This is a genomic window from Streptomyces sp. NPDC032822 (assembly GCF_055578825.1).
In genome coordinates this window covers 337690-566001 of the sequence record NZ_JBVIOL010000003.1, presented here as the reverse complement: position 1 = coordinate 566001, position 228312 = coordinate 337690, and the positions used below count along the sequence as shown (strand labels likewise).

Sequence of the window (228312 nt, the reverse complement as noted above, 5' to 3'; positions counted from 1 at the left end):
GTCCTGCATGAGCGACGACGACATGGACGAGGTGCTCGCCGAGGTCGGGCCACGGCTGCGGCGGATCCGGAAGGAACGCGGGGCCACCCTGGCCGGGCTCTCCGAGGCGACCGGCATCTCGGTGAGCACGCTCTCCCGGCTGGAGTCGGGTCTGCGCAGGCCCAGCCTGGAGCTGCTGCTGCCGATCGCACGCGCCCACGAGGTGGCGCTGGACGAGCTGGTGGGCACGCCGGCGGTCCGGGATCCGCGGGTGCGGGCGGCGGCGATCTCCCGGCACGGGCGCACGTACTGGCCGCTGACCCGCCGGCCCGGCGGCCTCCAGGCGTTCAAGGTGCTGGTGCCGCAGCAGAGCGACGAGCCGGAGACGCGGACCCATGAGGGCTACGAGTGGCTGTACGTGCTGTCGGGGCGGCTGCGGATGGTCCTGGGCGACCGCGACTTCGTGCTCGCCGCCGGGGAGGCCGCCGAGTTCGACACCCGGGTGCCGCACTGGTTCGGGTCGACGGGGGAGGGGCCGGTGGAGTTCCTCAGCCTGTTCGGGCCGCAGGGGGAGCGGATGCACGTCCGGGCGCGGCCCAAGCGGTCGTGACGTACCCGACTGTTCCCCGATCGACAAGCGACCGCTTAGTATGCGAGGGACCCCGGTAAGACGACGCAGTCCCGTGGAGGCACCGCATGCAGGCTTGGCAAGTGCACGAGAACGGCGAACCGGGCGAGGTGATGCGCCTGGCGGACGTGGCGCGGCCCACGCCCGGCGACGGCCAGGTCCTGCTGAAGGTACGTGCCGCGAACATCAACTTCCCGGACGTGCTCATGGCCCGGGGCCACTACCAGGTCAGGCCGCCGCTGCCGTTCACGCCGGGCGTGGAGATCTGCGGCGAGACCGAGGACGGTCGACGGGTCATCGCCAACCCCGCCCTGCCGTACGGCGGTTTCGCCGAGTACGCCGTCGCGGACGCCGCCGCCCTGCTGCCCGCACCCGACTCGCTGGACGACGCCGAGGCCGCCGCCCTGCACATCGGCTACCAGACGGGCTGGTTCGGTCTGCACCGGCGGGCCCGGCTGGAAGCCGGCGAGACCCTGCTCGTCCACGCTGCCGCCGGAGGGGTCGGCAGCGCGGCCGTGCAGCTCGGGAAGGCGGCCGGCGCGACCGTGATCGGGGTCGTCGGCGGCGCCGACAAGGTCGCCGTCGCCCGGGAGCTGGGCTGTGACGCGGTGATCGACCGGCGCACCGAGGACGTCGTCGCCGCCGTGAAGGAGGCGACCGGCGGCCGTGGCGCCGACGTGATCTACGACCCGGTCGGCGGCGAGGCCTACACGCAGTCCACCAAGGTCGTCGCCTTCGAGGGCCGGATCGTCGTCGTCGGCTTCGCGAGCGGCACCATCCCCGCGCCGTCGCTCAACCACGCCCTGGTGAAGAACTACGCGATCCTCGGCCTGCACTGGGGTCTGTACAACACCAAGAACCCGAAGCTGGTCCAGCACTGCCACGAACAGCTCACCGAGCTGGCCGCCCGGGGTGCGATCAAGCCCCTGGTGAGCGAGCGGGTGCCGCTCGGCGGGGCCGCCGCGGCCGTGCAGCGGGTGGCCGACGGTGTCACCACCGGCCGGGTCGCCGTACTGCCGGGCCTCACCGAAGGAGGGCCGGCATGACCGACGCCGCCGAACTGCGCGACCGGACCCGGGAGTTGCTGGCCGCCTTCCCGCCGGCCGGTACCGACCGGCTCGACTTCCTCAGGGCCCGCTTCGACGCCGGACTCGCCTGGGTGCACTACCCCGAAGGGCTCGGCGGGCTCGGTGCCCCACGTTCCCTCCAGGCCGTCGTGGACGCCGAGTTGGAGGCCGCCGGCGCCCCCGACAACGACCCGCGGCGCATCGGCATCGGCCTCGGCATGGCCGCGCCGACGATCCTCAAGTACGGCACCGAGGAGCAGAAGCAGCGGTTCCTGAGGCCTCTGTGGGTGGGGGAGGAGGTCTGGTGCCAGCTGTTCAGCGAGCCAGGCGCCGGATCCGACCTCGCGGCACTGGGCACCCGGGCCGTCCGCGAGGACGGGGATCCCGCCGGATCGAGCGACACCGCGAGCGGGAGCACGTGGGTGGTCAACGGGCAGAAGGTGTGGACCTCCAGCGCCCATGTCGCCCGCTGGGCCATCCTCATCGCCCGCACCGACCCCGACGTGCCCAAGCATGCGGGCATCACCTACTTCCTCTGTGACATGACCGACCCGGGTGTCGAGGTACGGCCGCTGCGCCAGATCACCGGCGAGGCCGAGTTCAACGAGGTCTTCCTCACCGACGTCCGCATCCCCGACTCCCGTCGCCTCGGCGAGATCGGCGACGGCTGGCGGGTCGCGCAGACCACCCTCAACAACGAACGCGTCGCCATCGGCGGCATGCGACTGCCCCGCGAGGGCGGCATGATCGGCCCGATCGCCAGGACCTGGCGCGAGCGTCCGGAACTGCGCACCCACGACCTGCACCAGCGGCTGCTGACCCTCTGGGTCGAGGCCGAGGTCGCTCGGCTGACCGGCGAGCGGCTGCGCCAGCAGATGGCCGTCGGCCAGCCCGGCCCCGAGGGCGCCGGCATGAAGCTGGCGTTCGCCGGCCTCAACCAGGAGATCAGCGGACTGGAGGTCGAACTCCTCGGTGAGGAAGGCCTGTTGTACGACGACTGGACCATGCGCCGACCGGAACTGGTCGACTTCACCGGCCGGGACGCCGGATACCGCTACCTCCGCTCCAAGGGCAACAGCATCGAGGGCGGGACCAGCGAGGTCCTGCTGAACATCGTCGCGGAACGCGTCCTGGGCCTGCCCACCGAACCGCGCACCGACAAGGACGTCGCCTGGAAGGACCTGGCCCGATGACGGCACAGAGCGCACAGCCCGACCTGCTGTACTCGGAGGAGGAAGAGGCCCTGCGGGCCGCCGTACGGGACCTGCTCGCCGACCACTGTGACGCGCCTGGCGTCATCGCGCGCACCGAGTCCGGCGCTCCGCACGACCTCGCGGCCTGGAAGGCGCTCGCCGACGGTATGGGCCTGGCGGGCCTGCTGGTGCCCGAGGCGCAGGGCGGCCAGGGTGCCACGCACCGTGAAGCCGCCGTCGTCCTGGAGGAGTTGGGGCGCGCGGTCGCTCCCCTGCCCTACCTCACCAGTGCGGTCGTCGCCACCGAGGCGCTGCTGGCCTGCGACGCCGCAGAGCTGCTCGCCGAACTGGCGTCGGGGCGGAAGATCGGCGCCCTCGCCGTCGCGCTGAACGTCGCCGCGGGCGGCGCCTACAAGGTCGTACGCCATGAAGGCGGCGCCCTGCACGGAGAGTTGACCGGCATCGCGGACGCGGCGGTCGCCCACGTGCTGCTGGTTCCCGCGGACGACGGCGGGCTGTACGCGGTGGACGCGGAGGCGGCGACCGTCACTCCGCAGGTCTCCCTGGACCTGACCCGGCCCCTGGCGACCGTCACCCTGAGCGGGGCGCCCGGGCGGCTCCTGGGCGACGCCGAACCCGCCGTACGACGGGCCCTGCGCTCCGGATCCGGGCTGCTCGCCTCCGAGCAACTCGGGCTCGCGGACTGGTCGTTGACCGAGACGGTCCGCTACCTCAAGGAGCGCAAGCAGTTCAACCGGCCGGTCGGCGGGTTCCAGGCGCTCAAGCACCGGCTCGCCCAGCTGTGGCTGGAGGTCGTCAGCCTGCGGGCCGCCGCCCGGAACGCGGCGGACGCCCTCGCGACCGGCGAGGACGCCGACGTGGCGGTCGCCGTCGCCCAGGCGTACGCGGCGCCCGTCGCCGTGCGCGCCGCCGAGGAGGCGGTCCAACTGCACGGCGGCATCGGGATGACCTGGGAGCACCCCGCCCACCTGTACCTGAAGCGGTCGAAGGCCGACTCGATCGCGTACGGCACGGCGGGCGCCCACCGGGAGGCGGTGGCCGAACTCGCCGCCCTCCACGCCCCCTGACGGACACCTGGGCAACGCCCACGAGAAGCCCGCCCCACCTGGGGCGGGCTTTTGCGTGCGCCCCGCGCGAGCCGGATGAACGCATGGCGGCAGTCCGGCCAACTCCCCGCACGGCTCTGCTCCCTGGGCCCTCCCGGACCCATACTCGCTCACGTCCCCACCGGCCCTACCAGGGAGGCAGAGCATGGCCCTCACCACCCGTCGCAGAGCCCTCACCACCCTCGGCGCCGCCCTCGCGGGCACCGTCGTCCTGCCCGCCACCCGTGCGCTCGCCGGCGAACAGCGGCACGGCCCGCGTCCGTTGTGGCGCGCCCACGCCCACAACGACTACGAGCACCCGCGGCCCCTCCTCGACGCCCTCGACCACCGCTTCGGCAGCGTCGAGGCCGACATCTACCTCGTCGGCGACCAGCTCCTCGTCGCCCACGACCCGGTCGACCTCGACCCGGCCCGCACCCTCGAAGCCCTCTACCTCGACCCGCTCGCCGCCCGCGTCCGCGCCCACCACGGTTCCGTGTACCGGGGCCACCGCAGGCCCCTGCAACTGCTCATCGACATCAAGACCGAGGGCGCCTCGACGTACCTCGAACTCGACCGGCATCTGCGCCGCTACAAGGGCCTGTTCACGACGTACGCGCACGGCCGGGTGCATTCCGGGCCGGTCACCGCCGTCGTCTCCGGCGACCGCGCCGCCCGCACCCCCATGGAGGCGCAGACCGTCCGACGGGCCTTCTACGACGGCCGGCTCACCGACCTCGGCACCCCGGCGCCCGCCTCCTTCGTCCCGTTGATCAGCGACAACTGGACCCTCAACTTCACCTGGCTCGGGGTGGGCGCCTTCCCGGACGCCGAACGGCGCAAGCTGCGGACCCTCGTGCGCAGGGCCCACTCGCGCGGACAGAAGGTCCGGTTCTGGGCCACCCCGGACGTGGCCGGCCCCGCCCGGGACGCGCTCTGGGCCGAACTGCTCGCCGCCGACGTCGACCACCTCAACACGGACGACCTCGCCGGCCTGGAAGCCTTCCTGGACGCCCACCGCTAGAGCCTTCCCCTCGGACTTCACCTTTTCGGGGGACGGGTCAGCCGTCCGGCCAGAGCCTCCGCTACGCCACACTTGCGGCCGAACGCCGCGAAACGGGCGTGGCGGAGGAGGCCGACGATGGTGATCTCACTCTCTGTGGTGATGCTGCTGCTGATCCTGGCGGTGATCTTCCTGCGCGGTGGCGGACTGAAGGTCTCGCACGCACTGGTGTGCCTGCTGCTCGGCTTCTGCCTCGCCGGCACGGACATCGCCCCCACCATCAGCAGCGGTCTCGCGGCGACGGCCGACATCGTCGGCGGTTTCAGGCCCTGAGTTCCTCACGGCGTCGTGGAGAAGACGCCGATGCCGTTCGGGACGGGTCGTTCCGCGCCCCCGGTGGGGTGGTTGCGTACCGAGACGGCACTCGCGCCCGGCCCGCGCGTGACCAGGGTCGTCGAACCGCCGCCGTCCAGGCTGAAGGCGTCGGCCGCCCCCAACTCCCTCATGTTCTCCGCCACTTCGGCGACCGTCAGGCCGGATCGGTACTCGGGTGCCCCGTCCACCGCGAGCAGGAGGACCTGTCGGCCGCCGTCCGCGATACCCACGGCGGTGCGAACCGCCGAGGTCGTGGCGTCGAGCCCGGGCAGCGACCGGCCGCCCCGCAACACCGGGTAACCGCCGAGCGCGAAGAGGTACGGGATCCGCGAGGCGGACGCCACGAGGCCGTGCCGGACGGCCACCCGCTCGCCCGCGGAGAACTTCCGGAGCTGCTGTGCGCCCCCTTCGCGGCCGACGAGCACCGTGGTGTCCGGGCCGATCGCGCCGCTGCCGGGGCGGTCGGCCGTCGAGACGACGAACCCGTCACGGACCGTCACCTCGTAGGTGTCCGAACTGCAGGGCGCGGCCCGGTCGTTGTCCGTGCCGCAGGTGGCGCGGACCCGGGAGGCGCTGCCCCAGTCCTTGGTGAAGGCGCCGACCGACCCCACCGGCAGGGCGTACTGGTTGAGCCCGCCCAGCGGCAGCCGCACCTCGTCCGTGGTGACCGCCCCGTTCAGCGACAGGCGGTCAAGCCGGGCCCGCCGGTCGGTGCCGACGCCGATGACGTCCTCCGTGGTCGTACCCGGGGGCAACGCGGGCCCGAAGCGCTGCCCGTCGGGCACCGCCGCCTTCAGCACCCGGCCGTCCCCGATGGCGGGGCCCACGCTCGCGCCCGTCGCCTCGACACCGGGGTGCTGCGCCTCGGTGATGTTGAAGAAGTCGCCGTTCACCCCGGCGACCGCTGCCCGCCCGTCGGCCAGTTGCGAGACCGTGGCCCGCGCGGCCACCGCCCCGGGATACAGCAGCCCGAGACGAACCTGTGGGCGGTCCAGATCGACGCGCAGCAGATGGACCCGCGTCGGCCCGCCGACCCCGCGCAGGTCGATCCGCTCGTAGGCGACACCCGTCGCGATCCGGGCCGGATCCCCAGCGGCGCCGGCGGGACTCGCCCCGGTCAGGGTTATGGCGGTCAGGGCGATGAGCGCGGTGAGAATCGTCAGCACCGCCCTGCCCTGGACACAGCACCTTTGACCGCGCGTCACATCACTCCCTGAGGTCCCGTCAACTCTCTCAGTGCCCATGAGGTACGCGCCAGGTGACGATGTCCGTCGGAGTGACCGCGTGTTGACGACGGCGGCTCGGGAGGCACTGGACGCCCAGCAGTTCGAACCGATCGACAGCTGGATCGATGTCGTGCGGAGTGAGGTGCTCGTGCGTCGGCCGGATGTGTCGACGGAGTGGCTGAACGTGATCGCCAGGCTTTCTCGTGGTCAGGTGCCCACGAGCCGTGAGCGGATGAGGAAACGTACGCCCTCGGGTGCCTCCAGTGAGAAGCCGCTGCCCCGGCCCTCGACGACGTCCACGATCAGCCGGGTGTGACTCCACACCTCGTACTGGCTGCGGGAGATCCAGAACGTCACCGGTTCCCCGACGCCGGCCACGGTCAGTTCCGCGAGCAGGATGTCCGCGTCGCCGGTGCGGAACTCGCCGGCCGGGAAGCACATCGGGGCGCTGCCGTCGCAGCAGCCGCCCGACTGGTGGAACATCAGCGGACCGTGGGCCTCGCGCAGCCGGCGCAGCAGGTCGCAGGCGGCCGGGGTGAGTTCGACGCGGGGGACCTCGTCGTGGGCGGGGCGTGCGGATTCGTCGGCCATGGTCACCGAGTGCAGCACGGCGAAGGTTGCGAGAGGGTTGCGGCGGCCCGCCCGGTCAGCCGCCGTACGGGGTGAAGTGGGCCGGTGTGTGGTCGATCGGCAGGTCCGGGCGCCAGGCGGTGAGGCCCTGGGCGCTGCACACGAACAGGTTCTCCGGCAGCCGGTCCAGGGGGAACCAGCGCCAGTCGCCGACGCGTTCACCTGGCTGGTCGGAGGCCTCGCCGTGCCACGCCGTCACGACGGTGGCCACGGTGACCCGTACGACGTCCTCGACATGGTCGAGGAGCGTGCCCAGCAGCCGTACGTCCGCCGCTCGGGCCGTGACGCCGGTCTCCTCGACGAGTTCGCGCACGACCGTCTCCTGGAGGGACTCGCCGGGTTCGACGGTCCCGCCGGGCAGCTCCCAGGTGCCCCGGTGGTGGCGGCCCAGGAGCAGCCCGCGAGGGCCGTGCAGGATGGCGCCGACGCCGATCGCCGCGTGCGGGAGGGGCGGCCGGGAGGAACGGGGGCGGGACGAGACGCGGACGGGGCGGGTCGCCCGGAGCACCCGGTGGGTGGCCCGCTCGTCCTGGTCCGGCGTGTCGACGGCCTCGACGCGCAGCCCGTTCTCGGCGAACAGATCCGCCCAGGGTACCGGGGTGCGCGCCGAGGCCGGCACGGTGAGGTGGAGCACTCCGCCGGGGCGGAGCGCGGAGGCCAGGGAGGGCAGCAGTGCGCGGGGGTCGAGTTCCTGGACGGCGTCACCGACACGGATGACGTCGTACCGCTCCGCCGCGCGCAGTTGCTCGACGGCGTCGGCCGGTGAGCAGTGGCCGAGCTCCAGGACACGCACTGTGCCTCCCTCTGTTCCTACCCGCGGCTCACCTCCGGTGGCCGCCGACGGTGATGCTGCCGTTGGCCTTGGCCGCGGTGGTGTTGTCGTAGACCACGGCACCTCCGGCCTTCTTCCAGATCTTGATCCGGAAGAGGTCGGGGCGGTCCGTGGCGGTGATCCGGAAACCGTAGCCGCTTCTGCCGTCGACCGTGCCGGAGCCCTGGAAGATGGCCCGGGAGCCGGTGACCACGAGCCAGTCGGAGCCGGTGGAACGGAACTTCAGCCGGGCCGCGCCGAACTCGAAGGACGCCTTTCCGGTGGGCACGGTGGCCCCCTTGGCGTAGTCGGCGGTGAAGGAGAAGGCCGCCTTGCCGGTCAGCTTGGAGCTGGGCGGGTAGGCGCCCGCCGGCGAGGTGATGAAGCCGACTCCGGTCGTGGGCCCGGCCGTTCGGTCGTAGACGATCAGCTCGGGCAGGGTCGTCCGGTCCGAGGCGCCGTCGTCGTCGGTCACGGTGACCACGGGCCGGTGGATGCCCGCCGCGGTGTAGGTGTGGGCGGCCGAGCAGCGGGAGCCGGTGACGGTGCCGTTCGTCGGTTTGGCGCCGTCCTTCCAGTCGACGCTGCAGGTGTGGGTGTCACCGGTGCCGGGGTCGGCGAACGAGGCGGTGACGGTCGTACGGCGGTCCGCCGCGACCGGGGCCGTGGGGCCCTGGGCGGAGGTGATCACCGGGGCGGCGTTCGTGACGGTCACGGTCGCCGAGTCGGTGCCGCGACCGCCGGTCAGGGTGACCTCGTAGGTGCCGTTGTCGGTGCAGGTGAGCGTGGTCTTCGCCTTCTTGGCGTCGGCGAAGGTGCAGGGCGTGCCCTTGGCGGCGGTCCACTTGGCGGTGCCCGCACCCGAGAGGGTGCCGTTCAGCTGGATCTTGGCGCCCTCCTTGCCGGAGGCGTCCGGGCCGGCCCGGACGATGGTGACCGGGTCGATGCTCTCCAGGGTGGGAACGACCTTCTTCAGCAGGCCGTCGGCGTCGAACTCCAGCTTGTCGATGGTCGTTTCGCGGTGCATGCCGTCACCGCCCGGGATGGCGAAGCGGTGGTAGACGATGTACCAGTCGTCGGTGTTCGGGACGTGGACCACCGAGTGGTGGCCGGGGCCCTTGATGCCGAGCGAGAGATCCTTCTGCAGGATCACGCCCCGCTTGGTCCAGGGACCGGTGGGCGAGGAGCCGGTGGCGTAGGCGACCTGGTAGTTCTCGTCACGTGTGTCGTTCTCCGACCACATGAAGTAGTAGGTGCCCTTGCGCTTGATGACGAAGGTGCCCTCGTTGTAGTTGCTCGGGGTCATGTCGGTGACCTTCGAGGCGTCGAAGGAGACCATGTCGTCGTTGAGCGGGACCGCGTAGGCGCGGCCGTTGCCCCAGTACAGGTACGGCGTGCCGTCGTCGTCCGTGAAGACCGCCGGGTCGATCATCTGGCCCGGGTGGTCACCGGCCTTCAGCAGCGGCTTGCCCAGGGCGTCCTTGAACGGGCCGGTGGGCGAGTCGGAGACCGCGACACCGATGTTCGCGTCGGCGCAGAAGTAGAAGTAGTACTTGCCGTTCCTCTCCTCCATCGCCGGCGCCCATGCCCTGCTGTCCGCCCACGAGACGTCCGGACCCAGGTCCAGGATGACGCCGTGGTCGGTCCAGTGGACCAGGTCCTTGGACGAGTACGCCTTGAACTGCGTACCGCTCCAGCCCTCGAAGCCGTCGGTGGTCGGGTAGATGTAGAAGGTGTCGCCGAAGCGGACGATGTTCGGGTCCGCGTTGAGGCCGGGCAGGACCGGGCTCTTCAGTTCCCGGGCCGACACCGTCCAGGTGCGCTTCTTGCCGTCCGAGCCGGTGACCTCGTACTTCACCGGCTTGGTGAAGTTCTGCACGCTCCCGGAGGCGGGGCTGATCGCCGCGCCGTGGGCGAGGGTGAACTCCGGTGCCAGTCTGGTGAGATCGGTGCCCGGCTTCATCGGCAGGGTGATGCGGCTGCCGGCGTCGTCGATGATCGCGTCGGTCTTCTGCTGCGGGTGGGTGGCCCTGGCGATGCCCGTGGTGTTGCCGCTGATCTCCAGGACCTCGGAGGCCGTCAGGGCCCGGTTGTAGATCCGGAAGTCGTCGACCTCACCGCCGAAGTACGGGTCGGGGGAGTACATGGACCGGCCGATGTAGCCGCTGTAGTCCTTGTCCGCGTCGTACAGGTCGGACGGTTCGACGCTGACGTCGGTGGCGCGGGACACCTCGATGCCGTCCAGGTAGAGGACCGCCGTGCCCGAGCCGCCGTCGATGGTGACGGTGACGTGCTGCCACTTGTCGACGGCGAGCCGGGTGCCCGACAGCTTCTTCTCCGCACCCCAACTCGCCGCCGTGATGGCCGAGTAGAGGGACGAGGAGCCGTTGGACGGGCTGGCGAAGAGGTACTTGTCGCTGTCCGGGCCGAGGCCGAACAGCCACTGCCAGTTGTCGCCGCCCTTCCACTTCGCGTACGTGGAGACGGTGACGCTGTCGGCGTTCTTCAGCACGCCGTTCGGGATCTTGACGTACGGGGAGGTCGTCGAGCTGCCGGAGCCGCCGGACATCTTGAACGAGCCGCCCTCGACGCCGGTCCCGAAGTCGGGGGTGCGGACGTAGGTGCCGTGGTAGCCGTGGCCGCTGGAGTCGCGGGCGATGCTGCCGCCGGTCTCGTCGAAGCCGTAGTGCAGGAGCAGGTCGGCCGGGACGTCCGGGCCCTCGGTGGAGACCGTGACCTCGGCGGTGACGTCGATCGCCGCGTCGCCCGGCAGGTCGCCCTTCACCGTGAAGGTGCCGGCCTGCGCGTACTGCGAGGGGGCCACGTCCTCCCAGGTGACGGCGACGGGCCGCTTGGCGCCGTCGGCGAACTCCGCGATGACGGTGGCCGGCAGGACGGGGGCGTCACCGATGCGCGTCTTGACCTTGGTGCCCTCGACGCTCGTGACGATCTGGTCCGGCTGGTAGGTCTGCAGCAGCCGGTCGTACTCGGCCTGGGTGACCGGGAGCACGGTGCCGTGCCGGGGCTTGGACGGCAGGTCGTAGTCGGTGGACGGGGTCCACGCACCGGACGCCAGGTCGGTCGTCTCGAAGGGGATGTAGCCGCGCCCGCCGAACTCGTCGAGGAACGCGTACCACTTCTCCTCGGTGTTGGACTTGAACACCAACGGGCCCTCGGCCGCGCTCATCTCGCCCTTGCCGATGCCCTCGGCGACCGCGGTCCAGGAGAGGTTGCGGAGCGTGTCGCTCTTCTCCTCGAAGATGAACTTGCTGTTGGGCGTGGAGGAGGAGTTGTTCCGCTCGTCCTTGGAGAGGCGGAAGTACGTGCCGTCGTGCTGGATGACCGTGGAGTCGATGACCGAGTAGCCGCGGTCGACCCAGACCTTGGGCTCGCTGAAGGTGTAGAAGTCGCGGGTCGTCGCGTACATCATGCGGTTGTACGTGTCGCCGGAGTGGGCCTCGTTGTCGTACAGCTTCGACGCCCAGAAGACGACGTACTCGCCGAGCGACTCGTCGTAGTACGCCTCGGGGGCCCAGGTGTTGCCGGCCGCGTCGGGGGAGATCTTGACCAGGCGCTGGTTGGTCCAGTTCACCAGGTCGGTGGACTCCCACACCATGATGGACTTGCTGCCGGTGCGCTGGGAGGCGTCCCAGTCGCCGTTGCCGTAGATCCTGAGGTCGGTGGCGATCTGGTAGAACTTGTCGCCCTCGGGGGAGCGGATGATGAACGGGTCGCGCAGGCCCTTCTCACCGAGCGTGGAGGTCAGGACGGGCTTGCCGTCGTTCAGCTCCCGCCACTTCAACGGGTCGTTTCCCTTGCTGAGAGCCGAGTAGAGCTGCTCGCCGTCCGAGGTTCCCTCGCCGGTGAAGTAGCTGAACATGTAGCCCTTGTAGGCCTGCTTCTCGGGCAGTTCGGGGACCTTCGCGGTGAAGACGCGGGTGGTCTCGGCGTCGCCCTTGGTGACGGTCGCGGTCAGCTCGACCGTGGTGGTGCCGTCGCCGTGCGCGGGGCGGTGGACCAGGCCCGCGGCCGAGACGGCGTCCGGCTTCGCGGAGGACCAGGCGACCTTGGTGCCGAGGGTGCCGGTGGCCGGGAGGGTGAGGTTGCCGCGGACGTCGTCGAGGTTGTGCACGGTGAGCGCCTCGGCGGCCCGCTGGACGGCGGTCGCGTCGTCCACGGCGGGGAGGACCGTGATGTCGAAGGTCCTGGTGGCGCTCACGGTGCCCTTCTTCAGGGTCGCCGTGAGCGTGGCGTGGCCGTCCGGCTCACCGGAGGCGGGGCGTGTCACAGCGCCGGAGTCCGACACCACGTCCGTGTTGTCGCTCTCCCAACTGATGGTCGAGCCGCCGGCCGTACCGGTCCTGGGCAGGTCCAGATCGGCGGTCACCGCGCTGGTGTCGCCCAGGCCGAGGGCCGCCTTGTCGGCGGCGACGCCCTGCTCGGCCACGGGGAGCGAGAGCTGCTCGACCTCGGAGTCGGCCAGGGCACGGTCGTAGACCCGGAAGTCACGGATCTTGCCCTTGAAGAGCTTGTCGCTGGTGTAGACCGACTTGCCTATGTAGTTGGCGGTCGTGGTGCCCGAGCCGATGGACCCCGGGGTGACGGTGACCGACGTGTTGCGGCCGACCTCCACGCCGTCCTCGTACAGCACGGCGGTGCTGCCGGTCTGGGTGTAGGTGAGCTGCTTCCACACCGAGCGGGTCAGGTTGTGCGAGTCGGTGGGCCGGGTGTTCTGCTCGGTCGACCAGTTGCCGGAGGCGATGGCGGTGCGCAGCGGGTTGCCGGTGGCGAAGAGGTAGCCGTTGCCCGTGCCGCTGCTGGTGTTGCCGAAACCGTAGACGAAATACGGGGTGCTCTGCGACTCGTCCATCAGCACGTCCATGGAGACGCTGATCGAGTCCATGCCCTTCATGACGTCGTTCGGCACCTTGATGTAGGTGTCCGAACCGTTGAAGGCGAGGCCCTGGCCGTCGCCGGTCCAGCCCGCGGTGCCGTTGACGGTGCCGTCACGGCCGTGGCCGGAGGCGTCGGTGGCGGTGCTGCCCGAGTCGGCGTCGAGCGGGTACCAGAGGGCGAGTCCGTCGGTGATCTCCGCGGCCTCGGCCGTGGGTGCCGACTGCGCGGCCTGGGCGTGGACGGTGGGACCGGCGAGGCCCAGGAGCAGTGAGGCGGCGGTGAGTCCGGCGAGCTGACCCGCCTGACGTCTCGCGCGGGCGCGAGGTCGTGTGCTGTACGGCATGTGGACTTCCCCTGCTGAGACACGGTTGACGAAGGGGGCCTCGGCCAGGGGCGCCCTGCCGTTTCGGCTGTGTGACGTCGTGTTGCGAGAGTGTCAATCGACGTGAGGCGCAGCGTCAAGAGGTATCGAACAATGTCCGACAGGTCGAACGACCTGGTGGGAAGGGGGTGTTGGCGCGGGTGTGGGGGTGGGGCTGCCGGGTCCGCTCGTCGCCGGTCCGGTGGTCAGGCCGGCCGCACGAGGCCCGACTCGTAGGCGAACACCACGGCCTGGACCCGTGCGCGGGCGCCGATCTTGCCGAGGATGTTGCTGACGTGGGACTTGACGGTGGTCGGGGCGATTGACAGTCGTTCGGCGATCTCCGTGGTGGACCAGCCGGTGGCCACGGCGACCAGGACGTCGCGTTCGCGCTCGGTCAGGGCGTCGAGACCGGCCTCCCGCCGCGTGGCGAGGCGGACGGGGCGCTCCTGGCGCACGGCGTCGATCAGTGTCCGGGTCAGCCCCGGGGTGATCACGGCGTCGCCGGTGGCGACGATACGGACGGCGGCGATCAGCTCGTCCGCGGTGGCGTCCTGGAGCAGGAACCCGCGGGCCCCGGCGTGCAGGAGGGCATGGGTGTGCGCTTCGGGGCCGGTGTCGGTGAGGACGAGTACGTACGGGGGTTTGCGCACGGCGTCCGAGGGGTGGGCGGGCGCGGGGGGCCGGGTGATGCGGCGGATGGTGTCGTGGGTGTCGGTGCCGGGATCGCGGGCGTCCAGCAGGACGACGTCGGGGCGGAGTTCGGTGCTCAGGCGGATCGCCTCGAAGTAGCCGGACGCCTCACCGACGACGGTCAGGTCGGGGTGGTCCGCGAGGAGCATCCGGAAGCCGAGGCGCTGCAGGGTCTGGTCGCTGACGACGAGTACGGAGGTCATGGCGGGTGGTCCCCTCCCGTTCTCCACTGAACGAAACCGTTTCGTTCCCATCGAAAGACTAGCTTCGACCTCTATCGAAACGGCATCGTTTCTTTTGTGGTGTGGGTCACATGTGCGGACCCGGGGGCCGGGCGTCGGAGGGCCCCGTGGACCGTGGATGTCGAGAAGTCCCGGAAAACCCGTCCCCGATGTCGGTTTTCCCGGTCCCGGCCGCGGTGGCTGGATTCGGTCGACGGCCGGGCCGAAGGTGGCGGACGCCGGTCCACCCCGCGGTCCGGCGCACCCAGCGCCTCAAGGGAGAAACTCCGTGAACGCCTCGACCCCGGCGAACGCGCCGCAGGAACGGCGAGCCGCCACGCTCGTCATGGCCTGCGTCGGCGTGTTCGTCGCCTATTTGCCGGTGACCACCGTCTCGGTGAGCCTGCCCGCCATCCAGCGGGCGCTGAACGCCTCGACGTCCCAACTGGCCTGGGTGTCCGACGCGTTCGTCCTGCCCATGGCCGCCCTCATCCTCACCGCGGGCGTCTTCGGCGACGTCCACGGCCGCAAACGGGTCTTCCAGGCGGGCCTCGCCCTCACCGCCCTGGGCGCGCTCGTCTCCCTGTGCGCCCACTCCGTCCAACTCCTCTGGGTGGGCCAGGCCCTGGCCGGGCTGGGCTCCGCCGCCCTGCTGCCCACCACCCTCGCCCTGATCGGCCACGCCGTCCCGGACCCGCGCGAGCGCGGCAAGTTCATCGGCCTGTGGGCCACGTCCCTCACCGCCGCCCTGGCCCTGGGACCGGTCATCGCCGGTACCGTCCTCGATCACTTCGCCTGGCGCTGGATCTACCTCCTGCCCCTTCCCGTCGCCCTCGCCGCGGCGGCCTTCGCGGCCAGGCTGCTGACCGACTCCCGCGCCCCCGGCACACGCCGGCTGGACTGGCCCGGCCAGATCAGCGCCGCGCTGACGATCACCGCACTCGTCTACGGGATCATCGAGGGCGGTGCCACCTCGTTCTCCGACGTGAAGGTCGTCGTGGCGCTGTCCACCGCCGCGGTCGCCGCCGTGGCGTTCGTCCTCGTGGAGCGGGCCGGCACCGACCCGATGCTGGACCTGGGGCTGTTCCGCAGCCCCGCCTTCACCGCCACCACCCTGATCGCCATGATCAGCTTCCTGGGCCTCATCGGGTTCTTCTTCGCCCTCAGCCTCTACTTCGGCATGGTCCAGCGCCTCTCCACCCTCGACGCCGCCTGGCGCCTGCTGATCGTCACCCTGGGCCCCCTCCTGCTCGGCGCCCCCGTCGGCCGGCTCGTCCACCGGGTCTCACCGCGCCTGCTCATCCCCGGCGGCCTGCTCCTCACCGCCGCCGCCCTGTTCTCCCTCACCGGCATCGGCGCGCACACCTCGTTCGGATCGCTCGCCTGGCGGCTGGCCCTGCTCGGCCTCGGCCTGGCCTTCGTCATCACGCCGATGACCGCCACCGCCGTCAACTCGGTGCCCTTCCGCCAGGCCGGTATGGCCGCCGCCGCCAACAACGCCTTCCGCCAGGTCGGCGCCGCCCTCGGCCCCGCCGTCCTCGGCGCCCTGCTGTCCACCGAGGCCCTCGACGCACTGCCCGGCCACCTCACCGACGCCGGCCTCGACGGCCGGACCGTCGAACAGGTCCAGGCGGTCGCCGAACACGGCGGCATCGGGGCCGTCGCCGGCGCCGACCTCGGAGCGGACACCCCCCGCGTCCTAGGCGCGCTGTCCGAGGCCTTCCTGGACGGCCTCCACCTCTGCCTGGTCGTCGCCGCCGTACTGGCCCTGCTCGCTGCCGCCGTCGGCGCGCTCCTGCTGCGCCGCCCCCAGCACCCGGCACCGCCCGTGAGCGTCGGCCCCGGCCGGGCCGCACCGGCCGCCGCGCCGGTGGCCGAGGGGCCCGAAGCAACCCTCTCGCCGGTCGGACGCGTCACTGGAGGGTGACACCGGACGTACCGGGCGGGCGTGCCGAGCGGAACGCCGGCCCGGTACCGGCGCCGTCCGTGGGGACGGGTACGGCGCCACACGCGGGGCCCGGGACCGAGCACGACGGTCCCGGGCCCTGTGACACGACACGGCCCGGCCTCACCGACGGCCCCCGGCACCCGCCATACCTTCGACCGGCGGCCCGCCGGGCCGCCGACCACGATCGGCGACGATGACGATGGAGACGTCGATCGATGGCGACGACGGCGACGACCGCCGGTGACGACGGCCTCGTTCCGCCCCGGACCAGAAGGGCCGCCATGGCTTCCCAGCCCCTCGACGCACTCGACCTGAAGCTGCTCCAGGCCCTGCAACTCGACGGACGGGCATCGTTCAGCCGGATCGCCGAGGTGCTCGGCGTGTGCGACCAGACCGTCGCGCGACGCTTCCGGCGGCTGCGCACCACGGCCGGCCTCCGGGTGGTCGGCGTGCCGGACGAGAGCAGACTCGGCCGGGCCGGCTGGATCGTCCGGATGCGCTGCACCCCGGACGTCGCCGAGCAACTGGCGACCGCCCTGGCCCGCCGCTCCGACACCTCCTACGTCGACCTCATCTCCGGCGGCACCGAGGTGCTGTGCGCGATGAAGCCCCGCAACCGGCAGGAGCGCGACGAACTCCTCTTCGACCGACTCCAGCGCACCCCCCGCGTCATCTCGGTCAGCGCCCACTGCCTGCTCCACCTCTTCTACGGCGGCCCGCTCGGCTGGCTCGACAAGATCCGGGCGCTGGAGCCGGACGAGGAGGCGGCGCTGCGCCGGCCGCGGGCCGAACCGGATGACGCGCCCGTCTCCCTCGACCCGGCCGACGAGGCTCTCGTGGCCCTGCTCCGGCGCGACGGACGGGCCCCCTTCAACGAACTGCAGGCCGCGACCGGCCAGTCCGAGGCCGCCGTCAAACGACGCGTGGAACGGCTGTGCTCCTCGGGAGCCCTCTACTTCGACGTGCAGCACAGCAGGGAATCCCTGGGCCACGGCGTCGGCGCGATGCTCTGGCTCACCGTGGCCCCCTCCGCCCTCTCCGCCGTCGGACAGGCACTCGCGGAGCACCGGGAGGTCAGCTTCGCCGCGGCGATCACGGGACAGGCCAACCTGGTGGCGGCCGTCGTCAGTCGTAGCACGGGCGACCTCTACCGCTACCTGAGCGAGAGGATCGGCGCGCTCGACGGCGTCCGGTCCGTCGAGACGACACTCACCCTGCGCCAGGTCAAACAACTGACCTACGAACCGACCCGATGACCGCACCGCTGCCGATCGGCAGGAACGCTCGGGCGGCTACGACGAGTTCGTGGCGTGGGTGGCCATGCGACGGGTGGCCGTTCGGCGGACGGTGTCCCGGGCGTCGGTTCGCGGCCGGCCGCCGGAGGGGCCACCGCGTCCGACCGACGGGGGTCGTGGTCAGCCATGCGCGACCGTTCCGCGTCCGGTCGGTCGAAGCGTGGACGGTGCGGGACGTCGCGGCGGAGTTCCATCGGCCGGCCGCCCTGTACGGCCGTACCTTCGACCCGGCGTTCGCGCTGCACGCCGCGGTGCGGGAGGTCCGGAACAGCCGTTCCCACCCGTACGAGTGGGCGCCCCTCGTGCACTTCGGGCCGTAGGCGCTGGTCCCGTCGCGGTCGCTGCCCCGGCTCAGGTCCCGGTTCAGTCGCCGGGGGTGAACACCAGAGCCGGGTCGTCGGAGCCGCGGTACACATAGGCCGTCAGCCGGAGCCCCGCGTCCGGCTCCTCCGCGGCGGTCGCCGGGAGCGGATGGCGCAGCGCTCGGTACAACTGCTGACGGTGCAGGTCGAACGCGACCTGCAACAGGATCGCGTAGTCCTGACAGGCGCGCGGCAGCCACCACCCCCAGGCGCCGAGCACGAACAACAGAGCCGACAACGCCCAGGGGGTCCAGTACACGGCGGGCAGCACCAGCACGGCCCACAACCCCGCGGCTACGGCGGCGTCCAGGCGCTGCCGGGCGGCGGAGAGATCCTGCTGGAAGCTCTCGGGCAGCAGGGTCCACAGATGCGGCCAGAGCAGCACCGCGTCCAGACCGTACTTGTGATGGGGCTCGGCCTCGGCGGCCCGCAGAATGTTCCCGACCCGCGTCGGCATGGCCAGAGCCGGATCGCGCGGGCTCCACCGCAGTCGCGCCTCCAGCCGGACGTACTCGGCGCGTTCCGCTGCGCTCAGCGGCGCCGGTGGCCCGGCACCCGTGGCCGTCGGGGCCGCTTCCAGCCGTGGGTACAGCGCCCTCCACTCGGCGGAGTCGGCCGCGCGCCGTCGGGTGTGCCGCTCGCACAGCCACCCGCTCACGGAGGACAGGAACCGGGGCCAGTAGCCCTCCAACAGGCGCAGCGCGGGAAGGGTCAACTGCCGCATGAGCAGAGCGGATCCGACGAGCCCGACCAACGCCACCAGCAGCAGCGCGAGCTGTTCACCGGCGGGCATCGTCCCCACGGCATCCAGTCGCCCCGCCAGGGCCTGCCGGGGACGCGGTTGTCCGGCGGCCCAGGCCAGCGTCATGACCAGCCAGTACACCGCCGCGGCCAGCCCCGTGGCGAGCCACCGCTCGACCAGCTTCCCGGCGGCCGCGCTCCAGAAGGTCGGCACCGCGCCCCGCTACGCTTCGCGGCCGAGCAGGTAGGCGCATGCCGAGCAGCGCGGCACCGGTTCGCCGACGAAGCCGCGGGTCCAGGTGTCGGGCTTCGTGCACACCGGGTTCCCGCACACGAACTTCGTGGCCGACGCGGCGGGGACCGGCCCCCCTGCGAGCCCTTGGTATCCGCTTCCGGCTCCCGGCGTGCTCCGTTCGCCGTCCTGGCCGTCCTGGCGGAGCCTTGCCTCGGCCCAGGACCTGACGCGGATGTCGGCGTGCACGGCGCGACGCAGCTCCTCGGTCCCTCCGACACCGCCCGAGGCCGCGAGCGCGTGGTGGATCTCCTCCGCGATCCGGGGAGCGTCCGTGCCGACGAGGGTCGGCAGCATGGCGAGTACTTCCCTGGCAAGATCCGCCGACACCCGGCCGTCCATACGTCGCCTCCCCGTCGGCACCCGCCCCGCTACAACACCCCGGCACGCGCCCCGACAGGCCCCACCGTCCAACAGGACCCGATGCGGAGACCATCGGGCGCTGCCGATGCCCTGCCGCTGTCCTGCTCCTGTCCTGTTCCGTCCTGTGCGCGTGCTGGGACGCAAGTCTGGCAGCTGTCCCGGTGTCGTGTGAGGGGATCGCCGGTGCTCGGCCGGTTCCAGGGCCGCCCTGCCGTGCGAGGGGCTCCGCTATGGTGACGACAAGCGGACAGCAGTCCACTCATGAGGCATGTAGCGGACGGCTGTCCGGTTGCGTGAGAGGGTTCCGGCGGGAGCCCGGAGGAGGGCGAGTGGAGCCGAGGAGTGAGGCGCCCCAGCGCTCGGACGCGCAGCGCAATCGTGAGCGCATCCTGGAAGTGGCGCTGGTCGAACTGACGCGTTCCCCGGACGCCCCGTTGAGTGCCATCGCCAAGAAGGCGGGGGTCGGGCAGGGCACGTTCTACCGCAACTTCCCCAGTCGTGAGGCGCTCGTCCTGGAGGTCTACCGCCACGAGGTGCGGCAACTCGTCGACAGTGCGGCCCAGTTGCTGGAGACCCGGGAGCCCGACCGGGCCCTGCGCGAATGGATGGACGGTCTCGCCCGCTTCGCCCTCGCCAAGGCCGGACTGGCCGACGCCCTGCGTCAGGCCACCAGTGCGACGGGGAACCCGGCGAAACCCGGGTACGCGCTGGTGGTCGCCGCGATCGAGCTGCTGCTCAGGGCCAATCACGAGGCCGGAACCATCCGGCCGGGCGTGACCGCCGACGACTTCGCCCTCGCCATCGCGGGCATCTGGCAGATCGACCTTCATGGGGACTGGCAGTCCCAGACCGCCCGGCTCCTGGACCTCATCATGGACGGTCTGCGTACGGGGGCTCCCGGGCGGCGGTGAGGGTGTCCGGGCGGCCCGATGGAACGGACAGCTGTCCGCTACCCTCGCCGGTAGTGGACAGCTGTCCGTTTATTCTGGTCGGGGACGTCGAGTTCCGCACGGCGACCACGGCATGCCGAGCGACCTGCCGCTGATGGGTATGTCAGGGCCTGTCGAGGTCGCCGGCACGGGCGCCCGGCCGACGTGATCCGGCGCCTTCACTAGATTGGCCAAGGTGTCCGAAGATCCGCGGGCACCGAACCCGCGTGCGGCGGTCCGGCCGTCCGCCGCCGACACCGGCCACCAGCCGGACACTGTAAGGAGCGAACGAGATCATGCGTGTCATCGTGGCCCGTGGCCTGACCGAGGCGTCCGGATGAGCGCCGCCGCTGATTCCGTCCTGCTGCGTACCGAGGGGCGCGCCGCGTACCTCACCCTCAACCGTCCCAAGGCGCTCAACGCCCTGACGCATCACATGGTCCGCCGCATCGACGAGGCCCTGACGGCCTGGGAGCGGGACGCGGCCGTGGAGACCGTCGTCCTCACCGGCGCGGGGGAGCGGGGCCTGTGCGCGGGCGGCGACATCCGGGCCATCCACGACGACGCCCGCGACGGCGACGGCACGGCGGCCGCCGCGTTCTGGCGCGACGAGTACCGGCTCAACGCCCGAATCGCCCGCTACCCGAAGCCGTACGTCGCCGTCATGGACGGGATCGTGATGGGAGGCGGCGTCGGTGTCTCCGCGCACGCCGGCGTCCGTGTCGTCACCGAGCGGTCGCGGATCGCCATGCCCGAGACCGGCATCGGCTTCGTGCCCGACGTGGGCGGCACCCATCTGCTCGGCCTCGCACCCGGCGAACTCGGCACCCACCTGGCACTGACGGGCCGTCAAGTCGGCGCGGCCGATGCCCTGGTGTGCGGACTCGCCGATCACTTCGTCCCCGCCGAGGCGCTGCCACGGCTGGTCGGCGACCTGGCCCGGCTCCCGGTGCGCGACGCGCTGGCGGCACATGTCCGCCCGGCACCACCCGGGGAACTCGCCGCCCACCGCCCCTGGATCGACGCCTGCTACACCGCGCACACCGTCGAGGAGATCGTCGGACGGCTCCTCGACCACGGCGACCGCGAAGCCAAGGAGACGGCCGAGACCCTGCTCGCCAAGTCGCCCACCGCGCTCAAGGTCACGCTGGCCGCCCTGCGGCGCGCCCGACGCCTGGGCTCCCTGGAGCGGGTCCTCGACCAGGAGTACCGCGTCTCCTGCGCCGCCCTCACCGCACCCGACCTGGTGGAGGGCATCCGCGCCCAGATCATCGACAAGGACCGCGATCCGCGCTGGTCGCCGTCGACCCTCGCCGACGTCCACGACACGGACGTCGACCGCTTCTTCGCCCCCCTCGGCGAGCGCGAACTCGGGCTCGGTCCGGGGCGCGGACCCGCCGGACAGGGCACCGCCCAACAGACGCCCAGGTGAAGGAGGGCACGGGCCCTTGCGCCGATACGCGAGCGCCCGCGTTCCGTCACCGCTGACCCGCGGGCCGCACCGGCCACGTCACCTGGTACGAGAGGTGGATCACGCCAGGTGGCGCGGTCTTGGCCATGCACGCGACACGCGGTAGCGTCAGTGCGATATCGACGACGGCGACACGGAAGCCGGTGGGAATCCGGCACGGTCGCGCCACTGTGTACGGGACGCTCCCTCGGGAGCGCCCGAAGTCAGACCCGTGGCCGTCGTCATGTGCACCACCGAGATGGGACGCGAACTCCCAGAGGAGGCCCTGCCATGGCGCAGCATGTCGCCCAGCCGCCTGTCACCACCCCGGCCATTCCGGCAAAGCTGCCGCTCAAGGACATCGCCCCCTGGGCGGTCTTCTTCGGCGTCCTGATGCTTGTCCTGCTGTACTTCGTCGGCGCCGAACAGGGCGCCACCGCGGTCGTCTCCGGCGAGAACGTCCACGAGTGGGTCCACGACGCCCGTCACCTGCTCGGCTTCCCCTGCCACTGACGAAGGACGCCGCGCACCCCATGAACTCCGCAACGGTAAGAAACCTCCTCGTGCGGGGCATGCTCGCCGGCCTCGGCGCCGGCGTGCTCGCCCTGATCGTCGCCTACTTCCTCGGTGAGCCGAGTGTCGACGGCGCCATCGGCTTCGAGGAATCCCACGCCCCGGCCCACGAGCACGAGGTCGAACTCGTCTCCCGCAGCCTGCAGTCCACGGCCGGCCTGGCCACCGGAGTGCTGCTGTACGGGGTGGCGTTCGGCGGCATCGCCGCCCTCGCCTTCTGCTTCGCCCTCGGCCGTGTCGGCCGCTTCACCCCGCGGGCCACCGCGCTGCTGCTGTCCGGCTGCGCGCTGCTCGCGGTCTACGTCGTGCCGTTCCTGAAGTACCCGGCCAACCCGCCGGCGGTCGGCGACCACGAGACCATCGGGAAGCGGACCACGCTGTACTTCCTGATGATGGTGCTCAGCGTGCTCCTCGCGGTCGGCGCCGTCATCCTCGGCAAGCGGCTCGCACCCCGGCTGGGCAGCTGGTACGCCACCGTCACCGCGGTGGCCGCCTTCGTGGTCGTGATCGGGCTGGCGTACGCCTTCCTGCCGACGATCAACGAGGTGCCCGGGGACTTCCCGGCCGCCCTCCTGTGGCGGTTCCGGCTCTCCACCCTCGCCATGCAGATCACCCTGTGGGGCGGATTCGGTCTCGCCTTCGGCGAGTTGGCCCAGCGGCTGCTGCATCCGAAGCCCGCGGCGGTCGCCTCGGGCGGAGCAGTCGCCGCCCCGAACTGACCGGACCCGGCCGGGACACGCTGACATGACCCGAGACGCGAGAGGGCCCACGGAACCATCCGTGGGCCCTCTCGCGTTCTCCGGACACCGACGACTCGGACCACGGACATGACCCGTCGACCCAGCCGATTACCCGGGCACGAAGAAGGCGAGCAGCGGAGGACCCGAGTGGCCAGACAGCCCCAGCCGCGTCGCATCATCCTGGGTGGCCACGAGGCGGTCGCCCTCACCGTCCGGGAGTACGAGCAACTGATCGCGAGCCGACGCCAGATCGGCGGCCAGAGCGCGCGCGTCCGGGTGCTCGCCCAACAGGTGAAACGCACCGAACAGTTGGTGCGGGACCTGGAGACCCTCATCGGAGTTCCGGCCGACGACGGCCCGGATCCGGCCCGGACCGTGCCGGGCGAGTGCGCGGCCCTCTGCGGCACCGCCGAAGCGGACGTCGAGGGCGTGGGAGAGGCAAGGGGGGCGGGAACGGGCGAAGGCGCGGTCGAGGAAGTGGGCGGGGACTGTCTGCGCTGCGCGATAGCCGCCCTGCTGCGGCGCCACCGGGACCCGGCCTCGTAACCCGTCGACGAGGAAGGGCTGTTGCCGGACCCCGGACCCCCCGATCCCGGACCCCCCGACCCAGGGCCTCGGACCTCGGAGCCCGGAATCTGGAAACTTCGGCGGTCCGGCACCTTCGGCGGTCCGGCACCTTCGGCGGTCCGGCACCTTCAGTGGTCCGAAACCCTCAATGGTCCGGATCGGCCTCCGGTGGCCCCAACGGCCGTCCGATGCGCAGGTTCCAGCGGCCTGCCCGTCCGCTGATCTCGGTCGCCGTCAGGGGTGGCACGTCGAGACGCCAGAAGGCGGCCGGCGGCGCGTCCAGCACGTGAACGGCCGCGGCCCGTACGACCTCCGGCTCCACCACGGCGAGTGTGCGGCCATCCGTCTCGAGGGTGGCCTCCAGCCAGCGCCGTACCCGCGCGCAACAGCCGACCACCGACTCGCCGCCGTGGGGCGCGGACGTGGGATCGCCGATCCAGCGGGTCACCGCCTCCGGCTCGGCCAAGGCGACCTCGTCGAGGCTCCGGCCCCGCCAGCGACCCGCGTCCAGTCCCGCGAGGTCCGGTGCCTCCTCGCCGTCGAGCCCGAGAGCCGAGGCCGTCTCCCGGCAGCGCACACTGGGGGAGATCACGATGCGCCCGGCCCGGGGCAACGACCCGGCCGCCGAGCGGGCGCGTGCCGTGCCGCTGTCGTCGAGCGGGTCTCCGTCGTAGAAGCGGGCCTGCCGCAGTGACGGGCTCGACGCGGGCGAAAGGAAGATGACACGGCTGGTCACGTGAGTGTTCCTCCTGCTGCTGTCGCCTGCGCGGACGTCCGGGCGCCGACACCCGTGATCGGCGCTTGCCCAGGAGCTTAGTGCTCCGGCCGTAGACCATGATCTTCATGCGTGGAGGGTTGCCCGACGGCGATGGTGGCCGCGGCAGGCGCGGGCCCGGTGGCGTCGTTCCCGGGTGGTGCAGCTCAAGTCGCCCAGGTCGTCACGGCTCTGACCGGTATCCGCCCGGTGATCGACGGGGGCCTCGTCGCTCGGGCGCCACCGCAACCACACGTCGCCTCCGTCAAGCCGGTGGAGGATGTCCCGTTGGTCCAGGAACGTGTCGGCGCCGGCGGCCCACAGACTCGCATCCAGCATGCGGGCCACTTCGCTGTCCCGTTGCGTGTAGCTGATGAAGACGCGTCGGCTCGTCACGGAGGGGATGCTAACGAAGGGCATGCCAGGGGAGCAGGACCGTGCCGGTCACGACGGCCGTCGTTCCGGCGAGCAGCAGGATGATGATGAACCCGATGGCCCTCTCGTTGCCGCGGCGGTCTGCCGCGAGGTCGTGTGAGTAGACCCTCAGGTCGGAGGGGGCGTAGTGGAGGGTGAGCCGGCGGTGGAGGGACCGGCTCGGGTGGGGGATGCCGTCGCGGGACAGCACGGTGACCCGGGTGCCGTCGAGGGTGGTGAAGGTGACCACGGGGGCGTGGTTGATGATCTCGTCGCCCTCTCCGTCGGTGTAGACGTCCCTGGTGACGGCCACCACGCGCGCCGGGACGGCGACCGACGTGGCCAGCAGGTCGTCGCGGGCCCGCGCCGCGCGGATGTCGGGGCTGAACGCCGCGACGACGGTGACCCCGGCGCCGAAGCCGAGCAGCGCCCACGGGTAACCCCAGGCGACGATCGCGTGGATCACCAGCCCGATGTAGAGCAGGATCACCGTGCAGTTCGGGCCGGACCGGCCGTTCTTGTCCTCCGGACTGTGGAGCACGACACGGAACAGGTCAGGGCGCCCGCGTGGGTAGCGCACCTCGAACTCCCGGCCCACCCAGGCCTCCTCGACCGAGTCGCCGTGCCTGCCGACGTTCGACAGGGTGAACTCCCGCCCCGTGGCCGGGTCCTGGAAGGCGACCGTCACCGGAATCCCCGGCTCCTTGGAGGCGCCGTGCGCCGGCTGTCCCACCTCGACGATCCGCGCCCGCACCCAGATCGCCCGCTGAGCCGGGGTGAGCCCGGCCAGCGCAAGCCCGTAGCCGAGCAGTGCCAGGCCCGTGGGCACCACCCACCACAGCGCCAGCAGGTCGTACACGCTCATCCGAGTCCCGCCTCTCTTCGCGGAGTTCAGCCCGCCGGGCCAGGGCCGCCGCCGGTGGCCGCCCTGTTGACCCGCTGTCTTCGCCGCTGCCTCCGCCGCTGCCTCCTCGGTGCGCAGGCTCGCTCAGAACTCGATGCGGAAGAGGTTGCCGGACGGGTCGACCACGGCCTTGATCCGCAGGCCCACGCGCAGGGCGGGGTGTTTCGAGCGCTTCCAGGTCGTCTCGAACGTCGGGCAGCCCGGCGCGCGGATCCGCAACTGGACCAGGACGCCGGCCTGCTCTCCGTCGTCCCAGTCGGTCAGGTCGGTGACCTCCGCCGTCGCCGCGACCCCGTCGGCGTCCAGGCGCCGGTTGCTCTCGCGCTCGTAGTCGGTGTTCGCCCACAGGACGACACCGAGGGGAAGGCAGAGCACCGTGCACAGGATGCCCGCGATCAGCGGCCCGGCCCCCGCGGAGTCGGCGAGACCGGCGAAGGCCAGCACGACCGGCCCGCACAGACCCAGCCCCGCGGCGACGGCGTACAGGAACAGGGCTCCGTACGACCCGATCCCCGACACCTGTCTCGGCTCGGGGGCACCCCCGCCGGGCGTCGCGGTCACGGCGTCGAGCCGTCCCCGGCGTAGAGGTAGGAGCCGGGCCGGGTGGGGTCGGCGACCAGCAGGACCTGATCCCCGACGCGGGGGATCCGCAGCTTCGACACGAGGGTCTGGAGGGTGATCGGGGCGGCGTCCCCGGACGGCTGCAGGACCAGGTCGACGATCGGGTCGAAGTTGACCAGCTTGCCGGTGTCGCCGATCGACACGACGACGGCGGGTGTCGTCGGCGCTCCCGCGGCGAGCAACTGCTGTACGCCGATACCGGAGTGGTACGCGCCGATCGACTGCTGGACCTTCGCGAAGTCCTCCTTGCCGAGGACGGCGCGCGTGGCCCGGCCGTAGAAACCCTTGCCGCCGGCGACCTGGCCGGCGATCTCGGCGGCCCGCTCCTCGCGGCTCTTGCGCTGTCCGAAGATTCCCATGGTGTTCTTCCCTTCCGGTGATGTCAGGAGCAGGGGCGGCGACCGGCAGTCGGCTTCTGCCCCCGGCCTCGCCGTCCGTCTGATGAGGTGGACGCTAGGCGGCCCGCCGCGCCTACCGATCCCAGGTTCGTCGCCTGCCGATCCCGAACCCGTCGCCCACCGATCCCGGGTCCGTCTTCCACCGATCCCGGGGTCGTTCGCCCGTTTCCGGTCGGCGTACGCTCCTCACATGCCGCCGCCCCCGAGCCAGCCGACCGGCGAGCTCCGCCCCCGCGCCATGGTCATCGAGCACGCCTGGCGGGGTCTCGGGCCAGGACTGGAATCGCTGAGCGGCCCCGGCGGCGCACCGCTGACCCGGACGGTCAAACTGATCGTGCTGCCGCTGATCGTGAGACCGGCGCTGCGCCCCGAACTCGCGGTGGACTTCCTCGCACCGGAGCAGGCCGCCCACCTCGACGGGCTGATACGGGAGTGCGGTACGCGGCTCAGGGCGACGGCCCAGTGGTTCACGCTGCTCAAGAGGGCCCGCCGGGCACGGGGCATCGTTGCGGGCAACCCCCAGGACCTGTACTTCCAGCGCTGCTTCGAGCTCGCCACCGAGCACGGAACGCCCTCGGCCGGCGCGGACGCGAGGGCCACGGCCGTGGTCGAGGACGTCGCGGACACGGCCGACGGGCGCACGGTGGAAGCGCTGAAGGACCATCTGGCCGACGCCGCCCGGCGCTCCCGGCTCGACGCCGAACTCACCGCCGTCTGGGAGAGCCGCCCCGCGGCCTCACCCGACGACGCGGTCACGGCGGTCGCACTGGCGGCCGAGGCGCTGGAAGCCTGCGGTGCACCGGGCCGGGCGGCGACCGCACCACGGACCGCACCGGTGTACGCCGCCATGGTCGCGGCGGAACACGGGGGCCTGTTCGGTCGGGCCCTGTGGGCGCATCCGAGCGGTGTGTGGGGCCGGGGAGACCTGCCCGCACCTCTGGGGCTGACCGCGCGACAGGTGCCGCCGCGCCCCGAGGTCGGCCGGGGCGCCTCGACGGCCACGCTGCCCGCGCCGCTGGACCGCACACTCTTCGAACGGCTCTTCGTCGTGCTGCAGTCTTCGGCCCGCCGGGAGGAACTGCCGGCGGTGCCGGAACTCGTCGGGCGGGAGACCGGCCGCAGTTGCGCGCCGCTCGGCCTGTACGACGAGAGCCTGCGCGTCGCGCTGGTCCTCGGCGCCCGGCTCGCGGTCGGCCTCGACCCGCTGGGCACCGGGGACCCCGCGCCCGGGCGGACGGCCGCACACCGGGTGGTCAACGGCCGTTGGCGCCGGGAGGCCTCGGTCCTCCGCGCCCGCAGGATGACCGTGTCCCCTCGCCCCGACCCGGACGGCGGCGTCCTGGACGCCCTCGCCCAGGACCTCCGTACCCCCTGGGCCGCCTATATGCGGCGGTTGTGGGTACGGCTGCACGGGCGGGACGTCCGCGACGCACCCCTGGGGGACCTCGGCTCGGCCTGGGCGGTGCTCGACGGCGTCGCCCGCTCGGTGATGATGGACCACCGCGCCAGGGTCCGGTCGGCGCTGCGCACCCTGTCACAGGCGCCCGTGGCCGAGGCCCCCGTGCGGGCGGCCGAGCAGAGGAGCGCGTGATGGCGCGGGACGCTTCCAACGACGTTCACGTGGCACGGCGCGAGGACGGCACGATCCGGATCGCCGCCCCGCGCACCGGGGACGGCACGGCGGACGCCGCCGGGGACGCCACCGTGGATGTCACCCGGGCCGGCGTCGGGGACGTCGTCGTGGGACCCGACTTCACCCGGGCCGTCCTCGATGTCGCGGGTGCCGTGCTGACCTGGCCCGTTCTCGGCGACCCCGGCCCGCCGTCGGCGGAGGTCCATGACACGGGACGGGCCCAGCAGTGGCTGTGGGCGCTGTACGGCGAGCGCGTCGCCACCGCCGTCCACGACCGTGCGGCGGGAGAGCCGGCCGGCGTCCGGGTGGTGGCGGACTCGACGGCCCTCGCGGGCGCCGCCGCCCGGCTCGGCCTCGGGCACTGGGCGGCCCGGTGGTGGCCGGCGTCGTACACGGACGGCATTCCGGCGCTCGAACCGGGCGTCCTCGGACTGGAGTTGGCCGCGCTCACCCACCGTTGCCAGCAACTCTTCGACGAGGACGACGACCAGCCCGACGACTGCGTGGCCGAACTGATAGAGGAGCACCAGGGCGCGCTCGACCCGCTGATCCAGTGGTGGCGTGCGGCCCCACTGGCGGCGGACACGGCCCGCCACCTGGAGAGCGTCCTGCGGCTGATCGACGACGCGGCGGACAGCACCGGCCTGGACGGGCCGGCCCTGCGCCACCTCAGGTCGTCCCTGGACCGGCGTCGTCCGGCCGGTACGCCGGTCGACCCCGGCGTGCTGTTCGCCCGGCACGACGGCTACGCCCTCGCTGCGGGCGAACAGCACGCCGCGGGCGGCCGGGTGATCGCCCGGGGATCGGGCACCAACGACTGGCGCCGCTACCCGCCCGGCTTCGTCGACGCGGCCGAGGACGCGGTGTCCTGGACCGCCCGTGCGCTCGGCGCGCGGCGGCGGATCGAGGTCGAGGTCGTCGCGCACATCGCGGCACCGCCCGCCGGTGCGCCCCTCGTCGCGGAGGTCCGCGTGAACGGCGGCGGCCCGCGCCGGGTGCCCCTCGCGAGACGGGACGACCTGTGGACCGGCCGGGCGGACCTGGATCTGGACCCGGATCTGGGCCCGGGCCCGGAACTTGGGCCTGGCCTCGGTCTCTCGGCCGGGGCGACGCCGCCGCGTATCGAGGTCGGTGTCCTGCTGCCCGGCTTCGACCCGGAGGTGCCGGGGCCGCCCGGTGAAGCCGAGGGCCGTGTCGACCGTGACGCGGTCCGCGCCCTGGTCCGGCGGCGGCTGACCGCCGCGGCGCAGCCCCAGACGTACGACGTGTCGCCGCACGAGGCGTCCTGGGGACCGTTCCTCGCCGAGACCGCCGGCGCTGCCACCGCTGAGGACTACTGACGGATGCCGGACGACGACGTGACCGAGACCGGGACCGGGGATGTGACCGGGGCCGAGGGCGAGGGCGAGTCTGCGCCCGATGAGAGCGTGCCGGTGATGCGGCTGTACGGAGAGCCGTTCGACAGCGGATTCGCCGCGGCCGAACAGCACTATTTGGCGGCTGATCTCACGGCCGCCGGCGCCGTCTACGAGGAGTTGCTCGCCCTGGCCGAGTCCATCGAGGACTCACCGGATGTGCGGTTCCTGCGTGCGCATCTGCTGTCCGACCTCGCGATCGTCCGGCTCACGGCAACAGACCTGCACGGGGCGGAGGACGCCGTCGAGCGGTCCCGTGACCTGCTCGACGGCATCGCGTCGGTGCCGATGGGGCCGCGTGGCCGTCAACTGTGGCTGGAGATCGTACTGAAGACGCTGATCTCCCGGGCCGACCTGTTGCGCAGGACCGGGCGTCTGGACGAGGCACTGGCATGTCTCGACGAGGCGGCCCTCACCCTGCTCGAGTTCGACGATCCCGAGGGACTGCGCACGGCCGAACTCGGCCTGAACCGGGTACATGTGTTGATGGAGCGGGGCGAGTGGGGAGCGGCCGAGGAGCAGGCTTCGGCACTGCTGTCCACCACGTCGGCGACCCTGGAGACCGTGCCGCGACTGCTGGCCGCCCTCGGCCTGATCTGCGCCTCGACCGGGCGGTTCGACCCCGCCGAGGACTACTTCGTCCGCGCGGAGGACGGCTTCCGGGCGCTCGGGGACACCGGTGAGCAGCAGTCGCTCCTCGCGAACCGGGCGTACACCGCGCTGCGCCGGGGCGACTTCGACCTCGCGGAGCGGTTGTACGACGAGGCGTCCGCGATCTTCGAGCGGCAGCGGCAGTTCGGTGACCTGGCCGTCTGCGAACAGGGCCGTGCCGTTCTCGCCGGCCGGCGCGGCGACGCCACCGGCGCGGACGACCTGCTGGACGTGAGCCTGGCCCGGTTCGAACGCCTCGGCGCCTCCATCTCGGCCGCGGACACCATGCTGCTCGGCGCCCAACAGGCCTACGAGCGGGGCGACATACCCGAGCTGAAGCGGCTGGCCCAGGGGGCTCGCGACGTCTACCAGGCACGGGAGGTGTACGAGCGGTGCGCACAGGTCGATCTCATGCTCGCCAGAACCCTTGAGGACAACCTGAACCGGACGGACCACGGCGACCACACGTCGGAGTCCATCGGCACCGCGCTCTCCCTCGCCCTGCCCGCCGCCCTCGCCCTGGAGGCGGCGCGCTACGGCTTCGCCTCCGCCCACGCGCGCAGTCAGTGGCTGCAACTGGCGGACGAAGCCATGCAGTTGGTGTTCCGGCTCGCCGTGCGCCGACAGGACCAGGGGCTGCTCTTCGAACTGGTGGAACACCGCAGCGCGGGCGCCTCGCCGGCACTGGACCCCGCACCGCGGCCGCCAGGACTGCCGGGGTCGGTCCCGGACACCGAGTCGGTCTTCCCGAGCGCGGCCATGAAGGCGTACCCGCGCACCGACGGTCCGATGGCGCTCGGGGGTGTGGCGGCGGAGGCCGCCGCCTCCGTGGGCCTGCGCGTCGCGCCCCCGCCGAAGGTGCGGATGTCGTCGGAATCCGGCCGCGTCGCGCTCCAGGAGTACATCGCGGCGGCCGAGTTCCGGTATCACCGACGGATCGTCGACGAGGACGAGGTGCCGTTCTGGATCACCGACGACCTGACGAGCCGCCCGGTGGTGCAGGTCCGACTGGCCGACGCCGGCGACCTGTTCATGACGTGGACGTGGGCCGGCGGTGCCCGCGGGTTCGGCACCGGCCAAGGGCCCGGTGACGAGGTGGACCGCGCGGTGGGGGCGCTTGCCGCCGCGCTGCCCGGGCCGGGCGCGGGAGCGGAGGGAATGCGGCACGCGTTCGCCTCGGGCGCGATGGCCGACCCCCGTACCGAGCAGGAACTCGCGCGGGCACTGGCCGAGGCACTGTGGCCGGAGGGCCTGACGGCGCAGATACGCCAGGTGTCGCAGCGCGCGGGCCGCCCGCTGGTGCGGATCCAGCCGTCGCCCCGGGTCGCCCAGGTCCCCTGGGAACTGCTCGCCGTGGACGACGAGGTCCGCCTCATCGACCTGGCCGACGTGGTGACCACCGCACCCACGTCGCTGCGACGGCAGGATCCCGCCGAGCGCCCGACACCGGACGCGGCGGCGAAGGGGGCGGCGGACGCCGATACGGAGGCGGGCGGGGACACCGACGCGGTCGTTCTCGTCCTCGACCCCCGGATCCCCGGATTCCGGGCCGACTCCCCGCTCGGCTCGGTCCTGGGCCCGCCCGGCACCGACCCGCACCTGCTGTCGTTCGTCCAGAACCGTCTCGACGCGGGCCCCGTCCTGCCGTCCCTCGCCACCCCGGCCAAGGCGTTCCGCCGCACCGACCTGGACCGGGACTGGCTGAGCGGCGTGCTCCGCAAGGGGCCGCGCCGACTCGTGTACGTCGGGCACGTGAGCGGCGCGCCGGTCGAGGGCGGACAGAGCGAGGACGGCACCCTCCATCTGTGCTGCGGCCCGGACACCGCCGGTCTGGCCGAACCGGTCCGCACACACCGGCCGCTGTCGGCCAAGGACCTCCTGCTGGGCACGCTTCCGCTGCGGGCCGACGGCGAACCGGGTGCGCGGATCTGGCCCGCGCCGCCGAGGGTCGCCCTGATCGGCTGCGAGAGCGGTGGCGATCTCCGGTTCGCCGAGTCGTTCGGCCTGGCGACCGCGATGCTCCACAACGGTGCCGAGCTGGTCACCGCGACCCGCTGGGTGCTGCCGACCAGCTTCGCGTTCCACCGGCTGGGCGGCCTCTCCGAGTCTGTGCGCCCGCTGTCCGAGGCGGTTGTCGCCGTCGACGCCGCCCACGAGGACCACGACCCCGTGGAACGGCTCGGGCGTTGGCAGCGCGAGCAACTCGACCGCTGGCGAACCGACGGCCGGATCGAACACTCGCCTCTTCTGTGGGCGGCGATGACCTGCATCGTCGTGTGACCGCTCGGCGCTCCGCGCCCTCGGCCCGCCGCCCACTCGATCGATTGGCACGGGAATCCCCGTACGGCAGGGGGCGTCCCTGACAGAACCGGCCTGCCACCGGCTGCCGGTCTTTCTGCTGATCCGACACCTGGCCGACCCCCTGGACCCCGTTGCCCACCTCGGCGTCTTCGCCTGCTGGTGGTGAACGAGTGCGGTGCCCGACGGCCCCGGTCGGATGGGGGACCGGTGAAAACCCTGTGGAGGTGGTGTCGGTGGGGCCGTTTATGCTGCCCCAGACGATCACGCGGGACCAGGGGAGGGCGCGGCATGTTCGGCAAGCTGTTCGGCGGGGGTGCGGAGAGACCGGTGGCGGATCCGCACGCCGCTCCCGTCCCGCGAAGGCAGAGGAACGGGACGTACGTACTGCGCGCGCTCGGGGACGCGCGGGTGCTCGCGCTGGTGGAGGCCGCCGAAGCGGGCCACTGGGAGGCGGTCAAGGCGGCGCTGGCCCCCTTCGACCTCGGCCGCGACCACCAGGTCCTGGGTGAGATCGCCGAGCTGGACGGAGTGCAGGACTGGATCGGCGAGGCGGTCGCGGAGGACAAGGAGCACCGGGCGACGGCCCTGCTCATATCCGGGACGCGCCACATCAGCTGGGGCTGGGAGGCGCGCACCGCCGAGCGTGCCGTGAACGTCACACAGGACCAGTGGCGGGTCTTCCACGAGCGGCTCCACATCGCCGAGGAACAGCTGCTGGAGGCCGCCGAGTTGCGGCCGGAATGGGTCACGCCGTGGCGCAAGCTCCTCACCTCGGGGCGCGGCATGTCGCTGGGCCCCGCCATCACCGAGACCCGGCGTGACGCCGCCCTGCGCCGCGACCCGCTCGACCTGGAGACCCACACCGAGTGGCTGTCGCAGTTGCAGCCCCGCTGGGGCGGCGAGCCGGGCCAGGCCCTGGCATTCGCCCAGGAGGCGGCGGCCCGCGCCCCGCAGGGACACCGCCTGGGCTGCGTGATCGCCATGGCGTACATCGAGGAGTGGGTCGAGTCGGACCGCGGGGACTACCTCGAAACCCCCGAGATCCAGGCGCAGTTGAGGGAAGCGGCGGATCACAGCATCCTCCACCCGGCCTACGTGTGGCGCCCGGGCTGGCAGCACGACTTCAACATGTTCGCCATGGCCCTGTCGCTGGCCGGCGAGCGCCACACGGTCAAGCGGGTCTTCCGGACACTGGACGGCGCCTACACCAAGTGGCCGTGGACCTACTTCGCGGATCCCGAGAAGGCGTTCGCCCGCCACCACCGCCGCGCCTGAGCACCCGCCGGCCCCGGTGCCGCCCGCCCGCCATCCGTCGCCCCTCCCACTTCCGGACTGCCCGATGACTCTGCCCGACACCGCCGCGAACCAGGCCGGCGCCGACCGCACCTTCCAGGTGGATCTGCGCGGCCTCGTCGACCTCCTCTCCCATCACCTCTACTCCAGCCCCCGCGTCTACCTGCGCGAACTCCTGCAGAACGCGGTGGACGCGCTGACCGCCCGGGTCCGCCTCGAACCCGCCGTACCCGCCGACGCCTTCGGCATCCGCCTGTACGCCGACGGCTCGGTGGTACGCGTCGAGGACGACGGCGTCGGTCTCACCGAGGCCGACGTGCACACCTTCCTCGCCACGATCGGCCGCAGCAGCAAGCGCGCCGAGAAGATCGCCGAGCAACGCGGCGACTTCATCGGCCAGTTCGGCATCGGTCTGCTCTCCTGCTTCCTCGTCGCGGACGAGATCCACGTACTGAGCCGCTCCGCCGCCACACCCGACGCCTCCGCCGTGGAGTGGCGGGGACGCGGCGACGGCAGCTACACCGTGCGCACCCTGCCCGCCTCCGCCCGCCCCCGGCCCGGCACCACCGTCACGCTCACGCCGCGCGCCGACGCGGGCGAGTGGACCCGCCCGGCCCAGGTGCACGCGCTGGCCCGGCACTTCGGCTCCCTGCTGCGCCACCCGGTCACCTTCGACGACGGCTCAGGCGGTATCGGCGGCGCGGGCGCGCCCGTCAACCCCGAGCCGGCACCCTGGACGCGCACGTACCCCACACCGGGATCCCGCTCCCGGGCGCTGGCCGCGTACGGCGAGAAGGTCTTCGGGTTCACGCCGCTGGACACCATCGAGCTGGACCTGTCGGCCGTGGGCCTGAAGGGCATCGCGTGCGTGCTGCCCGAGACGGTGCCGGCCGGACGCCGCCACGGTCACCGCGTGCACGTCAAGGGCATGCTGCTGTCCGAGCAGGCCGAGGAGATCCTGCCCGAGTGGGCCTTCTTCGTCCGCTGCGTCGTCGACGCCGAGAGCCTGCGCCCGACGGCGTCCCGCGAGTCCCTGTACGAGGACGACACCCTCGCCGCCGTCCGTGACGCCCTCGCCGAGCGGTTGCGCGCCTGGATCTCCCGGGCCGCCGCCAGCGACCCGGATCTGCTCGCCCGCTTCCTCCAGGCCCACCACCTGGCCGTGAAGTCGCTCGCGGTGCACGACGACGAGATCCTGCGGATGCTGTTGCCCTGGCTGCCGTTCGAGACCACCGACGGGCACACCACTCTCGACGAGTTCGCGCGCACCCACCGCACCGTGCTCGTGACCTCCAGCGTGGAGGAGTTCCGACAGGTCGCGGCCATCGCCTCGGCCGCCGGACTCGGCGTCGTCAACGGCGGCTACACCTACGACCGCGAACTGGTCCACCGGCTGCCCGAGATCAGGCCCGAGGCCACCGTCGCCGACCTCGACCCGGAGACCCTCACCGCGCACCTCGACCCCGTCGACCGGGAGACGGAACTCGCCGCCGCGGCCTACCTCGCCCGGGCCCGTGACGCCCTCGCCGTCTTCGACTGCGACGTCGCGCTGCGCACCTTCCAGCCGGCCTCCGCCCCCGCCCTCCTCGTCGACAGCCGCGAGGCCCGGCACGAGCGGACCCGTTCCCAGCTCGCCCGTGAGCAGGAGGGCGGCCTGTGGGGCGACATCCTGGGCGCCCTGCGCCAGGAGGCCCCGCGGGCCCAGCTGATCCTGAACCAGCTCAACCCGCTGGTCCGCACCGCCGTCGCCATCGACGAGCCCGAGCTGGCCCGCACCAGCGCCGAAGCCCTCTACGGCCAGGCCGTGATGCTGTCCCGGCGCCCGCTCAGGCCCGCCGAATCGAGCCTCATCAACCGTTCCTTCCTCGACCTGCTCGCCCACGCCCTCCGCAAGGACAGCTGACGATGCCCACCACACCCCATCCCCAGAGCACCGACGAGCTGTTGCAGGCGCTCCAGGAGAACGACCGGCGCCCCTACGGCCGCACCCGCACCGTCACGGCCGAGGAACTCGTCGACGCCGCCGAGCAGTTCGCGGAGCCCGTGCCGCTCGTCCAGGCGCTCTTCGAACTCCAGGAGGCGTACACCTACGGCTCCGAACCCCGGAAGTCGCCCGTCGTCTTCGCCCGCCTGCTCACCCTCTTCGACGAGCAGCCCGACGTCTTCGACGAGCGCCTGCGCCACACACTGTTCTGGCGGTTCAAGTGGGTGGCCAGCGCGCTGCTCGCGCTGCCCGAGATACCGCTGACCAGCCTGCGCCAGTGGCTCACGGAGATGCGCGACCGGTACGAGAAGGCCGACCTCGGCCTCCAGCCCTACTACGGACAGGCGTACCGGCTCGCCGCCCATGTCGGCGAGGACACCACCCTCGCCTACGAGCTGTGGGCGGGCCGCACCCGCACCCGGCTCAGCGACTGCGAAGCCTGCGAGATCTGCGAGCGCGCCCTGTACCACCTCGCGGCGGGCGACGACGAGCGGGCGCTGCGCGCCTGGGAGCCCGTCCTGGACGGGAAGGAATCCTGCCAGGAGGAGCCGGCCCGCTCCGTCTCGTACGCGCTGCTGCCCCTGCTGCGCACCGGCCGCACCGACCGGGCCCGCGCCCTGCACCTCACCGGCTACCGCGCCTGCCGCCGCAACGCGTCGATGTCCCAGGAGGTCGGCCGGCACCTGGAGTTCTGCGCACTGACCGGCAACGAGGCACGCGGCCTGGAACTGCTCGCCGAGAACCGGAACCTGTTCGACGAGGTCGACTCGCCGCTGGACCTGCTCGGTTTCCTCACCGGTGTGGAGGGACTCCTCCAGCGCGTCGAGTTCCTCGGCCACGGCGAACTGCCCGCCGCCGGGTACGCGGGCCGTACCTGGACGGTGGCCGGCCTGCGCGCCGAGGTGAGGAACCGTGCCGACGACCTCGCCGCCCGCTTCGACGCCCGCAACGGAACCACGGCCCACACCGACCGCCGCCGGGCCCGCCTCGACCGTGCCCCGCTCCTTGAGTCGCTGGACCTGACCCTGCGCACCCGCAGCCTCGACGAGGTGGCCCCGGCCGCGCCGGGTGCCGCGCCCGCCGCCCGTACGACCGCCGTCGTCCCCGACTCGCTACCCGAACTCATCCTGAACGCGAGGGCGTTGGAGGACCAGGGGCATCCGGACGCATCGGCCTGCTGGGCGCGACTGCGGACGCTCGTCGCCGCCCGTGACTACACCCACCCCGACGACCCGGCCGTCGGCCCGCTCGCACGACTGCGCGCGGACCTGCTGGCCGACGAGGCCAACCGGGCGGGCCAGAAGGACGAGTTCGCCGACGCCGCCGACCTCCACGAGGACGCCGCGGCCCTGTACGAGGACGCCGGAGCGCCGGGTCACGCGGCGCTCGCCCGCGCCGGCGCGCTGCTCGCCACCGCCGAGGTCCCCGTGCCGGGCACAGCGGGAGCGGAGGCGAGGGCCGCCGCGCTGAGCGCCGCCCACGCCTCCATGGTCCGTCTGCACGAGGAGACCCCCGGTCTGCCTCCCCACCAGGAGGCCCGCCTGCTGCGCTTGAGGGCGACCACCCTCGGTCTGCTCCTGCAGACCACGGGCAGCGAGGAGGACGTAGCGCCGGCCTTCGCCGAGGTGGACCTGCTGCACGCGTTCGCCGTCCGGCACGACGTCGTCGCGCAGATCTCCGGCGCCCTGCTGCTGCGGTCCAGCACCCACGCCATCTCCGGCGACCTGCCCGCCGCGGTCACCGAGATCGACGCCCTCCTCGACCGGCTCAAGGCGCACGGCCCCGCCTGGCACCTGCCCCGCACGCTCGGCCTGCGCGGCCGGTTCCAGCTCGGCCTGCGGGACGCCCAGGCCGCCTACGCGGACCTCACCGAGGGCCTGCGGCTGGCCGCCGACTGGCCGGCCGACGCGGTCGACACCACCCGCCTCCACGGTGTCCTGGCTGAGGTCTGCATGCGTCTGGGCCGCGGGGACGAGGCACTGCGACACCTGACGCGCTCGGCGGAGGTGGACCTGCGCCGCGGCAGCCGGACGGACGCGTTCTGCACCTACAGCAACGCGGCCCAGCTCAGCCTCGACCTCGGCCGCGTCGAGGACTGCATCGCCCTGCTCGACTCCCTGCTGGCCGAGCCGGACGTCGCCGCCGGAGAGGTGGACGACCGGCTCGTGGCCCAACTGCGCCTGACCCGCGCCCGCGCGCTGCACGCGGGGGAGGACCTCAAGGCGGCCACGGCGGAGTACGTCGCCCTCGCCGCGGAGTCGGCCGGCTGGGACGACGACCCCGGGAGCCACGCCATGATCGCCGGGGAGACCGCCGTACTCCTCGGCGAGTCCGGCGAGTTCGGGCGGGCCCGCGAAGTCGCGGACCAGGCACTCGCCGCCCATGCCCGGGCCCCGCGCTACGAGCAGCTCAGCAACTGTCTGCGGGATCTCGCCCGCCTTCAGGCCCAACAACAGGGCCCCGACGGCCTGGCCGACGCGCTCGCCTTCCTCGCCGACGCGGGCCGGATCGCCGACGAGGCGCGTACCGCCGAGTACGAGGCGCAGGGCCGTGCCCTGGACACGGCCCTGGCCTACGAACACGGGCGGGTCAACGCCTACGCCGGCGAGTACGAGGAGGCCCTGACCGCACTGGAGAAGGCCCTCGCCCTGCTCGGCGAGCCGGGACGGGAGGACGACCGCGTCGGCGAGTGGACCGAGTGCGTCCGCCTCGCGGGCGCCGTGGAGGGCCTCTACCTGGAACGCCCCGCCCCCGCCCTCACCCGCCTCGACGCGGCGATCGCCCATCTGACCGCCCTGGGCCACACCGAGGAGACCGAGCCGCTGACCTCCCTGGCGGCCCGACTGCGCGACGAGGAGTGACGTGACGATGCCGGGGCGGCGACGGTCCGCCCCGGCAGGACGTGTGAGAGGCGTTCCCTCGCAGTGCGGGCGCCTCTGTGTCGTTCACGCCAGGAGTGCGCCGCGCAAGGGGAGTTGGGCGGCACCGACAGGGCGGTGAGGGTACGGAAACCTCGCGAACGGCCGGGTCGGCGCTCGAACACCGCCGCACGACCCTGGCCGGAGCAGGGCGAACGCAAGGCGCCTGACGGACGAGAGTCCGGGCCAGGCGCCTTGCGCGGGGCTTCTAGAAGAAGCCCAGTTTCTTCGGCGAGTACGACACGAGGAGGTTTTTCGTCTGCTGGTAGTGGTCCAGCATCATCTTGTGGTTCTCCCGGCCGATCCCGGACTGCTTGTAGCCGCCGAACGCCGCGTGTGCCGGGTAGGCGTGGTAGCAGTTCGTCCAGACCCGGCCCGCCTGGATCGCCCGGCCCGCGCGGTACGCCGTGTTGATGTCCCGCGTCCACACGCCCGCGCCGAGGCCGTACAGCGTGTCGTTGGCGGTTTTGATCGCGTCGTCGAAGTCGTCGAAGGACGTCACCGAGACGACCGGACCGAAGATCTCCTCCTGGAAGATCCGCATCCGGTTGTCACCCTCGAAGATCGTCGGCTGGACGTAGTAGCCGCCCTTCAACTCGCCGTCGTACTCGACGCGTTCGCCGCCGGTGAGCACCCTGGCGCCCTCCTGCCGACCGATGTCCAGGTAGGAGAGGATCTTCTCCAGCTGGTCGTTGGACGCCTGTGCGCCGATCATCGTGTCCGTGTCGAGAGGATGGCCCGGCTTGATCAGCTCGGTGCGGGCGACGGCCGCCTCCATGAACTCGGCGTAGTGGCCGCGCTGGATCAGGGCCCTCGACGGGCACGTGCACACCTCGCCCTGGTTGAGGGCGAACATCGTGAAGCCTTCGAGCGCCTTGTCCCGGAAGTCGTCGTTCTGCGCCCAGACGTCGTCGAAGAAGATGTTGGGCGACTTGCCGCCGAGTTCGAGGGTGACCGGCTTGATGTTCTCCGAGGCGTACTGCATGATCAGCCGCCCCGTCGTGGTCTCGCCGGTGAACGCCACCTTCGCCACCCGCGCACTGGACGCGAGCGGCTTGCCCGCCTCCGCGCCGAAGCCGTTGACGATGTTCACCACCCCCGCCGGCAGCAGGTCCGCGATCAGGCTCATCCAGTAGTGGATGGACGCCGGGGTCTGCTCGGCCGGCTTGATCACGACGGCGTTGCCCGCCGCGAGGGCCGGCGCGAGCTTCCAGACCGCCATCAGGAGGGGGAAGTTCCACGGGATGATCTGCGCGACGACGCCGAGCGGTTCGTGGAAGTGGTACGCCACCGTGTCGTCGTCGACCTCGCCGAGCGAACCCTCCTGCGCGCGGATCGCGCCCGCGAAGTAGCGGAAGTGGTCGATGGCCAGGGGGATGTCGGCCGCGAGGGTCTCTCGTACCGGCTTGCCGTTCTCCCAACTCTCCGCCACCGCCAGGGGTTCGAGGTGGGCCTCCATACGGTCGGCGATCTTCAGCAGGATGTCGGAGCGCTCGGTCACCGACGTGCGGCCCCACGCGGGTGCCGCCGCGTGCGCCGCGTCCAGGGCCCGTTCCACGTCCGCCGCGGTGCCGCGGGCCACCTCCGTGAACGGCTGCCCGTTCACCGGCGACGGGTTCTCGAAGTACTGTCCGCGGGCCGGCGGCACGTACTCGCCGCCGATGAAGTGGTCGTAGCGCGCCTGGTAGGAGACGATCGCGCCCTCGGTGCCGGGCGCCGTGTAACGGGTCATGCTGGTCGGCCTCCTTCAGAAGCGCTGCCCGCCGTTGGTCAGCTCTCCGCGCGAGGCTAGGGAGCGGGAGGTTGCACGGACGTTGCGTGAGCGGCCGGCCGCCCGGCACGGGCTGATTCGAGGGGCCTCGGTCAGTGCCCCGGCGGACGCGACCAGCCCGCCGGGGCCGCCAGCTCCGACTCCAGCCCGGCCAGCCGGGTCCGGATCGTCGCCGTCGGCCGTACCGCGGCGAGCGCCCGCCATACGTCGATGTCGTCCTCGCCCCATGGCGTGTGCGCCCAGTCCGCCAGCAGGTCGGGATCGCGCCGGGCGATCAGCGCCGTCCGCAGACCGTCGGCCAGCCGGCGCCTGAGGCGGACCACCGAGGGGGCCTGGGAGCCCGGCAGCAGCGGACCGGTGTACGCGGTGGCGGCCGCCGTGACCGCCCCGGTGTCCAGCCGCCGCTCCACGACGGCGACATCGGACTCGACGGGGACGGCGAGCCGGTACGGCCGGGACACGAGCAGACCCGGGCCGAGCAACCGGCGCATCCGGGCCAGTTCGGCGCGCAGCGTCACCGGCGTCACCGACTCGTCCTCGTACAGCGCGCACAGCAGCTCGTCGCCGGTCAGCCCCTCCGGATGGCGGGCCAGCAGCACGAGGATCTCGCTGTGCCGGCGGCTGAGCCTGATCCGGCGGCCACCGGCGTGCAACTGCGCCTCATCGCGGCCCAGCGCGGTCAGCCGCACCGTGCCGCCGGCGGGCCCCTCGGGTGTGAGCAGCGCCAGATGGGACTCGGCGGCCCGCGCCACGGCCTGGACGAACCCCAGGCTGTGCGGGTGCGCGAGCCCGTCGCCGCCGGTGATGTCCACGGCGCCGAGGACCCGCCCGGAGCGCGGGTCGTGCACCGGTGCCGCCGCGCACGTCCAGGGCTGTACCCGTCGGATGAAGTGCTCGGCGGCGAACACCTGCACCGGCCGGTCGAGGGCGACCGCCGTACCCGGCGCGTTCGTCCCGACCGATGTCTCCGCCCACCGCGCACCCGGCACGAAGTTCATCCGCCCCGCCCGGGCACGCGTGGCCGGATGGCCCTCCACCCACAGCAGTTTGCCGTGCGCGTCGCACACCGCGAGCAGGTGCTCGCCGTCGGAGGCGAAGGTGCCCAGTAGCTCACGGAAGAGCGGCATCACCCGCGCCAACGGGTGCTCGGCACGATAGGAACCGAGGTCCCCGTCCATGAGATCCACACTCGCGGTGCCGTCCGGGCCGACCCCGGCCCGCGCGGAACGCCGCCACGAGTCGGCCACCACCGACCGCACCGGCCGCGGCACCCTGCCCACCTCGGTGAACGTCTCATGGGCGCGTCGCAGCATCCGTGCGTGCTCGGCGGGGTCGGCCCCCGGCTCAAGGGCCACCCACGGATCGGTCAACTCGGCCTCCCCGGAAAGTGATGCGCTGAGGGACATCGTCACTCCGGGTACGCACACGGACAACCGTTCAGGCGAAGTCGACCAGTCTCATGTAGCGCGTCCAGTCCCAGTGCGGACCGGGATCCGTGTGGTCGGTACCCGGCACCTCGTGGTGCCCGACGATGTGCGCACGGTCCTTCGGGATGCCGTACCTCGCGCAGACCGCCGCCGTCAGCCTCGCGGACTCCTCGTACAACGCGTCGGTGAAGTAGGCGGGCCGGTCCACCCAGCCCTCGTGCTCGATGCCGACGCCGCGCGTGTTGGAGGACCAGTTCCCCGCGTGCCAGGCGATGTCGGCCTCGCGGACGCACTGCGCGATGTGCCCGTCGGACGACCGGACGACGTAGTGCGCGGACACCTTCTTCCGCGGGTTCTGGAAGATGGCCAGCGTCCGGGCGTACGTCTCCTGCGTGACGTGGATGATCACGCGGTCGACGGGATGGGTGCGGGGGCGGCCGGCCACCGTGTAGTTCGAGGCGGCCGCCGGCTGCCACTCGGCGCCGGGGAAGTCGACCTGCGCCCCCGCCCCGGCCCGGGCCTCGGGCAGCGACGCGTAGGGGACGACGGCGAGGGCCGCGCCTTTCAGCAACCGGCGCCTGTCGAGGAGTGGTCTCGCGCGTTCCATGAACGAAGTGCCTTTCCACGGTGGAGCACTGCAGGGGGTGGCGGGGAGGAGCTGCGCTCAGCCTCGCAGTAGCGCCGCCGTCTCCCGCAGCCGTGCGTGCACGCCCCGGTGTGTCTCCCACTGCGGCAGCCAGTGTTTGCGGAGCTTGGCCACGCAGGTGTAGTTGGTGTCGCACACGTTGGCGACCGGTGACTCCACGGCCTGGGTCGCGAACTGGTAGGCGTCCAGCTCACCGAACCCGTAGTCCCGCACCAGCCACCGCACCAGGTCGAGCGCGGACCGTGCCGGGCGCGATCCGCGCCACCGGCGGCGCCCCGCCGAACGTCCAGGCGTACTCGCCCGGTTCGGGACGCACGGTCAGGATCCGGGGGTCGTTCATCGCTGTGGCGACTCCGCTCTGTGGAGGTCCGGCCCAGGACCGGTCGGGTCCGGATCACGGTACGACGTCGACGGACCGGGCAGAAGGACGTGCCGGCCGAGTCCGGTTTCGAGGTAAGGGGGGTGTGGGGGCGCATCGCGGCTCTAACCTCGGGTGGGGAACGGCGCGTTGGGGGTACGGGGTGACAGCTGACGGGGGAGTCGCCGGCGCGGGCGCCGAGGAGACCGCCGGCGGGCCGAGGCTGTTCGTCAGCCACGCGGGCGCGGATCGCGCGTGGGCGGAATGGGTGGCCTGGCAACTGGAGGACGCCGGGTGGACGGTCGAGTTGGACTGCTGGGACTGGTCGGCGGGAGACAACTTCGTCCTGAGGATGGAGGCCGCGCTCGCGCGGGGGCGGATGGTGGCGCTGTTCTCGGCCGCCTACTTCGACCCGGAGCGCTTCACGACCGTGGAGTGGACCGCCGTGGTCGCGGCCAGGGAGAAAATGGTCCCGGTCCGGATCGACGGGGCCTCGGTGCCGTCGGTACTGGGCCCGTTGATCGCGCCGTCGCTGGTCGGACTGGAGGCGACACAGGCGCGCCGGGTGATCCTGGAAGCTGTCACCGGGCCACGGCGGCCGGACGGGGAGCCGGAGTTCCCGGGTCCGCACGGCGACCGGCGGGCGACGCGGAACGGCGCGGTCGGGCCCCGGCTGCCGGGCAGCCTGCCGCGCCTGTGGAACCTGCCCCGCCGCAACACCGGCTTCACCGGCCGCGACGGTCTGCTGGTGGTGTTGCGGGAGGCGTTGACGGCGGACGCGCGGGTCGCGGTGCGGGCGTTGCGCGGGCGCGGCGGCGTCGGCAAGACCCAGCTCGCGATCGAGTACGGCCACCGGTTCGCGGGGGAGTACGAGTTGGCGTGGTGGGTGCGCGCGGAGGAACCCGCGCTGATCGGCGACCAACTCGCGGCGCTCGCGGTGAAGGCCGGGGTCGCCGAGCCGGACACGTCGGTGGAGGGCGCCGTGGAGGCGTTGGGGGAACTGCTGCGCACGAGCGGACGATGGCTCCTCGTCTTCGACAACGCCGAGGATCCGGCGGCGCTGGACGCGTACCTCCCGGAAGGCGCGGGCCACGTGGTCATCACGTCACGCAATCCGCACTGGCAGGACCGGGCGGTCAGGATGGAGGTCGACACCTTCGCGCGCGCCGAGTCGGTCGCACTCCTGCGGACCCGGGTTCCGGGGCTGACCGAGGAGGACGCCGACGGCCTGGCCGAGTTGCTGGAGGATCTGCCGCTGGCGTTGGCGCAGGCGGCGGCGCTGCTCGCGGACGGTCTGACGGTACGGCAGTACCGGCGGCTGTGGGAGACGAGCGTCGCCGAGGTCCTCGACCAAGGACGGCCGGCCCACTACCCGGTGTCCCTGGCGGCACAGATCCGGCTCAGCACGCAGAAGCTGGCCGAGGCGAATCCGGCCGCCGTGGTGGTGCTGCGGGCGTGCGCGCTGCTGGCTCCGGAGCCGTTTCCGCTGCATGTGTGCGAGGGCGGCGTGGAGGACGTGGAGTACTCCTCATCGGAGTTGGCGGAGCTGCTCGACGATCCGTTGAAGGCGCGTGCCGCGCTCCGTGCGCTGGCTCAACACGCCCTGGCGCGCGTGCAGGACGGCACGGTGCAACTCCACCGGCTCACGCAGACGGTAGTGCGGGCCCAACTCGACGAGGCCGAGCACGCGGAGGCCACGAGGTCGGCGGAGACACTGCTGGCGGCGGGGTTCCCAGGGGATCCGTCGGACCCGGCCACCTGGTCACGATGGCCGGACATGCTGCCCCACCTGCTCGCCGTGGACCCGTCGGAGCTGTCGACGCAGAGCGGCCGGCTGGCAGCCGGAAACGCCTGCTGGTACATCCTCGACCGTGGCGGCGCGGCCGTGGCCCTGCAGCGGCTGGAGGAACTGCAGCAGGCATGGACGGACCTGCTGGGCCCCGACCACGAGGACACCCACGCCGCGACGGTCGCTCTGGCGCGTGCGTGCGCCGATGTCGGGCAGCGAGCCCGCGCGCGGGAACTCGGCGAGCAGGTGTTGGAGCGACAGCGGCGCCTGCTGGGTGTCGACCATCCGTTCACCCTGCTGACGGCGTCGAATCTCGTCATCGATCTCGCGAGCCTCGGCGAAGGGGAGGCGTCGCGGGCGTTGGCCGAGGACACCCTGGCGCGGCAGCGGCGGGTGTTGGGCATGGATCACCCCAGCACGCTGACCACGGCGAGGAGCCTGGCGGTCCGTCTGGCCGCGTTGGGGGAGATGGAGGCTGCGCGGGCGTTGGGTGAGGACACGTTGGCGCGGCAGCGGCGGGTGTTGGGCAGGGACTACCCCAGCACGCTGGGCACGGCGCACAACCTGGCCATCGATCTGCTGGTGCTGCGGGAGGTGAAGGCCGCGCGGGCGTTGGCCGAGGACACCCTGGAGCGGCGGCGGCGCGTGCTGGGCCACGACCACCCGGACACCCTCCGCTCGGCTGCGCTGCTCATGCGATTCGTCGAGGACGACGACTGAAACGCCCCCCGATGGCCGTCGCGCGCAAGTGCCCCCTCACCCCCTCACCCCCTCCCCGCCACCCCCGCCGGATCATCCAGAACCCCCCGCACCACCCAGTGCGCAGCCCCCAACAGCGGCCCCTCCGAGCCGAGTCGGGACACGGACACCGGGCACGCCGGCCCCGCCGTACGCCGGGCCAGTTCCTCCCGGAGGGACGGCAGGAGCCAGGGGGCGAGGCCCGCCAGGGTGCCGCCGAGGACGATCGAGTGGGGGTCGAGCAGGTTCACCGCGCCGGTCAGCGCGATACCGAGGGCGGTGCCCGCCTCGCGCAGGGCTCGCCGTACGTCCTCGTCCCCGGCCGCCGCGCGCCCGGCGAGCAGGCCGACGCGGTCCTCGCCCGGTTCCAGGCCGGCCGCCCGCAGAACGGCTTCCTCACCGGCGTACTGCTCCAGGCAGCCGCGTCCGCCGCACGCGCAGGCGGGGCCGTCCGGGTGGACCGGGAGGTGCCCCAACTCGCCCGCGAAGCCGCGGGTTCCGCGCAGGAGGTGGCCGTCCACGACGACCGCCGCGCCGATGCCGATCTCGGCGGACACGTGCAGGAAGTCGCGGGGGGTGCCATCCCCGAGCCACAGCTCGGCCAGGCCGCCGAAGTTGGCCTCGTTGTCGACGGTCAGCGGAAGATCGGTGAGCGGCGGGAGGTCCGTGGACAGCAGCGCGCCGAGGTCGATGTCGTGCCAGTCGAGGTTCGGGGCGCGTACGACGGTCCGGGCGTCGCGGGCCACGAGACCGGGCACCGCCACCGCGAGCCCCGCCGGCCACAGGCCCTCGGCCTCGGCGACGACCTGGTGGATCAGGGCGGCGAGTTCCTCGATCACCGGCCCGGGGGAGCGGCCGCGGTTCGTGCCGTGTCGTACGGCGCGCGCCCGTACCTCCCCGCGCAGGTCGACGGCGCAGACCGCGAGGTGGTCCACGCCGACCTCCGCACCGATCCCGGCCGGGCCGTGTCCGCTGACCGCGAGCGCCGAGCCGGGCCGGCCCACCCGGCCGGGCCGCTCCGGGCCCAGCTCCTCCAGCAGGCCGGAGCGTATGAGCTCGTCCACGAGGGTCGAGACCGCCGCACGGGTCAGACCGATGCGGGACGCCACCGCGGCCCGGGAAAGAGGCCCCTCGGCCTTGACCGTGTGCATCACCCGGGCCAGGTTGCGGCGGCGCATGCCCTGCTGGGTGTCGGGCAGCGCGCGCCCGGGACCGGCCGGGTGAGCCTCGTGCAGCGGTGCGGTCATGCCTCCGTCCGTCCCCAGTCCGTCCTCAGTCGGTTTTCAGCGCCTGTCCGTGGCGCGCTCCAGCAGCGGCGCCGCGTCGGAGATTACCCCGGCGATCCTGGCCAGCGCCGCGTCGTCCCGTTCCACGGCGTCCAGGACGGGACCTGCGGCCGTGTTCCAGCGTCGGGCGACCGCGGCCGGGTCCTCGCCGGTCAGCAGGCCGGCCGCCTGGGCCGCGGCACCGAGCGCGACCAGCTCCGCGGCCTCGGGCACCTGGACCGGTCGCCCCGAGAGCCGCCGTACGGTGTTCTGCCAGGCCGTGCCGCGGGCACCGCCGCCGATCAGCAGCAGCGGGGTCGAGCGGTCCGCGTCCTCGTCGAGGACCAGGTCGAGCGCGCCGAGCAGCGAGTGCACGGCGCCGTCGTACGCGGCCTGCAGGAGCTGACCGCCGGTCGTGTCGTGGCGCAGCCCGTGCAGCAGCCCCGACGCGTTCGGCAGCGAGGGCGTGCGCTCGCCGTCCAGATAGGGCAGGAGGGTGACCGCGGTGGCCGGTTCGACGGCCTCGCGGTCAAGGCCCAGCAGGGTCGCGACGCGGTCCACGGCGAGGGTGCAGTTCAGGGTGCAGGCCAGTGGCAGCCAGTCGCCGTGGGCGTCGGCGAAGCCCGCCACGGTGCCGGTCGGGTCGGCGGGGCGGCGCTTCGACACCGCGTAGACCGTGCCCGAGGTGCCGAGGCTCATCACCGGCGTACCGGGAAGCAGGCCCAGGCCCAGCGCGGCGGCCGCGTTGTCACCGGTGCCCGGCGCGACGAGGGTGCCCTTGGAGAACGGCAGGTCGTGGCCGTCGCGCACCGTGCCCGCCACCTCGCCGGGCCGGACCACCCGGGGCAGCAGGGCCGGGTCGAGCCCCACGTGGGCGAGGATCTCCGCGTCGTAGGACTCCGTGCCCGACGCCCACCAGCCGGTCCCCGAGACGTCGCCGCGGTCCGTGGTGCCCTGGCCGGTGAGGCGCTCGGTGAGGTAGTCGTGCGGGAGGCGTACGGCCTTGGTCGCCCGGACGGCGTCCGGCTCGTGCTCGGCCAGCCACGCCCACTTCGTCACCGTGAAGGAGGCGGCCGGTACGGAGCCGGTGCGCTCCGCCCAGAACTTCGCGCCGCCCAGTTCCTCGGTCAGCCGCCGGGCCTGCGGCGCCGAGCGCACGTCGTTCCACAGCAGGGCCGGGCGCACCGGCTCGCCCTCCCCGTCCAGCGTGACCAGGCCGTGCTGCTGGCCGCCGATCGACACCGCGGCCGCCTCCCGCGCCGCGTCGCCGCACTGGCCCAGGGCCTCGCACAGCGCGTCCCACCACTGCCGCGGATCGCTCTCGCGGCCCGCCCCCGAGGACACGGTGTGCGGGGCCTGGCCGCTCGCGACGACCCTGCCGGTCGCCACGTCGACGACCAGTGCCTTCGTGGACTGCGTGGACGTGTCCACGCCGACGACGAGCGGACCCTCGGCTGCTGACATCGGGCTCTCCCTAAGTTTTTCCGCGGCTCTGCAAGGTCTGTCTTCCCAGAGATGCGTTCGCATACTAATTTGTAAACGGCCATGACGAATAGTCTCAGCACGCAAGGAGCCGCGGCATGAACTACCAGCCCACCCCCGATGACAGGTTCACCTTCGGCCTGTGGACCGTCGGCTGGCAGGGAAGGGACCCGTTCGGCGACGCCACGCGGCGTGCCCTGGACCCGGTCGAGACGGTGCAGCGCCTGTCCGAGCTCGGCGCCCACGGTGTCACCTTCCACGACGACGACCTGATCCCCTTCGGATCCTCGGACACCGAGCGCGAGGGGCACATCAAGCGCTTCCGCGAGGCGCTGGACGCGACCGGCATGAAGGTGCCGATGGCCACCACCAACCTCTTCACGCATCCCGTCTTCAAGGACGGCGCGTTCACCGCCAACGACCGTGACGTGCGTCGTTACGCCCTGCGCAAGACGATCCGCAACATCGACCTGGCGGCCGAGCTCGGCGCCGAGACCTACGTCGCCTGGGGCGGTCGTGAGGGTGCCGAGTCCGGCGGCGCCAAGGACGTACGGGTCGCCCTCGACCGCATGAAGGAGGCCTTCGACCTCCTCGGCGAGTACGTGACCGAGCAGGGCTACGACCTGAAGTTCGCGATCGAGCCCAAGCCGAACGAGCCCCGCGGCGACATCCTGCTGCCCACCGTCGGCCACGCCCTGGCGTTCATTGAGCGCCTGGAGCGTCCGGAGCTGTACGGCGTCAACCCTGAGGTCGGGCACGAGCAGATGGCGGGCCTCAACTTCCCGCACGGCATCGCCCAGGCCCTGTGGGCCGGCAAGCTCTTCCACATCGACCTCAACGGCCAGTCCGGCATCAAGTACGACCAGGACCTGCGCTTCGGCGCCGGCGACCTGCGCGCCGCCTTCTGGCTGGTCGACCTCCTGGAGACGGCCGGCTACGCGGGTCCCAAGCACTTCGACTTCAAGCCGCCGCGGACCGAGGACCTCGACGGCGTCTGGGCGTCGGCGGCGGGCTGCATGCGCAACTACCTCATCCTCAAGGACCGTGCGGCCGCCTTCCGCGCGGACCCGGAGGTCCAGGCGGCGCTGCGCGCCTCACGTCTGGACGAGCTGGCGCAGCCCACCGCGGCCGACGGCCTGAAGTCCCTCCTCGCCGACCGTGGCGCGTTCGAGGACTTCGACGTGGAGTCGGCCGCCGCGCGCGGGATGGCCTTCGAGCAGCTCGACCAGCTGGCGATGGACCACCTGCTGGGCGCGCGCGGCTGAACGCAGGCACGCGCGCGTGCCGCCGGTGTTCCGGGTGAGCCGAGCTTGCGAGCCGGCTGAGGGCTCGGGGCACCGCGGCGACCCCTGCGTGGAATGTGCCGGAATCATGCGGTCCACGGCATGAGGCCGTATCAACGTCCGCGCGGGGGTCGCGCCATGACCGTTCCGAGGGGACTCTGGACGGTATGGCCATGCCGCCCGTACCGCCTCAGCCGCCCGGGCCGCCGGGTGACACGCCGCCTCCGGGCGACGGTTTCGGACCGCCTCCTGATGACTTCGGCCACCACGGACCGACCCCCTACGGCAGTTCGCCGCCGTACGGCAGCTCCTCGCACGGTGATTTCTCGGCGACCCGGCCGATGGCACCGACCGGTGCACCGGGTGGGCCCTCAGGCGGCCCGGGAAAACGCCGGAACCTGCTCTTCGCCGTCCTGGCCGTGATCGTGACCGCCGTGGCCGTAGCGGCGATCTTCCTCATGGCGTCGGGCAACGACGACTCGCCGGACGAGAAGTCGCCCCCCGAGAGCAGCGCGAGCCGCTCCGCCTCGCCGTCCTTCAGTCTGCCGACCGAGCTGCCCAGCGACTTGCCCAGCAACCTGCCTACCGCGCTGCCGTCCGATTTCCCCACCGAGCTGCCGAGCGACTTCCCGAGCGATCTCCCGAGCGACCTGGAGTCGCTGATCCCGTCCCTCGGCGACGTGCTTCCGTAGTCGCGTCCGACCCGCGCGCCGTACGGTGTTCTGCCCGGTCAGACACCGTGTGGCAGCCGCACGTACGTCACCGTGGTCTCCACCCCGCTGTCGACCAGCCGTCCCTGTGCGTCGAACGCGTCCGCGCCGTCCGTCATCCCGAAGTCGTTGTCGTTGACGAGAGCGAGCGTGTCGCGGTCCACGCGCGCGATGCCTTCGATCTTCCCGGGCACCCCGGAGACCGCCCCCAGGTCGACGACCAGCCGCTTGGCGAGCACCGGGACCCCCGAGGCCGCCGGGTCGGCGAGCTGCTCCAGAGACGGTGCCGTGGTGTCGTCGTCCCACCTGCCGCCCAGGATGTCCGACTCGCGGTCCAGGCGCACGAGCTGGAGCCGCGCCGCCTTGTCGGTGCGCTCCTCGACCAGCAGCCGGTCCCCGCCCACGGCGACCACCGAGGAGATCTTCAGCTCCGAGGTGTCGTCCTCGCCCGGATCCACCACGTTCACCGGGTCGAAGCGGTAGGCGAACTCGGCGGTGACGGCCTTCTTCTTCGGCGAGAACCGCAGCAGCCGGGTGGTGCGGGAGGCCTCTGCGGCATCGGTGTCCGGCAGGGACAGCGGGCTCTGCACGGCCAGCACCAGGTCCCCGCCCGGCAGTTGGGCGAGCCCTTCGAAGCCACGGTTGATCTTGCGGTGCAGCAGGACCGACGGCAGCGCCTCCACCACCGGGTAGTCCGCCCCGGTGAGACGCAGCCCCTCGGGCACGTACCGCGTGAGCACCTTCCCGCGCGCGGAGACGTGGACGAGCGAGGGCGCGTACTCGTCCACGAGCCGGAAACTCCCGTCCCCGGCCCGCACGATGCCCTCGGTGTCCAGGTCGTTCGGGTCGTACGACAGGGGAGGTCGGCGTCTCGTCCGCGGCGTTCCCTCCGCTAAGGCGTTGCCTCCGCGACCGAGGCCAGTGCGGTCGCGGGATCGTGGGCCGCCCCACCCGCCGGCACCCAGCGACCGCTCTCCTTGCGGTACGGCCACCAACGACCGTCCCGGCCCAGTCGCACCTGGTGGGACGCGCCCACGACGGTCCACCGGTTGGACGTCGCGCGCAGCGTCGGCCGCTCGTCCTCGTCCCAGGCGGAGTCCAGGGCGGCACGCGCGCGTGCGAGCGTCTCGCCCTCCACCGTCCACTCCTCCTCGTACACCGCCAGCGCGGCCGTGCCACCGTGCCGCCAGGCACGCACCGCCAGGGCCAGCTGGTCCCTGCTGCGTCCCGACCCGTCGGCGAGCCGCTCCAGCACGGCACGCGCGGGGCCGCCCGCGGCCAGCCGGACGGCGTCCTGAGCCGGCGTCAACTCGACGACTGTGGGCTCGGCTCCGCCCGCGTCAGGACCGGCCCGCAGAGCCTCGGCGAGCAGCCGGTGGGCCTCCACGGCCGTCCGGGCGGCCAGGAACTCCACAGCCGCCGGTTCGACGCCGGCGGCGGGCGGCGCCTCGGCGTCCAGGGCCGGCGGCATCCCGGGCGCCGCGGGGAGTTCGGGCAGCGCGGGCAGCGGTGGAAGGACGTCCCCGCCCGCGTACGCCTCCGCGGCATCCACGCCCGCCGGTTCGACGGCCTCCACCGCGGGCGCCGCGCCACGCTCCTGGAGGGCGTCGAGCAGGGCGCGTTCGGCGCGGCCCCGCATCAGGAGCAGCACGAAGGGGTCCTGGTCCAGCAACCGTGCCACCTGGTGGCACAGGGCCACGGTGTGCCCGCAGTGGTCCCAGGCCTCGCAGTCGCACTCCGGTTCCAGATCGCCCATGCCCGGCAGCAGTTCGATGCCGGCCGCCGCCGCGTCCTCGACCAGGTGCGGCGGCATGTCACGGTCCAGTAGGGCCGCCACGTGTCCGGCCCGCTCGACGGCCATGCCGAGGAAGCGGTCCCACTGCTCGTCCGTCAGCGCCGTCAGCAGGACGTCGGCCCGGTGAGCTGTGCCGTCGCCGTCCATGACGAGCGCCGTGATGCGCCCCGGGCGTACCGACACCGCGCCGACCGCTCCCGCGCGCGCGAGCCTGCGGCCCGTCTTCACCTGGAAGGAGTCCAGCGCCGCGTCCTCCAGTGCCTTCAGCCAGGCCCGCCCCCACCACGTCTGTGCGAAGCCCCGCCCGTGCGCGGGAGGCAGCGCGGCGAACGTACGCTCCGTGTCACCCTCGTACGCGTTCATCGTGCGCCCCCTCGCAGTTCGACCAGGTCGGCCAGTGCCGCGTCCGTGAGTTCCGTGAGCGCCGCCTCGCCCGCGCCGAGCACCGCGTCGGCCAACTCCTGCTTGCGGCCGAGCATGTCGGCGATACGGTCCTCGATGGTCCCCTCCGTGATCAGCCTGTGCACCTGGACGGGCCGGGTCTGGCCGATCCGGTACGCGCGGTCGGTGGCCTGCGCCTCGACGGCGGGGTTCCACCAGCGGTCGTAGTGCACGACGTGTTCGGCCCGGGTGAGGTTCAGCCCCGTGCCCGCCGCCTTCAACGACAGCAGGAAGACGGGGACTTCGCCGTCCTGGAAGCGCCGCACCATCGCCTCCCGTGCGGGCACGGGCGTTCCGCCGTACAGGAACTGGGAGGGCGTGCCGCGTGCCGTCAGATGCCGCTCGATGATGCGGGCCATCTGCACGTACTGCGTGAAGACGAGGACGCTCGCCCCCCCGGAGAGGATGGTGTCGAGGAGTTCGTCCAGCAGCTCCAGCTTCCCGGAGCGGCCCGCGATCGTCGGCCGTTCCTCCTTGAGGAACTGCGCCGGGTGGTTGCAGATCTGCTTCAGGCCGGTCAGCAGCTTCACGATCAGACCGCGCCGGGCCATGTCGTCGGCGCCGGAGATCTCCGCGAGGGTCTCGCGCACCACCGCCTCGTACAGGCCCGCCTGCTCCCGGGTGAGCGACACGGCACGGTCGGTCTCGGTCTTCGGCGGCAGTTCCGGGGCGATCCCCGGATCCGACTTGCGGCGGCGCAGCAGGAAGGGCCGCACGAGCCGGGCGAGCCGCTCCGCGGCGGCCGGGTCCTGACGCTCCTCGACGGGTTGGGCGTAGCGCGTGCGGAACGTGCCGAGCCGGCCCAGCAGACCCGGGGTGGTCCAGTCGAGGATCGCCCACAGCTCCGAGAGGTTGTTCTCCACCGGCGTGCCGGTGAGCGCCACCCGCGCGCGGGCGCCGATCGAACGCAGTTCCCGGGCCGTCGCCGAGTACGGGTTCTTCACGTGCTGGGCCTCGTCCGCCACGACCATGCCCCACGCCACCTCGCCGAGCCGGCGTGCGTCCAGGCGCATCGTGCCGTACGTCGTGAGGACGAACCCCCCGTCGGCCAGATCGTCCAGCGAGCGGTGCGACCCGTGGAAGCGGCGCACGGGCGTGCCGGGGGCGAACCGCTCGATCTCACGCTGCCAGTTGCCCATGAGGGACGTCGGGCACACCACGAGCGTGGGACCGGCGGACGCGGGGTCGCTCTGCCGGTGCAGATGCAGGGCGATCAGGGTGATGGTCTTGCCGAGCCCCATGTCGTCGGCCAGACAGCAGCCCAGGCCCAGGGACGTCGTCCGGGCCAGCCAGCTCAGGCCCCGCCTCTGGTAGTCGCGCAGCGTGGCGGCGAGGGCGGCCGGCTGCGCGACCGGCTCCTGCGCCTCGGGGTCCGCGAGGCGCTCCCGCAGGGCCGTCAGCCAGCCCGTGGTCTGGACGTCGACCCGGTGGCCGTCGACCTCCGTCGAGCCCGTCAGCGCGGCGCTCAGCGCGTCGATGGGCGTCACCTTGCCGTCCTGCCGGGCGCGGGCGCGGCGCACTTCCTCGGGGTCCACCAGGACCCACTGGTCGCGCAGCCGCACGACGGGCCGGTCGGCTTCGGCGAGTCGGTCCAGTTCCTCGCGGGTGAGCCGCCGGTCGCCCACCGCGAACCGCCAGTCGAAGGCGAGCAGGGCGTCGGCGGACAGGAACGACGGGGTGTCCGCGGAGACCTTGAGGGGCCCCGCCGCCTCGTCCGGCGGACCGACGACCGCGCGGGCGGTCAGCCTGCGGGCCAGCCCCTTGGGCCAGTGCACCTCGACTCCGGCACCCGAGAGGCTGCGGGCGCCCTCTCCGAGGAGTTCGGACACCTCGTCGTCGGCCAGTTCGACGGCGTCCGGCACGGACGCCGCGAGCAGCGGTGCGAGGGGCGGCCAGGCGCGGGCCGCGCGGCGCAGCGCGAGCAGGGCGTCCATCCGCGCGCGGGGACCGAACGCCCCGTCCGCCGAGCCGGTGCCCGTCCACACCTCGACGGCGTCCGCGACGCGCGTCGGATCGCTCACGCTGTGCACCTGCAGCACGGCCCGGAAGGGCAGCACCGCGTCGTCGTCCCGAGCCTCGGCCAGGCCGGGCACCTCGACCCGCAGCGAGAGCCGTACGCCCGCGTCGTGGCCCGCGGCGACGTCCGCGGCCCACGCGCGCTGCTCGGGCAGGTACTGCGGTTCCGGCACCGCGTAGGCGGGGCCACCGGTCACCAGGGGGGCCGCCGGGGAGCGGGGCAGGGTGTCCGCGACCGCGTCCAGGAAGGCCCGCAGCAGTCGCTCCGGGTCGGGCAGCCGCAGGGGCCCGGTGCTGTCCGGGGGCCCCGCGTCGTCGAGCGGCCCGGTGCCCGACAGGGGCACGGCGTGCGCCTCGGGAGGCATCGAGGCGGCGAGCCGGCGGACGTGTTCGGCATCGGCCGCCCCCAGGGGGCCCGTTCGCCAGGCGTCCCGGTCACGCGGGGAGAGACCGGGCAGCAGCAGACCGCGTGCCGCGAACCGCAGGGCCAGCAGGGCCGCCGCACCCCAGAACGCGGGCGCCCGGTGCGCGTGTTCGTCGGCACGCGCGCGGGTGAGCACCCGCAAGGCGTCCCGCACGGGCAGCAGGACGGCCGGCACACTCACCCGCTCGACACCACCGGCGCCGGGCAGCGCGACGGTCAGGTTCTCGCAGGACCCCGCCCGGACGGCGGGAGGGACCTCGCCGTCGGGCCGCCAGAAGGCGACACTGCCGGTGCGCGCCGGGTCGCCCGGCACGAACACGGCGCAACAGCGGGCCAGTTCGGAGATCTCGGACGAGGATGCCGGGAAAGTCCTCTGCACAGGGATGCCGTATTCCTCAAACTTGACTACTGGGGGTCGAATCGCCGAGGGTACAACACACGGGTGGCGCACCCGGCCCGCCCGCACGGTGACTTGGGCCACTTCCGAGAGGGGGTGTCGTCAGCCCCCCTGCTCGTGCGGTGTCGGCCCCAGGGCGTACACGGGGGGTCGCCTCATGGTCGCCGCGGGTCACGGTTCCGTACGTTCTCTCAGGTCAGCCTGTTTCTTGAGAGAGCCCGGAGTCCGGACATGACCCCAACCGTCACCGTCGACGCCGATCCCGGGGGACCGCCCGCCTCCTCCTCGGGAGGCAGCGAGTTCACCCCCTCCTGCGCACCGTCAGAAGCCGGGGCCTCCTGGAACGCCGTCACGGCTGGTACGCGCGGGTCATCGCCCTCAACGCGCTGGCTCTCATCGGTGTCATCACCGGCATCACCCTCACCGGTGGCTCCTGGTGGGTACTGCTTCTCGCGCCGCCGCTCGCGGTGTTCTCGGCGCGCACGGCCTTCATAGGCCACGACGCCGGTCACGCACAGATCACCGGCGACAAGGCGGCCTCCCGGCTCATCGGCCTGGTCCATGCCAACCTGCTGTTGGGAATGAGCTACTCCTGGTGGAACCGCAAGCACAACCGCCACCACGCCCACCCCAACCACATCGACAAGGACCCCGACGTCGTCGCCGACGTCCTCGTCTTCACCGGCGGGCAGGCGGCGGTCCGGACGGGCTTCAGACGCTGGCTCACCCGCAACCAGGCCTGGCTGTTCTTCCCGCTCACCCTCCTCGAAGGCGTGGCCCTGAAGATCCAGGCATTCCGGGACCTGCGCCGCCAGTCGCCCGCGGAGCGGTCCGTGGAGGCCGCGCTGCTCGTGACCCATGTCATCGGGTACGCGTCGCTGCTGCTGATCTCCATGTCCCCCGGCAAGGCGCTCGCGTTCGCGGCCCTCCACCAGGCGCTGCTCGGCCTGCACCTGGGGCTGTCCTTCGCGCCCAACCACAAGGGCATGGAGATGCCGGACCCGGGCGGTGAGCCGTGGGGCCATCTGCGCCGGCAGGTACTCACCTCGCGCAACGTCCGCGGCGGGCCGGTGACCGACTGGTTCCTCGGCGGACTCAACCACCAGATCGAGCACCACCTCTTCCCGAGCATGCCGCGCCCCCATCTCGGGCTTGCCCGGCCACTGGTGCGCGCACACTGTCAGGAGTTGGGTATCCCCTATGCGGAGACCGGGCTCGTCGACTCCTACCGACAGGCCCTGCGCCACCTGCACGAGGTGGGGGAGCCCCTGCGCCCGGACCAGGGACACATCGGGGACGTCTCAGGGGCGTCTCAGGGTCGGGATCCGGAACTGTGGGAGGCGCGGACCCGTTTTTCTGGACAGAGAGCGGCACTGGCCGCGGAGGAGGCGACACACATGTCGAAGCAAGCCAAGATCGCCGCAGGAGGTGTGGCGGTCGGGCTCATCCTGTGGATCTGGCTGCCCTGGTGGGCCGCGCTCCTGATCGTCCTGGGAGTCCCGGCCGCCGCGTACCTCGCGCTGGACCCGTCGCAGCGACGCAGGCTGCGCCGTGTCGGCCGCAAGGAGCTCGGCCGCTGACGCCCCGCCGGGCAGACCCGGCAGATCATCCGGTGCGCGACAGCCGACCGCGTCCCGCGGTGTCCAGGGGCCGGCCGGATGACCGCACGCGGGCCTGCCGACGGCACGGCCCGCGTGGCGGCGGGTGTCCGGTGCGGCGGGAGGTCCGGTGGCGCCGTCGGCGGGGCCGGAGCGCGCGTCGCCGTCCCGACGGACTCAGAGGGGGCGTACGGCCATCTTGTCGAGTGCTTCCAGCAGACCCGGCAGCTCCGGGCCCCGGCCCACCGGCAGGACCTCACCCGGCTCGTCGTCCAGCAGGACGAACGCGATGTCGTCGGTCCTGGCCACGAGTGACCAGCCGGGCCCGTCGGCCCGCAGGGTCCGCGCGTCTCCCGGGGCGAAGGACGACCGCACCCGCCCGAGCGGCGGCGGTGCGTCCACGTAGGCGCGGGCCTCCGCCAGGACACGCCGGATGCCGCCGTGCCCCTTGCTCTCGTCCTTCTCGGCTTCCTCCGCGCGGTCGGGGGCCTCGACGGCCTCGACGGCCTCGACCGCCCCGCCCTCGTCCGTCGTTTCTGGGTCTGTCGTCTCCGAGGTCTCGCCGTTCGGGCTAGGGAAGGCCGCGTCGTCGATCTGCTCGCGCCACATCGCCCACTGGAGCGCGATCTCGTCGGCGCCCAGCCGCCGTTGGGCCGCCCCCCAGACGGTGGTGTCCGGCGGTGCCAACGGGGGGTGGTGGTCCGTGACGTCGGGGTCCGGATCGTGCGGCGCGGGCACGCCGGGAGCCGCGACGGCGACCGCAAGCGGCCAGCCGGGAAGCGCGGCGACGACCGTGCGCTCGTCGGGTGACAGGTCGTACTCCATGCCGCAGTCCCAGGACGCGATGGCGACGGCGACCAGCGACACGTCGTCGATGGCGACCGTCCACCGGGCACCCTCGCCGTCCTGTCCGAGCACCAGCCCGTACCCGTCGGCCAGCGGTGCCAGACCGAGCGCCGCACAGGCCTCCGGATAGTCGTCGCCCAGCACGCTCGGGAACTTCGCCGGCGTCAGCAGCACCGCCGTCAGCACATAGAGCGCGTCGTCCGCGGCGGCGACGGTGCCCTCGTCCGTCCCGGCCATCCCAGCCTCCCCATCGGTTCGTCCATCGGCGCGCACCCTAGTGCGCCCGGAAGGCGCTTGTCACGACTCCCCGGCACACCCGGAGCTGCAGTTTCCGACCCGGACGGGGCGAAACGACCACCGGAGGCCCCTGCGTCAGGCCGCCGGAAGCCCCAGAAGGGCCCGGGCCACCGTCCCGGGCTGCTCGTCGCGCTCCCGGGCGAGGGCGATGACGGCCCGACAGGCCAGCTCGTTCACCCCGAACGACAGGGCCTCCGGCGACACCCAGCCGGCGGCCTCGTCGATCCCCTCCTGGTCGTCCTCCGCGCACGCCGACACATACGCGGCGGCGGCCTCGAACAGGTTGTGCGAGCGGGTGTCCCGGGCGGTCTCCGTCCCGGCGCGCGAAAGGTTGACGAATCTGGCACAGAACTTGCGGACCCTGCCGAACATGTTGACCACTTTTCCCCGTGTGATTGCTGTGACTGATCGTTCATCTACCCCTACCCAAACTAGAGTTGGAGCTTCGGCGGCAGAAGGGGGACGGCGAGGTGAAGCGTTTCGAGAGGCTCGCACGGATCCGGACGATGCATCCGGAGAAGGAGGCCACCGAGATCTACCGGCTCACCGTGGCCTACGAGTTCCCCTGGGACGTCACCCGCGCCCTGGAGCTGGCCCTGTACCGGACCTACGCCGTGCCGGGCATCGGCCGGCTGCTGGCGGAGACGGCGGAGCTCACGGACCGGACGCAGAAGCGGTACGACGACACGGCGCTGCTGCTCGACGCCGTGGTCGAGCACGGTTTCGGCAGCGCGGAGGGCCGTACGGCGATCCGCCGCATCAACGAGATGCACCGCAGCTACGACATCGGCAACGACGAGATGCGGTACGTGCTCTGCACGTTCGTCGTGATGCCCAAACGCTGGATCGACGCCTACGGCTGGCGGCGGCTGTCGCGGCACGAGATCGTCGCCTCCGCCGTGCACCACCGCACGCTGGGGCGGCACATGGGGATCCGGGACGTACCGGAGACCTACGAGGAGTTCGAGGCATGTCTCGACGCCTACGAGAAGGCCCATTTCGCCTGGGACGCACGGGCGCGACAGGTCTCGGACGCCACGCTCGACCTGATGGCCTCCTGGTATCCGAGCCCTCTCGCACCCCTCCTGCGCGCCACGACGATCGCCCTGCTCGACGAACCGCTCCGGAAGGCGTTCCGCTACCCGTCTCCGAGCGCCGCGACCCGCGCGGTCGTGCGCGGCGCGGTCCGGCTGCGCGGACGGGCCGTCAGACTGCTGCCGCCCCGGAGCGCGCCGCACCACGCGCGCCACAACCGGGAGGTCAAGGGATATCCGGACGGCTACCGGCTGGACGACCTGGGCACCCGCCCGGTGCAAGGAGTGCGGGGCTGCCCCGTGCGCCGCACCGGCCCGTCGGAGGTCACCCCCGGCGAGTGAGCCGAGGGCGTCGCGCGGCCAGGTGAGTTCGGCCCGGGGCGTGGCTCGGGCGATGGTCTGCCGTCCGCGCCGGAAGGGTCGTCCCACTCCTCGGCGCGCGGCGGACGGGCGCCCTCGTAGGAGAAGCGCGCGGGCTCCTCCGGGAAGGCCGGCCCGCGTCACGGTACGGTCGTCGGCGCGTCGGCGTCGACGGGGTGCCGGAGGAAGACGAGCACCGTGAACCAGCGGTTCTTCCGAAGGAGAAGGAGAAGGAGAGGGAAGAGGGGCTCATGAAGCAGACCGAGTTCGACGGCAGGGGGAGCTGCGTCCGGTGGACGGAGACCCCGGGGGAGGGGCCCGCGCGCGTGTACCTGCACGGGCTGGGCTCGGTCTCGGCGGTCTATCACGCGCACATCGCGTCGCGGCCCGAACTCACGGGCCGGCGCAGCCTGTTCGTGGACCTGCCGGGGCACGGCATCAGTGACCGTCCCGGCGATTTCGGATACACGCTGGAGGATCACGCCGGTGCCCTGGCGGCGGCACTGGACGCGGCGGGCGTGGCCGGTGGAGAGCTCGTCGCGCACAGCATGGGTGGCGCGGTCGCCGTCGTGCTGGCGCACCGACGGCCCGACCTGGTCTCCCGGCTGGTCCTCACGGAGGCCAACCTCGACGCCTTCCCGCCGCCCTCGGCCGGCAGCAGCGGCATCGCCTCCTACGAGGAGGAGGCGTTCGTCGACGGCGGGTACGCGCGCGTGCTGGACGCGGTGGGCCCCCTGTGGGCGGCGACGATGCGCCTGACCGACCCGCGCGCCCTGCACCGCACCGCCGTCGGACTGCGGCGCGGATCGGAGCCCGTCATGCGCACGATCCTCGAAGGGCTGACCGTCGACCGCGTCTACCTGCAAGGGGAGTTCAGCGGTGAACTCGACGGGAGGAAGGACCTGGAAGCCGCGGGAGTACGCGTGGTGACCGTGCCCGGCGCCGGGCACAACATCATGTTCGACAACGCCGACGCGTTCGTGGCGGCGGTCGCCGGACAGGCCTGACGCCCCGCGGAGCCACCGGCGAGGTGCTTCCGGTCAGTCCTCGCGGACGGCCAGCGCCAGGAAGCGGTCGTCCCGGTCGACGTACGAGGTCATGCGCCACCCGGAACCCGCCAGCAGGGGGCGGAGGTTGGACTCCGCGCGCAGATCCTCCGGGGTGAGCCGCCGGCCCTGGCGGGCCGCGAGCGCCGCTCTGCCGATCGGGTGGAACAGGGCCAGCGCGCCGCCGGGGCGGACCACCCGCGCCAACTCCCGCAGGTTCTCGGCGGGACGGGGCAGGTGCGAGACGAGACCCGCGCCGAACACCGCGTCCAGCGACCGCGAACGCAGCGGCAGCGTGGTCACGTCGGTGAGCAGCAACCACCCGTCCCGGCCCCGTCCGGCCCGTACGGCGGCCTCCAGCATGGCGCGGGTCAGATCCGCCCCGACGACCACTCCCGAGGGCCCCACGGCCTCGCGCAGTGGCGTCAGGGCCCGTCCGGTGCCGCAGCCCGCGTCGAGCACCCGGTCCCCCGCACGCAGCCCGAGATCCGCGACCGCGGCGGCGTAGGCGGGCCCGTCGTCCGGGAAGCGGCTGTCCCAGTCGGCGGCGCGGGCGCCGAAGAACTCCTGGACATGTGTGTGGTCGTCGCTCATGTTCCGCATGATCCCTCACCGACAGGGATGACGCTCCGGCGCACACGTTCGAGCATGACGCGATCGTTCCGGTGCCTCTCTGCGCCATATTGCAACACCTTTCGAAATGCGCTCCCTTTGTATGCCCCTGCCCGGACTAGCGTCCCGGAGCCATGGGACACATGGACCACGCCGCCCTGGGGTGGCTGACCCCCGCGCTGTCATATGTGATGGCCTGCATCGGCGCCGCGCTCGGGTTGCGCTGCACCGTTCGCGCGCTCGGCGCCACCGGGCGCTCACGCCGCAACTGGCTCGTCACCGCGGCCTCCGCGATCGGCACCGGCATCTGGACCATGCACTTCGTGGCCATGCTCGGGTTCAGCGTCAGCGGCACCGACATCCGCTACGACGTGCCGCTCACCATCGCGAGCCTCCTCGTCGCCATGATCGTCGTCTGCGCCGGCGTCTTCGCCGTCGGCTACAGCCGGGACCGCACCCGCGCGCTCTTCCTCGGCGGACTCACCACCGGGCTCGGCGTCGCGAGCATGCACTACCTCGGCATGGCGGCGGTACGGCTGCACGGCGACGTCACCTACGACCCGGTGCTCGTCGGACTCTCCGTCCTGATCGCCGTGGTCGCGGCGACAGCGGCCCTGTGGGCGGCCCTCAACATCAAGTCACCCGTCGCCGTCACGCTCGCCTCCCTGATCATGGGGGCGGCCGTGAGCAGCATGCACTACACCGGGATGTTCGCGGTGGACGTGAACGTCGCGCCCTCCGGGGCGGTCCTGCCCGGGGCCACGGCGATGCAGTTCATCTTCCCGCTCGCCGTCGGACTCGGGTCCTACCTCTTCCTGACCTCGGCCTTCGTCGCACTGTCGCCGACGACCGGGGAGCGCCGGGCATCCGCCTCGGCCCAGCAGCCGATCGAGAGCACGGCCCACTGACGGCACGCCCCGAACACCACATTCGAGCGAGGAGGCCATGCGTACACCGCGTAGGACCCCCACAGCCGGCGCCGAGACGCCGCACCAGACCCCCGTGCGCGGACGCCGCGCACACGCCGGACCCCCGGCCGAAGAAGGCCCGGAGGATCCCGTGGGCGCGACACCGGACGAAGCACCCGCGCGCGAGGGGCGCTGGCTGATGCGCCCGCGGACGGTCCGCGCCAAGATCGTCTGCCTGCTCATGGTGCCCGTGGTGTCCCTGCTCGCCCTGTGGGCGTACGCCACCGTCACCACCGCCCAGGACGTCGCCCGGCTGCGGCAGTTGCAGCGTGTGGACTCCGGGATCCGGACCCCGCTCGCGGCGGCCGTGGCCGCGCTGCAGACCGAGCGGGCCGCCGCCGTCCGCTACGCCACCGACCCGGCGGCCGGACAGGGCGGCGACCTGAAGAGGATCACGCAGCGCACGGACCGCGCGGTGGCCGGACTGCGCCTCGGGGACGCCAACACCATCGCCGACAGCGAGGAGTTGCCCGCAGGCGTGGCGCAGCGGCTCGAAGCGTTCGTCACCGGCACCGAACAACTGCGTTCCGTGCGCGCGGCCGTGCTCGACCGCCGCGCGGGCTGGGACGAGACCTACGGCCGGTACACGAAGACCATCGGGAGCGCCTTCGCGGTGGGGGGCGCCCTCACCGGCATCCAGGACGCCGAACTCGGCTCCGACGCACGCGTGCTGCTGGAGTTCTCCCGCGCCGCCGAGGCACTGGCCCAGGAGGACGTCGTCCTGGGCAGCGCGCGGCTGGCCGGCGGTCTCTCGGGGGAGCGGTTGCGGCTGTTCACCGGAGCCGTCGACACCCGTCGCGCCCTCACTGAGTCCGCGGTCGCCGACCTGCGCGGTTCCGAACGCGCCGCCTGGCAGCGCCTCGCGGACGGCGGCGCCTACACGACCGTGGGTGCCACCGAGGACAGGATCCTCGCCGTCGGCGCAGGCGCCCGCGCGATCCGGGCGGCACCGGAAGTCCCCTGGACCGAGGCACACGCGCGCGTGCAGAACGGCATGCGGGCCATCGAGGAGGACACGGGGCGCGGTGTCGCCGACCGGGCCGACCCGTTCACCCGCGGCCTGCTCACCCCCGCCGGTGCCGCCGTACTCCTCGGACTCGTCGCCGTCGCGTCCTCACTCGTCATCTCCGTGCGCATCGGACGCGGCCTCGTCGTCGAACTGGTGAGTCTGCGCAACGACGCCCTGGAGATCGCCCGCCGCAAACTCCCCGAGGCCATGCGGAAGCTGCGCGCGGGCGAGGAGATCGACGTCCACTCCGAGGCCCCGCCCGGACCACCCGCGGAGGACGAGGCCGGCCAGGTCGCCGAGGCGCTGGGCACCGTGCACCGCGCCGCGCTGCGCGCCGCCGTCGAACGCGCCGAACTCGCCAGCGGCATCTCCGGGGTCTTCGTCAACCTCGCCCGCCGCAGCCAGGTTCTCGTCCACCGGCAGCTGAGTCTCCTCGACAGCATGGAACGCCGCTCCGAGGACCCCAACGAACTCAGCGACCTCTTCAGGCTCGACCACCTCACCACCCGCATGCGGCGCCACGCCGAGAGCCTGATCATCCTCTCCGGTGCCGCACCCGGCCGCGCCTGGCGCATGCCGGTCTCCCTGACGAACGTGGTCCGCGCGGCCGTCTCCGAAGTCGAGGACTACGCGCGCGTGGAGGTACGACAACTCCCCGACGCGGCCGTCGTCGGCGGGGCCGTCGCCGACCTCACCCACCTCCTCGCCGAGATCATCGAGAACGCGGCCCAGTTCTCACCGCCCCACACGCGCGTGCGTGTCACCGGCGAACCCGTCGGCAACGGCTACGCCGTGGAGGTCGAGGACCGGGGTCTGGGCATGGGCAAGGAGAGCCTCGCCGAGGCCAACCGGCGCATCGAACAGTCCGAGGCGCTCGACCTGTTCGACAGCGACCGACTGGGCCTCTTCGTGGTCAGCAGGCTCGCGGCCCGGCACGGCATCAAGGTCCACCTGCGCACCTCCCCCTACGGCGGGACCACCACGGTCGTCCTGCTGCCCACAGCCCTGCTCCACGCCGGTGCGACGGAACGTTCCCCCCGCCGGGTGGAGGAAGCGGAGCGACCCGCGGAACACGAGTACGCGCGCGTGGCCGCCGTCGCCCAGCACCAGGAGTCCGTCCCGGCACCGGCGGACCGCCCCGCACTGGTGGCACCCGTGCCCGCACCCGCGCCCGCCCCGGCCCCCACACCCGCACGGGCACCCGCCTCGGCTCCGGCCTCGGCCTCGGCTTCGGCGCGGGTCACGACCGGAGGGCCACCTCCCGGGGTCACCGCCCTGCGTCTGCACCGTCCCGTGGACGACGTCCCCGAGGACTCGGACGACCTTCCACGCCGGGTCCGGCAGGCGCATCTCGCCCCCCAACTGCGTGAGCGACGTGCGGAGGAGCCGGCACAGGAGTTCCCGGCCCCGAGCGACGACCGACGCACACCCGAAGTCGTCAGGGACCGTATGGCGGCCTACCGCGAAGGCTGGACCCGCGGCGGCGGCAGGCAACCCGGTCGCGGTGCCGTCCCGGATTCCCCGGCGGGCGGCCACAGCAGCGAAGGAGATCCCCAATGATCCAGGACCCGAGCATGAGAGCCGCCCAGCGGTCCGGCGAACTCGACTGGCTGCTGGACGACCTGGTCGTACGCGTGAGCGAGGTACGGCACGCCGTGGTGCTGTCCAACGACGGGCTCGCCGTGGGCGCGTCGACCGACCTGCGCCGTGAGGACGCCGAACACCTCGCCGCCGTCGCCTCCGGCTTCCACAGCCTGGCCAAGGGCACGGGCCGGCACTTCGGCGCCGGAGGCGTACGCCAGACCATGGTGGAGATGGACGAGGGCTTCCTGTTCGTGGCCGCCGCGGGCGACGGCTCCTGTCTCGCCGTCCTCACCGCCGTGACCGCGGACATCGGCCTGGTCGCCTACGAGATGGCACGACTGGTCAAGCGCGTCGGCGAGCACCTGTACACGCCGACACGTGTCGGCGCGCGGCCCCCCGCCGCCGGCTGAGGCGAGAAGACGGGTCCATACACATGACCGAGGACATGACGGACGCTGCGCGGGAGCAGGGCAGCCAGTGGTACGACGGCGAGGCCGGACCGCTCGTCCGGCCGTACGCCATGACGGGCGGACGCACCAAACCCGGCCCTACCGGAGTGCGATTCGACCTGATCGCCCTGGTGACGCTGGACGCGGCCGCGCCCGGCGTCGACGACGACACCGCGCTGGGCCCCGAACACCGGGCCCTGATCGACCTGTGCCGCCCGGAGACCCAGTCGGTCGCGGAACTCTCCGCGGACGCCGACCTGCCCGTGGGAGTGGTCAGGGTGCTCCTCGGTGACCTGCTGGAACTCGGCTGTGTCACCGTCAGCCGCCCGGTACCGCCCGCGCAGCTGCCCGACGAGCGCATTCTGCGCGAGGTGATCGAGGGACTGAGAGCGCTGTAGACGAACGACGAGAACCACCCGGACCGGCACCGCGCCGACATGGCACTCCCGAGAGAAGTGATCGATGGTCTCCGATGACTCCGACGTCCAGGACGGCGAAACAACCGCGCTGGCGCTGAAGATACTGGTCGCCGGCGGGTTCGGCGTGGGCAAGACGACCCTGGTGGGCGCGGTCAGCGAGATCAGGCCGCTGCGCACCGAGGAACTGCTCAGTGAGGTCGGCCAGCTGGTCGACGACACCGACGGCGTGGACCAGAAGGTCACCACGACCGTCGCCATGGACTTCGGCCGCATCACCATCCGCTCCGGTCTGTCCCTGTACCTGTTCGGAACGCCGGGCCAGGACCGCTTCTGGTTCCTGTGGGACGAACTGTCGCAGGGTGCCCTGGGGGCCGTGGTCCTCGCCGACACCCGCCGACTGGAGGACTGCTTCCCCGCCGTGGACTACTTCGAGCACCGGCACATCCCGTTCGTGGTGGCCGTCAACTGCTTCACGGGCGCCCGGTCCTACGGCGCCCAGGACGTCTCACGCGCCCTCGACCTCGACCGGGGCACACCCGTGGTGCTCTGCGACGCCCGTGACCGCGACTCGGGAAAGGAGGTGCTGATCCGGCTCGTCGAGTACGCCGGGCGGATGCACACCGCCCGGCTGCTCGACTCGGTGAGCTGACCCGGTCGCCCGGATCAGTCGGCGACGGCCCGCTGGGCGAGGACCTTGTCGATCGAGACGCGGACCAGGAGCTCGCCCGGTACGCCGTTGCGGGCCCCGAACTCCGCCGCCCGCTCCTCGCCCATGTAGCGCGCCCCGATCCGGGCCGCCCAGTGCCCGACCTCGTCGAGGTTCTCCACGAGCCGGGCGCGACCCTGGATCACCACGAAGTCGAAAGGCGGCCGGTCGTCGTCCACACACAGGGCGACCCGGCCGTCCCGGGCCAGGTTGCGGCCCTTCACGCTGGTCTTGGCGGTGTTGAACACGATCTCGTCGCCATCGAGCAGGAACCAGATCGGTGTCAGGTGCGGGCTCCCGTCGGCCCGCACGGTGGACAGCTTGCCGGTGCGGGTGCCGTACGAGACGAACTCCCGCCATTCTGCTTCGGTCATCTTCTCTGCCATGCCCCCATCTTCCTTGCCCGGGCGACAGCGGTGGGTAAGGCTTGCGGGGGAGATCCTCCGGGGCGGAGGAGACGTCACACGGGGAGACGGGAAACATGGCGCAGAACCAGGGACTTGGCTGGCTGCTGGACGACCTGACCGAGCGCGTCGAACACGTGCGGCACGCCCTGGTCCTCTCCAACGACGGGCTGGTGACCGGGGCGAGCACGGGACTTCGCCGTGAGGACGCCGAGCACCTGGCCGCCGTCTCCTCCGGACTGCACAGCCTGGCCAAGGGCTCGGGACGGCACTTCGGCGCGGGCCGGGTGCGCCAGACGATGGTCGAGTTCGACGACGCGGTGCTCTTCGTCACCGCGGCGGGCACCGGCAGCTGCCTGTGCGTGCTCAGCGGCGCCGAGGCCGACATCGGCCAGATCGCCTACGAGATGACCCTGCTCGTCAACCGGGTCGGCGAGCACCTCGGAGTGGACGTCCGACATCCCGAGCGAAGCCCGACGACAGACGACTGACCTGCGTCTTCGTCATGCCCCGTGGAGTTATCCACAGGCTCGTCGCGATGTCCGCCGGACCGGCTACGGTTTTTGTCACGGCGAACGCACACAGCGTGAGCGACCGACTCCACGGGGGAGATCGACCATGTCCGTCGACACCATCGGCACAGCACACCGCCCCTCCTGCGCACCGAGCCGCGCCGCACGGGAACTGGGGCTCAGGCGAGGCGAATTCGACCTCGGCATGCACCTCGGACACATCCGGACCGTGCCCGACGAAGGGGGCGGAGGCCGTCGCGTCACCTGCTCCGAGATCGACCGGCTCCGTGCCCTCGAAGGCTTCCCCGAGTCCCTGCGGGAGCGCGTGAAGGCCGTGGGCGCCACCGAGGGGGCGGCCGTCATGGAGGTGCCCCTGGCCCGGTTCACGCGCCTGGCGCGCCTGGGCCTGGTGGTGCCGGTCACCTTCTACCTGAACCGCTACCGGACTGTGGTCTGGCAGTACCTGGCCGAGGAACTACGGCAGTTCGCGGCCGACGAGAAGAACGCCCGGCTGTTGAAGGCCCGGATGCCCGAGGGGCTGCGCGGCCAACTGGACGCCGGACTGGATCTGCGCGCGCGCAACTGGCGCGGACGCCAACTGGGATTCCTGCTCCGCCAGGCCGGTGACGCGTGGGAGGAGGCCGGAGCCGTGGCCGCGTTCCTCGACCCCCTTCAGGTCGCGGAGATCGTCACCGACCCCTACGAGCGCTCCCACCTCAATCGCTTCCGGCCGGGACCGCCCACCCACGGCGCACCGGGCTCGCCCGCCGCGCACCTCGCGGAGAAGATCATGAGGGCGGACCACCCGGACGAGATCGGCTGGCTGAGGGCCGACCTGGCCCGAGTGCTGCGGGAGGCACGGGAACACCGGCCCGCACCGCGCCCCACCTCCGGATCGGCCCCCGCGGCCACATCCGCCGCCGTGGCGAAACCGGCTCCCGTGACAGCGCGGCACGGCACCCCCGGGCCCGACCGCCCGGGGCCGCCCCGAAAACTGCTGGGCTGGCTGCGGCGCGGCAACCCCCGCTCGTCGGGGCCCCGGGCCGGCGGCCCGCAGAGCCCCGCGTCGAACCGGCCTACAGGGCTCTGAACAACCCCTCCTGGACGACGGACACGAGCATCCGTCCCTCCAGGTCGTAGATCCGGCCGCGGGCCAGACCACGTCCCCCCGTCGCGATCGGCGACTCCTGGTCGTACAGGAACCACTCGTCCGCGCGGAACGGCCGGTGGAACCACATGGCGTGGTCCAGCGACGCCATGTCGAACCCCCGCGGACCCCACAGGGGTTCGACCGGGATACGGACGGCGTCCAGGAGCGTCATGTCGCTGGCGTAGGTCAGCGCGCAGGTGTGCACGAGCGGGTCGTCGCCGAGCGGCCCGACCGCGCGCATCCAGACCGCGCTGCGCGGCTCGGCGTCCTTGACCTCCTCGGTGGTCCAGCGCAGCCGGTCCACGTAACGGATGTCGAAGGGCTGACGGCGTGCCATGCGCTCCAACTGCTCCGGCAGCGAGCCCAGATGCTCCCGGATCTCCTCCGTGACCGTCGGCAGGGACTCCGGGGGCGGCACCTTGCGGGCCGGCGGCAACTGGTGCTCGAAACTCCCCTGCTCAGGCTTGTGGAAGGAGGCGGTGAGATTGAAGATCGTGCGGCCCTGCTGCACACCGGTGACCCGGCGGGTCGTGAACGACCGACCGTCCCGCACCCGTTCGACCTGGTACACGATCGGCACACCCGGCCGCCCGGGACGCAGGAAGTACGCGTGCAGCGAGTGCACCGGGCGGTCACCCTCCGTGGTGCGGCCGGCGGCGACCAGCGCCTGGCCGGCCACCTGGCCGCCGAAGACCCGCTGGAGGGATTCGTTGGGGCTGAGCCCGCGGAAGATGTTGACCTCGATCTGCTCCAGGTCGAGCAGGTCGACCAGCTTCTCGGCCGGGTTCGTCATCAGTGGGTCTCTCCTGTACTCACAGCTGGCCGACGTCGGTGACACGCACGATCGCACGGCCCTCGGCGTCGGATCCCACCAGGTCGACCTCCGCGCTGATGCCCCAGTCGTGATCGTCGTTCGGGTCGTCGAAGATCTGACGGACGCGCCACAGACCGTTCTCCGGCTCCTCCTCGATCATCAGCAGCTTGGGGCCGCGGGCGTCGGGACCGGTGCCGAGGTCGTCGTACTCGTCCCAGTACTTGTCCATCGCCTCGCCCCAGGCGTCGGCGTCCCAGCCGGCCTCGGCGTCCAACTCGCCCAGCTCCGCCACCTGGTCGAGGGCGGCCAGTTCGACGCGCCGGAACAGGGCGTTGCGGACCAGGACACGGAAGGCGCGGGCGTTCGCCGTCACCGGCTTGACCTGGTCGGCCTTCTCCTGGGCCTCCTCGGCGGTCATCTCCTCCGGGTTGGCGAGCTGCTCCCACTCGTCCAGCAGACTGGAGTCCACCTGGCGCACCATCTCGCCGAGCCACTCGATCAGGTCCTGGAGATCCTCGGACTTGAGGTCGTCGGGGACGGTGTGGTCAAGGGCCTTGTAGGCGCTCGCGAGGTAGCGCAGCACAATGCCCTCGGTGCGGGCCAGATCGTAGTGGGACACCAACTCCGTGAAGGACATCGCCCGTTCGTACATGTCACGGATGATGGACTTCGGGGACAGCGGGTGGTCGCCCACCCACGGATGGCTCTTGCGGTACGTGTCGTACGCGTGGAAGAGCAGCTCCTCAAGGGGCTTCGGGTACGTGACGTCCTGGAGTCGCTCCATGCGCTCCTCGTACTCGACGCCGTCCGCCTTCATCGCGGCCACCGCCTCGCCGCGCGCCTTGTTCTGCTGGGCGGCGAGGATCTGCCGCGGGTCGTCGAGCGTGGACTCGACGACAGAGACCATGTCCAGGGCGTAGGACGGCGACTCGGGGTCGAGGAGTTCGAACGCGGCGAGGGCGAAGGTGGACAGCGGCTGGTTGAGCGCGAAGTCCTGCTGCAGGTCCACCGTCAGACGGACGATGCGGCCCTCGGCGTCCGGCTGGTCGAGCTTCTCGACGATGCCGCCGTCCAGGAGCGACCGGTAGATGGCGATCGCCCGCCGGATGTGCCGGATCTGCTGCTTGCGCGGCTCGTGGTTGTCCTCCAGGAGGTGCCGCATCGCCTCGAAGGCGTTGCCCGGCCGGGCGATCACCGACAGCAGCATGGTGTGCGTGACCCGGAACCGGGACGTCAACGGCTCCGGCTCGGAGCCGATGAGCTTCTCGAAGGTGGTGTCCGACCACCCGACGAACCCCTCGGGCGCCTTCTTGCGCACGACCTTCCGGCGCTTCTTCGGGTCGTCGCCCGCCTTGTTCAGCGCCTTCTCGTTCTCCACCACGTGCTCGGGAGCCTGCGCCACGACCAGGCCCGCCGTGTCGAAGCCCGCCCGGCCGGCGCGCCCGGCGATCTGGTGGAACTCACGCGCGCGCAGCGTGCGCACTCGGATGCCGTCGTACTTGGCCAGCGCGGTGAACAGCACGGTCCTGATGGGCACGTTGACGCCCACGCCGAGGGTGTCCGTACCGCAGATGACCTTCAGCAGCCCGGCCTGGGCGAGCTTCTCCACGAGACGCCGGTACTTGGGCAGCATGCCGGCGTGGTGGACACCGATGCCGTGCCGCACGTAGCGGGAGAGGTTGCGGCCGAACTTGGTGGTGAAGCGGAAGTTGCCGATCAGCGCGGCGATCTGGTCCTTCTCCTCACGCGTGCACATGTTGATGCTCATCAGCGCCTGCGCCCGCTCGACGGCCTGCGCCTGTGTGAAGTGCACGATGTAGACCGGCGCCTGTTTGGTCTCCAGCAGCTCGGTCAGCGTCTCCGTGAGCGGAGTGAGTCGGTACTCGTAGGAGAGCGGCACCGGACGGGTCGCCGAGCGGACCACCGACGTCGGCCGGCCGGTGCGGCGGGTGAGGTCCTTCTCGAACATCGCGACGTCACCGAGCGTCGCCGACATCAGGATGAACTGCGCCTGGGGCAGTTCCAGGATCGGGATCTGCCAGGCCCAGCCGCGGTCCGTCTCCGCGTAGAAGTGGAACTCGTCCATCACCACCTGGCCGACGTCCGCGTGCTTGCCGTCGCGCAGCGCGATCGAGGCGAGCACCTCGGCGGTGCAGCAGATGACGGGAGCGTCGGCGTTGACGGACGCGTCGCCGGTCAGCATGCCGACGTTCTCGGTGCCGAACATCTTGCACAGCTCGAAGAACTTCTCCGAGACGAGCGCCTTGATCGGAGCGGTGTAGAAGGTGACCTGGTCACGGGCCAGCGCCGCGAAGTGGGCGCCCGCCGCGATCATGCTCTTGCCGGAGCCGGTGGGCGTCGACACGATCACGTTCGCACCCGAGACCGCCTCGATCAGCGCCTCCTCCTGGTGCGGGTAGAGCGTGAGACCGCGCTCCTGGGCCCACGACTCGAAAGCGTCGTACAGGGCGTCGGGGTCGGCGGTCGGCGGCAGCTGATCGATGAGGGTCACCCACCCATCTTGCCTGCCCTCCTGCCCTATGGGGGAATCGGATGCGGGTACGAAGATCGCGAACGCTACGCTGTGACGCCGACGGAGTGTCAGCGCACCCGGTCAACTGGACAGCGGCATACGAGGAATGGGGCGGGCAACGCCGATGATGGGACCAGCACACTCGCTCTCGGGCGCCGCGGCCTGGCTGGGCGTCGGCGCGGCGGCGGCCGCGGCCGGGCACACCATGCCGTGGCCGGTTCTCCTGGTCGGGGCTCTGATCTGCGCCGGAGCGGCGCTCGCCCCGGACCTGGACCACAAGGCGGCCACGATCTCGCGGTCCTTCGGGCCGATCTCCCGCGGACTGTGCGAGATCGTCGACAAACTCTCCTACGCGGTCTACAAGGCCACCAAGAAGCAGGGCGACCCGCGCCGCTCCGGTGGGCACCGGACGCTCACCCACACCTGGCTGTGGGCCGTGCTCATCGGCGCGGGCGCCTCGGTGGCGGCGATCACCGGCGGGCGCTGGGCGGTGCTGGCGATCCTCTTCGTGCACCTGGTGCTGGCCATCGAAGGCCTGCTGTGGCGGGCGACCCGGGGTTCCAGCGCCGACGTCCTGGTCTGGCTGCTGGCCGCGACCAGCTCGTGGATCCTCGCCGGTTTCCTGGACAAGACGGGCAACGGCTCCGACTGGCTGTTCGCGGCGCCGGGCCAGGAGTACCTGTGGCTGGGGCTGCCCATCGTGCTGGGCGCGCTGGTCCACGACATCGGGGACGCGCTGACCGTCTCCGGGTGCCCGGTCCTGTGGCCGATCCCGGTGGGCCGCAAGCGCTGGTACCCGATCGGTCCGCCGAAGTTCATGCGGTTCCGGGCCGGCAGCTGGGTCGAGCTGAAGGTGCTGATGCCGGCGTTCATGCTGCTCGGGGGAGTGGGCTGCGCGGCGGCGCTCAACTTCATCTGAGGGCCGCGGCCGTCCGGACCGGGGCTGCCTGGTCCGGGGCAGCCCGGCCCGGGGTGGTCTCAGTCCGTTCCGGCGCCGTAGCGCCGTTCGAACTGGGCGATGCGGCCTTCCGTGTCCACGGTGCGGGCCTTGCCGGTGTAGAAGGGGTGGCTCTCCGAGGAGATCTCCACGTCCACCACCGGGTACGTCTTGCCGTCGTCCCACTCGATGGTCCGGTCGCTGCTCGCGGTGGACCGGGTCAGGAAGGCGAATCCGGCGGCGCGGTCGCGGAAGACGACCTCGTGGTAGTCGGGCTGCTTGTCCTGCTGCATCGCTGCTCCTTGTGCGGTTCGTACGGCGTCGGTGAGCTGATCGAGGCCGAGGCGGATGTCGAGGGGCCGGCGGGTTCCACGGCGGGATCAGCCGTACAGGGCGTCCTCGTCGACGATGTGCATCGCGGCCTCCTCGGCCGAGGAGGCCGCGCCGTCGATGCCCACGTCCGTGGCGATCAGCGCGCTCTCCTCGTCCTCGTGCGCCCCTTCGTCGGGTGCCACGAGGCGGCCGGAGCGGGCCGAGCCGACCTCGTTGTCCCGGAGTTCCCCGTCGGTGCCCTCGCAGTCGCCGATGCCGTCGTCCTCGGAGGCGGCGAGGTCGGGCACCTCCTCCGAGAGCCGCTGGTCCAGCGTTTCGCCCTGGCGGCGCTCGGCGGCCGTCACCCCGCTGTGCTCCACCCCCCAGGGACGCTCCGGAGGGGACCAGCCCCGGTCGAGGGGATCGCCGACACCGTCGTTCTCCAGGGTGTCCTCCGCGTCGAGCAGCCCCGCGTCGTCCTGGATCTCCGATCCGTCGGGCTGGTAGACGTCGTCGCCCCATCCGTCGGCGCTGGTCACGGGTACCTCCAGGTGGTGAGGGCGGGCGCGTCCTCCCCGCGGTCGACGGCCGGACGCCGGCGTACGGGACACACGCGGCGCGCGTCGGCGCACCGCGTGCACCGCGCGTGCTCGCCGAGCCGGTGCCGGTTTCCAGCCTTCCACCCCTTTTCGGAACCGCGCAACGCCACGGACACGGCGGGCCGAAGGCATCTCGCCCCCGGACCGCCTCCGCTCACCGCCGACCGGCCTCCGCACGGCCCGCACCGGGCCGCCCCCGACCGGCCTCCGCCCGTGCCTGGCCGGTGCAGCGCCGACCGCCCCACACAGACCCCGGTTCGGGAGGGCCGGGCCATCCCGCCCACACCGCACCTTCGCGGCCCGGCCCTGCCACCCCGTCGGCCCGCGCTACGGTCCCAGCCCCCGCGAGGCGTCCGGTCACCCGTGCCAGGACCGCCACAGCGCCGCGTACGCGCCGTCCGCGGTGACCAGCTCGTCGTGGCTGCCCAGTTCGCTGATGCGACCGTTCTCGACGACGGCGATGACGTCCGCGTCGTGGGCGGTGTGCAGGCGGTGGGCGATGGCGACGACCGTGCGGCCGTCGAGGACGCGGGCCAGGGAGCGCTCCAGGTGACGGGCCGCGCGCGGGTCGAGGAGGGAGGTCGCCTCGTCCAGGACCAGCGTGTGCGGGTCGGCGAGCACCAGGCGGGCCAGCGCGATCTGCTGCGCCTGCGCCGGGGTGAGCGCCAGACCGCCCGAGCCGACCTCGGTCTCCAGACCGTCGTCGAGCGCCCGGGCCCAGCCGTCGGCGTCGACCGCGCCCAGCGCGGCCCACAGCTCGGCGTCCTGGGCGTCCGTCCGGGCGAGCAGGAGGTTGTCGCGCAGGGACCCCACGAAGACGTGGTGTTCCTGGTTGACGAGGGCCACGTGCTCGCGGACCCGTTCCGCCGGCATCCGGGAGAGTTCGGCGCCGCCGAGCGTGATCCGGCCGTCCCGGGGCGCGTAGACACCGGCGAGCAGCCTGCCCAGGGTGGACTTGCCCGCGCCCGAGGGGCCGACCAGCGCCAGACGGGTGCCCGGCGCCACTTCGAGGGAGACCTTGCGCAGGACGTCCACCCCCTCGACGTACCCGAAGTGCACCCGGTCCGCGTGCACGTCACGGCCGTCCGGGGACACCGCGGCGTCCCCGGCGTCCGGCTCGATGTCCCGCACGCCGACCAGACGGGCCAGCGACACCTGGGCCACCTGGAGCTCGTCGTACCAGCGCAGGATGAGCCCCACCGGATCGACGAGCATCTGCGCGATCAGCGCGCCCGTCGTCAGCTGGCCGACGTCGATCCAGCCCTTGAGGACGAACACACCGCCGATCATCAGGACGGAGCTGAGGACGGTCACATGGGTGACGTTGATGATCGGGAAGAGCACCGACCGCAGCCACAGCGTGTAGCGCTCCCAGGCGGTCCACTCCTTGATCCGGCGCTCCGACAGCTCGATGCGGCGGTCGCCGAGCCGGTGTGCCTCGACGGTGCGTCCGGCGTCCACGGTCTCGGCGAGGGCGGCGGCCACGGAGGCGTACCCGGCGGACTCCGAGCGGTAGGCGGAGGGCGCCCGCCGGAAGTACCAGCGGCAGCCGACCACCAGCAGCGGCACGGCGAGCAGCACCGCCGCGGCCAGCGGCGGCGCGGTGATCACCAGCCCGCCGAGCAGCAGGGCGGCCCACACCACACCGATCGCCAGCTGGGGCACGGCCTCGCGCATGGCGTTGCCGAGCCGGTCGATGTCCGTCGTGATCCGGGACAGCAGATCGCCCGTCCCGGCCCGCTCCAGGACGCCCGGCGGCAGCCCGACCGACCGTACGAGGAAGTCCTCGCGCAGGTCGGCCAGCATCCGCTCGCCGAGCATCGAGCCGCGCAGTCGCACCTCGCGCACGAACACGGCCTGGATGGCGAGGGCGACCAGGAACAGCGTTGCGGTGAGCCCGAGGTGGAGCTCCCGCGCCCCGTCGGACAGCCGCTCCACGAGCCCGCCCAACAGCCACGGGCCCGCCATCGAGGCGAGCACGGAGACCGTGTTGACGGTGATGAGGAGCAGGAGGGCACGGCGGTGCCGCTGGAACAGTTCGGCCACGTAGGCGCGTACGGTCGCGGTGGCGCCGACGGGCAGCGTGTTCGCCGTCGTCGGGGCCGCCGGGTCGTACGCCGGTGGCGCCACGCCGATCATGCGGTCTCCTCGATTTCTTCCAGTTCTTCCAGTTCGTCGATGGCGTCGAGCTGGTCGAGCGTGCCGTTCACGGTGGCTTCCTCGGCGGTCTCGCGGGTCACGACCGCCCGGTACCGGGGCTCCTTGTGGACGAGGTCGCGGTGCAGGCCGACCGCCGCGACCTCGCCCTCGTGCACCAGGACGACCCGGTCGGCCCGGTCCAGGAGCAGCGGTGAGGAGGTGAACAGCACGGTTGTGCGCCCCGCCCGCAGTTCCCGCAGGCCCTCCGCGATCCGCGCCTCGGTGTGCGAGTCGACGGCGGAGGTCGGCTCGTCCAGGACGAGCACCTCCGGGTCGGTGAGCAGCGACCGGGCCAGCGCGAGCCGCTGGCGCTGGCCGCCGGACAGGGAACGGCCGCGTTCGGTGATGCGGGCGTCCATCGGGTCGTCGGCGCCGAGCGACCCCTGGACCAGGGCGGTCAGGACGTCCCCGCACTGCGCGGCGGCCAGCGCCTGCGCGGCACCGACCTCACCCGAGGCGGGCACGTCGAGCAGTTCGCGCAGCGAACCGGACAGCAGTACCGGGTCCTTGTCCTGGACGAGGACGGCCGTGCGGGCGGAGCCGAGCGGGAGCTCGTCGAGAGGCACCCCGCCCAGCAGGACGGACGTGCCCTCCTCCGAAGGGTGTCCGCCCAGCCGCTCGGCGAGGAGACCCGCCGCGTCCGGGTCGCCGCAGACCACCGCGGTGAGCCGCCCGGAGGGGGCGAGCAGACCGGTCGCCGGGTCGTACAGGTCGCCGGAGGGCGCCTCGGCGGCGCGGGACCCGACGGTGTCGGTGGCCCGCTCCAGCGACAGCACGTGCGCGGCCCGGGTGGCCGAGGGGCGGGAGAAGGAGTACGCCATGGCGATCTCCTCGAAGTGCCGCAACGGATAGGTGAGGACCATCACCGAGCTGTAGACGGTGACCAGTTCGCCGACACCGATGCGGCCCTCGCGGGCCAGGTGGACGCCGTTCCAGACGACCGCGATCAGCAGCAGCCCCGGCAGCAGCACCTGGATCGCTGAGATCAGGGACCACATCCGGGCGCTGCGCACGGCCGCGTGGCGGACCTCCTGGGAGGCGCGGCGGTAGCGGTCGAGGAAGAGTTCCTCGCCGCCGATGCCGCGCAGGACGCGCAGTCCGGCGACGGTGTCCGAGGCGAGTTCGGTGGCGCGTCCGGCCTTCTCGCGCTGGACGTCGGCGCGGCGGGTCGCCCGGGGCAGCAGTGGCAGGACGGCCAGCGCCAGCACCGGCAGGCCCACGGCGACGATCGCGCCGAGCGCGGGCTGGTAGACCACCAGGCCGACACAGACCAGCACGATGGTGACGGCCGCCGCGGTGAACCGGGACCAGGCCTCGACGAACCAGCCGATCTTCTCGACGTCACCGGTGGAGACGGCCACGACCTCGCCGGCCGCGACCCGCCGGGTCAGTGCCGAACCCAGATGAGCGGCCTTGTGGGCCAGCAACTGCTGGACGCGGGCGGCAGCCGTGATCCAGTTGGTGACGGCGGTGCGGTGCAGGAAGGTCTCGCCGACGGCGTTGCCGACGCAGCACAGCGCCAGCAGCCCGCCCGCCAGCGCGAGCCGGCGGCCGGATCCGTCGATGACGGCCTGGACGGCGAGACCGACACAGAAGGGCAGCGCGGAGACGGAAACGAAGTGCAGCAGCCCCCATGCCAGTGACTTGAACTGGCCTCCCAGCTGATTCCGGAAGAGCCACCACAGGAATCGGTGCCCTGAGCGTGCGTCGGGCACACCCGGGTCGGAATACGGAAGGTCTTGAATCTGCATGACGTCCCAGTGGCTCGTGTCAGGGGGTGGGAAGGGACCGCGAACTGCGGCAGCAAACCGTGAAAGGTTCGCGTCGTCACGTGGTCGGGGGCAACAGGTTTTCCGCTCCGGCGTACAGAACCGGCTACGCGCGGTGATGCGACCATGGAGCGATGCGGAAGATCAGCGGTGGACGGCGCGCGGTGGTGGCGTCGGCGGTCGGCGGGTTGCTTCTCTCGGTCACGGCGGCGTGCGGCGGCGCTGGGTCCGGTGGTGCCGGGGAGGTGGGTTCGGCCACCGGCGACTCGATGCCCGGCACCCGCGCGACCGCACGCACGGCCCCCGGTACGACGCCTGGTGCGTCCACCCGTACGACCCGCATCCCCGGCGTCGGCGACCGGCTGCTGCGGCGCGTCCCCGCCGAGTCCCGTCAGGTCGTGGCCGTCTACGGCGAGGGCAGGAACTCCGCGAACGCCACGGCCGTGCTGTACACGAGGCACGGCTCCGCCTGGGAGCGCACCCGCACCTGGCCGGCGCACAACGGGAAGAAGGGCTGGACCACAGACCACCGCGAGGGCGACCGGCGCAGCCCCGTCGGTGTCTTCACGCTCAGCGACGCGGGCGGTGTGCTGCCGAACCCCGGGTCGGGGCTCCCGTACACGCGGTCGGCGGCCTTCACGGCCCCGCGCTGGTGGCCGAAGGCGTACCGGCACGACTTCGACTACGTCATCGCCATCGACTACAACCGCCTCAAGGGCACCCCGCCGAACGACCCGACCCGGCCCGAGGGGGTCTCCAAGGGTGGCGGGATCTGGCTGCACATGGACCACGGCAGCGGCACGTCGGCCTGCGTCAGCCTGTCGGCGTCGGCGATGCGCCACCTGCTGCGGACGCTCGACCCGGATCGGCATCCGGTGGTGGTGATGGGGGACCGGGCCGACCTGAAGGCCTGAGACCGCCCAGCGCCACCCAGGGCTCATGCGGGAGGCCTCATTGCGGGGACGGCCAACTCGCCGTAGAACACCGGCCATGAAGAGACGGATCACCATGTCCATGCTCGCTGGAGCGACCCTCCTCGCGAGCACCCTCCTCGGGACGGCCCCCGCCCACTCGGCCGAAGCCCCCGCCCCCTCGGTGCGAGCCCTCGCCCCATCCGCCGACGTGCCCGCCGAGTTCGGCTCCGACTGGCACGACCCCCTCACCGCCGCCCCGCCCGTCGGCAAGCCCGCCGGGAAGTCCTGCCAAGTGGTGCTCGCCGAGGCGCGGTTCCGCGACTTCACTCCCTACCGGGGCACTTACACACCGCCGGTCGGCTGCGGCGCGCACTGGAGCAAGGTCGTACTGCGCCTGGACGGCCAGGTCCAGGGGCGGCAGTTCGACCGGCTCGGCCACCTCCATGTCGGCGGGGTCGAGATCCTCCGTACGTCCACGCCCCAGCCCTCACCCGACGGCATCGAGTGGTCCGTGGAGAAGGACGTCACCCGCTACAGCGACACGTTCCGCGGCGGCCAGGACGTGGAGATGCTCATCGGGAACGTCGTCGACGACACGTACACCGGAATCATCGACGTCAAGGTCACCCTGACGTTCTACGCCGGCAAACCCGCAGCGCCCTCCACGGCATCCTCCTCCACGGCAGCCCTCTCCACCGCGGCGCAGCCCGTCGCGGCCACGCCCGACCAGGTCCTGACCCTGGACGAGGGATCGACCCTCACCACCCCGCGCAACAGCGAACGCATCGTCGCCGAGGTGTACGCCACCGGATCCGGCGGCGGGTGCGAGGAGTACTGGTACCTGACGGTCCCCGACGAGGCCCCGTACTCCTGCGGCGCCGACGACGGCCCCTACCGTGAGGTCCAGATCAAGGTCGACGGACAACTCGCGGGCATCGCCGCCCCGTTCCCGACCGTGTGGACCGGCGGCTGGTCCAACCCCTTCCTCTGGTACGTCGTCCCGGGGCCGCGTGCCTTCGACATCAAGCCGATCGAATACGACCTGACCCCCTTCGCCGGCCTCCTCAACGACGGCCGCCCGCACCGGGTCGAGGTCTCCGTCGTCGGCGTGCCCGAGGGGCAGAGCGGCTGGAGCACTCCGGTGAACGTCCTCGTCTGGCAGGACACGGGGCGTGCGCACGTCACCGGGAAGCTCACCGCGCATCGGGTCGGCGACCTAGCCAACTCCTCGACGTACATGCCCGGTTCGGAACACCGGGTGGACACCGAGGGTGACCACCGGCTGACCGTCGCCGGATACGTCGACACCTCGCACGGCCGCGTCACGACCACCGTCGGGCGCTCCCTCGCGAACACCTCCACGCACCGCTGGACCGACGGTGAGACGACCGACGCGCTGACCGCCGCATGGGCGGACGACGAGTCGGTCACCGTCGACGGACGGGGACCCGCCCGGACGACGCGCACGCAGCGGACGTACACGATGGACGGCACGACCACGCTGGGTGCGGCCGACCGGCTGCGCACGGTGCTGACGCTCGGTGACCGGGCGACGGTCACCGAGTCGTCGGGCGGGCGGCGTACCGCACGATCGCGGCTCGACGACAGCTACGCGGGCGACGCCACGTACACGGTGAACGTGCCGCGTGATCAGCGGCACGCGGTCGGGACGACGAGCGAGCGCTACCGGGTCAGCGGCGGCCGGAGCGGTGCGCATGGGTGCTACGACCGGACCCTGACCACCGTTCAGGGGGTGCTGACCGGGGATCGCCGAGGCTGCTGAGCGCAGTTGTGTGCGATGCGTCACAGGTGGCGTGATTTACGCGGCGGCAACACGGAGGTTTTCTGGGCGATCAACGACGCCTCCAGAGTGATCGGCACGGAAGCCGCTTTCCGTATCGCAGAAGTCCCGTACCGGCTGCTGTGAACCACCGTCCCCTCAAGGAGTGCCCGTGCCGCCGTCCGTCCCGTCCCTGCCGCGACGCGTCGCACGCATATTGCGTACCTCTCTCTTCGCGCAGGTCGCCTGCGCGCTGGTGCTCGGAATCGTCGTCGGGAAGCTGTGGCCCGACGTGGCCACGGATCTCCAGCCGCTCGGCGACGGTTTCACCCGGCTCATCAAGACGATCATCTCGCCGCTGGTGTTCTGCGTGGTCGTCGTCGGCATCGCCAAGGCCGGTGATCTGAAGGCGTTCGGGCGGATCGGGCTCAAGGCCCTGATCTGGTTCGAGGTCGCGAGCACACTCGCCCTGGTCATCGGGCTCGTCGCCGCCAATGTCGTCCAGCCCGGCTCGGGGATGAACGTCGACCCGGCCACGCTGAACACCTCGGCGGTGGACGCGAAGACGGGCGGTGGCTCGCTGCCCTCGACGACCGAGTTCATCGTCAACGCGATCCCCACCAGCTTCATCGGCGCCTTCGCCGAGAACGAGCTCCTCCAGGTGCTGATCCTGGCCTGCCTGGTCGGCGCCGCGCTGCTCCACCTCGGACACACCAAGGTGCCCAAGGTGCTGCCCGCCGTCGAGCAGGCCCAGGAGATCATCTTCGCGGTCGTCGGCTTCATCATGCGACTCGCCCCGATCGCGGTGTTCGGCGCGATGGCCGTCCTGATCGGTCAGTACGGACTCGGTGTGATCGAGACGTACGCCAAGCTGATCATCCTCTGCTACGCGGCGGCGGCCCTCTTCATCGTGCTCCTCGCCGTCGCCCTCAAGGCGGTGACCGGGCTCAGCCTCTGGAAGTTCCTGCGGTACATCCGCGAGGAGATGCTGCTCGCGCTCGGCACCGCCTCCACCGAGTCCGTCATGCCGCGCGTCATGCAGAAGCTGCGCAAGGCCGGCGCCCGCGACGACGCGGTCGGCCTGGTGCTGCCGACCGGCTACTCCTTCAACCTCGACGGTGCCTCGCTCTACCTGTCCATCGGCACCCTCTTCATCGCCCAGGCTGTGGGCGTGGACCTGAGCCTGGGCCAGCAGATCACCGTCGTCCTGGTGCTCATGCTGACCAGCAAGGGCATGGCGGGCATCCCCGGCTCGGCCTTCCTCGCCCTGTCCGCGACCGCCTCCTCGCTGGGGGCCATCCCCGCCGGGGCGGTCGCCCTGCTGCTCGGCGTGGACCGCATCATGGACTCCATGCGGGTCGTGACCAATCTGCTCGGCAACTGCGTCGCGGTCTTCGCCGTCTCCCGCTGGGAGGGCGCGCTGGACATCGACAGGGCGAAGAAGGTCCTGGACCGCGAGATCGTGCCGACGGACGAGGACGACGAGGACGACAGCGCCTCGGTCCCCGCCCTCGACTCCGCCTCGGCCCCCGCCGCGGCGCCGGACGCGCCGGTCGGGTCGGAACCCGCGGGCGGTGCGCTCGCCGCCGTACCGGCTCGGTCGGTCAAGGAAGGGGCCCCCGGGAACGGTTGACGCCGACGGTACGACGGGCCGCGGCCCCCGCTCCAGCAGGACGGAGCGGGGGCCGCGGCCCGTTGCGCATGGCCCGGTACCTCGGCCTCGGGTGGCTCAGCAGTGCCGCCCCGGTGCCGGCGCCCCGTCCACCAGCGTGTCCAGCAAGCCGCCGAGCACCTCGCGCTGCTCGTCCGTCAGCGGGGCCAGGATGTCCTCCGCGGCGGCCCGGCGCGCACCCCGCAGCCCTCGCAGCGCCTTGTGGCCGTCGTCGGTGACCTCGATGCGGATCACCCGGCGGTTGGTCGGGTCCGGCACCCGGCGCACCTTGCCGCTCGCCTCCAGTCCGTCGACCAGGGTCGTCACGGCCCGGGGCACCACCTCCAGCCGCTCCGCGAGGTCCGCCATGCGGGGCGGGGAGTCGTAGTGCGCCAGGGTGCGCAGCAGGCGGGACTGGGCCGGGGTGATACCGAGGCCGCGTTGTTCCAGATGGTGCTTCTGGATGCGGTGCACACGGCGGGTCAGCCGCAGCAACTGCTCGGCGAGCAGGCCGTCGGAATCGGGGGTGGTCATGCGGGAACAATATCAGGATCTACTTCATTGTGAGTATAGGTAACAATGAGCTAAGCTCCGTCAGTCCTCGATACGTCACCGAATCACCGCGTCACCAGACCGCTCAGCCCCCTCACCCTCCGTAGGAGCCATGCCCCGAGACGACATCAAGTGGACCCCCTCGCCCGGCACCTCGACCGACGACCAGCCCCGGCAGGTGCGCCGCATCCTCACCCTGTTCAAGCCCTACCGCGCCCGGCTCGCGGTCGTCGGCCTGCTGGTCGGCGCCGCGTCCCTGGTCACCGTGGCGACCCCGTTCCTGTTGAAGGAGACGCTGGACGTCGCCATCCCCGAGGGCCGCACCGGGCTGCTGAGCCTGCTCGCGCTCGGCATGATCCTCAGCGCCGTCCTCACCAGCGTCTTCGGCGTGCTGCAGACCCTGATCTCCACCACGGTCGGCCAGCGCGTCATGCACGACCTGCGCACCGCGGTCTACGGCCGCCTCCAGCGCATGTCCCTCGCCTTCTTCACCCGCACCCGCACCGGCGAGGTGCAGTCCCGCATCGCCAACGACATCGGCGGCATGCAGGCCACCGTCACCTCGACCGCCACCTCCCTGGTCTCCAACCTGACCAGCGTGGTCGCCACGATCATCGCGATGGTCGCCCTCGAATGGCGCCTGACCGTCGTCTCCCTGCTTCTGCTGCCGGTCTTCGTGTGGATCAGCCGACGGGTCGGCAACGAACGCAAGCGGATCACCACCCAGCGCCAGAAGCAGATGGCCGCGATGGCCGCGACCGTCACCGAGTCGCTGTCGGTGAGCGGCATCCTGCTGGGCCGCACGATGGGCCGCTCCGACTCCCTCACCCGGTCCTTCTCCGAGGAGTCCGAGCAGCTGGTCGACCTCGAAGTCCGGTCGAACATGGCCGGACGCTGGCGGATGGCCGTCATCTCGATCGTCATGGCCGCCATGCCCGCCGTCATCTACTGGACCGCGGGCCTCGCCCTCCAGACGGACGGCGTCAAGATCTCGCTCGGCACCATCGTGGCCTTCGTCTCGCTCCAGCAGGGCCTGTTCCGCCCGGCCGTCAGCCTGCTGTCGACCGGCGTCCAGATCCAGGCCTCGCTGGCGCTCTTCCAGCGCATCTTCGAGTATCTCGACCTGCCGATCGACATCACCGAGCGGGAGCGCCCCGTCCGTCTGGAGCACATCAGGGGCGAGGTCCGCTTCGAGAACGTCGAGTTCCGCTACGACGGCGACGACAGCCGTGACGACAGCGACGGCGAGGCCGGGCGCGACGGCGAGGCCGACGACGGCAGGAGCCGCCCCGTCCTCGACGGCATCGACCTCACCGTTCCCGCGGGCGGCAGCATCGCGTTCGTCGGCCCCACGGGCGCGGGCAAGTCCACCCTCGGCTATCTGGTGCCGCGGCTGTACGACGTGACGGGCGGCCGGCTCACCCTCGACGGCGTCGACGTGCGCGACCTCGACTTCGACACCCTCGCGCGCGCGGTCGGCGTCGTCTCGCAGGAGACGTACCTCTTCCACGCTTCCATCGCCGACAACCTGCGCTTCGCCAAGCCGGACGCCACCGACGAGGAGATCCGGCAGGCGGCGAAGGCGGCCCAGATCCACGACCACATCGCCGGCCTGCCCGACGGCTACGACACGGTCGTCGGCGAACGCGGCCACCGCTTCTCCGGTGGCGAGAAGCAGCGGCTGGCCATCGCCCGCACCATCCTGCGGGATCCGCCGGTGCTGATCCTCGACGAGGCGACCAGCGCCCTGGACAACCGCACCGAACAGGCCGTCCAGGAGGCCATCGACGCGCTCTCCGCCCACCGCACCACGCTCACCATCGCGCACCGGCTGTCCACCATTCGGGGTGCGGACCAGATCGTGGTCCTCGAGGCCGGACGGATCGCCGAACAGGGCACGCACGAGGAGCTGTTGGAGCTGGACGGGCGGTATGCGGCACTGCTTCGCCGGGACGCCCAACTGGAGCCGACAAGATGACGATATGCCGGGTTTATATGCTTTAACGGGTTACCGTGCCCGCATGCACATGAACACTCCGCCACGGAGCACGATTCGACTGACGCGCCGGGGCCGTATCGCCCTCATCGCGACCGGGGCCGTCGTGGCCGGCACCGCCGTGGCGGTGCCGCTGCTGAGCCTGGACAGCGACGCTCCGGCCAAGCCCCGGACGCTGCTGATCCCGGAGGGCTGGCGGGCCGGCCAGGTCTACGACGCCGTCGACAAGGCCCTCGCCCTGCCCGCCGGCACCGCCAAGAAGTCCCTGGCCAAGGCCCATCTGAAGCTGCCGAACGACGCGGAGGGCAACCCGGAGGGCTATCTCTTCCCGGCGACGTATCCGCTCCAGGACAAGGCGACGCCCGAGTCGCTGCTGTCGTTCATGGTCGACACCGCCAACAAGAAGTTCAACGGCGCCCCGATGGCCGCGGGCGCGCAGCGCAACGCGATGAACGTCTACCAGGCCGTCACCATCGCGAGCATCATCCAGGCGGAGGCGGCCACCAGGGCCGACATGGGCAAGGTGGCCCGGGTGGTCTTCAACCGGCTGGAGCGGGGCATGCCGCTGCAGATGGACTCGACCCTCAACTACGGGCTGAACCGCTCCACGCTGAAGACGACCGAGGCCGACACCCGAATCGACAGCCCCTACAACTCGTACCAGCGCATGGGACTGCCGCCGACCCCGATCGACAACCCGGGCGAGGAGGCGATGCGGGCCGCGATCACCCCGACCCCGGGTGACTGGCTGTACTTCGTCACGGTCAAGCCGGGTGACACCCGCTTCACGGCCGACTACGCGGAGCACCAGCGCAACGTCGCCGAGTTCAACGCTCACCAGAAGGCGAGCCCGCAGACCGCCACCTGACCGAGGGGGACCTCACGCGGCGACCGGCTCCCCGGCCAGCAGCCGCCTGATGTCCCGTACGGCCGCACGGCCCGCCCGGTTGGCGCCGATGGTGCTCGCGGACGGGCCGTAGCCGACGAGGTGGATCCGCGGATCGGCGAGGGCACGGGTGCCCTCGACGCGGATCCCGCCGCCGGGCTCACGCAGCCTCAGCGGCGCCAGATGGTCGATGGCGGCCCGGAAGCCGGTCGCCCACAGGATGACGTCGGCGTTCACCCGCCGTCCGTCGTTCCACTCCACACCGTCGGGCGTGATCCGGTCGAAGACCGGCAGCCGGTCCAGGACCCCGTCCTCGATCCCCTGCCGGATCGCGTCGTTGAGCGGCAGCCCGGTCACCGAGACGACGCTCTTCGGGGCCAGCCCCCGCCGTACCCGCTCCTCGACGAGCGCGACCGCCGCCCGGCCCGCGCCCTCGTCGAAGGGACCCTCGCGGAAGACGGGCGGGCGCCGGGTGACCCACGTGGTGGCGGCCGCGTACCGGGCGATCTCCAGCAGGTGCTGGGTGCCGGAGGCGCCCCCGCCGACCACCACGACCCGCCGCCCGGCGAACTCCTCGGGCCCGGGGTACTGCGCGGTGTGCAACTGCCGCCCCCGGAAGCTCTCCTGGCCGGGGTAGCGCGGCCAGAACGGCCGGTCCCAGGTCCCGGTCGCGTTGATCAGCGCCCGGGCCGACCAGTTCCCCGCCGAGGTCTCGACGAGCAGCCGCCCGTCGACGTCCTCGCGCACGGCCGCCACGTCGACGGGCCGCCGCACCCGCAGATCGAAGGCCCCCTCGTACCGCTCGAAGTACTCGGCGACGACCTCGGACGACGGCCGCGTCGGGTCGGCGTCCGTGAGTTCCATGCCGGGCAGCGCGTGCATTCCGTGCACCTTGCCGTACGTGAGCGAGGGCCACCGGAACTGCCAGGCGCCGCCCGGGGCGGGGGAGTGGTCGAGCACCACGAAGTCGCGGTCCGGTTCGAAACCGGTGCGCCGCAGATGAAAGGCGGCGGCCAGTCCGGCCTGACCGGCGCCGACGACGACCACATCGACCTCGCGCGTGTTGTTCACGGTTCTACCAACAGCGCGGACGCCCTGGATCTTCCCCCGCGGGGAGCGGTCAGCGCCCGCTCCCCGCGAACACCCGCGCCCCGGCCGGCGCCCGCTCCACCAGGCCACGCGCCACCAGCTCCGGGATCACGCCCTCCCCGAACCAGTACGCCTCCTCCAGATGCGGATATCCGGAGAGCACGAAGTGCTCGACGCCCAGCGCGTGGTACTCCTCGATCAGATCGGCGACCTCGGCATGGCTGCCGACCAGCGCCGTGCCCGCACCGCCCCGGACCAGGCCGACGCCCGCCCACAGGTTGGGGTGGATCTCCAACTCCGCGCGGGAGCCGCCGTGCAGGGCCAGCATCCGCTGCTGACCCACCGACTCACTGCGTCCGAGGGCGCTCTGCGCTGCCGCCAGGTCGTCGAGGAGCCGGTCGGCGGTCGCCCAGGCCTCGGCGGCGGAGTCCCGGGAGATCGTGTGGAGCCGGATCCCGAAGCGGACCGTGCGGCCCTCGCGCTCGGCCAGCGCCCGGATCCAGTCGATCTTCTCCTTGACCTGCGCGGGAGGCTCCCCCCAGGTCAGGTACACGTCTGCGTGCCGCGCCGCGACCGGCCCGGCCGCCGGTGACGACCCGCCGAAGAAGAGCTGCGGCAGCGGGTCGGGCGGCAGCGCGGTCAGCCCGCCGTCGACCTGGTAGTGCGCGCCGTCGAAGTCGTACGGCTCGCCGCGCCACACGCCCCGGACGACGGACAGGAACTCGTCCGTACGGGCGTACCGCTGATCGTGGTCGAGCCGGTCGCCGAAGCGCCGCTGCTCGGTCGAGTCACCGCCGGTGACCACGTTGAGCAGCAGCCGGCCCCGGGTCAGGCGCTGATAGGTCGCCGCCATCTGCGCCGCGAGCGTGGGTGAGATCAGGCCGGGCCGGAACGCCACCAGGAACTTGAGGCGTTCGGTGTGCTGGGCCAGCGCCACGGTCGTCAGCCAGGCGTCCTCGCACCAGGTGCCGGTCGGGGTGAGCACCGCCTCGAAGCCCAACTGCTCGGCGGCCTTGGCGATCTGGGTCAGGTAGTCGATGTCGGGCGCCCGCACCCCGCGCACCGGCCCGGCGTGGTGGGAGCCGTAGGCGTGCCGGTCGACGAGGGTGCGGCCGTCGCCGCCGGTGGGCAGGAACCAGTGGAGTCGTACGGTCATGGCTCTAGCCTTCCGAGGGGCGGGGCGCCGTGGTCGACGGCGGGAGGTCGCCGTTGAACCGCGGGTCGGTGAAGTCGCCGAAGTCGACCTTGCGCGGGATGAGCTTCAACTGCGTGAAGGTGTCGGCGATCTCCTGCTCGGAGGCGATGAGCGGCTTGTCGACGGCGACCGCGACCCGGGTGGCGTAGGTGCGCTTCACCGCGGCCAGCGCCACGTCCTCGGGCAGCCCGGTCTCCTTCGCCCAGACCTTCGCCCACTCCTCCTCGTGGTCGTACACCCACGTGTAGGCGCGCTGCAGTCGCGCGAGGTAGTCCTTGATGGCGGCGACCTTCTTCGCGTCCTTCAGCGCGCCCGGCGCCGCCACCTGGAAGGTCAGACCGTTGGTGACGCCGTCGCCGGTCGTCAGGATCCGGCCCTGCTTCCCCTTGAGCACCTGCGAGGTGTACGGGTCCCAGACCGCCCACGCGTCGACCTTGCCGGAGGTGAACGCGGCCAGCGCGTCGGCCGGCTGGAGGTACTTCACCTTGACGTCGGTCAGGCTCAGCCCGGCCGCCTTGAGGGAGGCGACCAGTTGGTAGTGCGCCGAGGAACCCTGTGCCACGGCGATCGACCGGCCCTTGAGCTCCGCGGGCTTCTTCAGCTTCGAGTCGTTCGGTACGAGGATGGCGTCGCCCTTGGACGTGCCGTGCCAGGCGGACACGACCGTGATCTTAGAGTCGGCGCCGGCCGCGAAGACCGGCGGGGTGTTGCCGACACCGCCGATGTCGACGGCCTTCGCGTTGACGGCTTCGAGCAGGGGCGGGCCGGATGTGAACGTGGACCACTTGATCCGGTAGTCGAGGTTCTTCAACTCGCCGGCGGCGCGCAGGATGGCCTCCGAACCACCCTTCTGGTCACCGACGTCGAGCGTGAGGGAGCCCTCGCCGTCGGTGTCGCCACCCGTCGAGGCGGCCGAGTTCCCGCCGCAGGCGGTCAGGAGCAGGGCCAGCGGGAGGAGCAGGGCGGCGGGGACGAGGCGTCGTCGCATGGTCGTTCCGTTCTTGATGGTGGGTGCTGCTGACGGGGGTCGTCAGGCGGCTTCGGCGGCGGTGTCGACGCCCAGGCGTTCCAGGAGGCCGGCGCGGAGTTCGGCGAACCGCGGGTCGGTGATGTCACGGGGCCGGTCGAGGTCGATGCGCTGCTCGTGGGCGATCACGCCGTCGTCCATGACCAGGACGCGGTCGGCGAGCAGGACCGCCTCCTCCACGTCGTGGGTGACGAGCAGCACGGCGCAGCCGCGGCGCTGCCACAACCGGCCCACCAGGCGCTGTGCCTTGATGCGGGTGAGGGCGTCGAGCGCGCCGAACGGCTCGTCGAGCAGCAGCAGATCGGGTTCGCGGACCAACGCCCGCGCCAGGGAGGCGCGTTGGGCCTCGCCGCCGGAGAGCGTCTTGGGCCAGGCGTCGGAGCGGTGACTGAGACCGACCTCGGTGAGGGCTTGCTCGGCGACGGCACGCGCGGGTTTGCCGGGCAGCCCCAGCAGCACGTTGCGCCACACCTTCTTCCACGGCATCAGCCGCGGTGCCTGGAAGGCGACGGCCTTGCGGCGCGGCACCAGGACCGTGCCCTCGATGTCCCGGTCGAGCCCGGCGAGGATGCGCAGCAGGGTGGACTTTCCGCAGCCGCTGCGCCCGATCAGGGCGACGAACTCGCCCCGGCGCAGGTCGAGTCGGAGGTCGTCGATGACGGGACGGCCGTCGAAGGAGCGGGTCAGCCCCTCGACCCGGACCGCCGAGGTGGTTCCGGTCGGGCCTGCCGTGTCTATCGGCCGGTGAACGTCGGTCGCCATTGCAGCAGCAGCCTTTCGAGGGTACGGACGACGAAGTCGGCCAGCAGGCCGAGGAAGGCGTAGACGATCAGGCAGACCACGATCACGTCGGTCCGCAGGAAGTCCCGCGCCTGCACCATGAGGAAGCCGATCCCGGAGTCGGCGTTGATCTGCTCGGCGAACACCAGGGCGAGCCAGGCGATGCCGAGGGAGTAGCGCAGGCCGGTCATCGCCCCGGGCAGCGCCCCCGGCAGGACGACATGCCGGACAAGCCCCCACCGGGACAGGCCGAGCGACTCCCCGGCCTCGATCAACTGGGCGTCCACGCCGCGGATCCCGGCGTACACGTTCAGATACAGCGGGAAGGTCACGCCGAGCGTGATGATGGCGACCTTGGGCGCCTCGCCGATACCGAACCAGATGATGAACAGCGGGATCAGCCCCACGAAGGGGACGGTCCGCAGCATCTGGACGGGAGCGTCCACGAGGTCCTCGCCGATCCGGAACAGGCCCGAGACCAGGGCGAGTCCGGTGCCGACGACGGTGCCCAGCAGCAGTCCGACGGCCACGCGCTGGAGCGAGGTGGCCATGGCGGAGCCGAGCGAACCGTCGGCGATCAGGTCCCGGGCGACCTCGGCGATCCGTCCCGGGGAGGCGAGCACATCGGCGGTCAACGCGCCCGTGCTGCTGAGGAGTTGCCACAGCGCCAGCAGCAGGAGCGGGCCCGCGGTGCGACGCAGCCAGCGGGGGACACGGGTGCGGCGGGAGGAGGTGGGGACCAGGGGGGTGAGGTCGAGCGGAGGGCGGTCGTCGGCCTCCGCCCGAACAGTCCTGGATGCGGATATATCTGAAATGTCGGGTTCGGGAGAGCCGGGTGGGGCATGGCTGATGCTCATGGTTGCTCCACGGGGGAGAGCGGCCGGTGGGGGCGGGGGTGCGCACCCGGGCGCCGCCACGTCTCAGTGGCCGGGCGGACGTGCGGGTGCGGCGACGCGGATCAGGCGCGAGAGAAGAGAGAGATCAGGCGCGAGAGAAGAGAGAAGGGCGTCAGCAGCCGCGACAACACGCGGCGGAGGCCACCCGCAGCAGGTCGATGTGACCGCGCGTGGTGAGCAGGACTGAACGCAACATGCGGCCGAAAGTAGCCAAATGGCGTGGCCATGGTCAATGGCGTCTCGCGGAATGGACTGCCGGTATCAGAGGGCGGGCGTCCGGTCGTGGGTGAACGCCGCTGGTGGGCCAGGATGGGAGTCATGTCAGACGTCTTCACCACCCGTGTCCTGCGCGTGGCCACCGGCTCCACAGAGCGCATCGCCGACCTCACCCACGACTGCGAGGCATTCCTGCGCGAGGCGGCGGCCGGCCGTGACGGCCTGCTGAACGTGTTCGTGCCGCACGCCACCGCCGGCATCGCGATCATCGAGACGGGCGCCGGCAGCGACGACGACCTCCTCGCCGCCCTGCACACCCTCCTGCCCGCCGACGACCGCTGGCAGCACCGCCACGGCAGCCCCGGCCACGGCCGCGACCACGTCCTGCCCGCCGTCGTCCCGCCCCACGCGACACTGCCGGTACTCGACGGCCGTCTGGAGCTCGGGACCTGGCAGTCGGTGTGCCTGGTCGACACCAACCGCGACAACCCCGAGCGTCAGGTCCGGCTGTCGTTCCTCGGGTAGGCCCGACGGCGCTCCGGGGCGACACCCGCCCCGGACCCCGGGCTCCTACGCCGCGTCGCGCCACACCTTCACGGCCAGGGTGGCGTACGCCGTCCCGGACGAGCCCCGGTACGTCACGAGCCCCACGTGCCCCGTCCCGCTGACGACGCACATCCGCCGGCCGACGACCAGGTCCTTGACCCAGATGTAGGTCTTGTAGCCGGTCGCCGCCCGGCACGCCTCCAGGGTCCCCGGCCTGCCCGCGGGCAGCAGGGCGAGGGAACTGCCGGAGTCGGTGCCGGGGGCGAGGACCGCCCCCGAGGAGTAGACGGCGTACGTCAGATCCTCGTCGGAGGTCCCGGTGTCCGCCTTGGCCCGCACCGGGGTGTCCGCCAGATAGAGATCGTGGTTCTTGGTCATCCGGATCCCGGAGTACGTCACGGGGACCGGCGCGGTCGGGGCCGCGGGTGCGCTGGACGCGGCGCTCGGGGGAGCGGAGGTGGCCGCCCGCGCGGGTGTCGCGGGCCCCGAAGGGCTGGGCGGCGGCGTGGACACGGCGGCGGACGCCTTCTTCGAGGCCCGGGCGGACGGGGAGTCGGAGGCCGAGGGCGACGCGGTGGCGACCGAGGCCGACCCGGACGCCGCCACCTGCTGCGCCCGGTCGTCGCTCTGGTCGCCGTTGCCCGGAGCCAGCAGCAGCGCGACGCCGGCCCCACCGGCGACGAGCACGAGTGCTGCCGCCGACAGCACCCAGGCGCGGCCCTTGCGGCCGGTGCCGCCGGAGGCCACCGAGGTGGTCCGGGCGGCGGCCGGTTCCTGCGGCTGCGGCCAGGAGGCCGGGGCCGGGGCGTACGGTCCCGGCGCGGTACCCGGCGCCATCACGAAGGGGCCGGGCAGCGCGGCATGGGACGGTGAGGGGGCGGAGTAGCCCGTCGGGGGCCCGAACGCGCCGGAACCGGCAGGCCCGAAGACGCCGGGCGCCTGACCGCCCTGAGTGGGCGTCCCCGCGCTCGCCGCCGTCCCCGTCCCGGCCCGCGCCTGGTCGGCGCTGTCGGCGCGGGCCGCGATCCCCGCCGCCAGTTCGCCCGGCAGCCACGCCCCGGACGTGAACCGCGCCTCGTCACCGCGCTGCGCCTGGAGCGTCTGGACGGACCGTATGACCTCCTCGACGGAGGGCCGTTCGGCGGCCGGTTTGCGCAGGCACCCCGAGACCAGGTCCCGCAACTCCGCGGGCACGCGGCTGAGATCGGGCTCCTCGTGCACCACGCGGTAGAGCACCGCGTGCGGATCCCCGGTGCCGAAGGCGGCGGTGCCCGTCGCCGCGAACACGGCGGTCTGCCCCAGCGCGAACACGTCGGCCGAGGAGCCGGCCTCCCCGCCGAGGATCTGCTCCGGCGCCATGTAGGCGACGGTCCCGAGGGCCGTGCCGCTCTGGGTGACCGACGTGGTGTCGGCGGCCCGCGCGACACCGAAGTCGATGACCCGGGGGCCGTCGGCGGCGAGCAGCACGTTCGACGGCTTGAGGTCCCGGTGCACGATGCCCTCGCGGTGCACCGCCTGGAGGGCCTCCGCGACACCGGCGACCAGCCGCAGCACCGTGTCGACGGGCAGCGGCCCGTGGTCGCGCACCGCGTCGGCCAGCGACGGCCCCGGCACGTAGGCCGTCGCACACCAGGGCACGGATCCCTCGGTGTCGCTGTCCACGACCGGAGCCGTGTACAGCCCGTGCACCCGGCTCGCCGCGGCCACCTCGGCCCGGAACCGCTTGCGGAACTCGGCGTTCTCGGCCAGTTCCGGCCGGATCACCTTGACCGCGACGGCCCGGCCGCCCGGCGTGTGCGAGAGGTAGACCCGTCCCATGCCGCCGGCCCCGAGCCGCGCCAGCAGGCGGTAGCCGCCCACGACCTGCGGATCGCCGTTCTCCAGCGGCTGGAAACTCCCCGCATCGGGCCCACCGTTGCTCAACACGCCTCACTCCACCCCGAGATCTGCCCTGTGGTGCCCCATTGCATCACGGGTCCCTGAGATCATCAGGAGCCCCGGGGGTCATCAGGGGCCCGGGCGTCTTCACGGGCTCCCGGCGTCCCGTCCGCCCGGCGGGGCCGGGTGGCCGGTGAGCAGCCGCCGCGGGTTGGCGATCCGGAAGGCGTGCGCCGCGGACCCGCCCAGGCCGAAGCCCGGATACTGCGGCGGCTCTGCGTAGGGCCGGTCCGAGCCCTGGACCACGGCGTCCACGCCGAGGGCCCGGACGATCGCGTCGACGGCACGCGGACCGTACGACGACGTCTCGACGAAGACGCCCGGATCCACGGCCGGCTCGGCCGGGCCGCCGCCCCGGGCGGCGAAGCGCTCCCCGTGCAGCGGGGCGAGCCCGGCGAGCAGCGCGAAGCACACCCGCAGCCGCGGATGGCGGGGCCGTCCGACCGCCCGGAACGCGAACCAGGCGGCGTGCATCTGCTGGACGTAGGGGACCATCGCGGGCCACCAGCCGGGTCCCCCGGGGCGGCCGGCCGCCGGTCCCGGGTGGACGAACAGCGGGAGGTCGCGCTCTTCGAGGAGATCGAGCAGCGGGGCGCACCGCGCGTAACCGGCCGCGTCGCCCAGGGCGTCGGCCGGGAGCTGGAGACCGGCGAACCCGCGGTCGAGGTCCTTGGCCGTGGCCTGCGCGTCGATGTCCCGGACACAGGCGGCGGCCCAGGCGCCGAACGGCTCGGGCAGGGCGGCCGCACCCTCGTGATAGGCGTCGAGCAGCGGGCGCGCCTCGGCCGGGGGCAGCCACTCCACGCCGATCGGGGCGGACAGCGAGACGAGCGCCCGGCCGAGACCGTCGGTGGCGGCGAGTTCCGCGCGCCGGGCGACATCGTGGTCGGCGGGAGGTATCTCGTAGGGCGGTTCACCGTCCAGGAACAGGGTCCAGCCGTCCAGGAACGGTGGTTCGTGGCGGGATCGCAGGGCCGCCACCAGCTGGGGACTCCACAGATGCTGGTGTACGTCGACGTTGGTCATGACGCTCCTCCCACCAAGGCGCGCAGTGCGCTCCGGACGTCGTCGGACCCAAGGATGTCGTGGTTCACCGCCTCCACGTCCACCCCGCAGGGCCGGTCGTCTTCCCGGCGGGGCACGATCTCCCGGATCGCGCGGTACGGCAACCCGGGCCCCCGCCCCGGAACGGCCGGTGCGGCCAGGTCCACGAAACCTGCGCGGCGACCACGGCGCGGCCCGGGAACGGTTCGTCGACGGAGCGTGCGGAACATCCCGGGTCCGCTAGCCGATGTCGACCACACGCGCCCAGCCGGGCGGCGCGTCCGGCACGTAGTCGGGGTCGCTCTCGTCGTACGCATCCCGGTGACGAGGGAAGAGGCCCACCACGGTCCGGCACGGTGGCCGGGTGTCCGGCCAGGGCGTCTGCCCGTCGGTCAGGACCACGACCACGTCCGGACGGGGCCGCGAGCGGAGCGCCTTGGCGAAGCCGGAGCGCAGATCCGTTCCCCCGCCGCCCAGCAGCGGAATGCCCTCACCACGGCAGAGCGGGTGCACGATCCGCGCCGCGGCATCGCACGGCACCACGGTGACCAGGTCCCGTCGGCCGCCCACGGCCCGGGAGATGGCGGTGACCTCCAGGAGCGCGCTGCCCAGTTCGGCATCGCTGACCGACCCCGAGGTGTCGACGACGACGGACACCCGGGGCGGCCTGCGCCGCAGGCTCGGCAGCACGGTGCCGGGCACCCCGACCGAGCGCCGCGAGGGACGGCCGTAGGTGTAGTCCTCGCCCGCCCCCGGGCCGGTGGCCGCCGAGCGGACCGCCGCGCCCAGCAACGCCCGCCACGGCTGCGGCGGATGGAACGCCTCCTCCGCCCACCGCCGCCACCTCTTCGAGGCGCGGCCAGGACGGCCGGTGATGCCCTGCGCCACCCGGAACCGGACCGCGTCCCGTTCCTGCTCGCTCAGACCGTGCGCCCCGTCCGGACCCAGGTCCCACTCCCGCTCCAGCCCGTCGGCGCCGCTGCCGCAGTCCAGCCAGGAAAGGTCCTGCGTGCGCGGCCCGAGCCGGAACTGACGCAGGTAGTCCTCCATCAGCTGCCCCTCGGGCAGGTGCAGGAACGCCGGGTCGACGGCACCCTCGGGCCGCACCAGCCCGTCCCCGAACACGTCGTCGTTGATCTCGCAGTCCGCGGCGATGTTCATCCGCAGCCGTTCCCCCGGGCCGGTCAGCCCGCGCTCCCGCGCCACCCGGTCACTGCGCCCGTGATGGTCGCGCAGCAGATGCGACACCTCGTGCACCCACACCCCCGCCAGCTCCTCCACCGGCGTGCGGTCCACGAACCCCGGCGAGACGTAGCACCGCCAGTGCGCGTCGACGGCCATGGTCGGCACCCGCCGCGACTCGACGGGGTGCAGGGCGAACAGGGCCGTCGCCAGGTAGGGCCGGACCCGGGCGGCGTGCAGCCGCGCGGCGAACAGCTTGTCGAGGTCCAGCGCCCCCGACCCGGCCGTGATCTCCTGTGAGGCGGTGGTATCCGACCCGGCCGTGCTCTCCGGCGCATCTGCGGTCCCCGATGCGCCCGTGGTCTCCGGTACGTCCGTGGTCCCCGATACGTCCGCCGTCCCCCACGTGCCCGCGGCCCCCGATACGTCCGCCGTCCCCGACACATCCGTCGTCTTCCCTGCGTCCGCGCTCATCGGCCGGCCCTTGCGGTCCCCGCGCCCCGGGCCATCGCGCGGTCGGCCGCCCGGTCCGCCCGGCGGGACAGCGTCACCACGCCGGACAGCCGCTCGATCGACGCCGGAACGTCCCAGTCCTCCTGACGCAGTGAGGCGAGCGTGGTCGCCGGCACCACCACCAGGTCGGGAGCACCGGTCTCCAGCGCCCGCACCAGGAGCGCCCACGCCGCGTCCCAGCGGGACCTGTCCGGCCGCTTGCGGACCGCCTCGACCACGCCGTCCAGCACGGCCTGACGCAGATCGCCCCGCTCGGGCAGCACCGCACCCGTCGGGTCGGCGAGCACCGACTCGGGGTCGGGAAGGTCCATCCGGTCCAGGCTCGCCAGCAACTCCAGCCCCGGACCGTCTCCCACGGTGCCTCTGACCAGCAGGGACAGCACCTCCCGGGAGGAGCCGGCCGCGGTCGCGAACGCGATCAGCGACAGCGTCATGTCCCAGCTCCGGGGCGACGGCCAGGCACCGCCCCGGCGCGTCTCGTTGCCGGGCAGCTGGTGCACGAGCTTGGGGCGGGCGGTGAGCAGCCCGCACACCGCGCGGCGGGCGAAGGCCACGGCCTGCGGCAGCTTCTCCGGGGCGAGCCGCGGCAGAGTGGCCCGGGGCCAGGTCCCGCCGAGTCCGCGGACGACGACCTCGTGGTCGTGGGTCCAGTGGAGGTGGACGAAGCGGTTGGCGAGCGGCGGGCTCAGCTCCCAGCCGTCCGCCGCCGAGGACCGCGGGTTGGCGGCGGCCACGATCCGGACGCCGGGAGGCAGGTGCAGGGCCCCGATCCGACGCTCCAGCACGAGCCGGAGCAGGGCGGCCTGTACGGCGGGTGGCGCGGTGGACAGCTCGTCCAGGAACAGCAGGCCGCGGCCGGCCCGCACCAGGCGTACCGCCCAGTCCGGAGGGGCCATGGGCACCCCCTGTTCGGCGGGATCGTCCCCGACGATGGGCAGCCCGGAGAAGTCGGACGGTTCGTGCACGCTGGCGATCACCGTGGTCAGCGGAAGGTCCAGGGCTTCGGCCAACTGGGTCAGGGCCGCGGTCTTTCCGATGCCCGGCTCGCCCCACAGGAGGACGGGCAGGTCGGCGGCCACGGCCAGGGTCAGCGCCTCCAGCTGGACATCGGCGCGCGGCTCGGTCGTGGAGGCACGCAGCAGAGTCAACAACGTACTGGCGACGTCCAGTTGGGAGTCAGGGGTGGGTTCGGAAGTGGGCTCGGAAGTGGAGTCGGTGGCAGTGAACGGGGTGCATGTGGGCATGAGTGATCACCTTTTGGCCGAAGGGGGTGAGAGTTCTTGGTCGGTGCGGGTGCGGGTGCGGGTGCGGGTGCGGGAGGGGGAGGGGCGCCCCGGGTCAGCGCGTCGTCTTGCGGCGCGGGCGTGAGCGAGGCGTACGCGGACCTCGCTCACCTGGGCGGCCCCGGTCGGGTCCGGCCCCGATCAGGCCGGCCCTGAACAGCCCGTAGGTGATCCGCCGCCCGGCCGCCGCGTCGAGTTCGTCCCGCAGGGCACCGTCGCGCAGCACGGCGTCGGGGCCCAGCAGACCCTCGACGACGGCCAGCGCGCCGGCGATGTCTCCGTGGTCCAGTCGCTCACGCACTCCGGTGAGGCAGTCCGGACGCCGGTGCGCCTCGTCGATGGCCCGCAGACAGGGGAGGGGCCTGCCGGTCAGCGCGACCAGCAGTTCCTCCCGCCGGATCTCGGCGGGGTCGTGGTCCAGCGGGGCCAGTACCCCGTCGACCAGGGCGATCCGGTGCCGGGCTCCCCGACACTCCACGACCCGTGGCCGACCCGCAGGCTCCGGGGCCCGGGGCAGCCCGGCCGAGGTGTGGCCCGGCACCAGCGCCGAGGCGACCAGGGGGTGCAGCCGGTCGGCCTCGATCGATCCGGTGCGCAGCAGCTCCAGGTCGGGCGGTACCCAGGTCGCCGCGTCGGGCAGGACCGGCAGTCCCGAGGAGTCACCGGCTCCGACCGGGCCCGCGATCCGGAAGGCGGGCGACGGCCCCACCACGTCCCGGCGGTCCCCGTCGTCCCCGGCATCCACAGCGTGCAGAACCAGCCGCTGCCGGCTCCCGAGCCGTACGACGACGGCACCGGTGGGGCGCCCCTCGGCGCGCAGCAGGATCTCCGCCTCGGCCGCCCACCGGTCGACGGCACCGCGCCGCCCGTACTCCGTCGCGCCCGGTGGACCCGGCGCCCGCAAGGGCGCCTCCGACGGATCCGGATCGGGCAGGGGACCGCCGTCAGGGGACGGCCGATCGGCCCCGGACCGGATCCGCAGCTCAGGGGCGCGGTGTACGTCCCACAGATGGCGGTGCAGGTCGAGACGGAACCGTCGGCTGGGCCACGGGTGCGGATGGCGGCGGGCACCGCCCTCGGAGTGGGAACCGTCCCACAGCGCGAGGCTGATCCGCTGACCGGCGTCCGCCCAGGCGGGCGGTGTCCGCACGACGAGGTGCAACGGATCCGCGCGGTCGCGCCCCGCTCTCTCGTAGCGGGCCAGCGAGACGGTCAGCCCCGGTCGCAGCAGTCCGTCGGGAGCGATCCTCGGCATGTGCCAGCGCAGCAGGTCGGGCGCCAGCCGGCGGAGGTCGGCCCGGACCCGGGCGGCGAGTTCCCGGCCGTGCGCACGCGCCACGGAACGAAGGGAGAGATCGACGTCGACAGCGGCGGCGGCACACGCCCCCGCCCAGTCCCCGGCAAGCCGACGGACGGTCGCGGTCTCGATCATGGACGGCGGCACGGCGAACTCTCGCACGCGCGGCCAGAATGAGAAGCGGGAATCCCGGTTCGCGGTCCCGGTGAGCATCAGCACTCACCTTGCGCGGACGGGGCCCCCAATCTGTCACCAGAATGAGTAGTCATCGGGGCAGAGCGTAGCGTCCGCCCCTCCGGTCTGTCAGGTGAGTTTCGAGCGAGCCGAAGGAGGGCCCGTCATGACCACGTTTCCCACCGCGCGAGCCGTCAGGGAGACCCCCGAAGGCCTTCTGTGGGAGCCCGGCGAACGCTGGGTGCGCGGCCGCAAGGGCGATGTCACGGTCGTCGACAGCCGACACCCCGTCCTGGTCTGGGAGCCCGGTGTCCCGGTACCGCTGTACGCCTTCCCCCGCGAGGAGGTCCGCGAGGACCTGCTGCGCCCGGCGAAGAACCCGCCGACGGGCACCCACACCGGATCACGGATCTTCTACGACCTCGAAGTCGGGGGCGCGCTGCTGGAGAACGCGGCCTGGACCTTCCCTGCCGAGGAGCTGGCCGGACACATCGCCTTCGAGTGGTTCCTGCACTGGGACCGCGGCCTGGACCACTGGTACGAGGAGGAGGAAGAGATCTTCATCCACCCCCGCGACCCGCACAAACGGGTGGACGCCCTCCCGAGCAGCCGCCATGTCCGGGTCGAGATCGACGGCACGCTCGTCGCGGACACCCACCGCCCGGTCCTGCTCTTCGAGACCGCTCTGCCTACCCGGTACTACATCCCCCGCGAGGACGTCCGCCTCGACCTGCTCGAACCCACCGACCACCGCACGGGCTGCCCGTACAAGGGCACCGCCCGCTACTGGTCCTGGCGGGCCGGGGGTGCCGTACCGCCGAACATCGTCTGGACCTACCCCGACCCGCTGCCCGCGGTGGGCGTCGTCCAGGGACTCCTCGCCTTCTACAACGAGGCCGTCGACATCACCGTCGACGGTGAACGCCAGGACCGCCCCGTCACCCCGTTCACCCGGAGCCTCTCGGAACAGACGCCGGACCGACCGGAACAGCCGACGGTCTGAAAGGTTGCTTCTCGGGTCGCCGGGAGGTAGACCCGCACGTGACCCGGCTCTCATGGCACCCCGGCGGTATTGCCGCGACCATGGTGTCCGTCGTCCGTCACCGGCAGGCCGAAAGGATCGGGATGCTCCGCAAGGTACTGGTCGCCAACCGAGGTGAGATCGCGATTCGCGCGTTCCGCGCCGGCTACGAGCTGGGCGCGAGGACCGTCGCGGTCTTCCCGCACGAGGACCGCAACTCGCTGCACCGGATGAAGGCCGACGAGGCCTACGAGATCGGCGAGCCGGGGCACCCGGTACGGGCCTATCTGTCCGTCGAGGAGATCATCCGCGCGGCCCGGCTGGCCGGCGCCGACGCGGTCTACCCGGGCTACGGCTTCCTGTCCGAGAACCCCGAGCTGGCGCGGGCCTGCGAGGAAGCGGGCATCACCTTCGTCGGGCCGAGCGCGCAGATCCTGGAGCTGACCGGCAACAAGGCGCGCGCGGTGGCCGCCGCCCGCGCGGCCGGCGTGCCCGTCCTGGGCTCCTCGGCCCCCTCCGACGACGTGGACGAGCTGGTGCGGGCCGCCGAGGACGTCGGCTTCCCCGTCTTCGTGAAGGCGGTCGCCGGTGGCGGCGGGCGCGGCATGCGCCGCGTCGAGGAGCCCGCCCAGCTGCGCGAGTCCATCGAGGCCGCCGCCCGGGAGGCGGCCTCCGCCTTCGGTGACGCCACGGTCTTCCTGGAGAAGGCCGTCGTCGAACCCCGTCACATCGAGGTGCAGATCCTCGCCGACGGGGAGGGCAACGTCATCCACCTCTTCGAGCGTGACTGTTCCGTCCAGCGCCGCCACCAGAAGGTCATCGAGCTGGCGCCCGCCCCGAACCTGGACCCGGAGCTGCGGGAGCGGATCTGCGCCGACGCCGTGCGGTTCGCCCGCGAGATCGGCTACCGCAACGCGGGCACCGTGGAGTTCCTGCTCGACCGCGACGGCAACCACGTCTTCATCGAGATGAACCCGCGCATCCAGGTCGAGCACACGGTGACCGAGGAGGTCACCGACGTCGACCTCGTGCAGGCACAGCTGCGCATCGCCGCCGGCGAGACCCTCGCCGACCTCGGGCTCTCGCAGGAGACCGTCACCCTGCACGGCGCCGCACTCCAGTGCCGTATCACCACCGAGGACCCCGCCAACGGCTTCCGTCCGGACACCGGCCGCATCAGCGCCTACCGTTCGCCCGGCGGCTCGGGCATCCGTCTCGACGGCGGAACCACCCACGCGGGTACGGAGATCAGCGCGCACTTCGACTCGATGCTGGTCAAACTCACCTGCCGGGGCCGGGACTTCGCCACCGCGGTCGGCCGGGCCCGGCGTGCCGTCGCCGAGTTCCGCATCCGCGGTGTGTCCACCAACATCCCCTTCCTGCAGGCCGTCCTCGACGACCCGGACTTCCAGGCGGGGCGCGTCACCACGTCGTTCATCGAGCAGCGCCCGCACCTGCTCACCGCCCGCCACTCCGCGGACCGCGGCACCAAGCTGCTCACCTACCTCGCCGACGTGACGGTGAACAAGCCGCACGGCGAGCGGCCCGAACTGATCGACCCCACCACCAAGTTGCCGCGCACCGAGGTCACCGAGCCGCCCGCGGGATCCAAGCAGCGGCTCACCGAACTCGGCCCCGAGGGCTTCGCCCGATGGCTGCGCGAGTCGCCGACCATCGGCGTCACCGACACCACCTTCCGGGACGCCCACCAGTCGCTGCTGGCGACCCGGGTCCGCACCAAGGACCTCCTCGCGGTCGCCCCGGTCGTCGCCCGCACCCTGCCCGAACTGCTGTCCCTGGAGTGCTGGGGCGGCGCCACCTACGACGTCGCGCTGCGCTTCCTCGCCGAGGACCCCTGGGAACGCCTGGCCGCCCTGCGCGAGGCCGTGCCGAACGTCTGCCTGCAGATGCTGCTGCGCGGCCGCAACACCGTGGGCTACACCCCGTACCCGACGGAGGTGACCGACGCCTTCGTGCAGGAGGCCGCGGCCACCGGCATCGACATCTTCCGCATCTTCGACGCGCTCAACGACGTCGGCCAGATGCGCCCGGCCATCGACGCCGTACGCGAGACCGGGACGGCCGTCGCCGAGGTCGCCCTCTGCTACACCTCCGACCTGTCCGACCCGAACGAGCGGCTGTACACCCTCGACTACTACCTGCGCCTGGCCGAGCAGATCGTCGACGCGGGCGCCCATGTCATCGCCGTCAAGGACATGGCGGGTCTGCTCCGCGCGCCCGCCGCCGCCAAGCTGGTCTCCGCGCTGCGCCGCGAGTTCGACCTGCCGGTGCACCTGCACACCCACGACACGACGGGCGGGCAGCTCGCCACCTATCTCGCCGCGATCCAGGCCGGCGCGGACGCGGTGGACGGCGCGGTCGCCTCGATGGCGGGCACCACCTCGCAGCCGTCGCTGTCCGCGATCGTCGCGGCGACCGACCACTCCGAGCGGCCCACCGGCCTCGACCTGCGGGCCGTCGGCGACCTGGAGCCGTACTGGGAGAGCGTCCGCAAGGTCTACGCCCCCTTCGAGGCGGGCCTCGCCTCGCCGACCGGCCGCGTCTACGACCACGAGATCCCCGGCGGGCAGCTGTCCAACCTGCGCACCCAGGCCGTCGCGCTGGGCCTCGGTGACCGCTTCGAGGACATCGAGGCGATGTACGCCGCCGCCGACCGGATCCTCGGCCACCTGGTGAAGGTCACCCCGTCGTCCAAGGTGGTCGGCGACCTGGCTCTGCACCTGGTCGGGGCCGGCGTGGCGCCCGAGGAGTTCGAGGAGACGCCGGACCGGTTCGACATCCCCGACTCCGTGATCGGCTTCCTGCGCGGCGAACTCGGCACCCCGCCCGGCGGCTGGCCCGAACCGTTCCGCACCAGGGCGCTCCAGGGACGCGCCGACGCCAAGCCGGTACCGGAGCTGGGCGACCAGGACCGTACGGGACTGGAGAAGGACCGGCGGGCCACCCTCAACCGGCTGCTGTTCCCGGCGCCGACACGCGAGTTCGAGACGCACCGGCAGAGCTTCGGCGACACCAGCGTGCTCGACAGCAAGGCCTTCTTCTACGGCCTGCGGCCCGGGACGGAGTACGCCGTCGACCTCGAACCCGGGGTGCGGCTCCTGATCGAGCTGGAGGCTGTCGGCGAGGCCGACGAACGCGGGATGCGCACGGTGATGTCCGCGCTCAACGGCCAGCTGCGGCCCATCCAGGTCCGCGACACCGCCGTCTCCTCCGACGTGCCGGTCACCGAGAAGGCCGACCGCTCCAAGCCCGGCCACGTCCCGGCGCCGTTCGCCGGCGTGGTCACCCTCGCGGTCGCCGAGGGCGACGAGGTGGAGGCGGGGGCCACCGTGGCCACCATCGAGGCGATGAAGATGGAGGCCACCATCACCGCCCCGAAGTCCGGCCGGGTCTCCCGGCTCGCCATCAACAAGATCCAGCAGGTGGAGGGCGGCGACCTGCTCGTGGACATCGCCTGAGGCGCCCGCGCGGCCGGGAGGAACCCCTGGCATGACGGTGATCCTGGAGATCAACACCCTTGTCTGGCTGGGCGAGTTGAGCGAACGGGCCGGGCGTCGCCTCACCCTCGGTGAGGTGCCCGGCCCGGTCTGGGACGCACTCGCCCTGCCCGGCGTCGACACCGTCTGGCTGATGGGCGTCTGGGAACGCAGCCCGGCCGGCCGCGCGTTCGCGCTGCGCGAGGAGTCCCTCCGCTCGTCGTTCCGCGCAGCCCTGCCCGACGTCACCGAGGCGGACATCGCCGGATCCCCGTACTGCGTACGGGACTACGTCGTCGACGCCCGTCTCGGAGGTGCGGCGGGCCTGGCCGCGGCCCGCGCCCAACTCGCCGCCCGCGGCCTGCGGTTGATCCTCGACCACGTCCCCAACCACATCGCCCCCGACCACCCCTGGGTCACCGCGCACCCCGACCGGCTGATCCGGGGCACCCCGGACGACCTGGCCCGCGAACCGGACGCCTTCGTCGAGGCCGGGGGCGGGATCCACGCCAGGGGCCGCGACCCGCACTTCCCGCCCTGGCCGGACGTGGTCCAGCTGAACGCCTTCGCGGACGGCCTGCGCGCGGCGACCGTGGACACCCTGGTGGCCATCGGCGACCAGGCGGACGGCGTGCGCTGCGACATGGCGATGCTCATGATGAACGACGTCTTCGCCAGGACCTGGGGGGACCGGGCGGGCCAGGTCCCCGCCGAGGACTTCTGGCCGTACGTCATCCCGCGGGTCCGTGCCCGCCACCCCGGCCTCCTCCTCGTCGCCGAGGCGTACTGGGACCTCGAAAGCGCCCTCCACCGACAGGGCTTCGACCTCTGCTACGACAAGCGGCTCCACGATCACCTGTGTCACGGGAACGCCGACTCCGTCCGCGGTCACCTGGCCGCCGACCCCGCCCACCAGCACGGCCTGGTCCGCTTCCTGGAGAACCACGACGAACCACGGGCCGCCGCCACCCTGCCGGGCGCACGCGGACGCGCGGCGGCCGTGGCCGTCGCGACCCTCCCCGGGGCGACGCTCTGGCACGAGGGCCAGTTCGAGGGCCGCCGGGTGCGCCCACCGGTGTTCCTCTCCCGCAGACCCCACGAACCGGCCGACGCGTCACTGCACGCCTTCTACGCCCGTCTGCTCCCGGCCGCGACCGCCGTACGCCGGGGCGTCTGGCGCCCCCTGACCCCGACCGGCCTGCCCGGCGACGACACCCACCACCACCTGCTCGCCTGGACGTGGACGCACGACCACGCCCGCCATGTGGTCGTCGTCAACCACTGCGACGACCCGGCCCGGGCCCGCCTCTCTCTTCCTTGGGCCGACCTCCGAGGCACCGCCCACCGCCTGACCGACCTCCTCACGGACCGGACGTACGACCGAGAGGGCGACGAACTGACCGACCCGGGCCTGTTCGTGGCCCTGGAGGGCCGGCAGTGCCACGTCTTCGCGGTTCGGCCCCGAGAGTCCCGAGGGTTCTGAGGATCCGGAGAGTCCTGAGGGCGCTGGTGGTCCGGATGGATCGGGTCTGGGCCAGGGTCAGGTCAGGGGGCGCGGAAAGGTCTTCAACGCCTCGGCCAGTCCCGCCGCGTCGCTGCCGACCTTGCGGTAGGCGGCGGAGAGCAGTTGCCGTACCCCCTGCTCGGTGAGGCGCAGTTCCTTCGCGACGACCGGCACCGGGTCGCCCTGGGCGGTCATCTCCGCTGCTCGGCGTTCGTGTGCGGTGAGGGTGTCGGTCTGGCCGTAGCGCAGGGGCAGCGGGCGCAGGCCCGCGGCGGAGAGTTCCTCCCTGGCCCGGGCCGCCACCGCCTCGGCACCGCAGTGGACGGCGGTTTCCAGACCCTGGTAGAGCCGGTCCGCGGCCTCCTGGAGCCGGTTGTTGCGCGACAGCGTGGCACCGTGGCCGACCAGGGCGCGGGCCAGGTCGTAGGCGGCGGGGGACTGTTCCAGATGGTCGACGGCCTGGGCGTGCAGGTCGAGTGCGGCGGGACCGCCGGTCACCTCGGCCTCGACGTGCAGCGCCCGGCCGATCACGGACGCCGCCCCGAAGTCACGGGCCCGCTTCACGGCGTCCTGGGCCAGCCGGACCGCCCGGCCGGGCGCGCTGGGGGCCACGACGGACGCCAGGTCCAGTTGCCACGGGCACCAGGAGGGGTTGCGCCAGGCCCGTGCCTCCAGCCGGTCCCCGACGTCGGAGAGCAGGGACTCCGCCTCGGCGCGCCGCCCCTCCGCCAGGAGCAGTTCGGCGTACACCGTGCGCGGATCGGGGTAGATGACCGCGTTCGGGACGACCTCGCCGTAGTGGTAGCGGTCGGCGAGCCGACGGGCGGCGGGGGTCCGGCCACGGGCCAGCAGGATCTGCACGAGGATGCCGATGGCGAACCACTGGGCGGGTACGGCCCCCTCGACCCGGTCGGCGATGCGCAGGCCTTCCCGGGCGAGTTCCTCGGCCTCGGCGAGGCAGCCGCGCCGGAAGAGGACGTAGCCGAGGAGTGCCTGCCCCAGGGCCAGATGGGAGCCGCGCCAGCCCTTGGACTCGCACTCCGCCATACCTCTGGTGAAGAGTTCCTCGGCACGCCGGGGCTGGTCGCAGTACATGAACACCAGGGCCACGGAGACCGGGACCTCGAAGCCCCGGTTCTCGTCGGTCCAGCTCATCCCTCCGCGCAGGGCCTCGTCGGCGTAGGAGAGAGCGGTCTCCCGGGACTCGCCCCGCACCAGGGCGTCCCATGCCCGCAGCCCCAGGATGTAGCGCTCTTCGAGTCCGCGGCCGGTCAGCTTGTCGGCCAGTCGCGTCAGCCTGCGGGACCGTGCGGCCGAGTCGGGCTCGTCGGTGCGGAACGCGCTCCACACGAAGTGATCGGCCTGCATGCGCAGTTTGACGCGGGGGCCGGTGGCCTGCCGCGCCTCCTCGCCGGCCACCGCCGCGGCCTCGGCCAGGCGGTCCGTGTGGGCCAGCGCCTGGGTGAGCCGGTAGACGATGGCGGCCCGCAGGTCGGGGTCGACGCCGGGCTCGGTGAGTGCCTCACGGAGGTGGCTGACCGTGGCGGTGGGCTCGATGAGGAAGGTCGCGCAGGCCAGTTCGTGGAGGATGGCCGCGCGCTCCTCCAGAGCGGGCGGCTCCTGAAGGGCCCGGGTCAGGACGCGTCGGGCAGCCTCCGGGGCGCCGGCGCGGAGATACTCACGAGCCGCCGCGCGGAAGCACTCGACGGCCTCGGGGTTTCCGTCGCAGGGCACCTCCAGCAGGTGCCGGGCGGCGGCCGCGGGGCCGAAGCCCGCGGCGCGCACGGCCTCCGCGGCCCTGTTGTGCATGCCCACGCGCAGGTGCGAGGGAACGTCCCGGTAGATGGTCGTGGCGACCAGGGGGTGGGCGAACTCCACGCCGCCGCCCGGACCGTGACCGTCGGCCAGGATGCGGGCCGCGCGCAGCCGCTCGGTCGCCTCGACGGACTCCTCGCTGCCGATCACGGCGAGGGTCGCGGCGAGTTCCGGCGAGGAGGAGCAGCCCAGCACGGCGGCGGCCCACGCGAAGCGGACGGTGGCCGGGCCGAGGCGGTGGAGGCTGTCGATCAGTCCGGGTCCCTTGATGGCCGCGGCGAGGTCCCGCATCACGGGCAACTCGTAGGAGAGACCCCTGACCTGGCGTTCGCCGAGCCTGACGGCGAGTTCGACGGCCTCGAACGGGCTGCCGCCGGTCGCCGCCCAGCACTCCTCGCAGAACTCGTCCTCGGCCTCCTCGCCCACCTCGTTCCTGACGATCCGTGCGACGGCGTCGGCACTGAGCGGTGCCAGGGCGTGCGGACGGTTTCCGTGACGTTCCAGGACGGTGCGGAACGCGCTCGCTTCCGGCGGCATGTCGTCGGGCCGGTAGGCGGCGACGATCAGCAGCGGGAGATCGGCCGCCCTGGGCGCGAAGGAGGCCAGCCAGCCGAGGGACTCGGCATCGGCCCAGTGCAGGTCGTCCAGGAGCAGGACGACGGGCGCCTTCTTCATCGTCAGGCGGGTCATCACCCAGTCGAGGCCGTCACGCACCCCGGTCGGATCCGGTACGTGGGTGGTGTCGCCCGCCTCCAGACCGAGTGCCACCGCGACGATGTCGTACCAGCTGCCCAGGAAGGCCCGGAGTTCCGCGTCGTCCATCGCGGCCAGGGCGGGTTGCAGGAGCTGGCGCACCACGCGGAACGCCAGCCCGTGTTCGTTCTCCCCGCCCTTGCCCGACAGGACCGTGCACCCGTGGGCGAGCGCGAGGGCGCGCGCCGCCGACACGAGGGTGGTCTTTCCCCGCCCGGCCGGACCGGCGAAGGTGACCAGCTCGCTCGACGGCGCACGCGGCGCACCCTCCGCCACCTCCAGGAGCTCTGCCATCGCGGAGTCGAGTGCCTCCAGTTCTCGATGGCGTTCGAGTAACAGACGGTCTTCGGTGAGGGATTGCCGCAGCCCAGGCGCCATGTGCGCTACCGCTTCCTGTCGTTGATCCGCGGAGGACGGCGCCGAGCGTACGCCCATGTGAACGCCCGGCGGCGGCCTTCGGACAGGAGAACGACAGAGAGGGTGAACTATCCACGACGGCGCCTTACGTACCCGCTCTTCGGGTACGATGCCGCGCCCGCGTCACGGGAGGGCGGCGGCCTTCGTGGTGTCCGCGTAGCGTGGCACGGTGCGGGACCAGAAGTAGCAGCCGCGGATCCAGCCGGCCATGCCGTCCACGTAGCCGACGCCGGCCGGGCTCAGCTCCGGCCTGATCTCGTCGTACAGCGACTCGAACTCCCGGATCGTGCCGTTGATCAGCCGGATGGCGAGCATGGCGGCCATCGGCAGTGAGCACCGCTGGGACCGCTGGTAGGCGAGGGAGAGGTTGATCAGCCCGCCCACCCGTTGCTCCTTCACCGCGGAGAACAGATCCGGGATCCACACCGCCGCGTCCGCCGACAGCCGGCCCAGGCGCCGCATGGCGGGGTGATGGAGTTCGGCGGGGGTCAGCTCGTGGGTCTGCGCCGCCTCGCACAGCGGATGGAACGGCTCGACGCCGGCGATCAGTGAACGGATCGACTTGCACAGGCCGATGCGCAGCGGGGCGGAGTCGGTCTGTGCCACCGCCTCGTACAGCAGACCGTGCACGTATTCACGGCTGTTCCACGCCCAGCGCGCGGCCTGGGCCGGCGTGCACCGTTCCAGGACCTGGCGGTGCAGGTCGCAGAGAGCGGCGCCGAGGGGTGTGCTCGGCGGCCGGCCGTCCCGGAGGATCTCGACGCTCTCGCTGAGCATGGGCAGCAGTCGGCCGGGCCATCGGCGGCCGACCTCTTCGGCCCGGTCGTCGAAGATGAACTGGTAGGCGATCTGGTTGGCGACGATCTGCAGGATGTCCGCGTCCACGGCCGGGCTGTTGTAGGCCGCGAGCTGGGCCGGGCGCGTGGCGGTGATCATCGTCGCCACCGCCGGGTCGTCGGTCAGTCCCTGGTCACGCAGCCATGTCTCGACGCCCGCCTCGGCCTGGGGAGCATGGCTGTTGGTCCGGAACGGGAAGGGCATGTAGAGGTGCGCGTCGATCAGGTCGCTCAGACTGCCGGCCGTGAGCCCGTCCTGGGGAGCCACTGCGATGCCCTCATGCGTCATCGACACCGTTGTCACCTGCCGTTCGGAGGTCCTCTGCGCGGGCTGCTGGGGTTGCTCGGGGAGCCAGGGACCGGGCACGGGGCGCCGGACCGGCGGGGACGCGAGGCCGTGGCTCGCAGGACATGACCAGGGTCCGGGGCCCCAACGTCGCGCCGGGGCGCAGCCGTTGCGCAGGTCCGGGCAGATGACGCAGCCGCCAGCGGCCGGCGATCGTCGCCAGGGCCAGCGTCGCCTCGGCGACGGCGAAGGTGTCGCCGACGCACTTCCGGTTGCCCGCGGCGAACGGCACCATCGCGCCGTGCGGTACGGACGCGGCCCGCCCCGGCAGCCACCGCTCCGGAAGGAACCGCTCGGGGTCGGGGAACGAGGCGGGGTCGTGATGCAGCAGATAGGGGCTGTACAGGACGGTGGTCCCCCGGGGAAGCCGGTGCCCGGCGAGGGTCGTCTCCCGGGTGGTGATGCGGGTGAAGAGCCAGCCGGGCGGCCGGTGGCGCAGGGTCTCGGCGACGACGCACCGGGTGTAGGTGAGCCGGTCCAGGTCGTCGGGGCCGGGCCGCGGTCGGTCGGCGACCACGGAGTCGACCTCGGCGTGCAGGCGGCGTTCCGCCTCCGGATGCCGGGCGAGCAGATCGAGGGCGGAGGCCAGGCAGAGGGCGGTGCTCTCGGCCCCGGTGAGCAGCAGCGTGACGAGCTGGTCGTGGACCTCCTGCTCGGTGACCCCCGAGGTTTCGCACCGCGTGGCCGCCAGCAGCGTGGCGAGGATGTCGGCCCGGTCGTCGGCCGCACCGGCGCGCAGGCGTTCGGCGACGACCTCGTCGACGATCGCGTGCACCCGGTCGACCGCGTGCCGGTAGCGCCGGTTGGCGGGCGTCGGGATCCGGAACAGGGCGTCGACGGGTATGGCCGTCCGGACGAACAGGCCGCGCACGATGTCGGCGAGGCGCTCGCCCACCTCGGCCGCCGCCGCGCCACCGAGCGTGTCGGAGAAGAGGAGGTGGTTCATCACCCGGGTCGTCAGGCCCAACATCGCCGCGCTGACGTCCACTTGGCCGCCCGACCGCCACCCGCGGCACGCCGCCTCGGCTTCTCGGACCATCATGTCCGCGTGGTCGGTGACCCGGGAGGGCCGGAAGTCGCCTTGCAGGAGCCTGCGTTGGCGCCGATGCGTGTCCTGGCGGCAGGTCACGAGGCCGTCGCCCATCAGCATGCGCAGCCTGTGGTAGAGCGGGCCCCCCTTGTCGAAGGTCCGGGTGTCCATGAGGACCTGATGGACCACTTCAGGACGGCAGGCCATCCAGGCGCGGAGGGGCCCCAGCCTTAACCGGACCAGATCGCCGTGGACCGGCAGGGAATTCAGGAAATCCAGCGGACGACGGAACAAGGCGATAGGGTGACGCACGGACGGGAATATGCCCGGTGCAGTACCCACAGTCCATGCTCGGTCTGTTTCAGGTGCGGCATTGCTCATCGAATACCACCTGTCTCAGTCGACGCGCAAAAGTCGGTGGTTCTTCCACCGACTTGGCGTGTGAGTCATGTCCTGCCCAGTTCAGACGATCGACGGCACGCCGAATCGCCTGTGCGCGGGGGCGCAAAGGAGCACGAAGACGCGTGGAGTGAAAGACCTTCAGTGGGTAATACACCCAAGAATTGTCGTCTTCTGTCACTCAAACGTCTTTCGTGCTCCCCTTACGCAGAAGACGAATCCGGAACGACTGCTTCGGGATCACGTCAGGATGCGGGATCCGGAGGGAACACCGGGTGGTAGCTTTCCGGCGGCGCGAGATAGGTGACGGGCAGACCGCCCGTGTCGACGACGATCTGGTCCACGGCGATCGCCGGATCCACCATGAAGAGCCGCAGAACGTGTTCGCCGGGCGCGGCCACGGTCACGGCACCGGTCAGCTTCTCGATGCCCTCCTCCACGTTGCGCGCCCAGGCGTCGCCGCGGTTGCCGGTGGCCACGGACTGCCCGGACAGTACGGTCACGGGCTGGTCGTCGAGCGACACGGCGATCCGGCGGTGCCCGCGCTCGTCGAGCGACGGCAGCCGGAACACCGTGACCGGGAAGGTCCCGGCGCTCGTGAACCGCACCCGGTACCTCAACTCCGGTGCCCGGACGGCGAAGTCACCGGTGACCGGAGCCGCCGTCGACGGCACCGCCTCCAGCGCGGCGGTGCGCCGGCCGAGCCCGCGCACGGTCCGCCAGCGGGCACCACCGCGTGCCACCCGCCGGTCGAAGTGCAGCGCGTCGATCGACACATATCCGTGCGCCTCGACGAACCCACGGGCCCGACGGCGGGCCCGCTCCCCGTCGTTGACCACCAGCAGCGGCACCTCGAAACGCTGCCCGGCACCGGTGAAGACCACCGTGGTCTCCTGTCTGCCCTCGGGCACCCGCGCCCAGTCGACCTCCACCCACACCCGCATCTGCTCGGTGAGCGAGCCGCCCGCCTCGCTCAGCCGGACCCACGGGTGAGCCGCCTCCGCCGCCCAGTCCACGCTCAGGAAACCGGTGTTGAAGACGTCCACGAAGCGCCGGTCGCGCGTGTAGGAGGAGAAGGACAGCGGCCGGAGCACCCCGGTCTCGTTCCCCTCGGAGGCCACCCCGAGCCCCGAGGTCTGTTGCCGGGCGACCCTGGTGACGGCCGGACGCCCCGGCGCCTTCGGGATCTGGGAGGGGTAGGGATTGACGATGCCGTCCCATTTCCCGCCCGCCACCTCGGTGTTGTACCGCCTGGTGAGGGCCGCCTCCTCGGTGTGGGCGGCCTCCGCCAGGTCCGCGAAGCGGTTCGTCCCGGCCCCGCGCCCCTGCCGGACCGCGAGGGCGTTGCGGTCCGCCCAGTAGTACTTCAGGTTCATCAAGTACGCGCCGTGCACGGGGTACTCGACCAGTTCGAAATAGGCGTCGCGGTAGGCCTCGGGCAGCTGGGCGCCCAACTCCCGGGTGCGGGCGAGGAGTCGGTCGTAGGCGTCCATCCGGCGTCCGGCCTCGTCGCCGTGGTGGACGACGGAGAACATCGAGCGGTCGATGAACTCCGGGCGCCGCTCGGCCGCGAGCCGGTAGTACTCGGTACGGATCGCGGCGATCTCCGGTCCGTGAAGCCGCCCGAACTGCCGCCCCGCCCACTCGGCCGTGAACTCCTCGACATCATCGGCGTGTCGGCGGTCCACGTCCCAGGCCATGTCCATGGAGAAGGAAAGCCCGGTCTCGATGGACTTGACGTCACCGACGTTGAAGATCCACATCCGGTCGACGCCGTGCTCGTAGACCCGTCGCAACTCCTGCCAGACCTTGGACAGTTGGGTGGTGTCCAGCCACAGATAGCTGCGCGGCCGGCCCCAATAGGAGAGGTGGTAGTAGATGCCGTTGCCGCCCGCCCGGACGCGCTCCGCCTCGTTCGGCAGCTGGCGCATGTTGCCGTGGTTGTCGTCCGGCCAGATCAGCGTGACGTCGTCCGGGACCCTGACACCCGCGTTGTACAGGTCGAGGACCTCCTTGTACGGGATGAAGATCTGCGGCTCGGCCGCCGCACCGACCTCCTCCGTAAGGATCCGGCGCTGGTCCGCGATGATGTCGTTCATCACCACGACCTTCTCCGGGATGGTCGTCGCGTACTTCGTCTCCAGCGCGCTGTCGTGCAGCCCGCGCATCCCGAGCGTCCAACTGCTCTCGTACGACGCGTTCTGCCGCGCTCTGGCTCTCCAGTAGTCGGAGATGACACCGGGGTTGACCGTGTAGTCGTACACCGGCGGCGTGCCGTCAGCCGCGGGATGCTCCCGCGCCCACGGCTCCCATTCGTGGACGCCGTTGCGCAACAGTGCCTCGGGGTGGCTGGAGCCGACGACGATGCCGTAGGAGTCGGCGAGTTCGGGGTTCTCGCGGTGCTTGTTGAAGAAGTCGGAGTACGGATGCATCGCCGGCCACAGGTAGTTGGCCCTCAGTCGCAGCAGCAGCTCGAAGACGTGCCGGTAGGTCTCCGGGCCGATGTTCTTGTCCGGTTCCTGAGTGCGCCGGGACCACGTGGTCAGGTTCTGCTCGTCGTTGATGAAGATGCCCCGGTAGCGGACGGAGGGCTCGCGCCGCTTGTGGGTCCCCGTGGACACGGTCACGGTGTCGCGCCGCGCGACGGGGACGTCCGCCCACCAGTACCAGGGCGAGACGCCGATGCGCTCCGAGGTGTCGTAGACGCCGTACACCGTGCCGCGGCGGTCGCTGCCCGCGATCACCAGGGCGCGGTCCACTCCCGGCAGGGGCCGCTCGACCACCTGGGTCACCGACGCCTCCCAACGCCCCTTAACCCCCGAGACGTCCAGTCGGCGGTCCGCGACGAGCCGGTCGATGACCGGGCTGGCCCCGAGCGTGCCCACCAGGACCAGGTGGGTCGCCCGCTCGGGCAGGGTGTGCAGCAGCCGCGGCCGTACCCCACCGACCCGTTCGACGTCCGCGGGCAGGTCGCCGGCCGCGCGGACCACGGCCCGGTTTTCCGCCACATCCACGAACACGTCCGTGGCGACGCCGTCCTGGACCAGGGGAAAGTCCGGCCGTCCGGACGGGACCGCCTCGACGGCCCGGGCGGTCGCGGGGAGCACCCCCGGGAGCAGCGGGGCGACTCCTACGGCTGCCATTCCGCGCAGGAACGACTTGCGGGTCCACGGCTGCGACGGGCCCTGCGGTTCGTTGTGCGGCACGAGACGCTTCCTTTCCGCGCCGGACACCCCGGGCGACCCCTCGTGCGGACCGTCCGGCGGGGCTCGCGCGCGTGGCTGGCGGGGAACGGGGGGATGTGGGACGGCAGGAAACGGGGTGGCACGGGTGGCACGAGCAGGCTAGAAAGCGCTTGCTGTTGCACCCTAGGGCAGGGCCGGACGGGGCGTCCAGAGCCGTGCGTGAATGGCGTGCCGGTGGGGGAACGCGAGCCGGGGTGCGTCAAGTGGGGCGGCACGGTGGGGTGTTGGACGCACCCGGCCGGAGCCCCGCCGCGCCGCGTGGGTGCGGGGCGACGGGGCTCCGGCCGGGTGGGCCCGTGTGAGTCCCTGGGGTTGCCGAACACGGTGGGATCTTCGGGGTGCGTCACCGATGCAGACGGTGAGCACCTGACCAGGGGCTGTGCCAGCCGGCTGGTGCCAGGAGAGCCCGGGGTCTTGCACCACGTCTGTCTTGCGTTTCGAGCAAGTCCCCTGAGGTCGTTGGCGGTATTCCCGGGCTGTCACGAGTCGCGGTCGTCCTCAACCCGGAAGGCGACGGCCGGCATGGCCTCGTGGGTTCCCACGCGTCAATGGGCCGGAGCGAGCTTGAACAGTCGGGGTACACCTGGGCCGCGGGACACACCGTGCGGCTCGTCGGTGGTCTCAAGCCAGAACATGTGCGGGTACTTCTTCAAGAACTCCTCAAGGCCATGCAACAGGTTGGCGTCCGTGTCGCCGCTCTTGGGTGGCCGCCCGGAACATTTTCTTGCCGTCGAGCAGCGTGACCCGGTGCCACCGGTCACCGATCCAGACGTCAATGTGTAAGTGCTGCATGGCGTACAAGCTCCCTCAACCCACCCGGGCCGGAAACGTCAACGGGGGTTCAGGGCACGGCGGGCCGCGTTGATGACGTTCTGGGCGTCGGTCCCGTACACGGCAGACTCACTGAGGGTCTTCCACACCTTCGAGTACAAGGCGATGTTGTCGGCATCGTCCAACCACAATTCGGCGTGCCAGTCCTCGGCGACCACCAGGCGGTCATCCAGCACCCAGAAGCCGTTGGCGGGCACGATCTTGAGGGACGCCGTGAACGGGATGATCCCCAACTCCACCGTGTCCATCCCGAGCATGCCGGTAAGCCGGTCGAGCTGGGCGACCAGCACGGAGGGCGGGCAGACCATCGACCGCAGGGCGGCTTCCCACATCAGCACACGCAGCTTGCGGCCAGGGCGGTACAGCCACTCTTGCCGCTGTGCCCGGGAGCGCACTGCGGCCTCAATGTCGCCGGCGCCACCCAGCAGTTCGGCATATCGCTGGATGACGTGACGCGCGTACTCGGGGGTCTGCAGCAGTCCAGGGACCACCGACTCTTCCCAGATCCACATACCCGAGGTGCGGTCGATCTCCGCGCTCAAGCCCTCGTGCAGTGGCTTGAAGCCGTTCGCCAGGGCTCGACGCCATGACCTGATGTGGGTCTCGAACCCGGCCAGCCGTGCGGCAAGCTCGGGGTATACGCCCGGCTGCTCGGTCGCGTCGGCCCACGCCTTCAGGTCCTCGGGGGTGGCCGTCTGCCTGCCGTTCTCCAGCTTGCTGACCTTCGAGCCCTGCCAGCCCAAACGCTGAGCGAGCTGCTGACCGGTGAGTCGACCGCCAGGGCACGTGAACCGCAGTTCGCGCAGCCGTGTGCCCAAAGCCGCCCGTGCCTGTTGATAGTCGGTGCTCACCGGTCACGCGTCATTCGGGCGGGGTGAACTGGTCGATCGGAACGGCGTGATGCATCGCCGCGTCCCGCACCATGGCGTACCGCACGACCTCAGCCGGTTTGGTGATCAGCTCGATGTTCAGCAAGTTGTCGGAGTCGTCGAAGTGCAGCAGAGCGACCAAGCGCGAGTCGAAGATCCAGAAGTCTTCGGGAGGCAGGGTGGCCGCGTCCTCACGCCACAGGTACCGGATGTCTTCGCCGACCGCCGCGTTGTGCCGGGCGTAGTCGAGCAGGAAGAGCTGTTCGGTGGTGGGCGGGTTGTCGGCGACCCGCACCCGCCCGACCGTCTTGCCTGCCTCGGTCTGGGCCTTGATGTTGACGAACCAAGGCTCGCTGGGGTCGCAGGGCGCGGAGCCGGTGGCCAAGAACGCTTGAAAGTCGGGGTCGTCACGGTCGGACGCGTAGCCGCGCCGGGTCTCCAGCCGCCAAGCGGTGTGCTGGAAGGTCTCGAACAGCCGCCGGAAGGTGGCCCGGTCGACAAGCTCTGGCACTTGCGCCATCTCCTTCGGCCCCCAGTTCACGAGCAGTTCGCGCGGCACGGCCACCGCTGCCTCGTCCGGCCCGAAGTGCTGTAGCTGTGCGAGGTCCTCGGCGTCGGTGACCGGCGTGCCCTGAACGATGATCTCGCCGGTTCCCTCGTCCATGTGCAGGGCGGGGCAACCGTCGACCTTGCTGTCTGTGCCGGTGAAGCGCAACTGACGAGCCATGGACGCTCTCCCTTCCAGGGGGTGATCCCGTCAGCATGGCCGGGGGCTCGGCTTGGTTCTATGGGGTCAGGCAGGGTTCCTGAGAAAACTGCAGCAATCTTCGCGACCCGTCGAGCAAATGTGAGAAAACACCATACCGCCGGGCAACTGCCTACTTCTAGTGTCCCGTTCATGGCTACGAAGGAACGACAGGACGTCGACCCGTACGCGGCGGTTGAGTCCCTGCGAGCAGCGCTGACCGAAGTCGGCATCGTCCTCCCTTCCCTGAAGGTCGACCTTGGGTCCCCTGAACTGCGGCTCATCGAACTGGGGCGTGTGCGTGCCGACGTGGTCGCTCGCCTGGCCCGGGTGCTCCAGCAAGGTGGCCACGAGTGAGGCAGCCGATCGGCACCCTGGTCAGCGACACCGAGCGCAACAAGCTGGGTTACGTCATGGGACACGAGGGTCCGACCACCCGACTCCGTCCGGTGGTCGGCGGACGCGAGTGGGACGCCGCCCCCGATTGCGTCCGCCGCGCCACGGACGAGGAGCGACGCAAGGCCATGGAGGAGCGCACCCATGCTCTGAACTCGATGAGTAGCGGCGGCATCCTCTGATGAGCACGGTCACCCCGGACACCTCGACCATGTCCGCTGAATGCACGCTCGCCCAGCGTCCGGAGTACAAGGACCTGCACCGCGAATGCCGCCAGACGGAGGACGTGCCGTTGCCGCACGGCCGGGGGATCTTGCTCGTGCCCCGCTGCACGTGCCCCCATCACCAGTGCAACCCCGCTGGGTGACGCCCCCCTCACTCCCAAGGGGTTGTCGGATCAGGTTCCGGACGTAATCGAGTCGGCCACGCGTGTGCGCGACGCGTGGCACCGGTTCAAGGGTGTTGGCGACAAGTCGCCCAGAGGCAAAGAAGACGAACAGGCGCCTCCGGCGGACGACGAGGTCCCCCTGGGACCGCGTAGGCCCTCGTGGGGTCTCCGTCGTCTCTCTGGGCTCAGGACGGTGATGGCCACCCGGAACCGGATCGGGGGAGCCGGCGTGGCATCCCCGGCAAGAGGCGTGGGCGGCCCTGCCAAGTGTCAGACGGGGCGTACCGTGCCGCGGATCGCCGCTTCGCCTGCGTAGAAGACCGACTCCTCGCGGATGTACGCCCCCGGACCCGGCGCGTGGATCATCGTGCCGTTGCCTATGTACAGGCCGACGTGCCTGAGGTCGTCGTAGAAGAAGACCAGGTCACCGACGCGGGTGTCGGCGAGGGGCACCACCGTGCCGGTGGACGCCTGGGCGAGCGTGGTGCGGGGGAGTTCGACACCGCCCGCCCGCCACGCGGCCTGTGTGAGACCGGCGTTGTCGTACGAACCCGGGCCGGCCGCGCCCCAGACGCACGGCTTGCCGATCTGGGCGCGGGCGAACGTGACGGCTCGGGTCGCCCTGCTGTCGTTCGCCGGGGCTTCCGGAACCGGGGCGGCGACGGGGGCCGCGGTGGTGGGCGGGAGGCCCGAGGTGGCGGTGCCGCCGTAGGCCGGGAGCGGGGCGGCCGTGGCGTAGGAGGAGGGGGCAGCGGGCGCGGCGAAGGGGGGCTGCGTGGTGGCGAGTGCCGCTGTGGCGACGGGGGGTGCTGTGGGGGCGGGTGCAACCGTGGGGACGGGGGCGGTCATGGTGAGCGGGGTGTTCGCGGCGAGGGAACTGTTCGCAGCTTGCGGGGCGCTCATGGCCAGGGGCGTACCCATGCCCAGCGAGGCGTCCGTCGCAGCGGGCGTCGGCTGCTGGTGCTGCCAGAGCGGGTCGGCCTGGAGCGGGGCTTCCTGGACGGGAGCGACCCATGTGCCCTGCGCTGGGGTGGACCACGTGCTCTCGGCCTGGGTGGACCACGTGCTCTCGGCCGGAGTGGCCCAGGTGTTCTCGGTCTGGATCGGGGTTTCCGGGAGCGGAGCGATCCACGTGCCCTCGGGCGGGGTCGTCCACGTGTTCTCGGTCTGGTTGGCCCAGGTGTTCTCGGCCGGGGGCGTCCAAGTGGTCTCGGCCGGGCCGGACTCGATCGCGGCGACCGGGGCGCTCGGCAGCGCGGTCTGTGCCGTGTGGGCGGTCAACAGGGCGCGGGCGGCGACGAGTTGGCGCTGGATGCGTTCCTTGCTGGTCCGCAGCGAGGACGGTACGGACTCGGCAGCGGCGGCGGGCAGCGCCTTGGGGGCGGCCTGGGGCATGGGGGGTGCGGGCGGCAAGGCGGGGGTGGACCCGGCGGTCAGCTCCGGGACGGCGCGTCCTGGAGCCGTCAGTTCCCGGGCTCCGGAGGCAGCCGCAGGCCGTGCCTCGGCCCGCGCGGTCGGCGGCCTTCGCTCGGGCCTCCGGTCGGTCGGCAGTGCGGCAGGGGTGGTCGGCCCCAACTTGGCGCGCGCCATGTCGAACCACTGCCGGGTCACGTCACCGAGGGCGGGGTCCGCCTGGCCGCGCGACGCGGTGCCGCCGGTGCTCGTCCCGGCATCGGTGCGGCCACGGCCGCCGTCGCCGGTCGGGCGCGCTCCGCCCCGGCCGGTGTCGGTGGGGGCGGCGGCGCGCTTGCGCGGACTCGCCGACGCGCGGGTGGCGTTGAACGTGCCGGTGTCGGACTCGGCCCGGTTGTAGAGGTTGTCGATCCGCTGCTGGACCTCTTCGCGGCTCGGCCCGTCGTCTCCGGTCGCGGAAGTGGCGCTCGCGCTCTGGGAGAGCAGGGCCACGGAGGTGAGTGCCGCCGTGGCGAGTGCGGAGTTGCGCATTCCCGGGAGGCCGACGCCTCCGGGGCGAGGGGTTCGCTCCGACGCCATGGAAGACGTACTCCTTCCGTAACCCGTCATCGAAGTCCGTCAGCCGAAAAGGGGCTGGTGGGCTCGGTCCGGGGGTGACTCGACCAAGGTATGCGCGACACGGCGATGTTCGCCCGAGGATGTCGAACGTCCCTGCGGTCAACTTAACCAACTTGTGTGACTGGTGTGAAGATTGAAGGGTGAAATGTCCGATACATAACTGTGACCTTCGTCGTGTTTCACCGGGTAACACCCCCAGAACGTGAACTTGATGCGTCCGGCCCGACAAGTGAGGGTGGGTCATTCCGCATTCGTCGCCCCCCCGGACGCCCGATGACCGAGCCACCCTGCCGGCCCTCTCCGGGCCCGGTGTCCGTTCCTGTCGCTGTCCGCGTTCATCGCGCGGGCCGCTGTGCCCGCCATGACTCGTAGTGTTCGAGCACGGTCTCCTCGACCGGCCGGTAGGTGACGCCGAGTTCCCGCACGCTCCTGCCGTTGTCCACCCGGAAGCGGATGCCGAGGTGCTTGCGGATGTAGTCCTGGGTCAGGCCGAACGCGGGGCCGAGGACCCGCACCGGCCAGTGCGGGAGGGCGGTGCGGGGCAGGCGCAGGTCGTGGGGGTGCTGGGCCCGGATGATGCGGGCCATGTCGTGGAACGAGGTCATCGTCTCGGCGGCGACGATGTAGCGCCCCGTCGCCTCGGGGTTCTCGGCCGCCGCGATGTGCGCGTCGGCCACCTCGCGTACGTCCGCCGTGGTGAAGGCGAAGTCCGGTGCGCCGTAGAAGAAGTAGCCCTTGAACAGTTCCTCCAGCAGGAAGAGGCTGCCGGACTCCGATGCGGGCGCGAGGGAAGGGCCGAGGATCAGGCCGGGGTTGACGGAGACCATGCGCCAGCGGTTCTGGGCCGCCTCCGCCTCCCAGGCCGCACGTTCCGCGACCGTCTTGGCGTAGTGGTAGGGGTTGTTCTGCACGGTGCTGGTGGTGTTGAAGTAGCTCTCCGTCAGCACCTGGTCGTCCATGGCCAGTACGTCGGCGTAGTCGCCGAAGATCGCCCCGACCGTGGAGGTGAAGACCAGTCTCTCCACCGTCTGTGTCCGCCCGAGGCTTCCCAGTACGTTGCGGGTGCCGAGCAGGGCCGGGTCGACCATGTCCCGCCGGCCGTCCCTGATCCGCTCCGGCATGAAGAACGGCGACGCCACGTGGAAGACCACCCGGCTGCCGCGGATCGCGTCGTCGAAGGACCCCTCACGCAGCAGGTCCGCCTCGAACAGGTCCAGCAGGCCGGGGAACTCCTCCTGCATCTCCCGCAGCGGCCGCACCTTCGCCGTGTGCGCGAGGCTCCGCACGGTGGTGCGCACCGCGTAGCCGCGCTCCAGCAGCCGCCGGACCAGATGGCTGCCGACAAAACCACTGCCGCCGGTCACCGTGACGACCGTCGTCCCGCCTGTGCCCACGCCCCACTCCTCAGTGCCCGTCATCGGTCCTTCCGGAGCGCGGTGATCCGCGCCCTGGGCCAGGTTCGGGCATGTCCCTGGTGAAAGGGAACATCAATGGCCGAGTTGTGATCGTTCCCGACGGTGCCACTCGGCCGGGTGGCGGCACCCGGGCGGGGCTGATCGCTCTCGAGTCCTGTGGCCGCCGGGTCTCATGACCCTGTGGTTCGCGTCCTACGGCGACGTCGCGTCCCCCTCCGGTGCCGGCTCAGCCCTGCGCGCCGGGCCCCGGTCGGACCAGGCCCGTCTCGTACGCCAGGACGACGGCCTGTGCCCGGTCGCGCAGGGACAGTTTGGCGAAGATGCGGGCCACGTGGGACTTCACGGTGGCTTCGCTCAGGGTCAGTTCGGCGGCGAGCTCGGCGTTGGACAGGCCGCGGCCGAGCAGGACCAGGACCTCCAGCTCGCGGGGCGTCAGGGCGGTGAGGTCCGCGGGCACGGCGGCCGGACCGTCGCCGCCCGAGGCGAAGCGCTCCACCAGACGCCGGGTGATCGACGGGGCGAGCAGCGCGTCGCCGGTGTCGACGAGCCGTACGGCCGCCGCCAGGTGTTCCGGCGTGACGTCCTTGAGCAGGAAGCCGCTGGCCCCGAGGGACAGCGCCGTGTAGACGTAGCGGTCCAGGTCGAACGTCGTGAGCATCAACACCCGGCATTCCGGGGCGTGTTCCAGAATGCGGCGGGTCGCCTCCAGGCCGTCCATCGTCGGCATGCGGATATCCATCAGGACGACGTCCGGCCCGAGTTCGCGGGCCAGCGCCACCGCCTCGGCGCCGTCGGCCGCCTCACCGACCACCTCGATGCCCCGCGCGTGCAGGATCAGCCGGAAGCCGCTCCGGATGAGGGTCTGGTCGTCGGCGATGAGCACGCGGGGTGTCCGCCCGGCCGCCGTCACGGACGGTCCAGGGGGATGCGCGCCCGGACCCGGTAGCCCCCGCCTAGCCGGCGCCGGGCGTCCAGATCGCCGCCGTAGACCGCGACCCGCTCGCGCAGCCCGAGCAGTCCGCGTCCCGTGCCGTCCCGGTGGCGGAGGGCCGTCTGTGCGGGGGCGCCGCCGGTGAGGACACTCGGGCCGGTGTTCAGTACCTCCACGCGCAGGGCGTGGTCCGCGTACCGCACGGTGACCTCGGCCTGGCCTCCGTCGCCGTGCCGGAGCGCGTTGGTCAGCGCCTCCTGCACGATGCGGTACGCGGTGACGTCGATGCCCTGCGGCAACGGGCGCGGCTCGCCCGAGATCCGTACCTCCACGGGCAGCCCGGCGAAGGAGACCCGGTCGACGAGCGGGCCGAGCCGGTCGAGGCCGGGCTGCGGAGCCAGCTCCACCGGGTCGACGTGCGCGGCCGTGCCGGGGCCGGGATCGACGTACTCGCCGCTCGGGGAGGGCGCCAACAGCCCCAGCAGATGCCGTAGATCGGTCATCGCGCCGCGCCCCGCGTCCTCGACGGCGCGCAGGGCTGTCGCGGCCTCGTCCGGCATGGTGCCCAGCACCTCGCGGGCGGCTCCGGCCTGCACCACCATCAGGCTGACGTTGTGGCTGACGATGTCATGCAACTCCCGGGCGATACGGTCTCGTTCGGCCGCGACCGCGGCCCGCGTGGCACGCTCCCGCTCCCGCTCCAGCAGCCAGCCGCGCTCCCCGACCGCCGCCTGCCACCGGCGCCGGGTACGCCACAGCGCGACCGCCAGCCCCACGACCGCCCCACACGCCACCCCCAGCGCTGCCATCAGCACGTTCGTCGCCCCCTCCCGCCGAGCATCACCCTGGCAGACCCTCACCGGATCCGCATCAACCCACAGGTCCAGGGCCCTGCATCCCCAGGATGAGCGGGGGCCCGAACCGCCATCCGTGGAGGGATGTTCAGGCCGCCGCCCGCTCCGTAGCGTTTTCCGCCTGATCACCGAACCTGATCACCGAACCTTGTCACCGAGCCTTGTCGCTGCGCCCGATCACCGAGGTCGACAGCCAAGCCCGATCATGGAGGAGAGCGCATGACCACCGGGGAAACCAGGGGAGAGGCCGTCGTACGACTCGACGGCGTGCGCAAGGAGTACGGCGAGACGACCGCGCTGGAGGGGGTGTCGCTGGAGATCCGGGCGGGCGAGGCGGTCGCGGTGATGGGGCCCTCGGGGTGCGGCAAGTCCACCCTTCTCAACATGATCGCGGGGCTGGACCGGCCGACCGGCGGCTCGGTCGTCGTACACGGCGAGAACGTGGGGGAGTTGAGCGAGAAAGGCCTCGCCCTGTACCGGCGCCGCCGCATCGGCATGATCTTCCAGTTCTTCAACCTCGTCGACGACCTGTCGGCGCTCGACAACGTGGCGCTGGCCGCGCAGTTGACCGGCACCCCGGCCCGGCAGGCCCGGCGCCGCGCGCTGGAACTCTTCGAGGAACTGGGCATCGCGGACCGCCGTCACGCCTACCCCGCGGTGCTCAGCGGCGGGGAGCGGCAACGTGTCGCCGTGGCAAGGGCGTTGATGAACCGTCCCGCCCTGCTGCTCGCCGACGAGCCGACCGGCGCGCTGGACAGCCGCGCCGGTGAGCAGGTGATGGACCTGCTGCTCGACCTCAACCAGATCGGCCAGACCCTGGTCCTGGTCACCCACGACGAGCACCTCGCCCGGCGCTGCGCCGGCCGGCTCGTCGAGTTCGCCGACGGCCGGGTGACCGGCGAGCACACGCTGGAGCCGTCCGCATGAGGGCGGTGTGGCGGGCCGCCCGGGCGGCGGTACGGCGGCGCCTGCTCCAGACCCTCGTCATCGCCCTGGTCACCCTGACCTCGACGACGGCGATCGTGGTGGCGCTCGGCCTGGTCGACGCGGCCTCCGCGCCCTTCGAGAAGGCCTTCGACCAGCAGCGCGGCCCGCATGTCGTCGCGGCCTTCGACCCGGCGCGGGTCTCGGACGCACAGTTGACCGAGGCCGCCGGGAACCCCGAAGTCGAGGCCGTGGCCGGGCCCTTCGCCCAGGCCGCGCTCGATCTTCCGCGCGGGACCATGGACTTCGGCCTCGGCGCCGACGTCACGGTCGTCGGCCGGGCCGACCCCGGCGGGCCGGTGGACCGGCTCGACCTGTGGGCGGGCCGCTGGGCGACCCGGCCGGGCGAGGTCGTCCTCAACCGGCAGTCCGACTGGACCGCCGACGACCTCGGCAAGACGCTCCGGGTGCCGTCAGGCCCGGACCTCACCGTCGTCGGGTTCGCCTTCGACCTGAGCCGGAGCGCGGACGCCTGGGTCGCGCCCGAACAGATCGGGGCGCTGCGCCCCACGTCCACACAGATGCTGTTCCGCTTCGGCGACGCGGCGTCGAAGGACCGGCTCCGCGCGAACCTGGCCACCGTCACCGACGGGCTGCCCGGTGACGCGCTGACCGCCTCGCAGTCGTATCTCACCCTCAAGGAACAGATCGGCGGCTCGGCCCGCGCCTACACCCCGTACCTGATGGCCTTCGGGCTCCTCGGCGTCGTGGTGGCGGTGCTCATCGTCGCCAACGTGGTCAGCGGCGCGGTCATCTCGGGCTTCAGGCACATCGGCATCCTCAAGGCCCTGGGCTTCACTCCGGGACAGGTGGTAGCCGTCTATCTCACGATGATCTCCGTGCCCGCGGTCGCCGGCTGTGCCCTCGGCACCGCCGCCGGGAACCTGCTGGCGCGCCCGCTCTTCGCGTTCGTGTTCACGGGCCCGGACGCCGGGGTGTTCCACGGCACCGTGGGCATCGCGCCCTGGGTGAACGTCCTCGCCCTGCTCGGCATGCCCGGCGTCTGCCTCCTCGCCGCGCTCGCCCCCGCGGCCCGGGCCCACCGGCTCTCCGCGGCCCGGGCGATCAGCGCGGGCAGCGCCCCGCGGGCCGGACGTGCCCTGGGTGTGCAGCGGCGGCTCGCGGGCAGCGGGCTGCCGCGCTCGCTGAGCCTGGGCGCGGGCCTGCCGTCCGCCCGGCCGGGGCGCAGCGCCCTCACCCTCGCCGCGGTGGTCCTCGGCGTGACCACGGTGACCCTCGCGACCGGCCTGGCCACCTCGATGACCAGGTTCGGCGAGGCGGGCCGGGACGCCTTCCAGGTCACCGTCTACGTGGGCAGGTACCAGCACGGCAAGGAGATCCGGCCCACGCACGACGACCTCGCACTGCAGGCGCTGCTGCGCTCCCTGCCCGGCGCCGACGAGGTCACCGCCAGGTCGGACGTCGAGGTCCACCTGGCGGGCTCCACCCAGGAGGTGATGCTCGAAGGCCGCCGGGGCGACCGGACGCGGCTGGACAGTGTGCTGACCGACGGCCGGTGGACGCGGGGGAGCCGCGAGATCGTCGCCGGCTCGGCCTTCCTGCGCCAGAACGACCTGCGCATCGGCGACCGCGTCCGCCTGGAGAAGGGCGACCGGCACGAGACGCCGGTGATCGTCGGGGAGTTCATGCACAACGACCGCCGGCTCGTCGTCACCGACCAGTCGACCCTGACCGCCCTGGCCCCCGAGGAGAAGCCCATCGCCTACCACGTCGGTCTCCGCGACGGAACGGACCAGGCCGCCTACGTCCGCGCGGTCCGCGCCGCCGACCCCGGGATCAGCCCCGACCCGGTCGGTGCCAACACCGTCACGCAGACCATCGTCGGCTCGGCGTCCGTCCTCACCGCGCTGCTCGCGCTGGTCGCCTCCCTCGGCGTCTTCAACACGGTCGTCCTCAACACCCGCGACCGCCGCCGCGACCTCGGCATGCTCAAGTCCATCGGCATGACACCACGGCAGGTCACGGCGATGACCGTGACCTCGATGGCGGTGCTCGGCGCCCTCGGCACCGTGGTCGGCGTCCCGCTCGGCATGCTCGGCCACCGACTGGTCGTGCCGCGGATGGCGGACGCGGTGGACATCACCCTGCCCGCCTTCATGACGGACGTCTGGCAGGCACCCGCCCTGCTCGCCCTGGCTCCGGCGGGCGTGGTGATCGCGGTCCTGGGCGCCTACCTCCCGGCCCGCAGGGCGGCCCGACTGACGGTCGCGGAGGTGCTGCGCAACGAGTGAGGCGCGCGCGGTCCGGACGCGGACGGCAACGGGCGGGGCCTAACTCTCCGTCGGCGCCGGTGCCGCGGTGGTCTTCCCCGAGTACGACCTCTCGCCCGAGGCCCGCTACCCGGTCGCCGTCGAGCAGAACTACGCGGTCGCCCGGTGGATCGTCACCCAGGGTGCGGCCAAGGATCTGGACGCCACCCGCATCGCCGTGGCCGGCGACTCCGTGGGCGGCAACATGACCGCCGCGCTCACCCTGATGGCCAAGGAACGGGGTGATGTCCCGCTGGTCCAGCAGGTGCTGTTCTATCCGGTCACCGACGCGAGCTTCGACACCGGCTCCTACCACCAATTCGCCGAGGGCTACTTCCTGCGCCGGGACGCCATGCGGTGGTTCTGGGACCAGTACACGACCGACGAGGCGCAGCGGGCCGAGATCACCGCGTCGCCGCTGCGGGCCACCACCGAGCAGCTCATCGGACTGCCGCCCGCACTGGTCATCACGGGCGAGGCCGACGTCCTGCGCGACGAGGGCGAGGCGTACGCGAACAAGCTGCGCGAGGCCGGCGTCCCCGTCACGGCCGTGCGCTACCAGGGCGTCATCCACGACTTCGTGATGCTCAACGCCCTGCGCGAGACACACGCGGCGGAGGCGGCGATCAACCAGGCCGTCGCCACCCTGCGCACGGCGCTGGGCACCGCCTGACAGCGCGGTGGAGCGCCCTCGCCCTCGTCATGTCACAGCGAGGGCGAGGGCGCTCCACCCCTGGTGTACTCGAACTCCCTTACCAGCGAGGCAGTGTGAGCTCGTAGTCCGGCTGGAATCGTCGCATGTAGCCGGTGTCGTCCCGGCCGCGCATCCCGGAGTCCACGTACACCCGGTGCAGCCGCTCCAGGGCGTCGTGGTCGAGCTCCACACCGAGACCGGGCCCGGTGGGAACCGCGACCGCGCCCTCGCGCAGTTCCAGAACGCCCGGGACGATCACGTCGTCGGCCGAGTTCCACGGATAGTGCGTGTCGCAGGAGTGGTCGAGGTTGGGGATGGCGGCGGCCACATGGGTCATCGCCGCGAGGCTGATGCCCAGGTGGGAGTTGGAGTGCATGGACAGGGCGAGCCCGAACGCCTCGCAGACCGCCGCCAGTTCGCGGGTGCGGCGCAGTCCGCCCCAGTAGTGGTGGTCGGTGAGCAGGACCTGGATCGCGTCCTGCTCGATCGCCGGCTTCAGATGCTCCCAGGCGACCACGCACATGTTCGTCGCGAGCGGCATCGCCGCCTCCCGCGCGACCTGGGCCATACCGGCAATGCCCTTGGTCGGGTCCTCCAGGTACTCCAGTACACCGTCCAGCTCACGGGCCACGTACGCCGACGTCTCCACCGTCCAGGCGGTGTTGGGGTCCAGCCGCAACGGCTGCCCGGGGAAGGCCTCCGCCAGCGCCCTGATCGCCGCGATCTCCTCGTCGGGCGGGAACACCCCGCCCTTGAGCTTGAACGAACGGAAGCCGTAACGCTCTTGCATCAGCCGGGCCTGCTCGACGATCCCGGCCGGGTCCAGCGCCGCGCCCCAGTCGTCGGTGATCGCCGCGCGCCCGTCGAGGGCGGGATGCTCGGCCCACTTGTAGAAGAGGTACGCGGCGAACGGCACCGACTCCCGCACCGCCCCACCGAGCAGATCGACGACCGGGCGGCCGAGCAGCTTGCCCTGCGCGTCGAGACAGGCCACCTCGACGGCGGACGTGGTCCAGCCGCGCTCGTGGGAGCTGGGCACGGTCGGCAGCAGGACGGCGTCGATCGCGGCCGAGAGGGCGGTCGTGTCGAACACGTCCAGGCCGACGACGGCCTGCGCCGCCTTCTCCAGTCGTTCCAGGCGGACGGTCCCGCCCGTCGACTCGCCGAGGCCCACCGTGCCGTCCTCCAGGACGAGTTGGAGGATCACGCGGAGGGCCAGCGGCTCGTGGACACCGTTGGAGTTGAGCAGCGGCGGGTCGCGGAAGGCGATCGGGGTGACGATCAGTTCGCGGATACGGGTCTTCTCGGCAGCGGGGGAGATACTCACGCGCCGGTCACCTCCAGTCCGTGGTCGATGAGTGCGGCGAGCCGGGCGACATGCTCGGGCGCCGGATCGACGAGGGGAGCCCGGACGCCGCCCACGTCGAGGCCGCGCAGGGTCACCCCGGCCTTCACCAGCGCCACCGCGTAGCCGGGGACCTCGTCACGCAGCTCCACCAGCGGGCCGTAGAACTCGTCGAGCAGGGTGTTGAGCAGCGGCTCGTCGTTCTCCGCGAGGGCCCGGTGGAAGGCCAGGGCGATCTCCGGGGCGAAGGCGAACACGGCGGAGGAGTACAGGTCGACACCGATCCCGCGATAGGCGGGCGCGGTCATCTCGGCGGTGGGCAGGCCGTTGAAGAACTGGAAGTCCTTCCCGTCCGGCAGGGCGCGCACGGTCCGGACGATGCGGTGCATCCGCTCGATGTCACCGAGCCCGTCCTTGAGACCGACGACCCGCGGCAGCGCGGCGATCCGCGCGGCCGTGGCCTCGGTGAGGCGGGCGGTGCCGCGCTGGTAGAAGACGACCGGCAGGCCGCTCGCGGCGCTGACCTCCTCGACGTAGCGCACCAGGCCCGGCTGCGGGGCGCTGACCAGGTACGGCGGCAGCAGCAGGATGCCGTCGGCGCCGGCGCGTTCCACCCGGGCCGCCTGGTCGCGGGCGACCGGTACGGGACCGCCGGCCGCGGCGAGGACGGGGACCCGCCCCGCGGTCGTCTCGACGGCGATGCGGGTGGCGCGCTCGATCTCCTCGGGCGTCAGCGCGTGGAACTCGCCGGTGCCGCAGGCGACGAACACACCGCCCGCACCGGCCGCGACACCGTTGTCAATGTGCTGGGCGAGCCGTTTCTCGTCCAGCGAACCGTCCTCGGCGAACGGCGTCACCGGGAAGAACAGCACTCCTTGGAACTTCATGTCTCCCTCGTCACGTACGAGTTGTGGGGGGTCAGCTCTTCGTGGCCCCGGCGGCGATGCCGGAGACCAGGGAGCGCTGGAGGAGCAGATAGACGATCAGGCTGGGGACCAGGGCGATGACCGCACCGGCGAGCACCACTCCGGAGCCGACCTCGGGGTCGGTGCGCAGAATGGACAGGGCGACGGTGACCGTGTAGTCCGTGGGGTCCTTGGCGGCGATCAGGGGCAGCAGGTACTGGTCCCAGATCATGACGAAGCCGAGCACACCGGCCACGCCGAGGGCGGGCCGGCACAGCGGCAGGACGATCTGCCAGAGCATCCGGAACTCGCCCACGCCGTCGAGCCGGGCGGCCTCCTCGATCTCGGTCGGGATGTCCTTCATGAACTCGGTCAGGAGCATCACGGAGAAGCCCCAGGCGCCCAGCGGCAGGATCACGCCCCACGCCGTGCCCTTCAGGTCGACGCCCACGACGGGCACATGGCCCAGGACCAGGGACAGCGGGATCGCGATGACCTCCTCGGGGAGCATCATCGTCAGCATGAACAGGGTCAGGATCAGTGCCTGGCCGCGGAACCGGTGCCGGGCCAGCGCGTAGGCGGCGAGCACCGACACCGAGAGCTGGAGCAGCAGTGCGCCGCCCGCGATGACCAGCGAGTTGGTGAAGTAGTCCCAGATCCCGCGCTCGCCCGCGACCTTGAAGTTCTGCAGCGTGCTGTCGTGCGGGAGGAAGGACAGCGACGAGCCGCTGGCGTGCGCGGTGAAGGCGCCGGAGAGGATCGTCAGGAACGGCGCCGCGAAGATCCCGAGCGCGATGGCGCAGAGCAGGATCCTCAGGGCCCAGGAGACCCCGGGCCGGTCGCTCCAGCCGAGTGCGGTGTCGAACCGGGCCGGGGTGGTGCGCCCGGGCTTGGCGGCCCTGGGCGGCGCGGCGGTCGCCGGTGTGCGGACGGGGTCGATGGCGGGTGCGCTCATCGTGCGTCTCCCCTCTTGCGGAAGTAGTTGACCGAGACGGTCAGCAGCAGGGTCACGCAGAGCAGCACCACGGAGGCCGCGGAGGCGCCGCCGATGTCGTTGCGGGTGAAGCCGAGCGTGTAGGCGCGGGTCATCCAGACCTCGGTGGACCCGGCCGGGCCGCCGCCGGTGAGGACGTACACCTCGGTGAACACCCGCAGTCCGCGGATCGCGGCGAGGGTGAGGACGATGCCCAGCGCGGGGCGGATCGCGGGCAGCGTCACGTACCGCAGCCGCTGCCAGAGCGAGACGCCGTCCATCGCGGCGGCCTCGTACAGGGTCCGGTCGACGCCCGCGAGACCGGCGAGGAGGATCACCATGTTGTACGGGGCGAGCATCCAGATGCTCATGACCATCGTCGCCCACAGAGCGGTGTCCGGGTTGTCGAGGAACGGCGTGGGCCCGAGCCCGAGGAAGCTCAGACCGTGGTTGATCAGGCCGTCGGAGGTCGGGTAGTACATCAGCCGCCACATCTCACCGACGACCGCGGTCGCGGTGACGACCGGCAGGAAGACCGCCGTGCGGATGATCTTCAGCGAGCGGGTCTGGCCCTCCAGCAGCAGCGCCAGCACGAAGCCGACGACGATGCCGCCCAGCGACATGCCGATGCCGAGCAGGAGGGTGTGGCCGATCGCGTCCTGGAAGCGGTGGTCGGTCAGGACCCGGGTGTAGTTGTCGAGGCCGACCCACTGGTCGCCGAGGAAGGGCCGTACGTCGAAGAAGCTGAGCCACAGGCCCTTGGCCATGGGCAGGAACTTGAAGACGAGGGCGAGCAGCAGGCCGGGGGCGAGGAACACCCAGGGCAGGACGGCCCTCTTGGTGAGGACCCGGGCTCTGCGCGCCACGGGCGGGGTCACGGTAGCGGTCATTTCAACAGGTCCTGGTCCTTGAGGTCGCCGGCGAGGGTGTCGTTGAGCTCCTTGAGGCTCGATGCGACGTCGCTTCCGCAGTACGTGAAGATCGCGTTGAGGCTGTCCGCGGTGTCCTGCTTGATCGGCGCGAAGTCCGGTGCGTTGGGGAACTGCTCCGAGGCGTCCTCGTACGCCTTCTGCACCACGCTCCAGCGGGCGTCGTCGCGGACCTTCGCGGCGTCGAGCGTGGCGTTGGTGGGGATGCGGACGACGGGCTGGTGGCCGTCGGCGCTGGTCATGGCGATCTTCTGGCCCTCGGCGGAGACGAGGAACGCGGCCAGCGCCTGTTCCTGCGCCGTCTTGCCGGTCCTGGCGCCGAAGTAGACGTTCTCCCCGTCGGCCAGTACGTCGGAGCCGGCCGGGCCGGCGGGGGCGGCGACGACCTCGTACTTGTCCTTGCCGGGCGTCGCGTCGAAGGTGGTGATGTTGTACGGGCCGGTGAGGTACATCCCGGCGTTGCCGTCCTGGAAGTTGGTCGCGGTCGAGGTGACAGCTGTTACGGCGCCGGGCTGGACGACGTTCTTCTTGCCGCAGAAGAGGTTGTCCTTCATCCACGTGACGGTGCGTACGGCGGCCGCGGAGTCCATGGCGGGCCGGTAGCCGCCGTTGCCGTCCGACTCGATGATCTTCGCGCCGCCCTGCCACAGGAGGCTTGAGCCCCACCAGGCGACGTACCCGTTCTGGGCGCTGCCCGGGACGACCATGCCGTAGGTGTCGGCCTTGCCGTTGCCGTCCGGGTCCCCGGTGGCGAACGCCTGGGCGACCTTCAGCATGTCCGCCCAGGTCCTGGGCGCCGCGAGGCCGAGCTTCTTCAGCCAGTCCTTGCGGATCATCAGGGTCTGGGCCTGGCGGGAGTACGGGATGCCGTAGTGCTTGCCGTCGATGCCCACGGTGGACGACCAGGACTTGTCGGTGATCTGGTCGTGGCCCGCGATGGCGTCCTGGTCGATGGCCTTGAGGAGGCCCTGGCTCTGGTAACTGCCCATCAGGGCGGTGTCGTTGATCATGACGTCGGGAAGGTCCTTGGTGGACGCCCGGCTCTGGAGCTGCTGGTCGAAGTTGATGACCGGCTGGTAGTCGATCTTGATGCCGGTCTTCTTGGTGAACGCGGCGAACACGCGGTCGTAGGTGGCGGCGGAGTCCGGATTGCTTCGGGTCCACACCTCCAGCGTGTTCGGGTCGCTGGAACCCGCGTTCCCGGAGCCGGAGCCACAGGCGGCCGTCGCGAACATCAACCCCGCGACGGTCAGTGCGGCGGCACTGCGGTGACTTCGTCGGCGATCGCCCATGGGCACTCTCCGTTCATATCCGTGAACTTACTTCACGAATCTAAATGATCGCCCAAGCTACGAACCGTTTCATCCGTATGTCAATACATGGCTGGAAGATTTCACCGGCGTCACACCGGGCGGGCCCTCACGGGAACACGAACGGCCCCGGTGCGCAGATCTGCGCACCGGGGCCGTCGTCAAGCGAAGGCGAGGAAAGCGAAGGGGCTAATTTCAGGTGAGTTGAGAAGGAAGCCCCTTCATGGCCTCGCCGTGTTCCGAACGGTAGCAGTCACTCGGGGATCAGGTCGCGCAGGTTTTCGAGCGTGATGATCCGGGAGTCCGGGTGCAGCCCCTCGGGGCGCTCCAGGCCGATGTAGGTGACCGGCCCGTCCGGCACGGAGCCGCCGTCCCACAGCGTCGTGGTGGTCACGCCGTCGGCCATCAGCCCGGTCAGGTACCGCACCGTGAGCTGCTCACGCTCGACGATGCCCCGCAGCAGCGTGGCCACCGAGACCCGGTTGCCCTCGACCCGGTTGGAGTCCGGCGTGCCCTTCAGGTACAGGTGCAGCCACTTGGCACGCCACCGGCCGTCCTCGCCCCGCAGGAACGCCAGCGGCAGCGCCACCCGGCCAGGGCCGCGCAGCTCCGACTTCATCCGCACCGTGCGCGCCTCGAACGGGCGGCCCTTCTGCTCGGTGTCCCGCAGCATGAACCCGAAGAACGACTCCTCGACCTCCTCGAAGCCCTCGCCCGCGAAGAGATGGACCTGCGGCACGATGAACGTGCCCCGCACCAGACCGAGCCGCAGGTTGATGAACTCCGAGGCGCCGTCCGGTCCCTCGACGATGTCGCCGGAGTGCTCACCGTCCATGGCGGAGAGGTTCGTGTACGACAGCCAGGACACCGTCTCGTAGTCGGCGCCCAGCATCAGCGCCGACAGGTCGTAGTCCGTCCGCTGCTCACGCTGCTTCCAGTACACGAAGAACCGCAGCAGCTCGCCGTCGACCGGCGAGAGCGAGCCGCGCGGCAGCACACCGAGCCCGGCCGCCGTGGCCCTGCCGCTCAGCGGAAGCGCCACGTCGAGGACGTCCGGGTCGACCAACAGGTGCCCCGGCGCGGGGAGCCGACGGCGCAGCTCCGCGTCCAGCACGGCGATCAGATGCCGCCGCTGCGCCTCGGGCAGAGGCGCCCGCTCCTCGGCGGCGACCCAGGCACGGCCGAGACGGTTGACGAAGACCCGCCGGTCGCCGGACTCGACGGCACGGTTGTGCAGGTGCTCGCGCACCGACAGCGCGACCCGGCCGGCCACCGACGCGGCGACCTCCCGGGCGGCGGCCACGACGGCCTCCCGCTCCTCCTCGGTGCGGGCCGACCGCAGCAGCCGGTCCAGGGCACGGAACAGCCGGCCGGGCGCGGACTTCAGCAGCCCGGCCGCCGCGACCACGTCGTCGCCGGCGAGCAGTTCCTCCACCCGGCTGTCGAACGACCGCGCCTCCCGCTCGCCGCGGGCGACGGCGAACACCTCGGCGGCCCGCGGCCACCGCGGGTACTCGTGCGGGTGCAGCCGCTCACCGAGGCGCTTGAACTGCTCCCGGTGAGCGTGGACGTCGGCGAGCTTGGCCGGGGCCGCGGCGACGACCTCGTCCAGGGCGGCCAGCAGCGCGCGCCGCACCGGCCGCGGCAGCGTCCGGAACCGCGTCGGCTCCTGGAGGGTCACATCGCCGCCCGACAGCGCGCACGCCAGGCGCAGCACGTCGGTGACGGTGTCCAGCAGCAGGCCGGCGCCCACCATGAGCCGCGCCTCGTTGACGACGGCACGGTTCTCCCGGACCGGCACCTCCTCCGGCTGCGGCCCCTGCGCGCAGTGCCCCGCGAGGGCCTTCAGGTCGCCCAGGCCCTCCTCGCCCAGCGGCGTCACACTGCCGGCCAGGGCCAGGTACAGGCCGGTGACCTCGTCCTTGAGCGGGCCGCCGAGATGCAGCACCGTCATCCGGTCGCCCGCCGCCGCGATCAGCTCGTCGTGCGCGGCGAGCATCTCGGCGTAGGTGTGCCGGTAGCGGCCGTACGACGGCAGGGTGAGGAGGTCCACCACGCCCTGGCTCAGCCGGTCGAGCACACCGGCCCGCGCCGTGCCGTCGCCGAGCGCCTCGGCGACGCAGCGCACCCAGTAGTCCAGGGTGTCCGGCACGTCGGCCGGGAAGTCGACGAAGTGGACGTTGTGCCGGACATGGTCGCCGACCAGCTCACGGACCGTGCGCAGGGTGCGCACGGCGGTGTCGAGGACCGTCGCCTCGGACAGCGCCGACAGGTGCTCCAGCAACGGGGCCGACAGCTTGAAACCGACGGACATCAGCGCGGCGTCGAACCGCCGCGCGGCGACGTCACCCCGACCGGCGGGCCCGGTGGGGGAGGGGACGCGGTGGGTGTGCCGTACGACCAGCGGTTCCAGACTCTCGACCATGCCGGGATGGTCGCAGAGCGGCGCACAGCACCGCACCGGAGTTTTCGACCGGTGTTCGAGTCAGGAGCGGTCTGTGGGGGTCAGACGTCCGCGTCGCGCTCGGCGTTCTTCTCCTTGATGCGCACTGCTTCCCTGCGCACCTCGGCCTGGGTGGCGCGCTCCTTCTCCAGCCACTCGGGCCGGTCCTGCTTGAGCGCCTCGACCTGCTCGGTGGTGAGCGCCTCCGTCACCCCGCCGCGTGCCAGGCCGGCGATGGAGACGCCGAGCTTCGCCGCGACGACCGGACGGGGGTGCGGACCGTCGGCCCGCAGCGCCTGCAGCCACGCGGGCGGGTTCGCCTGGAACTCGTTCAGCTCGGGGCGGGTGACGACCCCGTCCTGGAACTCCTGAGGGGTGGCCGGGAGGTACACACCCAGCTTCTTCGCCGCGGTCGCGGGCTTCATCGTCTGGGTGCTCTGGTGCGACTTCATGGTGTCCAGACTATCGACCGCGCGCGGGACGTCCGACCACGGCGGGTAGCCTGGCGTGGTGACAGGCTCGGCAGCATCCCCCTCGTTCCGGCTCGCGTACGTCCCTGGTGTGACCCCCGGCAAGTGGGTGCGGATCTGGCAGGAGCGCCTGCCGGACGTCCCCCTGGAACTCGTCGCCGTGCCGGCCGCCGGGGCAGCCGATCTGTTGCGGGCCGGGGACGCGGACGCGGCACTGGTCCGGCTGCCGGTCGACCGTACGGTCTTCAGCGCGATCCCCCTCTACGCCGAGACGACGGTCGTCCTGGCCCCCAAGGACCACGTCGTCACGGCGGTCGAGGAGGTGTCCGCCGAGGATCTCGCCGACGAGATCCTGCTGCACCCCCTCGACGACGTCCTCGACTGGGAGCGGCCCCCCGGACAGCCCGCTCTCGAACGTCCCGCGACGACCGAGGACGCCGTCGAGCTGGTGGCCGCGGGCATCGGCCTCCTCGCCGTGCCCCAGTCACTGGCCCGCCTGCACCACCGCAAGGACCTCACCTACCGGACCCTCCTCGACGCCCCCGGGTCGGAGGTCGCGCTGGCCTGGCCGGAGGAGGCGACGACCGACCTGGTCGAGGACTTCATCGGCATCGTCCGCGGCCGGACGGTCAACAGCACGCGCGGCCGGACCAGGCCGGAGCCCGAGGCCGGGGAGCGGCGCAAGCGGACCGAGGCGAAGAAGAGCGGTGGCGGCAAGCCGGCCGCGGGCCGGTCGGCGGGGAAGGGCGGCCGCGGCGGAGCCGGTACCGCGGCGGGCACCAAGGGCGCCCGCCGCGGCAAACCACGCCGCCGTTCGTAGCCGCCGGCCGCCCGCCGCCGTTCGCGGCCAGGTAGCCCGCCCGTCGTGGTCCGCGCGGTCCGGCCCCGTCCGGGGCGTCAGGCCGCGTAGGTGGCCCGCTGCGCGGTGGTCACCACCTTGTCGCCGTCGGCCCGGGTGAGCAGCCCCGCGGTCACCCACGCGTTCACCACGGTCCGCACCCGGGACACCAGCGCGTTCTTGGTGCCGAACGGGGCCGCCGCCCAGATCTCGTCCAACAGCGTCGTGCCGTCGGCCTTCGCGGGGTTCGCCACCCCCGAGTCGACGGTGCCGAGGACGACCCGTGGTTCGGAACGCCGGAAGTAGGCGTGCGTCGGGTCCTCCGTCCCCTCGGCGAACGGGGCGAACTCGGTGCCGTTCAGGGTGTGGTGGAGCGGTTTGCCGCTCACCGGCGCGAGCGAGGGCAGCAGGTCGCCGGAGAGGCCGGCGTTGCGGTACAGGCCCAACGAGAGGTAGTCCGTGGCCGTGTTGCGGCCGACGAGGTTGACCGGGCCGTAGAACAGGGTCTGCAACGACGGGTCGTCGAGGGCCTTCTCCACCCGCAGCCGGAAGGGGACGCACACGCGCACGGTGTCACCGGAGCGCCAGGTCCGGGACACGCCGAAGTAGCTCCCGGGAGCCGGAGTGCCGGACACCGCACGCCCGTTGACCGTGACACGGAACCCGGCCGTCGCCCAGGACGGCACGCGCAGCCGCAGCTCGAAGGCCGCGCCGCGGCCGGAGAAGGTCAGGGTGGTCCCCTGCTCCCTCGGGTAGTCGGTGGTCTGGGTGACCGTGACACCCTTCTCCGCCCAGGTCAGCGTGGACGGGCTGTAGAGGTTGACGTAGAGGGCGGTGCCGTCGGCCTTCCTGAAGTACACCGAGTCCTGGTACTTGGTGGCGCTCTCCATACCGGTGCCCTCACAGCAGGTGGTCCCCTGCTTGGGCGTGTAGTCCCGCACATGACCGGGCGTCAGCCCGATGAAGTACGTGACGAGCGGCTTCTCCGCGTCCGCCTTGTCCTGCTTGGAGCCGAGCACCTGGTTGTAGAGCGCCCGCTCGTAGTAGTCCATGTACTTCGGCGACTGCTCGTGGAAGAACAGCATCCGGCTGAGCTTGAGCAGGTTGTACGCGCAGCAGGTCTCGGCGGTCGTCGCGCCGAAGGTGCCCGCGATCACCCCCGAGGCCTTCCAGAACTCCGCGGTGCTGGTGCCGCCGATGCCGTACATGCGTACCGGTACGACCATGCCCCAGAAGTTCCGTGCGGCGGTGAGGTAGCGCTGCTCGCCGGTCGCGTCGTACAGCCGGACCAGGCCGGTGAAGATCGGGATGTGCTGGTTGGCGTGCAGACCGTCGAGGATGTCGGTGTTCGCCGCGCACGCGTCGATGAGCTTGTCGAGGTCGAACAGCCGGGCCAGCGCGAGGTGTTCGGCCTTGCCGGACAGCGCGTGCAGATCGCAGATCGCCTCCACGATGCCACCGAACTCACCACTGGAGAAGATGCCCCACATGCGCTGCAGGGTGGCCGCGGGCAGCTTCGACAGCCGCGCGTACATCCAGTCGCACATGCCCGACGCGAGGTCGAGCGCCCGGGCGTCGTCGGTGGCGGTGTACGCGTCCAGCAGACCCCGCAGGATCTTGTGCGCGGTGTAGTAGGGCGCCCACACCTTCGTGTAGTCGGGGCCGGTCATCGACTCCAGCTGGATGAACTGCGTCTCCGGGTACGCCGCCAGGAACCCGGCGTGGCTGGGCGTGCCCCAGGTGCGGCGCAGGGTGGCGGTCAGACCCCGGCCGGAGGCGTCCGCGAACGTCGACCCCGAGGTCTCGTCGAAGGCGTACGAGGCGAGGTCGCCCCGGCCCGCGGAGGCGTCGGCGGCCCGGGTGTTCTGCAACTGGGTGATCTCGGCGGCGGTCAGGGCCCGCGACCAGACGTTGAACTCGTCGAAGGCGCCCGCGAGGACGGGGTCGCCGGCGTAGTTGGAGCGGCCGAGCCAGTTGTTGGCGAGCGTGCCGAGGGCCGCCGGGGTGAGGGACATCGCCGTGTTCCGCGCCACGGCCGTGCCGTTGACGTACAGCGTGCCCGTGCCGCCCGCGATCGTCACCGCGAGGTGGCTCCACTGGTTCAGCGGCAGCGCGGCGGTCCCGTCGAGACCCTGTTCGCCGCCGGCGCCGCTCGTCGTGACGGCGAAGCGGGGCACGCCGTTCGCGTTGCGGGCCGCCAGGTACAGGTACCGGGTGGTGTCGTTGCCGAAGTCGAAGACCCGGGTCCAGTTCGCGTCGTGCGTGGGCTTCACCCAGGCGGACAGGGTGATCGCCGAGGCGCCGCCGAGTACGCCGGCGGGGAGGTCGACGTACTGGTAGGAGCCGCGCACGTTCTCCGCCGAAGTGCCGAACTTCCCGGCGGAGTTGAGCACGGCCGGGGCGTGGCGCAGCGCCTCGCGCACCTCGGTCAGCGCCTTGACCACGGTCAGGGTCTTGTCGACGAAGACCTGCTCGCCGGTACCGGCGTACGCCTGGGCCAGCATGGTCAGGAAGTGGCCGGTGTAGTGGCCGCGCAGGTTGCCGTTGGCCTCGCCGTCCAGGCCCTCCCAGCCGCCGGGGGCGACCGCGCCGCCGGTGGCGAGACCGGCGTTGGCACGGAAGACCTGGAGCAGCCGGTTCACGTCGTAGCCACGGGCGTGGTCGAGCATCAGTTGCCGTTTGTCGGCGAAGACGCCCTGTCCCAGCTTCACGTCCTCAAGGGCGAACGGCCGTACGGTCCACACGGACGGTTCCTCCGAAACCGCGGCGACGGCACGGCCGGTCGCCGCATACGGGATCGCGGGGGTCAACGCGGCGAGCGCCGCGGCCTGGAACAGGTGCCGTCTGGAGAGGGGCGGTGCCATGGTGTGCGCCTCCACGAAATTCCACGTTCACGGATGATCGAAAGGGCCGACGGGTGCGGGGGCCCACGGGGTAGGTCAGGCGACCGTTCGACTGTTCGTTATCTCGAACGACGTACGGGTGGTCGGGCAGACGATAGGGAGGGGACGGGAGGGCGTCAACGGGTCTGGAGCGTTCAGTTCCGGACGTTCGCAGCCGGTCGCACGCAGGTGACCCGCCCGAGGCGGGTGGCACAATCGGCCCCGTGGATGGGGGGATCCTGGAGCGCGAGCCCGAGCTGGCGCGACTGGCCTCGGCCGCGCGGGAGGCGACGGACGGGGCCGGCTCCGTGCTGCTCGTCTTCGGAGAGGCCGGGATCGGCAAGTCGAGCCTGGTGAAGGCGATGCCGGACCGGCTGCCCGACCAGGCCCGCGTCCTCGTCGGACAGTGCGACGACCTCGCCACACGGCGGCCCCTCGGCCCGTTCCGCGACCTCGTCGGAAGGGTCGGCGCCGGACTCACGCGGGCCGTCCTGGAGGGCGGCGACCGGCACCGCGTCCACGAGGCCCTGCTGGGCGAGCTGGCCACCACACCGCACCCGGCGGTCCTAGTCGTCGAGGACGTCCACTGGGCGGACGAGGCATCCCTGGACGCCCTGCGCTTCCTGGTGCGGCGGATGGAACACCTGCCGGCCCTGCTCGTCCTCACCTACCGCGACGACGAGCTGAGCCGCGAACACCCCCTGCGTCACCTCCTCGGCCAGCTCTCCCGCGCACCGCGGGTCCACCGCCTGCCCCTGGCCAGACTGTCCCTGGACGCCGTACGCACCCTGAGCGCGGCCGGCGGACTCGACCCCGCGCAGGTCTACGAGGTGACCTCGGGCAACCCCTTCTTCGTCGCCGAGGTGGTGGCCGCCCGCGGCACCGGAGCCGTGCCCCCTACGGTCGTCGACGCCGTGCTCGCCAGGCTCCGCGGCCTCGACGGCGCCACCGTGGACGCCCTCGAACAACTCGCCGTCGTGCCCTCGGCGGTGGCACGGCCGCTCATCGACGCGCTGCTCGCGGACGGGGTGGCCGTCCTGGCGGCGGCGGAACAGCGCGGCCTGCTGGCCGTGACGCCGGAACGGGTGGTCTTCCGGCACGAGCTGATCCGCCGGGCCGTCGCCGACTCGCTGCCCGCCGCACGGCGGATCGACCTCAACCGAAGGGTCCTCGCGGCGCTCGTCGCCCGGCCCGGATCCGACGCCGCCCGTATCGTCCACCACGCGGCACAGGCCGGCGACCAGGACGCCATCGTCCGCTACGGGCCCGACGCGGCCCGGGACGCCTCGGGCGCCGGCGCCCACCGGGAGGCCGCCGCCCAACTGCGGCTCGTGCTGCGGCAGCGGCGGCGCCACGCCCCCGCCGACCTGGCCGACCTGCTCGAACGCTACGCCGTGGAGAGCTACACGATCGCCGACTCGGCCGCCGCCGTCGCCGCCCAGCGGGAGGCGGTCGCCCTGCGCCGCTCCCTCGGTGACACCCTGGCCCTCGGCGCCGATCTGCGCTGGCTGTCCCGGATCCACTGGTGGGCCGGGAACGTCGACCAGGCCGAGGAGGCCGCACGCGAGGCCATCGCCGTCCTCGAACACGCCGGAGACGACCGGCTGTTGGCGCTCGCCGTCAGCAACACCGCCCAGCTGCGCATGCTGTCCGACCGGTACCAGGAGGCCGTCACCCACGGGGAACGGGCCATCGCCCTGGCCCGCAAGGTCGACGACGCGGCGATCCTCTCGCACGCCCTGAACAACGTCGGCACCGCCCGCTGGCGCGACGGGGACCCGGGCGGGCGGCGGCAGTTGGAGGAGAGCCTCGACGTGGCGCTCGCCGCGGGCGAGGTCGAGCATGCCTGCCGGTCCTACGCCAACCTCATCTGGAACCTGCTCGACCACCTCCAGTACGACGAGGCCGACACCTTCCTGCCCTCCGCGATGGACCTGGCCGACCGGGCCGAACACCTCGGCTTCCTCACCTACCTGCACGTCGAACTGGCCATGCGCCGACTCGCGGCGGCCGACTGGGAGGATGCCGAGAAACACGCCGAGTTCGGGATGCACGACTTCGTGCCCGCCCGGTGCCCGGCGCTCACCGTCCTCGCCCGGATCCGCATCCGGTGCGGCCGGCCCGGCGCCGACGAACTCCTCACCGAGGCCTGGGAGATCGCCGAACGCACCAGGGAACTCCAGCGCACCGGGCCCGTCGCCGCCGCCCGGGCGGAAGCGGCCTGGCTGCGCGGCGACCTCGACGCCGTGGCCGAGGCGGCCGGCCCCGTCCACGCCCAGGCGCAGCGCCTGCCCGGCTCCCCGTGCCGCTCCGAACTGGGGTACTGGCTCACCAAGGCCGGACACCCGGCACCCCTCGACGACTCGGACCACCCGTACGCGCTCCAGGTCCGCGGAGAGTGGCGGCGGGCCGCCCGGCTCTGGCAGGCGGCGGGCTGCCCCTACGAGCATGCCGCCGCGCTCGCCGAGAGCCCCGAACCCGCCGTCAAACTCACCGCGCTCGCCGCGTTCGACGCCCTGGGCGCCGAGCCGTCGGCCCGGCTGGTCCGCGCCGAACTGCGCCGGCTCGGCGTGCGCCACATCCCCCGCGGCCCGCACGCGGCGACCCGGCGGAACCCCGCCGGCCTCACGGAACGGCAGCTCCAGGTCGTGCGGCTGCTCGCCCAGGGGCTGACCAACGCCGAGATCGCCGCCCGGCTCGTGGTGTCGGTGCGCACGGTCGACAACCACGTACGGGCGGTCCTGGACAAACTCGACGCCCCCAGCCGCCGGCAGGCCGCGGACCGCGCGGCCGAGATGGGCCTGCTGCCCGACCACCGCGAAACGTAGGTAGATCGCGGGCCCGACCTGAGTGACGGGCACGGATGCCCCGCGCACCCCCGAGGACTAGAAACAGGTGAATCGGCCCGATTCCTCGATGTCGGCCCGATTTCGAGACGGGGGAACCGTATGTCCAGCACACCCGCCCAGGCGGCACGCCGTGAACTGACGGGAATGAACGGAGAGTTGATCGGCCCCGACGACACCGGGTACGAGGCGGCCCGCGCCGTCTACAACGCGATGACCGACAAGCGCCCCGCCCTCGTCGCCCGCTGCGCCGACGCGGACGCGGTGGCCCGCGTGATCGGCTTCGCCCGTACGCACGACCTGCCCCTCGCGGTCCGCGGCGGCGGCCACCACGGAGCCGGCCTCGGAACGGTCGACGGGGGAGTGGTCGCCGACCTGTCCCTTCTCAAGGACATCGGCGTCGACCCCGAGGCCCGCACCGTCCGGGTCGGCGGCGGCTGCGTCTGGGGCGAGGTGGACCGGGCCACCCACGCGCACGGCCTGGCCACCCCCAGCGGCATCATCTCCACCACCGGCGTAGGCGGCCTCGCCACCGGCGGCGGCCTCGGCCACCTCACCCGCAAGTGCGGGCTGACCATCGACAACCTCCTGGAGGCCGAGGTCGTCGTGGCCGACGGCCGAAGGGTACGGGCGAGCGCCGACGAGAACAGCGACCTGTTCTGGGCGATCCGGGGCGGCGGCGGCAACTTCGGTGTCGTCACCTCGTTCCTCTTCCGACTGCACGAGATCGGCACGGTCGTCGCCGGGCCGACCTTCTGGCCCGTCGAGATCAGCGCCGAAGTCCTCGCCGCCTACCGGGACTTCCTGCCGACGGCGCCCCGCGAACTCAACGCCTTCTTCCTGCACGGCACCGTCCCGCCCGCCCCGCCGTTCCCCGAGGAGATCCAACTGCGCAAGACGGCCGGCGTGGTCTGGTGCTACACGGGCGCCGACGCCGAGGCCGCCGCCCGGGAGATGGCGCCGCTGCTCGACGCCCTGCCGCAGCCGCTGCTGCACGCCGCCGGCCCCATGCCGCATCCCGAGATGCAGTCCATGTTCGACGGGCTCTATCCGCCCGGCCACCAGTGGTACTGGCGGGCCGACTTCGTCGACGACATCCCGGACGAGGCCGTCGAACTCCACGCCAAGTTCGGTGCCGAGGTACCGACCATGCAGTCGACCATGCACCTCTACCCGATCGACGGCGCGGCCCACGACGTGGGCCCGGACGAGACCCCGTGGGCCTACCGCGACTCCCGCTGGGCGTCCGTCTACGCCGGCGTCGACCCCGACCCGGCCAACGCCGACCTCGTCAGGCGCTGGACCGTCGACTACTTCGACGCCCTGCACCCGTACTCGGCGGGCGGCGCCTACGTGAACATGATGATGGACGAGGGCCAGGAACGCGTCCGGGCCAGCTACCGCGGCAACTACGCCCGCCTGGCCCGCGTCAAGGCCGACCGCGACCCGGACAACATCTTCCGTCTCAACCAGAACATCCTGCCGACGCCGACCCCGAAGCCGCGCCACGCCTCACGGCCCTGAGTACGTCGGCCTGCCCGAGAGTGGGCCACCGGCCGGTCGGACGGCGGGTCATCGGGAGGTGCGCACCAGCCAGTCGTGAGCGGCCCGCGCCGTGAACTCCGCCTGCCCTCCCCGCAGGAGCAGACCGGCGGTGGCGAACTCCGGGTCCTCGGCCTGCGCGGCGACATACGGGAGCGCGATACAGCGCATCCCCGCCGCGTGGGCCGCGGCCACGCCCGGCGTCGCGTCCTCCAGGACCACACAGCCCGCCGGAGCCACGCCGAGCCGACGGGCCGCCTCCAGGAAGACGTCCGGCGCGGGCTTGCCCCGGGCGACCTCGTCGGCCGACACGGAGACGCGCAGATGCGCGTCGAGCCCGGTACCGGCGAGCACCGCCTCGATCGCCGGCGGCGACGAACCCGAGGCCACGATCATCGGCACGCCCTCCGCGGCCAGCAGTTCCACGAACGCGCGCATCTCCGGGTACGCGCGCGTGGAGGTGCGGGCCAGCTCCAGATAGAGCCGGTTCTTGGCGGCGAGGAGTTCCTCGACAGAGGCCGAGAGTCCGTACCGGCCCTTCCAGTCGACGACCGTCTCCAGGGTGCTGATGCCGACGAACCGCTCGTGGTCCGACCAGGTGTAGTCCGGGACGCCGTGCGCGGCCAGCACCCGACGGCCCGCTTCGTAGTAGTTCGGCTCGCTGTCCACGAGCGTTCCGTCCAGATCGAAGATGACCGCGGTGGCCCTGGGACTGCTCATGGTTCCAGGATGTCAAAGGTCATTTCCGGGCCGCCCGCCCGATCGACTCCACCAACGGCAACAGCCGCTGCGGGACCCGTTCGCGCAGCGCCACCTCCGTCCGGGTGCGCACCACCCCCGGCAGGCTGATCAGCTTCTGGATCACGTCCTCCAGGTGCGCGTTGTCCCGCGCCACGACCCGGGTGATCAGATCCCCGCCACCCGTGATCGAGAAGGCCTCGACGATCTCCGGTACGGCGGCCAGCGCGTCACCCACGTCGTCGAGGTGCCCCTGGGTGACCTCGATGTGCACGAACGCGAGCACCGGGTGGCCGAGCGCGGCGGGGGAGAGCGAGGGGGCCGCGCCGGTGATCACGCCGTCCCGCTCCAGCCGGTCCAGGCGAGCCTGGAGCGTGCCCCGGGCGACCCCGAGGAGGCGGGCGTACTCCCGCACGCTCGTACGGGGCTGCTCCAGCAGCAGCCGCAGGATCCGGGTGTCGAGCTCGTCCACGGCCATGGGGCGGGCCTCCTCGTCGCGCATGGTCCGTTGGCCTGCCTATGGCCGAAGCGGAACCGTTCTTCCTGTGCCAATGGCTCACCATTCTAGGGATCACTTGAGCCACGGTGGCCCTTGGTGTTGTGATGGGCCCGTCGATGGCGCTGCGGATCCCGCGGCGCCTTTCTCATGCCGGTGTCCGTGGGGGAGTGCAGCAGTGCTGAAGAGGGTGTTCGTGGCTCCGGACCCGGGACGGACGCGGCTGCGCTTCGCCGCCCGGGCCGTCCTGGGCATCGGCCTGGCCGTCGTCGTCAGCGGTCTCGCCGGGCACTCCCTCGTCGGCGCCGTCACCGGGGGACTGGCCGCGCTCCTCGCCCTGTTCACCGTCACGGACGCCACGGTCCGCGGCCAGGCGGTCACCACCGCGCTGCTGCCCGCCGTCGGCCTGCCCGTGCTCGCCGCCGCGGCCGAACTGCACGACCACCCCGTCGCCCGCGACCTCACCTTCCTCGCCATGGTCGGCGCGGGCGTGTACGCGCGCCGCTGGGGCCCGCGCGGACACAGTCTCGGCGTCTTCGCGTTCATGACCTACTTCGTGGCCCAGTTCCTGCACGCCACCCCGGAGATGCTGCCCGAGCTGTACACCGCGCTCCTGCTGTCCGTGCTCACCGCGGCGGCCGTCCGCTTCGGCCTGTGGTGCTACGAACGACGGCTGCCCCCGGTCCCCGTACCGGCACCGCCCGGCGGCAGCGGCCTGGCCCGCGTGACCACCCGCCAGGCGGTCCAGGCGACCGCCGGCGCGGGCTTCGCCCTCGTCGTCGGCCAGCTGGTCTCGGGCCAGCGCTGGTACTGGGCGGTCGGCGCCACCTGGTGGATCTTCGTCAACACCACCTCGCGCGGCGAGACCCTGGTCCGGGGCTTCCGCCGCGTCCTCGGCACGGTGATCGGCATCGGCCTCGGCCTGCTCCTCGCCGTCCCCCTGCAGGGCGCCGGCCTCCCCACGGCCGTACTCCTCACCGCCTGCGTCTTCGGCATCTTCTACACGGCCGCCGTCTCCTACACCTGGATGATGCTCTGCGTGACCCTCCTCGCGGAGCTCCTCTACGGCCTCCTCGGTGTCCTGGACCCCGCGCTGCTCGCGCTGCGGCTCGCGGAGACCGGGATCGGCGCGCTCGGAGCCGTCCTGGCCGTGCTCTTCGTGCTGCCCGTCACCACCCACACCGTCACCGACGGCTGGATCCAGCGGGCCCTGCGCTGCGTCCACGCCTGCACCGCCGAGGCCGCCGACCGTCTCTCGGGCGCCCCGGACGCCGATCCTGTGTCCCGCGTGACCGAGCTGGAGCAGCTGCTCGGCCGGGTACGGCTCTCCGTCGCCCCGCTGGTCCACCCGCTGAACCCGATGCTCGGGCGCAAGCGGCGGGCCCGTCGGGTGCTCACCCTGCTCGACGACTGCGCTCGCGAGATCCGCGGCCTGGTCGCCGTGGCCGCCGACCCGGAGGCCTCGCACGACGCCCGGCTGGCCGCCGCCTGCTGGCGGGTGGAGGCCGCCGTCGAGGCACTCATCGGCGACGGGGCCGGGGAGGGCGGGCTCGTCGGCGACGGACCCAGGGAGGGCGCGCGCGAGCGTCTCGCCGCGCCCGTCTCCCATCCGCCCGCCGCGGAACCCGCCCTGGCCCATCTGCACGGCCTGGAGCGCGCCCTCGCGGAACTGGCCATGCCCCTGCGGACACCGTCGGGATCGCCGCCGGTCGGTGCCTGAGAGGCGGTCCTGTCGCCGCTTCCGTCGCGGTCCGATAAATCCGGCCGACTTGGTCTAGACCTCAAGTGATCGACTGCTACCGTCACCCCGAACGGCACCGGACCGAGAGGGGACTGCGGTGGCAGACGGGACTGCGGCAGGCGGCGGCAGGCGGCGACAGCGGGCCTTCATCGGATCCTTCACGGCGGCCGGGGGTCCCGGGATCGTGACGGCGGAGGTGGACCCGGCCACCGGTGCGCTCACCCTCCTGGGCAGCCTGGACGGCCTCCCCGACCCCTCCTACCTGGCCCTGGCGCCCGACGGGGACACGCTGTACGCGGTCAGCGAGACGGCCGGGGGCGCGGTGGCCGCGTACCGCGTCGGGGGCGAACGGCCCGAGGCGGCCGGCCCGCCCGTGCGGGTCGGCGGTGACGGGCCCACCCACCTCAGCGTGCACGCCGGCCACGTCCTCACCGCCAACTACGGCTCCGGCAGCGTCACCGCCGTGCCCGTCCGCCCCGACGGCTCCCTCGCCGGCGCCCCGTCCGGCGTGCTCCACCACACCGGCTCCGGCCCGCACACGCCCCGCCAGCAGGGCCCGCACGCCCACCAGGTGCAGCCCGACCCGAGCGGGCGCTGGGCCGTCAGTGTCGACCTTGGCACCGACTCCGTGCGCGTGTGCACCCTGACCGACGGCACGCCGGTCCTCCACCGCGAGACGGCCCTGCGACCCGGCTCGGGACCGCGCCACCTGGCCTTTCACCCCGACGGCCCGTACGCCTACGTCGTCAACGAACTCACCCCGACCGTTACCGTGTGCCGCTGGGAGGCCGCGGACGGCACGCTGAGGCCGCTGGCCGTGACGCCGGTCCTGCCCGGCCCGCCGGCCGGCGACGCCTACCCGTCGGGCATCGCCGTCGCGCCCGACGGCCGCTTCGTGTGGACCGCCACCCGGGGCGAGGACGTCCTGTCCACCTTCGCCGTCGAGGGCGACGGGCTGCGACTGATCGGCACCGTGCCCTGCGGCGGCCGCTGGCCACGCGCCATCACCGTGTCGGGCGGCTTCCTGTACGCCGCGAACGAGCGCTCCGGCGACGTCTCCTGGTTCACCCTGGACCCGGCCACCGGCCTGCCCCACCACAGCGGCTCGATCAAGATCCCGGCGGCCTCCTGCGTGGTCGTCGGCTGAGCCGCGGCAGAGACGGGGACCCATGGCGCGGGGGCTCGCGCCATGACCGAGCGGGGATCCGTGCCGGGGCCTTTCGGGTGCCTGGTGCCGGCTGGGCCGGGCTCCTTGTGGAGGCAGGGCCGGGAGCTCGCGCGAGGCTGGGAGGAACCTGCGCCGAGGCCTCTCGGGTGCTCGGTACCGGCTGGGTCCGGGAGGCCGGCCGGGAGGCTCGCTCCGGGGCTGGGCGGGGATCCGTGCTGCGGTCGCTCGGGTTCCCTGCGCCTGTCGAGTCGGGGTCCCGTGTCAGGGCTGAGCAGGGCCGACGCGCCGGTCGCTCGGGTGCTGCGTATCGTCCGCCGGGTGGCTCCGGACATGGCGAGGGCCCGCTCCCCGTGGGTGGAGCGGGCCCTTCGCCGTACGAAACGTGTCGCGGTGCGCGTCAGCGGACCGGCGCGCCCTGCGGCTGCGGAGGGGCGATGCCCAGCGCGGTCGTGTACTTGGCCAGCGCGAGCTTGCCGATGGCCGGGTAGGGGCCGAGCGGTTCGGCGGCGGAGCAGCCCGCCTCCTTGGCCGCCTCCGCGACCAGACCGGGGTCGATCTCCGGCCCTATCAGGTACGGCGCCAGCGCGAGCTGCTGCGAGCCCGAGGACCGCAACTGCTCGGCCACCGACGCGATCGAACCCTCCTGGTCCAGCGCCGCGGCCATCACCGGCACGGCCAGACGCGCGGCGAGCAGCATGCCCGTGATCCCGGCGGCCTGCACGGCCTCCTCGCCGCCCACCGAGGCCAGGATGATGCCGTCCGCGGCGGTCGCCACGGTGAACAGTCGGGCGCGGTCGGCGCGGGCCAGCCCGGCCTCCGACAGCCGCACGTGCAGCGCCTCGGCGAGCAGCGGGTGCGGGCCCAGCACATCGGTCAGGTCGGCCGCGATCCGGCTGTCCATCACGGCCTGGCGGATCCGGCGCAGCAGCGCGCCGTCCGGGCCGGCGAGCAGCGGCACGACGACGGCCACGGGGCCGTCCGGCTCCTTGACGTCCAGGCCGGCTGCCTTGGCCTGCTCATAACGGGCGGCACGCTCCTCGGCGCCGTGCACCAGCACCGCCTGCAGCGTGGGGAACTCCGCGTCGTCCCCGTCGAGGTACCCGATCCGGGCGTCGAGGCCGGGAAGCTCGGAGCGGGCGATGCTCACGACCTCGTCGGCGAGACTGCGCGTGGCAGCGCCCGGTGTACCCGGCACCGCGAGGACGAGCGCGGGCGCGCCCTCGGGAGCCGCCAGCGGTTCGGGTCGGCGGTGCCGCCCGGGCTGGCGAGGTCGCGGCATTCGTACTGGCAGGCCGGACGCGGGCCCAGTGGGGGAGCTCATGGCGTCGCATGTTACTGGCTTCCTGGGTTCCCCTGTTCGGGGAGGGGGCAGGTGAGCGGTATCCGTCCGGTTTTGTCTGATGAGTTACGTACAGATCCGAAGTGATCAGCGGTTTTCCCGGTCGCGGCACTCAGATCTTGGGGTGCGAAGGGGCACTTCTCGGGCATATCCCGTATCTGGTGATCAATCACCCCACATGGTCACCACGTGCAGCATCCTCTCGTCACCCGGCAAGGTGAGAGAACCCGTCGTGAGATCGGTCGCGATGCGCACCGAACCGTGCAGCGGATCGCCCTCGGCCGCCACCCGCCGCGCGTGCGGCAATCGCCTGGCCAGTTCTTCCTCCAGCGGTACGGTGAGAGCCTCGCCCATCTGGAACAGGCCGCCGGTGAGGGCGACCCGCGGCTCCCCGGCCGACGGGCAGACGGCGGCGGCGGAGTCGGCCATGTGCCGGGCCGCCGCGCGCAGGATGCCCGCGGCGACCGGGTCGTCCGCCGCGCACGCCGACACCTGGGGCGCGAACGAGGCGAGCACCGCGGCCCGGTCGGGGCGCGGGTACAGGAGGCCGGGCAGCTCCGCCATCGGGCCGAACATCTTCTCGGCGCACGCCAACAGCCGGACGGAGCCGCCCTCCCGGCCGTCGTGGGCGCGCAGTGCGGCCTCCAGCCCGGCCCGGCCGATCCAGGCGCCGCCGCCGCAGTCGCCGAGCAGGTGTCCCCAGCCGTCCGCGCGCCGCCAGCGCGTGAGATCCGTGCCGATCGCGATGAGCCCCGTGCCGGCGGCGACCACCGCTCCGGCGTGCGGTCCGAGGGCCCCGGTGTAGGCGGTGACGGCGTCGGCGACGAGAGCGACCGTCCGGGCCCCGAACTCCCGTCCCAGCGCGGCCGGCAGTTCGGCGCGCAGGGCCTCGCCCAGGGTGGCGAGCCCGGCGGCACCGATCACGGCCGTGCCCAGATCGTCGACACCCGTCTCGGCGGTCAACGCACGCACCATGGGCACCAGTTGCGCCATGAGATGCTCCGGATCGATGCCCCGGTCACCGGTGCGCACCGGCTCCCGGGACTCCCGCTGAGGCAGCGTGCCGTGCCCGGGGGCACCGACGACGACGCGGAGACCGGAGCCGCCGGAGTCGACGGCGAGGAACCCGTGCCCCGCACCGGTCACGGCAGGCGCCAGTCCACCGGCTGTCCGCCCAGCCCGACCAGCAGGTCGTTGGCCCGGCTGAAGGGACGGGAACCGAAGAAACCGCGGTCGGCGGACATCGGCGAGGGGTGCGCGGACTCCACCGACGGCAGACTGCCGAGCAGCGGACGGAGATTGCGGGCGTCACGGCCCCACAGGATCGACACCATCGGCTTGCCGCGCGCCGCCAGCGCGCGGATCGCCTGCTCGGTGACCTCCTCCCAGCCCTTGCTCCGATGCGCCCCCGGACTGCGCGGCGCGGTGGTGAGCGCCCTGTTGAGCAGCAGCACCCCCTGCTGCGTCCAGGGCGTCAGATCACCGTTCGACGGCTGCGGCAGCCCCAGATCGCTGTTCAGCTCCCGGAATATGTTGATCAGGCTGCCGGGCAGCGGACGGACGTCCGGCGCGACCGAGAACGACAGGCCCACCGCGTGCCCCGGCGTCGGGTAGGGGTCCTGTCCGACGATCAGCACCCTCACCTCGTCGAAGGGCTGCTGGAAGGCCCGCAGGACATTCGGCCCGGCCGGGAGATAGGTGCGTCCCGCGGCGATCTCCGCACGCAGGAAGTCGCCCATCTCGGCGATGCGTCCGGCGACGGGTTCGAGGGCCTTCGCCCAGCCCGGTTCGACGATTTCATGCAAGGGTCGTGATGCCACGGGCGTCACCCTACTGCCGTACAGGCGGCGGGGATCAACCAGTGGCCAACACCCGTCGCCGGGACGGGTGGTGAGCGCCTCCGCCTCACGCGACCACCGCGGCCCGCACACACAGCACGTCCGGCAGGTGCGAGGCCAACTGCCGCCAGCTGTCGCCGTCGTCCGCCGACGCGAACACCTCGCCGTTGCGGTTGCCGAAGTACACGCCCGCCGGGTCGGCGTCGTCCGTGCACATCGCGTCCCTCAGCACCGTGCCGTAGTGGTCCTCCTGGGGCAGGCCCGCGGTGAGCGGCTCCCAGCTCTTGCCCGCGTCCGCCGTACGGAAGACCCGGCAGCGCCGGTCGGCGGGCACCCGGTCCGCGTCGGCGTTGATCGGGAACACGTACGCCGTGTCGCCCCGGCGGGGATGCGTGGCCGCCGCGAAGCCGAACGTGGAGGGCAGGCCCTCACCGATGTCCGTCCAGTGCGCGCCCGCGTCGTCGCTGCGGTACACCCCCCAGTGGTTCTGCAGATACAGCCGGTCCGGGGTCGCCGCGTCCTGCGCGATCTTGTGCACGCACTGGCCGAACTCCGGGTTCGGGTCCGGCAGGAACACCGCGGCGACACCGGAGTTGGACGGCTCCCAGCTCGCTCCGCCGTCTTTCGTGCGGAACACCCCGGCCGTCGAGACGGCCACCGTCACCGCGCGCGGATCCCGTTTGTCGGTGAGCACGGTGTGCAGGCCCTCGCCGCCGCCGCCCGGCACCCATTTCGACCGCGTGGGGTGCTCCCACAGCGGCCGGACCAGGGTGAAGCTCTCGCCGCGGTCCTCGGAGCGGTACAGCGCGGCCGGTTCCGTGCCCGCGTACACCACGTCCGGCTCGGCGGCGGCCGGGTGCAACTGCCAGACCCGCTCCAGCGAGGCGTCCGTGTCCGGCGGGAACTTGACGGCCGGCTGCGCCGGTTCGGTCCAGGTCCGGCCCAGGTCGTCGGAGTGGAACACGGACGGACCCCAGTGCGCGCTGTCGCCGCCGGCCAGCAGCCGCGGACGCGCGCCCCTGGTGTCGATGGCGACCGAGTACACCGCCTGCGCGTTGAAGCAGGGATTCTCGTCGAACTCCCAGGCGCCACCCCGCCGACGCCCGATGAACAGACCCTTGCGGGTACCCACGGCGAGCAGAACTTCGGTCATGCCGATCACCTCCGCGACATCTTTGTCTCAGACACCCGCCAGTCTGCACCCCACCACTGACAGTCACCCCTGGGAACGCTCCACCGCAGGTCAGCGCGGCGAGGATAGTCCCTCGGCCATGACCGCGGATCGGTTTCGGCCGGATTCCGTCCCGTCGGGGGACCCGTGGGCGGACGGGGCGACGAAGTCGGCGTGAGCATCGAAGAGGCGTCTCCCGTATGGGAGTGCGGTACGGAGTGGTCGTGCGCCCGCTTCTGGCGCTGATGAGGAGGATGCCTTCGATGGCGTTCCGTGGTCCGAAGGTGTGGCTGTGGCGCTGGCGGCGCAATCCGCTCAAACGGGGGGCCGATGTGCTGGAGGCCTGGGTGGTGCTCGGCGCCTGGGTGCTCAGTGTCCTCGCCGGCGTCCTGGCGGGGCTGGCGGTGACCTGGTCCGTGGAGAACGAGCTGGCCCGGGAGCGCGTCGAGTGGCGGCCGGCTGTCGCCCACCTCACCGAGCGGGCGCCCGGCACGGCCCACGTGACCGCCGAGACGTCTAACGGTGAACGGGTGTGGGCAGAGGTGCGCTGGACCCTGGCGGACGGTTCCGCGCACACCGGCCAGGTGCGGGTCCCGCCCGGCAGCGGCTACGGAGCCCCGGTCACCGTGTGGACGGATCCGGTGGGCCGCCTCGTCTCGAAACCCGCCAACGAGGCCCAGGCCCAGCTGCGGGCCGCCCTGATCGGCGGCCTGATCGGTGTGAGCACCGGGGCCGTCCCGTTCGTGTGCGGCCGGATCCTGCGCGGCCGGCTGGAGCGCCGCCGCATGGAGCGCTGGGACGCGGAGTGGGCGCTGCTCGGACCGCTGTGGGGGCGTACGACGGGCTGACATCGCACGGCGCCGCACCTCACCGGTGACAGGGGCAGGCGGCGGGCCGCACGACACGGCACAGCCGTGCCCCGCTCGTCCGGCTACGGCTGGGCCGGCACGGCGCGGCACAGCCTCAACAGACGTTCGTCCTTCAGCACGTCGTGACTGCCGTGGCCGCCGGGCCGGGCGAGGTGCCGCCGGGGCGCGGCCAGTTCCTCCTCCACCAGGTCCCGCAGGGGCGTACCGGCCGCCGCCGTGCCGACGAGGCACTCGGCGACCGCGCCCCGCGTGTCCGGGGCCTCCACCCAGACCGTGCGCCACACCGGAACCACGGCGTCGACGTCCTCGTCGACGTGCCACAGCGCGCACGCGGCCGTGACCCGCTCCCCCGGGTGAGGGGACCGTGTCAGATCCCGCAGCGCGGTCGTGGCGGGACGCGCCGGTGCACCCATCCGTGACACCACGTCCGCCGCGGCCGACCTGCGCCGAGGTGAGGGCCCGCTCGCCAACTCCCGCAGCAGGACGGGCAGGACGGCCGTCGCGTCTCCCGTGACCTCCCACAGCGCCCGCGCCGCCGTGCTCGCGAACTCGGTGTCCAGCAGGTCTCGCAGGGCCGGGACCGCCTCCTGCGCGGTGGGCCCGAACGTGCCCACCGCCCGGACCACGGCCTCCACGCAGGCGGCATCCGCACCGGGCCCGGCCGACAGCCCGCGCAGCAGCCGCAGCACCTCGGTGAGAGCCTGCCCCGCCCCCTCGGCGGTGTGGTCCGGGCCGAGGTCATGGAGCGCGACGAGCGCCGACAGCAGGGGCACGGCCCGGGCCGTCATGTCCGGCGAGCCGAAGGATGTGCCGAGGGGCGTGCCGATGCGTATCCCGCCCAGCCCGCGCCGGACCAGGGGCACAAGAGGTGCCGCGTTCCTGCCCAGATGACGGACCGCCTGCCCCAGGTCACGGGGTACGACCGGCCCGGCCAGCACCTCGGCGAGGACCGGTACCGCCCGTGGATCCCCGGTCCGGGCAAGGGCGTTGAGCGGACCGCCGAGCATCGGAATGCCCCGCTCCCACCGACTGATCCACAGACCGGGACGGGAGGACACGAGCGAGGCGAGCGCATCGGCGGCGGGGGCGGCCAGTTCGTAGAGGTCCGAGAGGACGGACACCGAGGCATCGCGCAATCCGTCCTCCTCCGCGCCCAGTTGCGTCCCGATCAGCGCCACGAGCCCCGAGTGGTCGGCCCGCCACTCGCGCATCAGGCCGGCCGACATCCATACGGCGTTGCTCCGGTCGGTCGCGTCAGGGCAGGTCAACTGCCCCTTCAGGAGGGCGATCCGGTCGTCCAGCCGGTCGTCGAGCGCCCGGTGCAGGGTCCGCAGCAGCCGGGAGCCCTCCTCGTCGACGGGCCGCGACAGGCGCAGTCGGCCCACGAGTGTGTCCGCGCCGGGGCCCTTGGCGGTTTCCGGCTCCAGGGGGCCGCGCGCGGACCTCTCCCCGAGCAGCCGGACCACGAGGGGGACGAGGCCGGACGGCAGCCGGTCCGGGGCGCATCCCGCGAGCTGACCGAGCGCGGCGAGCCGTGACGCGGGACCGTACGGTGCCAGGCTCCGCGCCATCAGCAGCTCCAGCGCCTCGGCGGCGTGCCCGGGATGGCGTCGTACGAACAGGCCGAGGCTCTCGGTCAGGGCGAGCAGGACCCGGTCGTCCCGTTCCACCGCGATCCGCTCGCGCAACAGGTCCAGCGCCCGGGCCGGTTCGTCGACGAAGCGGACCACGGCGTCCGCGGCGGCCCGGCGTACTTCCGCGTCGGTGTCCCCGCTGAGCCCGGCGACGACCTCGGCGCGGGTGCGGAACGCCGAACGGGACGATGGGGACGTCCCGTTGGCCACCCCCTCGCTCGCCGCTCCGATGCTCACCAGAAGTTCGACGACGCCGCTCCGGTCCGGCAGCCCCTGACTGCCCGCGAGCGCGAACAGAAACGGAACGCAGGCGAGCGTCGAGTCGTATACGGCTCCCCGGTGGTGCACGACGCCATACATCCGGTCCAGCGCGACCGCTCTCTCGGCCGGGTCCGCGGAGGCGAGCCCGCGGAGCCATCCGGGCACGTCCTCCGCGCTGCCGTCGGCGTGCCGCAGTGCGGCCCAGTCGACCTCGTCGATCCCCGTGAACACGTTGTCCTCCCCCAGGCGAAGTCCCACTGATCGGGAGTCTGCACCACGGCACTGACAACGAAGCGGAATCGGAGTGTGACAGTGTGCGAACCGATGGGGAAGGCCGTCTTGGACGCACAGTCGAGTGAGCCTCGGGCGCGCTCAGCCGCCCTCGGGCAGCGCCCGCGCCAGAATCGCGTCCAGGCCGACCGCGTCGGGAAGCGTGCCGAAGGCGTGCCCCCAGTCGCCCCCCAGCCGGCTCGCGCAGAAGGCGTCGGCGACGGCGGGCGGGGCGTGCCGGACCAGCAGGGACGCCTGCAGGGTCAACGCCATCAGCTCCACCAGCCGCCGCGCGCCTGCCTGCGAGGTCTGCGTCAACTGCCCCTTCAGCCGCGTCACGGCCGCGTCCAGGCGGGCGTCCGCCCCCTGGGCCAGGGAGAGTTCGGCGAGGAGGGCCGGAACGCTGCCGCTCTCGCGGCGCAACGCCCGCAGCACATCGAGCGCGTTGACGTTCCCCGAGCCCTCCCAGATCGACAGCAGCGGGGCCTCGCGGTAGTGGCGGGGCATGCCCGACTCCTCGGCGTACCCGTTGCCGCCGAGGCACTCCAGGGCCTCCGCGGTGAAGGCCGGACCGCGCTTGGTGACCCAGTACTTGCCGACGGCGGTCGCGATCCGCCGGAACGCCTGTTCACCGGCGTCCCCGCGCACCGCACGGTCCGCCGAGCCGGCCAGCCGCAGGGTGAGGGTGGTCGCGGCCTCCGACTCCAGGGCGAGGTCGGCCAGGACGTTGCGCATCAGCGGCTGGTCCACCAGCCGGGCCCCGAACGCGCTGCGGTGGCGCACATGGTGACCCGCCTCCACGAGCGTCTTGCGCATCAGGGTGGCCGACATCATCACGCAGTCGAGCCGGGTGCAGTTGACCATCTCGATGATCGTCTTGACCCCCTGTCCCTCGGGTCCGACCAGCCAGGCGACGGTCCCGTCGAACTCGGGCTCGGAGGAGGCGTTGGACCGGTTGCCCAGCTTGTCCTTGAGACGCTGGATACGGAACGTGTTGCGGCTTCCGTCGGGCAGCACGCGCGGTACCAGGAAGCAGGAGAGCCCGTCCGGGGCCTGGGCCAGCACCAGGAACACGTCGCACATCGGCGCCGACGTGAACCACTTGTGCCCGCGCAGGGTGTACACGCCGGGCTCGGCGGTGGGCGTGGCCGCCGTGGTGTTGGTGCGGACGTCGGAGCCGCCCTGCTTCTCCGTCATCCCCATGCCCGCCAGCAGACCGCGCTTCGCGGTCGGCACACCGAGCTCCGGGTCGTAGACGCGGCCGGTCAGCAGCGGCTCGTAGACCTTGGCGAGGTCCGGCTGCCGGCGCAGCGCGGGGATCGCGGCGTAGGTCATCGAGGTCGGGCAGCCGTGGCCGGCGTCGGTGTGCCCCCACACCAACCCGCCTGCCGTACGGGCGACATGGGCCCCCGGCCGGGCGTCCGCCCAGGGCGCGCCCGCCAGCCCCGCGCCGACCGCGACCCGCATCAGGTGGTGCCAGCTCGGATGGAACTCGACCTCGTCGACCCGGTTGCCGTACCGGTCGTGCGTCCGCAGTTCGGGCTCATGGCGGTTGGCCAGCTCGGCCCACTCCTGGGCCTGCACGCTGCCGGCCCTGAGGCCGAGCCGCCGGATCTCCTCCTGCGCCCATCCGGCGCCCTCCCGGTGCAGCCCCTCGAAGAGGGCCGTGTCCTCGGAGGCGTCGTACGGGGCCAGGGGAGGGGGCTGGTTGGTGACGTCGTGCGTCGTGGACCGTTCGTGCGCGGGGATCGAGACCATACGCTCCATGTTGCACTCTCGCTGCGGTCGTAGCAATGATGCAATAAGGCGATGCTCGTACAGTACGGACCCATGCGAAGGAACATGCAGGTGGGCGAGGTGGGCGAGGTGGGGCGGACGGATGCGGTGGATCTGCGACCGTTGTCCGCCCGGTCGGTCGTGCTGAGCCTGTTGCTGGGCGCGCATCCGCCCGAGCTCCCGGTCAAGGACCTGCTCCGGGCGGTGGAGCCCTTCGGGGTCGGCGGTTCCACACTGCGGGCCGCGCTCAGCCGGATGGTGGCCGCCGGTGACCTGCGGCGCACGGACTCCGTCCACCGGCTCAGCGACCGGCTGCTCGCGCGTCAGGGCCGGCAGGACGACGCCGTACATCCCCGCACGCGCGCGTGGGACGGCGACTGGGAGATGGTCGTGATCACCGCGACGGGGCGCGGGCCCGCCGAACGCGCCGAGCTGCGGGCCCGGTTGGCCGCCCTCAGGCTCGCCGAACTCCGCGAGGGTGTCTGGCTGCGGCCCGCCAACCTGCTCAGGCCGGTGCCGGACGACCTCGGCGAGGTGGCCCGGCACTTCACGGCCCGCCCGGACCGGCCCGCACGTGACCTCGCGGCGGCCCTGTGGCCCCTCGACTCCTGGGCGGCCACCGCCCGGGCGCTGCTCGACCACGTCACGCGCGTGGCCCGCCCGGACCGGCCCGCCGACCGGCTGACGGCCTTCGCGGCCGTCGTACGCCATCTGCTGGCCGATCCCGTCCTGCCGCCGGGACTGCTGCCGCAGGACTGGCCGGGCGCGGACCTGCGCGCCGCCTACACGGACTACCAGGGCGAGTTGGCGGACACCGTGCCCCAGCGTGCGCCCGGCGCATGACGAGGCGGCCGTGCGAAGCGCCGCGCGGGGACGCTTCGTACGGCCGCCTCACCTACCGTGGGGGGATTACTTGTAGGTGATGTCCGAGGACGAGTACTTGCAGTAGGTCCCGTCGGCGTTGGAGCCGTTCGTGGGGGGCTCCTTGCCGGTGTTGTTGCCGATGTACTTCTGGCAGGGAACGATCTTCTTGCTGGAGTCCCCGACGATCGTGATGCCCCTCAGGGTCGCGCTGTCGCCGTAGTTGGTGTTGATGCCGGCGAGCTTGCCGCCCTTCCAGGTCGCCTCGATGTTGGTGAGGTTGATGGTCCGCTTGTACTGCGTGGAGCAGTTGCCGCAGGACCGGACGAAGGTGCCGAAGTTCTTCGCCGCGAAGTTGGAGATGTTGAGCGTCCCGGCGCCGTTGAACTGGAACACCTTGTCGCTGGCTTCCTTGGCGCCGCCGCCGGAGATGGTGTAGACGTTCGACGAGGAGCTGCCCCGGAAGGTGGCGGCGTCCTCGCCGACGTCCTCCCACCACACGTTCTGCAGGGTGCAGCTGCCCTTGCAGTGGATGCCGTCGGCCGCCGGGGCGCCGATGATGACGTTCTTGAGGACGGCGCCCGCCGCCAGCTCCAGGATCGGCCCCTGGTCCTCGTCCTGGTTGTCGGAGCCGAGGTCCCCGGTGCCGTAGAGGCGCTTCATCCCGTAGTCCTTGGTGCCGGAGACGGGGATGGTCGCGGAGACGCCCTGGCTGCCGTTGGCGGTCGGCCAGGTGGCCGCGCTCGCCGGCGCGGCGCCGAGTGTCATGATCATGCCAGCCGAGAGAGCGAGTGCGGCCAGCGAGCCGGTCAGTGCGCGCCCGTGGGCGCGCGGAGGTGTCGAAGAAGTCATGTCCCGATTCCTTCTTCCCGGTGGGGGAGTGGTCAGAGCTTTCCGGCGCCCGCGCCGCTCGTCACCGAGGCGACGACGGAGGAGGCGGGCTCGGCGCTGTAGCTGTACGGAGCGGTGGTGAAGGTGCCGACCCGCGAGACCTCGGTGGCGGCTCCACCCAGGTCGTTGCCGCGCAGGTTGGCGAATCCGTCGACGTCACTGCTGCGGTTGGTGGTGACCGCGACCTTCGTCGTACGGAAGACGTTGTTCTCGACGAGCATCTGCGCGCCCATCCGGGAGTGCACGGCGGTCTCGGCACCCTGGACGTAGTTGTCGTAGAAGTGCCCGGTGCCGAAGCGGAGGCTCGGGATGCGCGAGTAGACGTTGCTGAAGTGGTTGTGGTGGTACGTCACCTTCAGGTGCCCGGTGTCCTCGCTCGCGTTGTTGTCGCTGTGACCGGTGAGCGAGCCCTTGAAGTGGTCCTTGAAGGTGTTCCAGGAGACCGTGACGTTGTCGGAGCCGTGGTTGATGTCCAGCAGCCCGTCGTAGTAGTCCTTGTCGTGGTCCCGGTCGGCCGAGAAGGAGTTGTGGTCGATCCACACCCTCGTCGACGCTTGGACGGTCACGCCGTCGGACGGTGCGAGCGGCTTGCTGATGTTCAGGTTGCGGACGACCACGTTGGTGACGTTCTTCAGCCGCAGCCCGCCACCGGTGAACCCGGACGCCGAACCGACGCCCAGGACCGTGGTGTTGGAGCCGATGTCGACCTGGCCGCTCAGCGAGATCCGGCCGTTGACCTTGACGACCTTCGCCGTGCTGCCGGTGACGGCCGTCTTGAAGGCGGCCAGTGTCGAGACGGTGACCGCGCCGGCGCCGCCTCCGCCGGTCGTCCCGGCGCCGAACCCGATCGGTGAGGTCTCTGCGGCTCCGGCCGACTGGGGGAGAGTCAGTACGGCGACCGTGGCCAGAGCGGCCGCTCCGGCCGCCAGTACGGATCTTTGCGCGTGTGTACGTGGGGGAAGAGTGCGCATGCGGGTGCGGTCCCTTCAGGATGCCTGGTGGGGTCAGGTACGTGAACGTTGTTCGCCATGCTGATCGCCGCGCGCGAGCGGAGTGGCCGAGTAGGCCTTGGGGGAGCCGTCTCGGTCACACTGCTGAACGGAACGTAGGGGGCAAGCGCTTTCTAGTCAACGCTTTGCGCAGAACACATTCGGCCACCCCTGGTGGACCTGCGGCAGCGAATTCTTTCGTGGCGTGGGAGCGCTTCCACGGCAGCCATGTGCATGCCACGATGCTCGGCGGATGCTTCCCTTCCGTGAGAGGCCGGTCGATGACGACTCCACGTATGCGTACGTTGATCAGCGGGCTGGTCCTCGCCCTGTCGGCCGTCGGCCTGACGGCCCTGTCTCCCGCCCCGGCGACCGTCGGCGACGCCCCGGCCGGTCGCGCGGACGCGCTGCCCGGCTCGTTCACCTGGTCGTCGACCGGTCCGCTGATCGCGCCCGGGCCGGACGCCACGCACCCGATCGTCTCGGTGAAGGGCCCGACCGTCTTCCGGTACAAGAACCGCTGGCACGTCTACTACACGACCGCGGACACCGCCGGCCGGTGGAGCCTGGAGTACACCAGCTTCACGGACTGGTCCCGGGCGGCCGAGGCGCCGCAGACCCCCCTGGACACCAACCCGAACATCGGCGACCGGTACGCGGCGGCGCCCTCCCTCGGCGCCTGAGCCTGTTGACCCGGGCGAACGCCACCTGCTGACCGGCGACGGTCGGAGAAACGCCGCACCACGTCCCCAGAGCCGCGACCAGAAAGGGACAAGGACGTGCCCCTCACCCCCCGCAACACCGCTGGAAGACGCCTGCGTTCGACACTAGTGACGCTGCTCGCGGCGCTCGTGCCGCTGCTGGCGGCCACCCTCCTCGCCGCGCCGACGGCCTCGGCCCGTCCCGAACGGGTCGCCGCCGCCCCCACCGCGGCGCTCACCGAGGTCACCGGCTTCGGCGCCAACCCGAGCAACCTCCAGATGTACCTGTACGTGCCGGACAGCGTCACCGCCAACCCCGCGGTCGTGGTGGCCGTGCACTACTGCACCGGCTCCGGCCCGGCCATGTACTCCGGCACCGAGTGGGCCTCGCTGGCCGACCGTTACGGGTTCGTGGTCGTGTACCCCTCGGTCACCCGCGCCAGCAAGTGCTTCGACGTCTCCTCGCCCCAGGCGCTCAGGCGGGGCGGCGGCAGCGACCCCGTCGGGATCAAGTCGATGGTCGACTGGGTCACCGCCAGGTACGCCGCCGACACCGGCCGGATCTTCGCCACCGGCATCTCCTCCGGCGCGATGATGACGAACGTCCTGCTGGGCGACTACCCGGACGTCTTCGCGGCCGGCGCCGCGTTCTCCGGCGTTCCCTTCGGCTGCTTCGCCACCACCGACGGTTCCGAGTGGAACAGCGCCTGCTCGGGCGGCACGATCAACCGCACCCCGCAGCAGTGGGGCGACCTGGTCCGCGCCGCCCACCCCGGCTACAGCGGCCCCCGGCCCCGTATGCAGGTGTGGCACGGCACCGAGGACGACGTGCTGCGCTACCCCAACTTCGGGGAGGAGATCAAGCAGTGGACGAACGTGCTGGGCGTCAGCCAGACCCCGGCCGCCACGGACACCCCGGTCTCCGGCTGGACCCGCACCCGCTACGGCGCCACCGGTGACCGTGCCCCCGTCGAGGCGATCAGCCTCCAGGGCGTCGGCCACAACCTCTACGTGAACGGCATGGCGGCCCGCGCCCTCACCTTCTTCGGCCTGGACAGCTCGGGGCCCGCGCCCCAACCCCAGCCGGGCGGCTGCAAGGTGACGGCGACGACCAGCGCCTGGAGCACCGGTCTCACCGCGTCGGTGACGCTCACCAACTCCGGTACGACATCGGTCAACGGCTGGCAGCTCGGCTTCACGCTGCCCGCCGGGCAGACCATCAGCAACGGCTGGGGGGCCACGTACGCGCCGGCGTCCGGGGCGGTCACGGCGACGAACGCCACGTACAACGGCACACTCGCGGCGGGCGCGAGCGTGACCATCGGTTATCAGGCGAACCATTCCGGCAACAGTGCGGCGCCGAGCGCGTTCACGCTCAACGGGAAGGCCTGCACGGGGTGATGCCGAGGGCCGCTCGGTGGCCGGGGAGTACCTTCCCCGGCCACCGAGCGGCCCGGACGGCTGTCAGTACGGCAGGAGGCGCCCCGAGGGGGTCCTGCGGTCGATCGTGGTGTCGCGCGGTGTACTGGGACGACGGCTGACGCGAATACGGATGCGACGCTCCATGACGCTCTCCTCATGCCTGATGCGACCAGCCTCGTCGCCCGCGGCCCCGGACACATCCTGCCCGGGGAGGCATCGCCCCTGACCTCGCGGGATCAGCCGCCGGGGGTGCCGTACTCCTCAAGGAGGAGACTGCCCACACAAAGGGGTCTCGGAACTCAGACCGACCGGTGGTACTGATCCGGGACATGAACGTCCCCGTCCAGCTGTCGTGCCGCCCGCCGCGCCCACGAGGGATCGCGCAGCAGTTCGCGGCCCAGCAGGACCGCGTCGGCCTCGCCGTTGTCCAGGATCTTCGCGGCCTGGTCGACCTCCGTGATGAGGCCGACCGCGGCGACCGGGAGGGAGGTCTCGGCCTTGACACGGGCGGCGAAGGGGACCTGGTAGCCGGGGCCGGTCGGGATGCGGACCCCGGAGGCGTTGCCGCCGGTGGAGACGTCGAGGAGGTCGACGCCGTGGGCCTGGAGGTCGCGGGCGAAGCGGACGGTGTCCTCCGGCGTCCAGCCGCCCTCCTCCAGCCAGTCCGTCGCCGAGACGCGGAAGAAGAGCGGCTTGTCGTCCGGCCACACCTCGCGCACCGCGTCGACGACTTCGAGGGCGAAACGGGTGCGGTTCTCGTACGAGCCGCCGTACGCGTCCGTGCGCCGGTTGGAGTGGGGGGAGAGGAACTCGTTGATCAGGTAGCCGTGCGCGCCGTGGATCTCGGCGACCTCGAAGCCGGCGGCGAGCGCGCGGCGGGCCGCGTCCGCGAACTGGCCGGTGATCTCCTGGATCCGGGTGACCGTCAGCTCGGTCGGTACCGGGTGCCGCTCGTCGAACGCCAGGGCGCTCGGCGCCGACGGCTGCCAGCCGTACGCCTCCGGACCGACCGGCGCGCCGCCCTTCCAGGGCCGGTCGGTCGAGGACTTGCGCCCGCCGTGGGCGAGCTGGATGCCCGGCACGGTGCCCTGGGAGACCAGGAACCGGGTGATCCGGCGGAACGCCTCGACCTGGGTGTCGTTCCAGATGCCGAGGTCGTAGGGGGAGATCCGGCCCTCGGGGCTGACCGCGCTGGCCTCGACGATGATCAGCCCCGTGCCGCCGGCCGCCCGCGCCGCGTAGTGCGTGAGGTGCCAGTCGTTCGGGGCGCCCGCGTCCGGGCCGTCCGGCGCTGCCGAGTACTGGCACATCGGGGGCATCCAGACCCGGTTCGGGATCGTCGTGGCGCGGAGATCGAGGGGCTGGAAGAGGGAGCTCATGGCGAGCTGCTCCAATCGTCGCGGGACCGTGGGACGACTCGTACGATAGGCATCGTAGTACGGGAAGTGTCAAACTACGAGACCTCTCGTACAATGGGACACCCCGAGCCCGTGGAGCCGCCGTGACCTCCCCCGCCGTCAGCAGCCGCGACCTGCCGCATCCGGCGCGCGAGGAGATCCGGCTGGAATCCGTGCTGCACGCGCTGTCGGACCCGATGCGGCTGCGGATCGTGCGAGAGCTCGCCGCCGAGAGCGACGAACTCTCCTGTTCGCACTTCGACCTGCCCGTCACCAAGTCCACGACCACGCACCACTTCCGGGTGCTGCGGGAGGCCGGGGTGATCCGGCAGACCTACCGGGGCACGGCCAAGATGAACGGCCTGCGCCGCGACGACCTAGACGGCCTCTTCCCGGGGTTTCTCGACGCCCTGCTCGACGCCGCCGCCCGGCAGGCCGTCCGCCTCGGCTGAACCCGCCCCGCTCGGCAGGTGGTTGAAGAGCAGGTTGAGGACGATCGCCGTCAGACAGCCCGCGCTGATACCGCTGGTCATCACCGTCTGGAACCAGTCCGGGAACTTCGCGTAGATCGTCGGAACGCCCACCGGCAGCACGCCCATGGCCACCGAGACGGCCACCACGGTCAGGTTGTGGTTGCCCTTGAAGTCGACCCGGGCCAGGGTCCTGAGGCCGCTCGCCGCGACCGTCCCGAACATCACCAGACCCGCGCCGCCGAGGACCGGCGCCGGTACGGCCGCCACCACCGCGCCCAGCTTGGGCAGCAGGCCCAGCAGCACGAGGATGCCGCCCGCGGCGGCGACGACCCAGCGGCTGCGCACCCGGGTCATCCCGACGAGGCCCACGTTCTGCGCGTACGCCGTGTACGGGAAGGTGTTGAAGATGCCGCCCAGGACGGTGGAGAGGCCGTCGGCGCGCAGGCCGTCCGACAGGGAGCGCGGCTCCACCTTCCGGTCGGTCATCTCGCCGACCGCGATCAGGTCACCGGTGGTCTCGGTCATCGTCACCAGCGCCACGACCAGCATCGAGATGACCGCCGACGCCTCGAAGGTGGGCGCCCCGAAGTGGAACGGCGTGCTGACGCCGACCCAGTCGGCGTCCCCGACCCCGCCGAAGTCCGTGAACCCGAGGGGGACGGCGACCGCGAGGCCCACCACGATGCCGATCAGTACCGCGATCCGGCTCAGGAACACCGGCGCGAACCGCTGCACACCCAGCACCACCGCGAGCACGAACGCGGCGAGGCCGATGTTCTTCGGCTCCCCGAAGTCCGCCGCGCCGACGCCGCCCGCGGCCCAGTTGCCCGCGACCGGCAGCAGTGAGATGCCGATGATCAGGATGACCGTGCCCGTGACGAGCGGCGGGAAGAACCGCAGCAGCCTGCCGAAGACGGGCGCCAGCAGCACGATCGCGAGCCCCGCGACGATCACCGAGCCGTAGATCGCGGGCAGTCCGCCGCCGGTCGTACCGATGAGCACCATCGGGGAGACGGCCGCGAACGTACAGCCCTGCATGATCGGCAGCCGCACACCGAACCGCCAGAACCCGATGCACTGGATGAGCGTGGCGACACCGCACACCAGCAGGTCGGCGGTGATCAGATACGCCAGGTCCGCGGGCGACAGCTTCATCGCCCCGCCGACGATCAACGGCACCGCCACCGCGCCCGCGTACATCGCGAGGACGTGCTGGAGCCCGAAGGCGGCCAGTTGTCGTACGGGTGGGACCTCGTCGACGGGATGCACGGGTGCGGTCGTGGCCATGGGCGCTCCAGAGCGGCGGGTGGCTGGGAACATGCGAACAGCACGAGACGGTAGAGGGCTTGAACAGTTTGTTGATTTCGGTGTGGTTGCCGATCTGTGTCATGCCCACCCGGTTGCCCGCGATGCCGCTAGAGCGCCTCCGACCGCGCCGCTGCCAGCAACGACTCCCAGTCCGGCAGCTTGACCACACCCCGCCCGAGCGAGGCCCCGAGCGCGGACTCGGCCCGCTCGATCGCCTGCCACCCGGCCCACCGGACCGGCCGGATCCCGTCGGCGTACAGGGCCGTGAGCGGGTCCTCGGCGAGATCATCGTGTACGAGCACGGGGGCGTCCTCGATCAGTGAGGTCACCGTCTCCTTGGCGCACGGCCGGTTGGTGCCGATGACACCTGTCGGGCCCCGCTTGATCCAGCCCGCCACGTACTCGCCCGGCGCCACCTCGCCCTCGCGCAGCACCCGCCCGGCCAGATGCGGCACCGTGCCGCTCGCCGCGTCGAACGGCAGCCCCGCCGGCGGCACCCCGCGATACCCCACCGAACGCAGCACCAACTGGGCCTCGATCTCCTCGAAGACGCCCGTGCCCGTCACGCCGCCCCGCCCGTCCGGCACCGTCCGCTCGAACCGCACCGCGCGCACGCGCCCACCCGCGGCGAGGAGTTCGACCGGACGCAGGAAGAACCGCAGCCGGATCCGATGCGGCGCGCGGTCGCTCGCCGGGGCCCCGGCCCAGCCGCGCAGCACCTCCACGTTGCGGCGCTGGGCCGGGGGCAGCCCGACGGGGTCGACGTAGGCCGGATCCAGGGCCAACTCGCCCGCGTCCACGGTGACATCGGTACCCGGAAGGGCGCCCAGTTCGCGCAGCTCCTTGGTGGTGAAGCGGGCCTGCGAGGGGCCGCGCCGGCCCACCATGTGGACCTCCGTCACCTGACTCGCGGCGAGCGCGGCCAGCGCCGCCTGCGGCATGTCGGTGGGGCTCAGCTCCGCGAGCCCCCGGGCCAGCATCCGCGTGACGTCCACGGCCACGTTGCCCACGCCGATGACCACCGCCGAGCGGGCGCCGATCACGAACCCGTCGGCGGCGCAGTCGGGGTGCGCGCTGTACCAGGACACGAACTCCGTCGCCGACCAGCTGCCCGGCAGGTCCTCGCCCGGAATCCCGAGGTGCCGGTCGGTGGCGGCGCCCACGCAGTACACGACGGCGTGGTACAGCTCCCGCAGTCGCGCGGCCGGCACACCGCCGGGCCCCACCGTGACGCCGCCGAGGAACCGCACCCGCTCGTGTTCGAGGACCGTGCGCAGGTTGCCCTGCAACGACTTGATCTTCTCGTGGTCCGGCGCCACGCCGTACCGCACCAGGCCGTACGGGCACGGCAGCCGGTCCAGGACGTCGACTCGCACCTCGGGGTCCTGCTGGAGGAGACTCTGGGCGGTGTAGCACCCGCTCGGTCCGGATCCGATCACGGCGACATGCAGCACGGCGGAACTCCTCACCCGAGGGGACCAGGGGGTCGACGGGAGATCGCTGTTCCCCTCCAGCATCGCACCGCCGGGGCTCCGCTGACAGGGTGCTGTGCGCGGAACGGGCGCGCGTGTCCGTTTGTATGGAATGTGATCATGCGGTTACGTGGCGTATGTGCTAGAAGCATCCTTCCTTAATCTTTCTGATCGTCTTGATCTCTCCGCTCGCTGCCCGACGGACGCCACCGTGTCCGTGCGGCCCGCGTGGGAAGTGCAGGAGGACACGGGCGCGGCGTCCTGGTTCGACGTCCGGCTGGAGTTCGGCGACGGCGCCCGGGTACACGCCCTCGCCGTGGTGTCCGAGGGGTGTGTGTCCCTGGAGGACGTCCGGGCCCAGCCGGCGCTGTCCCTCGACGACCTGGCCGTGCTCGCGGACTGGATCGAGGCCCCGCTCGCCGAGGCCTCGGGCGTCGGACCCGGGCCCGGGCCGCTGCCCGAGGCGGCCGGAGCCCGGCGCGCCCGGCCCGCCTGGCCCCGCGGCACCGAGGGGCGATGGCTGGTCGCGCAGGAGTACCGCGCCGCCCAGGACGAGGGCGTCGACCCGGTGCTCGCGGTGATGTGCGCGACCGGGCACAGCCGCCGCAAGTCGCTCCGTCTCATCGCGCAGGCCCGCGACGCCGGCTACTTGACCCCACGTCACGCACGGCGGTGACCGATGACCGGTGTCCTGGGTGGCCGGCATCGATGGCGGTCACCCAGGACACCGGACACCGCGAGACCCGTTACGGCATGTCCCGCATCCGCGTGATCTCGCTCGTCTGCTGGGCCACCACGTCGTCGGCCATCTCCTCGATCCGCACGTTGTTGCCCTGTGCCTTCACGTCCGTGGCCATGGTGATCGCGCCCTCGTGATGCGTGATCATCAGGGTGAGGAAGAGTTCGTCGAAGGCTTTGCCCTCGGCCGCGCGCAACTTCTTCAGCTGGGCCTCGGTCGCCATTCCGGGCATCAGGGCGTGGTCGTGGCCCTCGCCCTTGTCCGTCTTGCCGTGCTCCTTCAGCCAGCCCCGCATGCTGCCGATCTCCGGCCCCTGCGCGGCGGCGATCCGCGCGGCGAGCGCCTCGACCTTCGGCGACTCGGCCCGGTCCGGGGCGAGTTCGGTCATCTCCAGGGCCTGGGCGTGGTGCTCGATCATCATCCGCGCGTAGTCGACGTCCGCCGAGTTGGGGGAGTCGTCGTCGGTGCGCTGCCGTGCCGCCTCCTCGGCGGACAGGGTCCGGTTCGCCTCGCCGGGTCTGCCGGGCACGAGCACCGAAGGTCCGGTCGCCGCGGCCGGTTTCGCATCCGTTCCGGAGTCGCAGCCGCCGAGACCGAGGACGGCCAGGACGGTCAGCGAAGTGGCTGCGAGGGGTGCGCGCAGGGTACGGCGGACGGGCACAACGACCTCCTGTGGCAGGCGGGGCGGGGGACACCTCGTGAGTGTCGAAGACCGTCCTAGCACGCTCGTGCGCGTAACGGATCACCACGCTTCATTACGTCTTCGTTGCCCCCTGTTGATATGTGCATGGTGAAGACGATACTGCGGGGGTGCGTGAACCGTTCCCACACGAACGGCGCCAGGGAGGAACAGTGATCCTGTTGAGAGAACCCCGAACGCGACGCAGACGACTGGGAGTCGGCGTCGCCGCCGCAGGCATGCTGGCCGCGCTGCTGACGGCCGGTCCGGCGCTCGCCACCCCCGACCCCGGGGACACTCCGGCCAAGAGCGAGGAGGTGTCCAAGAGTGCCGAGGCCGAGGTCCGCGCCGCGATCGCCGCGGGCGAGATACCCGGCCAGGACGAGATCGTCCACTCGAAGAACATCGAACACCTGGTCAACATCCCCAAGGAGGCCCTGCCCGGAACCAATTCGGACCTGGCCTTCCAGGGCAGATACGCCTACGCCGGCAACTACGACGGTTTCCGCATCTTCGACATCAGCAACCCGAGGGCGCCGAAGACCGTGTCCCAGGTGCTCTGCCCGGGCTCGCAGAACGACATCTCCGTCTCCGGCGACCTGCTCTTCCTGTCGACCGACGCCTCGCGCAGCGACAGCAGTTGCAACAGCACCTCGCAGCCCGCGACCGAGAAGTCGTCGTGGGAGGGCATGAAGGTCTTCGACATCAGCGACAAGAGGAACCCGAAGTACGTCGCCGCCGTCGAGACCGCCTGCGGCTCGCACACCCACACGCTGGTGCCCGAGCGCAAGAACGTCTACGTGTACGTCTCCTCGTACTCGCCGAACGCCGCCTATCCGGACTGCCAACCGCCGCACGACGGGATCTCCGTCATCAAGGTGCCGCGCAAGTCCCCCGAGAAGGCGGCGGTCGTCGGCTTCCCGGTGCTCTTCCCCGGTGAGGGTGCGGACGGCGGTGGCAACCCCGGCTCGCCGACCAACCCGGGCGTCTCCAAGACGACCGGCTGCCACGACATCACCGTGCTGCCCTCCAGGGACCTCGCCGCGGGGGCCTGCATGGGCGACGGCATCCTGTTCTCCATCAAGGACCCGGAGAACCCGAAGGTCATCGACCGGGTGCAGGACAACGTGAACTTCGCGTTCTGGCACTCCGCGACCTTCAACCAGAAGGCCGACAAGGTGGTCTTCACCGATGAGCTGGGCGGCGGCGGCGCGGCCACCTGCAGCGCGGCCATCGGTCCGAACCGCGGTGCCGACGGCATCTACGACATCGTCGGCAAGGGCGACCGGCGCAAACTGGTGTTCCGCAGCTACTACAAGATCCCCCGCCACCAGGCGGACACCGAGAACTGCGTCGCCCACAACGGCTCGCTGATCCCGGTCAAGGGCAAGGACCTCATGGTCCAGGCCTGGTACCAGGGCGGCGTCTCCGTCTGGGACTTCACCGACTCCGCCAAGCCCAGGGAGATCGCCTACTTCGAGCGGGGTCCGCTGAGCACGGACACGCTCTCGGTGGGCGGCGCGTGGTCGGCGTACTACTACAACGGCTACATCTACTCGAACGACATGGCGAAGGGCTTCGACGTGCTGAAGCTCGACGACCGGCGTACCGACCCGGCGAAGCGGGTCCGGCTGGACGGGCTCAACGTCCAGACGCAGCCGGACTACTTCGACTGAGTCGAGCGGTTCTCGGGGTCGCCCTCGGGCGCCGCCCCGGTCGCGAAGAACCGCGACAGATCGCTGTCACGGGTTCCGCCGGACGCCGTCCCGGTGTCCGGCGGGACTCCCGACTCCCAGTCGAGCCCGTAGCGCTTGAACAACTCGGCCCGCAGCACCGGCACGGGCATCGGCACCCCCGGCACCAGGGCCGCGAGGACCGCGCCCATCAGCAGGGCGCGCAGCATCGCGTAGTCCGCGTCGACGTCCTCGGAGCCGTAGCGGGCGACCGTGTCGACCAGCAGCCGGTGCAGACGCTGCTGGTCCGGACACTGCACGAAGCCCTCGGCCTCCAGGATCCCGGCCATGTGCTGGCGCATCAGCACGGTGTGGTCCCGGGTCAGGCCCAGGATCGCGTCGACGGCCCGCGCCATCCGCTCCCGGCCGTCCTCGGTACGCGGCTCGCGCTCCAGCGCCTCCTCCAGCGTGCGGTGCATCAGCCGGTGCACCGCGGACTGCACGAGCCTGCGCTTGCCGGGGAAGTAGTACGACACCAGCCCGCGCGCCGAACCGGCCCGGTCCGCTATGTCGCCGAGTGTCGTCGCCTCGTATCCGCGCTCCCCGACCAGCTCGACCGCGGCCTGCAGCAGTCGTTCCCGGGAACGCCGGCGCAACTCTTCATTGACCGAGGCGCTGCGCGGGGACATGCTGTACTCCTGCGTTGACTGGCTATCAGCCAACTATACTCAGCGCGGCCGGGCCGGCCCCGAAAGGGCCGGTCGGGGTGCCGCCGTTCTGGGCGACGCGGGGGATCGTCCAGAACGGACGGCCATTCCCCCATGGTGGCCCCGGGCAACTTCCAGAGGGTGGAGCGCCCGCTCGGGGAACGCCCCGGGTCAGCCCATCAGGTCCAGCACCGGCAGCAGCCCGTCCGGCCGCTCGGCCACCGGCAGATGGTCCACGAAGTGCACCGCACAGCCCAGGGTGCTCGCGCCGCCGTCCGCCCGCCGGTCGTCGCCGACCATGACGGTGTCCCGCGGATCGACGCCGAGCGCGCCACAGGCGGTCGCGAACAGCCGGGGGTCCGGCTTCTGGATGCCGTGTTCGTACGACAGGACGTACGTGTCGACGCAGTCGTCGAGACCGTGGGCACGGAACACCGGCCGCGGATCCCAGCCGATGTTGCTGACCACACCGACACCGATCCCGCGCTCGCGCAGCGTCCCCAGCACCTCGGCGGCATCGGGGTACGGCGCCCAGGCGGCCGGCGTCATGTGCCGGTCGTACAGCGCGTCGTACAACGCGGCATCGGGCAGCGGCACCTGGCGGGCGACGCCGGTGTAGGCGGCCCGGTGCAGCTCGGCGCTCTGGTCGCGGATCTCCCAGAGACGGGCGAGGTCCGCGGGGATCCGCTCCACGGGGGACGTCCCGCCGGGCAGTGCGCCCACCCGCTCCAGGGCCTGGGCCGCCTGCGCCAACTCGGCTTCGCCGAGGGACAGTCCGGCCTCGGCCAGCGTGGCCCGCACCCACGACTCGGCGCACTCGATACGGAAGAGCGTCCCGGAGAAGTCGAACAACACGGCGGCCGGGGAACGGTCTGCAGCGGCCATCGGGCGATCTACGGCAGTCATGGGGGCGATCCTAGGGCGGGCGGCGTTCCACGCCGGGGGCGATCGGGCGGGCGGGGTGGAACGCCGCCCGCGGGCCGTGCCGTCGCTCTCAGCTCGGGTGGGCCGGCGTACCGGTGGCCGTGTGCGGGTGTCGTCGCTCGTGGATCGTCACCGCGAGCGCGACGAGCATCGCGCCGAGGAGCCAGCCGCCGAGGACGTCCGAGGGCCAGTGGACGCCCAGCCAGATCCGGGTCAGGCCGACGCCGGCGACGGAGATCACACCCACGCCGAGGGCCGTGCGCCACAGGACGCGGTCGACGCCGTGGCGGTGCAGCAGATAGAGGAGGAGACCGCAGACGACCGTGGCGGTCAGGGCGTGGCCGGACGGGTAGGCCGCGTAGTGGGCGGAGTCCACGGGGTCGGGCCAGACGGGGCGTGCGCGGCCGACCGCGGCCTTCAGGGCCTGCTGGAGCAGCGTGCCCAGCGTGCAGGTCACCGTCAGCCACACGGCCGTCCACCAGGCGGAATGCCGCCACACCAGCCACACCACGACGACCGCGCACACGATGCGCATCGTCCAGGGATCCCAGACCCAGTCCGTCAGGATGCGGAACGCCTGGGTGACGTCCGGGCTGTCCACGGCCCAGCGGTGCGTGGTGCGGGCGAGGCCGCCGTCCAGGGCGGTCAGGGGATGCCACTCGGTGGCGACCAGGGTGAGCAGCAGAGCGGAGCACAGTGCGAGCAGGCCCGCGGCGCGGGCGGCGCTGCGATGCGCCTGCGGGCGGGGCGGGGAGTCGACGGGCTGTGGGGTGCGCATACTGCGATCCTCGCCGAACCGTGGGGCCGGAGGCCAATCCCGGGCGTTCCCCGGCCGAATTCGAGGCGACCTCGGGGTGAGTGGGGACGCCGGTGCCGGTCGCGGCGGGAGCCCGCCTCGGCTCCTATTGCCGTGTCCTCAGCGCAGCGCCTGCAGGGCGGGGACGAACGCCACCAGCACCGGGACGACCGGCACCAGCGAGGCCGCCGCGGTCAGCCGCAGCCGGCGGGCCGCCGTGAGCCGGTCGGGGGGTGTGAGCAGCCGGTGGACGCGCAGCGGCACATGGGCCTGCGGGGTCGGACAGGGGCCGAACACGCCCCGGTCCTCGTTGAGTTCGACCAGGGCGAGCGCGGTGGTCAGCCGGCCGAAGCGCCGGGAGGCCATGTCGTCGGCGGCGAGTTCGACCAGCCGGTGCATCTCCTCGCGGAACGCCGCGAACACCGGGACCTGCGGAAACCCGCCGGCCAGCGCGGCCGAGCAGTGCAGCAGCCAGTCGTGGCGGGCCTGCGCGTGCCCCTCCTCGTGGGCGACGAGGGCGTCCAGGCGCCGGCCCTTGAGGCGGCGCAGCGCGGCGGTGGTGATGACCAGCCGGGGCGTGCTGCCGGGCAGCCACCACGCGTCGGGCCGCTCGCCCTCCAGCACCACGAGCCGGCTCCCGGTGGCCTCCTCGCCGGGCAACAGCGGGGCGCGGACGAGGAGTTCGGCCCGCCGCAGCCGACGCCGGGTACGCGCCCGTACGACTTCACGGACCAGCATCGTCGCGCTCCATGCCCCGCCGCAGGCGAGCGCCACCGCCGTCGCCGCGGCCCACGGCTCGGCCGTACCGAGCCGGTATGCCTCCACCACGACGCCCGGTGCCGGGGCGAACACCTGGCCGCGCACCGCCTGCCAGGCCGCCGCCGCGCTGAGCGTCATCGACAGCGCGCAGCACAGCAGGACGGTCGCCACCGCGCACTGCCACGCCCACAGGGCGAGCACGGGTTCACGGTCCACCCAGTCGGCCCGGGCCAGCAGCCGGGGCGCGACGACGGCGGTCAGGGCGCCGAGCAGCAACAGTGCCGCGGGGAGCATCATGGGAGCACCCTATGAGCGTGCTGCCGCTCGCAGGTACGGACCGCCACGCGAAGTGACGCAGGCAACGGTCGGGCACGTCCTTCCGCGCCGTCGGTGCCGGCGGGCGGCCCGACGCGTCAGAGCGTCAGCAGCATGGCCACCATCCCGATGCCCATGGACAGCCGGCACGCCCGCGCCAGCTCCGGCCGGTCACCCCACCCCCCGGCCCCGCCACCGGCGGCGACGGGCACCAGGCGCGCCCCGGACAGCAGGACGTATCCGGTGAAGTAGAGGAGCAACACCCCGGTCAGCAGCGGGATCCCGGCGCCGCCGTGATGTCCGGGGGAGGCGGCCATGACCACCGCCATGTAGACCATGGCCGTGGCGCCGACCAGGTGGTGCAGATGGTGGGCGTTCGCCCGCGCCGCCCACAGGGCGCGCAGCGCCGCCGCGCCGAACACGACCGCGTAGGCGGGCCAGGCCCAGGACGGGGGCGAGTACACCGCGGCGGGCACGGCCATCGCGGCCATGCCGAAGCCCATCAGCGCCTCGCCGCCCGCGGCCCGGCGCTGTTCCTCGACGCCGCTGCGCATCCGCAGCAGGCAGTACGCCCCGGTGGCCGCACAGAGCGCCACCAGCAGCCAGCCGGGCGAAGCCGGTCCGTGCACGCCCACCTCCCCGCTCGACGGTCGGTGACCCGACGGTCGGTCAAGGGATGCCCGGGCCGCGCGGCGCGCAAGCGAGCGCAAGGGTGTACACGGGGAGCATTCGGCGGAGCACAGCAGGTGAGCGAGTATCTTTTACAGGTAAAACACCTGCTAAGGTTATGGGCATGAGCCGTGCTGAGCCCCCCACCTCCGACGCCCCGCCCACCCGCCGTCTCCCGCTCGCCGGCGTGCTGCGCCTCGGCCGGCCCTCCGACATCTGGTTCAAGCCCGCCCTGAGCGTGGTGGTCGCGGTCGCCCCGCCGAACCTGATCCTGCTGGCCCTCGACCGGCTCGATCTGGCGATGTACACCATGGCCGGATCCCTGTGCGCGCTCTACGCCCACAACCGTCCCTACGCCGCCCGGGCCCGCACCCTGGCCTGGGTGGTGCTCGGCATGGTCGGCGGCCTCGCCGTCGCCCTCCTCACGGCCTCGGCCACCACCGGTACCGCGGTCCTGGTCGCGGTCGGTGCCGTCCTGGCCGCCGTGCAGAAGGTGCTGTGCGACGCCACCCGCATCGGCCCGCCGGGCAACGTGATCCTCACCTTCATCAGCTCCGCCGCCCTGTTCGCACCCCAGACCTTCGGACAGATCCCCGGCCATCTGGCCCTGGCCGTCGCGGCGGGCGGCTGGGCCTGGCTCATCGGCATGGCACCCGGCCTGCTGCGCCCGCACGGCCCCGAGCGCCGCGCCACCGCCCAGGCCCTGAACGCCTCGGCCGCCTACGCCGCCACCCGCGGCACCGGCGACGCGGACGCCAGGTCCCGCGCCGCCGCAGCCGCGGCCGTGCAGGCCGCCTGGCAGTCGCTGCTCTCCGCGGGCGCCCCCACGGCCACCCGGCGCTCCCTCGAACGGCTCGTCGTACGCGCCGAGGTAGCGCTCGCCGCACCCGCGGACACGGACCCGGAGCGGCTGCGCGCCTGGGCCCGCGCCCTGCGCGGCAACGGCCCGGTCCCGCACACCGGGCAACGGCCCGCCGAGGCCGACGAACTCCTCGGCGTCGACGCCGAACTCGCCGCCCCCGCACGGCCGTGGTGGACGCGGCTCGGACCGCTGACCCCGCTCGCCGTCCGCACGGCCCTCGGCTGCGCCCTGGCCGGCTACGCCTCCCTCGCCCTCGGTGTCGGCCGCCCTTACTGGGCCCTGGTCACCGCCGCCTCGCTCTACCAGGCCAACCTCACGCTCACCTGGAGCCGCGGCGTCCAGCGGGTCGTCGGCAACCTCGTCGGCGTTCTCCTCTTCGCCGCCGTGGCCCCGCTGGCACACGTCGGCCCGGCGGCCCTGGTGCTGTGCTGCCTCGCCTTCAACTTCGGCGCCGAGGCCCTGATCAGCCGCAACTACTGGCTGGGCAGCGTCTGTGTGACCCCGATGGCCCTGCTCATCACCGAGTTCGCCGGCTACCAGCAGCCCGGCCGGCTGATCACCGAGCGGATCGTGGACACGGTCGTCGGCGCCCTGGTCGGCCTCCTCGCGGCCGTCGCCGTCACCAACCGGCGTGCGGGCGACCGTGTCGAGCACGCGCTGACCGCCGTCGAGCGCTCCCGCGAACGCACCGCCCGCCTGCTGGCCGAACCCCGGCCCGCCCCAGCGGCCCTGGAGGCCGCCCGCCGTGGCCTCGCCGCCGCCCTGGTCGACCTGCGCGCCACCGTCGAAGCCGCGTCCGGCGAATGGTGGCAGCGCGCCCTGCCGCACGAGAGGGTCGTGCTCGCCGAACAGTCCGGACACCGTACGCTCGCGGCGACGGTACGGCGCCGGGGACCGCGCCCGGACCGGTACACGGTGGACGAGGCGACGGAGGACGTACGGCCATGACGGCGAGCAACGGAGCGGGCGCACCCGGAGCGACGAGGAGCGACACCGTGGCCGCGGTCGTCCGGCAGTGGCAGACCGTCCACCCCGACCTCGACACCGGCCCCATGGAGATCATCGGCCGTGTGAACCGCTGCGCCGCCCTCCTCCAGCAGGCCGAGGACGCCCCGCTGCGCCGGGCCGGGCTCAGCCGCCCCGAGTTCGACCTGCTCGGCGCGCTGCGCCGCACCGGCCACGAACTCACCCCGGGGGAGCTGGCCCGCGAGACCTTCTCCTCCGGCGCCGCCGTCACCAAGCGCCTCAAGGCCCTGGCCGAACGTGGCCTGGTCGAGCGCCGCGGCGACACCCGCGACCGTCGCGTCGCCCACCTCCGCCTCACCGACGCCGGCCGCGACCTCGTCGACGGCCTGCTGCCCGAACAGCTGGCCTACGAGACCACCGTCCTGTCCGGTATGGACGCCCCGGACCGGGACGAACTGGCCGTACTGCTCTCCGGGTTGCTGGGGCGGCTGGAAGGGCTTCTCGGCGTACCACGCCCCTGAGCCGCGTTCCGGAAGTTTCGGAGGCCGACGCGCCATTGACGTGAGCGGCGTCTGGTTCCTACGTTCGACCAGGCCGGTTCGGATCATCGATCGGCGTACGACATGCCGGACGAAGGATGGATGCCGTGACAGCCGAGACCCCCGCCCCCGACCGGCTCACCGTGGACCTGGGCACCGAGACCGGCCCCTTCCACGGCGGCGCGAGCGGCACCCTCTACGGTCTGTACGGGGACGGCGTGCCCAGCCGCACCCTGGTCGAGGGCATGTACCCGCGCACGGTCACCACCAAGGCCCAGGACGGCATCCAGCATCCGGGCGGTGACGCCCTGGAGATCCTGCCGCCGTTCGTCGCGGCGGGCGGCAAGGACGTGTACGTCTACCTGACCGACTTCTACCGCGGCTTCCCCTACGAGTGGCCCGGCGCCGACGGCGAGGAACGCCTGGCGGGCTTCCTGGAGGTCGTCCGCCGTCAGGTGGAGCACGTCCTGACCCTCGGCCCGGAGAAGTCCCCCATCGTCTACGTCCCGTTCAACGAGCCCGAGGGCAACATGTTCGGCGAGGGGGAGTGGAGTTACGACGGCGTCTCCTGGCGCACCGACCCGACCCACTACTTCGCGGCCTGGGCGAAGACGTACCACCTCATCAAGGGCCTGGACCCCGACGCCCGGATCGCCGGACCCAACACCTCCATCCTGTACCCCGAGGTCCGGGACTTCCTGGAGTTCGCCCAGGCACACGACGTCCTGCCCGACGTGATCACCTGGCACGAGCTGTCGTCCCCGGCCGAGGTCCGCACCAACGTCACCAGGTACCGGGAGACGGAACGGGAGCTGGGCATCGGCCCGCTGCCCGTGAACCTCAACGAGTACGCGCACAACTATCACCTCTCCGTCCCCGGCCAGATGATCCAGTGGATCGCCGCGATCGAGGAGTCCAAGGTCGACGCCGACCTGGCGTACTGGAACATCGCCGGCAACCTCAACGACTCGGCGGTGGAGGCGAACAAGGCCAACGGCCAGTGGTGGCTGTTCAACGCCTACGGGCAGCTCACCGGCCGTACCGTCCGGGTCGACGCGCCGCGGCCCAACGTGCAGTACACGCTCCAGGGCGTCGCCACACTCGACCGGGACAAGCGGCAGGCCCGCCTGCTGTTCGGCGGCGCGGGCGGCGCCGCCGACATCGTCTTCGACGGAGTCGACCCGGACGTCTTCGGCACGACCGCCCACCTGAGGCTCCAGGAGATCCCCTGGACCGGCCAGGTCGGCGCGAGCGCCCAGCCGTTGCGGCTGCGGGACGAGGAACTGCCGGTCGTGGACGGCCGGGTGACCCTGCCGCTGGGCGACCTCGACGCGATGTCCGCCTACCAGGCGATCCTGTCACCCGGGGGCAACGGCGCCGCGTCCCCGCCGCCCTCGCTCCGGTGGCGGCGGACCTACGAGGCCGAGGACGCCACCTACACGGGCGGCGGCTACGAGAGGAACGGCCCCGAGGGATCCCCCTCCGACGTCGACAGGTTCGCCACGTCCGGCGGCTACCACGTCGGCGGTCTGCGCACCGGCTCCGACGGCGTGCTCGCCTTCGACGTCGAGGTCCCCAAGGACGGGACGTACGACCTGAGCGTGTTCGCCAACTCCCACAACCAGGCCGACCTGGTACGGGAGTTCGGCCCCACCAACGTCTTCCTCCGGGTCGACGGCGAGGCCCCGCGCGAACTGCGGCTGCCGCTCGGCTACAAGTGGGCGGTGTGGGGCCACACCGACACCCGGGTCGAACTCACCGCGGGCAGCCACCGCATCACCCTCGCCGCCCAGGACCCGGACCTCGGCGTCACCAGGGGCGAGGCGGTCGTCGACAAACTGGACCTCGCCCTGCGCGAGGACGAGACCAGCGCGCTGTACGAGGCCGAGTACGCCTCCCTCGCCGGCGGAGCCGTCGTCAGCCACGCGCATCGCGGGGCCTCGGGGCCCGGCGCCGCCGTCCTCCCGCGCGGCGGGACGGTCACCTTCTGGGCGCACGCGGCCGACGACGGCGAGGCGACCGTGAGCGTCGACGTCCTCGGACCCGGCGAGGGCCTGCTCACCGTCAACGGCGAGGACGTCGGACGCGTCGAGCGGGGCGCCGTACCGCTCTTCCTCTCCGGAGGCGTCAACAAGGTGACGATCACCGGGACTTCGGAACTCCTCGTCGTGGACCGGCTGCGCGTCGGCCCGTCCCGCGGCCTGCTGCCCACCGCGGCCCACCCCGCCGAGGAGGGCACACTGACCGGCACGGCGAAGGTCTCCGCCTACCCGTACGCCACCGGCGGCAAGGCCGTGGACGGCATCGGCGGCGGCCCCGACAACGCCCTCACCCTGACGGTCACGGCGGAACGCACCGGACGCCACGCGCTGACCATCCGCTACGCCAACGGCGAGCAGGCGCCCGCCACGCACTACAACCCCGACCCGGTCTGCCGCCACGCGGACATCTCCGTCGACGGAGCCGCCCCGCACCGGGTCCTGTTCCCCACGACCTTCCACTTCAACAACTTCTGGGACCTCTCGATCCCCGTCACCCTGACCGAGGGCTCCCACACCCTCACCTTCACCGCCGACGAACTCCCCGACTTCGGGGGCGAGTCGCGCAACCTGTACGGGCAGCGTTCCGCGTACGCACCCGTCGTCGACCGGGTGACGGTGACGCCTCTGTGCTGACAGCCGGCGCGGGGTGCCTCAGTCCTCGGCGCCTTAGAGGTACCTCCCGGACATCGCCCCCTGCGGGTCCCGCAGCACCGCGATCCGCGGGCCGTCCGGCACCGAGGTGGGCGGCATCACAACGGTGCCGCCCGCCCCGGCCGCCGGGGCCGCGTCCACGTCGGTCACGGCGAAGTGCGGCGGCCGGTGCGGCGGCGCCTTCGGCGGGACCTTCCCGTCCCTGGTGACCATGCCGCCGAAGTGCGCGCCGTCCAGGCCTCGGTGGGCGTATCGCTCCAGGGCGTCGACGCTCCGGCCGAACACCGTCGGGCAGAAGCCGACGGCCCGCTCGGGCGTCCGGGACGGCAACTCCACCCGGCCCGACGAGCCATGGATGTCGAACAGGCCCGCATCCGGAGCGGAGCCTCAGATCCCGGGCCGGTACCGCAGCGGATGGTCCGCCGGGATCTCCACCAGCACGATCGGCGTCCCGTCCGGATCCGCGATCCACATCTCGATCAGCCCCCACGGCTCCTTCACCGGCGGACGCACGATCTCGACCCCCTTGCCCAGCAGCTCGTCCCGTGCGGCGGCCACGTCCGCCACCTGCAGCCACAGCCGCACGGCCACCGACGGCGCCGCCTCGGACCGCCCGGACAGCTCCAGGAACCCGCCCCCGAGGAAGTAGACGGTGCCGCGCTCGGGCCCGGTACCGAACTCACGATGGACGGCGAGCCCCAACTGCTCGCCGTAGAAGACACGGGACCGTTCCGGATCGGCGGGTCGCAGCAGGGTCCGCCCGCTCAGTACATGCACCATGCATCCGTAGCTTAGTGGCAGCGGCGTTACCCTCGTCGGTGCCCGAGCCGCGCGTGAGAACACGGAGAGCCGCCCCATGGAAACCGCCCTGACCTTCCGCGATGCCACCGACGCCGACGTGGACGCGATCGTCACGCTGATCGAGTCGGCGTACCGCGGGGACGCCAGCCGTGCCGGGTGGACCACCGAGGCGGACATCCTCGAAGGACAGCGGACGGATCCGGAAGGGGTGCTGAAGGTCATCAAGGCGCCGGACAGCCGGCTGATCAGGGTCGAGCACGAGGAGCGGGTCGTCGCCTGCTGCCAGCTCGAACACCGGGGCGCGCACGCCTACTTCGGGATGTTCGCGGTCAGCCCCGCCCTCCAGGGAGGGGGACTGGGCAAGGTGATCATCGCCGAGGCGGAGCGCATCGCCCAGGAGACCTGGGGCGTCACCGAGATGCACATGACCGTGATCTCCGTACGCGAGGACCTCATCGCCTGGTACGAGCGCCGCGGCTACCGCCGTACGGGAAGGACGACCCCCTTCCCGTACGGCGACGAGCGCTTCGGGATCCCGCAGCGCGACGACCTGGAGTTCGAGCTGCTGGTCAAGGAGCTCGCACCCCTCGCCGAACCGCTCGGGTGAACGTCACGCCGTGAAGCGGCCGGTGCGTTTGATCTCCGGGTAGTCGGTGGTCGCCCCGTCCAGTTCCAGCGCCCGCACGAGCCGCAGGTGGTCCTGGGTGTTCACCACCCAGCCGATGATCTTCAGGTCGGCCTTGCGGGCCCGCTCGACGACCTCCAGGGTGACGCGGCGGATGTTCAGACAGACGGTCGCGGCACCGGCCTCGACCGCGCGGTCCACGATGTCGGTGCCGAACCGGCTGCCGATCAGCGCGGTCCGTACGCCGGGCACCAGCCGGGCGATCTCGGTGATCGCCTCGTCGTGGAACGAGGACACCTCCACGCGGCCGACCAGATCCCGGCGGTGCATGACCTCCGCCAGCGCACGCGCCGCCGCCATGTCCTTGATCTCGGCCTGCAACGGCGCGTGCACGCCGTCCAGCACCTCTTCGAAGACCGGGATCCGCTCGCCGCGGCCCGCGTCCAGGGCGCGCAGCTCGGCGAGGGTCTGACCGGCGATCGGGCCGGTGCCGTCGGTCGTACGGTCCACGTCGGTGTCGTGCATCACGACGAGGGCGCCGTCCTTGCTGAGATGCAGATCGAGTTCGATCACGTCGAGGCCCGCCTGTTCGGCGGCGACGAAGGAACGGAGGGTGTTCTCGGGCTCGACACCCATGACTCCGCGGTGACCGATGGTGAGGAAGTTCAAGGTTCGACTCGCTTCCGTCGGGGGCGGCTCGGTGCCACGCGGGCCGGGGCGGACGGCGGCGTGGGCAGGTCCGCAGCCTAACGGCCCCGCCGGGCGTTGGACCCGGTGCTGCGACGGGAGCGGCTGTGCGAAGCGGAAGCACTCGCCGTAAACGTGTCCGGCAGGAAGAAATCCTGTGACCATGCGGGGTGCACAGGATAATTTCCCGAGGGCTCACTTGCTGGGAGAAACCCCGTATGCATACGGTGTCCTTACGCGAGGTTCTCCCGTGGAGGAAGAGACATGACGGAAATTCTTGTGCAGGCGGCTACGGGGGACCAGGTTCCTCCCGCGACCAGGGTGGTGGAGCACCCTGCATGGCCCGTGCTCAAGGATGCCGTGGAGCGGATCCGGCCATGGCAGTCCAAGGACGGGTCGATCGACTTCGACGCCGAGGGCGCCCCCGACCCCGCCGACGCCGAGCTGGCCGTGCGCCGGGTCGCCGACGCCGTGCAGGAGCTGTCGCCACTGCTCGCGCACGACGTCGCCTACCACGAGGCCCTGGTCAAGGATCTGCGCCGCTGGTCCGACGGCGGTTTCCGGGTGCCGGACTTCCTCGACTCGCTGCTCGCCTTCCAGCCCGCAGCGCACCGCGAGGACGGCCTCCAGCACCTGGTCGTCTTCCCGATGTACACGCAGAACGGCAACCCGGACCGCAACTTCGAAGCGGTCGTGCTGCGCATGGTCTGGCCCGACTGGCTGGCCGAACTGGAGCGCACCCGCTACGACAACCCGCTGTTCTGCGGCATCACGTTCGAGGACTTCACGGCCGGCTACGACACCAACTCCGCCGTCCTGTTCCCCGAGACCATCGCCGTGCGCGAGGCCCCCGAGCGGTTCAGCTGGGGCGGCATCTTCTGCGACCGCGAGGCCGCCCGGTTCCGCCGGGTGACCGCCGCCGCCGTCGACATCCTGGGCGTGGAGCCGCCCGAGGACATCGCCGCCATGGTCCACGACCAGAAGCGCTGCGAGGAGGCCTTCGTCCTGTGGGACATGGTCCACGACCGCACCCACAGCCACGGCGACCTGCCCTTCGACCCGTTCATGATCAAGCAGCGCCAGCCGTTCTGGATGTACGGCCTCGAAGAGCTGCGCTGTGACCTCACCGCCTTCAGGGAGGCCGTGAAGCTGGAGGCCGACGGTGTCCCGCAGGCCCGTGACGTGCAGTACGCGGTGCTCTTCGACCGGATGTTCCGCTTCCCGGTCACCGGTGAGCGGGTGCGCAACTACGACGGCCTCGGCGGCCAGCTCCTGTTCGCCTACCTCCACCGGCACGACGTGGTCCGCTGGACCGACAACAAGCTGTTCATCGACTGGCAGCGCGCGCCCCAGGTCACCAACGAGCTGTGCGCCGACATCGAGAAGCTCTACCGGGACGGCATCGACCGGCCCAAGCTCGTCCACTGGTTCGCCGGGTACGAGCTGGTCTCCACCTACCTCGCCCCGCACCCGGGCTCCAAGTGGGCCAAGGGACCCGACGCCCTCGATCTGAGTCTGCCGCCGCGGAAACTCGTGGACGATGTGCTGTCGGACGAGTTTCCGCTGAGCATGTTCTATGAGGCACTCTCCAAGAAGCTCAAGAGCGTGATCGCCTCGACCAAGGGCATCACCGCGGAGAGCGCCGAGCGGATCGCCGCGTGAGCGACCGCGGGTACATCGAATCGGCGGGCACGGCTCAGGAGGCGAAGAACATGGGGAACGGCGTTCTCAGCGGCGCGGTGATCGCGGTGGCCGGCGCGGGCGGACCCGCGGGGCGCGCGGCGCTGCTCAGGCTCGCGGAGGCGGGAGCGACCGTCGTCGGCGCGGACAACGACCCGGAGCGACTGGCGGAGGCCGTGGACGCGGCCCGCTACGGCGCCGGCGGCGCCACGGTCACCGGTGAGACGGTCGACCTGCTCGACGTGGACTCGACCCGGGACTGGGCCGCCCGTACCGAGAAGGAGTTCGGGCGGGTCGACGGCGTGGTCCACCTCGTCGGAGGCTGGCGCGGCAGCGAGACCTTCGCCAAGACGAACCTGCACGACTGGGACCTGCTGGACATGCTGCTGATCCGCACCGTGCAGCACACCTCCCTCGCCTTCCACGAGTCGCTGCAGCGCAGCGACCGCGGCCGGTACGTGCTGATCAGCGCCGAGGGCGCCAGCAAGCCCACCGCGGGCAACGCCGCGTACTCCGCCGCCAAGGCCGCGGCCGAGGCCTGGACGCTCGCCCTCGCCGACTACTTCAAGAAGGCCGGCGCCGCGGAGGGCGCGGAGGGGCCGACGTCCGCCGCCGCCATCCTGGTGGTGAAGGCCCTGGTGCACGACGCGATGCGCGCCGAGCGCCCGAACGCGAAGTTCGCGGGCTTCACCGACGTCAAGGACCTGGCCGAGAGCATCGCGGGCGTCTGGGACAGGCCCGCCGGAGAAGTGAACGGAAAGCGTCTGTGGCTGAGCAAGACGTCGTGAAGCGGGAGACCCCGGTCCGGGAAGCGGTGAACCCGCCGAAGACCGACGCCCGGCGCCACCACGACCCGGACCTCCGCGGCTTCGCCAGCGACAACTACGCCGGGGCCCACCCGGAGGTGCTCGCCGCCCTGGCCCTGGCCAACGGCGGGCACCAGGTCGCCTACGGCGAGGACGTCTACACGGACAACCTCCAGCGGATCGTCCGCAGCCACTTCGGCGCCACGGCGGAGGCCTTCCCCGTCTTCAACGGCACCGGTGCCAACGTCGTCGCGCTCCAGGCCGTCACCGACCGCTGGGGCGCGGTGATCTGCGCCGAGAGCGCCCACATCAACGTCGACGAGGGCGGCGCCCCCGAGCGCATGGGCGGCCTGAAGCTGCTCACCGTGCCCACACCCGACGGCAAGCTCACCCCCGAGCTGATCGACCGGCAGGCGTACGGCTGGGACGACGAACACCGCGCGATGCCGCAGGTCGTCTCGATCACCCAGAGCACCGAACTGGGCACCCTCTACACACCGGACGAGATCCGCGCGATCTGCGACCACGCCCACGCGCGCGGCATGAAGGTCCACCTGGACGGTTCCCGCATAGCCAACGCCGCGGCCTCCCTGGACGTCCCGATGCGGACGTTCACCAACGCGGTGGGCGTCGACATCCTGTCGCTGGGCGGCACGAAGAACGGCGCGCTGTTCGGCGAGGCGGTCGTCGTCCTCGCCCCCGACGCCGTCAGCCACATGAAGCACCTGCGCAAGCTGTCCATGCAGCTCGCCTCCAAGATGCGCTTCGTGTCGGTGCAGTTGGAGGCCCTGCTCGCCAGGGACCTGTGGCTGCGCAACGCCCGCCACGCCAACGAGATGGCCCAGCGCCTCGCCGAGGGCGTACGGGCCGTGCACGGCGTGGAGATCCTTTATCCCGTGCAGTCCAACGGGGTCTTCGCCCGGCTGCCGCACGAGGTGAGCGTGCGGTTGCAGGAGCGGTTCCGGTTCTACTTCTGGGACGAGTCCGAGGGTGTCGTGCGCTGGATGTGCGCCTTCGACACGTCGGAGGACGACGTGGACACCTTCGTGGCGGCACTCAAGGAGGAGATGGCGCGCTCGTGACCGCCCGTCAGGGGTCGATCCTGACGTCGGCGGCGACCGGGAGGTGGTCGCTGCCGGTGGCGGGCAGGGGCCGGACGCCGGTCACGGTCGCCGAGCGGGCCATGGCGTGGTCGATCCGGGAGTCGGGGAGGACCGCGGGCCGGCTGAAGGCGAAGTTCTCCGGGGGCGGGCCCATGTGCGAGGTGACCGAGGTCGACCCGCGGTCGTCCGGGTGCCGTTGAAGTCGCCCAGCAGGATCATCCGATCCACCTTCTTGGTGGGCTACGGCCCTGCCCGGCAACCCGGCGCTCTCGTCCCGCCGGCCGGAGTCGAAGCCGTTCGGCCGGACGCGGACCGAGGGCAGGTGCGCGACATACACGGCGACCTCACCCCACGGCGTACGCGCGGTGGACCGTCACCCGCGCCTCCAGCCCTCCTCGATCCCGTCGGGCCTGATGTCCACCTGCCGCACGTCGGCCAGGGGGTACGTGGACCAGAGGCCGACCGTGCCTTCGACCGCGCGGTACGGAGAGTCGGCTGCCAGAGCCCTCTCGTAGACCGGCAGCGCGGACGGTGTCAGCTGTTTCAGGGCGATGAGTTCCGACCGAGCGTCGCCCAGAGCCCCCGCTCCCAGGACCACCTCGCGCCGGAGCGCTCTCGGCCGAGGCGCGGGCCACCTCGGCGTCGTACCGGCCGGCGTCGAACAGCACCACGCGTCGCCCCGCCGACGACGCTCCGACCTCAAGCCGACTGATCATCCGATCACCCCATGCAGGCTGTGGCCGTCAGAGGCGTGCTCGATGAATAGATATGCGTGAAGACGCAAAAGAATTGACTCGGGGTGATCGGATTCCTAAGCTCTGCAGGCATGGAGCTGATCCAGAACACCCCCGACCTGTCCGCGTACTTGGCCGCCGACGAGGCGATCGACCACGAACACCCGCTGGTGCGTGCGACGGCCGCCCGGCTCGCCAGAGGGGTGGAGGACTCGTATGCCTATGCGCGGGCCGCGTTCGAGTTCGTGCGCGACACCATCCCGCACTCGCAGGACTCCGGCGACCTCCGTGTCACCTGGCGGGCCTCCGACGTGCTGGAGCAGGGCACCGGCATCTGCTACGCCAAGGCGCACGCGCTGGCCGCGCTGCTGCGGGCCGAGGACATCCCGACGGCCCTGTGCTACCAGAAGTTCGAGGTGGTGCACGGGCTGGTCGCCGTGCGCTTCAACGGGGCCTGGCATCGGCAGGACCCCCGGGGCAACAAGCCCGGCGTGGACGCCCGGTTCTCGCTCGACGGGGAACGGCTGGCCTTCACGCCCGACCCGGAGTCCAATGAGATGGACTATCCGGTCCTGTACGCTGAACCGCACCCGACGGTCCTCGGCGCCCTCAAGGCCGCCCCCGACCGGCCGTACCTCTGGAAGACGCTCCCCACCGCACTCTGAGGCAGGCGATGACTCTCACCCTGACCGTGTCCGACGAGGTGCGTGCCCTCGCGCCAGGCTTCACGCACCTCGTGATCGAGGCCCACGACCTCGCCAACGGGCCGAGTACCGACGCCAGTTCCGCCCTCCTCGACGACGCGACCCGCCGGCTCGCCGCGCGCCTGGACGGTCGCGCACCGCACGAGGACCCGCACATGGCCGCCTGGCGGGAGGTGTACACCGCGTTCGGGTCGAAGCCCTCGCGGACCCGCAACTCCGCGGAGGCGCTGGCGAAGAGGGCCCTTTCCGAGGGCGGACTGCCCCGGATCAACCTGCTCGTCGACCTCTACAACGCGATCAGCGTCGCCCACCTGATCCCCGTCGGCGGCGAGGACCTCGACCGCGTCCGGGGCGGCATGCGCCTGGTGCGGGCCACCGGTGCCGAGGACTTCGTGACCGTGGCCGGCGGCGAGGAGACCGTCGAACACCCCGACGCGGGCGAGGTGGTGTGGCGCGACGACGCGGGCGTGACCTGCCGCCGCTGGAACTGGCGCCAGGGTCCGCGCACCCGCCTCACCGAGGACACCGTCTCCGGGATCTTCCTGCTGGAGAGCCTGGCACCCGTGCCGGTCGCCGAGGTCGAGGCGGCGGGTGCCGAACTCACCGAACTGCTGCAGAAGTTCAGCCCGGGAGCCCGGATCCGGGTCGGCTCCCCGGCGTCCTGATCCGGTGCGGCCGGGACGGGCCCCGCCGCTCAGCGCGCCTCGGCCTCCCGGACCTGCTCCGGAGTCGGGGCCGTGCCGCCGAGATGGGCCGGCATCCACCAGGTGTCGTCCGCGTCCTTGGGGCGGACCGGGTAGGCGCGCTGGGCCGCCTCCAGAAGCTCGTTCACCCGCTCGCGCACCTGGCGGGTGATCGCGCCCGCGTACTTGTCCCGGGAGGCCTCGATCGCCTCGCCGACGCGGATGGTGACGGGGGTGTGGCTGCGCTTGAAGTTGCGCGGGTGCCCCTTGGTCCACAGCCGCTGCGTACCCCACAGGGCCATCGGGATCAGCGGCACGCCCGCCTCCTGGGCCATGCGCGCGGCGCCCGACTTGAAGGACTTCAGCGTGAACGACTGCGAGATCGTCGCCTCCGGGAAGACGCCCACGATCTCGCCGGACCTGAGCGAGTCCAGCGCGTGGGCGTACGCCGTCTCACCCTGGTTGCGGTCCACCGGGATGTGCTTCATCCCGCGCATCAGCGGGCCGGACACCTTGTGGCGGAAGACGGACTCCTTCGCCATGAACCGAACGAGACGTTTCTGTGGGAGCGCCGCCAGTCCGTCGAAGATGAAATCCAGATAGCTGATGTGATTGCTCACCAGCACGGCACCGCCCGAGCGCGGGATGTTCTCCGAACCCTTGCAGTCGATCTTGAGGTCCCACGCCTTGAACAACGCTTGGGCGAGACCAACGACGGGACGGTAGACAAGCTCTGCCATGGACGGAGTGGACCCTTCCTTCTCTGCCTGGGAAAGGGAAGCTCCCGGCGGGAAAGCTACGCAGCCGTAGGTTTACGGCATCTCGCAGATCGTGCCCCAAGAACGGACGGGGAGCCAGTCTTCGTGCCCGTCAACGGCGAGATTCTCGTCACGTCCACCCAGTGATCCACCTCGGGCTTTTACGTCGGCTTTACTCCGCCCGTACCGTTGCCCTACGTACAAGCAGGTACATCTCGCATCCCAGGCAGTAGCCGAACGCGGAGTTCAGGAAGGCGGCGGCAAGAGCGGCTCCCGTGGCGGCGAGACCCAGCCACTGCGGCCCCAGCGCGTAGCCCACCAGACCCACGCCGGCGAAGACCAGTCCCACCGCCTGCGCGAACCGCGGGGGTTCGGGTGCCTCGAACTCGGTGGGCGGCCCGAGCCGGGGCCGCACGACCGAGCGGAACAGCAGGCCGTAAGGCGAGCGGCCCACCCCGCCCGCCGCACCCAGCGCGAACGCCAGCGTCTGCCAGGCCAGCAGCCAGGTACTGCCCGTGATCAGCACGATCGCCAGGACGACGGTCGTCACGGCTGCCCCGAAACGCGGGCCTCTTGCGTCGATGTCCATGGGAAGTAAGCATTCCGCATCGACCGAACTCACAGGAGGCGGGAATCTTTGCAGTCTCGTGAACGCTGGTGCAGGGGATGACCGGACTCGTGGTGTGCGTCGCGGTGCTCGCGGTGGCGAGCGCCTACGGAGTGCTGCATCGGCGGCGGAACGGGAAGGTGCGAGTGCGCGGGCGCGACGACGGAAAACGGCTCGGCACGGCCGAACTGGGCGGCCCGCTCGGCGAGCGCGCCACACTCGTCCAGTTCTCCAGCGCCTTCTGCGCTCCCTGCCGGGCGACCCGACGGGTGCTCGGCGAGGTGGCGGAGCTGGTCCCGGGCGTGACCCATGTGGAGATCGACGCCGAAGAGCGGCTGGAACTCGTCCGTGAACTCGACATCCTCAAGACCCCGACCGTGCTGGTGCTGGACGCCGACGGCAGGGTCGTCCGACGTGCCGTCGGACAGCCGCGCAAGGCCGATGTGATCGCCGCGCTGGGGGAGGCGGTGTGAGGGAAGGAGGGGCGGGTGAGCCATCTCCCATATGCCGGGACGTACTTGACTGTGCGCACCACCTATCGTCAGCCTGACCGTATGCCTTCGGAACTCCTTCTCTTCGGGCGGGTGCACGTCGACCTCGCCCGTCACGCGAGCGCGCGCTGTCCGGGCTGTTGAGCAGCCACGGACGCCCCCGCCACTCCCCGCAGAAGGACAGCCCCATGACGGCCACGCCCGGCCTCGGCACCACCCGGATCGCCTCGCCCGACCTGCTGCGCTCCGTCTTCCGGCGGCACGCGGCAGGAGTCGCCGTGATCACCGCGCGCGGTGACGCCGGCCCCGTCGGATTCACCGCGACCTCCCTCAGCTCGGTCTCCGCCGAGCCCCCGCTGCTCTCCTTCGGTATCGGCACCGGCGCCTCCAGCTGGCCCGCGGTGGCCGAGACCGACCATGTCGGGGTGCACATACTCGGCGAGCACCAGCGGGACCTGGCCGCCACCTTCGCCCGCAGCGGCGCCGACCGCTTCGGCGCGCCCACCGCCTGGCGCGAGGGACCCGAGGGGGTGCCCGTGCTCGACGACGTCCAGGCCTGGCTGGTGTGCCGGATCATCGCCCGGGTGCCCGCCGGCGATCACCGCCTGGTGCTGGCCGAGGTCGTCCTCGGTGACTCCACCGGCCCGGGCCGTCCGCTCCTCTACCACCAGGGACGGTTCCACGGGCTGCGCGACTGATCGGCTCGCCCGCTCTTCTGCGAGACCGCCGAGTTCCGATTACGCTGCGTTGCGAAGGTCACAGTTCAAAGCGCTTGCTTAGCGGGAACGCAATAGGTGTACTGGCGAGTAATATTCGGGTCGGAGCGCAGGTCGCCCCGGCCGGGATCGGCCGCTTGGGGCGCCTATGCTGCCTGCAAGTAGGCAGCCGAAAACAGACGATGCAGTAGGAGAGCCGGCGTGAGCTTGAGGATCGTTGTCACTGTGAAGTACGTGCCCGACGCCACTGGCGACCGGCACTTCGCCGATGACCTGACCGTCGACCGGGACGACGTCGACGGTCTGCTCTCCGAACTGGACGAGTACGCGGTCGAGCAGGCGCTGCAGATCTCGGAGAACTCGGACGACGACGTCGAGGTCACCGTCCTGACGGTCGGCCCCGAGGACGCCAAGGACGCGCTCCGCAAGGCTCTCTCCATGGGTGCCGACAAGGCCGTCCACGTCGAGGACGACGACCTGCACGGCACCGACGCCCTCGGTACCTCCCTGGTGCTGGCCAAGGCCGTCGAGAAGGCCGGTTACGACCTGGTGATCTCCGGCATGGCGTCCACCGACGGCACCATGGGTGTCGTACCCGCGCTGCTCGCGGAGCGCCTCGGCGTACCGCAGGTGACCCTGCTCTCCGAGGTCTCGGTCGAGGACGGCACCGTCAAGGGCCGCCGTGACGGCGACGCCGCCTCCGAGCAGCTGGAGGCCTCCCTCCCGGCCGTCGTGTCGGTCACCGACCAGTCGGGCGAGGCGCGTTACCCGTCCTTCAAGGGCATCATGGCCGCCAAGAAGAAGCCGGTTCAGTCCTGGGACCTGTCCGACCTCGACATCGAGGCCGAGGAAGTCGGTCTGGAGGGCGCCTACACGGTCGTCGACTCCGCGGCCGAGCGTCCCGCGCGCACCGCCGGCACGATCGTCAAGGACGAGGGCGAGGGCGGCAAGCAGCTCGCCGAGTACCTCGCGGGCCAGAAGTTCATCTAGGAGTCGGTGGCGCGGGCCGGTTGCAACACGACCCGCGCCCCGGTGGATTGCTCATCGCAGGAGAGCATTCCCGTGACTCCGCCCGAAAGGGCTTCTCGCTCGACCGAGACGGCCCGCGACGGACAAGCCCTGCCCGATGCCAAACAGCATGCGCCGAGCCCAGCAGTCAACATGTCTTCCCCGGCCGAAGTTCGGGGTTCTCGCCCAGGAGTAGCAATGGCTGAAGTTCTTGTTTACGTCGACCACGCGGACGGCGCCGTCCGCAAGCCCACCCTTGAGCTGCTGACCCTGGCCCGCCGCATCGGCGAGCCGGTCGCCGTCGCCCTCGGGGCCGGCGCGGCCGACACCGCCGCCGTCCTCGGTGAGCACGGCGCGGTCAAGGTCCTCACCGACGACGCCGCCGAGTACGCGGACTACCTGGTCGTCCCGAAGGTGGACGCCCTCCAGGCTGCCGTCGAGTCGGTCTCCCCGGCCGCCGTGCTGGTCCCGTCCTCCGCCGAGGGCAAGGAGGTCGCCGCCCGTCTCGCGCTGCGCATCGGGTCCGGCATCATCACCGACGCCATCGACCTGGAGGCCGGCGACGAGGGTCCGGTGGCCACCCAGTCGGTGTTCGCCGCCTCCTTCACCACCAAGTCCCGTATCGCCAAGGGCGTCCCGGTCATCACGGTCAAGCCCAACAGCACCGCCGTGGAGGCCGCCCCGGCCGCCGGTGCCGTCGAGGCCCTGAGCGTCACCTTCTCCGCCCAGGCGACCGGCACCAAGGTCACCGCGCGCACGCCGCGTGAGTCGACCGGCCGCCCGGAGCTGACCGAGGCCGCGATCGTGGTCTCCGGCGGCCGTGGTGTCAACGGCGCCGAGAACTTCTCGGTCATCGAGTCGCTCGCCGACTCCCTCGGCGCGGCCGTCGGCGCCTCGCGTGCCGCCGTCGACGCCGGCTGGTACCCGCACACCAACCAGGTCGGCCAGACCGGCAAGTCCGTGTCGCCCCAGCTGTACATCGCCTCCGGCATCTCCGGCGCGATCCAGCACCGCGCCGGCATGCAGACCTCGAAGACGATCGTGGCGATCAACAAGGACGCCGAGGCCCCGATCTTCGACCTCGTCGACTACGGCGTCGTCGGTGACCTCTTCGACGTGGTCCCGCAGCTCACCGAGGAGATCAACACCCGCAAGGGCTGATCCCGCTCCGGGCGCAGGAGGCCCCCGCGACCGCTCTCAGGGCGGTCGCGGGGGCCTTCGCTCATCCCAGGGTCAGGGACGCCTGCACCGGCAGGTGGTCGCTCGGGAACTGCCCGTTCAGCGCGAAGGTGTTGACCGAGGCGCGGTGGGTGGTGACGCCCCGCGAGGCGAGGATCCAGTCGATGCGGTCGCCGTCGGGCGTCAGCGGCTGGTAGCCGTGGAAGGTGCCGTACAGCGCGCTCCGCTCGGCCGCGCTGTCCCAGGTGTCGACCAGGCCCGCGGCCAGCAGGGTGTCGTAGACCGCGTTCTTGTGGGCGGGGACGTTGAAGTCGCCGGTCATCAGGAGCGGCAGGGTCCGGTCGAGCCCGGCGATCCGCAGGGTGGTCAGGGAGGCGGCACGCGCGCGGGCGTACTGGCTGGCGTTGTCGAGGTGCGTGTCCAGGACGTAGAACTCCCGGTTCCCGTCGAGCAGGTCACGGAAGCGGACCCAGGTCACCATCCGGATGGAGCCGCCGCCCCAGGTGTTGGAGCCGATCACGTTCGGGGTGTCGGAGAGCCAGAAGTGGTCGTACTCCCGCGGGACCAGCCTGCGGGTGTCGTAGAAGATCGCCATGAACTCGTCGCGGCTGCCGCCCGCGCGGCCGGTGCCGATCCAGTCGTAGTGCTCTCCGAGGTCGGCCTCGATGTCGCGCAGCTGCGGGTAGAGGCCCTCCTGGGTGCCCAGGAGGTGCGGGCTCTCGCGGCGCAGCAGCTCGCGCATCACGGGTCTGCGGACGGTCCAGCTGTGGGGCTCGGCGGCGCTCGCGAAGCGGAGGTTGAACGACATGACCTGGAGGGGGCCGGCGCTCGTCTCGCCCGCCGAGGCGGGTGCGGACGAGAGTGCTGTACTGGACAGGGGCACGGAGATCGTGGCCGCCAACGCGGTCTTCAGACCCATTCGGCGCGTGACTCGGCTGCGGTTCGGCACAGGGGCTCCTTCTGCGGCGGCTGACGGGCGAGTCGGGAGGGAGTGCTGTGAAGTCGCGGTGTGCGCTGTGAAGTTGTCTGTTGAACGGTGACAGATGGACGTGAACATGCCGAGATGCGGGAGTGGACCGGATGGAAGACGGTGTTGACCAGGAGGAAGGTGGGCCGATAACTTCGTTCTACGGATTGTTGATTCCGCATAGCGGAAAATAGGAGAGTGCGGGATGGGTCAGGGCCAGCAGGAGCAGGTGGCGACGAGCCTCGCGGGCGCCGTCGGCGAGGAGATCAGCGCCTCCCTCGCCCCGGTCGACGCCGAACTGGAGCGCCGCTACCCCGGAGACCCCGGCACCCGCCAGCCCGTCCACACCGTCTACGTCCCCGGCGACGCCTTCGCCGCCGACACCATCCGCTCCTGGGGCGACCAGGCCCTTGCCGCCCTCGACGAACACGCCCCGGACGCCGCCTCCTTCGCAGCGGTCCTCGGCCTGTCCGACGCACTCGCCGAGCCCGTGTACTCCCGCGTCCGCGCCAAGCTGGAACAGGAGCCCGTCGAGGACCTGCGCGTCGACTTCGAGGACGGCTACGGCCTGCGCCCCGACGCCGAGGAGGACGAGACGGCCGCCCGGGCCGCCCGGCTGATCTCCGAGGCCTACCGCGACGGCACGGCGGCGCCGTACATGGGCATCCGCATGAAGTGCATGGAGGCCGCCGTCCGCGACCGGGGCATCCGCACCCTCGACATCTTCCTCACCGGCCTGACGGAGGCCGGTGGCCTGCCCGACGGGCTGGTGCTGACCCTGCCCAAGGTGACCTATCCCGAGCAGGTCACGGCCATGGTCCGCCTCCTGGAGGCCTTCGAGAAGGCGCGCGGCCTGGAGCCCGGCCGGATCGGCTTCGAGATCCAGATCGAGACCAGCCAGTCCATCCTCGCCACCGACGGCACCGCCACGGTCGCCCGGATGATCCAGGCCGCCGAGGGCCGCGCCACCGGGCTGCACTACGGCACCTTCGACTACAGCGCCTGCCTCGGGGTCTCCGCCGCCCACCAGGCCAGTGACCACCCGGCCGCCGACCACGCCAAGGCGATCATGCAGGTCGCGGCCGCGGGGACCGGCGTACGGGTGTCGGACGGCTCGACGAACGTCCTCCCGGTCGGCCCCACCGCCAAGGTCCACGACGCCTGGCGCCTGCACTACGGCCTCACCCGCCGGGCCCTCGCCCGCGCCTACTACCAGGGCTGGGACATGCACCCACGCCACATCCCCACCCGGTACGCGGCCGTCTTCGCCTTCTACCGCGAGGGCTTCGAACAGGCCGCCGCCCGCCTCGCCCGGTACGCGGGCCGCGTCGGCGGCGACGTCATGGACGAGCCCGCCACCGCCAAGGCCCTCAGCGGCTATCTGCTGCGCGGTCTCGACTGCGGCGCCCTCGACATCGCCGAGGTCGCCCGCCTCACCGGCCTGACTCGCGCCGACCTGGAGGGCTTCGCGTCCCCGAGGCGCGGAGACCTCACGGTCTCAGGTAAGTAGCGGACCGGTCACAGCCGCCACCATCGGCCGATGCCGTCGCTCCCGCCCCGTAGGCTGTGTCGCACATATGGACGGGTCACAGGAACGGGGCGGCGGTGTCTTCGGGGGAGAACGGACAGACCGACGAGGTCGGGCGGGTGCTGGCCGGGCGGTACCGGGTCGTGGCACAGCTCGGGCGCGGCGGCATGGGTGTGGTCTGGCGCGCGGTCGACGAGGTGCTCGGCCGTGAGGTCGCCGTCAAGGAACTGCGGACGTACACGGACGCCGACGGGCCCGAGCTCGACGGGCTGCGGCTGCGGATGCAGCGCGAGGCCCGCGCGGCGGCCCGGGTACGCCATCCCGGTGTCGTGGCCGTCCACGACGTCACGGAGGTCGACGGCCGTCCGCTGATCGTGATGGAACTGGTGGACGGCCCGTCCCTGGACGACGTCCTGCGTCGGCGCGGCACCCTCGACCCGAGCGAGGCGGCAGGCATCGGCGCCAAGGTCATGGACGCGCTGGCCGCCGCCCACCGCGCGGGCGTCCTGCACCGTGACGTGAAGCCCGGCAACATCCTGCTCGACCGCTCGGGCCGCGTCCTCCTCACCGACTTCGGCATCGCCACCATGAAGGACCCGGGCGACGGCTCGGCCACCCACCTCACCCGCAGCGGCGAACTCGTGGGTTCCCTGGACTACTTGGCACCCGAACGTGCCCAGGGCGCCGAGCCGGGCCCGGCCTCCGACATCTGGGCCCTGGGCGCCACGCTCTTCGCGGCCGTCGAGGGGGCCTCCCCCTTCCGCCGTACGTCCACCTTCTCCACCCTCACCGCCATCGTCACCGAGCCCCTCCCCGAAGCCCGCCGCGCCGGCCACCTGGGCCCCGTCCTCCAACGTCTCCTGGACAAGCGCCCCGAGTCCCGCCCGGAGGCGGACGAGGCGCGTGAGCTGCTGCAGAACGCGGCGGACCTGAGCGGCACGGACGCGTCGACGACGACACTGAGGGGCGCCGCTGGTGCCGCGGGCGCCGCGGGTGCTCCGCACCCGACGCCGGAGCAGACGGCGTGGAGCGTGCCGTCGGTACCGCCGGGCTTCGGTCCCGCGGAGTCCGTCGCGACGCCGCCGCCGGGGTTCGGCCCTGCGGAACCCGGCGCGACACCCACTCCGGGGTTCGGTCCGGCCGAGTCCGCCGCGACGCCGGCCCCGGATCCCGGTCCCGCGGCGTCCGGGGCGACGCCCACCCCGGGTTTCGGTCCCGCGGGCCCCACCGCCACGCCCACCCCGGGATTCGGCCCTCCGGAGCACCCGCTCCCGGCCGTCCCCGGTCACGCGTCCCCGTCCCCAGGGTTTCCCGGGGCGACACCACCGTCCGGCCCGTCCGCCACACCCGTGCCCGTGTCCGTGGCCTCTCCTCCCACCGGCCCCATGACCACCCCGACCTCGCCCCGCCGCAAGGGCCGCGCCCTCCTCGCGGCCGCCGCCGTCACCGTCGTCCTCGCGACGGCCGGGGCCACGGTCGCCCTGTTGAACAACGAGGAAAACGCCGAAGCCGGAACCGGGCCCACGGCGTCGGCCACCTCCACCGGCGCCTCCACGTCGACGGCCGACCGGGTCGACGGCGGTCGCTCGGACGATCCCGAACCGAGCGAACAGGGTGACGAGAAGACTCCGTCGCCGACCGGCTCCCCGGGCGGCGGGACCGACAAGAAGCCCATCGGCCGTGGCACCACGCCCGCACCGAGCGGCACCTCGGGCAGCGGCACCGACGGCGGTACCACCGGCGGCGGTTCGGGTGACGGCGGCACCACGGGCGGCGGCGGTACGAGCGGCGGTGGCACGAGCGGCGGTGGCACGAAGACCACACCGGCCCCGGTCTGCCACTCCGTCGGAGGCGGCAAGTACAACTGCGTGGTCTGGAAGACCGCCGCTTCCTACACCGCCTCCGGCACCCAGGTCGGGGTCCTGAACGCGGGCACCAACTACTTCTACTGCCAGCAGAACCTGGGCCGCCGCGAGACGTCCGGCGAGTGGACCAACGTCTGGTGGGCGAAGACGGACGACGACAAGGGCAACACGAACGTCTATGTCAGCGACGTCTACATCCAGGGCGGCGAGAACGACGAACCGGTCCCGGGACTCCCGGTCTGCTGAACCCGCACGTACCGCTCCAGCCCGGAAGCCGCCACCCGCTTCTCGTCCTCGAACAGCCGAGTGCCCCGTCGGCACAGTGCCCGATCGGCCCGGGCCCGTGCGCAGAACTCCTCGGGGGTCACCCCGAACAGCTCCCTCAACCGGGCGGAGCCCACGAGGAGTTCGGTGAGGAGTGCCCGCTGCCCCGGGTGGGTGCGGGGCGTGCCGGTGCCGTCGTGCAGGACGCCGTGGCGGTTCACGTACACGTACACGCCCGGCAGCGTCACCCCGGGTGCCGGCTCGACCCGTACCTCGGGGGCGGGCAGCCACGCACGGGCGTAGTTGCCGTGCGGCAGCGGCACGCCCTCGCTCGCGTCGACCACCGCGAGCTGCTCGGCGTCGAGCCAGATGACGAACAACTCCCGTACGGCTTCCGGCGCGTCGAAGGGTGACGCGGACACGTATCCCATGAGGCTGACGTGTGCGGAGACACCGATGTCGAGGCCGGTGACCCGGGACCGGACCATCGGGATCGGCGAGGTGATCCCGAACTCGGTCATCTTGTGCCGCAGTTGGGCCGGACTGGCGTTGGAGCCCACGGCCAGGACGGGCGTGCGGTGGTCGGGGGTCAGGTCGTCGAGAGGGAGCAGGTGGTCCCCGTGGAGGAGCCCGGACGCCGGCGGCCACGCACCGGGGTAGAGCAAGGGATGGTCGCGTGGTGCCTCGGCCAGGCCCAGCGCCTCCAGGGTGCGGGCGGGCCCCTTGCGCGGGTCGCTCGTCAGGTCGTCCACGGGCCGCTCAGTCCGACGGCGGCAGCTCGCCGGAGCCGCGGGTGATCAGCCGGGTCGGCAGCTCGATCCGCTCCGGGGTGAGCAGCGTGCCGTCCAGCTGACGGAAGAGCCGCTCGGCGGCCGTGCGGCCGAGGGTGGCCGAGTCCTGGGCGACGACCGTGACGGCCGGCTGGAGCAGGTCGGCGAGTTCGAAGTCGTCGAAGCCCACGAGGGCGACCCGGCGGGCCTGTTCGGCGAGGACCCGGACCACGGTGACCGTCACCCGGTTGTTGCCCGTGAAGATCGCGGTCACGGGGGAGGGGCCGGACAGCATCTCCTCGGCCGCCCGCCGCACCCGCTCGGGGTCGGTGACGCCCAGGGACATCCAGGAGTCCTCCACCGCTATGCCGGCGTCCTCCATGGCGGCCCGGTAGCCGCGCAGTCGCTCGGCGGCGGTGTGGATGCGGGGCATGTCGCCGATGAACCCGATCCGGCGGTGTCCGTGGGCGATGAGATGGGCCACGCCGTGGCGGGCGCCGCCGTGGTTGTCCGACAGGACGACGTCCGCGTCGATCCTCCCGGCCGGACGGTCCACGAACACCGTGGCGACGCCCGCCTTCAACTCGGGCTCCAGGTAACGGTGGTCGTCACCGGCCGGGATGACGACCAGGCCGTCCACCCGGCGCGCGCACAGCGCCAGCACCAACTCCTGCTCGCGGTCCGGGTCCTCCGCGCTGGAGCCGTTGATCAACAGAGCTCCGTGGGCCCGGGCCACCTCCTCGACGGCACGGCTGAGCGGGCCGTAGAACGGGTCCGCGAGGTCCTCCAGGACCAGCCCGATGCTGGCCGTGCGGCCCTTGCGCAGCACCCGCGCGCTGTCGTTGCGGCGGAAGCCCAGCGCGTCGATGGCCTCCTGGACGCGGCGCTCCGTCTCGGGGGTGACCCCCGCCTCGCCGTTGACCACCCGCGAGACCGTCTTCAGCCCGACACCGGCACGCGCGGCCACGTCCTTCATCGTCGGACGGTTGCCGTACCGGTTCGAGGAGAGGCGGTCCCCGAGGCGGTCGGCTCGGCTGTGGGTCTCGGCCACGATGCGGTGTCCTGTCCTGTCGTCCGCGGGGGATGTGTAGATCCATGATGTTGTATGAGGATGTGGCGTCGAGCATAGAGCCTGGACAACGTTGTCAGATGCGGGAGACACTGTCCACCGCAATCTCCGGCCTGCGCCCCCACCGCGAGACCGGTCTGCTGCTCGCACTGTTTCCTCATCGTTGTTTCCGATGGCTGTTCTCACGGCCGTTCTCATGCCTGACGGGGAGATCCGACACTGATGCACACCGACCTCGTGGCCGCGCTCGACATCGGCGGCACCAAGATCGCCGGGGCGCTGGTCGACGGCCACGGCCGGATCCAGGCCCGCGCACAGCGCGCCACGCCCGCGCGGGAGGACGGCGAGACCGTCATGCGGGCCGTCGAGGAGGTGATCGACGAGCTGACCGCATCGCCTCTGTGGGGACGCGCCACGGCGCTCGGCATCGGCAGCGCGGGTCCGGTGGACGCCTCCACGGGCACCGTGAGTCCGGTCAACGTGCCCGGCTGGCGCGACTATCCCCTCGTCGGGCGGGTGCGGGCCGCTGTCGGTGGGCTGCCCGTCGAGCTGATCGGCGACGGTGTCGCGATCACGGCCGCCGAGCACTGGCAGGGCGCGGCCCGCGGCCACGACAACGCGCTGTGCATGGTGGTCTCGACGGGCGTCGGCGGTGGTCTGGTGCTGGGCGGCCAGCTGCACGCGGGGCCCACCGGCAACGCCGGGCACATCGGCCACATCAGCGTCGACCTCGACGGTGACGCCTGCCCGTGCGGCTCGCGCGGCTGTGTGGAGCGGATCGCCAGCGGACCGAACATCGCCCGGCGCGCGGTGGAGAACGGCTGGCGGCCCGGCCCGGACGGTGACACCTCCGCCGTCGCGGTGGCCGCCGCGGCCCGGTCGGGGGACCCGGTCGCCGTGGCCTCCTTCGAGCGGGCGGCCCAGGCGCTGGCCGCGGGGATCGCGGCCACCGCGACCCTCGTGGAGATCGACGTCGCCGTCATCGGCGGTGGCGTGGGCAAGGCGGGTGACGTGCTGTTCGTACCGCTGCGCAAGGCCCTGACCGACTACGCGACCCTGTCCTTCGTGCGGCGCCTGACGGTGGTGCCCGCCCAGATGGGCACGGACGCGGGGCTGGTGGGCGCCGCCGCGGCGGCACTCGCCCGGCGGGCCGACACGACCGCGGCCGGCGTCTGACAGAGCCGGCAGGAACGTTTACCCGGAGCCGGGCCGACCCACGGGAGTCGGCCCGGCTCCGTGGTCCACGACACCGGTCCGGCTTCGGGCGGCAGGCTTGAACACGGACAACTTCGTGCGCGCCGTCGTGTTCCTGATCGGCCGCGCCGACATCGAGAGGCCGTGAACCTCGCCGCGCCCGGGCCACTGCCCCGGCGTGCGTTCCCGCGCGACCCGCGTGCCGCCTGGCGCGTTCCGATGGGCCTGCCCGCGACACGGTGGACGGTGGAGATCGGCGCCTTCACTCCGCGCCCGGACACCGAACTCCTGCCGAAGGGCCGGCGTGTGGTCCCCGGCCGCCTGCTCGAAGCCGGTTCCGCCCTCGACCACGCCACCTGGCCGGACGCCGCCGACCTGGTGGGGCGGCTGCGCGGCAGGTCCGGCGCCCTTCCCGGCGCTCCCGGGCGGCGCCTTGCGGAGCCTTCGCGATCACTTCGGCGCGGGGCGTGACCCCCACGGCCGTTCGACAGTTGAGCCCGGTATGAAGAAGCGCAGCATGCTCGCCATCGCCTCCCTCGCCACCGGCTTCGTCGTCGCGGCGGTCTCCCCGTCCCACGCCCTGGGCGACGAACTGGGTGACCTCGACGTCGACAAGACCCTCAGCGCCCTCGACCACACCATCGCCAGCGACAGCCTGTCCGGGGTCGACGAGAGTGCCCTCGGGAAGAACGGCTGACGAGGTACGGCAGAGCAGGACCGAGGCGCCGGTGCCCCCGCGAGGAGGGGGCGCCGGCGCCTGCTCGTGCGCCCTCAACTGCGGCTGGTTTCCGTGGCAGGGTGGAGCGGGCAAGCCTCAGGGGGCCAGTAGAAGAGGGGGAAACGTGATCGTCTGGGTCAACGGCGCGTTCGGTGCGGGGAAGACCACCACCGCACGGGAACTGATCGAACTGATCCCGAACAGCACGCTCTTCGACCCCGAGGTCATCGGCGGAGCGCTCTGGCACCTGCTCCCGGCCAAACACCTCGCCGAGGTCGGCGACTTCCAGGACCTGTCGATCTGGCGGCGGCTCGTGATCGACACGGCGGCCGCGATGCTCGCCGAACTGGGCGGGACGCTGGTCGTCCCGATGACACTGCTGCGCCAGGACTACCGGGACGAGATCTTCGGCGGTCTCGCCGCCCGCCGGATCACCGTCCGACATGTTCTCCTGGCCCCGGCGGAAACGATCCTGCGCGAGCGAATAGCCGGGCGGGAGATCCCGCCCGACCTGCCCGACGGCGAGATGCGGCAACGACAGTGGGCCTACGACCACATCGAGCCGTACCGCACCGCCCTCGCCTCCTGGCTCACCGCGGACGCCCACCCGATCGACAGCGGCGCCCTCACGCCGTACGAGACCGCCGCCCGGATCGCGGAGGCGGTCGGCGCCGGCTCGGTGCCCGTCTGCGACATCGTGCAGACGCCCGAGCCCACCTCGGAGACGCTCGCGGCGGGCGTCCTGCTCTTCGACGAGCAGGACCGGGTGCTGCTCGTCGACCCGACCTACAAGGCCGGCTGGGAGTTCCCCGGCGGTGTCGTCGAGCCCGGCGAGGCGCCCGCCCGGGCCGGGATGCGCGAGGTCGCGGAGGAGACGGGGATCCATCTGGACGACGTACCCCGCCTCCTGGTCGTCGACTGGGAGAGGCCCGCGCCCCCGGGCTACGGCGGTCTGCGGCTCCTCTTCGACGGCGGCCGGCTCGACTCCGCCGAGGCCGCACGCGTGGTGCTGCCCGGCCCCGAGCTGCGCGGCTGGCGCTTCGTCACCGAGGAGGAGGCCGCCGGCCTGCTGCCACCCGTCCGCTTCGAACGGCTGCGGTGGGCCCTGCGGGCGCGGGAACGCGGGGCCGCGCTGTATCTGGAGGCGGGCGTCCCTACGCCGTGACCGGCGGGCCGGACGGCTCGCCGAAGGGGGGTGGAAAGGGCGTCAGCCGGCTCTCCTCCCGGAACCGCCGGCCGAACTCGCTCATGACGACGGCCTGTCCGGCGTGCCGTGTGATGAGCTGGGCGGCGGCCTCCGGGATCCCGCGGGGCCGCTCGCCCTCGGCGCAGGCGCGGACGAACGCCTCCCGCTCCTGGCCCCGGTAGCCGTACAGCTCGGTGACGAGCCAGATCACCAGGTACATGCGGGTGTAGGCGCGGTCGTAGTGCCGGTGGGCGTCGAAGAAGACGCGCTCGCGCGGTGTCAGGCGGAACCGCGAGGACAGCGCGAGGCCGTGGTCGGTGAGGTAGAGGCGGCGGCCGTCGGTGAGGATGTTCCAAAAGTGCGCGTCGAAGTGCAGGAGGTCGTGGTCGTGGAGGAAGGAGACGACCTCCTCCAGCCGCCGTTCGACCAGCGCGCAGGCACTCTCGGGGTCGCCCGACGCCATCTGGGCGCGGAGCCAGTCGTGGAGGGTGGTGGGGAAGTACTCCAGGAACAGGGCGAGTTCCGCCGTCGCCGTCCGCAGACCCTCGACGCGCTCGCGCACCTGAGGAGTGCCGCCCCAGTAGGCGACGGTCCGCTCGACGTCCGCGATCTCCTCGGGGAGCGGCCGTGCCTCATCCGGCAGGACCCGCCAGTGGTGCAGCAGGGGAAAGCCCGCGAAGCGGTCCGACAGCGCCCAGTTCGTCGTCATCGTGTGCAGGGCCAGCTCCCGCCACGCGCCGAAACCGGTACTGGGGACGCTGCCGACGCCGTAGTGGAAGTGGGTCGGCAGGCCGAAGAGGTTCGCCGTGGAGCGCACGTTCTCCGGCCGCCGTTCCACGTCGGTGAGCCGCACCCGCTTCACGAAGACCGTCACACCGTCCACCTCGACCAGCGTCGTACGCCCGCCGATGCCGGAGCCGCCGGGCGTACCCGAGGCGAGGAGCCGGGTGAGCTCACGGTCACCGAGCAGATCCAGGGCCGTGGCGACGTCGGTGTGCCGGTCCAGACGTGTGGAGCGGGCAGACACCGTGGCCGCTCAGCCGGCCGAGTAGTTCCGCAGGAACAGCGCCTCGGCCACCGACAGCCGCTCCAACTCCTCGGGCGACACACTCTCGTTGACCGCGTGGATCTGGGCCTCCGGCTCGCTCAGGCCGATGAGGAGGATCTCCGCGTGCGGGTAGAGCGAGGCGAGGGTGTTGCACAGCGGAATGGAGCCGCCCTGGCCGGCGTACTGCATCTCCTGACCCGGGTAGGCGACCGACATCGCCTCGGCCATCGCCGCGTACGCCGGGCTGGTGGTGTCCGCGCTGAACGCCTGGCCCTGGCCGATCTGCTCGGTGTGCACCCGGGCGCCCCACGGGGTGTGCGCCACCAGGTGGGCCTCAAGGAGCTTGGTCGCCTCGGCCGCGTCCACGCCCGGCGGCACCCGCAGGCTGACCAGCGCACGGGCACCGGCCTGCACGGACGGGGTGGCGCCGACGACCGGCGGGCAGTCGATGCCGAGGACCGTGACCGAGGGGCGGGCCCAGATGCGGTCGGCGACCGTGCCGCCACCGACCAGCCCGACCCCGTCCAGCACCTTGGCGTCCTTGCGGAACTGCTCCTCGTCGTACTGCAGCCCCTCCCAGGTCGTCTCCGGAGTCAGCCCGTCGACCGTGGTCGAGCCGTCCTTCGCGCGCAGCGAGTCGAGGACGCGGATCAGGGCGCCGAGCGCGTCCGGGGCGGCGCCGCCGAACTGCCCCGAGTGCAGGTTGCCTTCGAGCGTGTCGATCCGCACCCGGAGCATGGTCATGCCGCGCAGGGTGGAGGTGACCGTCGGAAGGCCGACCCGGAAGTTGCCCGCGTCGCCGATGACGATGGTGTCGGCCTCCAGCAGCTCCGGGTGCTGCTCGGCGTACCGCTCCAGGCCGCCGGTGCCCTGTTCCTCGGAGCCCTCCGCGATGACCTTGACGTGGACCGGGACGCCGCCGTTCGCCTTCAGCGCCCGCAGCGCCAGCAGGTGCATGATCACGCCGCCCTTGCAGTCGGCGGCCCCGCGTCCGTACCAGCGGCCCCCGCGCTCGGTCAGCTTGAAGGGCGGGGTGATCCAGCCGGCCTCGTCCAGCGGCGGCTGCACGTCGTAGTGGGCGTACAGCAGGACCGTCTTGGCGCCCTCGGGGCCGGGCAGGTAGCCGTACACCGACTGGGTGCCGTCGGGGGTGTCGAGCAGTGCCACGTCCTGGAAGCCCTCGGCGGTGAGCGCGTCGGCGACCCAGCGGGCGGCGCCCTCGCTCTCGCTCCTCGGGAACTGGTCGAAGTCCGCCACCGACCTGAAGGCCACCAGCTCGGTGAGCTCCGCCTTCGCCCTGGGCATCAGCGAGGCGACGGTCTCGGCGACCGGATTCGACGACATGGGCACGCTCCTTGTGGGTGCGACGTTGTACCGATGAGTGCCGTAGATCCTCCCACAGCGGACTGTGGGGACGTCCGCCGTAGGATGCGGGGGACAGGTGTGGCAGTGGCTTGATCGGGAGCAGCGGACCATCGTGAGCAGCGAGAACTCTTCGGCGGACGACGTACAGCGGGTATGGGACGTCGTCGTGGTGGGCGCGGGACCCGCGGGGGCCTCGGCCGCCTACGCGGCGGCCGTCGCCGGGCGGCGTGTGCTGGTGCTGGAGAAAGCCGAGCTGCCCCGCTACAAGACATGCGGCGGCGGCATCATCGGCCCCTCCCGCGACTCCCTGCCCCCGGGCTTCGAACTGCCCTTCAGGGACCGGGTGCACGCGGTGACGTTCTCGCACAACGGCCGCTTCGCCCGCACCCGCCGCTCCAAGCAGATGTTGTTCGGGCTGATCAACCGGCCCGAGTTCGACCAGCAACTGGTCGAGCACGCGCAGAAGGCCGGCGCGGAACTGCGGACCGGGGTCACCGTCCAGCGCGTCGAGCAGCACGGCTCGGCGGTCCCGGACCGGCGTACGGTCGCCGTGGTCCTCCAGGGCGGGGAGACGGTGTTGGCGCGGGCCGTGGTCGGGGCCGACGGCAGCGCCAGCCGCATAGGAGCCCATGTCGGGGTGAAGCTCGACCAGGTGGACCTCGGCCTGGAGGCGGAGATCCCGGTGCCGGAGACCGTCGCCGAGGACTGGAAGGGGCGGGTGCTCATCGACTGGGGTCCGATGCCCGGCAGTTACGGCTGGGTGTTCCCCAAGGGCGACACGCTCACGGTCGGGGTGATCTCCGCGCGCGGCGAAGGCGCCGCGACCAAGCGGTATCTGGAGGACTTCGTCGGGCGGCTCGGCCTCGCCGGTTTCGAACCGAGCATCTCCTCCGGGCACCTGACCCGCTGCCGTGCCGACGACTCCCCGTTGTCGCGCGGCCGGGTGCTGGTGTGCGGGGACGCGGCGGGGCTGCTGGAGCCGTGGACCCGCGAGGGCATCTCGTTCGCGCTGCGCTCCGGCCGTCTCGCGGGGGAGTGGGCGATCCGCATCGCGGAGGCGCACGACGCGGTGGACACCCGTCGGCAGGCCCTGAACTACGCGTTCGCGATCAAGGCCGGGCTCGGCGTCGAGATGAGCGTCGGCAAGAGCATGCTGACGGTGTTCGAGCGCCGACCGGGCCTGTTCCACGCGGCACTCACCGGTTTCCGGCCCGCCTGGAACGCGTTCCGGGACATCACGCGCGGTGCGACCACGCTGGGCGAGCTGGTGCGCAGCCATCCGATGGCGCAGCGCGCCCTGGCCGCGATGGGGCCCCGGCCGGTACCGGTACCGGCACCTGCATCGGAATCAGGGGAGGACGAGGTCAGTTCGTGACCTCGATGCGGAAGACGGGGTGGTCGGGGGCGATCCGGCGCAGGTCGGCGTCCGGCGAGTCCGGGCCCACACCCTTGAAGAAGACGCCGACCTCGGCCTTCCAGCGCTTGAGGTAGGCGCGCAGCAGTGGCACCTTGTCGTCGTCGGCCACCTCGGCCGCGGTGAACGACTCCACGCGCTTGCCCAGGTGCAGTTCACCGCCGCCGGCCGCGCGCATGTTGTGCGTCCACTGGACGTGCCCGCGCGGGGCGACCAGGTACTGCCGGCCACCCACGGTCAGCAGGTTCACGGGGGTGGTCCGCCACTCGCCGCTCTTGCGGCCACGGACCGCCAGCACCCGGGAGCCCCAGACGCTGACGCCCCGGCGGGTCATCCACGCCACGACACGGTTGAGGACGTTGACGGTGAACCAGCCGGGCTTCTGGACGTGTGTGGTGGACATGGTGACCTCCGGGGTCGGGTGGAGCGTCGAGAGGGTGGGTGGAGCGTCGAGAGACGAATGGAGCGCCGCTCACTTTTGTGAGCACTGCTCTCGCTGGTGAGGAGTCTGCCCGAGAGTGGCCACCCAGAGCAAGAGCACTGCTCTCGTTTGTGTGCACCGATCTCCTTTCGTGGGAGACTGGCGTCATGAGCAGCACCGCACGCGGGGCCCGAGCCCGCGCCAGGATCGAAGTCACCGCGGCCATCAAGGACGAGGCACGCCGACAACTCGCGGCCGAGGGCGCCGCCAAGCTCTCGCTGCGCGCCGTGGCCCGCGAACTCGGCATGGTCTCCTCCGCGCTGTACCGCTACTTCCCCAGCCGTGACGACCTGCTCACCGCACTCATCATCGACGCCTACGACTCCCTCGGCGAGAGCGCGGAACAGGCCCATGCCGCCGTCGCCGACGCCGGACCCGTCCGGCGCTGGTCGGCGGTGTGCGAGGCGGTGCGCGCCTGGGCGCTGGGGCACCCGCACGAGTACGCGCTGATCTACGGATCCCCGGTCCCCGGCTACGCGGCACCGCAGACCACCGTCCCGGCTGCCGCCCGCGTCGGGCTCCTCCTCATCGGCATCCTGCGCGACGCCCACGAGGGCCCCGGCCTGACCCGGACCGCGCTGCCCGCGGAGCTGCGCCCCGAGGCCGACCGGATGACCGCCGACCTCGCCCCCGACCTCCCGCCCGAGACGGTCACGGCCCTCGTCGCGGCCTGGTCCCAGCTGTACGGACTGATCGGGTTCGAGCTGTTCGGCCAGTTCAACCGGGTGGTGGAGGACCGCGAACCGTTCTTCCGGCACGCGGTGACCCGCCTCGCCCACGGCGTGGGACTCGCGGATTCGCCATAGCGGCGAGGACCGGGCGTCAGGGCGGGCGTACTTCGCGGGGAGTACGCCCGGTCACCGCGCTCGGCGGACGCCGTCGGCAGGTCACGGCGTCTAGCGTGGCGGGCATGGACGTGGAGCGTGTACGCGGCGGCGGCCCCTCGCACTGGTGGCGGCACGGCCCGCCGTGGGCGGCCCGCGAGGACGAGGAGGGACGGCGTCCGCGGTGGCCCTGGCGTTCCACCGCGCTGCTCACCCTGTTCGTGCTCGTCGGCTCGAACTACGCGGCCGCCCAGCAGGTCCATGAGCGGGCTCCCCTGGACCCGTTCGCGCGTCTGCTGCTGGTCGTGGGCTCGGGCCTGCTGCTGTGGCGGTGGCGGCATCCGGTGCCCGTCGTGTTCGGTACGGCGGCGGCGGCCATGCTCTACCTGGGCGCCGGCTATCCGTACGGTCCGGTGTTCCTGACCGTCGCCCTGGCCTGCTTCGGCGCCGTCGTCGCCGGGCACCGCAGGGCCGCCTGGACGGCGCTGGGGATGCTCTGGGCCGGACACGTCCTGGTGGCGCACTGGTTGTACCGGTGGCTCCCACCGTCCGGTGACTCCGCCGCCGCCTGGGGACAGGAGGTCGCGGTCGCCACCTGGATGGTCCTGATCCTCGCGGTGTCCGAACTCGTCCGCACCCGGCGTGAGCAGTGGGCCCGCGAGCGGGCCGAGCGCGCGCAGGCGGCCCGGCGGCGCGCGGACGAGGAACGGCTGCGGATCGCCCGCGAGTTGCACGACGTCCTCGCGCACAGCATCTCCGTCATCAACGTGCAGGCGGGCGTCGGCCTCGCCCTCCTCGACACCGACCCGGAACAGGCGCGCTCCGCCCTCACCACCATCAAGGCCGCGAGCAAGGAGGCACTCGGCGAGGTCCGCCAGGTGCTCGACACCCTGCGAACGCCGGGAGACGCGCCGCGCGCCCCCGCGCCCGGCCTCGACCGGCTCCCCGAACTGGTGGAACAGGCACAGGGCGCCGGCCTGACGGTCGACGTCGAGGGGGAGCCGCCCCGGCTCGCCCCCGGGACGGACCTCGCGGCCTTCCGCATCGTCCAGGAAGCCCTCACCAACGTCGTACGGCACTCCGGTTCACGGCACGCGCGGCTGCGGCTCGACCACGACGGGGGCGCGCTACGGCTGTGTATCGACGACGACGGACCCGCGACCGGCGCCGACGCGGGCGGCAGCGGCAACGGTCTGGCCGGAATGCGGGAGCGGGCCGGCGCACTGGGTGGCACGATCGAGGCGGGCCCGCGCGCCGACGGCGGGTTCCGGGTGCTGGCCGTACTGCCGGCGAAGGTCAAGCCCAAGGAGAACGACCGGTGATCCGCGTACTGCTCGCCGACGACCAGTCACTGGTACGGGCCGGCTTCCGGGCGCTGCTCGACGCGCAACCGGACATCGAGGTGGCCGCGGAGGCCTCCGACGGCGAGGAGGCACTGCGCGGGGTACGTGAACTGCGCCCCGACGTCGTCCTGATGGACATCCGCATGCCGGTCCTCGACGGACTGGCCGCGACCCGGCGCATCACCGAGGACACGGCGCTGCACGAGGTCAAGGTGGTCATGCTCACCACCTTCGAACTCGACGAGTACGTCTTCGAGGCGATCCGCTCGGGCGCCTCCGGCTTTCTGGTCAAGGACACCGAACCGGAGGAACTCCTGCGCGCCGTACGGTCGGTGGTCGAGGGCGACGCGCTTCTCTCGCCGGGCGTGACCCGCCGCCTGATCGCCGAGTTCGCCGCCCGCTCCAAGGAACCGGCCGCGGCCGACGCCCTCGGCCGGCTCACCGAGCGGGAACGGGAGGTGATGGCGCTGGTCGGCATCGGCCTGTCCAACGAGGAGATCGCCCGCCGCCTGGTGGTCAGCCCGCTCACCGCCAAAACCCACGTCAGCCGCACCATGGTCAAGCTCGGCGCCCGGGACCGCTCCCAACTCGTCGTGCTGGCCTACGAGTCGGGGCTGGTCCGGCCGGGCTGGCTGGGCTGAGGCGCCTCCTGCCGGAAACGCGTCAGCACACTGACGACCCGGGCCAGGAAGAGGACGGGCGCCAGCACCACTGCGGCGCGGAGCAGCACCGGCTCGACGGCGTGCGGCAGTTCGAAGAGCAGCGCCGGTCCGGCGACCGCCCCGAAGAGGACCGCCGCCGCGAACGCCGCGCTGAACAGCGCGTATCCGATCTCGACGGTGATCGCGTCCCGTTCGGCCTGCCCGCGCCGTCCCCCGTGGCTCTCCACCCCGCAAGTGTCACAGGCGTGCGCCCGGCGGGGCAAGAAGACCCCGCCGGGCGCACACGAGCGCAGACGGCCCCCTAGTCGCGTACCGAGACGCGCTCCGTCTCCTTCACGGTGGATTCGGTGGATTCCATGGGATCGGTGGGACCGGTCGGTCCGGTGGACTGGGCGACCACGACGGACGACTGTGTGCCGCGCGTGGTCCGCAGGCCCGTGAGGGTGATCAGCAGCCCGGCCGCGGCGACGACCGTCACCACGACCAGTCCCGGCCGGTAGCTGTCGAGGACCGCCTGCGGGGTGGCGTTCTCGGGGGCGCCCGCCGTCACCACGGCCGTCACGATCGCGAGGAAGATCGCGCCGCCGACCTGGACCGAGGTGTTGAGCAGCCCGGAGACCATGCCCTGCTCGTGGTCCTCGACACCGTTGGTGGCCTGGATGTTGAGCGAGGGGAAGACCAGGGCGCAGGCGGCGCCGATGAGCAGCATCGAGGGCAGGATGACGGCCGCGTAGACCGGGTCGAGGTCGACCCGCAGGAACAGCGCGTACCCGACGACCATCAGGGCGAAGCCCGCCGCGATCAGCCGCTGGGTGCCGTAGCGGTCGACGACGGAGCCGACCTTCGTCGAGGAGAGCGCCACCAGTGCGCCGGCGGGGAGGAAGGCGAGCGCGGTGTGCAGCGCCGACCAGCCGAGCAGGGACTGCATGTACAGGGTGACCAGGAACTGGAAGCCGACGTACGACCCGAAGAAGGCCATCGCGCCGAGCTGGGCGCGGATCTGGGTGCCCGAGCGCAGGACGCCCAGGCGGATCAGGGGACCGGCCGAGCGCCGCTCGACCCGGACGAACACCGTGAGCAGCACGGCGACCGTGAGGAAGGACAGCAGGGTGCGGGCCGAGGTCCAGCCGGCCTCGGGAGCCTGGACGACGGTGAAGACCAGCAGCAGCATCGAGGCGGTGCCGAGGATCGCGCCGGGGATGTCGTAGCCGTTGTGGTTCCTCTCGCGGTCGCTGCGCGGCAGCAGCTTCAGGCCGGCGATGAGGGCGATCAGGGCGATGGGGGCGGGCAGCAGCATGGTCAGGCGCCAGCTGGCCTCGGTGAGCAGCCCGGAGAGCACCAGGCCCATCGAGAAGCCGGTGGCCGCGCAGGTGGTGTAGATGGAGAGGGCGCGGTTGCGCAGCGGGCCCTCCGGGAACGTCGTGGTGATGATCGACAGGCCGGCCGGGGCGGTGAAGGCCGCGCTCAGGCCCTTGATGAAGCGGCTGGCGATCAGCAGCGGGCCCGAGTCGACGAGTCCGCCGAGCAGCGAGGCCAGGGCGAAGACGCCGAGGGCGATCAGGAAGACCTGGCGTCGGCCGAGCAGGTCCGCGGTCCGGCCGCCGAGGAGCAGCAGGCCGCCGTAGCCCAGGATGTAGCCGCTGACGATCCATTGCAGCGTGGAGGTGGAGAGGCCGAGGTCGGCGCCGATCGACGGCAGGGCGACGCCGACCATCGACACGTCCAGCGCGTCCAGGAACATCGCGGCGCAGAGCACCAGCAGGGTGCCCCAGAGCCGGGGCGTCCAACGTCCTGCGGACGCGGAGGTGGTGAGCGGAGAGGTCATGACGGGAGACATTACATGCGCATGCATGGAATGCAAACGCATTTAATTACGATGCAACAAACTCCCTTCTCTGCTACGGTGCGGCCATGGCGGCCAAGAATGCCGAGCGGACGCTCGCGGACCAGTGGCGGGACCTTCTGGCGCTGCATGCGCGCACCCAGTGCGAACTCGACCGCACACTGCACCAACACGGCCTGTGCGGGAGTGACTTCGAGGTCCTCGACGTCCTCTCCGAACCGCGCGAGGACGGCGCCTGCGTCTACCGGGTGCAGGAGATCTCCGAGCGTGTCCACCTCAGCCAGAGCGCGCTGTCGCGCCTCGTCGCCCGGCTGGAGAAGGACGGTCTCGTCGACCGCGGGATGTGCCCGGAGGACCGGCGAGGCGTCCGGGTGGCGCTCACGGACAAGGGGCGCGCGCTGCACGGCGCCGTACTGCCCCTGCAGCGCGCGGTGTTGACGAGGATGCTGACCTCGGACTGAGCCGCCCCGGCCTCAGATCCCGGACCTCTCCCGCCACAGCTCGGCCACCGAGACGTCGCCGGACACCGACGGGAACGGCAGCCGGTTCCAGAGCGCCAGGTACAACTGCGCGGCGGACCCGGCCACTTCGCAGTCGGCCGCCCCGGCATCACCCCGCTCGGCCAGCGGCGGCTCCTGGGACAGCCGTACGGTCCACACCGCGCCGTCCGGGTCAGTCGCCCGCACCCGCAGCACGCGGGGCTCCTCGGCGCGAACCCTGCTCCTGCTCATGGCGTGGAAGCCGAACAACAGCTCCTCGATGCCGTCCGCCGCGAAGCCGTCGGCGATCCCGCTCGGGTCACCGCCCCTGGCCGACTCGGCGTCGCCGCGGTGCACGGCCGTCTCGTGCGCCTGCCGCCGGGCCCAGAACGCGAGCGGCGAGGGCGCGGGCAGGAAGGACCAGCAGTCGATGTCGGGGGAGGCGGAGCGCAGGGTGTCCACGAGCCGCCCGTGCCCCTCCCGGAACCAGGCCAGCAGCTCGGCGCCGTCGAGGTCGGGCGGCCCTCCGAACGGGACACGGGAGGTGTGCCCCTCGGCGACGACCTCTGTCACCCAGCGATGCACCGCTCCCGTGTGCCGCACCAGGTCCCCCACCTGCCACTCCGGGCAGGTCGGCACTTTCGCACCGGTCCCGGCCTCCTCCGCGGCCGCGGCCAGCAGCCGGCCCTCCTGGTCCAGGATCGATACGAACTCGGCGGTCTCCATGGGGTGAGTGTGCCCGACGGAGTGTGGTCCGGGCGCGGTATTTCGGGGTGAGGGCCGACGGTTCAGGGCCGCTGGGAGCCGCGGAGCCGCGGAGCCGACGGGTGTGGGGTCGGCCCGACTCCGGGACGCCGGCCGGGCGTCGGGGTGCCCGACGCGGGAGCGCCCGACTCCGGGGCGCCGGACGTCGGGCCCGCCCATCGGCCGCATGCCCGGCGGGCGGGAGAGAGCCGGCCCCGTGTGCGGCCGTACTCCGTCAAGTGATCCGCGCAGAGAACTCGCGGGACGATGGCACGTGTCATCGCCCGGTATCCGCACGGCGGTTGATGAAGCCGATCAGCGCGGCGACCGCCGCCAGCAGGGCGACGCTGGTGAGGGCGACGGGCAGGGAGAACCAGTCGGCCATGAAGCCGATCGCCGGAGGGCCGAGAAGCATGCCGCCGTAGCCGAGGGTGGAGGCGACGGCGACGCCGGTGGGGCCGGCCAGGGCCCCGGCGCGTTCGACGGCGACCGGGAAGATGTTGGCGAGGCCGAGCCCGGTGACGGCGAAGCCCAGGAGCACCATCCAGATCTCCGGGGCGAGCGCGCCGAGCAGCATGCCCGCCGCCGCGGTGGCGCCGCCCGCGACCACGGTCGTGGTCCGGCCAAGCCGCTGGAGCAGGGTGCTGCCGGTGAGCCGGCCGACGGTCATCGCGAGCGCGAAACAGGAGAAGCCCGCGGCCGCGACGCCGGGGGAGGCGTGCAGGTCCTGCTTGAGGTGGAGGGCGCCCCAGTCGGCGAGGGCGCCCTCGCCGAACGCGGTGCACAGGGCGATCAGGCCGAAGACGACGACCGGTCCGCGGGTACGGGCGTCCAGGCGGCCCGTGCCGGCCTGCTCCCGGGCTTCCCGCCGCGGGGGCGCCGGCGCTTCGATGCGCAACAGGGCGGGACCGGCGACGGCGGTCACCAGCAGGCCGACGAGGGTGAGTCCGAGCAGGTGCCGGGTGGGGGAGAGGTGGGCCGCGACCAGTCCGCCGAGGCCCGCGCCGATCATGCCGCCGAGGCTGAACGCCGCGTGGAAACTGGGCATGATCGGGCGCCGCAGGGCGGCCACCAGGTCGACGGCCGCGCTGTTGAAGGCGACGTTGATCCCGCCGTAGGCCGCACCGAAGACCAGCAGGACGCCGGTGAGCGGGCCCACGGAGTGGGTCAGCGGGGGCAGTGCGACGCTCAGCGAGAGCAGGACCGCGCAGCCGACGGTCACCGGGTGGGTGCCGTAGCGGCGGCACAGGCGGCCGGTGAGGGTCATGGTGACCACGGCACCGGCCGAGACGCCGAGGAGGGCGAGTCCGAGGGCGCTGGACGAGGCGTCGGTCTGCTCCTTGATGTCGGGGATGCGCACGACCCAGCCGGCGAAGACGAAGCCGTCGAGGGCGAAGAAGGTGGTGAGGACGACACGTAGCCGGGTGAGGGTGTTGCCCGGCACGTCGTTGTGCGGACGGGCTTTGTTTATTTGCGGCACAAAAGCAGGTTAGGTGGGAGGCGGCGGAGGGGGCAAGGGCGTCGCGGGCGGGGCGAGGGCGTCAAGGGGGCCGTGGTCACACCTCTCGGTGGTCGATGCCGAGCAGGCTCGCCGCCGCCCGGAAATCGGCGGCGTGGTGGCCGACCGCCAGGGACCAGTGGTGACCGACGCCCGTCGCGCTCCACGCGTCGACCCACTCGCCGGGATCACGGCCGAAGTCGACGCGGCTCGTGGTGTTGCCGATCTGCAGCAGCGGGCCGGGGACGACGGTGCCCTCGGAGGTGATGAACGACAGACCGCCGTCGGCGTCCTGGCCGAGGCCGAGGAGGGTGACGGGACCGTGCTGGACGTCGAATTCCACGCTGACGCCCCAGCCGCGCTTGCCGTGGTAGACACCGAGGCCGCGCAGCAGTGGGTCGCGGGCGCTGACGGCGAGGTGGGCGGGCCCGTCGTGTCCCATCTCCACGACCCCGTCCTCGAAGTCGAGTGCCTGGATCTCGGTGAAGGAACCCCCGGCTCCGATGCTCTGCGTGGCCAACTGGGCGACGCTGGTGCGTAGTTCGTACTCACCGGCCGCGGGTACGCCCCGGGCGGTGAGCAGGGAGGCGCCCAGGATCATGCCGGCGCCGATCCGCTCGTGCAGTTCGCCGTCGAGACCGCGGTGGTAGTACGCGAGGGTGTCGAGGCCGAAGTCCTCCATGAGCCGGTCGAGCGCGACCGACACGGTCGCGCCCCAGGTGAAGTCCTCGTCCACCACACTGTCGTCGACGGTGAAGATCCGCCGTGCGAGAGCCACCCGCTCGCGGGTCTGAGCCGCCGTGACCTTCTCCACCCGATGGCGCAGGTCGTCGAACTCCAGCACCTCGACATGCGAGCCGAACGTCGCCGGCAGCAGCGTCAGATCGGTCGACACGTCGAGCATGCCGGGATACAGGTGCCCCATCAGACCGTGCCGGGCGTGCCGGAGTGCGGCACGGATGTGTGCGGCGCGGATCCACTGCTCGATGCGCCGCCAGGCCGACTCCTGACGCAGCCAGCCCGACACCGACCGGAAGGGGATACCGGCGCGGCGGAAGACGTTGCCGACCTCGGGTACCGAGCACTGTGCGCAGTACGCGAGCCAGGCACCCGTGTCGAAGGAGGCGTGGTCCATCCGCTCGGACGGCTGGAGGTCGATGACCAGGACGGGCGTGTGCGAGCGCCGGGCGATCGGCAGCACCATCGACGAGGTCAGATACGTCGTCACGAACAGCACGATCAAGTCGCAGTCCGCCCGGCGTAGTTGTTCGGCGGCGGCGGCTCCCTCGGCGGCGTCGGAGATGAAACCGACGTCGGTCACCTCCGCGTCCATCTGCTGGAAGCGTTCGGCGACATACGCGGACGACTCCCGCAACTGCGGGAGGAGCCCGGGGAATTGCGGCCAGTAGGCACCGAGTCCGCCGGCGACCAGTCCGATCCGGGTGCGCCGGCGGGGCACCGCGGGCAGCAGCTCGCGCAGCGTGGCGGCGCGGTCCGCGGTCGCGGTGGTGGGTTCGGGCGTTGCCATGGGCGGTGTTCCTTCCGAGGTCCGGTGCGGATTCAGGTCCGGGCCGCTCCCAGATTCGCCGGGGCGTCGGCGGTATCGGGGGGAACGCCGGATGAGGACACGGACGATGTACACGCCCGCGACCCCCGAGGCCGCCATGCAGAGGGTGATCGACCAGAGCAGGAGGGACGCGCTGTACTCCATCAGGGCGGGCGTGACGAACGCGACGCCCGCGAAGACCCCCCGGGACAGGGCGTAGGTGAGGCCCTGGGTGGTGCCGCGGGTGTCCGGGGGCAGCGTGAGCTGCGACCAAACCTTGTAACTGGCCTCCCCTGCGAAGGGGTTGGAGATCTGGTAGAGCACGAAGAAGACGAGCATGCCGACGAGGGCGCCGGCCGTGAGGGAGGCGATGCAGAAGGCGAGGACCTGCACGATCGTGAACACGTAGAACAGCCGGTCGCGCCAGGGGGTGTCGGCGATCCGGACGAAGACGAAGGTCAGCACCAGCGCGATCGGGAGGAAGGCCAGGTTGATTCCGGTGGCCAGGCTCTGCGAGGCGCCGCTGACCGTGACCAGCAGGTAGGTGCCGAACTGGCCGAAGGTGTTGGCGCCGATGCCCCAGGTGACGTAGTAGACGAAGGTCGCGGCCATCGGCAGCAGCGCGGCACGGTTCCACACGTTCCTGAGCTCGATGCCGCGGGGGGCGGCCGGTGTCGCCGCCTCCTGCGCGACCTCCGCGTCCGGCGGCTCGTCGGCCAGCTTCAGCCGGGCCCGGAACAGCCAGGTGAGCAGCGCGGCGACGGCCAGATGGGCGGTGATGAACCGGGCTCCGGTCATGCCCGAGTCCGACAGGACGTATCCGAGGAAGATGACGACGACGATGCCCAGCACCCACATGACCTGGGTGAAGGACACGAGACGGGCCCGGGCGTCGGCGGGCGCGGCGTCCGAGACCACGGCAAGGGACGTCGGCAGATCGGCGCCGGCCGCCAGCCCCGCGACGAGCACGCCGACGAAAAGGACGATGTCGTTCGGCGCCAGGGTGATGACGATCGCGCCCACCGCGTAGCAGAGGATGTCCAGGTTGTAGACGCGGCGGCGCCCGAACATGTCGGCCAGCCGTCCGCCGACGAGGGAGCCGATGGCGATACAGCCGGTGACGATCGCGCTGATCGCCCCGGCCATCCACACGCCCATGTCGTAACTGTCGCGGTAGATGGCCAGGTTGACGGCGATGCTGACGATGAGCGCGGCATCGAGGTACGACGCCATGCCCGACAGCGCCGCGACTTTCCAGAGGTACGGGGGGATGGGCCGTGCCGGGTGGTCCGGGGCGGTCGAGGTGCGGGCCATGATGCGACTCCGTCGTCTGGGGAGGGGCCGAGCGGAGGGGGACGTCGCGGCTCAGGGGCCGGGGTCGCTGTGACTATAGGATTCGAAAAACGTTCCAACAAGATGTCGCGCACGCATCGGTGGGAGGAACGGGCGAAGCCTTCGCGCGTCCGGGATCTGGTGGTTATTTCCCACGTGTCCTACCGTGAAAGCCGATGTAGAACGTTTTTCATCCGAGAGAGTGTGCAAGAGGACGCGCGAGCGTCCGAGCCGTCGCCCGGAAGGACCGCATCCCGTGATCTCCCCGGTCCTGCAGCAGTTGTTCGACGATCCGCCCCGCGACTTCGGACCCACTCCGCTGTGGTGGTGGTCGGGCGCGAAGGTCACCCGCGAGCGCCTCGCCTGGCAGATGCGCAGATTCGCGGACGGCGGCGTGCACAACCTCGTGATCATCAATCTGGCGCCCGCCGGCCCCACCTTCGGCGCCCGGACCGACGATCCGGCATGGTTCGGCGAGGAGTGGTGGGCCCGCTTCACCGACGCCTGCCGAACCGCCGGGGAACTCGGCATGCGCCTGTGGTTCTACGACCAGATCGGGTTCTCCGGCGCCAATGTCCAGGGCGGTGTCACCCGCCGTCACCCGGATGCCACCGGCCGGGCGCTGCACCTGCGCCGGGCGACCGTCGCCGCGGGCACGGTCGCGCTGCGCCCCTCCGAACACCTGGTCGGCGCGTACGACGTGACGGGCCGACGCCTGCCCGTCGTCGCGGACGAGAGTTCCGGCACCGCCCGGATCGAGGTCCGCGACGGGACGGACGCGCAGCTCGTCGTCGCCGTCCCCACGGCGTTCGACTACCTCGACCCGCACGCCGTCCGCCTCCTGATGGAGACCGTGCATCACGAGTACGACCGCCGTGTCCCCGAGTACCTGGGCAATGTCGTCGCGGGGAGCTTCCAGGACGAACTTCCCGCCACCAACTCCTGGAGCCACCGCTTCCCCGACGAGTTCGGCGCCCGGCGCGGGTACGACCTGCTCGACCACCTGCCGGCGCTGTTCGGACCGCCGACCGCCCGGAACGCGAAGATCCGCACCGACTACTACGCGGTCCGCACCGAACTCACCGAAGAGGCCCTCTTCCGGCCGCTCGCCGCCTGGCACGACGAACGCGGCATGCTCATCGGCTCCGATCAGAGCCACCCCGCACGAGCGGGCTTCCCCGCCCAGTCGACGCAGATCTACTCCGACTACTTCCGCACCCACCGCTGGTACGGCGCCGCCGGCAGCGACCACCACGGCGACTCCAAGGTCCACTCCTCGATGGCCCACCTCTACGGCCACCCGCGCGTCTGGATGGAGGCGTTCCACTCCTCCGGCTGGGGCGGCACCCTGGAGGACACCTACGACTGGCTCCTGCCCTTCCTGCGCAGCGGCGCCAACCTGTACAACCCGCACGCCAGTTACTTCGGCACCGCGGGCGGCTGGTTCGAGTGGGCGCCGCCGTCCACCGACTGGCGTCAGCCCTACTGGCGGCAGTACCCGGCGTTCTCCCGGGCCATCGCCCGGATCTGCTCGATCATGTCCTGGGGCACCTACAGCGCCGACGTCGCGGTCCTGCATCCCACCGCCACCATGCAGTCCCTCATCCCGTTGGACATGCCCGTCAACCACTTCGGCGACGGCCGCCTCGGCGCGGGCCACGACCAGGCCGACGAGACACAGGAGCACTACCTGGACCTGTGCGGCACGAACAACTGGCTCCGGCCGCGCATCGGCACGCTGGACGGCCACCGCGTCTCCTTCGACGTCATCGACGACGCCTCGGTGCAGCGTGCCGCGGCCACCGACGGGGCGCTGCGCGTCACGGGCCTGGCGTACCGCGCGGTCCTGCTGCCCTCGGCGAGCGTCCTGGAAGAGGAGACGGCGCGCCGACTGACCCAACTCCTCGACTCCGGCGGCCGGGTGGTGGTCGTGGGCCGTCCGCCCGCGACGGCGGCCGGCCAGGCCGGTGACGACTCCGTGGTCGCGGCGCTGCTGAAGCACCCGCGGCTGGAGCGGGTGAGCGACGCCGAGGCCGGGGCGGCCGCGGTGGCCGACGCCGCCGGACACGCGACCGGCGAGGTGCCGCTGCTCGTCAGGAGGCAGGGAACCGAGGCGGTCGCCCTGGTGACGGGGGCCTTTCCCGATGCCCGCGTGGGGCCTGCCGACGGCAACCACGAGGCGGATCCCACGCGTTACGCCCACCACTCGACGGTCACCGTGCGCGCCGTGGTCGCCGAGGCCGAGGTCTGGAACCCGGCGACCGGCGTCCGCCGGCCGGCCCACGTCACCGTCACCGACGGCCTCTCGACCATCGAGGTGCCACTGGACGGCGCCCCCGCCGCCCTCGTCGTATGGCGCGAGGGCACCCCGCCGACGACCCGGAGGGCCACGCCGCCGAAGCCGTCGTCGGAGCGGACGATCGACCTTTCCGGCGGCTGGGAGGGCCGCCTCGTCCCCACCATGGACAACACCTGGGGCGACCTCGCGCTCCCCGCGGGCTCGTCCGTCGCCGAACCGCAGATCTGGACCATGCGCTGGACGGAGGGGGCCGACACGCACGGGGAGCGGATCCGGGTGACGTACGGCAACCGGGTGCGCGTTCTGGGTCCGGTGCCCTCCGCCCAGGCTCCCGATCCGCTGGACCGCGCCTGCGCCGAACGGGTCCTGGCCGGAGAGCTGCCCCTCGTACCCGAGGCCGCGGGCTGGGGCGTCGCGCTGTACTCGTCGAGCCGTGGGATCCCGGACCCGGACGGACTGCTCGGCAACAAGGGGCTGGTGCCCGAGGAGTTCGTGCGCGTCCCCGCGCCCGGGAGCGGAACGGTCGCCAGGGTCCGGACCGTTGTGGAGACCGAGCACCGCGGACCCGCCGATCTGCACATCGGTGCGGCGGCGACCAAGCGGGTGTGGTGGAACGGCGAACGGCTGGACACCGGTGGCGGCTACCTCGCGTCCGCCCGGGTGGAGGTGGAACAGCCCCGCAACGTGCTGGAGTACGAACTGTCGGATGCCGAGGACCGGCCGTTGCTGATCTCGGGCGCTGCCGACACACCTCTGAGCGGCTACTTCTGTCTGTCCCCTCCCGGCGGGTTCACGCCGCGCCCGCAGTTCATGTGTCTGCCCGACGGCGTACGACCGGAGGGCGGCGTGACCTACCGCGGCCGGCTCCGACTCCCGCGTGAGGAGACGGAGACGGTCCTCGTGGTGGGTGCCGCAACGGGCGTCACCGTGCTGCTCGACGGGGAGGTCGTCGCGCGCCAGGAGAAGGTGGAGTACTACGAGTCCGACTGGGGCGCGGTGCCGATGTTCTTCCGGCACCGACTCGCCCTCGGGGCGGGCGAACACGTACTGGAGGTGGTGTCCGACAGCGTCCGGCCGCGCGAGGCGGTGTTCGTCGACTGCGTGGCCCGCTCGGAGTCCGTTGCGAACGCGCTCGTCAGCGGGGCCGGTTGGGAGGCCGAGTCAGGGCAGTGGCGCGGCCGGACCGTCGAACACGACGGGCGATGGGGGGAGTTGCAGCACTGCCACGCGGCCCTGCGGCCGCACCCGTTGCCGGACACCGCATGGCTCACCGGCGCACCGGTGCTGGGCCCGCCGGTACTGCCGCTGCGGTCCACGGACAGCGTCCGCGCGCACGCGCAGCGTTTCCGCTTCACCGTGCCGCCGGGCACCGTATCGCTGGACCTGCCCCTGGAGCCGCCCTTGGAGTCGTCCGCGAGGGTGCGGGTCGGCAGGGGTGCCGAACAGCCCCTCGAAGGACGGGTTCTGACGCTGGATCAACCGCTTCCGGGGCCCACGGAGATCGAGGTCGTCACCGCTCCCACGGCCGTACTGCGGGGCGGCTCCGCGTGGCGCGGGCCGGTACGCGTCCGTACCGTTCCCGCGGAACTCCCGCCGGGTGACTGGCAGGTGCTGGGGCTGGGCGGCTGGAGCGGTGCGGTGACGTACGCGCGGGAGCTGGAGGTGCCGGCCGGAGCGGATCCTGTCCTGGACCTGGGGCGGGTGCGCGGGAGTGTCTCGGTCCTCGCCGACGGGAATCCCGTCGGCGAGGCGTTCTGCGCGCCGTACCGCTTCGAACTTCCCGGTGTGGCGGGGCGTTCGGTCCGCCTCGACGTGACCGTCAGCAACACCCTGGCCCCCTACCTCGCCGAAGCCACCCCCACCGCCTGGGCCTTCCCGTCCTCGCTCCCGGCCGGGTTGCTGGGACCCGTGACGCTACGGATTCCGGTCGGACAGCCGGGTGGAGTCCCGCAGGACGAGGTCGGGCGCGAACACCCTTGATTCGTGGGTGTGTTCGGCGCGGGCCTCCACCTCGTCGAGCAGCATCTCGACGGCCGCCCTGCCGAGCTCCTCGACCGGCTGCCTGATCGTCGTCAGGGTCGTCCCCACGAAGCTCGCGATGTCGAGGTCGCCGTAACCGACCACCTGCACCTCCTCGGGGATCCGTACGCCCCGCTCGCTCAGTTCGCGGCACAGTCCCGCGGCGAGGAAGTCGTTGGTGCAGAAGATCCCGTCGGGGAGGTCGTCGAGGCGGCGGGCGAGCTTGGCGCCGTACGCCACGGTCATCTCCTCGGCGACGACCTGGTCCAGCCGTGCCTCACGCCTGCTGCGCACAGCCTGCCGGGCCCCCTGGTACCGGTCGGCGCACTGCCGGATCGCGCGCTCCCCGTTGACGACCAGAAGGTCGCGCGCTCCACGGTCCAGGAGATGCTGCACGGCGATACGGCCGCCCGCGATGTCGTCGACCGAGACGGAACAGCCGTCCTGGGACGGCATCGCACGGTCGGCCAGCACCAGGGGAATGCCGCGCTCACGCAGCCGTGTGAGCCGGGTGGGGTCGGCGCTGACCGGCACCACCACGGCGCCGACGGCCCGCTGCTCGACCAGCATGGTGAAGTAGCCCTGCTCCCGCTCCGGCGCGTCCCCGCTGTCACAGAGAACGAGGGCGTAACCGTGGTCGTACGCCGCGTCCGCGGCACCGCGTGCGATGCGTGAGTAGAACGAGTTGGCCACGTCGGGCAGGACCAGGCCGATCGAGGACGAGTGTCCGGTCCGCAGGCCGGCGGCTCCCGGATGGGGTACGTAGTCGAGTGCGGCGACCGCGTCCCGGACCCGCTCGGCGGTCAGCGCGTTGACGCGCTCGGGACGGTTCAGCACGTTCGACACCGTGGAGACCGAGACGCCGGCGGCGGCCGCGACGTCCTGAATGCGGGCGGGGCGAACCGACATGGCGTCCACCCCCTCGCTGTGAGAGCCGCGCGACCAGGCACGACGTCGTCCCCATGGGCGACGGCAAGTCTACCCCGGCGCCGCCTGGAACGTTTTATGCCGCGGTTCCGGGCCGGCCGGCAACGCGCCGATGGCTTGACGCGGAAGGCGAGTTGGCGGGGCGGTCAGGCCCGGTGAGGGAACGGCGGTGCCCGGTGACCACGGCGGGCCGTCGATCGGAGCGTCGTCACGACCGGCTCGGCATTGGCATGGACCTGTTCATGATCAACGGCTAGGCTCTGCTGCACCACAACGCTGAGAGCGCTCTCAGAGAATTCTGCTGTTCCACCCCACCCTGTTGGAACGACGAAGGGCAATCTCCATGAGACGCACCAGATCCATACGCGCGGGCCTCGCCGTGCTGCTCATGCTCGGCGCCGGCGTCACCGCGGGCACCCTGCCCGCCTCCGCCGGCGAACCCGCCACCGCCGAGGCGCCCGCCGCACCCGGCCTCATCTCGGCGATGCAGCGAGACCTGCGTCTGTCCAAGGCCGAGGCCGAGGCGCGGCTCGCCGCCGAACAGCGGGCCACGGCCGTGGAGCCGAAGGCCCGCCGGGCCGCCGGAACCTCCTTCGGCGGCGCCTGGTTCGACGCCTCCAGCGCCGAACTGACCGTCGGCCTCACTCCGGGCACGTCCGCCGCCACCCTCCGGGAGGTCCGGGCCACGGGAGCGGCCGTCCGTACCGTGGCACACAGTGCGCGGGAGCTGGCCGCCACCCAGGCGCGGCTCGACCGGCTCACCGCACCGGAGGGCGTCAGCGGCTGGCACGTCGACGCGAAGGCCGGTGCGGTGGTCGTGAGCGTCATCGAGGGCCGACAGGCTGACAACGATGTCCGGACGTTCCTCGCCGCCGCCCGCCGGTCGGGCCCGGTCACCGTGGAGCAACTCGCCGCCGCACCCGAGACTTTCGCCGCCGGAACCGTGGGCGGCGACCCCTACTACACCGGCAACGTCCGCTGCTCCATCGGCTTCTCCGTGCACGGCGGCTTCGTCACCGCCGGACACTGCGGACAGCCCGGCGCCGGTGTCAGAGGCTGGGACGGCTCCTACATCGGCAACTTCCAGGGCTCGTCGTTCCCGGACAACGACTACGCCTGGGTCAACGTGGGCAGCGGCTGGTGGACCGTGCCGGTCGTGCTGGGCTGGGGCACCGTCTCCGACCAGCTCGTGCGCGGCTCGGCCGAGGCGCCCGTCGGGGCCTCGATCTGCCGCTCGGGATCCACGACCCACTGGCACTGCGGCAGGGTGCTCGCCAAGAACGAGACCGTCAACTACAGCCAGGGCGCGGTCCGTCAGATGACCAAGACCAGCGTCTGCGCCGAACCCGGCGACTCCGGCGGCTCGTTCATCAGCGGCGACCAGGCCCAGGGTGTCACCTCCGGCGGCTGGGGCAACTGCGGCAGCGGCGGCGAGACCTGGTTCCAGCCCGTCAACGAGATCCTCAACCGGTACGGCCTGACCCTGCACACCACCTGAGCACCCCTGTGGGCCCGTCCGGTGGGACGGGCCCACACCCGGGTGACACGCGGCGCCGTCGGCGGACCCGCCGCTCGCGAGGTCACTCCGCAGGAGCGCCGCGCCCCTGCCACTCCGCGGCCGTGGTCAGCGGCACAGGAGCGGGCGGCTCCGCCGACGTCGTCAGGTCGATGCGGCGCCCCTCGGCCGACGAGCGGAGGAGGGCGTTCATCGCCTCCAGCACGTGCAGGGCGAGCGCGCCGCCGGCGCGAGGCGGTCGCCGCGTGCCGACGGCGACGAAGTCGAGCAGACCGATGCCCCGGGAGCCACCGGCGTAGCCCGCCGAGGGCGGGAGGGTGTGCCACTGGGTGCCGCCGAGTTCGAGGAGCCGGACCTCGCCGTCGAAGCCGTTGGGATCCGGAACCGCGAGCGTGCCCGCCGTGCCGTGGACCTCGATCGGCGCGGCCGTGGTGGCCACGCCGTCGAAGCTCGTCGTCAGCGTCGACAGGGTTCCGCCGACGTGCTCCAGCACGCCGGAGACATGACTGTCCACCTCGACCGGGATCCGCTCGCCCGCGCGCGGGCCGGAGCCGATGACGCGCTCGGCGCGCAGCCGGCTCGCCGCACCGATCACGGAACGCACCGGCCCCAGCAGATGGACCAGTGACGTGAGGTAGTAGGGCCCCATGTCCAGCAGCGGGCCGCCCCCGGCGGTGTAGTAGAAGTCCGGGTGGGGGTGCCAGCGTTCGTGTCCGGGCGTGACCATGACGGCCGAGGCGAACAGGGGCCGTCCGATGCGCCCCGCCTCCACCGCCGACCGTGCCGTCTGGATCCCGGTGCCGAGGACGGTGTCCGGCGCGCACCCCACGCCGACCGCCGCCCGGGCGGCGGCCTCCATGACGGCGTGGGCGTCCCGGAGACCGGCGGCCAACGGCTTCTCCCCGTAGACGTTCTTGCCGTGGCCGATGGCGGCGAGGGCGATCTCCGCGTGGGCCGCGGGGACGGTCAGGTTGAGCACCGTGTCCACGTCCGGGCTGCTCAGCAACTCCTCGACGGTCAGCGCCTCGACGCCGGGCAGCGCGGCGGCGACGGCCGCCGACCGGGACGCGTCGAGATCGGCGACCGCGGTGACGCGCACGGCGGGGTGACCGAGGAGGGTGTCCAGATAGGCGCGGGAGATGACTCCGAGACCTACGACGCCGATGCGGTGCGCGTCGCCCACAGCATGCCCCTTTCGACGATGGCGCGGACCTGCGGATTCTCCAGCACGTCGAGGCTGTGCCCCGGTGTCGTCACCACCACACGCCCAGCTCCCCACCGGCGGGTCCAGACCGCCGGGGAGCGGACCGGCCGGTGCCAGGGCTGCCACGGCCGGACCGGATGGGTGGTGGTGGCCAGGACGTCGATGAGGTCGTCGTGGAGGACCCAGTACTGCTCGGTGCACAGCTCGAAGTCCTCGATGCCCGCGGTGACGGGGTGTTCGCGGCCGAGCTCGGTGATGTCGACGGTGTGCGGCAGGTAGTTGTCCTCCTCGCCGCCCCGGCGCTCACAGGGCTCCTTGCCGGGATGGGTGGCGAACTGGCCCCCCACCAGCTGGAGATAGTCGGAGGAGGCACGGAACGAGTCGGCGATCCCGCCGTGCCAGCCGGTGAGGCCGGTGCCGGCCTCGACCGCCGCGCGCAGCCCCGCCACCTGCTCGGGGGTGATCTCCGACATCGTGATGCACTGCACGACGAGGTCGGTGTCGGCCATCGCGGCGGCGTCCGCGTAGACGTCGGTCGTCTCCTCGATCCGGACGGTGTATCCGCCCGCGTGGAGGAACGGCAGGAACAACTCCGTCGCCTCGACCGGCCGGTGTCCCTCCCATCCGCCTCGGACCACCAGGGCTTTCTTCCGCGTCATCTTGTTCCTTCATGGGGCTCTCGCCCCGGAGCGGCACGTCGGATCGGCTCTTCCCCGGCCGTCGAGGTGCCGACGACCCGGGGAGCGGCGCCCTCACTCGTGCGCCTCGTGCACTATGCGCCCAGCGGCCGGGCGCGGGAAAGGGCTGCCGGACCACGCGAAAGTTTCGTGACCGGGCCACCCTGTGAAGCCCGCCCGGCGGACCGAACCGGGCTTGTGGGCGTGCTCCCGGGTCTGACAGGATCGGCTGCTTCCTGTCGAGGAGGTCCGGTGCACAGACGGTGGCTGTTCATATCGGCGGCCGTGGCGCTGATCGTCATCTCCTTGACCGCGGTGCTCCTCCCCGACCACGAGAGCGGCACCGATCGCACGGCGGCCACGCCGAGCGCGGACCCCCGCACCGACAGTCCGGCCGCGACCGCCTCACCGACCGCCTCCGTCTCCGCGACCGCCTCGACGCCCGAGCCGTCGCCGACCCGGACACCACGCAAGACGCCCTCGCCCTCGGCCACCCCGACGGCGAAGCCCTCGGCCAAGGACAACCCCCGACCGGCGTCCGGGGCAGCCCCGTTGGCGGGACGCGTCAAGCCCGGCGTCACCTACAGCGGCGAAGCCACCTTCTACGACGCGGACGGCGGCGGCGCCTGCCTGGACACGCCGAGCGGTGACGTCATGACCGCGGCGATGAACCACACCGACTACGAGACGGCCAAGGCATGCGGGGCGTACGTGCGGGTCCGCGCCGCGAACGGGTCCGCCGTCACGGTCCGTGTCACCAACGAATGCCCCGAGTGCGCGGCCGGGCACATCGACCTCAGCGCGGAGGCCTTCGCCGAACTCGCCGCCCCCGTGCGGGGCCAGATCCCGATCACATGGCAGCTGCTCAGCCCCGGCACCGTCGACCCGCTGTCGATCCGGTACAAGACCGGGTCCAGCCAGTACTGGTGCGGCGTCCAGGTCACGGGGCACCGCAACCCCCTCGCCCGGCTCGAACTGCGCGCCGGCAGCGGCTGGCGTCAGCTGCCGCGCACCGAGTACAACTACTTCCTCGCCGAGGACGGCGGCGGGTGCGGCGGAGCGATCAGGATCACCGACATCTACGGTGAACAGCTCACCGTCGAGGGGATCGCGGTCCGGCCGGGCGTCGAGCAGCCGACCAGGGTCCAGTTCGCCAGGCGCTGACCCTGCCGCCGCCCACCCGGTGGCGGCCGGCACGGTCAGGCTCGGGCGCCGACCGTCCAACAGGCCGCCGTGTAGCGGACGTCGGGGCCCTGCACATAGGGGTCGAACGCGGAGCGCACGGTGTCGACGATCCGTGCGCGGGTCTCCTCGTCCGCCTCTCGCAGGAGCAGCCCGACGGGACCGAGCCGGGTGAAGTAGCCGATCAGCTCCCGTTCGGGGAGTGTGCAGGTCACGTCGATCGGTTGGATGTCGATGTCCCTCCAGCCGCTCTCCGCGAGGATGCGGTGGACCCGCTCCGGGTCCGCGAGACCGAACTGCCCCGGCTCGTCGGCCCGGCGGACGGGGAGGTTCGGCAGCAGCGGTGCCGCGGCGCGCTCGGCCGTCGTCATGAACGGATTGTCCTGCGGGCCCCGCCAGGCGATGAACCGCAGTGCGGCCCCGTCCTTCGCGGCCCGCCGCAGATTCGCGAAGGCCCCGACGGGGTCGGCGAAGAACATGACGCCGAAGCGTGAGACGACGGTGTCGAAGGTGGCGGGCTCGAAGGCGTGATCCTGTGCGTCGGCACAGACGAACGAGGCCGGTGTGTCCTCCCGTTCGGCGCGCGCCCGGGCGGCGCCGATCACCGGTTCGGAGATGTCGACGCCGACACAGTGCCCCTGGGGGCCGACCCGCCGTGCGAGGGCCAGCGTGACGCCGCCGGTGCCGCAGCCGACGTCGAGCACCTGGCTGCCGTGCGCCGCCGCCACCGCTGCGACGAGCAGCTCCTCGATGGGCCCGAACATCGCGTCCAGCACGGGCTGGGCGTCGACCCAGGCGTTGCCGGCGGCCCCGTTCCAGCGGGCCGTCTGCTCGTCGCCGGTCCTGCGCGTCTCGTCCACGTGCGCCTCCTGTGCTTGCTTTCGTCGGGCCGGGATGACAGCGTGCCGCTTCAAGTCGACTTGAGGTCAAGAGGATGACAGACCTGGACATTGCCGAGGTGGTGCACCGCGCCGGGGTTCCCGCCTCGACGCTGCGGTTCTACGAGGAGAAGGGGCTGATCGCCTCGATCGGCAGACGCGGCCTGCGCCGGCAGTACGATCCCGGTGTACTGGAGCGTCTGGCGCTGATCGCGGTGGGGCGCACGGCCGGGTTCTCGCTCGACGAGATCGCGCGGATGTTCGCGCCCGACGGGCGGCCGCGGATCGACCGGCAGGTCCTCGCGGCCAAGGCGGACGAGCTGGAGGCGAGGATCCACGAACTGGGCGTGCTGCGCGACTCCCTGCGGCACGCCGCCGCCTGTCCGGCGCCGAGCCACCTGGAGTGCTCCACCTTCCGCCGCCTCCTCAGGTCCGCGGCGTCGGGCGCTGTCAGGGCTCCGCGGAAACGGGCTCCGGGGCCACGGTGACGTACCTCGCGGGATCGTGCACTTCACGCCTCGACCACGCCAACTCCCTTTATGGGCAACCCACGTCACGCCTCGACCACCTCAACTCCCGCCTCCCGCAGCCGACCGCACGTCTTCTCGTCCGCCGGCGTGTGGGTGACCACGATGTCCAGGTCCGCCGGCCCGCACCCCCGGGCCGTCCCGGTGCCGGGGAACCTGCCGGCGTCCTGCTCCCGGTGATCCCGCTGGTGGTGGGGCCGTCGATGCCGCCGAGGGCATCGATTACCGTCGTCATCGCCTCGCCAGGGCGCCGGTCGGCCGACCCTCCGACCGGGCCCGAGCACCGACAGGAGCTTCCGTGACGTACGACGTAACCGCCCTCCGCGCGCAGTTCCCCGCCCTGAGCGCCGGCATCGCGCACTTCGACGGGCCCGGCGGCACCCAGACACCCCGGCCGGTGATCCAGGCCGTCGCCGACGTACTGGAACGTCCGCTGTCGAACCGGGGGCACACCGCGCCCGGGGAACGCAACGCCGAGACCGTCGTCGTCGAGAGCCGCCGGGCGATGGCGGACCTGCTGGGCGCGCAGCCGTCCGGGATCGTCTTCGGCCGCAGCGCCACCCAGCTCACCTACGACTTCTCCCGCACCCTCGCCAGGACGTGGTCGCCCGGCGACGAGGTGGTCGTCACCCGCCTCGACCACGACTCCAACATCCGTCCCTGGATCCAGGCCGCCGAGCGGGCCGGTGCCACCGTCCGGTGGGCCGACTTCGACCCCGCGACCGGTGAGCTGACCGTCGAGGACATCCTCGCCGTGCTCGGCGACCGGACCCGGCTGGTCGCGGTCACCGCGGCCTCCAACCTGATCGGCACCCGGCCCGCGATCGCCGCGATCTCCCGAGCCGTGCACGATGCGGGCGCGCTGCTGTACGTCGACGGTGTGCACCACACCGCCCACTCCCTGGTCGACGTCGAGCGGCTCGGCGCGGACTTCTTCGTCTGCTCCCCGTACAAGTTCCTCGGCCCGCACCACGGGGTCCTCGCCGCCCGCCCGGAGCTGCTGGAGAGCCTGCGCCCGGACAAGCTGCTGCCCTCCAGCGACGCCGTGCCGGAACGTTTCGAACTGGGCACCCTGCCCTACGAGTTCCTCGCGGGCACCCGCGCCGCGGTCGACTTCCTCGCCGGTCTCGACTCGGACGCCACGGGGACCCGCCGGCAGCGGCTGGCCGCCGCGTACGCGGCGCTGGAGCGGCACGAGGAGGTCCTGCGAGCCCAGCTCGACAAGGGGCTGTCCGCGCTGGAGCGGGTCACCGTGCACTCCCGGGCCGCCGACCGCACCCCCACCCTGCTGCTGACCTTCGACGGAGAGGGTACGTCGGGGCACCGCACGACCGACGCCTACGGGTTTCTCGCGGAACGCGGTGTCCACGCCCCCTCCGGTTCCTTCTACGCCCTCGAAGCGTCCCGTCGGCTCGGCCTCGGGGACACCGGTGGCCTTCGCGTGGGCCTCGCGCCTTACAACGACTCCGAGGACGTCGACCGCCTCCTTGAGGGCCTGTCGGACTTCCTCGGGTAGCGGCCGTCGGCGCTCGGCGGCAAGAACAACCGCCTCGACCGGCGCCGCGCGGTCGCCGCGCGGTGCACGGGCAGCGGCTCGGTCACTGCGTCCCCGGGAGGAGCTTGAGCAACTCTTCGACCCGCGCGGCCTGGTGGAGGGCATGGTGGCCGTGACCGCCGCCCGGTGACGCGGGTAGCAGGATCTGGAACCGGTGCGCGAGGCCTTGGCCGCCCACCTGCGGCCGTGGGGCAGGGGCGAGTTGTCCTCCTTCCATCGGGCCGGCGCGGGCCACACCGCCCTCCACGAGGCCAGTGCGGTGTGCGACCCCGAGAGGGCCGAGCGGATCGCCCGGGGGCCCTTCGTGATCAGCGTCGAGATGATCCGTGACGGCCTGGCCCGTGCGCGGGCCGCCGGAACGTCCTGAGGAACGCACGGCCCCGCCGGGTCACTGCTTCGGCAGCCATGCGCCGAGGGCGTCGATCAGGCGGTCGAGGGCGGGCCGCTCGGCGGAGCGGTCCGTGACGACCGTACGGCCCTCGAAGTCCAGCGTGTACTGGAACATGTCCGCCGCGCCCGGGTCCACGGTGAGGTCGGGGACCTCGTCCAGCGCCGGATCCCCGAGCAGTGTGCGCAGTTCCGTGAACGTGGCCGCGCCGGTCCCGTGCACCTCGGTCCGGCCCTTGGAGCTGGTGCGGACGGTGCCGTCGCCGCGCAGGACCAGCTCTTGGTGGATGCCGGCGAAGCCGCCGCCGACCGTCATGGTGACCAGTTTCTGGCCGGGACCGGTGACGGGGACAGGCGAGGGGCCCGGGCTCCCGGTGGACGGGGTGGAGGGCGACGGGGGCGGGACGGAGGAGGACGTCACGGTGCCGACCGCAGCGTCCGACGGCCGTGCCGCGCTCCCCGGGTCCTCGGCGGAGCAGCCGGCCAGGCCCAGCACGGCGACCGCGAGCAGCGGCAGCCACCCCACCGGGATGGGCGTACGTCCTGCGAACACGGCGTCCCCGCCTCTCGGTGTCCTCGACCGGGTTGTCTATACCAGGGAACGTCTGCTCCTTCAACCGTATGACCGGCATGCTGTGAGTCCCGCATGCCTGCCCGCCTGTCTCAGGAGGCCTTCATGTCCGAGCCGTCCGTCCTCGCCGCGCTGGTGTCCGCGTTGCGGGGTGGGTCGATCGAAGTCGTGGACCTGACCTCACCGCTGACGTCGACGACACCGGTGATCCAACTGCCCCCGCAGTTCGGGCAGACGGCGGTGTTCGAGCTGGAGGAGATCAGCCGGTACGACGACCGGGGCCCGGCCTGGTACTGGAACAACTTCCGCAGCGGCGAACACACCGGCACCCACTTCGACGCCCCCAACCACTGGGTGACCGGCAAGGACCTCGCCGACGTGGCGTCGGTGCCGGTGCGTCGGCTGATCGCGCCCGCCGCCGTGCTGGACTTCACCGCCGAGGCGGCCGAGGACCCCGACTTCCTCGTCGAGGTGGACCACGTCAAGGCGTGGGAGGCCGAGCACGGCCCGCTGCCCGACGGCGGCTGGCTGCTGCTGCGCACCGGCTGGGACGCCCGCGGACACA

189 protein-coding genes and 5 pseudogenes (1 of these 194 only partly in view) are annotated in these 228312 nt (G+C 72.2%); 91 read left to right on the top strand and 103 right to left on the bottom strand.

Annotated features, from left to right (window positions below; genetic code table 11):
* The first annotated feature begins 7 nt into the window (after positions 1-7).
* The 6 genes from ACZ5VD_RS11620 to ACZ5VD_RS11595 all read left to right on the top strand — a co-directional run bounded on the left by ACZ5VD_RS11620 (position 8) and on the right by ACZ5VD_RS11595 (position 5309).
* Entirely contained in the window at positions 8-589 is a 582-nt protein-coding gene (locus ACZ5VD_RS11620) for a helix-turn-helix domain-containing protein (protein WP_468549815.1), read from the top strand.
* 86 nt (positions 590-675) lie between these two features.
* Positions 676-1653, top strand: a complete 978-nt coding sequence (locus tag ACZ5VD_RS11615) for an NADPH:quinone oxidoreductase family protein (RefSeq protein ID WP_468549814.1) — start codon at positions 676-678, stop codon at positions 1651-1653.
* Positions 1650-2867, top strand: coding sequence for an acyl-CoA dehydrogenase family protein (locus ACZ5VD_RS11610; protein ID WP_468682094.1), 1218 nt, complete (start codon positions 1650-1652; stop codon positions 2865-2867). Before ACZ5VD_RS11615 ends, ACZ5VD_RS11610 begins: the two co-directional genes overlap by 4 nt.
* On the top strand, positions 2864-3955 hold the full coding sequence (locus tag ACZ5VD_RS11605) for an acyl-CoA dehydrogenase family protein (protein ID WP_468682092.1): 1092 nt from the start codon (positions 2864-2866) through the stop codon (positions 3953-3955). The genes ACZ5VD_RS11610 and ACZ5VD_RS11605 overlap by 4 nt, the downstream gene beginning before the upstream one ends.
* Before the next feature lie 184 nt (positions 3956-4139).
* Positions 4140-4997, top strand: a complete 858-nt coding sequence (locus ACZ5VD_RS11600) for a phosphatidylinositol-specific phospholipase C/glycerophosphodiester phosphodiesterase family protein (protein ID WP_468549811.1) — start codon at positions 4140-4142, stop codon at positions 4995-4997.
* Between the two features lie 117 nt (positions 4998-5114).
* Positions 5115-5309: a hypothetical protein gene (locus ACZ5VD_RS11595; RefSeq protein WP_468549810.1), complete on the top strand. Its 195-nt coding sequence runs from the start codon at positions 5115-5117 to the stop codon at positions 5307-5309.
* 5 nt (positions 5310-5314) lie between these two features.
* Here ACZ5VD_RS11595 and ACZ5VD_RS11590 read toward each other — a convergent pair whose 3' ends face one another.
* The 5 genes from ACZ5VD_RS11590 to ACZ5VD_RS11570 form a co-directional block, all read right to left on the bottom strand.
* On the bottom strand, positions 5315-6556 hold the full coding sequence (locus ACZ5VD_RS11590) for a phosphodiester glycosidase family protein (RefSeq protein WP_468682090.1): 1242 nt from the start codon (positions 6554-6556) through the stop codon (positions 5315-5317).
* 228 nt (positions 6557-6784) lie between these two features.
* Positions 6785-7168, bottom strand: coding sequence for a DUF779 domain-containing protein (locus tag ACZ5VD_RS11585; RefSeq protein WP_468549806.1), 384 nt, complete (start codon positions 7166-7168; stop codon positions 6785-6787).
* A gap of 55 nt (positions 7169-7223) precedes the next feature.
* On the bottom strand, positions 7224-8000 hold the full coding sequence (locus ACZ5VD_RS11580) for an NUDIX domain-containing protein (RefSeq protein WP_468682087.1): 777 nt from the start codon (positions 7998-8000) through the stop codon (positions 7224-7226).
* Between the two features lie 28 nt (positions 8001-8028).
* Positions 8029-13257 carry a family 43 glycosylhydrolase gene (locus ACZ5VD_RS11575; protein WP_468682085.1) on the bottom strand — a complete coding sequence of 1743 codons (5229 nt, stop codon included), beginning with the start codon at positions 13255-13257 and terminating at the stop codon, positions 8029-8031.
* Between the two features lie 224 nt (positions 13258-13481).
* Positions 13482-14171, bottom strand: coding sequence for a LuxR C-terminal-related transcriptional regulator (locus ACZ5VD_RS11570; protein ID WP_468682083.1), 690 nt, complete (start codon positions 14169-14171; stop codon positions 13482-13484).
* A 307-nt stretch (positions 14172-14478) separates the two neighbouring features.
* Between ACZ5VD_RS11570 and ACZ5VD_RS11565 the strand changes: the two genes are divergently transcribed.
* From ACZ5VD_RS11565 to ACZ5VD_RS11555, 3 genes are all read left to right on the top strand, one after another.
* Positions 14479-16116, top strand: coding sequence for an MFS transporter (locus ACZ5VD_RS11565; protein ID WP_468682081.1), 1638 nt, complete (start codon positions 14479-14481; stop codon positions 16114-16116).
* 302 nt (positions 16117-16418) lie between these two features.
* Positions 16419-17393: an Lrp/AsnC family transcriptional regulator gene (locus ACZ5VD_RS11560; protein WP_468682079.1), complete on the top strand. Its 975-nt coding sequence runs from the start codon at positions 16419-16421 to the stop codon at positions 17391-17393.
* Between the two features lie 155 nt (positions 17394-17548).
* Positions 17549-17752, top strand: a complete 204-nt coding sequence (locus tag ACZ5VD_RS11555) for a hypothetical protein (RefSeq protein WP_468549801.1) — start codon at positions 17549-17551, stop codon at positions 17750-17752.
* A 43-nt stretch (positions 17753-17795) separates the two neighbouring features.
* Here ACZ5VD_RS11555 and ACZ5VD_RS11550 read toward each other — a convergent pair whose 3' ends face one another.
* Both ACZ5VD_RS11550 and ACZ5VD_RS11545 read right to left on the bottom strand, forming a co-directional pair.
* A complete protein-coding gene (locus ACZ5VD_RS11550; RefSeq protein WP_468682077.1) occupies positions 17796-18749 on the bottom strand; it encodes a hypothetical protein in 954 nt (317 codons plus the stop codon).
* Positions 18750-18758: 9 nt separating this feature from the next.
* Positions 18759-19169 carry a hypothetical protein gene (locus tag ACZ5VD_RS11545; protein WP_468682075.1) on the bottom strand — a complete coding sequence of 137 codons (411 nt, stop codon included), beginning with the start codon at positions 19167-19169 and terminating at the stop codon, positions 18759-18761.
* Between the two features lie 350 nt (positions 19170-19519).
* Here ACZ5VD_RS11545 and ACZ5VD_RS11540 point away from each other — a divergent pair, with 350 nt between their 5' ends.
* From ACZ5VD_RS11540 to ACZ5VD_RS11520, 5 genes are all read left to right on the top strand, one after another.
* Positions 19520-20101, top strand: a complete 582-nt coding sequence (locus tag ACZ5VD_RS11540) for a TetR/AcrR family transcriptional regulator (protein WP_468549798.1) — start codon at positions 19520-19522, stop codon at positions 20099-20101.
* A gap of 355 nt (positions 20102-20456) precedes the next feature.
* Positions 20457-21551, top strand: a complete 1095-nt coding sequence (locus ACZ5VD_RS11535; protein ID WP_468549797.1) for an enoyl-CoA hydratase/isomerase family protein — start codon at positions 20457-20459, stop codon at positions 21549-21551.
* 309 nt (positions 21552-21860) lie between these two features.
* The gene (locus tag ACZ5VD_RS11530; protein WP_468549796.1) at positions 21861-22082 is read left to right on the top strand and encodes a CbtB domain-containing protein; all 222 of its coding nucleotides are present in this window, start codon (positions 21861-21863) and stop codon (positions 22080-22082) included.
* A 20-nt stretch (positions 22083-22102) separates the two neighbouring features.
* Positions 22103-22861 carry a CbtA family protein gene (locus ACZ5VD_RS11525; RefSeq protein WP_468549795.1) on the top strand — a complete coding sequence of 253 codons (759 nt, stop codon included), beginning with the start codon at positions 22103-22105 and terminating at the stop codon, positions 22859-22861.
* 168 nt (positions 22862-23029) lie between these two features.
* Positions 23030-23428 (top strand): hypothetical protein, encoded by a 399-nt coding sequence (locus ACZ5VD_RS11520; RefSeq protein WP_468549794.1) that lies wholly within the window; start codon positions 23030-23032, stop codon positions 23426-23428.
* A gap of 166 nt (positions 23429-23594) precedes the next feature.
* Here the strand turns inward: ACZ5VD_RS11520 and ACZ5VD_RS11515 are convergent, their stop codons facing one another.
* The 5 genes from ACZ5VD_RS11515 to ACZ5VD_RS11495 form a co-directional block, all read right to left on the bottom strand.
* A complete protein-coding gene (locus ACZ5VD_RS11515) occupies positions 23595-24185 on the bottom strand; it encodes a histidine phosphatase family protein (RefSeq protein ID WP_468549793.1) in 591 nt (196 codons plus the stop codon).
* 105 nt (positions 24186-24290) lie between these two features.
* Complete coding sequence (locus tag ACZ5VD_RS11510; RefSeq protein WP_468549792.1) at positions 24291-24599, bottom strand: hypothetical protein; 309 nt, start codon at positions 24597-24599, stop codon at positions 24291-24293.
* A gap of 10 nt (positions 24600-24609) precedes the next feature.
* Positions 24610-25482 carry a DUF3592 domain-containing protein gene (locus ACZ5VD_RS11505; protein ID WP_468549791.1) on the bottom strand — a complete coding sequence of 291 codons (873 nt, stop codon included), beginning with the start codon at positions 25480-25482 and terminating at the stop codon, positions 24610-24612.
* A 123-nt stretch (positions 25483-25605) separates the two neighbouring features.
* Positions 25606-26082, bottom strand: a complete 477-nt coding sequence (locus ACZ5VD_RS11500; protein ID WP_468549790.1) for a hypothetical protein — start codon at positions 26080-26082, stop codon at positions 25606-25608.
* Positions 26079-26501, bottom strand: a complete 423-nt coding sequence (locus ACZ5VD_RS11495) for a hypothetical protein (RefSeq protein ID WP_468549789.1) — start codon at positions 26499-26501, stop codon at positions 26079-26081. Before ACZ5VD_RS11495 ends, ACZ5VD_RS11500 begins: the two co-directional genes overlap by 4 nt.
* 229 nt (positions 26502-26730) lie before the next feature.
* On the opposite strand from ACZ5VD_RS11495, the gene ACZ5VD_RS11490 reads away from it, so the two are divergent.
* From ACZ5VD_RS11490 to ACZ5VD_RS11465, 6 genes are all read left to right on the top strand, one after another.
* Complete coding sequence (locus ACZ5VD_RS11490; protein WP_468549788.1) at positions 26731-28131, top strand: hypothetical protein; 1401 nt, start codon at positions 26731-26733, stop codon at positions 28129-28131.
* Positions 28131-29513 carry a hypothetical protein gene (locus ACZ5VD_RS11485; RefSeq protein ID WP_468549787.1) on the top strand — a complete coding sequence of 461 codons (1383 nt, stop codon included), beginning with the start codon at positions 28131-28133 and terminating at the stop codon, positions 29511-29513. Before ACZ5VD_RS11490 ends, ACZ5VD_RS11485 begins: the two co-directional genes overlap by 1 nt.
* A gap of 3 nt (positions 29514-29516) precedes the next feature.
* A complete protein-coding gene (locus ACZ5VD_RS11480; RefSeq protein WP_468682073.1) occupies positions 29517-32519 on the top strand; it encodes a hypothetical protein in 3003 nt (1000 codons plus the stop codon).
* Between the two features lie 309 nt (positions 32520-32828).
* Positions 32829-33815, top strand: coding sequence for a hypothetical protein (locus tag ACZ5VD_RS11475; RefSeq protein WP_468549786.1), 987 nt, complete (start codon positions 32829-32831; stop codon positions 33813-33815).
* 64 nt (positions 33816-33879) lie between these two features.
* Positions 33880-35736, top strand: a complete 1857-nt coding sequence (locus ACZ5VD_RS11470) for an HSP90 family protein (protein WP_468549785.1) — start codon at positions 33880-33882, stop codon at positions 35734-35736.
* Positions 35737-35738: 2 nt separating this feature from the next.
* Positions 35739-38678 carry a hypothetical protein gene (locus ACZ5VD_RS11465; RefSeq protein WP_468549784.1) on the top strand — a complete coding sequence of 980 codons (2940 nt, stop codon included), beginning with the start codon at positions 35739-35741 and terminating at the stop codon, positions 38676-38678.
* A 265-nt stretch (positions 38679-38943) separates the two neighbouring features.
* Here ACZ5VD_RS11465 and exaC read toward each other — a convergent pair whose 3' ends face one another.
* The 4 genes and pseudogenes from exaC to ACZ5VD_RS11445 all read right to left on the bottom strand — a co-directional run.
* Positions 38944-40467, bottom strand: coding sequence for an acetaldehyde dehydrogenase ExaC (exaC, locus tag ACZ5VD_RS11460; protein ID WP_468549783.1), 1524 nt, complete (start codon positions 40465-40467; stop codon positions 38944-38946).
* 131 nt (positions 40468-40598) lie between these two features.
* Positions 40599-41912 (bottom strand): winged helix-turn-helix domain-containing protein, encoded by a 1314-nt coding sequence (locus ACZ5VD_RS11455; protein ID WP_468549782.1) that lies wholly within the window; start codon positions 41910-41912, stop codon positions 40599-40601.
* A gap of 31 nt (positions 41913-41943) precedes the next feature.
* Positions 41944-42540, bottom strand: coding sequence for an N-acetylmuramoyl-L-alanine amidase (locus tag ACZ5VD_RS11450; RefSeq protein ID WP_468682071.1), 597 nt, complete (start codon positions 42538-42540; stop codon positions 41944-41946).
* 57 nt (positions 42541-42597) lie between these two features.
* Positions 42598-42819 (bottom strand): annotated as a pseudogene (locus ACZ5VD_RS11445) (acetamidase/formamidase family protein); the annotation flags it as partial.
* Between the two features lie 281 nt (positions 42820-43100).
* On the opposite strand from ACZ5VD_RS11445, the gene fxsT reads away from it, so the two are divergent.
* Positions 43101-45446 (top strand): FxSxx-COOH system tetratricopeptide repeat protein, encoded by a 2346-nt coding sequence (gene fxsT / locus ACZ5VD_RS11440; RefSeq protein ID WP_468549780.1) that lies wholly within the window; start codon positions 43101-43103, stop codon positions 45444-45446.
* A gap of 44 nt (positions 45447-45490) precedes the next feature.
* On the opposite strand, the gene ACZ5VD_RS11435 is transcribed toward fxsT, so the two are convergent.
* Both ACZ5VD_RS11435 and xylB read right to left on the bottom strand, forming a co-directional pair.
* Positions 45491-46711 (bottom strand): ROK family protein, encoded by a 1221-nt coding sequence (locus ACZ5VD_RS11435; protein WP_468682069.1) that lies wholly within the window; start codon positions 46709-46711, stop codon positions 45491-45493.
* A gap of 36 nt (positions 46712-46747) precedes the next feature.
* Positions 46748-48193, bottom strand: coding sequence for a xylulokinase (xylB, locus tag ACZ5VD_RS11430; protein ID WP_468682067.1), 1446 nt, complete (start codon positions 48191-48193; stop codon positions 46748-46750).
* A 116-nt stretch (positions 48194-48309) separates the two neighbouring features.
* Between xylB and xylA the strand changes: the two genes are divergently transcribed.
* Both xylA and ACZ5VD_RS11420 read left to right on the top strand, forming a co-directional pair.
* Positions 48310-49476, top strand: a complete 1167-nt coding sequence (gene xylA, locus ACZ5VD_RS11425) for a xylose isomerase (RefSeq protein ID WP_468549777.1) — start codon at positions 48310-48312, stop codon at positions 49474-49476.
* A gap of 185 nt (positions 49477-49661) precedes the next feature.
* On the top strand, positions 49662-50186 hold the full coding sequence (locus ACZ5VD_RS11420; protein WP_468682065.1) for a hypothetical protein: 525 nt from the start codon (positions 49662-49664) through the stop codon (positions 50184-50186).
* Between the two features lie 38 nt (positions 50187-50224).
* Here the strand turns inward: ACZ5VD_RS11420 and ACZ5VD_RS11415 are convergent.
* The 3 genes and pseudogenes from ACZ5VD_RS11415 to ACZ5VD_RS11405 all read right to left on the bottom strand — a co-directional run.
* Positions 50225-51064, bottom strand: a pseudogene (locus tag ACZ5VD_RS11415) (esterase-like activity of phytase family protein); the annotation flags it as partial.
* Between the two features lie 32 nt (positions 51065-51096).
* The gene (locus ACZ5VD_RS11410) at positions 51097-52362 is read right to left on the bottom strand and encodes an SWF or SNF family helicase (RefSeq protein WP_468682063.1); all 1266 of its coding nucleotides are present in this window, start codon (positions 52360-52362) and stop codon (positions 51097-51099) included.
* On the bottom strand, positions 52359-55259 hold the full coding sequence (locus ACZ5VD_RS11405) for a DEAD/DEAH box helicase (protein ID WP_468682061.1): 2901 nt from the start codon (positions 55257-55259) through the stop codon (positions 52359-52361). Before ACZ5VD_RS11405 ends, ACZ5VD_RS11410 begins: the two co-directional genes overlap by 4 nt.
* 249 nt (positions 55260-55508) lie before the next feature.
* Here ACZ5VD_RS11405 and ACZ5VD_RS11400 point away from each other — a divergent pair.
* Positions 55509-56551: pseudogene (locus ACZ5VD_RS11400) on the top strand (fatty acid desaturase family protein); the annotation flags it as partial.
* 501 nt (positions 56552-57052) lie between these two features.
* Here the strand turns inward: ACZ5VD_RS11400 and ACZ5VD_RS11395 are convergent.
* Together ACZ5VD_RS11395 and ACZ5VD_RS11390 are read right to left on the bottom strand one after the other, a co-directional pair.
* Complete coding sequence (locus ACZ5VD_RS11395; protein WP_468682059.1) at positions 57053-57958, bottom strand: hypothetical protein; 906 nt, start codon at positions 57956-57958, stop codon at positions 57053-57055.
* Positions 57959-58093: 135 nt separating this feature from the next.
* The gene (locus ACZ5VD_RS11390) at positions 58094-58390 is read right to left on the bottom strand and encodes a hypothetical protein (RefSeq protein ID WP_468549772.1); all 297 of its coding nucleotides are present in this window, start codon (positions 58388-58390) and stop codon (positions 58094-58096) included.
* Positions 58391-58488: 98 nt separating this feature from the next.
* Here ACZ5VD_RS11390 and ACZ5VD_RS11385 point away from each other — a divergent pair, with 98 nt between their 5' ends.
* Both ACZ5VD_RS11385 and ACZ5VD_RS11380 read left to right on the top strand, forming a co-directional pair.
* Complete coding sequence (locus ACZ5VD_RS11385; RefSeq protein WP_468549771.1) at positions 58489-59394, top strand: oxygenase MpaB family protein; 906 nt, start codon at positions 58489-58491, stop codon at positions 59392-59394.
* A gap of 269 nt (positions 59395-59663) precedes the next feature.
* Positions 59664-60419 (top strand): alpha/beta fold hydrolase, encoded by a 756-nt coding sequence (locus ACZ5VD_RS11380; protein ID WP_468549770.1) that lies wholly within the window; start codon positions 59664-59666, stop codon positions 60417-60419.
* A 33-nt stretch (positions 60420-60452) separates the two neighbouring features.
* Here the strand turns inward: ACZ5VD_RS11380 and ACZ5VD_RS11375 are convergent, their stop codons facing one another.
* Positions 60453-61052, bottom strand: a complete 600-nt coding sequence (locus tag ACZ5VD_RS11375) for a class I SAM-dependent methyltransferase (RefSeq protein ID WP_468549769.1) — start codon at positions 61050-61052, stop codon at positions 60453-60455.
* Between the two features lie 152 nt (positions 61053-61204).
* Between ACZ5VD_RS11375 and ACZ5VD_RS11370 the strand changes: the two genes are divergently transcribed.
* The 5 genes from ACZ5VD_RS11370 (at position 61205) to ACZ5VD_RS11350 (ending at position 66148) form a co-directional block, all read left to right on the top strand.
* Positions 61205-61978, top strand: coding sequence for an MHYT domain-containing protein (locus ACZ5VD_RS11370; protein ID WP_468549768.1), 774 nt, complete (start codon positions 61205-61207; stop codon positions 61976-61978).
* Positions 61979-62015: 37 nt separating this feature from the next.
* Positions 62016-64607 (top strand): sensor histidine kinase, encoded by a 2592-nt coding sequence (locus ACZ5VD_RS11365; RefSeq protein WP_468682056.1) that lies wholly within the window; start codon positions 62016-62018, stop codon positions 64605-64607.
* Positions 64604-65041: a roadblock/LC7 domain-containing protein gene (locus ACZ5VD_RS11360; protein ID WP_468549766.1), complete on the top strand. Its 438-nt coding sequence runs from the start codon at positions 64604-64606 to the stop codon at positions 65039-65041. Before ACZ5VD_RS11365 ends, ACZ5VD_RS11360 begins: the two co-directional genes overlap by 4 nt.
* Before the next feature lie 23 nt (positions 65042-65064).
* Positions 65065-65478: a DUF742 domain-containing protein gene (locus ACZ5VD_RS11355; RefSeq protein ID WP_468549765.1), complete on the top strand. Its 414-nt coding sequence runs from the start codon at positions 65065-65067 to the stop codon at positions 65476-65478.
* Between the two features lie 64 nt (positions 65479-65542).
* The gene (locus ACZ5VD_RS11350) at positions 65543-66148 is read left to right on the top strand and encodes a GTP-binding protein (RefSeq protein ID WP_468549764.1); all 606 of its coding nucleotides are present in this window, start codon (positions 65543-65545) and stop codon (positions 66146-66148) included.
* A 14-nt stretch (positions 66149-66162) separates the two neighbouring features.
* Here the strand turns inward: ACZ5VD_RS11350 and ACZ5VD_RS11345 are convergent, their stop codons facing one another.
* Complete coding sequence (locus ACZ5VD_RS11345; protein WP_468549763.1) at positions 66163-66591, bottom strand: PPOX class F420-dependent oxidoreductase; 429 nt, start codon at positions 66589-66591, stop codon at positions 66163-66165.
* 95 nt (positions 66592-66686) lie between these two features.
* On the opposite strand from ACZ5VD_RS11345, the gene ACZ5VD_RS11340 reads away from it, so the two are divergent.
* Together ACZ5VD_RS11340 and ACZ5VD_RS11335 are read left to right on the top strand one after the other, a co-directional pair.
* On the top strand, positions 66687-67100 hold the full coding sequence (locus ACZ5VD_RS11340; protein ID WP_468549762.1) for a roadblock/LC7 domain-containing protein: 414 nt from the start codon (positions 66687-66689) through the stop codon (positions 67098-67100).
* Between the two features lie 127 nt (positions 67101-67227).
* Positions 67228-68211 (top strand): DUF6397 family protein, encoded by a 984-nt coding sequence (locus ACZ5VD_RS11335; RefSeq protein WP_468682054.1) that lies wholly within the window; start codon positions 67228-67230, stop codon positions 68209-68211.
* Here ACZ5VD_RS11335 and ACZ5VD_RS11330 read toward each other — a convergent pair.
* The gene (locus ACZ5VD_RS11330) at positions 68198-69064 is read right to left on the bottom strand and encodes an acyl-CoA thioesterase (RefSeq protein WP_468549760.1); all 867 of its coding nucleotides are present in this window, start codon (positions 69062-69064) and stop codon (positions 68198-68200) included. The two genes, ACZ5VD_RS11335 and ACZ5VD_RS11330, sit on opposite strands and share 14 nt — an antisense overlap.
* 19 nt (positions 69065-69083) lie before the next feature.
* The gene (locus ACZ5VD_RS11325; protein WP_468549759.1) at positions 69084-71597 is read right to left on the bottom strand and encodes a DEAD/DEAH box helicase; all 2514 of its coding nucleotides are present in this window, start codon (positions 71595-71597) and stop codon (positions 69084-69086) included.
* A gap of 145 nt (positions 71598-71742) precedes the next feature.
* On the opposite strand from ACZ5VD_RS11325, the gene ACZ5VD_RS11320 reads away from it, so the two are divergent.
* Positions 71743-72537 (top strand): metal-dependent hydrolase, encoded by a 795-nt coding sequence (locus ACZ5VD_RS11320; RefSeq protein WP_468549758.1) that lies wholly within the window; start codon positions 71743-71745, stop codon positions 72535-72537.
* Between the two features lie 59 nt (positions 72538-72596).
* On the opposite strand, the gene ACZ5VD_RS11315 is transcribed toward ACZ5VD_RS11320, so the two are convergent.
* From ACZ5VD_RS11315 to ACZ5VD_RS11300, 4 genes are all read right to left on the bottom strand, one after another.
* A complete protein-coding gene (locus ACZ5VD_RS11315) occupies positions 72597-72848 on the bottom strand; it encodes a type B 50S ribosomal protein L31 (RefSeq protein WP_468549757.1) in 252 nt (83 codons plus the stop codon).
* A gap of 87 nt (positions 72849-72935) precedes the next feature.
* On the bottom strand, positions 72936-73406 hold the full coding sequence (locus ACZ5VD_RS11310; protein ID WP_468549756.1) for a DUF5709 domain-containing protein: 471 nt from the start codon (positions 73404-73406) through the stop codon (positions 72936-72938).
* 417 nt (positions 73407-73823) lie between these two features.
* On the bottom strand, positions 73824-75605 hold the full coding sequence (locus ACZ5VD_RS11305) for an ABC transporter ATP-binding protein (RefSeq protein WP_468549755.1): 1782 nt from the start codon (positions 75603-75605) through the stop codon (positions 73824-73826).
* Positions 75602-77416, bottom strand: a complete 1815-nt coding sequence (locus ACZ5VD_RS11300; protein WP_468682052.1) for an ABC transporter transmembrane domain-containing protein — start codon at positions 77414-77416, stop codon at positions 75602-75604. The genes ACZ5VD_RS11305 and ACZ5VD_RS11300 overlap by 4 nt, the downstream gene beginning before the upstream one ends.
* Positions 77417-77568: 152 nt before the next feature.
* Between ACZ5VD_RS11300 and ACZ5VD_RS11295 the strand changes: the two genes are divergently transcribed.
* The 3 genes from ACZ5VD_RS11295 to ACZ5VD_RS11285 all read left to right on the top strand — a co-directional run bounded on the left by ACZ5VD_RS11295 (position 77569) and on the right by ACZ5VD_RS11285 (position 81761).
* Positions 77569-78348 (top strand): L,D-transpeptidase family protein, encoded by a 780-nt coding sequence (locus tag ACZ5VD_RS11295; protein WP_468682050.1) that lies wholly within the window; start codon positions 77569-77571, stop codon positions 78346-78348.
* 76 nt (positions 78349-78424) lie between these two features.
* Positions 78425-80131 carry a peptide-N4-asparagine amidase gene (locus ACZ5VD_RS11290; protein WP_468682048.1) on the top strand — a complete coding sequence of 569 codons (1707 nt, stop codon included), beginning with the start codon at positions 78425-78427 and terminating at the stop codon, positions 80129-80131.
* Between the two features lie 169 nt (positions 80132-80300).
* On the top strand, positions 80301-81761 hold the full coding sequence (locus ACZ5VD_RS11285; protein WP_468549751.1) for a cation:dicarboxylate symporter family transporter: 1461 nt from the start codon (positions 80301-80303) through the stop codon (positions 81759-81761).
* Between the two features lie 96 nt (positions 81762-81857).
* On the opposite strand, the gene ACZ5VD_RS11280 is transcribed toward ACZ5VD_RS11285, so the two are convergent.
* A complete protein-coding gene (locus tag ACZ5VD_RS11280) occupies positions 81858-82313 on the bottom strand; it encodes a MarR family winged helix-turn-helix transcriptional regulator (protein WP_468549750.1) in 456 nt (151 codons plus the stop codon).
* 130 nt (positions 82314-82443) lie between these two features.
* On the opposite strand from ACZ5VD_RS11280, the gene ACZ5VD_RS11275 reads away from it, so the two are divergent.
* Complete coding sequence (locus tag ACZ5VD_RS11275; RefSeq protein WP_468549749.1) at positions 82444-84309, top strand: ABC transporter ATP-binding protein; 1866 nt, start codon at positions 82444-82446, stop codon at positions 84307-84309.
* A gap of 43 nt (positions 84310-84352) precedes the next feature.
* Entirely contained in the window at positions 84353-85195 is an 843-nt protein-coding gene (gene mltG / locus ACZ5VD_RS11270; RefSeq protein ID WP_468549748.1) for an endolytic transglycosylase MltG, read from the top strand.
* Positions 85196-85207: 12 nt separating this feature from the next.
* Here mltG and ACZ5VD_RS11265 read toward each other — a convergent pair whose 3' ends face one another.
* The 6 genes from ACZ5VD_RS11265 to ACZ5VD_RS11240 all read right to left on the bottom strand — a co-directional run bounded on the left by ACZ5VD_RS11265 (position 85208) and on the right by ACZ5VD_RS11240 (position 90396).
* Positions 85208-86284: an NAD(P)-binding domain-containing protein gene (locus ACZ5VD_RS11265; RefSeq protein WP_468682046.1), complete on the bottom strand. Its 1077-nt coding sequence runs from the start codon at positions 86282-86284 to the stop codon at positions 85208-85210.
* A gap of 49 nt (positions 86285-86333) precedes the next feature.
* Positions 86334-87458 (bottom strand): LLM class flavin-dependent oxidoreductase, encoded by a 1125-nt coding sequence (locus tag ACZ5VD_RS11260; RefSeq protein WP_468682044.1) that lies wholly within the window; start codon positions 87456-87458, stop codon positions 86334-86336.
* A 4-nt stretch (positions 87459-87462) separates the two neighbouring features.
* A complete protein-coding gene (locus ACZ5VD_RS11255) occupies positions 87463-88485 on the bottom strand; it encodes an ABC transporter substrate-binding protein (protein ID WP_468549745.1) in 1023 nt (340 codons plus the stop codon).
* Between the two features lie 42 nt (positions 88486-88527).
* Complete coding sequence (locus ACZ5VD_RS11250; RefSeq protein ID WP_468549744.1) at positions 88528-89286, bottom strand: ABC transporter ATP-binding protein; 759 nt, start codon at positions 89284-89286, stop codon at positions 88528-88530.
* Positions 89259-90161, bottom strand: a complete 903-nt coding sequence (locus ACZ5VD_RS11245; RefSeq protein ID WP_468682042.1) for an ABC transporter permease — start codon at positions 90159-90161, stop codon at positions 89259-89261. The genes ACZ5VD_RS11250 and ACZ5VD_RS11245 overlap by 28 nt, the downstream gene beginning before the upstream one ends.
* Before the next feature lie 151 nt (positions 90162-90312).
* Complete coding sequence (locus ACZ5VD_RS11240) at positions 90313-90396, bottom strand: putative leader peptide (protein ID WP_315986669.1); 84 nt, start codon at positions 90394-90396, stop codon at positions 90313-90315.
* A 122-nt stretch (positions 90397-90518) separates the two neighbouring features.
* Here ACZ5VD_RS11240 and ACZ5VD_RS11235 point away from each other — a divergent pair, with 122 nt between their 5' ends.
* The gene (locus ACZ5VD_RS11235) at positions 90519-90941 is read left to right on the top strand and encodes a secondary thiamine-phosphate synthase enzyme YjbQ (protein ID WP_468549742.1); all 423 of its coding nucleotides are present in this window, start codon (positions 90519-90521) and stop codon (positions 90939-90941) included.
* A 45-nt stretch (positions 90942-90986) separates the two neighbouring features.
* On the opposite strand, the gene ACZ5VD_RS11230 is transcribed toward ACZ5VD_RS11235, so the two are convergent.
* The 5 genes from ACZ5VD_RS11230 to ACZ5VD_RS11210 all read right to left on the bottom strand — a co-directional run bounded on the left by ACZ5VD_RS11230 (position 90987) and on the right by ACZ5VD_RS11210 (position 98432).
* Positions 90987-92888: a serine/threonine-protein kinase gene (locus ACZ5VD_RS11230; RefSeq protein ID WP_468682041.1), complete on the bottom strand. Its 1902-nt coding sequence runs from the start codon at positions 92886-92888 to the stop codon at positions 90987-90989.
* A gap of 99 nt (positions 92889-92987) precedes the next feature.
* Positions 92988-93926 (bottom strand): amidohydrolase family protein, encoded by a 939-nt coding sequence (locus ACZ5VD_RS11225; protein ID WP_468549740.1) that lies wholly within the window; start codon positions 93924-93926, stop codon positions 92988-92990.
* Positions 93927-94184: 258 nt separating this feature from the next.
* Positions 94185-95600, bottom strand: coding sequence for a vWA domain-containing protein (locus ACZ5VD_RS11220; RefSeq protein WP_468682039.1), 1416 nt, complete (start codon positions 95598-95600; stop codon positions 94185-94187).
* A complete protein-coding gene (locus ACZ5VD_RS11215) occupies positions 95597-96883 on the bottom strand; it encodes an AAA family ATPase (protein WP_468682036.1) in 1287 nt (428 codons plus the stop codon). Before ACZ5VD_RS11215 ends, ACZ5VD_RS11220 begins: the two co-directional genes overlap by 4 nt.
* Positions 96884-96977: 94 nt before the next feature.
* The gene (locus ACZ5VD_RS11210; protein ID WP_468549737.1) at positions 96978-98432 is read right to left on the bottom strand and encodes a hypothetical protein; all 1455 of its coding nucleotides are present in this window, start codon (positions 98430-98432) and stop codon (positions 96978-96980) included.
* 127 nt (positions 98433-98559) lie between these two features.
* Between ACZ5VD_RS11210 and ACZ5VD_RS11205 the strand changes: the two genes are divergently transcribed.
* The 3 genes from ACZ5VD_RS11205 to ACZ5VD_RS11195 all read left to right on the top strand — a co-directional run bounded on the left by ACZ5VD_RS11205 (position 98560) and on the right by ACZ5VD_RS11195 (position 104394).
* Positions 98560-99396: a DUF427 domain-containing protein gene (locus ACZ5VD_RS11205; RefSeq protein WP_468549736.1), complete on the top strand. Its 837-nt coding sequence runs from the start codon at positions 98560-98562 to the stop codon at positions 99394-99396.
* A gap of 122 nt (positions 99397-99518) precedes the next feature.
* On the top strand, positions 99519-102893 hold the full coding sequence (locus ACZ5VD_RS11200; protein WP_468549735.1) for a pyruvate carboxylase: 3375 nt from the start codon (positions 99519-99521) through the stop codon (positions 102891-102893).
* Between the two features lie 31 nt (positions 102894-102924).
* Positions 102925-104394: an alpha-amylase gene (locus ACZ5VD_RS11195; protein WP_468682033.1), complete on the top strand. Its 1470-nt coding sequence runs from the start codon at positions 102925-102927 to the stop codon at positions 104392-104394.
* Positions 104395-104451: 57 nt separating this feature from the next.
* Here the strand turns inward: ACZ5VD_RS11195 and ACZ5VD_RS11190 are convergent, their stop codons facing one another.
* From ACZ5VD_RS11190 to ACZ5VD_RS11165, 6 genes are all read right to left on the bottom strand, one after another.
* Positions 104452-107277, bottom strand: coding sequence for an ATP-binding protein (locus tag ACZ5VD_RS11190; RefSeq protein ID WP_468682031.1), 2826 nt, complete (start codon positions 107275-107277; stop codon positions 104452-104454).
* A gap of 246 nt (positions 107278-107523) precedes the next feature.
* A complete protein-coding gene (locus tag ACZ5VD_RS11185; protein WP_468682199.1) occupies positions 107524-108525 on the bottom strand; it encodes a (-)-alpha-amorphene synthase in 1002 nt (333 codons plus the stop codon).
* The gene (locus ACZ5VD_RS11180; protein WP_468682029.1) at positions 108515-109993 is read right to left on the bottom strand and encodes a cytochrome P450; all 1479 of its coding nucleotides are present in this window, start codon (positions 109991-109993) and stop codon (positions 108515-108517) included. Before ACZ5VD_RS11180 ends, ACZ5VD_RS11185 begins: the two co-directional genes overlap by 11 nt.
* Positions 109994-110256: 263 nt before the next feature.
* Positions 110257-113154, bottom strand: coding sequence for a glycosyl hydrolase 115 family protein (locus tag ACZ5VD_RS11175; protein WP_468682198.1), 2898 nt, complete (start codon positions 113152-113154; stop codon positions 110257-110259).
* 932 nt (positions 113155-114086) lie between these two features.
* Positions 114087-114938 (bottom strand): helix-turn-helix domain-containing protein, encoded by an 852-nt coding sequence (locus ACZ5VD_RS11170; protein WP_468549731.1) that lies wholly within the window; start codon positions 114936-114938, stop codon positions 114087-114089.
* Positions 114939-114948: 10 nt separating this feature from the next.
* Positions 114949-115683, bottom strand: a complete 735-nt coding sequence (locus ACZ5VD_RS11165; RefSeq protein ID WP_468549730.1) for a DUF6879 family protein — start codon at positions 115681-115683, stop codon at positions 114949-114951.
* A gap of 171 nt (positions 115684-115854) precedes the next feature.
* Here ACZ5VD_RS11165 and ACZ5VD_RS11160 point away from each other — a divergent pair, with 171 nt between their 5' ends.
* Complete coding sequence (locus ACZ5VD_RS11160; protein ID WP_468549729.1) at positions 115855-116058, top strand: hypothetical protein; 204 nt, start codon at positions 115855-115857, stop codon at positions 116056-116058.
* Positions 116055-116279: a hypothetical protein gene (locus ACZ5VD_RS11155; protein ID WP_468549728.1), complete on the top strand. Its 225-nt coding sequence runs from the start codon at positions 116055-116057 to the stop codon at positions 116277-116279. Before ACZ5VD_RS11160 ends, ACZ5VD_RS11155 begins: the two co-directional genes overlap by 4 nt.
* A gap of 476 nt (positions 116280-116755) precedes the next feature.
* Here the strand turns inward: ACZ5VD_RS11155 and ACZ5VD_RS11150 are convergent, their stop codons facing one another.
* The 4 genes from ACZ5VD_RS11150 to ACZ5VD_RS11135 form a co-directional block, all read right to left on the bottom strand.
* The gene (locus ACZ5VD_RS11150) at positions 116756-118477 is read right to left on the bottom strand and encodes a C40 family peptidase (protein ID WP_468682028.1); all 1722 of its coding nucleotides are present in this window, start codon (positions 118475-118477) and stop codon (positions 116756-116758) included.
* Positions 118478-118851: 374 nt separating this feature from the next.
* Entirely contained in the window at positions 118852-119934 is a 1083-nt protein-coding gene (locus tag ACZ5VD_RS11145) for an NAD-dependent epimerase/dehydratase family protein (RefSeq protein ID WP_468682026.1), read from the bottom strand.
* A 223-nt stretch (positions 119935-120157) separates the two neighbouring features.
* On the bottom strand, positions 120158-120814 hold the full coding sequence (locus tag ACZ5VD_RS11140; RefSeq protein ID WP_468682024.1) for a response regulator: 657 nt from the start codon (positions 120812-120814) through the stop codon (positions 120158-120160).
* 23 nt (positions 120815-120837) lie between these two features.
* Entirely contained in the window at positions 120838-121671 is an 834-nt protein-coding gene (locus tag ACZ5VD_RS11135) for a sensor histidine kinase (protein ID WP_468549724.1), read from the bottom strand.
* A 264-nt stretch (positions 121672-121935) separates the two neighbouring features.
* On the opposite strand from ACZ5VD_RS11135, the gene ACZ5VD_RS11130 reads away from it, so the two are divergent.
* The 3 genes and pseudogenes from ACZ5VD_RS11130 to ACZ5VD_RS11120 all read left to right on the top strand — a co-directional run.
* Entirely contained in the window at positions 121936-122643 is a 708-nt protein-coding gene (locus ACZ5VD_RS11130; RefSeq protein ID WP_468682022.1) for an ABC transporter ATP-binding protein, read from the top strand.
* Complete coding sequence (locus ACZ5VD_RS11125; RefSeq protein WP_468682020.1) at positions 122640-124952, top strand: ABC transporter permease; 2313 nt, start codon at positions 122640-122642, stop codon at positions 124950-124952. The genes ACZ5VD_RS11130 and ACZ5VD_RS11125 overlap by 4 nt, the downstream gene beginning before the upstream one ends.
* Before the next feature lie 43 nt (positions 124953-124995).
* Positions 124996-125643 (top strand): annotated as a pseudogene (locus ACZ5VD_RS11120) (alpha/beta hydrolase); the annotation flags it as partial.
* 79 nt (positions 125644-125722) lie between these two features.
* Here ACZ5VD_RS11120 and ACZ5VD_RS11115 read toward each other — a convergent pair.
* The 7 genes from ACZ5VD_RS11115 to ACZ5VD_RS11085 all read right to left on the bottom strand — a co-directional run bounded on the left by ACZ5VD_RS11115 (position 125723) and on the right by ACZ5VD_RS11085 (position 134021).
* A complete protein-coding gene (locus ACZ5VD_RS11115; protein ID WP_468682197.1) occupies positions 125723-126985 on the bottom strand; it encodes a glucarate dehydratase family protein in 1263 nt (420 codons plus the stop codon).
* A 2-nt stretch (positions 126986-126987) separates the two neighbouring features.
* Complete coding sequence (locus ACZ5VD_RS11110; protein WP_468682018.1) at positions 126988-127896, bottom strand: 5-dehydro-4-deoxyglucarate dehydratase; 909 nt, start codon at positions 127894-127896, stop codon at positions 126988-126990.
* 31 nt (positions 127897-127927) lie between these two features.
* Complete coding sequence (locus tag ACZ5VD_RS11105) at positions 127928-128869, bottom strand: carbohydrate ABC transporter permease (protein WP_468549718.1); 942 nt, start codon at positions 128867-128869, stop codon at positions 127928-127930.
* Positions 128866-129777, bottom strand: coding sequence for a carbohydrate ABC transporter permease (locus ACZ5VD_RS11100; protein WP_468549717.1), 912 nt, complete (start codon positions 129775-129777; stop codon positions 128866-128868). Before ACZ5VD_RS11100 ends, ACZ5VD_RS11105 begins: the two co-directional genes overlap by 4 nt.
* Positions 129774-131108, bottom strand: a complete 1335-nt coding sequence (locus tag ACZ5VD_RS11095) for an ABC transporter substrate-binding protein (RefSeq protein ID WP_468549716.1) — start codon at positions 131106-131108, stop codon at positions 129774-129776. Before ACZ5VD_RS11095 ends, ACZ5VD_RS11100 begins: the two co-directional genes overlap by 4 nt.
* A 271-nt stretch (positions 131109-131379) precedes the next feature.
* On the bottom strand, positions 131380-133551 hold the full coding sequence (locus ACZ5VD_RS11090) for a hypothetical protein (protein WP_468682016.1): 2172 nt from the start codon (positions 133549-133551) through the stop codon (positions 131380-131382).
* A gap of 80 nt (positions 133552-133631) precedes the next feature.
* Positions 133632-134021, bottom strand: coding sequence for a DUF5997 family protein (locus ACZ5VD_RS11085; RefSeq protein WP_468682014.1), 390 nt, complete (start codon positions 134019-134021; stop codon positions 133632-133634).
* 58 nt (positions 134022-134079) lie between these two features.
* Here ACZ5VD_RS11085 and ACZ5VD_RS11080 point away from each other — a divergent pair, with 58 nt between their 5' ends.
* Positions 134080-134859, top strand: coding sequence for a LysR family transcriptional regulator substrate-binding protein (locus ACZ5VD_RS11080; RefSeq protein ID WP_468549713.1), 780 nt, complete (start codon positions 134080-134082; stop codon positions 134857-134859).
* Between the two features lie 77 nt (positions 134860-134936).
* Here the strand turns inward: ACZ5VD_RS11080 and ACZ5VD_RS11075 are convergent, their stop codons facing one another.
* Positions 134937-137741 (bottom strand): beta-L-arabinofuranosidase domain-containing protein, encoded by a 2805-nt coding sequence (locus ACZ5VD_RS11075; RefSeq protein WP_468549712.1) that lies wholly within the window; start codon positions 137739-137741, stop codon positions 134937-134939.
* Between the two features lie 242 nt (positions 137742-137983).
* Here ACZ5VD_RS11075 and ACZ5VD_RS11070 point away from each other — a divergent pair, with 242 nt between their 5' ends.
* Positions 137984-140587, top strand: coding sequence for an ATP-binding protein (locus tag ACZ5VD_RS11070; RefSeq protein WP_468682010.1), 2604 nt, complete (start codon positions 137984-137986; stop codon positions 140585-140587).
* Positions 140588-140707: 120 nt separating this feature from the next.
* Positions 140708-142129: an FAD-binding oxidoreductase gene (locus ACZ5VD_RS11065; protein ID WP_468682009.1), complete on the top strand. Its 1422-nt coding sequence runs from the start codon at positions 140708-140710 to the stop codon at positions 142127-142129.
* 48 nt (positions 142130-142177) lie between these two features.
* On the opposite strand, the gene ACZ5VD_RS11060 is transcribed toward ACZ5VD_RS11065, so the two are convergent.
* Both ACZ5VD_RS11060 and ACZ5VD_RS11055 read right to left on the bottom strand, forming a co-directional pair.
* On the bottom strand, positions 142178-142867 hold the full coding sequence (locus ACZ5VD_RS11060) for an HAD family hydrolase (protein WP_468549709.1): 690 nt from the start codon (positions 142865-142867) through the stop codon (positions 142178-142180).
* 19 nt (positions 142868-142886) lie between these two features.
* Entirely contained in the window at positions 142887-143363 is a 477-nt protein-coding gene (locus tag ACZ5VD_RS11055) for an Lrp/AsnC family transcriptional regulator (RefSeq protein ID WP_468549708.1), read from the bottom strand.
* 196 nt (positions 143364-143559) lie between these two features.
* Here ACZ5VD_RS11055 and ACZ5VD_RS11050 point away from each other — a divergent pair, with 196 nt between their 5' ends.
* Both ACZ5VD_RS11050 and ACZ5VD_RS11045 read left to right on the top strand, forming a co-directional pair.
* Entirely contained in the window at positions 143560-145101 is a 1542-nt protein-coding gene (locus ACZ5VD_RS11050; protein WP_468682007.1) for an FUSC family protein, read from the top strand.
* Positions 145102-145219: 118 nt separating this feature from the next.
* Positions 145220-146269: a lactonase family protein gene (locus ACZ5VD_RS11045; RefSeq protein ID WP_468682005.1), complete on the top strand. Its 1050-nt coding sequence runs from the start codon at positions 145220-145222 to the stop codon at positions 146267-146269.
* Positions 146270-146687: 418 nt separating this feature from the next.
* Here the strand turns inward: ACZ5VD_RS11045 and ACZ5VD_RS11040 are convergent, their stop codons facing one another.
* The 4 genes from ACZ5VD_RS11040 to ACZ5VD_RS11025 all read right to left on the bottom strand — a co-directional run bounded on the left by ACZ5VD_RS11040 (position 146688) and on the right by ACZ5VD_RS11025 (position 150620).
* On the bottom strand, positions 146688-147611 hold the full coding sequence (locus ACZ5VD_RS11040; RefSeq protein WP_468549705.1) for a sirohydrochlorin chelatase: 924 nt from the start codon (positions 147609-147611) through the stop codon (positions 146688-146690).
* A gap of 183 nt (positions 147612-147794) precedes the next feature.
* Positions 147795-148775: an N-acetylglucosamine kinase gene (locus ACZ5VD_RS11035; RefSeq protein ID WP_468682003.1), complete on the bottom strand. Its 981-nt coding sequence runs from the start codon at positions 148773-148775 to the stop codon at positions 147795-147797.
* Complete coding sequence (locus ACZ5VD_RS11030; protein WP_468549703.1) at positions 148772-149449, bottom strand: uracil-DNA glycosylase; 678 nt, start codon at positions 149447-149449, stop codon at positions 148772-148774. Before ACZ5VD_RS11030 ends, ACZ5VD_RS11035 begins: the two co-directional genes overlap by 4 nt.
* Before the next feature lie 85 nt (positions 149450-149534).
* Entirely contained in the window at positions 149535-150620 is a 1086-nt protein-coding gene (locus ACZ5VD_RS11025) for a WD40/YVTN/BNR-like repeat-containing protein (RefSeq protein ID WP_468549702.1), read from the bottom strand.
* A gap of 281 nt (positions 150621-150901) precedes the next feature.
* Between ACZ5VD_RS11025 and ACZ5VD_RS11020 the strand changes: the two genes are divergently transcribed.
* Positions 150902-151486, top strand: coding sequence for an Rv1733c family protein (locus tag ACZ5VD_RS11020; RefSeq protein ID WP_468682001.1), 585 nt, complete (start codon positions 150902-150904; stop codon positions 151484-151486).
* Between the two features lie 83 nt (positions 151487-151569).
* On the opposite strand, the gene ACZ5VD_RS11015 is transcribed toward ACZ5VD_RS11020, so the two are convergent.
* A complete protein-coding gene (locus ACZ5VD_RS11015) occupies positions 151570-153633 on the bottom strand; it encodes a HEAT repeat domain-containing protein (RefSeq protein WP_468682196.1) in 2064 nt (687 codons plus the stop codon).
* 141 nt (positions 153634-153774) lie between these two features.
* Positions 153775-155439 (bottom strand): acyl-CoA dehydrogenase family protein, encoded by a 1665-nt coding sequence (locus tag ACZ5VD_RS11010; protein WP_468681999.1) that lies wholly within the window; start codon positions 155437-155439, stop codon positions 153775-153777.
* Positions 155440-155502: 63 nt separating this feature from the next.
* Between ACZ5VD_RS11010 and ACZ5VD_RS11005 the strand changes: the two genes are divergently transcribed.
* Positions 155503-156291 carry a PaaX family transcriptional regulator C-terminal domain-containing protein gene (locus ACZ5VD_RS11005; RefSeq protein ID WP_468681997.1) on the top strand — a complete coding sequence of 263 codons (789 nt, stop codon included), beginning with the start codon at positions 155503-155505 and terminating at the stop codon, positions 156289-156291.
* A 66-nt stretch (positions 156292-156357) separates the two neighbouring features.
* Here ACZ5VD_RS11005 and ACZ5VD_RS11000 read toward each other — a convergent pair whose 3' ends face one another.
* On the bottom strand, positions 156358-157161 hold the full coding sequence (locus tag ACZ5VD_RS11000) for a pectate lyase (RefSeq protein WP_468681995.1): 804 nt from the start codon (positions 157159-157161) through the stop codon (positions 156358-156360).
* 32 nt (positions 157162-157193) lie between these two features.
* On the bottom strand, positions 157194-158171 hold the full coding sequence (locus ACZ5VD_RS10995) for a pectate lyase family protein (protein WP_468549697.1): 978 nt from the start codon (positions 158169-158171) through the stop codon (positions 157194-157196).
* A gap of 314 nt (positions 158172-158485) precedes the next feature.
* On the opposite strand from ACZ5VD_RS10995, the gene ACZ5VD_RS10990 reads away from it, so the two are divergent.
* Together ACZ5VD_RS10990 and ACZ5VD_RS10985 are read left to right on the top strand one after the other, a co-directional pair.
* The gene (locus ACZ5VD_RS10990) at positions 158486-158872 is read left to right on the top strand and encodes a non-reducing end alpha-L-arabinofuranosidase family hydrolase (protein WP_468549696.1); all 387 of its coding nucleotides are present in this window, start codon (positions 158486-158488) and stop codon (positions 158870-158872) included.
* A gap of 147 nt (positions 158873-159019) precedes the next feature.
* A complete protein-coding gene (locus ACZ5VD_RS10985; RefSeq protein ID WP_468681993.1) occupies positions 159020-160291 on the top strand; it encodes an extracellular catalytic domain type 1 short-chain-length polyhydroxyalkanoate depolymerase in 1272 nt (423 codons plus the stop codon).
* A 320-nt stretch (positions 160292-160611) separates the two neighbouring features.
* Here ACZ5VD_RS10985 and ACZ5VD_RS10980 read toward each other — a convergent pair whose 3' ends face one another.
* On the bottom strand, positions 160612-161691 hold the full coding sequence (locus ACZ5VD_RS10980) for an NADH:flavin oxidoreductase/NADH oxidase (protein WP_468681991.1): 1080 nt from the start codon (positions 161689-161691) through the stop codon (positions 160612-160614).
* A 122-nt stretch (positions 161692-161813) separates the two neighbouring features.
* On the opposite strand from ACZ5VD_RS10980, the gene ACZ5VD_RS10975 reads away from it, so the two are divergent.
* Positions 161814-162161, top strand: a complete 348-nt coding sequence (locus tag ACZ5VD_RS10975) for an ArsR/SmtB family transcription factor (RefSeq protein WP_468549694.1) — start codon at positions 161814-161816, stop codon at positions 162159-162161.
* Here ACZ5VD_RS10975 and ACZ5VD_RS10970 read toward each other — a convergent pair.
* Positions 162087-163469 (bottom strand): nucleobase:cation symporter-2 family protein, encoded by a 1383-nt coding sequence (locus ACZ5VD_RS10970; protein WP_468681989.1) that lies wholly within the window; start codon positions 163467-163469, stop codon positions 162087-162089. The genes ACZ5VD_RS10975 and ACZ5VD_RS10970 overlap by 75 nt on opposite strands.
* Positions 163470-163597: 128 nt before the next feature.
* Positions 163598-164944, bottom strand: coding sequence for an FAD-dependent oxidoreductase (locus ACZ5VD_RS10965; RefSeq protein WP_468681987.1), 1347 nt, complete (start codon positions 164942-164944; stop codon positions 163598-163600).
* A 229-nt stretch (positions 164945-165173) separates the two neighbouring features.
* On the opposite strand from ACZ5VD_RS10965, the gene ACZ5VD_RS10960 reads away from it, so the two are divergent.
* On the top strand, positions 165174-165638 hold the full coding sequence (locus ACZ5VD_RS10960; RefSeq protein ID WP_468549691.1) for a DUF6214 family protein: 465 nt from the start codon (positions 165174-165176) through the stop codon (positions 165636-165638).
* Between the two features lie 70 nt (positions 165639-165708).
* Here the strand turns inward: ACZ5VD_RS10960 and ACZ5VD_RS10955 are convergent, their stop codons facing one another.
* Entirely contained in the window at positions 165709-166362 is a 654-nt protein-coding gene (locus tag ACZ5VD_RS10955; protein WP_468549690.1) for a DUF305 domain-containing protein, read from the bottom strand.
* Between the two features lie 191 nt (positions 166363-166553).
* Here ACZ5VD_RS10955 and ACZ5VD_RS10950 point away from each other — a divergent pair, with 191 nt between their 5' ends.
* The gene (locus ACZ5VD_RS10950) at positions 166554-168056 is read left to right on the top strand and encodes an LVIVD repeat-containing protein (protein WP_468549689.1); all 1503 of its coding nucleotides are present in this window, start codon (positions 166554-166556) and stop codon (positions 168054-168056) included.
* Here the strand turns inward: ACZ5VD_RS10950 and ACZ5VD_RS10945 are convergent.
* The 5 genes from ACZ5VD_RS10945 to ACZ5VD_RS10925 form a co-directional block, all read right to left on the bottom strand.
* Positions 168044-168742, bottom strand: coding sequence for a TetR/AcrR family transcriptional regulator (locus ACZ5VD_RS10945; protein WP_468549688.1), 699 nt, complete (start codon positions 168740-168742; stop codon positions 168044-168046). The genes ACZ5VD_RS10950 and ACZ5VD_RS10945 overlap by 13 nt on opposite strands.
* Positions 168743-168931: 189 nt before the next feature.
* Positions 168932-169666 carry an HAD family hydrolase gene (locus tag ACZ5VD_RS10940; RefSeq protein WP_468549687.1) on the bottom strand — a complete coding sequence of 245 codons (735 nt, stop codon included), beginning with the start codon at positions 169664-169666 and terminating at the stop codon, positions 168932-168934.
* Positions 169667-169754: 88 nt separating this feature from the next.
* Complete coding sequence (locus ACZ5VD_RS10935) at positions 169755-170462, bottom strand: phosphatase PAP2 family protein (RefSeq protein WP_468681984.1); 708 nt, start codon at positions 170460-170462, stop codon at positions 169755-169757.
* 138 nt (positions 170463-170600) lie between these two features.
* Positions 170601-171536 (bottom strand): M56 family metallopeptidase, encoded by a 936-nt coding sequence (locus ACZ5VD_RS10930; RefSeq protein WP_468549685.1) that lies wholly within the window; start codon positions 171534-171536, stop codon positions 170601-170603.
* A gap of 116 nt (positions 171537-171652) precedes the next feature.
* A complete protein-coding gene (locus ACZ5VD_RS10925; protein WP_468549684.1) occupies positions 171653-172183 on the bottom strand; it encodes a DUF5134 domain-containing protein in 531 nt (176 codons plus the stop codon).
* 164 nt (positions 172184-172347) lie between these two features.
* On the opposite strand from ACZ5VD_RS10925, the gene ACZ5VD_RS10920 reads away from it, so the two are divergent.
* The 3 genes from ACZ5VD_RS10920 (at position 172348) to ACZ5VD_RS10910 (ending at position 177265) form a co-directional block, all read left to right on the top strand.
* A complete protein-coding gene (locus ACZ5VD_RS10920; RefSeq protein ID WP_468681982.1) occupies positions 172348-174033 on the top strand; it encodes an FUSC family protein in 1686 nt (561 codons plus the stop codon).
* On the top strand, positions 174030-174572 hold the full coding sequence (locus ACZ5VD_RS10915) for a MarR family winged helix-turn-helix transcriptional regulator (RefSeq protein WP_468549682.1): 543 nt from the start codon (positions 174030-174032) through the stop codon (positions 174570-174572). The genes ACZ5VD_RS10920 and ACZ5VD_RS10915 overlap by 4 nt, the downstream gene beginning before the upstream one ends.
* A gap of 116 nt (positions 174573-174688) precedes the next feature.
* Positions 174689-177265 (top strand): cellulosome protein, encoded by a 2577-nt coding sequence (locus ACZ5VD_RS10910; protein ID WP_468681979.1) that lies wholly within the window; start codon positions 174689-174691, stop codon positions 177263-177265.
* A gap of 33 nt (positions 177266-177298) precedes the next feature.
* On the opposite strand, the gene ACZ5VD_RS10905 is transcribed toward ACZ5VD_RS10910, so the two are convergent.
* Positions 177299-177619 carry a VOC family protein gene (locus ACZ5VD_RS10905; RefSeq protein ID WP_468681976.1) on the bottom strand — a complete coding sequence of 107 codons (321 nt, stop codon included), beginning with the start codon at positions 177617-177619 and terminating at the stop codon, positions 177299-177301.
* 51 nt (positions 177620-177670) lie between these two features.
* Positions 177671-178063, bottom strand: coding sequence for a VOC family protein (locus ACZ5VD_RS10900; protein ID WP_468681973.1), 393 nt, complete (start codon positions 178061-178063; stop codon positions 177671-177673).
* Positions 178064-178139: 76 nt separating this feature from the next.
* On the opposite strand from ACZ5VD_RS10900, the gene ACZ5VD_RS10895 reads away from it, so the two are divergent.
* Positions 178140-178691, top strand: coding sequence for a GNAT family N-acetyltransferase (locus tag ACZ5VD_RS10895; RefSeq protein ID WP_468681971.1), 552 nt, complete (start codon positions 178140-178142; stop codon positions 178689-178691).
* A gap of 3 nt (positions 178692-178694) precedes the next feature.
* Here ACZ5VD_RS10895 and ACZ5VD_RS10890 read toward each other — a convergent pair whose 3' ends face one another.
* The gene (locus ACZ5VD_RS10890) at positions 178695-179378 is read right to left on the bottom strand and encodes a glycerophosphodiester phosphodiesterase (RefSeq protein WP_468549677.1); all 684 of its coding nucleotides are present in this window, start codon (positions 179376-179378) and stop codon (positions 178695-178697) included.
* A 282-nt stretch (positions 179379-179660) separates the two neighbouring features.
* Between ACZ5VD_RS10890 and ACZ5VD_RS10885 the strand changes: the two genes are divergently transcribed.
* From ACZ5VD_RS10885 to ACZ5VD_RS10875, 3 genes are read left to right on the top strand one after another with little or no spacing between them, the layout of a single operon-like run.
* On the top strand, positions 179661-181058 hold the full coding sequence (locus tag ACZ5VD_RS10885) for a DUF6421 family protein (RefSeq protein WP_468681969.1): 1398 nt from the start codon (positions 179661-179663) through the stop codon (positions 181056-181058).
* A 50-nt stretch (positions 181059-181108) separates the two neighbouring features.
* On the top strand, positions 181109-181864 hold the full coding sequence (locus ACZ5VD_RS10880; RefSeq protein ID WP_468549995.1) for an SDR family NAD(P)-dependent oxidoreductase: 756 nt from the start codon (positions 181109-181111) through the stop codon (positions 181862-181864).
* A 26-nt stretch (positions 181865-181890) separates the two neighbouring features.
* Positions 181891-182964, top strand: a complete 1074-nt coding sequence (locus ACZ5VD_RS10875; protein ID WP_468549994.1) for a threonine aldolase family protein — start codon at positions 181891-181893, stop codon at positions 182962-182964.
* A 7-nt stretch (positions 182965-182971) separates the two neighbouring features.
* On the opposite strand, the gene ACZ5VD_RS10870 is transcribed toward ACZ5VD_RS10875, so the two are convergent.
* A complete protein-coding gene (locus ACZ5VD_RS10870; protein WP_468681967.1) occupies positions 182972-183322 on the bottom strand; it encodes a hypothetical protein in 351 nt (116 codons plus the stop codon).
* Positions 183323-183811: 489 nt separating this feature from the next.
* Here ACZ5VD_RS10870 and ACZ5VD_RS10865 point away from each other — a divergent pair, with 489 nt between their 5' ends.
* Both ACZ5VD_RS10865 and ACZ5VD_RS10860 read left to right on the top strand, forming a co-directional pair.
* Positions 183812-184384: a transglutaminase domain-containing protein gene (locus ACZ5VD_RS10865; protein ID WP_468681964.1), complete on the top strand. Its 573-nt coding sequence runs from the start codon at positions 183812-183814 to the stop codon at positions 184382-184384.
* Positions 184385-184392: 8 nt separating this feature from the next.
* Positions 184393-185088 carry a B3/B4 domain-containing protein gene (locus ACZ5VD_RS10860; RefSeq protein ID WP_468681962.1) on the top strand — a complete coding sequence of 232 codons (696 nt, stop codon included), beginning with the start codon at positions 184393-184395 and terminating at the stop codon, positions 185086-185088.
* A 29-nt stretch (positions 185089-185117) separates the two neighbouring features.
* Here the strand turns inward: ACZ5VD_RS10860 and ACZ5VD_RS10855 are convergent, their stop codons facing one another.
* Together ACZ5VD_RS10855 and ACZ5VD_RS10850 are read right to left on the bottom strand one after the other, a co-directional pair.
* Entirely contained in the window at positions 185118-185846 is a 729-nt protein-coding gene (locus ACZ5VD_RS10855; protein ID WP_468549672.1) for a lysophospholipid acyltransferase family protein, read from the bottom strand.
* A 190-nt stretch (positions 185847-186036) separates the two neighbouring features.
* Positions 186037-186453 carry a DUF4395 domain-containing protein gene (locus ACZ5VD_RS10850; protein ID WP_468549671.1) on the bottom strand — a complete coding sequence of 139 codons (417 nt, stop codon included), beginning with the start codon at positions 186451-186453 and terminating at the stop codon, positions 186037-186039.
* A 77-nt stretch (positions 186454-186530) separates the two neighbouring features.
* On the opposite strand from ACZ5VD_RS10850, the gene ACZ5VD_RS10845 reads away from it, so the two are divergent.
* From ACZ5VD_RS10845 to ACZ5VD_RS10830, 4 genes are all read left to right on the top strand, one after another.
* The gene (locus ACZ5VD_RS10845; RefSeq protein WP_468549670.1) at positions 186531-186944 is read left to right on the top strand and encodes a TlpA family protein disulfide reductase; all 414 of its coding nucleotides are present in this window, start codon (positions 186531-186533) and stop codon (positions 186942-186944) included.
* Positions 186945-187150: 206 nt separating this feature from the next.
* A complete protein-coding gene (locus ACZ5VD_RS10840) occupies positions 187151-187660 on the top strand; it encodes a flavin reductase family protein (RefSeq protein ID WP_468549669.1) in 510 nt (169 codons plus the stop codon).
* A 219-nt stretch (positions 187661-187879) separates the two neighbouring features.
* Positions 187880-188668, top strand: a complete 789-nt coding sequence (locus ACZ5VD_RS10835; protein WP_468549668.1) for an electron transfer flavoprotein subunit beta/FixA family protein — start codon at positions 187880-187882, stop codon at positions 188666-188668.
* Positions 188669-188884: 216 nt separating this feature from the next.
* Positions 188885-189847 (top strand): electron transfer flavoprotein subunit alpha/FixB family protein, encoded by a 963-nt coding sequence (locus ACZ5VD_RS10830; RefSeq protein WP_468549667.1) that lies wholly within the window; start codon positions 188885-188887, stop codon positions 189845-189847.
* Between the two features lie 61 nt (positions 189848-189908).
* Here the strand turns inward: ACZ5VD_RS10830 and ACZ5VD_RS10825 are convergent, their stop codons facing one another.
* Positions 189909-190814 carry an endonuclease/exonuclease/phosphatase family protein gene (locus ACZ5VD_RS10825; RefSeq protein WP_468681959.1) on the bottom strand — a complete coding sequence of 302 codons (906 nt, stop codon included), beginning with the start codon at positions 190812-190814 and terminating at the stop codon, positions 189909-189911.
* Positions 190815-191037: 223 nt separating this feature from the next.
* On the opposite strand from ACZ5VD_RS10825, the gene ACZ5VD_RS10820 reads away from it, so the two are divergent.
* Positions 191038-192342 (top strand): DUF6986 family protein, encoded by a 1305-nt coding sequence (locus ACZ5VD_RS10820; RefSeq protein ID WP_468681958.1) that lies wholly within the window; start codon positions 191038-191040, stop codon positions 192340-192342.
* A 95-nt stretch (positions 192343-192437) separates the two neighbouring features.
* Entirely contained in the window at positions 192438-194471 is a 2034-nt protein-coding gene (locus tag ACZ5VD_RS10815; protein ID WP_468681956.1) for a protein kinase domain-containing protein, read from the top strand.
* Here the strand turns inward: ACZ5VD_RS10815 and ACZ5VD_RS10810 are convergent.
* Together ACZ5VD_RS10810 and ACZ5VD_RS10805 are read right to left on the bottom strand one after the other, a co-directional pair.
* Positions 194417-195241 carry a hypothetical protein gene (locus tag ACZ5VD_RS10810; protein WP_468681955.1) on the bottom strand — a complete coding sequence of 275 codons (825 nt, stop codon included), beginning with the start codon at positions 195239-195241 and terminating at the stop codon, positions 194417-194419. The two genes, ACZ5VD_RS10815 and ACZ5VD_RS10810, sit on opposite strands and share 55 nt — an antisense overlap.
* A 7-nt stretch (positions 195242-195248) precedes the next feature.
* Entirely contained in the window at positions 195249-196310 is a 1062-nt protein-coding gene (locus ACZ5VD_RS10805; protein ID WP_468549662.1) for a LacI family DNA-binding transcriptional regulator, read from the bottom strand.
* Between the two features lie 240 nt (positions 196311-196550).
* Here ACZ5VD_RS10805 and ACZ5VD_RS10800 point away from each other — a divergent pair, with 240 nt between their 5' ends.
* The 4 genes from ACZ5VD_RS10800 (at position 196551) to ACZ5VD_RS10785 (ending at position 199405) form a co-directional block, all read left to right on the top strand.
* Positions 196551-197504: an ROK family protein gene (locus tag ACZ5VD_RS10800; RefSeq protein ID WP_468549661.1), complete on the top strand. Its 954-nt coding sequence runs from the start codon at positions 196551-196553 to the stop codon at positions 197502-197504.
* A gap of 162 nt (positions 197505-197666) precedes the next feature.
* Complete coding sequence (locus ACZ5VD_RS10795; protein WP_468549660.1) at positions 197667-197993, top strand: hypothetical protein; 327 nt, start codon at positions 197667-197669, stop codon at positions 197991-197993.
* Positions 197994-198024: 31 nt separating this feature from the next.
* Positions 198025-198219, top strand: a complete 195-nt coding sequence (locus ACZ5VD_RS10790; RefSeq protein WP_468549659.1) for a hypothetical protein — start codon at positions 198025-198027, stop codon at positions 198217-198219.
* A 145-nt stretch (positions 198220-198364) separates the two neighbouring features.
* Positions 198365-199405, top strand: coding sequence for an NUDIX hydrolase (locus ACZ5VD_RS10785; RefSeq protein ID WP_468549658.1), 1041 nt, complete (start codon positions 198365-198367; stop codon positions 199403-199405).
* Here the strand turns inward: ACZ5VD_RS10785 and ACZ5VD_RS10780 are convergent.
* Positions 199395-200453, bottom strand: a complete 1059-nt coding sequence (locus ACZ5VD_RS10780) for a BUD32 family EKC/KEOPS complex subunit (protein WP_468681954.1) — start codon at positions 200451-200453, stop codon at positions 199395-199397. The two genes, ACZ5VD_RS10785 and ACZ5VD_RS10780, sit on opposite strands and share 11 nt — an antisense overlap.
* Before the next feature lie 9 nt (positions 200454-200462).
* Positions 200463-201818, bottom strand: coding sequence for a M20/M25/M40 family metallo-hydrolase (locus ACZ5VD_RS10775; protein WP_468681953.1), 1356 nt, complete (start codon positions 201816-201818; stop codon positions 200463-200465).
* A gap of 133 nt (positions 201819-201951) precedes the next feature.
* On the opposite strand from ACZ5VD_RS10775, the gene ACZ5VD_RS10770 reads away from it, so the two are divergent.
* Positions 201952-203214 carry a geranylgeranyl reductase family protein gene (locus ACZ5VD_RS10770; RefSeq protein ID WP_468549655.1) on the top strand — a complete coding sequence of 421 codons (1263 nt, stop codon included), beginning with the start codon at positions 201952-201954 and terminating at the stop codon, positions 203212-203214.
* On the opposite strand, the gene ACZ5VD_RS10765 is transcribed toward ACZ5VD_RS10770, so the two are convergent.
* Positions 203204-203656 (bottom strand): nitroreductase family deazaflavin-dependent oxidoreductase, encoded by a 453-nt coding sequence (locus ACZ5VD_RS10765; RefSeq protein WP_468549654.1) that lies wholly within the window; start codon positions 203654-203656, stop codon positions 203204-203206. The genes ACZ5VD_RS10770 and ACZ5VD_RS10765 overlap by 11 nt on opposite strands.
* A 185-nt stretch (positions 203657-203841) precedes the next feature.
* Between ACZ5VD_RS10765 and ACZ5VD_RS10760 the strand changes: the two genes are divergently transcribed.
* From ACZ5VD_RS10760 to ACZ5VD_RS10750, 3 genes are all read left to right on the top strand, one after another.
* Positions 203842-204540 (top strand): TetR/AcrR family transcriptional regulator, encoded by a 699-nt coding sequence (locus tag ACZ5VD_RS10760; RefSeq protein ID WP_468549653.1) that lies wholly within the window; start codon positions 203842-203844, stop codon positions 204538-204540.
* A 104-nt stretch (positions 204541-204644) separates the two neighbouring features.
* On the top strand, positions 204645-205880 hold the full coding sequence (locus tag ACZ5VD_RS10755) for a sensor histidine kinase (protein WP_468549652.1): 1236 nt from the start codon (positions 204645-204647) through the stop codon (positions 205878-205880).
* Positions 205877-206542 (top strand): response regulator transcription factor, encoded by a 666-nt coding sequence (locus tag ACZ5VD_RS10750; RefSeq protein WP_468549651.1) that lies wholly within the window; start codon positions 205877-205879, stop codon positions 206540-206542. Before ACZ5VD_RS10755 ends, ACZ5VD_RS10750 begins: the two co-directional genes overlap by 4 nt.
* Here ACZ5VD_RS10750 and ACZ5VD_RS10745 read toward each other — a convergent pair.
* Positions 206503-206790, bottom strand: a complete 288-nt coding sequence (locus ACZ5VD_RS10745; RefSeq protein WP_468549650.1) for a DUF6332 family protein — start codon at positions 206788-206790, stop codon at positions 206503-206505. The genes ACZ5VD_RS10750 and ACZ5VD_RS10745 overlap by 40 nt on opposite strands.
* 74 nt (positions 206791-206864) lie before the next feature.
* On the bottom strand, positions 206865-208388 hold the full coding sequence (locus ACZ5VD_RS10740) for an MFS transporter (protein ID WP_468549649.1): 1524 nt from the start codon (positions 208386-208388) through the stop codon (positions 206865-206867).
* A gap of 86 nt (positions 208389-208474) precedes the next feature.
* Between ACZ5VD_RS10740 and ACZ5VD_RS10735 the strand changes: the two genes are divergently transcribed.
* Positions 208475-208867 carry a MarR family winged helix-turn-helix transcriptional regulator gene (locus ACZ5VD_RS10735; RefSeq protein WP_468549648.1) on the top strand — a complete coding sequence of 131 codons (393 nt, stop codon included), beginning with the start codon at positions 208475-208477 and terminating at the stop codon, positions 208865-208867.
* 12 nt (positions 208868-208879) lie between these two features.
* Here the strand turns inward: ACZ5VD_RS10735 and ACZ5VD_RS10730 are convergent, their stop codons facing one another.
* The 4 genes and pseudogenes from ACZ5VD_RS10730 to ACZ5VD_RS10715 form a co-directional block, all read right to left on the bottom strand.
* Positions 208880-209611, bottom strand: coding sequence for a maleylpyruvate isomerase family mycothiol-dependent enzyme (locus ACZ5VD_RS10730; protein WP_468549647.1), 732 nt, complete (start codon positions 209609-209611; stop codon positions 208880-208882).
* A 295-nt stretch (positions 209612-209906) separates the two neighbouring features.
* A complete protein-coding gene (locus tag ACZ5VD_RS10725) occupies positions 209907-211109 on the bottom strand; it encodes an MFS transporter (RefSeq protein WP_468681951.1) in 1203 nt (400 codons plus the stop codon).
* 76 nt (positions 211110-211185) lie between these two features.
* Positions 211186-212655, bottom strand: coding sequence for an arabinose isomerase (locus ACZ5VD_RS10720; RefSeq protein ID WP_468682195.1), 1470 nt, complete (start codon positions 212653-212655; stop codon positions 211186-211188).
* A gap of 180 nt (positions 212656-212835) precedes the next feature.
* Positions 212836-213906, bottom strand: a pseudogene (locus ACZ5VD_RS10715) (MFS transporter); the annotation flags it as partial.
* Positions 213907-214261: 355 nt separating this feature from the next.
* On the opposite strand from ACZ5VD_RS10715, the gene ACZ5VD_RS10710 reads away from it, so the two are divergent.
* Positions 214262-218284: a glycosyl hydrolase gene (locus tag ACZ5VD_RS10710; RefSeq protein WP_468681949.1), complete on the top strand. Its 4023-nt coding sequence runs from the start codon at positions 214262-214264 to the stop codon at positions 218282-218284.
* Here the strand turns inward: ACZ5VD_RS10710 and ACZ5VD_RS10705 are convergent.
* Complete coding sequence (locus tag ACZ5VD_RS10705; protein WP_468681947.1) at positions 218219-219241, bottom strand: LacI family DNA-binding transcriptional regulator; 1023 nt, start codon at positions 219239-219241, stop codon at positions 218219-218221. The two genes, ACZ5VD_RS10710 and ACZ5VD_RS10705, sit on opposite strands and share 66 nt — an antisense overlap.
* A gap of 352 nt (positions 219242-219593) precedes the next feature.
* On the opposite strand from ACZ5VD_RS10705, the gene ACZ5VD_RS10700 reads away from it, so the two are divergent.
* Positions 219594-220748, top strand: a complete 1155-nt coding sequence (locus tag ACZ5VD_RS10700) for a S1 family peptidase (RefSeq protein WP_468681944.1) — start codon at positions 219594-219596, stop codon at positions 220746-220748.
* Between the two features lie 82 nt (positions 220749-220830).
* Here ACZ5VD_RS10700 and ACZ5VD_RS10695 read toward each other — a convergent pair whose 3' ends face one another.
* Positions 220831-221949 (bottom strand): Gfo/Idh/MocA family protein, encoded by a 1119-nt coding sequence (locus ACZ5VD_RS10695; RefSeq protein WP_468681942.1) that lies wholly within the window; start codon positions 221947-221949, stop codon positions 220831-220833.
* Positions 221919-222629: a ThuA domain-containing protein gene (locus ACZ5VD_RS10690; protein ID WP_468681940.1), complete on the bottom strand. Its 711-nt coding sequence runs from the start codon at positions 222627-222629 to the stop codon at positions 221919-221921. The genes ACZ5VD_RS10695 and ACZ5VD_RS10690 overlap by 31 nt, the downstream gene beginning before the upstream one ends.
* 270 nt (positions 222630-222899) lie before the next feature.
* Here ACZ5VD_RS10690 and ACZ5VD_RS10685 point away from each other — a divergent pair, with 270 nt between their 5' ends.
* Complete coding sequence (locus ACZ5VD_RS10685; RefSeq protein ID WP_468549639.1) at positions 222900-223811, top strand: expansin EXLX1 family cellulose-binding protein; 912 nt, start codon at positions 222900-222902, stop codon at positions 223809-223811.
* Positions 223812-223846: 35 nt separating this feature from the next.
* Here ACZ5VD_RS10685 and ACZ5VD_RS10680 read toward each other — a convergent pair whose 3' ends face one another.
* Complete coding sequence (locus tag ACZ5VD_RS10680; RefSeq protein ID WP_468681938.1) at positions 223847-224689, bottom strand: class I SAM-dependent methyltransferase; 843 nt, start codon at positions 224687-224689, stop codon at positions 223847-223849.
* A gap of 74 nt (positions 224690-224763) precedes the next feature.
* Between ACZ5VD_RS10680 and ACZ5VD_RS10675 the strand changes: the two genes are divergently transcribed.
* The 3 genes from ACZ5VD_RS10675 (at position 224764) to ACZ5VD_RS10665 (ending at position 227156) form a co-directional block, all read left to right on the top strand.
* Positions 224764-225195, top strand: coding sequence for a helix-turn-helix domain-containing protein (locus ACZ5VD_RS10675; protein ID WP_468681936.1), 432 nt, complete (start codon positions 224764-224766; stop codon positions 225193-225195).
* A 337-nt stretch (positions 225196-225532) separates the two neighbouring features.
* The gene (locus ACZ5VD_RS10670) at positions 225533-226750 is read left to right on the top strand and encodes a cysteine desulfurase-like protein (protein ID WP_468549636.1); all 1218 of its coding nucleotides are present in this window, start codon (positions 225533-225535) and stop codon (positions 226748-226750) included.
* Positions 226751-226943: 193 nt separating this feature from the next.
* Positions 226944-227156 carry a hypothetical protein gene (locus ACZ5VD_RS10665; protein WP_468681935.1) on the top strand — a complete coding sequence of 71 codons (213 nt, stop codon included), beginning with the start codon at positions 226944-226946 and terminating at the stop codon, positions 227154-227156.
* 21 nt (positions 227157-227177) lie between these two features.
* On the opposite strand, the gene ACZ5VD_RS10660 is transcribed toward ACZ5VD_RS10665, so the two are convergent.
* Positions 227178-227729: a hypothetical protein gene (locus ACZ5VD_RS10660; RefSeq protein ID WP_468681933.1), complete on the bottom strand. Its 552-nt coding sequence runs from the start codon at positions 227727-227729 to the stop codon at positions 227178-227180.
* A 123-nt stretch (positions 227730-227852) separates the two neighbouring features.
* Between ACZ5VD_RS10660 and ACZ5VD_RS10655 the strand changes: the two genes are divergently transcribed.
* Positions 227853-228312 carry the 5' portion of a cyclase family protein gene (locus tag ACZ5VD_RS10655; RefSeq protein WP_468549633.1) on the top strand. Its footprint extends 326 nt past the window's final position, so the window shows 460 of its 786 coding nt (coding positions 1-460); it begins with the start codon at positions 227853-227855; its stop codon lies beyond the right edge, outside the window.

What these genes read in the sequence shown, in the direction of transcription:
- ACZ5VD_RS10855 (WP_468549672.1), bottom strand. Translation starts at nt 185,846, where the DNA reads ATGGCAGAGCTTGTCTACCGTCCCGTCGTTGGTCTCGCCCAAGCGTTG.
- ACZ5VD_RS11330 (WP_468549760.1), bottom strand. Translation starts at nt 69,064, where the DNA reads ATGACGAACCCGGCCGAGAAGCTGGTCGACCTGCTCGACCTGGAGCAG.
- ACZ5VD_RS11530 (WP_468549796.1), top strand. Translation starts at nt 21,861, where the DNA reads ATGGCGCAGCATGTCGCCCAGCCGCCTGTCACCACCCCGGCCATTCCG.
- ACZ5VD_RS11615 (WP_468549814.1), top strand. Translation starts at nt 676, where the DNA reads ATGCAGGCTTGGCAAGTGCACGAGAACGGCGAACCGGGCGAGGTGATG.
- ACZ5VD_RS10895 (WP_468681971.1), top strand. Translation starts at nt 178,140, where the DNA reads ATGGAAACCGCCCTGACCTTCCGCGATGCCACCGACGCCGACGTGGAC.
- ACZ5VD_RS11605 (WP_468682092.1), top strand. Translation starts at nt 2,864, where the DNA reads ATGACGGCACAGAGCGCACAGCCCGACCTGCTGTACTCGGAGGAGGAA.
- ACZ5VD_RS11495 (WP_468549789.1), bottom strand. Translation starts at nt 26,501, where the DNA reads ATGGGAATCTTCGGACAGCGCAAGAGCCGCGAGGAGCGGGCCGCCGAG.
- ACZ5VD_RS11240 (WP_315986669.1), bottom strand. Translation starts at nt 90,396, where the DNA reads ATGTTGCGTTCAGTCCTGCTCACCACGCGCGGTCACATCGACCTGCTG.
- ACZ5VD_RS11065 (WP_468682009.1), top strand. Translation starts at nt 140,708, where the DNA reads ATGTCCAGCACACCCGCCCAGGCGGCACGCCGTGAACTGACGGGAATG.
- ACZ5VD_RS11525 (WP_468549795.1), top strand. Translation starts at nt 22,103, where the DNA reads ATGAACTCCGCAACGGTAAGAAACCTCCTCGTGCGGGGCATGCTCGCC.
- ACZ5VD_RS11380 (WP_468549770.1), top strand. Translation starts at nt 59,664, where the DNA reads ATGAAGCAGACCGAGTTCGACGGCAGGGGGAGCTGCGTCCGGTGGACG.
- ACZ5VD_RS10900 (WP_468681973.1), bottom strand. Translation starts at nt 178,063, where the DNA reads ATGGTGCATGTACTGAGCGGGCGGACCCTGCTGCGACCCGCCGATCCG.
- ACZ5VD_RS11610 (WP_468682094.1), top strand. Translation starts at nt 1,650, where the DNA reads ATGACCGACGCCGCCGAACTGCGCGACCGGACCCGGGAGTTGCTGGCC.
- ACZ5VD_RS10945 (WP_468549688.1), bottom strand. Translation starts at nt 168,742, where the DNA reads ATGTCCCCGCGCAGCGCCTCGGTCAATGAAGAGTTGCGCCGGCGTTCC.
- ACZ5VD_RS11210 (WP_468549737.1), bottom strand. Translation starts at nt 98,432, where the DNA reads ATGCTCACCGGGACCGCGAACCGGGATTCCCGCTTCTCATTCTGGCCG.
- ACZ5VD_RS10990 (WP_468549696.1), top strand. Translation starts at nt 158,486, where the DNA reads ATGCGTACGTTGATCAGCGGGCTGGTCCTCGCCCTGTCGGCCGTCGGC.
- ACZ5VD_RS11470 (WP_468549785.1), top strand. Translation starts at nt 33,880, where the DNA reads ATGACTCTGCCCGACACCGCCGCGAACCAGGCCGGCGCCGACCGCACC.
- ACZ5VD_RS11075 (WP_468549712.1), bottom strand. Translation starts at nt 137,741, where the DNA reads ATGGCACCGCCCCTCTCCAGACGGCACCTGTTCCAGGCCGCGGCGCTC.
- ACZ5VD_RS11025 (WP_468549702.1), bottom strand. Translation starts at nt 150,620, where the DNA reads ATGACCGAAGTTCTGCTCGCCGTGGGTACCCGCAAGGGTCTGTTCATC.
- ACZ5VD_RS11135 (WP_468549724.1), bottom strand. Translation starts at nt 121,671, where the DNA reads ATGGCAGCGCTGGGGGTGGCGTGTGGGGCGGTCGTGGGGCTGGCGGTC.
- ACZ5VD_RS11435 (WP_468682069.1), bottom strand. Translation starts at nt 46,711, where the DNA reads ATGACCGCACCGCTGCACGAGGCTCACCCGGCCGGTCCCGGGCGCGCG.
- ACZ5VD_RS11215 (WP_468682036.1), bottom strand. Translation starts at nt 96,883, where the DNA reads ATGCCCACATGCACCCCGTTCACTGCCACCGACTCCACTTCCGAGCCC.
- ACZ5VD_RS11535 (WP_468549797.1), top strand. Translation starts at nt 20,457, where the DNA reads ATGAGCGCCGCCGCTGATTCCGTCCTGCTGCGTACCGAGGGGCGCGCC.
- ACZ5VD_RS10910 (WP_468681979.1), top strand. Translation starts at nt 174,689, where the DNA reads ATGGATGCCGTGACAGCCGAGACCCCCGCCCCCGACCGGCTCACCGTG.
- ACZ5VD_RS11020 (WP_468682001.1), top strand. Translation starts at nt 150,902, where the DNA reads ATGGCGTTCCGTGGTCCGAAGGTGTGGCTGTGGCGCTGGCGGCGCAAT.
- ACZ5VD_RS11260 (WP_468682044.1), bottom strand. Translation starts at nt 87,458, where the DNA reads ATGACCGTACGACTCCACTGGTTCCTGCCCACCGGCGGCGACGGCCGC.
- ACZ5VD_RS10885 (WP_468681969.1), top strand. Translation starts at nt 179,661, where the DNA reads ATGACGGAAATTCTTGTGCAGGCGGCTACGGGGGACCAGGTTCCTCCC.
- ACZ5VD_RS10765 (WP_468549654.1), bottom strand. Translation starts at nt 203,656, where the DNA reads ATGTCCACCACACACGTCCAGAAGCCCGGCTGGTTCACCGTCAACGTC.
- ACZ5VD_RS11390 (WP_468549772.1), bottom strand. Translation starts at nt 58,390, where the DNA reads ATGTTCGGCAGGGTCCGCAAGTTCTGTGCCAGATTCGTCAACCTTTCG.
- ACZ5VD_RS10720 (WP_468682195.1), bottom strand. Translation starts at nt 212,655, where the DNA reads ATGGCAACGCCCGAACCCACCACCGCGACCGCGGACCGCGCCGCCACG.
- ACZ5VD_RS11340 (WP_468549762.1), top strand. Translation starts at nt 66,687, where the DNA reads ATGGCGCAGAACCAGGGACTTGGCTGGCTGCTGGACGACCTGACCGAG.
- ACZ5VD_RS11235 (WP_468549742.1), top strand. Translation starts at nt 90,519, where the DNA reads ATGTCAGACGTCTTCACCACCCGTGTCCTGCGCGTGGCCACCGGCTCC.
- ACZ5VD_RS11450 (WP_468682071.1), bottom strand. Translation starts at nt 42,540, where the DNA reads ATGGAACGCGCGAGACCACTCCTCGACAGGCGCCGGTTGCTGAAAGGC.
- ACZ5VD_RS10970 (WP_468681989.1), bottom strand. Translation starts at nt 163,469, where the DNA reads ATGGCCACGACCGCACCCGTGCATCCCGTCGACGAGGTCCCACCCGTA.
- ACZ5VD_RS11320 (WP_468549758.1), top strand. Translation starts at nt 71,743, where the DNA reads ATGATGGGACCAGCACACTCGCTCTCGGGCGCCGCGGCCTGGCTGGGC.
- ACZ5VD_RS11485 (WP_468549787.1), top strand. Translation starts at nt 28,131, where the DNA reads ATGGCGCGGGACGCTTCCAACGACGTTCACGTGGCACGGCGCGAGGAC.
- ACZ5VD_RS10880 (WP_468549995.1), top strand. Translation starts at nt 181,109, where the DNA reads ATGGGGAACGGCGTTCTCAGCGGCGCGGTGATCGCGGTGGCCGGCGCG.
- ACZ5VD_RS11225 (WP_468549740.1), bottom strand. Translation starts at nt 93,926, where the DNA reads ATGACCAACGTCGACGTACACCAGCATCTGTGGAGTCCCCAGCTGGTG.
- ACZ5VD_RS11125 (WP_468682020.1), top strand. Translation starts at nt 122,640, where the DNA reads ATGAGGGCGGTGTGGCGGGCCGCCCGGGCGGCGGTACGGCGGCGCCTG.
- ACZ5VD_RS11570 (WP_468682083.1), bottom strand. Translation starts at nt 14,171, where the DNA reads ATGACCTCCGTACTCGTCGTCAGCGACCAGACCCTGCAGCGCCTCGGC.
- ACZ5VD_RS10980 (WP_468681991.1), bottom strand. Translation starts at nt 161,691, where the DNA reads ATGAGCTCCCTCTTCCAGCCCCTCGATCTCCGCGCCACGACGATCCCG.
- ACZ5VD_RS11145 (WP_468682026.1), bottom strand. Translation starts at nt 119,934, where the DNA reads ATGACGGGCACTGAGGAGTGGGGCGTGGGCACAGGCGGGACGACGGTC.
- ACZ5VD_RS11585 (WP_468549806.1), bottom strand. Translation starts at nt 7,168, where the DNA reads ATGGCCGACGAATCCGCACGCCCCGCCCACGACGAGGTCCCCCGCGTC.
- ACZ5VD_RS11060 (WP_468549709.1), bottom strand. Translation starts at nt 142,867, where the DNA reads ATGAGCAGTCCCAGGGCCACCGCGGTCATCTTCGATCTGGACGGAACG.
- ACZ5VD_RS10845 (WP_468549670.1), top strand. Translation starts at nt 186,531, where the DNA reads ATGACCGGACTCGTGGTGTGCGTCGCGGTGCTCGCGGTGGCGAGCGCC.
- ACZ5VD_RS11315 (WP_468549757.1), bottom strand. Translation starts at nt 72,848, where the DNA reads ATGCAGCAGGACAAGCAGCCCGACTACCACGAGGTCGTCTTCCGCGAC.
- ACZ5VD_RS11185 (WP_468682199.1), bottom strand. Translation starts at nt 108,525, where the DNA reads ATGACGCATGAGGGCATCGCAGTGGCTCCCCAGGACGGGCTCACGGCC.
- ACZ5VD_RS11420 (WP_468682065.1), top strand. Translation starts at nt 49,662, where the DNA reads ATGGCCATGCCGCCCGTACCGCCTCAGCCGCCCGGGCCGCCGGGTGAC.
- ACZ5VD_RS11345 (WP_468549763.1), bottom strand. Translation starts at nt 66,591, where the DNA reads ATGGCAGAGAAGATGACCGAAGCAGAATGGCGGGAGTTCGTCTCGTAC.
- ACZ5VD_RS11295 (WP_468682050.1), top strand. Translation starts at nt 77,569, where the DNA reads ATGCGGAAGATCAGCGGTGGACGGCGCGCGGTGGTGGCGTCGGCGGTC.
- ACZ5VD_RS10935 (WP_468681984.1), bottom strand. Translation starts at nt 170,462, where the DNA reads ATGCGCACCCCACAGCCCGTCGACTCCCCGCCCCGCCCGCAGGCGCAT.
- ACZ5VD_RS10930 (WP_468549685.1), bottom strand. Translation starts at nt 171,536, where the DNA reads ATGATGCTCCCCGCGGCACTGTTGCTGCTCGGCGCCCTGACCGCCGTC.
- ACZ5VD_RS11480 (WP_468682073.1), top strand. Translation starts at nt 29,517, where the DNA reads ATGCCGGACGACGACGTGACCGAGACCGGGACCGGGGATGTGACCGGG.
- ACZ5VD_RS10730 (WP_468549647.1), bottom strand. Translation starts at nt 209,611, where the DNA reads ATGGAGACCGCCGAGTTCGTATCGATCCTGGACCAGGAGGGCCGGCTG.
- ACZ5VD_RS10775 (WP_468681953.1), bottom strand. Translation starts at nt 201,818, where the DNA reads ATGTCGTCGAATCCGGTCGCCGAGACCGTCGCCTCGCTGATGCCCAGG.
- ACZ5VD_RS11190 (WP_468682031.1), bottom strand. Translation starts at nt 107,277, where the DNA reads ATGGCAGAGCTCCTGGAGGTGGCGGAGGGTGCGCCGCGTGCGCCGTCG.
- ACZ5VD_RS11455 (WP_468549782.1), bottom strand. Translation starts at nt 41,912, where the DNA reads ATGTCCCTCAGCGCATCACTTTCCGGGGAGGCCGAGTTGACCGATCCG.
- ACZ5VD_RS11100 (WP_468549717.1), bottom strand. Translation starts at nt 129,777, where the DNA reads ATGACCGCTACCGTGACCCCGCCCGTGGCGCGCAGAGCCCGGGTCCTC.
- ACZ5VD_RS11055 (WP_468549708.1), bottom strand. Translation starts at nt 143,363, where the DNA reads ATGGCCGTGGACGAGCTCGACACCCGGATCCTGCGGCTGCTGCTGGAG.
- mltG (WP_468549748.1), top strand. Translation starts at nt 84,353, where the DNA reads ATGCACATGAACACTCCGCCACGGAGCACGATTCGACTGACGCGCCGG.
- ACZ5VD_RS11375 (WP_468549769.1), bottom strand. Translation starts at nt 61,052, where the DNA reads ATGAGCGACGACCACACACATGTCCAGGAGTTCTTCGGCGCCCGCGCC.
- ACZ5VD_RS10690 (WP_468681940.1), bottom strand. Translation starts at nt 222,629, where the DNA reads ATGACGCGGAAGAAAGCCCTGGTGGTCCGAGGCGGATGGGAGGGACAC.
- ACZ5VD_RS11505 (WP_468549791.1), bottom strand. Translation starts at nt 25,482, where the DNA reads ATGAGCGTGTACGACCTGCTGGCGCTGTGGTGGGTGGTGCCCACGGGC.
- ACZ5VD_RS11095 (WP_468549716.1), bottom strand. Translation starts at nt 131,108, where the DNA reads ATGGGCGATCGCCGACGAAGTCACCGCAGTGCCGCCGCACTGACCGTC.
- ACZ5VD_RS11010 (WP_468681999.1), bottom strand. Translation starts at nt 155,439, where the DNA reads ATGGAGCGTATGGTCTCGATCCCCGCGCACGAACGGTCCACGACGCAC.
- ACZ5VD_RS11000 (WP_468681995.1), bottom strand. Translation starts at nt 157,161, where the DNA reads ATGACTTCTTCGACACCTCCGCGCGCCCACGGGCGCGCACTGACCGGC.
- xylB (WP_468682067.1), bottom strand. Translation starts at nt 48,193, where the DNA reads ATGTCAGCAGCCGAGGGTCCGCTCGTCGTCGGCGTGGACACGTCCACG.
- exaC (WP_468549783.1), bottom strand. Translation starts at nt 40,467, where the DNA reads ATGACCCGTTACACGGCGCCCGGCACCGAGGGCGCGATCGTCTCCTAC.
- ACZ5VD_RS10755 (WP_468549652.1), top strand. Translation starts at nt 204,645, where the DNA reads ATGGACGTGGAGCGTGTACGCGGCGGCGGCCCCTCGCACTGGTGGCGG.
- ACZ5VD_RS11575 (WP_468682085.1), bottom strand. Translation starts at nt 13,257, where the DNA reads ATGCCGTACAGCACACGACCTCGCGCCCGCGCGAGACGTCAGGCGGGT.
- ACZ5VD_RS11365 (WP_468682056.1), top strand. Translation starts at nt 62,016, where the DNA reads ATGCGTACACCGCGTAGGACCCCCACAGCCGGCGCCGAGACGCCGCAC.
- ACZ5VD_RS11005 (WP_468681997.1), top strand. Translation starts at nt 155,503, where the DNA reads ATGCGAAGGAACATGCAGGTGGGCGAGGTGGGCGAGGTGGGGCGGACG.
- ACZ5VD_RS11290 (WP_468682048.1), top strand. Translation starts at nt 78,425, where the DNA reads ATGAAGAGACGGATCACCATGTCCATGCTCGCTGGAGCGACCCTCCTC.
- ACZ5VD_RS11410 (WP_468682063.1), bottom strand. Translation starts at nt 52,362, where the DNA reads ATGAACGCGTACGAGGGTGACACGGAGCGTACGTTCGCCGCGCTGCCT.
- ACZ5VD_RS11280 (WP_468549750.1), bottom strand. Translation starts at nt 82,313, where the DNA reads ATGACCACCCCCGATTCCGACGGCCTGCTCGCCGAGCAGTTGCTGCGG.
- xylA (WP_468549777.1), top strand. Translation starts at nt 48,310, where the DNA reads ATGAACTACCAGCCCACCCCCGATGACAGGTTCACCTTCGGCCTGTGG.
- ACZ5VD_RS10735 (WP_468549648.1), top strand. Translation starts at nt 208,475, where the DNA reads ATGGCGGCCAAGAATGCCGAGCGGACGCTCGCGGACCAGTGGCGGGAC.
- ACZ5VD_RS10940 (WP_468549687.1), bottom strand. Translation starts at nt 169,666, where the DNA reads ATGACTGCCGTAGATCGCCCGATGGCCGCTGCAGACCGTTCCCCGGCC.
- ACZ5VD_RS10700 (WP_468681944.1), top strand. Translation starts at nt 219,594, where the DNA reads ATGAGACGCACCAGATCCATACGCGCGGGCCTCGCCGTGCTGCTCATG.
- ACZ5VD_RS11105 (WP_468549718.1), bottom strand. Translation starts at nt 128,869, where the DNA reads ATGAGCGCACCCGCCATCGACCCCGTCCGCACACCGGCGACCGCCGCG.
- ACZ5VD_RS11355 (WP_468549765.1), top strand. Translation starts at nt 65,065, where the DNA reads ATGACCGAGGACATGACGGACGCTGCGCGGGAGCAGGGCAGCCAGTGG.
- ACZ5VD_RS11255 (WP_468549745.1), bottom strand. Translation starts at nt 88,485, where the DNA reads ATGCGACGACGCCTCGTCCCCGCCGCCCTGCTCCTCCCGCTGGCCCTG.
- ACZ5VD_RS11165 (WP_468549730.1), bottom strand. Translation starts at nt 115,683, where the DNA reads ATGGCTCGTCAGTTGCGCTTCACCGGCACAGACAGCAAGGTCGACGGT.
- ACZ5VD_RS10800 (WP_468549661.1), top strand. Translation starts at nt 196,551, where the DNA reads ATGCACACCGACCTCGTGGCCGCGCTCGACATCGGCGGCACCAAGATC.
- ACZ5VD_RS11205 (WP_468549736.1), top strand. Translation starts at nt 98,560, where the DNA reads ATGACCACGTTTCCCACCGCGCGAGCCGTCAGGGAGACCCCCGAAGGC.
- ACZ5VD_RS11465 (WP_468549784.1), top strand. Translation starts at nt 35,739, where the DNA reads ATGCCCACCACACCCCATCCCCAGAGCACCGACGAGCTGTTGCAGGCG.
- ACZ5VD_RS11370 (WP_468549768.1), top strand. Translation starts at nt 61,205, where the DNA reads ATGGGACACATGGACCACGCCGCCCTGGGGTGGCTGACCCCCGCGCTG.
- ACZ5VD_RS11150 (WP_468682028.1), bottom strand. Translation starts at nt 118,477, where the DNA reads ATGGCGTCGGAGCGAACCCCTCGCCCCGGAGGCGTCGGCCTCCCGGGA.
- ACZ5VD_RS11175 (WP_468682198.1), bottom strand. Translation starts at nt 113,154, where the DNA reads ATGGCAGCCGTAGGAGTCGCCCCGCTGCTCCCGGGGGTGCTCCCCGCG.
- ACZ5VD_RS10850 (WP_468549671.1), bottom strand. Translation starts at nt 186,453, where the DNA reads ATGGACATCGACGCAAGAGGCCCGCGTTTCGGGGCAGCCGTGACGACC.
- ACZ5VD_RS11360 (WP_468549766.1), top strand. Translation starts at nt 64,604, where the DNA reads ATGATCCAGGACCCGAGCATGAGAGCCGCCCAGCGGTCCGGCGAACTC.
- ACZ5VD_RS11620 (WP_468549815.1), top strand. Translation starts at nt 8, where the DNA reads ATGAGCGACGACGACATGGACGAGGTGCTCGCCGAGGTCGGGCCACGG.
- ACZ5VD_RS11090 (WP_468682016.1), bottom strand. Translation starts at nt 133,551, where the DNA reads ATGGTCGAGAGTCTGGAACCGCTGGTCGTACGGCACACCCACCGCGTC.
- ACZ5VD_RS10675 (WP_468681936.1), top strand. Translation starts at nt 224,764, where the DNA reads ATGACAGACCTGGACATTGCCGAGGTGGTGCACCGCGCCGGGGTTCCC.
- ACZ5VD_RS11595 (WP_468549810.1), top strand. Translation starts at nt 5,115, where the DNA reads ATGGTGATCTCACTCTCTGTGGTGATGCTGCTGCTGATCCTGGCGGTG.
- ACZ5VD_RS11335 (WP_468682054.1), top strand. Translation starts at nt 67,228, where the DNA reads ATGTCCGTCGACACCATCGGCACAGCACACCGCCCCTCCTGCGCACCG.
- ACZ5VD_RS10840 (WP_468549669.1), top strand. Translation starts at nt 187,151, where the DNA reads ATGACGGCCACGCCCGGCCTCGGCACCACCCGGATCGCCTCGCCCGAC.
- ACZ5VD_RS10915 (WP_468549682.1), top strand. Translation starts at nt 174,030, where the DNA reads ATGACGGCGAGCAACGGAGCGGGCGCACCCGGAGCGACGAGGAGCGAC.
- ACZ5VD_RS11490 (WP_468549788.1), top strand. Translation starts at nt 26,731, where the DNA reads ATGCCGCCGCCCCCGAGCCAGCCGACCGGCGAGCTCCGCCCCCGCGCC.
- ACZ5VD_RS11600 (WP_468549811.1), top strand. Translation starts at nt 4,140, where the DNA reads ATGGCCCTCACCACCCGTCGCAGAGCCCTCACCACCCTCGGCGCCGCC.
- ACZ5VD_RS11305 (WP_468549755.1), bottom strand. Translation starts at nt 75,605, where the DNA reads ATGATCGGCGTGGCGCCACCGGCGTACGACCCGGCGGCCCCGACGACG.
- ACZ5VD_RS11475 (WP_468549786.1), top strand. Translation starts at nt 32,829, where the DNA reads ATGTTCGGCAAGCTGTTCGGCGGGGGTGCGGAGAGACCGGTGGCGGAT.
- ACZ5VD_RS10865 (WP_468681964.1), top strand. Translation starts at nt 183,812, where the DNA reads ATGGAGCTGATCCAGAACACCCCCGACCTGTCCGCGTACTTGGCCGCC.
- ACZ5VD_RS11130 (WP_468682022.1), top strand. Translation starts at nt 121,936, where the DNA reads ATGACCACCGGGGAAACCAGGGGAGAGGCCGTCGTACGACTCGACGGC.
- ACZ5VD_RS10995 (WP_468549697.1), bottom strand. Translation starts at nt 158,171, where the DNA reads ATGCGCACTCTTCCCCCACGTACACACGCGCAAAGATCCGTACTGGCG.
- ACZ5VD_RS11195 (WP_468682033.1), top strand. Translation starts at nt 102,925, where the DNA reads ATGACGGTGATCCTGGAGATCAACACCCTTGTCTGGCTGGGCGAGTTG.
- ACZ5VD_RS10920 (WP_468681982.1), top strand. Translation starts at nt 172,348, where the DNA reads ATGAGCCGTGCTGAGCCCCCCACCTCCGACGCCCCGCCCACCCGCCGT.
- ACZ5VD_RS11350 (WP_468549764.1), top strand. Translation starts at nt 65,543, where the DNA reads ATGGTCTCCGATGACTCCGACGTCCAGGACGGCGAAACAACCGCGCTG.
- ACZ5VD_RS11545 (WP_468682075.1), bottom strand. Translation starts at nt 19,169, where the DNA reads ATGGACGGCCGGGTGTCGGCGGATCTTGCCAGGGAAGTACTCGCCATG.
- ACZ5VD_RS11245 (WP_468682042.1), bottom strand. Translation starts at nt 90,161, where the DNA reads ATGAGCATCAGCCATGCCCCACCCGGCTCTCCCGAACCCGACATTTCA.
- ACZ5VD_RS11395 (WP_468682059.1), bottom strand. Translation starts at nt 57,958, where the DNA reads ATGGCCGGGACGGACGAGGGCACCGTCGCCGCCGCGGACGACGCGCTC.
- ACZ5VD_RS10760 (WP_468549653.1), top strand. Translation starts at nt 203,842, where the DNA reads ATGAGCAGCACCGCACGCGGGGCCCGAGCCCGCGCCAGGATCGAAGTC.
- ACZ5VD_RS11160 (WP_468549729.1), top strand. Translation starts at nt 115,855, where the DNA reads ATGGCTACGAAGGAACGACAGGACGTCGACCCGTACGCGGCGGTTGAG.
- ACZ5VD_RS11180 (WP_468682029.1), bottom strand. Translation starts at nt 109,993, where the DNA reads ATGAGCAATGCCGCACCTGAAACAGACCGAGCATGGACTGTGGGTACT.
- ACZ5VD_RS10820 (WP_468681958.1), top strand. Translation starts at nt 191,038, where the DNA reads ATGGGTCAGGGCCAGCAGGAGCAGGTGGCGACGAGCCTCGCGGGCGCC.
- ACZ5VD_RS11275 (WP_468549749.1), top strand. Translation starts at nt 82,444, where the DNA reads ATGCCCCGAGACGACATCAAGTGGACCCCCTCGCCCGGCACCTCGACC.
- ACZ5VD_RS11200 (WP_468549735.1), top strand. Translation starts at nt 99,519, where the DNA reads ATGCTCCGCAAGGTACTGGTCGCCAACCGAGGTGAGATCGCGATTCGC.
- ACZ5VD_RS10740 (WP_468549649.1), bottom strand. Translation starts at nt 208,388, where the DNA reads ATGACCTCTCCGCTCACCACCTCCGCGTCCGCAGGACGTTGGACGCCC.
- ACZ5VD_RS11220 (WP_468682039.1), bottom strand. Translation starts at nt 95,600, where the DNA reads ATGAGCGCGGACGCAGGGAAGACGACGGATGTGTCGGGGACGGCGGAC.
- ACZ5VD_RS11250 (WP_468549744.1), bottom strand. Translation starts at nt 89,286, where the DNA reads ATGGCGACCGACGTTCACCGGCCGATAGACACGGCAGGCCCGACCGGA.
- ACZ5VD_RS10830 (WP_468549667.1), top strand. Translation starts at nt 188,885, where the DNA reads ATGGCTGAAGTTCTTGTTTACGTCGACCACGCGGACGGCGCCGTCCGC.
- ACZ5VD_RS11040 (WP_468549705.1), bottom strand. Translation starts at nt 147,611, where the DNA reads ATGAGCTCCCCCACTGGGCCCGCGTCCGGCCTGCCAGTACGAATGCCG.
- ACZ5VD_RS11085 (WP_468682014.1), bottom strand. Translation starts at nt 134,021, where the DNA reads ATGAAGTCGCACCAGAGCACCCAGACGATGAAGCCCGCGACCGCGGCG.
- ACZ5VD_RS11300 (WP_468682052.1), bottom strand. Translation starts at nt 77,416, where the DNA reads ATGCAGATTCAAGACCTTCCGTATTCCGACCCGGGTGTGCCCGACGCA.
- ACZ5VD_RS10860 (WP_468681962.1), top strand. Translation starts at nt 184,393, where the DNA reads ATGACTCTCACCCTGACCGTGTCCGACGAGGTGCGTGCCCTCGCGCCA.
- ACZ5VD_RS11560 (WP_468682079.1), top strand. Translation starts at nt 16,419, where the DNA reads ATGGCTTCCCAGCCCCTCGACGCACTCGACCTGAAGCTGCTCCAGGCC.
- ACZ5VD_RS10790 (WP_468549659.1), top strand. Translation starts at nt 198,025, where the DNA reads ATGAAGAAGCGCAGCATGCTCGCCATCGCCTCCCTCGCCACCGGCTTC.
- ACZ5VD_RS11110 (WP_468682018.1), bottom strand. Translation starts at nt 127,896, where the DNA reads ATGAAGTTCCAAGGAGTGCTGTTCTTCCCGGTGACGCCGTTCGCCGAG.